The organism is Maribacter sp. MS6 (genome assembly GCF_056839185.1).
The window spans coordinates 3,190,001-3,420,686 of sequence record NZ_CM166389.1; the positions used below are offsets into that span (position 1 = coordinate 3,190,001).

Consider the following 230,686-nt stretch of genomic DNA (forward strand, 5'->3'; position numbering starts at 1 on the left):
TTGCTGCGTTGGTCCATGGTTATTCCAAATTGTTTCGCTAATGTCGTTTCAGAACCAGTAAAACCTAAGGCCAATAGGGCCAGTTCGCATTTCCATTCTTTTTCTGTTCCGGGTACTTCTTTCAATTGGGGTCGCTGGCCAGGCGATTTAATCCATTCAACTTCTGCTGTAATCAGGCCTTTTAGATTTCCTTTGTCATCTCCAATAAATCGCTTTGTGGAAATGCTAAAAAACCGTTCTGCTCCCTCTTTATGAGAAGAACTTGTTCTTAAGCGCATAGGCCAAAATGGCCAAGGTTGATCATCTGGTCTATCTGCCGTAGCCATGGGCATAATTTCAAAATTGGAAACCGATATTGCTCCTTGACGAAATGAGGTACCTATGCAATCAGACCCTGTATCTCCACCACCAATAACCACAACATTTTTATTTGTTGCCTTTATTTCTTCCCCTAAATCATTGATACCGTCCACTCTTTTGTTATTCTGGCCTAAAAAATCCATAGCCTGTACTACGCCTTTGAGGTCTGACCCTTCAATGGGTAAGTTACGCCTTACCGTAGCGCCGCCCGAAAGTACGATGGCATCAAATTCTTCTTTTAATTCTTCGGCCATCTTGTCTACACCGATGTGAACGCCACATTCAAAAGTAATTCCCTCCTCTTCTAAAACAGCAAGCCTACGGTCTATGACGTTTTTTTCCATTTTAAAATCAGGAATACCATAACGCAATAAACCTCCTGGTTTTTGGTCGCGCTCAAAAACGGTAACCGTATGTCCTGCTCTGTTCAATTGTTGTGCAGCGGCTAATCCCGCTGGTCCCGAACCTACAACGGCAACGGACTTTCCTGTTCTGCTAAGAGGTGGCTGAGCTGTTATCCACCCTTTTTCAAATGCGGTTTCGACTATGTTTTTCTCAATATTCTCAATGGAAACAGGATCTTCGTTTATACCCAGTACACATGCTTCCTCGCAGGGTGCGGGGCATAACCTGCCCGTAAACTCTGGAAAATTATTGGTGGAGTGTAAAATTTCACTTGCCTTTTCCCATTTACCGCGATAGACGGCATCGTTAAAATCAGGGATTAGATTACCTAATGGGCAACCACTATGGCAAAAAGGAATACCGCAGTCCATACACCTTGCACCTTGCTCCTTCAATTCTTTTTCAGGAAGGGCTACCGTAAATTCCTTATAATTCTGTATCCGTTCTTCTACCGGCTTGTAGGATTCTACTTTTCTATCGAATTCCAAAAATCCTGTTATCTTTCCCATGTTTCGATTTATATAGTTTGTAATTTTTCCTCTTCCAGACGTATCAACGCTTGTCTGTATTCTTCAGGTAACACTTTAACGAATTTCGGTAAATAAGTTTCCCAATTTTCGAGAATACGTTGCGCCAATGGACTTAAGGTAGCGTTGTAATGACTTTCAATTAAATCTTTAAGTTGCTGCACATCCTTATCTTCCGTCACTTCCAAAAGGTTTAGTGCCTCTGCATTACATCGTTTCTTAAAGGTCTTTTTATCATCGAGCACAAAAGCAATGCCTCCGCTCATACCAGCACCAAAATTTCGACCCACTTCGCCGAGGATAACGGCTATACCACCGGTCATGTATTCACATCCGTGATCTCCAATACCTTCGACAACGGCCTTAGCGCCTGAGTTTCGAACACAAAAACGTTCTCCTGCTTTACCATTAATATAAGCCCGACCTGCAGTTGCACCATAGAGGGTTACATTTCCTGTAATTACATTATCCTCTGGAACTATAGTCGATTTTTCCGGTACTTTTATGACTAATTTCGCTCCGGACAATCCTTTGCCAAGGTAGTCATTCGTAGTACCGTTTACCGTCATCGTGAGCCCTCGCGTAGCAAAAGCGCCAAAACTTTGTCCAGCAGATCCCGTAAAGTTGAGTTTTAAGGTGTTTATTGGTAGTCCTTGTGCTCCGTATATTTTAGAAATTTCATTGCTAATGATTGCACCAACGGCTCTATCGGTATTACAGATTGGAAAATCAAGACTGGATTTTTCTTTTCTGAACAAGGAGGGGTTAGCCTTCGCAATAATATCGAATTCGATGGACTTGTCTATATCATGCTGTTGTTTCTGTGTATTGTAGAATTTTGTCCCTGCCGGTACATCTACTTGGTGTAAAATTGGAGTAAGGTCTATTCCAGCAGCTTTATAGTGATTGATGGCTTTTTTACGGTCAAGTTTTTTTACCTGTCCCACCATTTCGTTGACGGTTCTAAAGCCGAGTTGTGCCATTATTTCCCTTAATTCTTGGGCAACGAAATACATATAGTTAACGACATGTTCTGGTTTTCCTTTAAACTTTTTACGTAGCTCTGGATTTTGTGTGGCAATTCCCACAGGACAAGTGTTTAGGTGGCAAACCCGCATCATAATACATCCGGAAGCTACTAGCGGCGCTGTGGCAAAACCAAATTCCTCGGCACCCAGCAAGCATGCGATAGCGACATCTCTTCCGGTTTTTAATTGGCCGTCACATTCGAGTACAATCCTATTTCTAAGGTCGTTCATTACCAAGGTTTGCTGCGCTTCTGCTATCCCCAATTCCCAAGGTAGTCCGGCGTGTTTTAAAGAGGTAAGTGGTGATGCTCCCGTGCCTCCGTCAAATCCGGAAACTAGAATAACATCCGCTTTTGCTTTAGCGACACCGGCAGCAACAGTTCCGACTCCGACTTCTGATACTAATTTTACATTGATTCTGGCTTTTCTGTTTGCTGATTTTAAATCGTATATCAGCTGCGATAAATCCTCAATTGAATAAATATCATGGTGTGGTGGTGGTGAAATTAGACCCACATATGGTGTGGAGTTTCTAGTCTTAGCGATGGCAGGGTTTACTTTAGGGCCGGGTAGTTGTCCACCCTCTCCTGGTTTTGCCCCTTGGGCCATTTTAATTTGAATTTCCTTCGCATTTGTTAGGTAATTTGAGGTAACCCCAAATCGTCCCGATGCTACTTGTTTAATCGCGCTATTCTTCCAGTCTCCAGTTGCGTTTTTGTAAAAACGTTGTTCATCCTCTCCGCCTTCGCCAGAATTACTTTTTCCGCCAATACGGTTCATGGCAATCGCTAAATTCTCATGTGCCTCTTGACTAATAGACCCGTAGGACATGGCTCCAGTCTTAAAACGTTTTACGATTTCTGTCCAGGGTTCTACTTCTTCCAACGGTATGGGGTCATAGTTGGAAAATTCGAAAAGACCTCTTATGGTCATTAAATATTTGGATTGTTCGTTAACCATTTTGGAATATTCCTTGTAGGTATCTGGTTCGTTGCCTCTAACCGCTTTTTGAAGTTTTGCAATACTCAAGGGGTTAAACATGTGTTTTTCCCCATCTCTTCTCCACCGGTATTCGCCTCCTATCTCTAAATCAAGTGTAGCAGCTACTTCCTTGGTGTCGAATGTATGCTGGTGTCTTTTGGCAATTTCTTTTTCAATCTCATATAAGCCAATTCCTTGTATACGTGTAGGGGTGTTTGGGAAATAGTGCTCTACAACCTTCGTATTTATGCCAATACATTCAAATAGTTGAGATCCTCGGTAGGAATTAAGTGTTGAGATACCAATCTTGTTCATCACTTTCAATATGCCCTTTCCAACAGCCTTATTGTAGTTTTTTATAGCTTCATCGAAACTGATATCCGTAATATCCAGTTCCACTATTTGTTCTGCAATGATTTCGTTTACCAAATAAGGATTCACGGCGCTTGCTCCAAAACCGAATAATAACGCAAAGTGATGTACCTCTCTAGGTTCTGCCGATTCAATTATCAAACTACATTTAGAGCGTTTACCCATTTTCTGCAGACCGCTATTTACATAGGAACAAGCCAATAGTGCTGGTATGGGCGCATTTTCCGCATCTACGTTTCTATCCGATAGGATAATGATGTTGGCGCTACCGTCCACTGCTTTGGATGCCTGATCTAGAATAGATTTAAGCGCATCTTCCAAACCATTATGTCCTTTTTCAATTTTATACAGGATTGGAATAGTGACTACCTTGTAATCAGGACTTACATCGTAGTTCTTGATTTTGTCCAAATCTTCTTTTGAGATAACAGGGTTTTGAATCTTAAGCTTTCTACAATGTAACTCGGTGAACTCGAATATGTTTTGATCTGTACCTAATGTAAGGCTGATATCGGTAATCAATTCTTCCCGTATCCCGTCCAATGGCGGATTCGTTACTTGTGCGAATAGTTGCTTAAAGTAATTGTATATCAATTGTGGGCGCTGGGATAGTACGGCTATGGGCGTATCGGAACCCATAGATCCTATAGGTTCTTTTGCAGACGTTCCCATAGGAAGAATTATCGTATTGATGTCCTCCAATGTATATCCAAAAACCGACTTTCTTTTTTCTAGACTTGCTTCACCTAAAAACAAGGGGCAATCGTTATAAGGGATGTCTTTTAGGTGGACAAGGTTTTTGTCCAGCCAATTTTTGTAAGGATATCTTTTGGCGATATTTTCTTTTATTTCCTCATCGTTTATGATACGACCCTCTTCCATGTTCACCAAGAACATTTTACCAGGTTCCAATCTTCCGTGAAATTCTACGTTTTCAGGGGCAATCTCTACAACTCCTGTTTCAGAGGACATAACCACGTAGTCGTCTTTGGTTACAGAATATCTAGAAGGGCGCAATCCGTTACGGTCTAATACGGCTCCGATATAATTACCATCGGTAAAGGGAATAGACGCAGGACCGTCCCAAGGCTCCATCATACAAGAGTGATACTCGTAGAATGCTTTTTTTGCAGGAGACATTTCTTCATTTTTTTCCCAAGCTTCGGGTACTAAGATCATCATGACTTCGGGAAGTGATCTACCCGTCATTAATAGTAGTTCTACAACCATGTCCATAGTTGCTGAATCTGATTTGCCGGGTAGGATAATCGGAAGGATGTTTTTTATTTCATCACCAAAAAGTTCGCTTTTGAGCAATTCCTCTCGGGAGAGCATTCTTGAGACATTTCCACGTAATGTATTGATTTCACCATTGTGGCACATGTACCTGAATGGCTGTGCCAAATCCCAGGTTGGGAAGGTATTGGTAGAAAAACGTTGATGAACCAATGCTAATCTGGTTACTACCCGAGAATCTAACAGGTCTTTATAATATAGACTGATATCATGCGGCATTAATAGCCCTTTGAATATGATGATTTTGGTGGATAGGCTGGGAACGTAAAAAAATTTGCTCTCGGAAAGTTTAGAATTGATAATGGTATGTTCCGTTACTTTTCTGGCAATAAATAGTTTAAGGTTAAAATCGAAGTAGGTTTGCTTTGGACTTTCTTTTGCAACAAACAATTGTTTTACAAAAGGTTCCGTCTCAGCTGCGATTCTTCCTGGAATAGATCGGTTTACCGGCACATCTCGCCATCCTAGAAGCTGTAGTCCTTGTTTTTTTATATTCTCTTCAAAGACTTTGGCGCAAAAATCCCGTTGATTGTCCTTTCTAGGAAAGAATACATTGCTTACCGCATATTGGCCAGGTTCTGGAAGTTCAAAGGAGCAAACGCTCTGAAAGAAGTCGTGTGGAATATCTATTAAGATACCAGCGCCATCACCCGTTTTACCATCGGCACTTACCGCTCCCCTATGCTCTAACCTATCTAGAATTTCTAAGGCTTTATGAATAATATCATTGGATTTTTTCCCTTTTAGGCTACAAATGAAACCTGCACCGCAATTGTCATGTTCAAATTCTGGTAGGTATAGCCCCTGTTTCTTCAGCATCATATATTATGGTATTTTCTCAAAAATATCATTTTATATATGTAAAATGCAACGAATTTTTAATAATGGTATAAATAATTCAACGTTTTCAATTAATCGTTAAAAAATATTGAATTATGTATTTTCGAGATGTTCTTTTTATGATATCCTCAAAAGGGTACGGTTTAGCACGTGTTTGTGCTTAACAAGAGGGGGTCATGTCGTTTTATGACATTATTAGAAGAAGCCACCCCTATTTAAGAAGTGGCTTGATATATTTTTTTGTACTTTATTACATCATACCCTTCTTTTACTTGGGGTGCAATATTAAAAAATTCATTAGTCTTTTAAAATACTTCTCGAAATAACGATTTTTTGAATTTCGGAAGTGCCCTCATAAATTTGCGTTATTTTGGCATCTCGCATTAATCGTTCTACATGGTAATCTTTTACAAAACCGTTTCCTCCATGAATTTGCACAGCCTCAACAGTGGTGTCCATAGCTACTTGAGAAGCGTATAGTTTGGCCATGGCACCCGAAAGGTCATAATCTTCTTTATTATCTTTATCGCAAGCAGATTTGTAAACAAGGTGTCGTGCCGCTTCTATTTGTGTGTGCATATCCGCTAATTTAAAAGCAATAGCTTGGTGGTTGCATATTTCGGTACCGAAAGCTTTTCTTTCTTTGGAATACTTTAATGCTAGTTCGTATGCCCCAGCTGCAATGCCTAATGCCTGAGCAGCAATACCTATTCTTCCTCCTGCGAGGGTCTTCATAGCGAATTTGAAACCGAAACCATCCTCGCCAATTCTGTTTTCCTTCGGAACCTTTACATCATTGAAAATCAAGGAATGGGTGTCACTACCTCTAATCCCTAATTTATTTTCTTTGGGTCCTATTTCGAAACCATCAGCCCCTTTTTCAACGATTAGCGCATTAATTCCTTTATGCTTTTTATCCCTGTCTGTTTGTGCGATTACTAAATAGACCTCGGCGCTGCTACCGTTGGTAATCCAATTTTTAGTCCCATTTAGGATATAGTGATCACCTTTGTCGACTGCGGTTGTTTTTTGGGAAGTTGCGTCACTTCCCGCTTCAGGTTCCGATAAGCAAAAAGCACCGATAATTTCACCTGTGCTTAATCGTGTAAGATATTTTTTCTTTTGTTCTTCTGTACCATAAGTTTCCAAGCCCCAGCAGATTAACGAATTGTTAACTGAAACTATTACGGATGATGAGGCATCTACTTTTGATAATTCCTCCATGACTAGTACATATGATAGTGTATCCAGTCCGCTCCCACCATACTTTGGGTCCACCATCATACCAAGAAAACCTAGTTCCCCCATTTTGCGTACTTCTTCGGTTGGAAATTTTTGTGCTTCATCGCGCTCAATAACCCCAGGAAGTAGCTCGTTTTGTGCAAAATCGCGAGCTGCTTGTTGTATTAACCGTTGTTCCTCTGTAAGTGTAAAATCCATAGCGTAGTCTTAAAACATTTCTCTTACAAAGATAAGGGTATAGTAGGTATTATTTATAAAATTTAAGATATTAGGAAAGGTCTTTTGGACAAAAAGCATTGGTGATTTTTGTTTAGCTCGTTATAATGTAAATGAACTAAACTGTATGCTTTAACGTTCCTCCTCAATTTTGAATGGTATAGGTGCAAATAGCCTTTGTGCTCATTGTAAAATCAAGCTCTTTTAATTTGACTTTTATTTTTCGGAGTTCAAGGCATATGTGTTTCGTTTTGCTGGATATAAGTGAAGTTCATTGTCAATGTAGTGCTGTATTAATTACGTAATTTTAAGATTATGATTTTCTATTCAATCATTTTTAATCTATATTACGTCAGAAAAAAAATATCGATTCAAATACCACATCACATTTATAGATCACGTTATTTTAAAACTATATTTACTATTCCATATTTAAACTAAATTAAAAACCAACTAATGATGGAAACTATAATTATTATTATTTTTTTAGCCGGTTATTTAGCCATTACCCTAGAGCACAATCTTAAAATTGATAAACTGATTCCTGCGTTGGCCATGATGGCTATTCTTTGGGCTTTAATTGCCTTGGGAATAGATAGTTTTCCTAATTGGTTCGACTCCGTAAAGCAAGGTTTGGTCGATGGTTTTGGAACTATGGACCATGAGGGTAAAATGCATTTGGTAGAAGAGTCGCTATTACATCATTTAGGGAAAACAGCGGAGATATTGTTCTTTTTATTAGGGGCAATGACCATTGTAGAAATCATAGATTACTTTGATGGTTTTGCTACGATAAAGAGTTTTATTAAAACTAGGGAGAAAGGAAAATTATTATGGTTGTTTTCCATTTTGGCATTTATTTTATCTGCAATTATTGATAATTTAACGGCTACAATAGTATTGATAACCATTTTACAAAAAGTGATAAAGGACAGGGAAACCAAGCTTTGGTTTGCCGGTATGATCGTAATCACAGCAAACGCCGGTGGGGCCTGGTCTCCTATAGGAGATGTTACAACGACCATGTTATGGATTGCGAATAAGGTTAGTGCTTTGCAATTGGTAATTCATGTATTGTTGCCCTCTATTGTATGTATGTTGGTTCCTGTGTTGATTGCCGGTAGGTTCAAGGTATTCAAAGGTCTTATAGATGGCGATTTGGATGGTGAAGCTCCAAAATCTAAGTACGGATCTACTATGTTGTATTTAGGGCTTGGGGCTATCTTATTTGTGCCTTTTTTCAAAACCGTAACACACTTGCCCCCATATGTAGGTATGATGCTTTCTTTGGCCGTTGTTGCCACATTCGCGGAAATCTACAGTAATAAGAAATTCAGTATCACTTCTGTTGACGATGGCAGTCATGAATCCGGAGGGCATCATAGCCCGGTACATCATTCGTTATCAAAAATAGAACTGCCTAGTATTCTTTTCTTTTTGGGAATTTTATTAGCCGTAGCTGCAATGGAATCACTTGGTATATTATTTAATGCGGCAGGTGCTTTAAATGAGGCTATCCCCAATACTGATATTGTAGTAATGCTATTCGGCGTAGGTTCTGCGGTGATAGACAATGTGCCATTAGTAGCTGCTAGTATGGGAATGTTTAGCGAGCCACTAGATAGTCCGCTTTGGCATTTTATAGCCTATTCTGCCGGAACAGGGGGTAGTATGCTTATAATAGGTTCTGCTGCCGGGGTGGTTGCTATGGGTATGGAGAAGATAGATTTTTTCTGGTATCTGAAAAAAATTGCTTGGTTGGCCTTTGTTGGTTTTGTTAGTGGCGCCCTTGTTTTTATAGCATTGAGAGATTATGTGCTCCACGGATAATTTAATTAGTAAAACACCGTTATAAAGGCAAATTCAATAATTTAAAATTCTTATGTTGATATTCCAAGATTTGGCGCAAGATGGTGCCGAAGAATTACTTTCTGAGGAAAAGACCTTATCCGTTATAGACTTGGTCTTTAATGGTGGAACAGGAAGTGTTGTCATTATTACGGTACTTTTCTTAATGTTAGGTGTAGCCCTTTACATTTATTTTGAACGACTTTTAGCGGTAAATGCTGCATCTAAAATTGATAAAAACTTCATGAACCAAATACGGGATCATGTATCTACTGGCAAATTAGAAGCAGCAAAACTATTATGTGCACAAACTGATTCGCCTGTCGCAAGGTTAACTGAGAAGGGTATTTCTAGAATAGGTAAGCCCTTGGACGATATCAATACGGCAATAGAAAATGCAGGTACTTTAGAGGTGTATAAATTGGAGAAAAACGTTAGCGTTCTGGCAACCGTAGCAGGTGCGGCGCCTATGATAGGATTTTTAGGTACGGTAATCGGTATGATTTTAGCCTTTCATGAAATGGCCAGTAGTGGAGGTCAGGCAGAAATGGGTTCCTTGGCTTCGGGTATTTATACGGCGATGACAACCACGGTAGCGGGATTGATAGTTGGTATTATTGCGTATATAGGGTATAATCATTTAGTGAATAGAACGGATAAGGTCGTTCATAAAATGGAGGCCAATGCTGTAGAATTCTTAGATCTTTTGAACGAACCACTTTAATACGTTAGTATGAAGCTAAAAGGAAGAAATAAGGTGAGTCCGGATTTCAGTATGTCGTCTATGACGGATATTGTTTTTCTTTTGTTGATATTTTTCATGCTTACGGCAAATTCGCCGAATGCCTTGGATTTATTATTGCCAAAAGCGAAAGGGAAGTCTACCAATACACAAAATGTTTCTGTTAGTATCGATAAGAACTTACAGTATTACGTGAATAATGAGAGAATCAACGGAGAGTATATTGAAATTGAACTAAAAAAAGCACTCGAAGGTCAAGATAAACCAACGATTATTCTAAGGGCAGAGGAGAGCGTCGCCATCAAAGAGGCGGTAAACGTAATGGCCATTGCCAATAGAAACAACTACAAGGTTATTTTGGCAGTGAGGCCCAACTAATGGCGTTTCTGGACACTACACATAAAAAGAAATCCTTTACACTAACAACATTGCTATTGAGCATTTTGTTGTTGGTGCTTTTTTACATAGGGTTAACCTATATGGATCCCCCAATAGAGAACGGTATTTCCGTTAATTTTGGGACTACGGATTTTGGCAGCGGAAGTGTTCAGCCCAAGGAAAAAATTCAATCGGAGCCTTTTGATACGCCTCCTGTAGAACCATCAAAACAAGAAATAGCAGAGCAGGTTGAAGAGATAGTAGAAGAAGTTCCGGAAGAAAGCGTAGCTGAGCCTGTGCCTTCCGAAAAGGTGCTGACCCAAGAAAACGAGGAAGCAATCCGAATAAAAAAGGCCGAAGAAGCGAAGCGAAAAGCAGAAAATGCAATAGCAGATGCCAAACAAAAGGCAGATGATGAAGCTAAGAGGCTAAAGGCAGAGGCAGCAAGAATAGCCAAGGAAAAGCGTGATGCAGATGCGCTTGCAGAAAGAGAACAACAAGCCAAAAAGGATAAATTGGACGCTCTTATGGGAGGTCTTAATAAATCTGACGGTACAGCATCCGGTAGTGAGGGAGATGACAATAGAACAGGGGATAAGGGAAGTCCAGACGGAGATCCTTATGCGACCAGTTATTATGGGAGTCCTGGTTCCGGGAGTGGTACTGGCGGTTATGGCCTTAATGGAAGATCTTTGGTAAACCAAGGTAAAGTGCCTCAGGAATGTAATGAAGCAGGGAGGGTAGTTGTTAAAATTGAAGTAGATAAAAATGGAAAGGTAATTTCCGCAGAACCTGGAGTACGCGGGACAACCAATAATAATCCGTGTTTGCTGGAGCCCGCGCGAAAAACTGCGTTTATGCATCGATGGAATCTGGATTCTAATGCTCCAAATAAACAAGTTGGTTTTGTTGTCGTTAATTTTAAGTTGGGAGAGTGACCTACGCGGAAACTTTGGACTGGATGTTCCACCAACTTCCCATGTACCAGCAAAAAGGTGTAAAAGCGTTTAATTCCAAATTAGATGGAATTCTCACCTTATCCAATCATCTGGACAGTCCACATAAGAAATTTAAAAGTATACACGTCGCAGGAACCAATGGTAAAGGTTCTAGCAGTCATATGTTGGCCTCTATTTTACAAGAAGCCGGATATAAAGTGGGATTGTACACATCGCCACATTTAAAAGATTTTCGAGAACGTATACGAATAAATGGCCTTCCGGTAAGTGAATCTTACGTGGTCGACTTTATTGCCACCAATCAAGGTTTTATCGCCTCGCATCGTTTTTCTTTTTTGAAATGACCGTAGGTATGGCGTTTGATTATTTTGCAAAAGAAACGGTAGATATCGCTGTTATTGAAGTTGGTTTAGGAGGTAGGTTGGATTCTACGAACATAATTACTCCAGAAGTTTCGCTCATTACCAACATTGGCTTTGATCATATGGATATCCTGGGAGACACTTTGGAGAAAATCGCCACAGAAAAGGCAGGGATTATAAAGGAACGTGTTCCGGTAGTGGTTAGTGAATATCAAGCCGATATCGCCTGGGTATTTGAAGAGAAGGCTCATGAGAAATCTGCAGGGCTTACATTTGCGAGTCAGACAGAGCTGCCCGAGTTTCGTACGTCTTTGTTAGGGGATTATCAAAAGAAAAATATTAAGGGAGTTCTGGTTACCTTGGATAAGCTAAAAAACTTCAAGGTCGATTCAATACATATAAGGAAAGGCCTCCAAAATGTAACGGGGAATACCGGGCTTCAGGGTAGGTGGCAACTGTTAGGTGAAAACCCAAAGATTATATGTGATACAGCGCATAACAAAGAGGGCCTGTCCTTAGTGATAGCACAGCTATTAAAGGAATCGTATAAAACCTTGCATGTGGTGCTCGGTTTTGTAAAGGAAAAGGATTTGGACGCTATTCTACCTTTGTTTCCAGAGAATGCGATCTACTATTTTTGCAGACCCAATATCCCAAGAGGCTTGGATGCAGAAGTATTACAGGCAAAAGCGGAACAATATCAGTTGTACGGGAGGGTATACTCGAGAGTTTGTGAGGCGTATACAGTTGTAAATCAGCAAGCTTCAAAAGAAGATTTGATTTTTGTTGGTGGTAGTACTTTTACAGTGGCCGAAGTTCTTTAAATTTTATTGATTTTTCTTTTGGAGTATATAAAACTATTCTATATTTGCACTCCTTTTGGGGCTCTTAGCTCAGTTGGTTCAGAGCACCTGCCTTACAAGCAGGGGGTCACTGGTTCGAATCCAGTAGGGCCCACAGGATTTTTAAAAGGCTTTCGATTTGCGAGAGCCTTTTTTTATATCTTATAATCAATTTATATTTACAATAACGTTGATTTAAGATAAATTAAAAGGGATATTAGCTCAGTTGGTTTAGAGCGCTGCCTTGACAGGGCAGAGGTCACCGGTTCGAATCCAGTATATCCCACGATACGCAGTTCTTCATAACGACATGGGTTTTCGTAATTCTTAGTTATAGGTTTTCTAAAATACGTTCCAAGGCCATTCCTCTAGAACCTTTTATAAAAAGAGTAGCGCCCTTTGGCATCTGAAGTCCTTTCAATTCACGGGTTAGCGCATCAAATGTTTTGAACTTTTGAAAATCGCTGTCTACTTTAAAAAAGTTTTCTCCAATTAAATAGGTGTTTTCAAATCCAAATTGTTTTGTTAGTTCGGCAATTGCTTGGTGTTCATCATGGGCCGTTTCTCCAAGTTCAAACATATCACCAAGGAACAAAACTTTCGAAGTAGCTTTTATTTTTGAGAAATTTTCTAGTGCAACCGTCATACTACTGGGGTTGGCATTGTAGGCATCGAGTATGATCTTAAAACCTTTTTTCTCCAATACCTGAGATCTATTGTTGTCCGGTAGGTAATTCTCTAAACCTTCTTTTATCAGTTTCATTGGAATTTTAAAATACTTTCCCATGAGTATAGCGGCACAACAATTAGTAAAATTATAGCTTCCTATCAATTTGGTTTTAATGCTAATGTCTTCAATCGCAATTTCTACGAAAGGATCAGCAGAAGTCATGCTTATTTTATAAAATTCAGTATCCGTAGTGCTATATCCGAACTTTTGAATGTATTGCCCTAATTTTTCTTTCTGTATGGGGTCATCTGCATTCATAAAGATGACCTTGTTGTTTGCTATCAAGTAGTCATATAGCTCACTTTTTCCTTTAATTACGCCCTCTACCCCTCCAAAACCTTCTAAGTGTGCTTTTCCAAAATTTGTGATGTAGCCAAAATCGGGCTCTGCAATACTACTAAGAAATTCTATTTCTTTTTGATGGTTCGCGCCCATTTCTATGATGGCAATCTCCGTATCTGTTTTTATTGATAGTAGGCTTAATGGAACGCCGATATGATTATTAAGGTTTCCTTTGGTGGCTATTGTTTTGTAGGTCGTGGCCAATACGCTATGAATAAGCTCCTTTGTAGTGGTCTTGCCATTGCTTCCTGTTAGGGAAATTACTTTTGCATTACAATAATGTCTGTGGAAATTTGCTAAGTTTTGTAAGGTCTTTAATACATCCTTTACTAAGAGCGTCTTGTCATGAGTTGCAAATTCTTTTTCATCTACAATAACATAGGCTGCTCCTTTTTCAAGTGCTTTAAGCGCATATTCATTACCGTTAAAATTAGTGCCTTTTAGTGCAAAAAAAATATCGTTTTTTTTTATTTTTCGCGTATCGGTACTCACGCTCGGATACTGAAGGAATACTTCGTGAAGTTCGGCTATTTTCATAAAATCGAAGATAAAAAAAAGCCCTTTAAAAAAAGGGCTTTCTTCGTATCTAAAGTATAAGAAATTATTTTGCTTTCTTACCTCTTACTGTTTTGTTCTTGGTTTTGGATTTAGATCCAACTCTAGACATGGCACATCTAAAGCCAATATTGTCGGTAGCCATGTATTGTGGCAAATATCTTCTTTGAGCAGGGTCTAGCCAGTATGCTCTATCGCTCCAAGACCCTCCTTTGTACACTCTTACTTCGTCGTTAATAAGCGAAGTTCTTGTGTTGGATTCATCATATTGTCTGGTAATGTTGCCAACAGAATCTCTATCTATACTATGTTTTGGAGAGTTGTACATTTTACCCTTGGTGCTTCCTTCTTCTTCATCGCTAAATCGATCGTAGAATCTAGAGGAGCCTGCATCACCATCTCGGTAACCAATGTTATCACTGGTTGAGAAGTTGGTTCTTAGATAAGTTTCATCTTCATCAACAGGTACCATTTTTATCTCACCAGGTAGGTTTACCGCTACAAGTTTACCGTTGGGTAAGGTGTCATAAACAATAGAATCTCTAAGAATATTTACCTTTCCATCTTCTCCGATAGCAGTCTTCATATAAATGTTACCTCTATAGTAGTTGAAATCACTTACTTCGTCATCTACAATAGGTCGGTAGACATCGGCAACCCACTCGGCAACGTTTCCGGCCATATCATAAAGACCTAAATCGTTTGGTTTGTAGGACATTACTTCTGCGGTAATATCTGCACCGTCATCGGACCATCCGGCAATACCGCCGTAATCTCCTTTTCCTTGTTTGAAATTAGCCAATTGGTCACCTCTACCAACGCGTTGCCCATTTCTGGTATAGTCGCCGTCCCAAGGATATTTTTTTCTTCCTCTATAGTTATTGTATTCTCTATTGCCTACTTGTGCCTGAGCCGCATATTCCCATTCCGTTTCTGTTGGAAGTCGATATTCGGGCATGATTACCCCGCTACTTCTTTTCGCAAAAGTAGAGGTGCTATCTTTCTTCATTTTTCCTTGTAAGGAATCAATTTGTCCGTTATAAACAGATTCAGGTCTGTTAAGATAAGCTTCGGTACTAAATGTTCCGGCTACTTCACCGCTAGCAGCTTGGTACTTTGCGTCCTTGGAGAGATAGCCTTCACGCTCTAACATCACTTCGTTTACACGGTCTGTTCTCCATTCCGCAAATTGTGTTGCTTGAATCCAGTTCACACCTACAACAGGATATTCTGCATACGCGGGATGCCTTAAGTAGTTATTGGTCATTGTTTCGTTGAACCCTAATCTGTTTCTCCAAACCAAGGTATCTGGCAAAGCACCTTTGTAGATATTGGCATATTTTGGATTTTCCGGCGGATAAACACTTTTGAGGTAATCTAGATATTCCAGATACATCACGTTGGTAACCTCTGTTTCATCCATGTAAAAGGATTGTACGTGCTGTGAGGTGGGCGTGTTGTTCCAATCATGCATTACATCATCTTGGACTTTACCTTTTGTAAAAGTACCACCTTCAACAAATACCAGACCGGGAGCGGTTTCTTGCTCCTTAAAATCTGTATTGTACTGGAATCCACCTTCTTTAGCGTTAATATTCCAACCTGTAGCCCTGGAAACATTCTTGGAAGAAGTGGATTTCGAACAGCTTGTGACTGTTAAACCTCCAGCTATAACAGTGCATGAGAGTACAACTTTGATAAACTTGTTTTTCATAAATCTAGGACTTGAGTTCAATCTTTTTAATCTAAAATTTTGGCGATTCTAATTTCTCAATATATTTTACGCCACTTTCGCTCATTAAAACGGTGTTTTCATCAGAATATTTCATGCCCTTGAAATTATTTTCACAATACCTGTAAATCAAAAGTAAATGCAAGAAACAACATCCGTTCAAGGTCATAACGAGTTTAAAGGGTGTATAGTATACGCATGCTTGTGGTTTTTTGGCTACATGTATAACTTAATAGTAGTGCCACAATCCTTTACCATAATCCAAAATAATTAGGATGTTACACAAGATTTTGTTGAAAAGCCCGTTTTTACCGTAATATGTCGATTAATTTGGAGTAAGATGCGCCAAGGCGTTAATTTTACACTTTTAGAACTAATTTAATTTTAAATGAAAAAGAATTCAATAGTTTTTGTTTGTTTGCTGCTATCCGGTTTCACCATTTGGGCTCAGGAAGATCAACGTGTGATAACAACCGCGGTACCATTTTTAACTATCGCGGCAGATGCAAGAGCTGCAGGTATGGGAGATATGGGTGTGGCTACGTCCACAGATGCGTTCTCGCAGCAGTGGAACCCAGCTAAATTTGCATTTGCGGAGCGCAAGATGGGCATAGGGGTAAGTTATACCCCGTATTTGGAAAGCATCATCACCGATATTTCCTTATTAAACGCCAGTTTTTACAACAAAATTGATGAACAAAGTGCGTTTGCATTGAGTTTACGCTATTTTACGCTAGGGGAAATAGAACTACGACAATTCGCTGGGGACCCTGGAACGTTGGCCAAACCAAACGAATTGGCATTAGATGGTTCGTACTCACTTAAATTAAGTCCAACTTTTTCTATGGCAGTAGCCGGTAGGTATATCCGTTCCAATTTAAGATTACCTCAAAATGGTACGGAAGATTCGCAAGCTGCCAGTTCTTTCGCTGTAGATGTAGCAGGGTATTATCGCTCAAGGGAAATAGCCTACAATAATTTTGATGGCCGTTGGAGGGGTGGTTTCAATATCTCTAACATCGGTGGTAAAATTCAATATGATGAAGGAGGTCAGGAAAACTTTTTACCAAGTAATCTAAGAGCAGGTGTAGGCTTTGATTTTATACTAGATCAGGATAATGTTATTGGTATTACCACGGAATTTAGCAAGCTTTTGGTACCAACACCTCAAGATTTTGATAACGATGGTGATATAGACTCCGATGATAATGAAATATACCAGAACGAAAGTGGGTTGAGCGGAATTTTAAGTTCCTTTGGCGATGCCCCTGATGGTTTTGGTGAGGAGTTACAGGAATTTACTTGGTCTCTTGGAGCTGAGTATACCTACCAGGATGCCTTTATGGTGCGCACAGGTTATTTTAATGAAAATGAGAATAAAGGAGCAAGAAAGTTCTTTACTTTGGGTGCAGGATTCAAGTTTAAGTCGGCCCAAATAGATTTATCTTATCTATTCTCAACCTCTCAGGTCAGGAACCCATTGGAAAATACCTTGCGTTTTGGACTGACATTTAATTTAGGTGAAGAATTTTATAACGATTAAGCATTGCGTTTTCGATAGCATAGTAAATCCCGCTTTATGGCGGGATTTTTTGTTTTCGTAGCAGTATAATGCTATGTTGAAATGTGCGGGAAAGAAAGTACCTTTGGTAGTATAGTGTGTAAAATTGAATTATGGCGAAGCAGAAAAAAATTAGTTTTGATATTACCATTTATGATAGTTTGGATGAGCTGTCACCGAGCGATAAGGCGCTTATGATTGAAGCTGTATTGGCTAGAAAAAACGCTTATGCACCCTACTCTAAGTTTCGGGTAGGAGCTGCGGTAGAAATGGATAATACCGAGGTTGTGATTGGTAGCAATCAAGAAAATGCTTCTTACCCGTCCGGACTCTGTGCGGAGCGCGTAGCAATTTTTCATGCCGGGGCTAAATTTCCTGGGGTAGCCATAAAAACGGTTGCGATTTCTGCGACATCGGATACCTATCAGGTAAGTGTTCCCGCTGCACCATGCGGCAATTGTAGGCAAGCTATTTTTGAATATGAATTCAAACAAAAACAACCGATTAGAATCTTGTTAATGGGCGAGAAAGGGAGCGTTGTCGAGTGTGCTGCTATAGCAGACCTACTGCCATTGGGTTTTAATAGTACATTGTTAGGCTAAATCAATTTCTGGTACCTGGCTACGGAGTTTCCGATTTGCCTCACTTTTAGATACGTTTACGTACCATTTACGTCACCTACTGTTAAGAACTAAGTAAGCTTAAATAGAATGCAGAAGTTTTTCGTGACGATTTTTAGACTCTAAAGCCATGATTCTGCTTTGGGGATAGTTAATTTCAAGCAACTTTTAGACACACCTAGGGTCTTTTTTGTGTCATGATGCAATTTCTGAGTGCTTTTACTTCTATTTTTTTTATGCATTGATTTATATGTGTATTTTTGGTTTCTTTTTGTGGTAGAAATTTGCTCTCGCTTTTTTTGTCCGCTAAATTTGTAATAAATTCATAATAGCAATGGAAAAAATCACCAAAGAAACGTATTTGAAATGGTACGAGGATATGCTTTTCTGGCGTAAGTTCGAGGATAAGCTTGCCGCTGTTTATATCCAACAAAAAGTACGAGGTTTTCTTCACCTTTACAACGGACAGGAAGCGGTTTTAGCGGGCGCCTTACATGCAATGGATTTGTCTAAGGATAGAATGATAACTGCCTACAGAAACCACGTGCAGCCCATAGGGATGGGTGTGGACCCGAAAAAGGTAATGGCCGAGCTTTATGGTAAGGTAACCGGAACCTCTAAGGGCATGGGTGGTTCTATGCATATCTTTTCAAAAGAACATCGATTTCATGGAGGTCATGGAATTGTTGGTGGCCAAATTCCATTAGGAGCTGGTATGGCTTTTGGTGATAAATATAACGGAAGTGATGCCGTTACCTTGTGCTATATGGGCGATGGTGCAGTAAGGCAAGGATCGCTTCACGAGACTTTTAACCTGGCCATGCTATGGCAATTACCGGTTGTCTTTATTTGTGAAAATAATGGGTATGCTATGGGAACGTCTGTGGCTAGAACCTCACACTCCACAGAAATATGGAAATTGGGCTTGGGCTATGAAATGCCTTGTGGTCCTGTAGATGGTATGAATCCTGTTACGGTTGCACAAGAAATGAGTAAAGCGATCGAACGCGCAAGATCCGGAGGCGGACCTACGTTTTTAGAGATGAAAACGTACAGGTATAGAGGGCATTCCATGTCAGATGCGCAGCATTATAGAACAAAGGACGAAGTGGCGGAGTACAAGAAAATAGATCCGATCACCCAAGTATTGGATGTGATCAAGGAGAATAAATACGCGACTGACGAGGAGATTAAAGAAATGGATAAAAGGGTAAAAAAGCTAGTTTCCGAATGTGAGAAGTTTGCCGATGAATCCGATTACCCACCTGTAAATCAATTATACGATATGGTTTACGAGCAAGAAGATTTCCCATTCGTTCAACATAAATTATAAGATACATGGCGATAGTAGTAAATATGCCTCGTTTAAGCGATACCATGGAAGAGGGTACCGTTGCGACCTGGTTGAAAAAAGTAGGGGACAAAGTTGAAGAAGGAGACATTTTAGCGGAAATCGAAACCGATAAAGCTACCATGGAATTCGAGTCTTTTAACGAAGGTGTACTATTGCATATTGGTATCCCTGAGGGCGACACTGCCCCTGTAGATTCTTTATTGGCCATTATAGGTGATGAAGGGGAAGACATTTCCGCGTTGTTGAACGGTGGTGATGCCAGCGTTGAAGTTAAGGAAAAAGAACAGGATGACACGGAGAATGGGGCAGCGGAAACTACCACACCACCTGTGCAGGCAAGTGAGGTCCCAGAAGGTGTAGAGATAGTTAAAATGCCGCGCTTAAGCGATACCATGGAGGAGGGAACTGTGGCCACATGGTTAAAACAAGTAGGTGATAAGGTCGAGGAAGGTGATATTCTAGCTGAAATCGAAACCGATAAAGCTACAATGGAGTTTGAGTCTTTTTATTCTGGTACCTTATTGTATATCGGCATCCAAGAAGGGGAATCTTCCCCAGTTGATGCTGTTTTGGCCGTTATAGGTCCAGAAGGTACGGATGTAGATGCTGTGTTAAATGCCAAACCCACGGGAGACGCATCAAGTAATCCTGAAAAAACAAGTTCGGAATCCAAGGATGAGGAAAAAACTACGGCTAACGCTGAAGAAAGTACGGTGCCAGTTACCGATGGCAAGCGTATTTTTGTATCCCCATTGGCTCGAAAAATGGCCGAGGATAAGGGAATTGATTTAGCTTCTGTAGCTGGATCAGGTGATAATGGTAGAATAGTAAAGAAGGATATAGAGAACTATACGCCTTCCGAGGCTACTGCTCCTGCTGCTACTTCTTCGGTATCTGAAAGTCCCGCACCGGCTGCAATGCCTGTTAATCTTCCCGTAGGTGAAGAAGGTTCGGAAGAGGTAAAGAACTCCAATATGCGTAAGGCAATTGCCAAGGCATTGGGTAATTCTAAATTCTCTGCGCCACATTTCTATTTGACTATTGAAGTGGATATGGATAATGCCATGGCCTCTAGGGTACAGATCAATAGCTTGCCCGATACAAAAATATCCTTCAACGATATGGTGTTGAAGGCATGCGCAATGGCATTGAAAAAACATCCACAAGTAAATACGTCATGGAACGGAGCTACCACGAGATACAACAAACACATCCACATGGGTGTTGCTGTTGCGGTAGATGATGGTTTGGTGGTACCTGTAGTTAAGTTTGCCGATCAATTGGGACTTACACAAATAGGAGCTTCAGTAAAAGAGTTGGCAGGGAAGGCCCGTGCAAAAAAGATAACCCCTTCAGAAATGGAAGGCAGTACCTTCACGGTGTCCAACTTGGGCATGTTCGGAATACAAGAGTTTACATCCATTATTAATCAACCCAATTCCGCCATTCTTTCCGTTGGTGCCATTGTTGAAAAACCAGTGGTTAAAAATGGAGAAATCGTAGTAGGGAATACAATGAAGTTAACTTTGGCTTGTGACCACAGAACTGTAGATGGCGCGGCAGGTGCGGCATTTTTACAGACCTTGAGGTATTTTGTAGAGAACCCAGTAACGATGTTGGCATAGTCTTACGATATATTATAGTATAAAAGCACTCCGAAATGGGGTGCTTTTCTATTTTTACCCTGTCAGTTCGAGTGATTTTTTCTTGGAGTGTAACGGAAAGGGAAAATTGTATCGAGAACCTTTTTGACTCGAGAACCTTTGGTACCCATTAGCTTCTCGATACTAATTTTCTCGTGCCTCGTAAATTCACTCGAAGTGACATTGCGTTTTGATTATAAATTGTCAGTTCGAGTGGTTTGTTCTTGTAATGCAATGTAAAGAAGAAATTGTATCGAGAACCCTTTTACTCGAAAATCTTTTAGAACTTATTATACTACATCAGCGGTCAAATTTCTTTTTCGCAAGATTCGGTAAGCGTTCAAATTCTCCCAGTATAAGCGCTTTCTTTTTTGCTTTGGACCATTTTTTGATTTGTTTCTCGGTTTCTATGGCTTTTTGTGGTTCTGTAAATTCACAATAGAAGACCAGCGATAAGGGTCTACGAAGTGAAGTGTAACTATCTCTGTGTTTTCCTGATTTATGCGATTCGACACGTTTTTCTAAATCGGATGTAATGCCCGTATAGTAGGTGCCATCTGAACATTTTAATATATAGACATAAAAGATTTTCACGCATTTAAAATAGTAATAAATTGTCAGTTCGAGTGGCGTCCTGCAAGAGACGTTGTATCGAGAACCTTTGGTACCCATTAGCTTCTCGATACAAATTCCTCGTACCTCGTAATCCACTCGAAGTGACATTGCGTTTTTTTGTTACTACACTGTCAGTTCGAGTGATTTTTTCTTGGAGTGTAACGGAAAGAGAAAATTGTATCGAGAACCCGTTTGACTCGAGAACCTTTGGTACCCATTAGCTTCTCGATACTAATTTTCTCGTGCCTCGCAAATTCACTCGAAGTGACATTGCGTTTTGATAATATCTTGTCAGTTCGAGTGATTTTTTTTGGAGTGTAACGGAAAGAGAAAATTGTATCGAGAACCCGTTTGACTCGAGAACCTTTTGTTTGTTCACAGTAAATTCGTAAAAACGCCAAACCTTCACTTTATTTAACGGCTTCAAGCAATGCCTTTTTTCTATCTTTACGCTTGTAAAAATTTCAAAAGATGAAGCACCTCTGTTTTCTTTTCTTGTTACTACTATTCGTTTCTTGCGGTACCGGTAAGGTGAGCGAGACACAGGTTCCCGAAACCGTATCGGGTCCTGATGGACTAAAAGCAGAAGTTGTTTCCATAGAAGAAAATGTAGCTGATAAAGCCATAGCAACTACCAATGTCATGGCCAGCATCATTGAACATACCACTGTGCAAGATGTGGCAACGTCAATGGATTTTTTAGCCTCCGATGCCTTACAGGGTCGGGATTCGGGCAGTGAGGGAATCAATGCCGCGGCCGATTTTATAGCAGCGCGATTTGTGTCCAATGGTATTGCCCCGTATTTTGAAACCTATAGGGATACCTTAGGTAACTTTGATCAAACTACCTACAACGTAGTGGGGGTTTTGGAAGGTACCGACCCCAAATTAAAGAACGAGTTTATTGTAGTAGGGGCCCACTACGATCATATAGGAATTTTAACTCCGGAAAATGGCGATGCCATTGCCAACGGTGCAAATGACAATGCTTCAGGAACAACCACGGTTATGGAGCTGGCCAAATATTTTGGAAAGGAAAAGACCAATAAGCGTAGCATTATTTTCGCGCTGTTCAGTGCCGAGGAAAAAGGGCTTTTGGGTTCAAAACACCTAGCGGAAAAATTAAAAGCAGATGACCTGGAACTTTATGTGATGCTGAATTTTGAGATGGTAGGGGTTCCTATGGTGGATAAGGACCATTTGGTCTATGCAACGGGTTATGAACTTTCCAATGTAGCGGAGGTGAGTAATGCCTATGCCAAGGAAAAGGTAGTCGGTTTTTTACCCAAAGCGAAGGAGTTTAACCTATTTAAACGGTCCGATAATTATGCTTTTCACACCGCATTTAATATACCGTCACATACCTACAGTACGTTTGACTTCACCAATTTTGACCATTATCATAAGGTAGGTGATGAAAATGAGGAAATGGATTACGAGCACATGGCAGTCGTCATCAATAAAATGATACCAGTGGTGGAAGGCATAGCAAACGCTCCCGTAAAAGAAATAACATATAAGTAATGGCAAAGGTAATTATTACAGGTTCGAGTAGGGGAATTGGGTTCGAAATGGCAAAACTCTTTGCGGATGCCGGTCATAACGTATTGGCCTTATCCAGGAACGCGACGCCGATTACCGAGCTGAACCATGAGAATATCCAGTCTTTTCCCTTTGATTTGGCAAAGACAAGCGATTTAGAAAAATTGGAGCGTTTTTTAAAAACGGAATGGAAACATGTGGACATCCTTATCAATAACGCAGGAAAATTGGTAAACAAACCTTTTCTGGAGACCTCCATGGAAGAATTTAAGGCAGTGTATGAGGTCAATGTTTTTGGTGTTGCAGCAGTGACGAAAGCAGTGGTGCCGTTTATGAACAAAGAGGGCCATGTCGTGACCGTAAGTTCTATGGGCGGGGTACAGGGCAGTGCCAAGTTCCCCGGTTTATCGGCCTATAGCTCTAGTAAAGGCGCCGTAATTACCATGACGGAGCTTTGGGCGGAAGAGTTCAAGGAAACCGGACCCTCGTTTAATGTATTGGCCTTAGGGGCCGTTCAGACTGAAATGTTGGCTGAAGCATTTCCAGGGTATCAAGCGCCGGTTACCGCAACACAGATGGCAGACTATATCATGAATTTTTCGTTAACAGGGCAGGAATTCTTTAACGGTAAGGTATTACAGGTGAGTAGCAGTACCCCCTAAAAGAGGTAGTAGTACTGTACAAGCAAATACAAGGGTAAGGCTGTGTCATGTCTTTATAGTATGTCTGTCTTTCCTTTGTTTTGATACCATAAAAGTGTACCTCGCCACGTATGATATATGAATCACTACTCCTGATTCCATAATAGACAGTTATGCAAAACATGAAAAAGATATTTTTTGTTAGTATTTTTTATCATTTTAGACATCAGATTACCGTTCATCGAATTTATGCTATGATTTGCTAATAATCAGTCCTAGAATTCCTTTTGTATTGTAGGAAATAGTAGTTTTGTCCTTGAACACTAAGATTGTTATTACCTAGAAAATGAACCCAAAATATAAAACTGTTACAGAGCGGTGTATAGTGTAAACACCTGTGTAACGGTTTGTCTTTAACTCCTTCCCCCGGAGATGAACTAAAACGAAATACGAGGGCCGTAAGGCTTATTTCTTTTAGTTTGGTTTTGTTGCTTGGCACTTGGTGTATCAGTTATAAAATTAGTCCCAACCAATGACCACGATGACACTGTTTTTTACAAATCCCTACGTGCTGGCTTTTATGGCCCTTGCAGTCGCGTATGTGATTTCTATTCGTATCTATCCTACCATCATTCATCTCAGTCATACCAAAGACTTAATGGATGAGCCGTGCGAGCGTAGCATGCACGCCAATAAAACGCCTACCTTGGGCGGTGTGGGTCTTTTCTTTACGTTTGCATTGGGCATGGTGCTTACCGGTGTTTTTGCGCCCCTTCCACCACAAGATGTTATCAATGTCTTGGCACTTTTGGGCGCTACTACGCTATTGTTATTTTTAGGAGTAAAGGACGACTTGGTATTGGTCTCCCCAAAAAAGAAATTTAGCGGCCAATTGGTCGCAACCGCTTTGGTGGTGCTTGCCTCCGATATTCGAATTTTGAGCATGGAGGGTATTTTCGGACTCTGGGAACTGCCGTATTGGGTTTCCGTGGTCTTTACCATTTTCGTTTTCTTATTGATCGTCAACGCGTTTAACCTTATCGACGGGATCGATGGTCTGGCCGGGGGTCTCGCCATTCTTTCCGCTGCCGTATATGGGATATTCTTTCTTAGTAACGGCCAACAGTATTTGGGGATGGCCAGTGTAATTTTAATAGGCGCGCTCATCGGCTTTCTACAACACAACCTTTCGGCAACCCAAAAATTATTTATGGGGGACTCCGGTTCATTGTTTACGGGCTTTTTGTTGGCCTACCTTACCGTTGCTTTTTTAAATAAAAGCGCCCATGGAGAGACCTTGGCGTTCCCTATTGCCAACGCGCCCATTTTGGCTATTGCAGTACTATCCTATCCGATGCTCGATACCCTACGTGTATTTTCCATTCGCATACGGGCAGGCAGAAGTCCCTTCAGTGCAGATAAGAACCACATTCACCATCGCTTTTTACGTCTCGGTTTTAGTCACAGGAAATCAAGTACCAGTATTGTCCTGTTAAATTTGGCGGTGATAGCCGTTGCCTTGGCCCTACAGTTTTTGAATATACATATAGCCCTTTTGGCCTGCTTGGTTATTGGGGTATCCTTGTATTTAGCACCTTTTTATGTGAAGTTCAAAAAAGGTGTTCAGCGCCTAGATCAGGTGCTACGCGAAGAACATGGAAATATCGTGCGTAAACCTGAAAGTAAAACAAGACTAGAAGTGCAGCCTCAGGTGTATGATGAGGAGATTGCTAGGCTAACAAAAGCACAACAAGAAGCGGTTCGTAGTACCAAACAAGAGAAGTTTTTCGTAAAGCGGTTGAGTGGTTTTAAAAAATTTAGCAAGGGAGCGGAAGGGAAGCAGTTTGAAAATAAAATGTAAGCGCTAAAGAATGTAATGATTATTATTGAAAATCATATAGCATTTATAAAGTTGGAATAGTTTGTACAATCATATTTGTATAAATTAGGAATTCAAACTCTAGGTGTTCAATTTTAATTCCTATATATATAGTCGACCAAATAAAGAACGGAATAATTATAGGAACAAAGTTAGGTATGTATAATATTATAGACCTTGAAAGAAAGAAAATGAAGCGTATGACTAAAGTTGCATTTATTACTGGGGTTACCGGACAGGATGGTGCTTATTTGAGTGAGTTTTTATTAGAAAAAGGATATACTGTACATGGCTTAAAGCGAAGGTCTTCGCTATTTAATACAGAGCGGGTAGATCATTTGTACCAAGACCCACATGAGGAAGGACGTCGTTTTATTTTGCATTATGGGGATATGACCGATAGTACCAATCTTATACGATTAATTCAAGAAATTCAGCCCGACGAAATTTATAACCTAGCCGCGATGAGCCATGTGCATGTGTCCTTCGAAATCCCCGAATATACTGGTAATGCGGATGGACTTGGAACCTTACGTTTATTGGATGCTGTTCGCTTATTAGGTCTTGAAAAGAAAACGAAAATATACCAAGCTTCCACATCTGAACTTTATGGTAAAGTTCAGGAGGTACCCCAAACGGAAAAAACACCTTTTTATCCCAGAAGCCCTTATGGTGTAGCAAAAATGTATGCCTATTGGATTACCGTAAATTACCGTGAAGCTTATGGCATGTTTGCTTGTAATGGCATCCTTTTTAATCATGAATCGCCTTTGCGCGGAGAAACCTTTGTCTCCCGTAAGATAACTCGCGCTGTTTCGAGAATTGTATTGGGTTTACAGGATAAATTCTATTTAGGGAACTTAGATGCACAACGTGACTGGGGCCATGCCAAAGACTATGTGCGAGTAATGTGGATGATACTGCAAGCAGAACAACCAGAAGATTGGGTCATCGCTACTGGTAAGACCACCAAGGTTCGTGACTTTGTACGAATGGCTTTTGCTGAGGTAGGAGTGGTTTTAGAGTTTAAGGGTAGTGGAAGTAATGAAAAAGGTTATGTGTTAGCATGTCATCATGAAGAATATCAGCTTCCTTTGGGCAAGGAGGTGCTAAGTATAGATCCGGATTATTTTAGACCTACAGAGGTAGACCTGTTAATCGGTGATGCTACGAAGGCCAAACAAAAATTGGGTTGGGAAGCTGAATGCGACGTGGCTTCATTGGTAAAGGAAATGATGGAGAGTGATATAAAATTGATGGAAAAGGATCGTCATTTGAAAAATGGTGGTTTCAGTACCTTAAACTATTATGAATAGGAATAGTAAAATATATATCGCAGGGCATCGAGGGATGGTGGGCTCTGCCGTATGGCGGGCACTAGAAAAACTAGGGTATACCAATCTTATTGGAAAGACCAGTACCGAACTCGATTTACGAAATCAAGAAGCTGTTGCTCATTTCTTTAAAAAAGAACAACCAGAAGTAGTCGTAGATGCAGCGGCTCTGGTTGGTGGTATCTTGGCCAATCAAAAGGATCAGTATGGTTTCTTGATGGAAAACATGCAAATACAGAACAACCTTATTCAGCAGTCCGTTGCTGCCCAAGTGGAGAAATTTATTTTTTTGGGGAGTTCCTGTATTTATCCCAAACTGGCACCACAACCCTTAAAGGAAGACTATTTGCTTACAGGACCTTTGGAACCTACCAACGAAGGCTATGCGATAGCGAAGATATCCGGGGTAAAATTATGCCAATCATTGCGGGAACAAAAAGGAAGATACTTTGTAAGCTTGATGCCTACCAATTTGTACGGTCCCAATGATAATTTTGATTTAGAGAGCTCCCATGTGATGCCGGCCATGATGCGGAAGTTTCATGAGGCCAAGGAAAATGGTCATGCGCCTGTTACCCTTTGGGGAAGCGGCACCCCCATGCGCGAATTTTTGCATGTAGATGATTTGGCCAAGGCCGTTGTTTTTGCCTTGGAACAAGAACTGCCAGGACATTTGTATAATGTAGGCACAGGAGTTGATTTAAGTATTAATGACTTAGCACTGCTGATTCAAAAAACCACAGGACATACAGGAGAAATTATTTGGGATAGTGATAAACCAGATGGTACCCCCCGTAAGTTGATGGATGTGTCCAAACTAAAGGAAATGGCTTGGGAGGCTACAATTTCTTTAGAGGATGGTATCATAAAAACGTATGATTGGTTTAGGGGGAATTTTAACTAGAGTAATGAATTAAAGGAAAATAACCATAAGACAATAACTTTTGCTCATATCAACCATTACTAATTTTTTAAAAAATAAGAATCGGAACTATGTAATTGTTACACAGGTTATAAATGCAGTTATTGCATTAGTAACTGGCAAATTGATAGCGATTTATATTAGTCCAGCAGATTTTGGAACTTATAACATCCAATTTGCGACATATACTCTTTTTTTAACTTTACTGATAACGCCATTTATACACTTTATAAAAACATCAAATCGAACATTACTCCCTAAAATTGGCAGTAAACTTTTTTTTTACACCATTGGTATTTTATCTATACTGGCAGTTTTCGCACTTATCGCTTTTCTTTATTTTTATTACGGATTTTTTGATCGTTTACTTTTTCTAATTTTTCTTTTCTTTATTCCTTCTGTAATAATAAACAGTGTCCTTGCCGATTTTTTAAATATTCAAGATAAAATAATTGACTTCTCTAAATTAAGCATACTTAAAGCTGGTGGCGGTCTTGTTTTCATTGCACTATTTTTTTTCTTAGGCTTTACTTTTATTGACGATGTACAGGTTTTGTGGCTTATGCAGTTAATTGGGGCATTCCTTGGAATAATTTTTTTTGCTTCTAAATACAGAATTTATAAGACTAAGTTTAGTATAGCCTATAAAACCTTTTTAAAAAAATATATTCGTTTTGCGGCACCTTTGATGTTTTTGGCATTATGGTCTTGGATCAATAATTATTTTGATAGATATGCCATTGAATATTTTTTATCCTTGGATGAGGTAGGTATCTATAATGCCAGTTATGGTGTTGGTTCAAAATTCTTTTTATTGTTGAGTCCTATATTTATGGTATTACTGACGCCTACCGTTTTTAGCCCAATAAAAAGAGCTGAGAAAAAAAGTGCCATTCAAAGTTACGGATTGTACTATTTTATTGTAGCAATCCCTGTTTTATTGATAATCTATTTTTTAAAAGATTTTCTTGGTTACCTTTTATTGTCTGAAAGCTATAATGAAGGTTTTTATTTAATATTTTGGATTGCTGTTGCATTTTTTACGATAACATTCGCCCAATTGTATGAATTATACTTTTATTCAGAACTGAAAACAAAAGTCATTTTGTACGGTAATGTATTAGCAGCGGTGCTCAATATAATTTTAAATATCGTTTTAATACCGAAATATGGCATCCTTGGTGCTGCCTTGGCTACAGGTATCGGCTTTATTGCTCATTTTGGAGTTGTATATTATAATTTCAGAAAAACATAAAAAATAGAACTCCTATATCTAAAGGTTTAGGTTTGATATTTTTTTGATTTGAAAAATTCTTTATATCATAGGCAAGTAATGAATAAAATGAGGTGATGGATATAAAAATGTTTATTCTAATTATATTTTCTATAATTGGCATTAGGTTAGTTTATAAGAAAGGAGGAAAAGTCAATGTATTAGACGTATTATTAATAAGTAGTGTTTTGTTTTTTGGTTTTTACCCCATAATTGATGTTCTTAAACAAAACTACTTGGCTCCAACTGGTGTATTTCTCATAACAATAGCCTACATCGTTTTAACACTTACTTTTTTATTAATTGCATTTAATTTATTAGTACGTGCTAAACAAAAAAACATATTAAGATTTGCAACGTATATTCAAAAAGTACTTTTAATTCCCCAAAAAATTGTTATTGTTTTATTTCTTTTCGCATCTGGGATAATAATATATTTTTTTTTAAAATATGGTTTAGTTTTTAGAGTAATCAATGAAGACTTAGCTATCGTAAATACCTACAAACAAATAGTACTTTCGATTGTTTTTCCGTTGTTTAGTTTGGTAACTATTAGTTCTATTTCCAAAATTTTACTAGTCAAAAAAAATACAAATTTCTTTAACTATTTATTCCTCACTTTGATAACTGGTTATTGGTTATTTTATGGCAGAAGGGAGTTGGTTTTTCACGTTTTGATAATGGGGTTAGTTTGGTTCGTGACTACTAATGGGGTGATTAGTCGTAAGATTATTATTAATGGTTTGCTTGGCATAGGTCTAATTATTATTGGGAGTAATATTTATCAAAATTTACGATCGGATTTAATGACATATAGTGTCAGTAAGGAAATTAATACAACAAAATCGGTTTGGGAAATGGCTTTTGATTTTAAAAGTAGTGATCAGAATTTTGATGAACGCTCTTCTGCCTTGCCTTTACTAAGTAAAATAATAGATGAAATAAGTTTAAACGAGGACTTGAGTTCAGGCGAATTGTTTTTCACCAGCTTAAGTAATGTCACGCCAAGTGTATTACTTACTAACAAAACTTTTATTGACGAGGATTTCATTATAGCAAGGCAATTGCGGATCCCATATACAGATTTTAATACTACACTTTTTTCTGGTTTTTATATTGATTTCGGATTTTTTAGTGTTTTTCTGTTACCCCTTTTTTTATTTACGTATTACGTTTTTGTGTCTGCAGTATTAGTTTATTTGAAGAATTCAAGCATCATTTTTATTTTGGTTTATTCAGAGGCTTTAAATGTATCCTTAAATATGGAGGCTGGTATTTCAAGTGTTTTGGCGTCAGTTAGGATTATACTGATTTTGGTTTTTTTGTATTTTTTACTTAATAAAATAGTTAAATTATTTTTTAAAATAGAATTATAGAGAATGATTCAGGTTGCATTATTGTATAGAATGAAAGCAGATGGCAGGAATAGCATTGAAGGAGTATTTAAACCATTGGATAAATTACCTCATATCCATAGACTGGAACTACCATATGATTTAAATTCCGTAAAAAATATTATAAAACTGATAAAGTTTGCTTTAAATATAAATGAAAAGAATATTCATATTACTGGAGATATCTACTATATGGCTATTTTTTTATTTTGGAAGCGTCTTGTAATAACGGTTCATGATTGTAATCACTATGAGGCATTGACAGGTATTAGGAAATTATTGATGGGATTTATTTGGTATACTCTGCCTTTAAGGATTGCTAAGAAAATTACGGTTATATCCCCGTTTGCCAAACAACAATTATGCGATAATTTTAACTTTAATCATAAGAAAATTGTGGTTATACCAAATAGTTTTCATCCCGTTGAAATTAATCTAGATTCTGAAAAACAAGATATATTTACAATATTATCCGTTGGATCTCACCTGACTAAGAATCGCAAAAGATTAATTGAAGCAGTAAAGGGAATATCTAATGTGAAATTGTGCCTAATTGGAAAATTATCTTTAGAGTTGACGAAGGACTTAGAGAATTATAATATAATATATGAGAACGATTATTTTATAAGTCGTTCTAAATTGGAAATGTATTATAGTAGAGCACATGTCCTTTTTTTTGGATCTTTAAAGGAAGGTTTTGGATTGCCCATATTAGAGGCACAATCTTGTGGACTTCCTGTAATCACATCTAATACTACATCCATGCCTTTTGTAGCGGGGAAAGGGGCTTGTATCGTAGATCCTTATGATGTTTGTGCAATAAAAAATGGAATTTTGAAGATTAAGGAAGATGAATTTTATCGAAACGAATTAATAAAACAGGGATTTTTAAATATTCAAAGATTTTGTGTAAAAGATTTCGTGGAAGCCTACCAGCAGGTACATGCCAAAATTTTTATAAACTAGACTAATGAAGATAACCCATGTAATTTCCTCTATTGATATTTCCAGTGGTGGGCCATCGCGCAGCGTATTTCATATTTTAGATGCTTTGGGTAACAAGAAACCTACATGGAATTTTAATTTACATACTATTAACAGTTTAAATGCTATAGTTAGAGAATTCAAGCTACCTAATGTTAGATTAATGTTTTATTCAAGTAGTATTTTGGGACAATTAAAAGGTTTGGAAAAAGAATTGATTGGTTCGCATACTAATATTTTTCATGGCCAAGGATTATGGGAAATGCCTGTACATCAGATGGCAAAAACAGCTCGCAAATTAAATATACCATATATCATTACACCTAGAGGAACATTAGATCCAATGTCACTTCAACAGAGTAAGATAAAAAAATGTTTAGCGTTGAAATTATATCAAATTAGGGATTTAAAATCTGCTTCATGCATTCATGCAACTGCCTATATGGAAGCGAATCATATTCGTGCTTTTGGCCTTACGAATCCAATCGCAATTATTCCAAATGGTATACCTGTGAAGGATTTCAAAACTAAAAACTTTGATTATATCCCAAAATCAAAAAAAATACTTTTCCTATCCCGAATACATCCCCAAAAAAGAATAGAAAACTTAATAACTGTATGGGGTCAATTAGCTGCAAATTACAAAGAGAATTGGAGTATAGATATTATTGGAAACGGAGAGGAGGGATACATAAAAAAATTACAAGATTTAATTAATTTAAAGGGTCTTTCTAAAAGTATAAAGTTAAAAGGACCATTGTACGGTAACGAGAAAATGCGTGCTTATCAGAATGCCCAACTTTTTGTCCTGCCGTCTTATAGTGAGAATTTTGGGATTGTAATTGGCGAAGCTTTGGCTTGCGGCACACCAGTAATTTCCACGAAGGGTACTCCTTGGAAAGATTTACAAACTTTTGAATGTGGTTGGTGGATTAATATTGGTATTGAACCATTGAAAGCAGCTCTAAAAGAAGCTTTACAAATGTCTACTGGGCAATTGGCACATATGGGTAAGAATGGCCGTAAATTAGTTGAGCAAAAATACAGCATAAAAGCTGTTGCCAATCAGATGTATGAGTTATACGAGTGGATAGAAACAAAAGGAAAAACACCTACGTTTATAAAATTGGATTAAAATTAAAATGCTAGTGCTCACTCCATTTAAAATTAGGTAAAGGTGTGATGGTGGAATTCAAACAAAAAATAGTGAACTAATTCGGAACTAAGAATTATGGAATGAAAATAGTGCAAGTTACAGAATCAATTGATAGTACCCACGGGGGTATTTCGCGTAGCGTTGTTCATACTATAGAAGCTTTGTTAAACATTGCGGCAATTGAAGTTTCATTATATTGTTCAGAATCATTAACACCGATTAACAGTAGTTTTAATAGTAACTCTGGCCAATTGGTTTTTTGTAAGGCTTCTTATTCGGGTTTTTTAATTGAATTAAATGATTACTTGCGAAATGAAAAATTTAACTTGTTGCATGGACATGGATTATGGCAACTACCAGTGCATCAAATGGCCAGCATGGCACGAATATTTAATATACCCTATATTATTTCACCCCGAGGCATGTTAGAACCCTGGAGTTTGAAACAAGGAGTATTCAAAAAAAAAGTGGCTCTAAAACTCTATCAATACAAAGATTTAAAATTGGCTACCTGTTTGCATGCCACAGCTCCAATGGAGGCAGAAAGTATTCGAACTTTAGGACTAAAAAACCCCATCGCTATAATCCCTAACGGAGTAACTTTGGAAGCTTTTGAACTAAAGGATTTTAATAAGGTCAAGGTTTCTAAAAAAATCTTGTTTTTATCCCGTATCCATCCCAAAAAGGGGATTGAGCTTTTAATAGAGGCATGGGGTAAATTACCAATTGAACTTACTCAAGATTGGAGTATAGATATTGTTGGAAATGGGGAGCCTTTATATATCGAAAGTTTAACAAAAAGTATAGCCCAAAAAGGACTCTCAAAAACTATACATATAAAAGCACCAATTGATGGAAAAGAAAAATTGCAGGCCTATCAAAATGCACAATTATTTGTATTACCTACCTATAGCGAAAATTTTGGTATTGTAGTAGCCGAGGCGTTAGCCTGTGGTACGCCAGTAATTACAACCAAGGGTGCCCCGTGGGAAGATTTGGAAACCTACCAATGTGGATGGTGGGTTAATGTTGGGGTAGATGCCTTAAAGGCCATATTAGAAGAAGCATTAGTATTACCAGAAGAACAATTGGTGCAAATGGGTAAAAACGGACGTCAATTAATTGAAGATAAGTATAGTATGCATGCTGTAGCAAAACAAATGTGTGCACTTTATGAATGGGTAGTACATAAAAAAAGTAAGCCAGATTTTGTACGAATGAATTAGGCAGAAGCATGCAGGATAATAAGAAGGCAATACATCACAATTTAACTGGATTGGGAATGCGTTTTAAAAAATGGGTTTTCGATGCAAAGACAAAGCTTTTGAATGTGAAAATACATCAAAGGCACAAAGAAAATGAAAATCTGTTGTCGTCTACGGACGCTGAAGCGTTGTCTAAATACAATTTTGAAAGACGAAAGGCCCTGGTAGCTCACGCCCTACAGCATTCTAAATATTACAAAGATAAATATGCCTTTATTCAAAAAAATTCCACTACTATAGAAACCGAAGAAGATTTTACCAAGCTTCCTATTTTAACTCGAGAAGAACTAAGGCAAAACTTTGGCAGTATCACTGCTGCTAATGTGCGTAAAAAAGATTGCCATAAAATGTCAACCTCTGGGAGTACAGGGCCAGCAATTTCTGTTCTGCACGACAAACGGTTTCCTTTGGCCCCAACCCAGTGGCGACTGTTGCAATGGTGGGGCATTAGGCCCTATTCTAATAAGGCATTTATTTATCGTTATCCCCGACCTTTGTTATCGAAATTCCTGAATACACTCATATGGTGGCCTACGAAACGTATCTTTATGGCAGGTACGGCAATGGATACAGATACTATGCACAGATTTGTAGAAGCTATTAACAAAACCAAACCCACATTGCTGCAAGGATACACGGACGTCGTCTATGAATTTGCACTTTTCCTTTTGGACAATAGAATTCAATTACATGCTCTTAAGGCGGTATGGGTAACTTCCGCACCTTTGACCAAACAACAACGCTTTACCATGCAAAAAGTATTTGGGGCACCTGTCTATGATCAATATGGCAGCACAGAGATCTTTTATGTGGCAGCCGAGTGCAGCCAACAAAAAGGCTTGCATATCTTACATGATATGGTGTATGTGGAATGCGTGGATGAAAATAACAAACCAGTACCACCAAATACATACGGAAAATTATTATTAACCGATTTGAACAACTATGTCTTTCCATTGATTCGTTACGATATAGGGGATTATGGGCGCTTATTGTCCGATTCATGTGATTGTGGCATACCTTTAAGCTTAATGGACAACATAACAGGACGGAATACTACCTTGATTAAAACTTTATCTGGCAATACATTGAACGCAAACTATTTGACAGCTTTGTTCGATGAATTCCCGGAGAAAATTCGGGCATATCAATTTACACAGGCCAAGGATTATTCGTTACAACTATGTTTCATTCCAATGAATGGTACTAATGTGGATACTGTTATAGTTAAAGTAATCGAAGAAATGAAAAGTAAAACGAATAATGAAATTAAAATCTCATCAAAGCAAGTAGGAAGTATGACCAAAATAGGCGGCAAAGTTCCTATGGTTATTAGTGATGTGGTATGAAAAGAATTAACGAATAATGTAAGTTATATGCCATGTCCACCTTAATCGTACGGGAGATATTATAATTACAAAACAAAAAACAACGTATTGAATATTTTATTTTTAATAGGGAGATATCCAAATTACGGAGGCACTGAAGTGGTTACCACGGTTCTTGCAAATACTTTTGTAATGAAAGGGTATTCGGTATCAATTGCTTCTTTTGAGCAGACAGTTCCAGAATTGCGTTCGGAACTGGATGAAAGCATAAAGCTATTTAATCTTTCTTATCCTGTATTTACTATGGGGAATATTAGAAAGCTTAGAAAAATTATTGTTGAAAATAATGTTGATTTTATCTTAAATCAGTGGTGTTTGCCTTTTTACGTAACCAAATTGTGTACTACTGCAATCGGAAAGAATAAGTGTAAGCTTATTTCTGTTTTCCATGGTGTTCCGGACAAAAATAAACCTTTGGTACGTATTCAAAATAGAATAAAATCAACTCAAAATAGAATTATTTTATTTGTTTATAATTGTATACATGAAATATTACTGCTCGTTACTGCATTTAATTTGAGATACGTATACAAGAATAGTGCGCGATACGTATTATTGTCAAAAAGTTTTGTGAAGCCGTTTATAGATCTAAGTAGGATTAAAAAAGCCTCAAAATTGATAACAATAGGAAACCCGTTGACAGTTTCTAATGAGGATTACCTGTATGAACCAAAATCAAAGGAAAAGGTTCTACTATATGTGGGGCGTATTGATTATCTACATAAAAGGGTTCATCGTATCATTGAAGCATGGGAGCGGTTGTATAGAAAGTATCCAGATTGGAAATTGGTACTTGTGGGTGACGGCCCTGAAAAGGCTACTTTGGAAAATTATGTTTTCAGAAAAGAAATTACCGGCGTTGATTTTGAGGGATTTAGGGAAAAGCCGCCTACAACGTTTTATTCCAAGGCATCCATAATACTTCTTACTTCTGAATTGGAAAGTTTTGGACTTGTATTACCGGAAGCAATGAGTTATGCAGTGGTCCCTGTTGTTTATGGTAGTTATTTGGCTGTCTACGATATTGTGGAGAATAATAAAACGGGCTTTATAACAGCTATGCCCTACTCCGAAGAAGAAACGGTTAGCAGATTAGAAGAATTAATGAGTAATTCGAACAAACGTAATCTTATGGCAAAACAAGCATTACAAAAGTCTAAAAACTTTAAGTTAGAAGTGGTTTTGGATGAATGGGAATCGTTATTTTCTAAATTAAACGTCAATAAATGAACACGTTATACATTGATTCTTCAAAATGCCAAATAAATGTAAGTTTAAAGAATACGATGTAAATGTTAATTTGGAGTATTATATTAGTTCCGAACGACATCCTATTTGGGATTCCAATAAATAGTGAGTTTACGCCTTATGGTTTAAAAACATTATTGAACAGAAAGTACCCCAAGGTCTTTAATAGCAATTGTTAAGGACTATGGAGTAAAATAACAACTTTGATTTCTAATTATCATGGCCAAGAATCAAATTGATATAATGAAATACGAAAATGGACTAAGCCTACAGAATAAGTTTGCACGTTTACTTTGGACCATTACGTGGACTTTATTGGCACGTCCTTTTCCAAGGCGTATCTGTAGCAATTGGAAAAGATTTCTATTGCGAATGTTTGGCGCTAAAATTCACAAAACTGCGGGTGTTTATGCTAGTACACGTATATATATGCCGTGGTATTTAGAAATGCATGAATATAGTTGCCTGGGCCCAGAAGTAGATTGTTATAATGTAGCAAAGATTATTATAGGGTCCCATGTAACCGTATCTCAAAAAACATATTTATGCTCGGCTTCACATGATATTTTAGATGCCGCCCACCAACTCATAACTGCACCGATAATTATAAAGGAAAAAGCGTGGGTGGGTGCTTCTTGCTTCATTGGTATGGGAGTTACCATACATGAAGGTGCTGTTGTTGGGGCTACGGCTTCGGTGTTCAAAGATGTTGCCCCATGGACTGTGGTAGGGGGTAACCCTGCCAAATTTATTAAAAAGCGTATTTTAAAGGATGATTAGTGCTGTTGTTTTGACTTATAATGAGGAAACGATCCTACCTAAGTGTTTAGAAGCACTTAGCTTTGTTGATTCTATTCTTATATTCGATTCGTATAGTACTGACTCAACGCTTGAGATTGCAAAATCTTTTAATGCTACAGTTATCCAACGAAGATTTGACGATTATGCAAGTCAAAGAAATGCGGCTTTAGCCGCAGTCCCTGCGACTTGCGATTGGATTGTTATGGTTGATGCCGATGAAATTGTTACTCAGGCATTGAAAGTAGAAATCCTTTCGAACATAGTAAATGAAAAGGGGATTACCATGTATCTAGTAAGACGAAAAGATATATTCCAAAATAAATGGATTAAGCAAAGCAGTGGTTATCCAACATGGTTTCCACGGGTATTTAAAAAAGGTAGTGTAATCGTAGAACGAGAAATAAATGAAGAATACAAAACAACTGGTGAAAAAGGTTTGTTAACAGAGCATCTCATACACTATCCGTTTAATAAAGGAATGACTTGGTGGTTTCAAAAGCATAATCGATATTCTGAAATGGAAGCAAATAAAATGATGGAAGAAATGAGGGAACCTGTTGATTATATTTCTCTTTTCAGTAAAGATCCGATAAAAAGAAGAAAAGCTCAAAAAAGATTAAGCTATAAACTACCTTATCGCCCACAATTAATTTTTATTGCGTTTTATGTTCTAAAAGGAGGATTCTTGAATGGTAAAGCAGGATATACTTTTTGTAAGTTAAGAATGACTTATGAGTATATGATTAAAGTTAAGGTCGATGAGTTGTTAGCTAAGGATAAAAATTCAATTGATTCTATTAAGAGATAATTTGAAGAATCAAGATATAACATATTCTAGACACTCAGTGGATTTATCAATTTATCAGGCGAATGAATATAAACCTGGTTCTTTTTTAAAACGTGTTCTCTGGTACTTTACAAATCGGTTTTTTTTTAAAAGCGCTATTCATTATTCCTATAACTTTAAGAGGTTTTTATTAATTCTTTTTGGAGCTAAAGTTGGTAAATCACCTACAATTAAACCTGGCTTATCAATTAAATATCCATGGTTTTTGGTAATTTCTGATAATGTTTGGTTAGGTGAAAATGTTTGGATTGATAATCTAGCCGAAGTTAAAATAGGTTCAAACGTATGCATTTCTCAAGGGGCAATGCTTTTGACAGGTAGTCATAACTACAAAACTCGTTCATTCGATTTAATTTTAGGCCCTATAGTATTGGAAGACGGGGTTTGGGTTGGTGCAAAGAGTATTGTCTGTGAAGGGGTAACCTGTAAAAGTCATTCGGTTTTAACTGCTGGTTCCGTCGCCAATAAAGATTTGGAACCGTATAAGATCTATAAAGGTAATCCTGCCGTATGTATACGGGAACGAAATTTAACCAATTGAGTATTGAAGCATTAATCGATACTTGTACTTTTGCAAAAAGACCTACATGAAAGTTACTATAATCACGGTCACATACAATAGTGAAGAGACACTGGAAAGCGCTATGGATTCTGTACATGGGCAGGATTATACGGATATTGAACATATCATCGTTGATGGTGCTTCTACCGACGGTACGTTGGGGATTGTGGCTGAAATGAAACTAAAAAACCAAAATATCGTTTGTGTATCCGACCAGGATGATGGTATCTATGATGCTATAAATAAAGGATTAAATTTAGCTAGTGGGGATATTATCGGGTTTGTGCATTCTGATGATTTTTTGTCAGGTACGCACATCATCAGTGCTGTTGTAAATCAATTTCAAAATGGCAACTATTCAGGAGTATATGGCAACTTGTTGTACGTTGACCGAAATGATACCAGTAAGATAATTCGGAATTGGTACAGTAAAACCTTTCATCATAAGTTGTTGCAGCGCGGATGGATGCCAGCACATCCCACGCTTTTCCTAAAAAAGGAAGTCTACCTGGAATGTGGCAATTTTGATAAGTCGTACAAAATAGCCGCAGATTATGACTTTATGCTACGGGTGTTGCGGAAGCCCAATTATACATTTGGTTTCCTACCTGAGGTTATCACCAAAATGCGGGTAGGCGGAAAAAGTAACAGGAGCATTTCAAATGTGGTGCTTAAAAGCAAGGAAGACTTCAGGGCGATGAAAGCCAATGATATCAACAACCCTCTGGTAGCTTTGTTTTTTAAAAATGTCTCCAAACTTAAACAGTTTATTTAAATGCATAAAATTAGTTTGGTAGTAGTACCTAAACTTCGTTACAGTACTAATTTAGAAATGGTTTGAAACGAATTATTTAACTTTACCGCTATTTGCTTAAATTGATGCTATAAATATGAAAGACGCTCCGTTTGCCTTAGATATATCCGATGATGATTCGTCTTTTAATAGTAGGGAACTCATTTATAAATACCTGAAGTTCTGGCCTTGGTTTTTAGCAAGTTTAGTGCTATGTGCTATTTTAGGGCTCGCCTACCTGCGCTATACCCCAGAATCCTATAAATCGGTTGCTAAAATTAAAATTATTGATGAATCCAAGGAAATGAATGTTGCTGAGGATGCCCTTTCCATGCTTAGGGGTGGTGCATCAAATATTAATATGGACAATGAGATGGAGGTATTGCGCTCCTATCGTTTGTTGGATCAAGTAGCATCGGAGCTGAATTTGGATGTTTCCTTTGTTGAAAAAGGGACTATCAAGAAAACGCAGATTTGGAACGCACCTTTAATCCTTACAAAGACAATTTCTGAAGATAGTTTGCGTGAGCCTTTGCGTTATGAATTGGTTTTTAACAGAGATCAAATAGTGCTCACAAACGAAGAGGAAAGCACTTGGTCCTTAAAAACCAATGCCTTGGACTCTATTGCGACTACCTTACCTTTTGCCATTTCTTTGGCACCAAACTTTAATCCTGAAAAGCAGGTAGGTAAGACCTATGAAATCGTGCTAAAATCCAGAAAAGCGACCATTGCGGATTTGCTTGAAACCATACAGATACAGCCCACTAGTAAGAACAGTGACATCGTTTCCTTGCAGCTCATAGGAGAAAGCTATGCCCGTTCGGAGGCTATTTTGAATACCTTAATACGGGTCTTTAATAATGATGGGGTGTCCGATCGGCAACAGGTATCCAAACGCACCTTGGATTTTATAGATGACAGATTCGTATACCTCTCTACAGAACTTGATTCTATTGAAGGGGGCAAGGAAAGTTTTAAACGGACCAACAACCTTTCCTATATAGAGGCCGATGCCGGGATTTCCTTAGAACGCAAATCCGAAACCGAAAATCAAGTGGCCGATTTGGAAACCCAACTTTCCTTGTCGGGATTATTAAAGCAAACCGTCATAAGCCAGTCCGCCTACAGTTTGTTACCGGTGGATATTGGATTGGACAATAGCAGCTTAAGTACCTTGGTATCTTCCTATAATGAAATGGCCATGGAGCGTGAAAAACTGGGCATGACCATAGGAGAGGGACATCCGAGTATGGTGGCGTTATCGGAGCAATTGGAACGTACCAAGGTAAATATCCTGAAGACCGTAAATGTATACCAGTCCCAAATGCGAACGGCCTTAGGCCGTTTGAATGCCCAACGTTCCAAAGCCAGTTCTGCCTTTGCGGGTTTGCCAGAGAAAGAAAAGATGCTGCGTTCCATTGAGCGCCAACAGAGCATCAAGGAAAATCTTTTTTTGCTTTTGTTGCAAAAACGAGAGGAGGCGGCTATTAATTTTGCGGTCACGGCACCCTCTGTAAAAGTGGTGGATTTTGCAGAGACCGACAACAAACCGGTGGCTCCAAAAAAAATGGTGGTATTAGGAATTTCCGGTCTCTTGGGACTTTTTCTGCCTTTTGCCTTTTTCTTTGTTCGGAATACCTTGGATACCCAAGTAAATACCCGAGGCGATTTGGAGAAATTGTTACCCAGCATCCCTATTGCGGCAGAAATACCCCATATAAAAAGTAAAAAGGTCTTTGTAGATATCAACGACCGTTCCCCAATGGCGGAAGCTTTTCGGATTTTGGCCAGTAACCTAAAGTACTTGCTGCCTATAACCAAAGGCAGTGCCGGTAAGGTGGTCTATGTTTCTTCGGCAATAGAAGGGGAAGGCAAAAGTTTAGTAGCCTATAACCTCTCGGTAGCCTTGGCCAGTTTGAACAAAAAGGTGCTACTCGTAGGGGCTGATTTACGTAATCCCAAATTACATGATTTTTTTGGTATGGGATTGTCTACCAAAGGCTTATCCGATTTTCTAAAGGAACCGCAACGCAATACCGGTGAGTTTATTTATCCCGGTTTGGAGAGTGTGCCCAGCCATAAGGTCTGCCTAAGCGGGCCCATTCCGCCAAACGCTCCCTTGTTATTGAGTAGCGAAGGTTTTGAAAACTTTATAACTCAGGTGCGGGACGCTTTTGATTATATTATTGTCGATACCGCTCCGTTGATGCTGGTCACCGATACCTCCTTGATTTCCGAATATGCGGATATTACCCTGCTAATAGCCCGTGCCGGTTTGACAGATCGGATGATTTTAGAAAAATTTGGGCATAGCAAGCAATCGGAAAGCTTTAAAAACCTAGCCTTGGTGCTCAATGATACCGAAACCAGTATAGCCAACTCCTATACGTATGGCACTAAATAGAATGATTTAGATGATACATAATATGTAAAAGTGCTGCAAAGAATACGCTTGTATCGTTGCAAAGCATAGGGTAATGGGAATATGGCCTTCGTAGTGCTGTTAAAACTACTTTGGATTACCTAAAATTAACGATGGTAACCACCGCTAAAGATAAGGAGCCTAAAATAATCCCAAGCCATTGTGGTGTGGTGGAGGTATTCCGCACCTTTCGTTTGTTAGGTTCCACATACACAATATCATTGGATTTTAGATAGTAATTGGGTGAAGTAAAGAGTTCGTCCGTGTTTAGATTGATTCGTTTGGTCGTTTTAACACCGTCTTGCTCGCTGATTAAAAATACATTATCCCGTTTCGCGAAGATGGTCATGTCCCCAGCCAGTCCGAGGGCCTCCAATAAGGTCACTTTTTCATTGGCTATGGTGAAAACCGAAGGGTTGTTTACCTCGCCCAATACCGAGACCTTAAAATTGAGATACCGAATATCTACGATAGGATCAAGAAGTAATTGACGCACTACCAATTCCTTGGTAATATACTGCCGTAAGTCCTTTTTGGTAAGTCCGGCTGCTCGTATCGCCCCTATAAATGGAAATTGAATAAAACCATCTTGGTCTATTAGGTAGCCAGCCGTTGGTGACGGTCTTCCATTAACACTACCTGCTTGGTTCGATGTTTTATTGGCTACATTAAACATTTCCGCAGCTTCTACGTTTAAGCTGCTCACGGTAATACTAATAATATCGTTTTTTTGTAAAACGGGCTCTAAGGTTGCAGCGGTTTCTTGATACTCAGCATCACCCAAATCATTGAAATAGGTGGCTTTGTCGACCGTGCTGCAGGAAAAAAACTGTATGGTGAGTAGAATTGCCGTAATACCTTTTACAGTACGTTTTAAAAGGGTACGCTTATCAGCTGCCTGATTGGTATTCGATGTCATAAGGTTCTTTTTTAATCACAAAAAATAAAATCAACACGAAACGTGCTGAAATGCAACACAAATATAATTATACGGATGGTGCATTTGGCTTTTTTTGTTAAGAATGTCCGTTCGAGTAAGTTTTTATGGTGGTACCATGGAAAAGGAAAATCGTACCGAGAACCTTTGTAACCTGTTTGCTTCTCGATACATTTTCATTTTTGCTCTCGCGCAATGAAAACACTCGAAGTGACAGTATAGTGGTTAATTGCACCCCGTCAGTTCGAGTGGGGTTCTGAAAGAGCTAATGCCTGTCCGCCAAAAGTGGAGGGTATCGAGAACCCTTGTGACCCGATTGCTTCTCGATACATTTTCATTTTTGCTCTCGCGCAATGAAAACACTCGAAGTGACAGTATAGTGGTTCATTGCACCCCGTCAGTTCGAGTGGCGTCCTGAAAGAGGCATTGCCTGCCTGCCAAAAGTGGAGGGTATCGAGAACCCTTGTGACCCGATTGCTTTTCGATACATTTTCAATTTTGCTCTCGCGCAATGAAAACACTCGAAGTGACAGTATTGTTCTTAATTGCACCCCGTCAGTTCGAGTGATTTTTTCTTGGAGTGCAACGGAAAGGGAAAATTGTATCGAGAACCTTTGGGGTCGTGATCTTTTCGACCTGCCTTCCGGCAGGTACTAATTTTCTCGTACCTCGCAAATTCACTCGAAGTGACATCGTAACCCAGTCTTTTGGAGGAATCACAAAAGCATTAATTTTATTTACTTTAAGCTCAGCGTTTGATACGTACGCGATGTAGGGTGTCCAATTTCGGAAATTTTTGTAGAAATGCTTCCCTATCTGTGTACATGGTTGTTAAGGCGTCCATGGTAGTATCGGCATAGCCAGCATATAAAGAGGTTATGACTTCCATCCTATTTACCACCCTTCCAAACGATGGAAATCCACGTACATCGTTGTAAAAAATGGTGTCCAGTCGTTGATTGTTCCCCAAATTAATAAACAGGTCTGTAGTTCTGGATTCCGGTCCTCCTCTGGCAAAGCTCAATGCTCCCCTCCTCATTGCCCTGAAGTACGGCTTCGTCTGGTACGGATATGCTATTCCAGCGATCGTAAGCTTCCTTATGGCTACTCCCAAATTGGGCCACAAAACCAGGATTCACCCTATAAAAAAGTTGTCCATCAAAGTATCGGTATTTTACGAGCTGGTATAGTCGGTCTACCGCTTTTGGGGATAAGCGTCTGGTGACGTCAATATCAAAATTTCCTTTGGAGGTTTCAAACTGTAAGGTATAGGTTTCTGGAGCTATTTCTTTGGTCCAACTTGCACGGAATACCTTTGGCGCACAACCCAAGATACTTATAAAAATGAGGACATAAAGGTGCTTTTTCATTGTATAGCATGATTTAACGAACGATAATACTCATTTTTTGACGATTGAATACTTTTTTTTCAGGTATTTTTGTAGGAATGGAAAGCGTACTTAGCTCTTACTTGCCCGAACGTGCCGTTGCACCCTGTATGGCACTTATTAAAGAAAACAGGGTGCATTTGAAAATTGTAAATGAACGCGTAACTCGGCATGGCGATTACAGGCGATTGGCGAATGGACGACATCAGATTACCGTAAATGCCACGCTGAACAAGTATCGTTTTCTTATTACCCTGGTACATGAAATAGCACACTTGGTCGCTTTTGAAAAATATGGTAGGCGTATAAAGCCGCATGGGTTGGAGTGGAAACGCACCTTTCAATATTTAATGCTTCCTTACATACGGCCCGAGATTTTCCCATCGGGCTTACTTCCGCTCTTGGCACGGCATTTTAGAAACCCCAAAGCCAGTAGTAGTACCGATGCAAATCTATCCATCGCACTAAAAAAGTTTGACACACAACAATCAGATGCATCCTACGTTTTTGAATTGCCCATAGGAAGTGTTTTTCGGATATACAACGGCAAGTTGTTTAGAAAGGGGAATAGACGAACAAAGCGGTATGAGTGTGTTGAGGTAAGTTCTGGAAAAGTATATCTTTTTCAGCCCAATGCAGAAGTTGAATTGATAACGAGTTAAGATGAACAAAAATTATTACGCAGTGTTAATGGCCGGTGGGGTAGGTTCACGATTTTGGCCTATTAGTACCTCCGAGAACCCCAAACAGTTCCACGACATGTTAGGGACGGGAAGTACCTTGATACAAAAGACCTTTCAACGACTGAACACCTTCGTTCCTACCGAAAATATTTTGATCCTAACGAACGAACGTTATAATGATCTGGTACTGGAGCAGCTGCCTATGGTGAAACAAGATCAAGTGGTTTTGGAACCTGCCATGCGCAATACCGCTCCGTGTATCTTGTATGCGGCGTTAAAGATTCAAAAGATGAATCCCAACGCGGTCATGATCGTGGCGCCAAGCGACCATTGGATAGAGGATGAGGTAGCGTTTGCAACCAATGTTACCGCTTGTTTTGAGAAATGTGAGCAAGAGGACGTATTGTGTACCTTGGGTATTAAACCCACCTTTCCCAATACCGGTTTTGGATATATTGAATTTGATAAGACCAACGACGCACAGCTAAAGACGGTACATCAATTTCGGGAGAAACCAGATTATGAAACGGCCAAGGAGTTTTTGTCAAAAGGTAATTTTTTATGGAACGCGGGCATCTTTATGTGGAGCGTAAAGACCATAGTAGATTCGTTTAAGGTATTCCAACCCAAGCAATATGAGTTATTCGCTTCAGGAATAGCATCCTATAATACTCCGGACGAGGCTACTTTCATTGCCGAAAACTATCCAAAAGCAGAAAATGTATCTATCGACTACGCAATTTTGGAACGATCAAAGTCCATCTTTGTATTGGCCGCTACCTTTGATTGGAATGATCTGGGCACCTGGGGTTCCTTATTTGATAAACTGGATAAGGATGAAGGGGGCAATGCCGTAGTAAATGCGCAAGTGCTTGCAGAAGATGCAAGCGGGAATATGATTCGTTCCCCTAAGGATAAAATAGTGGTCGTAGACGGGCTAAAAGATTATATTATCGTAGACAAAAAAGATGTACTTTTAATCTACCCGAAGTCTAAGGAGCAGGATATTAAAAAAGTACTGAACAAAGTAAAAGATAAATTTGGCGATAAGTACGCATAACTATGCAAGAAAATTTAGGACAGGATAACATCACGCCAACGGACGATTCCAAGGATAGTGGGGAGAACGTAAAAAAGGACTTTCAAGGCTTATTGGGAAGCGTAAAGAAGTTTTTGTGGGAGCTTTTGGACATCCGTACCAATACGGACCAGCAAGCGACCAAGGAGGCCATTATAGCCGATATACCTTTTAAGGGGCATACGTCTTGGATTTTGATCTGTTCTATATTTATAGCTTCCATTGGATTAAACGCAAACTCTACGGCCGTGGTTATTGGAGCGATGCTTATTTCCCCCCTCATGGGCCCTATTCTGGGTATTGGGATGTCTATTGGCATCAATGATATTGACACGCTTAAAAGGTCTTTAAAGAACTTTGGCGTTATGGTGGTGTTGAGCGTATTGACCGCATTTCTATTTTTTAAGTTTTTTCCATTGCGTGATGAATCTTCGGAGTTATTGGCCAGAACAGCTCCGGATATTAGGGACGTATTAATCGCCTTTTTTGGTGGTTTGGCCTTGGTAATTGCTAGGGCAAAGAAGGGTACTATTGCGAGTGTTATTTTTGGAGTTGCTATTGCCACCGCCTTGATGCCGCCCCTATGTACCGTAGGTTTTGGTTTGGCTATTGGAAACTGGGATTATGCCGGGGGTGCCATGTACCTGTTTACCATTAATACCATATTTATTGCACTGGCCACCTTTTTGGCGATTAAGTTGCTGCGCTTTCCCATGGTACGCTATGTGAATTCACAGCGGCGTAGATTTATCGCTAGAATGGCCTCTCTAGTGGCCATCCTTGTTATGGTGCCTGCCGGATTTACGTTTTATAATGTGTTTCAACAATCACTGTTCCGCAAACAGGCCATCAGTTTTGTGGAAGAGAAAATTGCCCCGTATCAATTTTCAGGCGAAGGTCGGTTTTTAGAGGATTTAACGGATATTGAATTTAATGAAGGCGAGAGCCCACTTGTTGAAGTGGTATTTATGGGTAACGAGACCATTCCTGAAAATGTGATAGCTACTTGGAAAACACAGATGAACGAGTATGCAAAGCTAAAGGGAACCACGCTGAACGTGGTTCAGGGGTCCAAAAATGAGACTGGCGATCAGCTGAAATATGTTAATGAGCTCTACGAATCCCAAAAGAACCAATTGTCCAGCAAGGATGAAAAAATAGCCTTATTGGAATCTGAACTTATTCGTTTGAACAAAGGGGCTACTGGACAAATACCTTTTTCCGAAATAAGTTTAGAGGCGAAGACGAACTATGAAAACCTATCCCGACTGGCCTATTCCTATATGATTTCAACCGATTTCTCAAAAACGGATACCATTCCCGTGTTCGAGGTAACATGGAAAAAAGAAGCCAAACGCTTCCAGACCGAAAAGGATGTTAAGAAATTACACGAATGGTTAAAGCTTCGTTTACAAAATAAAAACCTTCAAATTAAAGAAGTTGTTTCGGATTGATGCTATTTGGCGTGTTCCAAAGCGTTCTCGATACACTTTTTCCTCTTCGTTATACCCCGAGAAAAAACACTCGAACCGACGTACATTTTATTCCACCAAAAGGCTAATACAAAACAGATTAATTTCGCTCCTCAATATACATTTGGCGCACCTTTTTAAAGAGGTCCGAAGAATACACAAAGTCGGTTACTGCTTGGTTATCCGTTTTAAAAATTTCGTTCTTAGTACCTTCCCATTCTTTGAGACCGTCTTTTAAGAAAAGAATCTTTTCCCCAATTTGCATCACAGAATTCATGTCATGTGTATTGATTACCGTAGTGATGTCATACTCCTCTGTTATTTCCTTAATTAAGTTATCTATTAAAATAGCCGTTTTGGGATCTAATCCGGAATTAGGCTCATCACAAAAAAGGTATTTAGGATTCATGACGATGGCGCGTGCAATGGCGACCCGTTTTTGCATTCCACCAGAGATTTCGGAAGGAAATTTATGATGTGCGTCTACAAGATTTACCCGTTTAAGAACAGCATTTACCCGATCGGTCATTTCTGATTTTGATTGCTTGGTAAACATCTCTAAAGGAAACATCACATTACCGGAAACCGTCATGCTATCAAAAAGGGCGCTACCTTGAAAAACCATACCCATTTCCTGTCGTAGGTTTCTTTTTTCCTTGTCCGACAGCGAAGCGTAGCTGCTACCGTTATAAATGATATCCCCTTCCTCTGGATAAAATAAGCCCAATAGACATTTTAGGAATACCGTTTTTCCAGATCCACTTTGTCCAATGATGAGATTGGTTTTTCCGTTTTCAAATACCGTGCTTATCCCCTTCAAAACATGGGCATCTCCAAACGATTTATGTATGTCGTTAACTTCTATCATTAGCCCAGCATGAGTTGTGTTAAGATATAATTTAATATAATAATGACCACACTGGTCCATACAAAAGAGGTCGTACTGGCTTTGCCCACCTCAAGAGCTCCCCCTTTCATGTAAAACCCGTGATAAGAAGGAATAGTAGCGATGACGAATGCAAAAATCAATGTTTTTATAAAGGCATAGGTGATATGAAACGGAATAAAATCCATCTGTAATCCCTCCACAAAATTGGCACTGGTTAAAAATCCTCCAAAAACACCGGCAAACCAGCCACCAAAAATACCTACGTACATGGCGATGGCGATGGCAAAAGGATAAAAAAGCATGGCGATTATTTTTGGGAATACCAGGTAGTTCAATGAGTTTACACCCATAACTTCTAGGGCATCTATCTGTTCCGTAACACGCATGGTACCAATGCTAGAAGTAATGTACGAACCTACTTTCCCTGCCATAATAACCGAAACAAAGGTTGGGGCAAATTCTAAAATAATGGATTGTCTGGTCGCAAATCCGATAAGGTTCTTAGGAATTAACGGGCTAGTAAGGTTCAAGGCTGTTTGTATGGCTACTACGGCGCCGATAAAGAAAGAAATAAATATAATGATGCCCAATGACCCATAAATAAGCTCGTCTATTTCCTTTAAAATCAAGGATTTCATAATACGCCATTTGGTCGGTTTTTTAAAAACCTCGATTACCATAATAGCATAGCTGCCTATAGACGCGAAATAGTTCATGTATTTAAATTGGATTTCTGTGGGTAAAAGTAACAATAATGCCTTGGATTTAACCTTGAATTCATCTTTTAAGATATATTTTATTTACTTTTATCCTGTAAAAATAGAAGTATGAGTCGTAGCCGTTGTTTAGTCCTTTGTTTCCTTTTTTCAGGACTATTTTCAGTATTCACCCTTAATGGACAGAAAAAATCAAAAGTAGAAGATGAAAGCCAATTAAGGGCAAATCCAAAGCTAGTAGTGGGTATTGTAGTAGATCAAATGCGGTATGATTATTTGACACGCTTTTACAACCATTACGGCGAAGGTGGTTTCAAACGCATGATAACTCAAGGGTTCAATTGTAAAAACAATCATTTTAATTATGCCCCCACCAGCACGGGGCCAGGGCACACGAGCGTATACACGGGAGCTACACCTGCAACGCATGGGGTTATAGGGAACAATTGGTATGACAAGGATATTGATGAGTCTGTCTATTGTGCCGGTGATGACACCTACGAATCTGTGGGAAGTACAGACGATGCCGGCAAAATGTCTCCCCACCGGATGACGGTTAGTACGGTATCGGACGAGCTTCGTCTACATACACAAATGAGGGGAAAAACCATTGCCATAGCTATTAAGGATAGAGGCGCAGTACTACCGGGAGGCCATACCGCAAATGCTGCCTATTGGTTTAATGGTGGGGATGTAGGGAAATGGATAACCAGTACTTATTATATGGATGAATTGCCTAGCTGGGTAAGTAATTTTAATTCCTCTGGTAAAGTTCAATCCTATAAAAAATCATGGAATACTATAAAGAGTATTGATTCCTATAAAGAAAGTGGGCCGGACAATAATAACTATGAAGGATTGTTCAAAGGAGAGACTTCGCCAACTTTTCCTCATAGTACTACTGGACTTTTAGATAAGACAAAGGATTTTGGTTTGATATCCGGCACCCCTTATGGGAATAGCCTTACGACAGATTTTGCTTTGGAAGCTTTGGAAAAAGAGGGCTTAGGTACCGATGCCGATACCGATTTCTTAGCCATCAGTTATTCTAGCACGGATTATGTTGGGCATAAATACGGTGTAAATTCAAAGGAAGTCCAAGATACCTATTTACGATTGGATGCCGATTTGGAGCGTTTGTTTAACACATTAGACGAAAAAGTTGGGGAAGGGGAATACACTGTATTCTTAAGTGCCGATCATGGAGCGGGTGATGTGCCGGCATACTTAAAGGATGTTAAAATACCTGCGGGCTATGTAGACAATAGTGAAATAGAAAAGAAATTTTCTGAATTTCTAAAATACACCTACGGTACCGAGGATATTGTAAAGAATATATCTAATTACCAGATTTTCTTAGACCATAAAATAGTTAAGAATTTAGATTTGGATTTAGCAGCTGTTCAGCAAGCAATAGCCAAAGAATATTTAGGGTACGACCATATAGATCGTGTTTATACAGCTGATCAAATGTGGCAAAACCACTATACCAAGGGTATTCCTTACGTGCTACAGAACGGTTACAACCAAAAGCGTTCCGGTGATGTGCTTTTGGTATTTAAACCAAATTTTATTAGCTATAGTAAAACAGGCTCTACCCACGGGTCGCCACAAGTGTATGATACACATGCCCCATTATTATTCTTTGGAAAAGGAATTAAACAAGGCAGTACTGTGGAGCGTACCGAGATTCCCGATATTGCGCCTACCATTTCGGCCTTATTGGGTATTTCATTTCCTAGTGGTAGTACAGGAACACCTATCGGGGCCGTGATAGAGTAAATTGTATCATGAACATACATCCTATAGGTATTTTTGATTCTGGAGTAGGCGGGACTTCTATTTGGAAAGAAATTCAGGAACTACTACCAAACGAGAATACTATTTATTTGGCCGATAGCAATAATGCACCTTATGGCGATAAGTCCCAGCAAGAAATTCTACAACTTTCCATAAAGAATACCGAATACCTTTTGGAGCAAAATTCTAAGCTAATTGTAGTAGCCTGTAATACGGCAACCACAAACGCCATAGCATATTTGCGAAGTACGTACAAGGTTCCCTTTATCGGTATTGAACCTGCCATAAAACCCGCCGCCCTACATTCTACAGCCAAAACTATTGGGGTATTGGCTACAAAGGGGACGTTAACCAGCAGTCTTTTTCATAGTACTGCAGAAATACATGGAGGAAATAGTACAATAATTGAACAAGAGGGAAAAGGGTTGGTGGAACTTATAGAAAAAGATCAGCTTCACTCGGTCGCAATGCGAGAACTATTGGAAGGTTATATGAAACCCATGTTGGATAAGGGAATAGACTATCTGGTGTTGGGTTGTACACATTACCCTTATTTAGTTCCCCTTTTAAAAGAAATAGTGCCAGAGGGTATTAAAATAATAGATTCCGGAGAGGCAGTTGCCAGACAGACGAAAGCGATTTTGGAAGTAAATGGCTTGTTAAACTCAGCTAAAAACAAAGGCAAACATCAATTTTTTACAAATACGGATACTGAGCTTTTGACACGGTTTGTAGCCTCTGTCGAGATAGAAAAAAAAATTCGCCATTTAGACTTCTAACGTAGTGCGAATTCTTGAATAGGTCAAATAGGTAAACCCATATTGATGTTTTTCATCTTCTGGATGATGCTCTTCTTTTGTAAGTTTCCAATGGGTGGTATCTATCTCTGGAAAAAAAGTATCCGCTTCAAAAGTACCGTGTACCCGGGTGAGCTCAATTACATCTGCAAAAGCTTCCCCTTGTGTGTAAATTTCTCCTCCGCCAATGATAAAAGCATCTTCATCGGAGACAAGTTTTAGCGCATCTTCTAAAGAATGTACAATTAGACAATCTTCATAAGGAACGGTATAATTGGTGTCTCTGGTAATAATGATATGGGTGCGCTTGGGCAAGGGTTTGGGAAAACTTTCAAAGGTTTTACGGCCCATAATAATTTTATGTCCAATAGTTAGTCTTTTAAAACGCTTAAAATCGTCTGGTAAATGCCATAATAAATCATTATCCTTTCCTAAAGCATTGTTTTCTGCCGCCGCGGCTATCATGGTAATGGTATTCACTTAAATAGTTTTAATTAATATGAATAGATTGGCAAAAACGATGCCACTGGTAAAATACTATTTCTATCTTTAAGTTAAAGATACGGCAACTGGAATTTTTTCTGATGAATTTTAGAGATCTTTAGCCTTATATTTCATTCATTCCCGAGATTAATTACTACATAAAAATGAGGTTTAGAATAATAACACATCACATTATCAGTAGCATCGTTCTTCTTTTTGGAACAATATGTCTCGCCCAAACAGTTGTTCAAGTTTCCTTATCGGATGCTGCGCTAGAGCTTACCAAGCAAAACGTAGCGTACGATGGTCGCTATTTCTCAATACCCTACCCTAATGGAGATGTGCCTGGTGATAAGGGTGTTTGTACAGATGTAGTCATTAGAGCATACCGAAAGTTGGACATCGACCTGCAAAAAGAAGTCCATGAGGACATGAAAGCCAATTTTCATCTGTATCCGAAAAATTGGGGATTATCCCGTACCGATACAAACATAGACCATCGTCGGGTTCCTAATCTAATGACCTTTTTTGAGCGGCACGGAGAAGTAAAAGCGCTATCGAACAATACCAGTGATTTTATCCCAGGAGATATTGTTTGTTGGGATTTGGGGAGGGGACTTACCCATATTGGCATCGTTGTAAATAAAAAGTCCATTGACAGGAAGCGAAACTTAATCGTACACAATATTGGTGGCGGACAGGTGGTAGAAGATGTTTTGTTTAATTATAAAATGATAGGTCATTATGGCTATGCAAAATAGAATAGAAAAAATACGAAAGGAATTTCCGGTTACCAGAAAGGGAATTTATGCCAATACCGCGGTCTATGGTCCACTTTACGACTCGCTTTTGGATTGGCGACAAGAGCACGATTTGGACTTTTTGCTCCATGGAAGCGATATGCGTGACAAGTCCCTTAAAATAATATCGGAAACTAGAAATACAGTTGGACAATTTTTTAAATGTAAGCGTGAAAACGTGGCGTTAGTTTCAAATTTTTCAACAGGGCTCAATTTTCTTTTAGAAGGATTAAAAGAAAAAACGAAAGTGCTCCTATTAGAGAAAGATTACCCATCGCTAAATTGGTCTTTTGAAAATAGGAATTTTGATATTTCTTATCTCACAATGACAGTTAATGTGGAGCAACACATCTATGATGTTATAGCAAAAAATAAGATTGAGGTATTAGCGTTGAGTCTTGTACAGTGGTTGGACGGATTTCTTATTGACTTGGAATTCTTAAAAAAGCTTAAAGTGGAATTTCCCAATTTGATACTTATAGCCGATGGTACTCAATTCTGCGGTTCTAGAAGTTTTGATTTTGGAGCATCCGGTATCGATGTCTTGGGTGCCAGCGCTTATAAATGGTTGTTGGCAGGTTATGGTAATGGTTTTATGCTGTTTTCCGATGGGGCACAAGAACGTTTTTCCTTGAATACCATCGGATTTAATGCTGCAAACGGTGATTTGGAAAAAAAGGAAGTTATCCGTTTTGCCAAACAATTTGAACCGGGACATCTTTCCTGTCTCAACTTCGGAAGTTTAAAATTTTCCTTGGATTTTTTGACTGGCCTCGGGATGAACTCCATTACAGAACATAGCTTGGCACTTTCCGAAAAGGCAAAACAAGAGTTCGCTGGCTTGGGGCTTTTAAACGAAGATAGTCTAGCGCGTGAAGGGCATAGCACAATATTCAATATTAAAGGGGATGATACGGTGTTCCATAGATTAATTCAAAATAATGTGCTTTGCGCGCAGCGAGGAAACGGTATTCGCTTGAGTTTTCACTTTTATAACACACAGAATGAGATAGATGAAGTAGTAAAAATCTTAAAAACCAGGATGTAATCATTACATACTTACGGTTTTTTAAAGGGCTAATTTTCAGACAATTGTTAATTGTTGCCAAAATATTAGCAAATTCACAAAACTGACCTTGATCATTGTAAATGAGCATCTTAATATAGTAGTTTTGCCGTATATTTTAAAAACAAGTATCATGGCAATCGCAAAACAATTTTTAAAGACAAAACCTGTTTGCAAGGTAACATTTACTGTACCAGCAGAAGAGGCAAAAAAAGTAGCTGTAGTAGGAGATTTCAATAACTGGAACCCTAAAGGCAGTACCTTAAAAAAATTAAAGAACGGAACGTTCAAAGGAACCTTTGATCTTCCAAAAGAGAATAGCTACGAGTTTAAATATATCGTAGATGGAGAATTTGTTAACGATGCGCAGGCAGATCGTTACCAATGGAACGACTATGCAGGTTCTGAGAACGCTGTTATAGAGTTGTAATCAGGTCAACATGAATTAAAAAGAGGCACAGGAATTTTCTGTGCCTCTTTTCTTTTGCCGACCATTTAAGCAGCTACTCCATAATGGAAACACCTTTCCAAAAGGCCACACGTCCCTTAATTCCTCTTGCCAACTCACTCACTTCTGGGTAGTACCAAGCCGCATCGGGATTTTGTTTTCCGTCTACGTCAAGCGAATAATAAGATGCCCGACCTTTCCATGGGCAACTCGTATGCGTAGTACTAGGTTTGAAATACTCTTTCTTAATGCTTTCTGCCGGAAAATAGTGATTGTTTTCCACGACTACCGTTTCGTCACTCTCCGCGATTATTGTATCGTTCCAAATTGCTTTCATAGTTATTTTTTTAAACTGATTTTGTAAATAGATAATTCTTGTAGTAGTGCTTTTGGTCGCTAAATTCTTCCAATACTTTCAAGCCCGACTGTTGCGCCAACCAATGCACAGTAGTGTTGTCATATTTTTGTGAGATTTCTGTATGTATGGTTTCCCATGCGTCAAACGTGATATCTAGGTTTAACTTTTCTATACGCACTTTTTGAGGAGACTTAGCTACCAAATAGCTTTTTGCCGTGCCACTTTCCGGATCGTACACTTCCCAATGGGTAAAATTGCCCACATCAAAATTAGCCTCTAATTCCCTGTTGATTCGCACCAATAAATTTTTATTAAATGCTTCCGTAATTCCAGCGGCATCGTTGTAAGCATCCAAAATGGTCTGTGGGTTCTTTTTCTGGTCAAAACCTATGAACAGCAAATCATTTGGTTGCATGTAGTCTTTAATCTGCGATAAGAATTCAATCGCTTTTTCGTGTAATAGATTCCCTATGTTGGAGCCTAAAAAAAGAATTACCTTCCGTTCATCCGTTGCAACATTCAGTTTACTAAGTGTTTCAAAATAAGTGCCTTGAAGGGGTTCGGTTCTTAGCGTCGGAATTTCAGCCTTCAAATGGGACTTAAGTGAATCCAGAGCGTTTTGACTAATATCTATAGGGCGATAAGTAAAGTTGAGATTTTCTGTTGTAAAGTGGCGTAAAAGAATCTTTGTCTTTTTCCCATCACCGGCACCCATTTCAATGAGATGGAACTTTTGAGAGCCGTTGGAAAAAAACTTGGAGAGCTCCACTTTGTATGTCTCCAGAATATTGAATTCCGTATCGGTCAGGTAGTATTCCGGCATATTCATGATATCCTGAAACAACTTGTCGCCTGCCTTATCATATATATATTTAGAGGATAGGAATTTAGGGTAGGCGGTAAGGCCATCGTGTACTTCTTGCTTAAACTGGGAATCCAATTTTTGAGCTAATTTTTTATGCATGTAATGTAGGTCGTAATTATTTGGCTAACCTTAATCCGGTGAATTGCCATCGTAAATTCGTTTGAAAAAAATTGCGGTAGGTAGGTCTAGCATGTTCGGTTGGCGTAGCTACAGAACTCCCACGGAGTACTTTTTGGTTTACCATAAACTTACCGTTATACTCTCCAAGCGCACCATCCGCCTTTGTGTAGTTAGGGTAGGGCAAGTAGGCACTTTCTGTCCATTCCCAGCGCTCTCCCCAGGCAAACAAGTGTTGTGCGGCTTCCCATTCGAATTCCGTTGGAAGTCGGCAGCCCTTCCATTGGGCGTAGGCAAATGCCTCAAAATAGGAGATATGGGTTACCGGAGTATCTGAATTTATTTTTTCAAGTCCGTTTAAGGTAAAGTGATGCCATACCCCATCAATGTTATGCCAATACAACGGAGCAGAAATCTGCTCGCGGTTAACCCAATCCCATCCCTCGGCATGCCACAGGTTAAATTTTTGATAGCCATCTGCTGCTATGAAGGCCATAAAATCGGAGTTGGTGACTAGTGTACTGGCAATGGAATAATCGTGCAGATATACCTTGTGCCTTCCCAGTTCATTGTCGTAGCAAAAGTCTGGAGTGTTATGTCCAATCTCATAGACGCCCTCTTCCATTCTAAGCCATTGTTGAGGTATAGCATTGACTTGGTGCTCCTTGAACCTATCGGAATATACGGGTAACAGCGGATTATTACCTAGGATATATTTGATATCCGTTAGCAATAGTTCCTGATGTTGTTTTTCGTGATGAATTCCAATTTCAAGAACCTTATCCAATTCTTTATTTTGTACGTTGACCAACAATTCTTGCATCGCAGCAGTAACATGTGCTCTGTAAGCGTACACTTCGCTGACAGAGGGCCGTGACAAATTTCCACGGTCGGATCGCACCACGCGTTTGCCCACGGTTTCGTAATAACTATTGAAAACAAAGGAGAAGTCCTCGTTAAAAACGGTGTATCCGGGTTTATATTTTTTAAGGATGAATTCCTCAAAGAACCAGGTCGTATGACCTAAATGCCATTTGGGGGGAGAGACATCGGCAATGGGCTGTACGACGTAATCTTCTATTTCTAAGGGTTTACAAAGAATTTCTGTATGTCCTCGGGTTTCTATGAAGAAATCCAAGAGGGAATCGGTAAGAATCATGAAAACAATTTTCTTCTAAAGATAAAGAATATTCTTTGCTTTTTTAAAGGTTTTACGCCATGTTATGAATTGGCAGACTAAAAACAAAAGCTGTTCCTTCATTAGGTTTGCTCCGTACTTTAATACTGGAATTATGCAACTCCATGATTTTTTTAACAATGGCCAATCCAAGTCCCGCGCCCTCTTTTTGTTGTCCAGTCTTCGTTTGTCTATACCGCTCAAAGATTAAAGCTTGATTCTCCAGCAGAATTCCCGGCCCTGAATCTTTTATAGTGATTTCAACACTGTTTTCCTTAGGTACGATACTCAAAATAACTTCGCCGTTTTCTGGGGTAAATTTTAATGCATTGTCCAAAAGGTTTTGAACAGCTCGTTCTACTAGGGAAATATCTGCAAATACCAAAGGTGCGGCCTGCTGCATGTCCAGCTTTAAAGAAATATTCTTTTGTTTGGCGAGTACCTGATAATTTCTGTGTACGTCATTCGCAAGTTCGCTTATGAGAAAGGGTTCCTTTTGAGGTTCAATTTGATTGGCTTCCAACTTCGAATATTCGAAAAGTTGTGCGATTAGTTTGGATAACTTTTCCCCACTGGAATTTATGGTTTTTAAATAATCAGATCTTTGTTTGCTGGTCAATTCGTTATCTTTCATTTGTAGGGTTTCTATATACCCTTGAATAATGGCCAGTGGTGTTCTAAGGTCATGGGAAATATTGGCTATGAGTTCCTGCCGCAGTTTTTCCAACGATTTGATTTTCTCCATATCGGTCAATATGGTATCTGCCATTTGGTTGAAGGTGGTCGTTACGCCTGCTAAGTCACTTTTTTCAGCATTCTCGATTCGGTAGTTTAAATCGCCTTGTTCAAATCGCTTTGCGGCAAACACTAATTCCCTTAAGTTCTTGGTCAGATACCAGACTGACAGTATGCCTAAAATAGCAGCAAAGACTAAAGTGACCAATAAGGTGCCTAATCCTAGTTTTAGGGCATAGCTACCAAAAAGCAGGTCCCTAGTATTCAAATAATCCTGACCTGCCAAGATGATGTAGATATATCCTGCTGCTTCGCCTTTTTGAAATTTGGCGACGGAGAAAACTTGTTGGTTTTCCACATTCTTTGGATCATCGCCAAGAAAGTAGCCCTTACCTTTGGCCGCTATAAAACGTTCTATAGGTTCGGTATTTATGATTTTCTGATTCGTTTCTGGTGCATCATGGTCTAAGACAACGGAATATTGTACGCTACCGTTTAAATCCAAAAGATATACTTCAATCGCTCTGTTCACGGCCATCATATCGTGCATTATATCACCGAACAATGCTTTGTTAATGGCGCCAGTACTATCAATTGGGCTTTGGTTTACAAACTTCTCGTCTATTAAATCTTGGGCTAGATTGGCATGTAACCTTTGTGTGGTCTCATAAAAATAATTGTTGGATAAATAAATAGTCGCTATAGTATATCCTAAGCCCGCCAAAACGAGAATGGCCAGAAAGGAGAAAACCAATTTTTTAATTAGTTTATTGGATAGTATTGATGTGTTCATAGTTCTTCATTGAATTTATAACCAACACCCCAGGTGGTCAGAATATAGGTAGGATGGCTCATATCGGGTTCTATTTTTGCACGTAACCTGTTAATATGAGAATTTACGGTATGTTCGTAGCCTTTGAACTCATAGCCCCAAATCAAATTTAATAATTTGGAACGGTCGTAACTCTTACCCGGGTTTGAGGAGAGTAGAACTAATAGTTCAAATTCCTTTGGGGAGAGATCTACCTTAGTTCCGTTTACCAAAACCTTACGCATATCTATATCTATGGACAAATTTCCGAATCGGCTGGCGTTTTTATTCTCTAGTGTCTGTTTGCTCGTCGTCACCATTTCTTCCCGTCGGAAAACAGCTTTTACCCTAGCTATGAATTCTCGTACGCTGAAGGGTTTCGTTAAGTAATCATCGGCACCGATTTCCAGTCCTAGTACTTTATCGATTTCTTCTGCTTTTGCTGTCAGCATAATGATGGGCGACTTAATATTATGGGCCCTTATCTTTTGACAAACGGCGATACCGTCTATACCTGGTAACATAATATCAAGTATAATAAGGTCGGGAATTAGTTCAATGGCTTTCGTTAAACCAGCATCACCACGGTTCGCAGCGTGAACTGCGCAATTTAGATCTTTTAGGTGTATTTCCAGTAAATGAACGATCTCTACATCGTCCTCAATTATTAATACTGTTCTCATATAGTACGAAATAAAGGGTTAACTATCACGAAAAGTTCACGATCCGTTTAGATAATGGCGCTAATCCGTTAGCATTCAGTCGTAAAAGGAGGAATTTCTAACATCGACCAACTAATTAATTTTATAATTCACTGATAATCAGACGGTAAAGAAATATGATTTTTGTGTGATACTTCTGTTACAGCCTCATGGTTTCTTTGTATCAAATCAAAATACTTAGAACAATGAAAAATTTAAAAACGATTATGATGTTGTTTATTGCAACAGCTATTTTCTGGGGTTGCGCGGATGATGACACCGATGCAACGCCACTTGTATTGAATGCCGGAACGCTTTCCGGCGGCCCTTATTCCTTTGCCGTGGATGGTCAGCCAGATATGGTCAGTGGAATAAGCTTGGATGGTTCGGCGTTAACAGGAAGTTTTCAGAACTATGTAATTACCGATGACGAAAAAAATATACTGGGCTTGCCTCCAACATTATCGGCAGTAGAAGGTGTTGATTTTGATGGTGCCGGTATCGGTTCTTGCTATATTTACCATATTACCTATGAAGAAGGTCTGGCGGGATTGGAGCAGGGAGCCAACCTTGATAATTTAGCCGGTGTTTTTGCATTGTCCAACTTTATTGTTGTTGTCCGGGATGGCTTAAATGCGGGTGCGCTATCGGGCGGTCCTTTTCAATTTTTAGTAGACGGCCAACCTGATATGGTAACAGGCATTACCTTGGACGATTCGGCATTGAACGGAGATACACAGACTTTTGTGATTACGGACGATTCTAAAAATATCTTGGGGCTACCACCCACATTGATGGCGGTTGAGGGAGTAGATTTTGACGGTGCCGGAGTTGGTTCTTGTTACATTTATCACCTTACCTACAGCGGAAGTTTAGATGGTTTGGAGGCTGGTGGAAATTTGGATGACCTAATGGGAAGCTTTAGTCTATCCAATTTCATAGAGGTACAACGAAATGGTCTAAACGGAGGTGTTTTGTCTGGAGGTCCATACGATTTTACGGTAGACGGTACTCCTGACATGGCCACAGACTTGGCCTTGGACAATAGTATGGTCAATGGAACGAATACTGGTTTTGTAATTACCGATGCAGATTTGAACATTTTAGGTTTACCGCCAACATTAGCCGCTGCGCAAGGCGTAGATTTTGATGGTGCCGGGGTTGGTGTTTGTTTAATATGGCATATCACTTATGAAGAGGGAATAGTAGGATTAGAGGCAGGTGGTAATGCCGGAAATTTAGATGGATTTTTTGCCTTGTCCAATTCCATTACGGTTACTAGAAATGGCTTGAACGCAGGTGTGATTTCGGGTGGACCTTATGAATTTATCGTGGACGGTATGCCAGATATGGTAAGCGGAATTTCTTTGGACGATACAAGTTTAACAGGTACAACACAAACATGGGTTATTACGGATGATCAAAACAATATCCTTGGTCTTCCTCCGATGCTTTCAAATGTTGAAAGCGTAGATTTTGACGGAGCAGGAGCAGGTGTTTGTTTGATATGGCACTTGACCTATGAAGAAGGATTGACAGGCCTGGCAGCCGGGAACAATGTAGCGGATTTTGAAGGGTTTTATGGTTTGTCCAATCCAATTACGGTAACCAGAAATCCGTTGGAGGCTGGAACTTTATCCGGCGGGCCTTATACGTTTACAATGGATGGCACACCAGATATGGTCAATGGCATCATGTTGGATGCGTCTAATTTAAATGGTACGAATCAGACCTATGTAATTACCGATGATGCAGGCAATATATTAGGACTTCCACCTACATTGGAGGCCGTTGAGGGAGTGGATTTTGACGGAGCCGGTATCGGGGTTTGTTACATTTGGCACTTAACCTATGAGGATGGATTAACGGGCTTGGTCGCCGGACAAAATGCAAGTGATTTGGACGGATTCTTTGACCTCTCAAATTTTATCATGGTAACTAGACTTGGCGACTAAAAATTGCTATGAGGAAGAATTTAGTTTAATGTTTAGTTTTACCACGAAAAAGCCCAAACGCAAGTTTGGGCTTTTATTTTTCGGATCAAATTGAAGGGAGGTATTTAAGAACCTTTAAACCGCTACAGCACCTTTAATATGTGGATGCGGATTATAATCCGTTAGCGTAAAATCTTCAAATTTGAAATCAAAAATATCCTTTACATCCGGGTTGATACTCATTTTTGGTAAGGGCCTCAACTCTCGTGATAGCTGTAATTCTACTTGTTCCATGTGGTTGTCGTAGATATGCGCGTCTCCAAACGTGTGAATAAAGTCTCCTGGCTTATAACCACATACCTGGGCCATCATCATCGTAAATAATGCATAGGATGCTATATTAAAGGGAACGCCTAAAAAGATGTCCGCGCTTCGTTGGTATAGTTGACAACTCAATTTGCCATCCGCGACATAAAACTGAAAAAATGCATGGCATGGCGGTAATGCCGCTTTGTTATTCGCTACATTTTCTGCAAAGGATTTTGAGGTATCCGGCAAAACACTGGGGTTCCAGGCCGAGACCAGCATCCTTCTGCTATTTGGGTTGGTTTTTAAGGAATGTACCACTTCTTTAATCTGGTCTATCTCGTCATCGTTCCAATTGCGCCATTGCTTTCCGTATACAGGACCTAGGTCTCCGTTTTCATCAGCCCAATCATTCCAGATGCGCACACCATTTTCTTTAAGGTATTTAATATTTGTATCTCCTTTTAAGAACCACAGTAGTTCATAAACGATGGATTTTAAATGTAATTTTTTGGTGGTGACCATAGGAAAACCTTTACTGAGATCAAATCGCATCTGGTATCCAAAAACACTTTTGGTACCAGTACCCGTTCTGTCTCCTTTTTGATTTCCCTCTGTTAAAACATGTTGTAATAAATCGTGGTACTGTTTCATGTATATAAGTTGGCCTATAGTTAATGAAAAGCATAAAAGCTAATGCTCCAAATCAATGTTAGGATTTCTATTTCGTTGCTGTAAAAATAGAATTTTAGAGGGACTATAGGCTCGGAATTGTCAAACGGTTATCAAAATTTATTAACCAATGTTTTTTATTAATTTTTGCTGATTTTTTGATAGCCTATGATTTTTCCTTCACTACTGATTGCTACATAATATAAACCGGTGGCAAAGGTTGAAACGTCAATATCGATAATACGACTATTCGTATAAAACATGTTCCTAAGTAACTGTCCAGAAGAATTTACCAGGCTAATATCTACTTGGTTCAGCAGCTTGCCTAAATCTATAGCTAGGCTTTTACTTGTAGGATTAGGATATAGTGTAATTTTAATGTCATTGGAAAAAGGAGTCAACTGTGCCAAAGTATAACCAACTCCCGGTTGCTCACATGAAACAATAAATTCCATGTTATCTGCGGTCCCGTCATTATTTGCATCCAGATACCAAAGTGTTTCAGGATTTAATTCTGCATCTGTATCGTCACAATCGGTCGTTGGTATTGCTGTATTGTTATATCCGGTTCCGGGGCTGTTACAGCTTTCCACCGTGGGCAATACGGCATAGCCGTCCCCGTCGGCATCCAGGTACCATGTGGAGACTTGGAAAACTTCGGCATCTGTATCGTCACAATCGGTCGTTGGTAATGCTGTATTGGTATATCCGGTTCCGGGACTGGTACAGCTTTCCACCGTGGGCAATATGGCATAGCCGTCCCCGTCGCCATCCAGGTACCAAGTGGAGACTTCGAAAACTTCGGCATCGGTATCGTCACAATCGGTCGTTGGTATTGCTGTATTGTTATATCCGGTTCCGGGGCTGTTACAGCTTTCCACCGTGGGCAATACGGCATAGCCGTCCCCGTCGGCATCCAGGTACCATGTGGAGACTTGGAAGACCTCGGCATCTGTATCGTCACAATCGGTCGTTGGTATTGCTGTATCGGTATATCCGGTTCCCGGACTGTTACAGCTTTCCACCGTGGGCAATACGGCATAGCCGTCCCCGTCGGCATCCAGGTACCATGTGGAGACTTGGAAAATATCGGCATCGGTATCGTCACAATCGGTCGTTGGTAATGTTGTATCGGTATATCCGGTTCCGGGACTGGTACAGCTTTCCACCGTGGGCAATGCGGCATAGCCGTCCCCGTCGGCATCCAGGTACCATGTGGAGACTTGGAAGACCTCGGCATCTGTATCGTCACAATCGGTCGTTGGTATTGCTGTATCGGTATATCCGGTTCCCGGACTGGTACAGCTTTCCACCGTGGGCAATACGGCATAGCCGTCCCCGTCGGCATCCAGGTACCATGTGGAGACTTGGAAGACCTCGGCATTTGTATCGTCACAATCGGTCGTTGGTATTGCTGTATCGGTATATCCGGTTCCCGGACTGTTACAGCTTTCCACCGTGGGCAATACGGCATAGCCGTCCCCGTCGGCATCCAGGTACCATGTGGAGACTTGGAAAACATCGGCATCGGTATCGTCACAGTCTGTTAAAGGAAGGACGGTCGTTGTGTATCCTGGTCCTGGACTACTTATACTAGTAACCGTAGGAGAAATGGCGTATCCGTCCCCATCGGCATCCAAGTACCAGACTTGCTCAGAACTTGCTCCTAGATTTTCTTTTAATGCAATGACAATTGTGGTCGATTTTCCAAACCCAACTTCAATCCCTGCGGCATCGGTCTGGGTTGTAGCTCCATTTGCGCTATTCGGGTGTTGAATCGACATGAAAAGAAATCGATTGTCCGGAGAAAATGTGATTCCAGTTGGTTCTGCCCCATCAGGAACAATACCAAATAATTCTACCTTAGGGTTCACTTGGGAGTGTCCATTTTTAACTACCCAAATATAATGTTCATCACCATCCTGTAAAACCCAAAGGTTTCCGTCTAAATCAAAAGCTAAATTGTCATTGCCATAGCCCCAATTTAGATTTGTACTCCCGTTTTCATGCGTAATGGGATAGCTTGTGTTGCCAACAAAAGTTTCCATATTCATAACAGAAGTGCCTGTTATAGGGTCGGAATCTTGAAACCTGTACACTCGGTCTTCGCTCTTAACTGCAAAATAGATGTCTCCATCTGGACCGATTTCAACATCTTCAATACCAATAAAATCCGTAGCACCTACAGCGGTGCTTTGAGCTTTGGTGGAATTTCTTTCTTCTTTTGTGGTGTTATTCAAAAGAACCCAATTGCCATTACCATTTTTTGGACCTGTGTACACAAAGAGTTTCCCACCGCTAAGGTCTTGTGCTACGTCTGCCACAAACTTATATAAATATCCAAAGCCTGTATAGTTGTCTGTCCCTTGGTAAACGGTTCTATGATTTGGATGTATGGCTGCATTTTCATGTTTGAAATTCCCCATTGCCCAGCGCTTATCAATGACTGTTTTTGTTACGGGATCTATTTCAACTGCCCACCCTAAATCGTCATAACCATCATTATTGCGATCTAGTTCCGTTACACTATTGCTGGCAAGTAAATCTTTTGAGGTATACTCTTCACAACTAATAATGGTATTCCATGGTGTTACTGTTCCCGAGCAGTTCGCAGCCGTGCCTCCAAAAGCGTTAAAATCTACCGCTTTGGATAGGGTAGTGACCCATAATTTTGTGTTGCTATTGTAGTTAATATCCAATACCGAAACTCCTCCAGGCAGTGTTTCGGCGTTAATACTAAGATACCCATTTGTGCTGCTTCCATTTATGGGTACGTATCCTGTAAAATCGTTATTGCCCATTAGAAAACCGCCCTCGGTCAATGGGTCGCCATGGGATATTATTTTTTGAAACGTATGTGAGTCCGGAATCGTAAATTCAGTCGTTCTGCTGGTTGGTATTACAGATTGAAAATCCCCAATATTCTGTCCAAACAAAAACGAGCTGTAAAAGAAACATAGGAAGTGCCGGATTTTCATATCTGGTTTGAGTTGAGTGAGCTATATAAAGGCTCTTTTTAGAAATTGAAATGGGGAAATTGTAAAATAGGTATTTTAAAATGGGAGTTAATAAAACACCGTTTAAAGGATTGATTATTAGTTTAACGTTTCCATTCGACGACAAACAATAAAATAATACCTATATAACTAATAATTAGCCCAAAATCATCCCAGCTATAGTGGCAGACAATAAAGAGGCCAACGAACCTCCTAAAACGGCTTTCATGCCAAATTCGGATAGGGTTTTTCGTTGCCCTGGTGCTAAAGAACCAATTCCGCCAATCTGAATGCCTATGGATGCAAAGTTGGCAAAGCCACAAAGCATATAGGTTGCCATGATAATGGACTTGTTATATTTTAAATGTGGTAAACTAGCCATATCCTTTAATTCCGCCAGTTGGATGTACCCTACAAATTCACTTGCAGCTAATTTTATGCCCAGTAGCTGTCCCATAAGCATTACGTCTTCTTTGGCTACGCCGATTAGCCACATGAGGGGCGCAAAGACAGTCCCCAAAATCGCTTCCAATGAAAACCGTTGATACGATGTGTTTTCGGCAATCCATTCGTTGAGGTTGGTTAAGTCTCCAGTCCATTCCAATATACCGTTGATCATCGCAATAATGGCGACAAAGACCAATAGCATGGCGCCAACATTAACGGCAAGTTTTAAGCCTTCTGTCGTACCATTGGCAATGGCATCCAGAATATTAGAGCCTATTTTTTCTGAGGAAACACTTACGTCTGTATTTACGGCTTCCGTTTGTGGATATAACATCTTAGAGATGACAATTGCTCCTGGAGCTGCCATCACCGAAGCTGCTAAAAGGTGCTTGGCGAAAAGGAGCTGGAGCGCTTCGTCCTCTCCTCCTAGAAACCCGATATATGCTGCCAGAACAGCTCCAGCGACCGTTGCCATGCCACCGACCATTACGAGAAGAATTTCAGATTTGGTCATCTTTTCTAAATAGGCCTTTATTAACAATGGGGCTTCGGTCTGACCTAAAAATATGTTTCCGGCAACGCTTAAACTTTTTGCTCCCGAAATACCCAAACTTTTGGACAATAGCCAAGCTAATGCTTTTACTACTTTCTGTATCACGCCCAAATAAAATAATAAGGAGGTAAGTGCTGAAAAGAAAATAATGGTGGGCAAAACCTGAAAGGCAAAAATATAACCAAAAGTACCGGTGTCAACCACAAGTCCTTCGAACAAAAACTTACTTCCTGCTCTTGTAAATTCTAAAATACTCACAAAAATTTTTCCTATTTGCTCAAAAATCAATTGAATAAACGGGACTTTTAATACACCAATAGCGATAATAAGCTGTAGGGAAAGGCCCACGCCAACTGTTCTCCAGTTGATCGCCTTACGATTTGAACTGAACAGAAAAGCCAAGATTAGGAGTGATATCATTCCGAGTATACCACGCCAAAGGCTGTTAACGGAAAATCCTTCATTCGGTATTACATCCGTATTGTTTGCGGATACGTCGTTGATGGTCGTTGTGTCCAAAACGGTTTCGGCAGTCTCGTTAAAACCTGGAGTTTGTGCTATAAGTGTAAAGGAAAAAAATATAAAAAGATACAGTAACCAGGTACTTTTCTTCATGTGAAGGGATTTAATTTTAATTCCGCTTGGATATTTCGTCCCTTAGTTTGGCTGCCTTTTCGTAATCTTCGTTTGCAACTGCTTTTGTCAGTTCTTTCTCCAGTTCGTCAATAGAAAGCTCGGTATAGCCGTCGGAGGCTCCTGATTGTATGTGGACTGTTTCTCCTTCTTGAAGGATTTCGTCTACCATGATACTATCTCCGCTAGTTTCATCGGACTCTTTCTCTTTTGACGAGAACTTTAGAAAAATACCTGCTTTGTCCAATATGTTCTTATAGGTAAATATGGGTGCGTTAAACCGCAAAGCTAGCGCAATAGCGTCACTTGTACGTGCGTCAATAATTTCCTCTATGCCATCGCGCTCGCAAATGATACTGGAATAAAAAACGCCATCTACCAGTTTGTGGATGATTACTTGCTTGATAACAATATCAAAACGATCCGAGAAGTTTTTAAAAAGATCATGAGTCAAGGGTCGTGGTGGTTTTATTTCTTTCTCTAAGGCAATGGCAATAGATTGCGCCTCAAAAGCACCGATTACAATAGGTAATTTACGATCTCCTTCAACTTCATTCAATATAAGGGCATAAGCGCCATTTTGTGTTTGGCTATATGAAATCCCTTTTATTTTTAAACGGACTAGACTCATAATTTTTTTAATAAAAAAAAAGGCTGTTCAGATACTTGGGTCGCCAACTATTTGAACAGCCCTTTGCGGGCACAAATTAACAAAAATTAAGCGTTTTGGGCTTTAAAATCCTTTAATTTTTCTATCAATTGCGGTACTACTTCAAATGCATCGCCTACGATTCCATAATCAGCCGCCTTAAAAAACGGTGCTTCCGGGTCTGTATTGATAACCACTTTTGTTTTTGAAGAACTCACACCTGCCAAATGCTGAATGGCTCCGGAAATTCCAATGGCGATGTATAAATTACTTGCTACAGGTTTGCCGGTTTGTCCAACATGTTCTCCATGAGGTCTCCAACCTAAATCCGAAACCGGTTTTGAGCAAGCTGTAGCTGCACCAAGAACGTCGGCCAACTCTTCTATCATTCCCCAGTTTTCAGGACCCTTAAGTCCCCTTCCTGCTGAGACCACGATATCTGCATCGGCAATGGTGGCCTTGCCGATCACCTTATCGATTTCTACCGATTTTGTTGCGAAGGTAGCATCGTCCGTAGTAACGGAAAAGTCTTCCACAACGATAGTTGTTTTATTTTCAATTACGCCAAATGCGTTGTTGGATACGCCAATCACTTTATGGTCTGTATGTATTTGGGTGTGTGCAAATCCTTTGTTACTAAAAGCAGTACGTTTCACAGTAAAAGGTGCCGTAGATTCAGGAGCTGCAACCACATTAGGTACGTATCCCGCGTTTAATAATGCTGCCAATAACGGCGCCATATACTTTGTGTCTGCGCTAGAGCTTACGATTACCGTAGTTGCCGATTCCTGTTTGGCTGCCTGCGTCATCGCTTGGGCATATGCTTTTGCATTAAATGTTTTTAGGGAATCGTCTGCTATATGCAGTACTTTGGCAATTCCATAATCTCCCAATACTTCATTTTCGGTTGCATTAAAAGAAACTGCAGTTGCGGTAGTTCCCAACTGCTTGGCAACTTCGGTTGCGTAGGAAGCTACTTCAAAAGCACTTTTTTTAAATTTTCCGTTTTCGGATTCTGTATATACTAATACTGACATGTTTTTTAATTTTTTAGGGTGAATCTAAAATCGATGTTCGATTAAATTGCTTTTGCTTCGTTATGAAGCAGATTAACCAATTCGTCTACGGTATCTACAAGTTTTACCGCTCCTTTGGGTGCTGGTTTGTCAAAAGATACATCTTCTGTTGTTTTTGTTGTGGAGACAGGCTCTACAACACTTAACTTTTTCTGGCGCGCTTGCATGATGCCGCGCATGTTCGGGATACGTAAATCGCTTTCCTCAACAAGTCCTTTTTGACCGCCTATAACCAAGGGCAGGGTAGTACTAAGAGTTTCTTTTCCGCCATCTATTTCGCGTATAGCTGTTGCTGTAGTACCTTCTATTTCTAAGCTTACACAGGTATTTACGAAGCTCATGTCTAGGAAAGTAGCAATCATCCCTGGAACCATACCTCCATTATAGTCTATAGATTCCCTGCCACAAATCACCAAATCATAACCGCCGCTTTTAATTACTTCCGCAAGTTGTTGTGCCACAAAAAATCCATCAACCGGTTCTGTATTTATTCTGATGGCCTCATCCGCACCAATCGCAAGTGCTTTTCTCATCGTAGGTTCCACGCTTGGGCCTCCAACCGTTGCCACATGAACCGAAGCACCTTGTTTTTCCTTAAACCACATGGCCCTCGTTAATCCAAATTCGTCGTTTGGATTTATAACAAATTGAACGCCGTTGGTGTCGAATTTTGTACCACCGTCGGTGAAGTTTATTTTTGATGTAGTGTCGGGGACATTACTTATACAGACTAATATTTTCATTTGTAAAATACATTTAAAATCAGAAGCACGAAGATAACCATTAATTTTCAAATTTACTATGCATGCATAGTAAATTTTATAAGTTTTTTTGATTCCCTCGAGTGATAGTTTGATATATTATTTGCTATTTTTGTCTCCTTTTAAGGGGAACCTTAAAGCGTTTAAAATTTAAGCAAATGAAAACCTTACAGTTTAGAGAAGCTATTGCCGAGGCAATGTCCGAGGAAATGCGCAGAGATGAGTCCATTTACCTCATGGGCGAGGAAGTTGCAGAATATAATGGAGCTTACAAGGCCTCAAAGGGAATGTTGGACGAATTTGGAGCAAAGCGCGTTATAGATACGCCAATATCGGAACTAGGTTTTGCAGGAATAGGCGTGGGCTCTACAATGACAGGTAATAGACCTATCATTGAGTTTATGACCTTTAACTTTGCCATGGTAGGTATAGATCAAATTGTGAACAATGCCGCTAAGATACGTCAGATGTCAGGCGGACAGTTTCCTTGTCCCATAGTGTTTAGGGGTCCTACCGCCTCTGCAGGCCAGCTGGGAGCTACACACTCTCAGGCATTCGAAAGCTGGTATGCCAATTGTCCTGGGTTAAAGGTTATTGTGCCTTCCAATCCTGCCGATGCTAAAGGATTATTGAAAGCCGCCATCCGTGACGATGATCCAGTTATTTTTATGGAGTCTGAACAGATGTACGGAGATAAGGGTGAAGTTCCTGAAGGAGAGTACACAATACCCATAGGTGTTGCCGATATCCGAAGGGAAGGTTCAGATGTTACTATCGTATCCTTTGGAAAAATTATCAAGGATGCAGATAAAGCTGCCGATGAGTTAGAAAAAGAAGGTATTAGCTGTGAGATTATTGATTTACGGACTATTAAGCCTTTGGATTATGAAGCCGTACTCAAATCGGTAAAAAAGACGAATCGTTTAGTGATTTTGGAAGAGGCTTGGCCATTTGGTAACGTAGCTACCGAAATTACCTACCATGTACAGGCACACGCATTTGATTATTTGGACGCTCCGATAGTCAAAATAAATACGGCCGACACTCCAGCACCTTATTCTCCCGTGTTATTGGAAGAGTGGTTGCCCAATCATGGGGATGTAGTGAAGGCGGTTAAAAAAGTAATGTACAAATAAGATTTTATTTTTGTAAAGTATCTTAGCTTCGTCGACCAAAGGTCGAGGAAGCTTTTTTTGTTTGGAATGCTATTTGTTCCAAGGTTCCCGGATAACTTAAGTAATGAGACACATCTATATTCTTTTTTTGTTTTTCTGCTCGGTTTGGGTTAGCGCCCAGACTAAGGTGGGCGGTATAGTTGTAGATGAGACAGGAGACCCTGTAGCCTTTGCCAATATACTTTTTAAAAATTCTACAGAGGGTACCATTACCAATGATAACGGAAGATTTTACATGGAATCTGATGATGTGCATGACATATTGTTGGTTTCGTTTATCGGATTTGAAAATCAAGAGATTGTATTGGAGAATAAGGTCAACTATGACATGATGATAACCTTGGTAGAAGCGACCGAACAATTAAATGAAGTAATCTTGATTTCAGGCACCCAATCCAAAAAGAATAACCCTGCGGTAGAAATTCTTAAGAAAATATGGGCTAAAAAGCGGCAGAATGGGGTTCGGCAATTCAATCAATATGCTTTTGATAAGTATGAAAAGGTAGAGTTCGATTTGAATACCATCGATAGCGCCTTAATTAAAAGCAAGGTCTTTAGAGGATTGGAATTTGTTTTTCAAGACTTGGATACATCACGCATAACAGGCAAGACCTATTTACCTATATTTTTAAATGAAACTTTTTCCAAAATAAAAGGTGATAACCTATTAAAAGAAGAGAAAGAGGAAGTTCTTGGAAATAAAAATTCGGGTTTTGAAAATAACCAGGCCATTATCGCCTTTGTAAAAGATCTATACCAGAGCTATGACATTTATGATAACTATCTTAAATTTTTCTCTAAAAGTTTTACAAGCCCCTTATCCAGAACCGGTGTAGACACCTATAATTATGCCTTGCGAGATAGTGCATATATTGACAATAAATGGTGTTATAATATCGTCTATTATCCGCGAAGAAAAAACGAGCTTACGTTTAAGGGTGATTTTTGGGTCAATGATTCTACTTGGGCCATTAAGAACATTAATTTGCAAGTGACAAAAAGTGCCAATATTAATTGGGTAAAGGAAATTTACATTGAACAGGATTTTGATGTTGTTAACGATTCTGTATTTCTATTGAAACGGGACTATATGTTGAGTGACTTTAGTTTTCAAAAGAAGGAAGAGTCGCGAGGTTTGTACGGAAAACGTACTACCGTTTATGACAACTATGAATTCAATAAAATCATACCAAAAGAGTTTTATAGGAAATCCAAAAATGTTATAAATCCGGATGCGATGATTACCGATGATGCCTTCTGGCAGAAGAACCGGCTGGAAGAGTTGAACAAGGACGAGTCTGGTATTTATACGCTTTTGGATACCTTAAAAACGGTACCGAAATTCAAGTCTTATTATAATCTCGTAAGTATTTTGGGATCTGGGTATGTTGAAATAGACAAATGGAACCTAGATATTGGTAATGTATATGACCTAGTGGGCTTTAATGAGGCCGAAGGTCCCAGGCTTCGTCTAGGGGCAAGGACTTACATTGGACAAAACGACCCATGGCGTATCGAGGGTTATGCCGCCTATGGATTTACGGATAAAAAAGTAAAGCATGGTATTTCTGGAAAGTTTCTGTTGGATGGGGCAAGTAGGCTTATTGTTTCCGGAGGTTTTAGAAGGGATATTGAGCAAATGGGCGTGAGCCTAACGGCTACCAATGATGTTTTGGGAAGAAGCATTGCATCTTCGGCTTTGTTGACCGTTGGCCAAAATAATAGATTAACCAACATTAATCTAAGTGCGTTCAATGTTGAAATTGAGCCCATTACAAATTTCAGAATACAAGTAGGTAGTACCTTTAGAACCTTGAGTTCCGCGTTGCCCAATGATTTTAGCCTTGATTATGTGGATCCGGAATCTCCCACAGGCATTTCCTCCAAAGTAAGACAGTTAGATTTTAATACCATACTAATTTATACCCCGGGAAAGCAGTCTATTGGTTATGGTGTGGAGCGTAGGGAGATTACAGACCGGTACAGCACATTGTTGCTAAACCTTACAAAAGGTACTAATGGTTTTTTGGATAGCGACTTTAATTACACCAAACTTCAGTTTTCGTATACGAGACCTTGGCAACTTGGGGCATTTGGAAGGTTAAGAAGCACGGTAGAGCTTGGAAAGACTTTTGGAGAAGTACCCTTGGGGTTATTAAGCGTTGTGCCTGGGAATCAAACATTTTTTACCAATTACGGAACTTTTCCAAATTTGGATTTTTATGAATTCGTTACGGATACATATGCTTCGATGCATTTAGAACATAATTTTAATGGAAGACTGTTTTCAAGGATTCCGTTTTTGCGAGCCTTAAACCTTAGGGAAATAGTTGGACTTAGGGGTGTATGGGGAGAGTTGTCCTATGCCAATAGAATTTTGAGTTCGCCTGCGACTATCAATACGCCTTTACGGGCACCGTCTGAACGAATTTATTATGAGTATTCCGTAGGTGTGGGTAATATCTTTAAAATTTTTAGGATTGATTTTAATTTTAGAGGTAATTATTTGGACAATCCTGATGCACGGGCTTTTGGGGTTACAGGTACTTTTGGGTTTAGCTTTTAAACTTCTGGTTAATGAAACAATTTAGAACGCTAAAAGCCGTTAAATTTTTAGTTAAGATTAAATAAATAGTTAAGATATGAGTGAAAAAAACGAGGTGACGTTTGATGTATTGATTGAAATCCCAAAGGGAAGTAGAAATAAGTACGAATACGATTTCGCCCTGAATAAGATTAGGTTTGATAGGACTTTGTTTTCTTCTATGATGTATCCTGGTGATTATGGTTTTATCCCGGAGACTTTGGCTTTGGACAAAGATCCTTTGGATGTTTTGATATTGTGTACGGAACCAACATACCCTATGGTTGTTGTTGAGGTAAAGCCAATAGGGGTTTTTTACATGGAGGACGAAAAGGGGCCTGATGAAAAAATAATTTGCGTTCCAGTTTCCGACCCTATTTGGAATCAGAAGAATGATTTAGATGATATAAACCCACATAGAAAAAAAGAAATTGAGCACTTCTTTCAAGTATATAAAGACTTGGAAAAAAAGAAAGTTGATGTTGGTGGTTGGGGCAATGTTGATGACGCCATAAGAATCTACCACGAGTGTGTTCAGCGTTACGAGGATAGCGAACATAAAAAGAAGCGTACCTTCACTATTTAAAATACAGATTCTTAGTTTAAAGCCGCCTCTATTAATATAGTATTAATGTAAAGGCGGCTTTTTTTATTCTATTCTATTTTACTACTTTAGCACCCGTTAAAAAAAAACTAAAAACAACTAAACAAAATGGAATTAGTAATTCAATTATTACCTGTATTTGGAGTCGTAGCGCTGCTTTTTGTGTTTGTGAAAAACATGTGGGTTTCCAAGCAAGAAGTAGGGGACGCTAAAATGGCCCGAATAGCCAAGAATATTGCGGATGGTGCAATGTCTTTCTTAAAGGCTGAATATAAAATATTATCAATCTTTGTTATAGCTGTTGCGATTCTTCTTTTCTTTAAAGGAAGTAATGAAGTAGGCTCTCATGGCATGGTGGCAGTTTCCTTTATTGTAGGAGCTATTTGTTCTGCTTTAGCGGGTTTTATAGGTATGAAAGTGGCTACAAAAGCAAATGTTAGAACTACTCAGGCAGCTAAAACTTCTTTAGGAAAAGCTTTAGAAGTAGCTTTTGCAGGTGGGGCCGTTATGGGATTGGGCGTTGTAGGTTTAGGAGTGTTGGGACTTAGTGTCTTGTTCATGGTCTACCAATCTATATGGCCAGGTGCAGAAAATCTAAGCTTAGTGTTAAACGTTCTTTCTGGGTTCTCTTTAGGAGCATCTTCAATAGCACTTTTTGCTAGAGTTGGTGGTGGTATTTATACTAAGGCTGCCGATGTCGGTGCCGATTTAGTAGGTAAAGTAGAAGCGGGTATTCCAGAAGATCACCCATTGAATCCTGCTACAATAGCAGATAACGTAGGTGATAATGTTGGAGATGTTGCCGGTATGGGGGCAGATTTATTTGAGTCTTATGTAGGTTCAATTATTGGTACCATGGTGTTGGGAGCATTTATTATTACACCAGATTTTGCTGGATTAGGAGCGGTATACCTTCCTTTGGTTCTTGCTGCGGTAGGTATTATAATGTCTATCATTGGAACCTTCTTTGTAAAAGTAAAAGATGGCGGAAATCCACAAACAGCCTTGAATATTGGTGAGTTTGGCTCTGCAGGTTTAATGGTTATTGCTTCTTACTTTATAATTACTGCATTAATTCCAGAATCTATAGATGGTCTGCCAATGGGTGCAATGGGTATTTTTTATGCAACACTCGCTGGTCTTGTTGCTGGTTTAGGTGTTGGAAAAATTACAGAGTACTACACGGGTACTGGTACTAAGCCGGTAAACTCGATTGTGCAACAATCGGAAACTGGTGCAGCAACGAATATAATTGCTGGTTTGGGCGTAGGTATGATGTCTACCATGATTCCTATTTTATTAATAGCGGCTGCAATAATAATTTCTCATCATTTTGCCGGTTTATACGGAATCGCCATTGCTGCGGTAGGTATGTTGGCGAACACTGGAATTCAATTAGCGGTTGACGCTTACGGACCTATTTCGGATAATGCCGGTGGTATTGCTGAAATGGCGGAGTGTGAACCGGAAGTGCGAGAGCGTACAGATAAATTAGATGCTGTAGGTAATACTACTGCTGCAATAGGTAAAGGTTTTGCCATTGCTTCCGCAGCATTGACGGCATTGGCTTTGTTTTCGGCTTTTATGAAAGTAGCAAATGTAAGTTCTATTGATGTGTCACAACCTAAGATTATGGCGGGTCTACTAGTTGGAGCAATGCTTCCATTTGTGTTCTCCGCTTTGTCTATGAATGCGGTGGGACGTGCTGCCATGGCCATGATCGAAGAGGTGCGTCGTCAGTTTAGGGATATTCCACAACTGAAGGCGGCGTTGGAAGTAATGAGAGCGGTAGATTCGGATATGTCAAAAGCTACCCCCGCACAAAGAGAAATATTTGATGCTGCTGATGGGTATGCCGAATATGATAAGTGTGTAGATATTTCTACGAAAGCATCTATTCGGGAAATGGTTTTACCTGGTCTTTTGGCTATCGTTGTTCCTGTTGCTGTTGGCTTCATAGGTGGAGCTGAAATGCTTGGTGGATTATTGGCTGGTGTAACTTCTGCCGGAGTACTCATGGCTATTTTCCAATCCAACGCAGGTGGTGCTTGGGATAACGCCAAGAAGATGATCGAGTCCGATGGACGTAAAGGAACTGATGCGCATAAAGCTGCGGTAGTTGGGGATACTGTAGGGGATCCTTTTAAGGATACATCAGGACCTTCATTAAATATCTTATTGAAATTGATGTCGGTAGTTGCCTTGGTTATTGCCCCAAGTATAGCAATGAGTAGTGATACCATGACGGCTTATAATGAATCTAAAGATACGACCGAGGTTGTTTCTGCCCAAATAGAACGAAGTGTTGAAGTAAACATGAGCAATAATGAGGATGGGACTTCAACGGCAATCGTTACTACCACGGTTGTTGAAAATGGTGAAACAGCTGTTTCAGAACAAATTTTTGAAGGGACCGAAGAAGAAGTTAAAGCTAAGATTGCCGCGTTTAATACTAATGCTAAAGACGTTGAGATTCAAATTGAAAACCTTGCTAAAGAAGAAAAACGGAACTAAGGTAAAGTCTAGTGTTTGTTTTATAAAAGCCCTTCATGTATTGCATGGAGGGCTTTTTTGATGTTTTTTATCAGAACAAATAGGTATGTTTTCTATTGGCTCTGGTGTCATAGAGCGGGCAGTTGAAATATCAATTGAGCTAACTTCTTAATTGGTCGCTAGTAATGGTATCCGGAGCACAATTAAAAAGTGTAGAATTAGTACATGATTGTTCATTACGCTGGCCATCATTACTGCAATTTGAATGTGATTGGAATGGCAAATGATACTTTCACGTTTTGATCACGTTGTTTTCCAGGTGTCATTTTAGGTAGTTTCCCGATAATGCGTGCCGCCTCATTTTCAAGGTTGTTGTTTGGTCCTCTCATGCGTATGTTTCCAATAGTACCATCCTTCTTTATATCGAACAAGACGTTTACTCGTCCTTGAATGCCTAGTTCTCGCTCTTGTTCTGGATAACGGAATACTTTACCAATATGCTGCTGTATCATTTTTGCAAAGCAAGTTCGCTTATCGGTTTCATTTTCACAACCAGGGAAAACCGGTACTTCTTCTATAGTCACCCAAGTAACGTCGGGTTCAATTTCTGTTTCGATTACTTCAATATCATCGGCAGCTAGTACTTCGGTTTCCGTGTCCGCTTCTGTAGATTGGATTGGAGTTTCATCAATCTCAATATCATCGTCTTCTATTTTAATCTCAGGAGGCAATACTTGTTTTATTTTTGGTTTTTCCATAACGAATTTTTCCATATGTTCCTCTGCTATTAACTCATCAGGTGTGCTTGGTTCATGCGCGTAGTTATTTGGTTTTTTGTAGGTTTTCCATTCCAAGGCCACATAGGATAGAAGCAACACGGTAAGTAATCCGATAGCGAAATATACACCGCTTTTTTTGTTGATATCTTTGTTTAGGTTTTTTTTAAGTTTCATAGAATTACGATGTTATGTTGCACGGAGGCGAACTGGTTTAACTATTTAATTGGACTTCAAACTACCTATTATCATATCGCAATAACATGGCAAATGAGTGAACGGGGGTTTTGGGTGAGTGATACCCATTGTAGGCCAAGGCATTTTATTTTTCGGTTTATTTAATTACTTAAAAGAGATAAAAAATAATTAAACACATGCTATTTTTATTTTATGGGATTATTTCAAAAAGATAAACTGCAGATTATTTGTTTTCGAGGCTATGGAACTAGCGACAAACTACATCTGAGAGGACGGGCACTAGAGGACGAACGTATTGATTTGGAGAAGAAAGGAATTTTTGCACTGTTGTTAAATACATGGAAGCGATTTGAGACCGATGAAATAAAAAAGGCCCGGATTCACATTAAGACAGGGGAGCTGATTACACTAGAAACGCGGACAGATAACAATGGTTATTATTTGGTGACCAAAGCTGAAAAACATCTTTCTAAATACACCGATGCCGATGGTTGGTTGCCTGTTGAGGTTTCTTTTGAAGCTGATAATCTCATCGGTAGTATTAATGCTAACAATTGTTTTAAAGGTGAAATGCTTATTCCTGGCAATAATGCAGATTATGGCGTCATAAGCGATATAGACGACACAATACTGCACACGGGTGTAGTATCTTCCTTAAAATGGCGCGTCCTAGTAAATACGATATTTAAACGGGCCGTTAGTCGCGACGCTTTGGCAGGTACGGCAGATTTTTATCATAAATTACATAGAGGTGTGTCCGGTAATAGTGCAAATCCTATTTTTTATGTGAGCCATAGTCCATGGAATCTTTATCGGTATTTGGAACTATTTCTTGAAACAAATAATTTCCCGAAAGGACCTATATTGTTGCGGAGTATTTCCAGTTTTACGGTAAAAAATAGAAAAAAACATGTCCCACAGAAGCAACGTGAGATTGTGAATATATTAAAAACGTATCCTAAGTTGTGCTTTATCCTAATTGGGGACAGTGGTGAAATGGATGGCCTTATTTATAAGGCTATTGCCATGGAATATCCAAAACAAATTAAGGCTATTTATTTAAGAAGCGTAAATGACGTTAAAAGAAACAGAGGAGTTAGCGAATTATTCCAAGGATTTGACCAAATTCCGTTTTTATTGGTGCGAGAAACTAAAGAAGCAATAGCGCACGCAAAAGAGGAAGGGTATATTTAATCACTCGCTTTTCTAGAACAATCCGTGTATCTCCGCATCTATTTTATTGATAACGTTACCCAAATCTTCTGGATTGTCCACAAAATCAAGCTGATCCACATCTATAACTAGTAGGTTTCCCTTCTCGTAACCGTGTACCCAAGCTTCGTAACGTTCGTTCAATCTACTTAAATAATCTATTGAAATGGTGTTTTCATAATCTCTGCCACGCTTATGTATCTGTTTAACCAGATTAGGGATGGAGCTTCTTAGGTAAATCAATAATTCTGGCGGTTCCACTAAACTTTCCATTAACTCGAACAAACTGGAATAATTTTTAAAATCCCTATTCGTCATTAGTCCCATGGCGTGCAGATTCGGCGCAAAAATATGTGCATCCTCGTAAATGGTGCGGTCCTGGATAACGCTTTTGCCACTTTCTCGTATCTGTAATATTTGCCGGTACCTACTATTTAAAAAATAAATTTGTAGGTTAAAACTCCAACGTTCCATTTGATTGTAAAAATCATCTAGGTAGGGGTTATCTACCACCTCTTCTAAATGCGCTTCCCATTTATAGTGTTTGGCCAATAATTTGGTTAAGGTAGTTTTTCCTGCTCCTATATTTCCGGCAACGGCAATGTGCATTTGAGTCCTGTTTAATGGTTAGGTATTGTAAGAAAGATGTGCCGCGCAATATACGAAGGAATTTAGGTCTGTGAAAAAATAACGGAGGAAATACAATTATTTAGTGAAGCTTGGGTTGTATGTCGTTAAACAATATAAAATGAACGGGAATAATTTTTAGAACCTAACTATTTTTATACTTTTGACACTTAATAATGAGGAAGGATTTGACTGATTGCAACCTCAAACGTTGAATGTGATTCAGCAACGAATACTCAGTAAAATGAGAAGCTGAAATAGTTTCAGCTAAAAATGCTAAAGCAGTTTATTCCAAAATTATATTTGGAGTCTTCCTTTGGGAATGTGCACTACTTTTTATCCCGTCAAATCCTTCGTACAACTAAATATTTATATTATAATGGCGTATTTATTTACATCGGAATCGGTTAGTGAAGGACATCCGGATAAGGTAGCGGATCAGATAAGTGATGCTCTTTTAGATCATTTTTTGGCTTTTGACCCAGAAAGCAAAGTGGCTTGTGAAACCTTGGTAACAACAGGCCAGGTAGTACTGGCTGGTGAGGTCAAGAGTGATACCTATTTAGACGTGCAGACCATTGCGAGGGAGGTCATAAATATGATAGGGTATACCAAAGGCGAGTACCAGTTTAGCGGTGATTCTTGCGGAGTCATTTCATTAATTCACGAGCAGTCCCAAGATATAAATCAAGGTGTAGATCGTGGCTCCAAAGAAGAACAAGGGGCAGGTGATCAGGGAATGATGTTTGGATATGCAACAAAGGAGACAGAAAACTATATGCCGTTGGCACTCGATATATCGCACAAATTGTTACATGTATTAGCTGAACTGAGAAGAGAAGGAACCGAAATTAATTACCTAAGGCCGGATGCCAAGGCCCAGGTTACCATTGAGTATTCCGATGATAATGTGCCCCAACGCATAGATACTATTGTAGTATCTACACAGCACGATGCTTTTAACAGCGATGACGAAAAGATGTTGGCAAAAATAAAGTCGGATATTATCACTATTCTAATTCCAAGGGTAAAAGCCCAATTACCAGAAAATATACAGGTCCTTTTTGATGACCAAATAACCTATCATATTAATCCAACGGGTAAATTTGTTATTGGCGGCCCACATGGTGATACCGGACTTACAGGCAGAAAAATAATTGTAGATACCTACGGCGGAAAAGGAGCGCATGGTGGTGGGGCTTTTAGTGGGAAAGACCCAAGTAAAGTAGACCGCAGTGCAGCTTATGCGGCAAGGCATGCCGCAAAGAATTTAATTGCGGCAGGTGTAGCCGATGAAATCTTGGTTCAAGTTAGTTACGCTATCGGAGTGGTAGAACCTACCTCGATTTATGTGGACACTTACGGTACTTCCAATGTAAATTTAAGTGACGGAGCTATTGCCAAAAAAGTAGCAGCTATATTTGATATGCGCCCATTTGCTATTGAGGAACGGTTAAAGCTTAGAAATCCAATTTATTTGGAAACTGCTGCTTACGGCCATATGGGCAAAACCCCAAAAACCGTGACTAAGGTGTTTGAATCGCCATATAATGGCCGAGTAGAAAAGGAAGTGGAACTTTTTACCTGGGAGAAATTAGACAAGGTGGCCGAGGTCAAAAAGGCCTTTGAAATATAATTAAAATTTCTATGCTATACATAAAGGAGTCCACTTGTGGGCTCCTTTTTTTATTTCTTTAATTTAGGAATCTTCACTAGCTTTAGAACATAAAATTTTATCCTATGTCAAAGTCGGTTTTCCGGTATGTTATTGTATTTTTTTCTATAGTATTTATTTCTTTTTCCTGTGCAAGAACCACAAAGGTTGCAAAAGCTGAAGTTTCTGAAACTTATGTCTCGGATAATTACAATAAGCAGGAAGTAGAAATAGAAATGCGTGATGGGATTTCGCTGCATACGACCATTTATTCGCCTAAGGATACTTCAAAAAAATATCCGATTATTATGCAACGTACGCCTTATAGCTCAGCGCCTTATGGAATCGGTAATTTTAAGAAGCAAATAGGCCCTAATATTCATTTAATGCAGGAAGGGAATATTGTTGTGTACCAAGATGTGCGCGGTAGATGGCTTAGCGAGGGAAATTATGAAAACATGCGGGCATACATTCCTAATAAAACGTCTAATCAAGATGTTGACGAAAGTACGGATACCTATGACACCATAGATTGGCTGGTAAACAATGTAGAAAATAATAATGGCAATGTTGGTGTTTGGGGTATTTCATATCCTGGCTATTATGCTACCTATGCAACCATAGATGCACATCCAGCCCTAAAAGCTTCCTCGCCCCAAGCAAGTATTGGAGATTTTTTCTTTGATGATTTTCACCATAATGGCGCGTACATGCTAAGTTATTTCAGAGCTACTTCACTATTTGGTACACCACGACCAAATGGCGATCAACCGGTTGATACGGCATGGTATGCCCTGCCAGACTTACCGACCGAAGATCAGTACCAATTCTTTTTGGATAAAGGTCCTTTAAAGAACCTAAATTCATTTTTTGAGTATGATTTAAAAGATAAGGTAAGTATTGCGCCAGATGATATGACCGATGATTTTTTCTGGAACGAACTAAAAGAACATCCCAATTATGATGAACTATGGCAAAGTAGGGGATTGATTCAGCATCTGGACAAAAGCAAGTCCCACGTGGCCACGATGGTGGTGGGTGGTTGGTTCGATGCCGAAGATTTATACGGCCCACTTGAGACCTATAAGAACATAGAAAAGAATCGAAATAGTTACAATACCATGGTTTTTGGCCCTTGGGATCATGGCCGATGGGCAAGACGAAATGGAAGAAATTTGGTGGGGAACTACTATTTTGGGGATTCTATTTCTGAATTTTTTCAAGAAAAAATAGAGACAAAATTTTTTAATCACTTTTTAAAGGATAGTGGAGATGCCAACAGTGGATTGCCAGAGGCCTATGTCTACGATTCTGGACGAAAAGAATGGAAGGAATATGATGCTTGGCCACCAAACGGGACTCGTAAAATGGATTTTTATCTTTCCGATAATCAGGAATTAACGACCGAACTAAAAAGTAGCACGGGAATTGAGTTTATAAGCGATATTAAAAAGCCAGTTCCGTATTCTGAAGATGTTAAAACAGTTTTTACACCGCGTAAATATATGACCGATGATCAACGGTTTGCGGCGCGTCGCCCAGACGTACTTGTTTTTGAAACTCCAATTATGGAAGAAGACCTTACTTTGGCTGGCGATATTCTGGCTAAACTAAAAGTAGCTACTACAGGAACCGCTGCCGATTGGATTGTAAAAGTGATAGATGTACACCCCGCAGACGCTAAAACCAATGAAGAAATGCAGCCTCACTTACGAATGAGTAACTACCATTTAATGGTGCGAAGCGAAGTTATGCGCGGCAGGTTCCGTAATGGTTTTTCCGACCCGGAACCCTTTGTGGCCAACGAAAAAACGGAAGTTAATATAAAGTTACAAGACGTATTTCACACGATTAAAAAAGGCCATAAACTACAAGTGCAAGTGCAAAGTACCTGGTTTCCATTGATTGATTTGAATCCACAGACGTATGTGGACAATATTTTTAAGGCTAATGAAGAAGATTTTAAGACACAAAAACACACCGTATTTACAGATTCTAAGGTGGAGTTTACAGTGTTGGAGTAGATAAAGAAAAGAACATAGATTTAAGAAGTTAAGACTGGGTTTCGGAAACCAATTTTTTAATTCTTACCGATTAGCTTTTTTACCCCCTTGTATAATAGCAGGGCTAAGAAACCAACTATTAGCCCCACGAAAAATTCAACGATAATACCAGGAATCGCTGGAAAAATGCCGTGTAGAAAGTCCAGATTATGAACAAATATTCCACCGGAAACAAGTAGTAAAGCTATCGTACCTATAACGGTAAGCGCCTTGATTACTTTGGGAAGGGCATTAACAAAAAATTTCCCTATAACATCGGAAATGCTGTTATTCTTGTCATTAAGATTAATCAGTCTAAGGCCAAATTCGTCCATGCGGACTATAAGGGCAACAATACCGTAGACGCCTACGGTGGCCAACAGTGCTACCACAGATACAACCAAAATTTGTTTGGATAACGGTTCGTTGAGAACCGTTCCCAATGCAATAATGACAATTTCGATAGACAAAATAAAATCTGTTACTATTGCAGATTTGATTTTTGTCTTCTCCATGGCCAGAATTTCTTCTTTAGAAGGGGGTTCTAAATCTTCCGGGAGTGCTTCATGTTCATGAGGTACAAAGAATTCAAATATTTTCTCTGCACCTTCAAAGGCAAGATATAGTCCTCCAAGAATAAGTATTAACGTTACCGCCCAGGGTAAAAAAGCGCTGAGTAAAAACGCAATTGGAAGAATTATAATCTTGTTAAGAAGAGAACCTTTACTAATTGCCCAAAGTACTGGGAGTTCTCGTTTGGAAACAAAACCAGATGCTTTTTCTGCATTTACGGCTAAATCATCACCAAGGATACCGGCTGTTTTTTTGGTTGCAATTTTGCTCATAGCAGCGACATCATCCAATAGCGCGGCAACATCATCTAAAATTGCAAAAAATCCGGAAGCCATATGTGTATGTTTTTATAGTTTTTAAAACAGATTCGGTAATTGGAGCTGTACCATTGAAAAAAAGTGAAGCTAGCCAAAGTAGTTGCAATTTGTAATGTAGACTAGTCCCTTTCCTGTTGTTTAGTATCGGGTATCTTATTCTTTACGTCTTCTATCTTTCTTTGGGCTTTTAAAGCAGCGAGTGTTTTTTTGTCAAATCGTGTTCCATCTGCATGCATATCCGCTAAAGGTAATTGTTCTCTACTATTCTTTTTTGTTTTCATTTGAAATATTTTAATACTTGAAAGGTAGCTAATGTTTAGAATTATTTCTCTCGTTTAAGGTAGCAAGACTAACAATTTATGCAATCGCATTCTTTTTTTATTTAGGATTGTAAAATTACAATAGCTTATCAAGATCATATTTTATCGCAAAATTTATTGTCTTTGGTAAAGAGAATACGCTATGCCCCCTTATAGAATAGATAAGTGAAGTATAAGCTCATGGCATTATGGTATTCTTTTTGGTATATCCTACAATAACACTAGGATTTTGTGAAATTTTTGAAAAACATTAGGTTTTTAAATGTTTCTCCCTTTAATTTGTATCAAACAAAGTTCAAACACGTATTGAATAGTTATCAAGAAAGGTGGAGGGATTAGACCCTTTGAAACCTTAGCAACCCTTTGTTCCATACAAAGAAGGTGCTACATTCTATCTTCAAACTGAAGTCGTTTCAGTGTCTCATATCTAGACGGAAGAATAGATAACGAAAACTAATTGCCTTTGGCAATTTTTTCTCTTTCTTATAACTTTTTGATTTTACCTAACCGCAATGTCGGCTGGCTAGGGTTTGGCTTTTGAATGTATTATTTAAACTATTTAAAAACCTAAAATCATGAGTACACACAAACTGGCAACGAACGTTTTACACGCAGGACACGACACAAAAACTAATGGCGGCACGCGTGCTGTTCCCATCTATCAAACATCGTCGTATGTTTTCAATAACACGGACCACGCCGCAAATCTTTTTTCCTTAGGAGAATTGGGTTTCATTTACACACGGTTGAACAACCCTACCAACCAAATTTTACAAGACCGTTTGGCCGCCGTGGAAGGTGGTGTTGGAGCGGTTGTTTTCGCTTCCGGTACGGCAGCTATTTCTACGGGATTATTAACCCTTTTAAAGGCGGGAGACCATATTGTGGCATCAAGCAGTCTGTATGGCGGAACCTTTAATTTGTTGAATGTCACTTTACCTAGATTGGGTATTACCACTACGTTTGTAGATGCATCCGAGCCCGAAAAATTCGGAGAGGCCGTTCAAGAAAATACACGTGCTTTTTTCGTGGAATCCCTTGGAAATCCAAAATTGGATGTATTGGATTTAAAAGCGATATCCAAGCAGGCCAAGGCGGCAAAGGTGCCATTTATTGTAGATAACACCGTAGCTACCCCAAGTTTGTTGAACCCTATTGAGCATGGAGCGAATCTGGTCATTCATTCCCTTACAATATATATAGGCGGGCAAGGAACTTCGTTAGGCGGTGCCATCATCGATGCCGGAACCTTTGATTGGACCAACGGAAAATTTCCAGAATTTACAGAGCCGTCTGCAGGCTACCATGGCTTGGTATATAGCGAAGCCTTAGGAGCTGCTGCATTTACCTTTAAGTTGATTTTGGAGGGACTGCGTGATTACGGCGGTGCTTTGAGTCCGTTCAATGCCTTTCAGATCATTCAAGGATTGGAAACCTTACCAGTGCGAATTAAGCAGCATAGCGCCAATGCCTTGGAACTAGCCACTTGGTTAGAAAGTAGGGATGAGGTCGCGTGGGTAAATTATCCTGGTTTGAAAAGTAATAAATACTACGATTTGGCCCAGGAATACCTACCTAAAGGACAGAGTGGTTTGGTCACCTTTGGTATAAAAGGTGGCTTTGAAGCGGCAAAACAGTTTACGGACGCGACAGAGATATTTTCTTTGCTGGCCAATATTGGGGACACAAAATCTTTAATTATTCATCCGGCCAGCACTACACACCAACAATTAACAGCGGATCAGCAACTGAGCGCTGGCGTAGGTCCAGATTTAATTCGCCTTTCTGTTGGTTTGGAAGATACGGAAGATCTTAAGAACGATTTGGAAAATGCCTTTGCCAAAGTAGATAAGGCTATCTTGGTTTAAATGGCATAGTATGATCTTATGTAAAACAGTCGAGATGTAATTATATCTCGACTGTTTTTAAAATTATAAAATCTTTTTTTTAGATAAGAATGTTACAAAGGCTACAGATAAAGAATTTTACGACCATTAATGGTGTAACGCAGGATATTCAACTTTCGTATCAGGTTTTTGGTAAGGAACTGCATACGGCACCCATCGTTATGGTCAACCATGCATTAACAGGGAATTCTAATGTTACTGGGCCCAAAGGTTGGTGGTCTACCTTAATTGGAGACAAAAAATGTATCGATACTCAGAAATATACCATACTCGCATTTAATATCCCAGGAAACGGATACGATAAATTTGTCATAGACAACTATAAGGACTTTGTGGCCGGTGATATGGCATCTATCTTTCTGTTGGGTTTGGAGCAATTGGCCGTAAACAGGTTATTCGCCATAATTGGCGGTTCGCTAGGTGGTGGTATTGCTTGGGAAATGGCGGTATTGCGTCCAGATCTAACCGAACATTTAATTCCCGTAGCCTCCGATTGGAAATCTACCGACTGGCTCATTGGCAACTGCCAGATACAGGAACAATTCTTGGTTAATTCCAAGCAACCCGTTCATGATGCGCGTATGCACGCTATGTTGTGCTATCGTACGCCAGAATCTTTCAAGGAACGTTTTAAGCGCAGTACCAACGAAGAGCTAAAAGTCTTCAATGTTGAGAGTTGGTTAACCCACCATGGGAAAAAATTACAGGAACGGTTTCAGTTATCTGCCTATAAGCTGATGAACCAATTGCTGAAAACAATCGATGTAACGAGAGATGGAGAAGATAAATTTATAACCTTGCAAAACAGCGCTACTAACATACATATTGTGGGAGTGGATTCAGATCTGTTCTTTACGGCGAAAGAAAATAAGGATACCTTTAAGCAAATTGCACAGGCCAATAGCAATGTTACCTACGGGGAAATCCAATCCCTCCATGGTCATGATGCTTTTTTGATAGAGTTTCAACAGTTGGAAAAATTGCTGGACACTGTTTTTAATACCAATGGAAAAACAGGAAAGCTAAAAGTGCTCAAGTTTGGGGGTAAATCTTTGAGCAATGGCGAAGGGTTGGAACGTGTTTTGGAGCTGATATGCACCAAAGTGGTAAACGGCGAGCATATTGCCGTGGTGGTATCTGCTAGGGAAAAAGCAACCGACCAATTGGAAAACATGTTGGAAAAAGCCACCAAAGGAGCCAATTATATTTCGGACTTTGAGGACTTTGAAAAATACCAACGACACACCTATAATAACATAGACCTTTCGTCAGAATTCAAAAGTTTGGCCAAATTGTTAGAAGGAGTCTCTCTTTTAGGCGATTATAGTGCAAAAATCAAGGACGAGGTGTTAGCCTACGGAGAGCTGATTTCAGCAAAATTAGTTACTAAATTGTTGATAGGGAAAGGAGTTAAGGCCAGTTTAGTCGATTCTCGTACTTTTTTGACCACGGATGCGACTTTCAGTGACGCTAAAGTGATTGAAAAAGCTTCTAGGACAAAACTGAAGGCTACTATGGAAGCATTGCCGGTAGATTCCGTACCTGTAATCACAGGTTTTATAGCAGCTACCGAAGATGGGCAGACTACTACTTTAGGCAGAAACGGAAGTAATTATTCCGCCGCATTGATAGCTAATTTTTTAGATGCGGCAGAGTTACAGAATTATACCCATGTAGATGGAATTTTCACGGCGAATCCGGATTATGTGAAAGAAGCTAAACGACTGTCACACTTGTCTTATGCGGAAGCCAATGAACTAGCCAATTTTGGCGCGACCATTCTTCACGCTAAAACTATTATCCCTCTTATAGAAAAAAACATTCCCTTACGTATCCTGAATACCTACAACGATGATAGTGAAGGAACGCTCATAAGCGCAAAATCCAGTAAAGAAGGTATAAAGAGCTTGTCCGTCATTGAAAATATGGCCCTTATAAATTTAGAGGGTAGGGGACTCTTGGGAAAAGTGGGCATAGATGCGCGAATCTTTAAAACCTTGGAAGCAAATAATATAAGCGTTAGTATTATTTCACAAGGTTCGTCTGAACGGGGAATCGGTTTAGTGGTGGAGCGTGCCAAGGCAATAAGGGCAAAAGTAGCGTTAGAAGAAGAATTTGCACGAGATTTTCAATCCAAGGATATCAATTTGATAACCGTAGTAGCCGAGGTTTCGGTCATCTCCATCGTAGGTCAGGATTTAAGCACGTTTCATAAACCCTATAATGCGCTCATTAAAAATCAGATTACGCCTTTATTGTTCAACAATACGGTCTCCGGTAAGAATGTGAGTTTGGTGGTGAATAAATACGATTTAATTAAAGCCTTGAACGTTATGCATGGGCAGATATTCGGCTTCAGTAAAAAAGTGAATCTCGCCATTTTTGGTCATGGAAATGTGGGCAGTACACTGATAGACCAAATTTTAAAATCGGCTAAAACGATTGCTAAAAGAAAGCATATAGATTTAAGGGTCTTTGCCATTGCGAATTCTAAAAAGGTAGTATTGCATGCCGATGGCGTTTCCAAGAACTGGAAATCGGAACTAAGAACCAAAGGACGCCCTTATACCCAACAGGATATTTTTGATTTTGCAAGAGCCCATCATTTAGAAAATTTGATAGCTATAGATAATACTGCTAGTGAGGACTTTGTAGCCCATTATTTTGATTTTGTAGAGAACGGTTTTAATATGGTTTCTTCAAATAAGATAGCCAATACTTTAGGTTTTGATTATTATCAATTGCTGCGAGAGGAATTGGCAAAAAATCAGAAACAATACCTGTACGAAACCAATGTGGGCGCTGGTCTACCGCTCATAGATACCATTAAATTACTACACTTGTCCGGTGAGAACATCACTCGTATCAATGGGGTGTTTTCGGGCTCTTTGAGTTATATTTTCAATACTTTTTCGGAAGTCGATGCTCCTTTTTCATCCATCCTGAAAGATGCTATGCAACGCGGCTACACAGAACCTGACCCAAGGGAAGATTTATCCGGCAACGATGTTGGCCGTAAACTTTTGATCTTGGCCAGGGAGCTTGATTTAAGAAATGAATTTTCCGATATCAATATTGATAATCTAATTCCAGAAAATTTACAAACGGTGGATACTGATTTTTTTATGGACAATTTGGAAGTTCTGGATGAAAAGTTCAATCAAATTAAAAATAATCAAAAACCGAATCACGTATTAAGATATGTAGGTAATCTACACGGAAATTTACAAAAGGAAAAAGGAGTGCTGGACGTAAAATTGGTCTCGGTATCAAAGAAAAGCGCCTTGGGCCAGGTAAAGGGGTCGGATTCTATTATAGAGATATACACAGAATCCTATGGAGAAAATCCGTTAGTGATTCAAGGAGCAGGGGCCGGTGCCGCGGTTACGGCGAGAGGGGTTTTTGGTGATATTTTGAGGATCGCGGAGAAGATGTGAGTGATAAGCGGTTAGTGGCAAGTTGTTAGCCTGTAGTATTGAAAATCCAAGCCATAAAATATAACCCTGAACACACTAAATGATTCTCGTTTTTAGCGTGATGTCTCGAAGCGAGGTACGAATAGAAACACGACATTATAAAATTTAGACATTTCCCTTTTGCAGCATGACTTAAATAAGATACCATGAAATTCGAAACAAACGCCATACGTACCCAGTTAAACCGCACAGCGCATCTGGAACACTCTGTTCCGCTCTACTTGACCTCAAGTTTTGTGTTTGAGGATGCGGAAGATATGCGAGCTTCGTTCGCAGAGGAAAAAGAACGGAATATTTACTCCCGTTACTCCAATCCCAATTCGTCTGAGTTTATAGAAAAGGTATGCCAAATGGAAGGTGCCGAGGCTGGTTTTGCCTTTGCTAGCGGTATGGCAGCCGTTTTTTCTACCTTGGCCGCTTTGTTAAATAGTGGAGATCATATGATTTCTGCACGTAGTATTTTCGGTTCTACCCATTCCCTTTTAACCAACTTTTTTCCAAAGTGGAACATTTCCCATAGCTATTTCAAGATAGACGCTTTGGATACTATTGAAGAGCTGATTACACCAAATACAAAACTCATTTATGCGGAAACACCTACCAATCCAGGAGTAGATGTGCTCGATTTGGAGGCTCTGGGCGTAATCGCTAAAAAATACGATTTGATATTGGTGGTTGATAACTGTTTTGCCTCACCCTATTTACAGCAACCTATAAAATTTGGTGCCGATTTGGTCATCCATTCCGGTACAAAATTGATGGATGGACAGGGTAGAGTTTTGGCTGGAATTACGGTAGGTAACGCCGATTTAATCGATAAGATATATCGTTTTTCCAGGATTACGGGACCAGCACTATCACCCTTCAATGCTTGGGTACTTTCCAAAAGTTTGGAGACTTTGGCGGTTAGGGTAGACCGGCACTGTGAAAATGCCCTGAAACTTGCCGCCTTTTTGGAGGCCCACGAAAAAGTAAATTGGGTAAAATATCCGTTCTTAAAATCTCACCCCAAATATGAAGTTGCCAAAAAGCAAATGAAAGCCGGTGGTTGTGTCGTAGCTTTTGAAGTTAAAGGAGGGCTAAAAGCAGGACAACAGTTTTTCGACTCCATAAAACTGCTATCACTTTCCGCCAACCTAGGAGATTCCAGAAGTATTGTTACCCATCCGGCATCTACTACACATAGTAAATTGTCAAAAGAAGAAAGAGCCGAAACGGGTATTACAGATGGTATGGTTCGCGTTTCTGTAGGTTTAGAGCATATAAATGATATTGTTGGGGATATTAGGCAGGCCTTAGGGTAATTTTTTACTGATGTTATATTAAACATAGTGACCGTTGAGTATCTAGTGTTCATATATTATGATACCTAGTGTTTTTATACTTTTTAGTTTAAAAATCCACAAATTAGTCTTATTTTTAAATAGTGTTTTTGGAAATACTTTAACCGTCCGAACAATGGGCTAAGTAAGACCTAATGGAAAAGTAACAGAAAATCGAAAGTTTTTGTTATCGCTGCCACAGGTAAATAAAACGACTACCTTATTCCCCCCCCTTTTTAATAATAAATTTTGTGATGCAATCAAATAAAATTATTTATTTGTTTGGTATGTTGTTGCTATTTGGGGTAATTCTAAATTCTTGTATACAACATATTGCCGATTTGGAACAAAAATATCGATTAAGAGTAGTCGAGGCCAACGGGTACCTAGTACCGAAAGACAGTATTAAGCCGCCAAAGGTTATCCCTCGTAAACACCCTAGGATAGTCCCAGCTATAGCGAATAAAATGCTTGCTGGCCAGTCCGATCTGCATACTCTTGATACTCCTAGAGTTACTTATGCTATAATGCCAGCCGTATTTACTCCAGGCCAAGATACTTTTTTACTTCCTAAAGTAGTTCTGGTTATCGATTTACCGATACCGACCGGATTGCCAACTATTGTTGCGGCGAAGGAGGTAAAGTCACTGCACCCAAACCCGTATATTCTTATGTTGTTCATCAGCTTACGAGGCTATAACGGTTTTGTAAATGGGGGAATGAAAATCTTTGCTTTAATACTAACGCTAAAAATAAATTCAAACATACTGTTAAAATTACATCGTTACCACGACCGGTCAGAGTGAAGACAAAAATTGGTATGAAAATAAAGCAGAGCAAATCCAGCATGGTTAGCGCACAAATACCAACTTAAAAAGTTAAAAAATGAGGCATACCTTTTCTATACTTCTTATACTAGTCTATTCAGTACAGGGAGAATCTGTGTTTTCGCAGGAGAAAAAAATAGCCTACGAAAAGTACGGAGTAGCAGAGGGCTTGCCAGAAGGATACGTGAGAAATATACTGCAAGATGATCAAGGATTTATTTGGTTAACGACCCAAAATGGCTTGGTTAAATACGATGGCTATGATTTTAAGGTCTATAAGGAGGTTAAAAATGAGACTGATCAGCGTATTACAAAATTAAGACACGCTAATGGAGGTCTTATACAAACTAAAGATGGTAAATTATGGATGGGTCATTTAAGCACTAATGAGCTTTATTCTTTTGACCCAAGTACTGAAAGAGTTGGTAGGTATAAGCCCCAATTTAAAGAATCGCCAGAAATGCATATTTCATACGTCGAAACATTGTTCGAAGACGCTCAAAACAATATATGGTTCCTAAACTATACAGTTGATACCTTGGTACTTGCCCGTTTTGAACCAAAAACAGGAATTGCAAAAGCGTATCCTTACACAGAAACATTTGGAAACAACTTACTTGGCTTGCAAAATCTTGTACAGTCAAAAATAGACAACAGTCTATGGTATGTAGAACCTTCTGGAAATCTTAGGATATGGACACCTGACACCGATAGTTTTGAATTGATGGCTGCGAATAACGAAAAAATACCTGGAACTGAAATTAAAGACACGCTTACATCATTAACTACATTATCTAATGACAACCTTTTATTGATAGGAAAGCATGGCCTATATATTTTAGATCCGATTACACGACAAAGTATACAACAGTTCACAACTAATAAGAAAAGTAATAATTCTTTACCCGATTCAGAAGTGCGGTTCGCTTTTGCCGACTTGAAGGGCAATTATTGGGCATTGCATGTAAATAACCAAATAACGGTCATAGATCCTAAAAAAAATAGCTATACCCATTTATCATTTGGCAAAGGTTCGTTAAATTTTAATCAGGGCTATAAAAACATTGATATGATTATTCCGGGCGAACAAAATAAAGAAGGAATAGGATTTGCTTTGGTCTCAAATTTATCAAATGGATATCATGACCCTTTGCACTTTATACGTTATGAATTTAGTACAAAGTCTTTTACGTATTATGATTCAAAATTCAATGACCCAAATAATCCAAATACACCAGTTGGTACAGGTATAAAAAGTTTTACAGATAATTCGGGGCTTTCTTGGCTGTTTTATCGTCCTGGCATTTATAAAGAATCCCCCAAGACTAGACAAATAGAACTTTTGAAAAATGACCCCAAAAACCCATCCAGTATTCCCTCCGATACCATTATACGACTATTTGAAGATAGTAAGAAGCGATTTTGGGTAGGCACGCGCTCTGGCATCGCCAGACAAAAACAGAATGGCGGTTTTCAACAAATAGGTACCGTTCAGGATGCATCACCAATAAGTATTAATAGATTTTATGAAGATTCAAAAGGAAATCTTTGGGCAGGTTCTTATGGGCAGGGCCTTTATCGATATCAAGAAACGCAACAAAAATTTCAAAAAATAGATTTTATTCCCGATGTTGATTATAAAAAAGACAGGGTTGAAGTCAATGCCATACAAGAAGATGCCGATGGCCGTATATGGGTATCCGTGGATCAACTTGGGATTTACGTTTTAGATGGAAGCTCTTTTGAAATAAGGGAAAAATATGAATTTGCCCTCAACAAAGAACGTGGTTTGCCTAGTGATTGGATTCCAATTTTATTTCTAGATTCAAGAGGGGTAGTTTGGTTAGGTGATTTTGAAGATAATTCGAATGGGCTTTTTAAATATCTAAAAAAGGAAAAGCGCTTTAAACATTATGGGTACGACCCTCAAGATTCACTATCAATCAGTAGTAATGAAATCCGATTTATAACAGAAGATGATTTAGGTCGGATGTGGGTAGGTACGGATGGTGGATTAAATCGCTATGATGATCAAAAAGATATATTTTATCGCAATACCAATTTAGATATGCCATCCACTATTTCTTACGCAAAGGCAAAAAACGGAAAATTATGGGTCAGTACCTATAGTGGGGGCGGTTTGTCACTGGTAGGTCCTGAGGTAAATGACGTGGAGATTTTTGGGGAGTCAGAAGGCCTTTTACATAATGATATTCTTGACGGTAGCGAACTCGTTTCTGATGATTTAGGTCAACTATGGCTGCCAACAGCAAGGGGGCTTTCCGTTTTTGATACAAATACAAAATCCTTTAAAAGTTATTCTAATAAGGACGGTTTTCAGAATCATCCTGAAATATTTATGACAAGTTTAAAATCCAATGACGGTATTATATGGCTGGGTAGCCGAGAAGGTAATGGCATCAACAGAACTGATCCTAAGGATTTTATGAAAAAGGATAGTTTGCCTCCATCCATGGTCATCTTGGCAATGAGTGTTAACGATTGTAGTTATGGCACCCCAGATGGAAAATTATTTACAAAATCGGTGGCTTATACGGATGAAATTAGCCTTGACCATTATCAAAAAGATCTTGGTTTTGAGTTTGTGGCCTTGCACTACCTTCGTTCAGAAGACAATCTGTATTCATGGAAGTTAGAAAATTATGATACGGAATGGACACTACCATCAAAAGAGCGTAAAGTCAACTATACCAACCTCTCTCCGGGCAATTACACTTTTAGGGTCAAAGGATCAAACGCTGACGGCATTTGGAATGAAGAAGGTGCAAGTATGGAAATTACCATACACCCTCCATGGTGGGGTACATGGTGGGCCTATTTATGTTATGCCGTAGTTATCGGAGGGAGTTTTTTTACTTTTTATAGGTTTAAGCTCCAGCAAAAATTACAAAAAGCGGAAGCGTTGCGCTTAAAAGAACTGGATGCCGTCAAAACTAGATTATATACCAACATTACCCATGAATTTCGTACCCCTCTGACGGTTATTCTTGGCATGGCGCATCAGGTATTGGATAGCCCGAAAGCACATTTTCAGGAGGGTTTAAATATGATTATCCGCAATGGTCGAAACCTACTTTTTCTGGTCAACCAAATACTAGACCTGAGCAAGCTGGAAGGGGGGAAATTAAAATTGAACTATCAGCAGGCCAATATTATATCTTTCTTGAAATATCTTACCGAAAGCTTTCATTCTATGGCCGAGAACAAAGGTGTCCTGATCCATTTCCTTACGGATGTAGAAGAACTGATCATAGACTTTGATGAAACGCGATTGCAGCAGATAGTTTCCAATCTTATGTCAAACGCGATCAAATTCACACCAAGAGGAGGTCATATATATATTTCGAACGGGGTTAGGGACAATCGTTTTATCCTTAAAATAAAAGACACGGGTATTGGTATCGCCGAAGCTGACTTGCCCCATATTTTTGACCGCTTCTATCAAGTGAATAGTTCTCATACCCGACAAGGAGAAGGTACGGGTATTGGTTTGGCATTGACGTGTGAATTGGCAAAGCTGATGGAGGGCACGATTAAGGTCAAAAGCTATATGGGTAAAGGTGCTGAATTCGAAGTGGCATTACCAATACGAAATATTTCAGATTTTGAGGAACCGTCAAGGGAAATTCCCTTTATGGAAACAAAAATCGGTATCGAAGACCCTGTTCTAAATGCGGACAACGCATTATCTTATTTGACCCCAGAACTACAGTTGAATCACAATAACGGACAGGATAGACCCCTAGTGTTGATTGCCGATGACAATGAAGATGTGCGCACGTATATCGCATCTTGCTTGAAAAAAGAGTACGCAATTGAAATCGCAAAAAACGGACAGGAATGTGAAGAGTTGGCCTTTAAAATGACCCCCGACCTTATAGTACTCGATGTGATGATGCCTTATAAAGATGGGTTTGAAGTATGTAGTACGCTGAAGACCGATGAGCGAACGAGTCATATTCCGATTATAATGCTAACGGCCAAAGCCGATATGGAAAGCAAATTGGAAGGCCTGGAACAGGGTGCCGATGCCTACCTAACTAAACCTTTTCATAAAAAAGAATTGTTATTACGGGTTAAAAATCTTCTCGAGTTACGCCAATTGCTACAGCAATATTATCGTTCATCGATTGAAAAAGGTTTTCTTGAAGAGGATACCCCTACTGTAGTTTCAGCTATTGAAAACCAAAGGAAAATTTCGGTTTTCAAGGGTAGGCAAATTAGGGTTCAAGATGAAAACATTCCGTTAAAGAACAATCTAGATAATTCCTTCGTCTTAAAAGTGAGTAAAGCTATTGAAGCACATTTGGATGATGCTGAATTTGATGTGGAACAGTTATGCGGTATCATAGCGTTGAGCAACTCACAAGTGCACCGCAAATTATCTGCTTTGACTGGGTTATCGGCCACTTATTTTATTCGTTACGTCCGCTTGTCAAAAGCAAAAGAACTGCTTTTACACTCTGGGTTTAAAATTTCGGCCATTGCCAGCGATTGTGGTTTTAATGATCCTGCCTATTTCAGTAGGGTTTTTAAAAAGGAATTTGGTTCGACTCCCCAACAATGGCGTGATCAAAATAGCGTATAGGTAAATACCTTTATTTACCGTTACAAAACGATTAGAATTCCTTTTTTTCCTTCCAATACAATCTCCGTCCTTTTTGTACAAGCTAAGTACAAGTCTTTATTAAGGGAAAAGGATAGTTTAGGTCTATCCTTTGTTCATGTTGCGCTTTAGTTGTGCTAAGGTCATAAAACACCTATTGGATTTAGGGGTAGAAGTATAACCTTATTAAACGAAAATCTTATGAAAACTAGTGAACAATTATTGGCAATGCCAATTTTAAAGTATTTCTTATTAGCCATGCTGATCTTTACTTTTTCCTGTAGCGATGATGACACGGTGCAGGTTCCTGAAGAAGAAGAGGAAATAGAGATTCCCGAAGAAATTCCTGAGGAAACCGTAGACCCTCCAATAACCTATTCGGTAAGTGAACTAACCCAGGGGGCGGCTCTTAAAGGAGCAAATGGCGTGGATATTGGGCCAGACGGTAATCTTTATATTGGTAGTGTTCTTGGTTTGGAGATTGCCGTGATGGATAAAGAGAATGGAACAATAAGTGAGCGTTTAGGATCGGAAACGCAGGTCATAGGAGCAGATGATGTTGTTTTTGGGCCAGATGGGTCCCTTTATTGGACCGATATCTTGGTAGGTGAAGTAGGTCGTAAAGAACCCGATGGGACCGTTACCAAACAGTTTGTTGCACCAGGGGTTAACCCTATTGCGTTCTCGGATGATGGGCGACTATTTGTAGGGTTATGTTTTTTGGGGGATGGCTTATATGAACTAGACCCAAATCTTGAGGAACTTCCACGACCTATTATCGTAGCCACAGAGGCCAATCCATTTCCGCTGGGGTTCTTTAATTCATTTGACTTCGGTCCTGACGGGCGCTTGTACGGCCCCTCGTTTGCGGGTGGGCTTGTGATAAGCGTAGATGTGGATAGAACCGGTGATCCTACATCCGACCCTTTTGCCGATGGATCAGCCCAGATACTAGCCACAGGATTTGTAAATCCTGCAGCTGTAAAATTTGATCCAGAGGGGATGCTTACCGTGCTAGATCAAACCGGAGAGGTATTTAAGATAGATCCTATGACCGGAGCCTCAACATTGTTCACCACTCTAGATCCTGGTCTCGACAATATGGTCTTCGATACAGATGGAAGCTTATACATGACCAATAATGACCAAGGCTGGGTGGGCGAATTGCTTCCCAATGGAGAACTACGTACTATTAGCCCAGGTGGAATCATTTCTCCGCAAGGCTTAGCTTTTTTAGACGGAGCCGACAATGTTGATAAACTATATGTGGCGGATCATTATTACGTTAGACAGCTCAACGCTACCAACGGGGACCAAGAAAATAATAATAAAGGCTATTTGATACCGCCAAATCCTCCTCAGCCAGCCTTGGTAGTGTCGATGAATCTTTCCGCGGATGGCACTAACCTCATAGTTTGCTCATGGTTCGATGCTAGGGTTCAAGTTTTTAATCCTCAAACAAATGAAATAGTAGAAAATTATCCCATGGGCGCCCCTGTAGATGCGGTAAGGGTACAAGAGGATATTGCTGTTTCGGATGTTGGACTTGGAGGCGTGGTCTGGGCAAGTGATAATGCAATGATACTTCCTATAGACAATGCAACCGTATTTGCCCCTGGCGGTTTGACCACCGATGGGGAAACCCTTTGGGTGGCTGATTGGTTCACGGGTATTGTATGGCAGATTGGTTTTGAAGGCAAAACGCCTATGGCGCCGGTTGAAGTTGCTAGTGGCCTAATTAATCCAGAAGGATTGGCCTTAGATATAGATGGCGCTTTGATTGTTGCCGAAACGGGTGCAGCTCGTCTTTCTCGCATTGATTTAGTAACAGGTGAGAAGACGGTAATTGCCGAGGGACTTGAGTTTGGTGGCCCTGGTCTTGAGGGTACACCTCCCACTTTTTTCTTTGATAGTGTTACTGTTAGCCTATCCGGTGCCATATATGTGACTGGGGGTGGAGCAAATATTATTTACCGCATAACAAAAGATTAAAGATGCAAAGGTAGTTTTGTCCAACTAGATAATGGATATTGAGTTAGCTAAAAACCATTTCAGGGTGAACAACCTTTGGAATGGTTTTTTAGTATCTTCTTATCATGGCTAGGTTTTTCGTTATCCCGACCAGTACTGCTAAATAGCATCAATTGTGTATTTTAGCTAACATTATTCTGTAAAGTGTACCGCCATGCCAAAACAATCCTATTTTCTAGTCTTTTCCATACTGCTACTTGTTTTGCAGTCTTCCTGCAAAGAAGAAAAACAGACCGAGCCCAAGGAGCCAAAACCACCCAACATCATTTACATCTTGGCCGATGATTTGGGATATGGCGATATATCCAGTTATAATCCAGCAGGAAAAATCAAAACCCCTCATATAGATAAACTGGCCGCTCAAGGTATGCGCTTTACAGATGCCCATAGTCCATCCGCGGTTTGTACGCCCACTCGTTACGGAATTCTTACGGGACGCTACAGTTGGCGTAGTCCCTTGAAAACAGGTGTTGTTACAGGAAAATCGAAGGCATTGATTCCGGAAAGCAGAAGCACGGTAGCATCTTTATTAAAAAAGTCAGGCTATCATACGGCGTTTATTGGAAAATGGCATTTGGGCTGGGACTGGGCGGAAAAGGATACGGCCAATTTTGGAGGAGAAGGCTGGAATCCGGAGGATTTTGACAATCTTGATTTTACCAAAAATATCAGCCGTTCACCTAACGGACTTGGTTTTGACTATGCATACGGGCTCTCCGGATCACTGGATATGGCGCCTTATGTTTACGTGGAAAATGGACAAATCACGGCACTAGTAGACACGGTAACGGTAGATAATGGAAAATATACGTGGTGGCGAAAAGGCCCTACGGCTTCGGATTTTGTACATGAAGACGTTACACCCAATTTTTTTAAAAGATCTATGGACTATATTAAGGAGCGATCACAACAGGATGCCCCTTTCTTTTTATATCTGGCATTACCTTCGCCGCACACCCCTATCCTTCCCACACCGGAATGGCAGGGAAAGAGTGGCATAAATTACTATGCGGATTTTATGATGCAGATAGATCACTATGTGGGGCAATTGGTTCAGAAGTTAGATGATGAAGGACTAACAGATGAAACCCTTATCGTTTTCACAAGTGATAATGGCCCATCTCCAGAGTCCGATTTTGAAATTTTAGCGCAACATGCCCATGATTCTAGGGCCGGCTTTCGCGGCCACAAGGCAGATATCTACGAGGGTGGTCACCGTATTCCCTTTATTGTAAAATGGCCGACCCGCGTATCATCTAATAGTATTTCCCATGCTACGATTTCTCTTACTGATTTTATGGCTACTTGTGCGGATGTAATCAACGTCGATATTAAAGAAACAGAGGCAGAAGATAGTTTTTCTTTACTACCCTTGCTACATCCCAACGACACTACTTCTTACAAGCGCCAAGCTACAGTTCATCATTCGGTAAACGGCAATTTTGCGATACGGAAAGGAAAGTATAAACTAATTTTCGTTCCTGGTTCCGGCGGATGGAGTTATCCTGCTCCAGGTAAAGACGATACTACCAATATGCCAAAATTTCAGTTATATGATTTAGAAATGGATGCTTCGGAAAAGAAAAATTTGGTTTCGGAGTATCCTAAAGTTGTAGAAGAACTAACGGAATTGATGGTATCGTATATTGAAAACGGCAGAAGCACACCGGGGCTGCCACAACAGAACGAACTCTTGCATTTAAATGGAGACCAATGGCATCAAATCGATGCTTTTATGAAAGAGTAGTTTTGTTCTAAAACTAAAATTATCCACGCTTATATGAAGTATTCGGTTCAAATATTTTTGCTTTTTTCAACTCTATTTTTGTGTGTTTCCTGTTCTCAGGTGGCGCCACCAGAACCTATTGGACCAATTCCCTCAGAGCGACAATTGGCCTGGCAGGAATTGGGCTATTATGCTTTCATCCATTTCAATATGAACACTTTTACGAACATGGAATGGGGTACGGGAGGGGAACGTCCAGAGCAGTTTGATCCTACGGAAATGGACGTGCGCCAATGGGCAAAAGTGATTAGGGATGCAGGCATGAAAGGAGTTATTATTACGGCAAAACATCACGATGGATTTTGCTTGTGGCCAACCAAAACCACCGAACATTCCGTGAAAAATTCACCTTGGAAAAACGGATCTGGCGACGTACTAAAAGAGTTATCGGAAGCCTGTGCGGAGTTTGGACTGAAATTCGGGGTCTACTTGTCTCCTTGGGATAGAAATGCCGCAAATTATGGAACAACAGAATATGTAGTCGATTTTCACGAACAGCTCCGCGAACTCTTGACCAATTATGGGGAGATATATGAAGTGTGGTTCGATGGTGCAAATGGTGGCTCTGGATATTACGGAGGTGCCAATGAAACCCGTAAAATAGATAGTAAAACCTATTATCAATGGGATAGGGTCACAGAAATAGTTCGTGATTTACAACCCAATGCTGTTATTTTTAGTGACGGCGGTCCGGATATTCGTTGGGTAGGAACTGAAGAAGGATTTGCAAATGAGACCAATTGGAGCATTATGCGGCGCGACGAGATTTATCCGGGATGGCCTAGATATGTAGAGCTGCGTTCTGGACATGAAGATGGAACGCATTGGCTGCCCGCTGAGGTGAATACCTCCATAAGGCCAGGGTGGTACTATCATCCTAGAGAGGACCATCAAGTAAAATCGCTAACTAGGTTGGTGGACACCTATTATGAGTCGGTTGGTAGGAATGGTAATTTTTTATTGAACCTTCCGGTAGATGCTAGAGGTTTAGTCCATGAAAATGATAAAAGGCAATTAATGCGCTTAAGAAAACAAATCGATGGCGACTTTGCCAAAGAACTGGCTAGTAGTTCCGAGGTTTCTGCAAGTAATGTACGTGGGAGTAGTGCTACCTATGGAGCGCAAAACACTATAGATGGAAATAGTGACACCTATTGGACTACGGATGACAATGTTACTACTGCAAAGGTTACAATGAAATTTTCCCAGCCTACCGAAATAAACCGTGTTGTCTTACAGGAATATATTGCCTTGGGACAGCGGGTCAAACGATTTTCTATAGCTGCTAAAATAGGGGAAGAGTGGGTTCCTATAGATACACAGACCACTATCGGGTATAAACGCATTCTTCGCTTCAAGACGGTAAAGGCAACAGCCTTGAGGTTGGATATTGAAGCAGCTAAAGGACCGCCTCTTATTTCTAACTTAGAAATATACCGAGCGCCAAATTTATTGGTAGAACCTATCATTAAAAGAGACAGAGCGGGCATGGTGAGTATTTCCGTTCCAGAAACGGCCGTTGAGGTATACTATAGTTTAGATGGAAGTGTGCCGACCAAATATTCTCAAAAATATCAAGCACCGTTTATCGTGCAGGCACCGACGAACTTAAACGCAATTGCTTATGACCCTGAAAGCGATACGATAAGCGAAACGGTAAGCAGGCGTTTTGATACTCCCAAGGCCGCTTGGAAGGTGGTATCGGTCAGTTCGGGAACTATGGAGGCCATACAGAATGTAATGGACGACGATCCGAATACGGTTTGGGCTACGGACAATAAGACACCAGGCCCACAGGAAATTAGTATAGATCTTGGAGCGGTGTATTCTGTGAACGGATTTACCTATTGGCCAAATCAAGAACGCTACCCTTTTGGTATTGTGACCGACTATTCCTTTTACACAAGTAATAACGGAATACAGTGGAATTTGGTAGCCGAGGGGGAGTTTTCAAATGTAATCAACAGTAGGTTGGAACAGGAAGTCAGATTTACTGAGACTAAAGCAAGATATATCAAGCTAAAAGCTATAAAAACTGCCGGTAAAGACCCAAGGGCATCTTTTGCCGAAATCGGTGTATTAACGAAAGGATAAACAGACTTAATGCATCACAGATGTTTTCACTGATTGTAACATGATTTTTGATGTATCGTAAACTTCATAGTTATAATGTGAGGATTGGTAAATAAAAAATGCCCTAAGAAAACGTGGCATTAATTAGAAAGTTAGGCTAGTTTTTAATTTAGTTTTTTACTAGTAATCTAACTGCTGTTTTTTCATCGCCCTACGGTAATTCATGGCCACGGCATCAAACTTAAGATGTAGCTCTTCAGTAAAGTCAAATGGAACCTGTTCTGGGCGTTGAGACTCCACAATGCGTTTATCTTGATCAAAGATGACCTTTTCAAAGTCCTGAAGTACGGAATCCGGTTCATCTAAATTGTAGTTCCGACCTATGATACAATAACCACGGCATTTGTTATGAGATATAGGCTGAGAAACGAAAAAGTAGACCATGCCTTTTTCTCCACCCCATCCCAATCGTAGTACTATACTATAGGGGAGATGAAGTTCATAACGACTTTGGCGCTCCGGTTTTACTACATCATCATTCGCGAATATGGGAAAATCATCGGTATTTGCTGCCTCTGGCCGTACTACGGAATAATGCAATACGGCGTCTTTTACAGTGACTTTACACTCCGGTACCTTGGGTCTTTCAGGGTCGCCCAATAGCCCTGGATGTACCCATGGAAAATGACCAAAATCCGTAAAATTTTCAACTTGCCTAGAGCTATCGCTTTTCCAATCAAAAGGTCCGGTGTTGACCAGTTTCCATTCTGTATTCTCGTATTCTGGGATATCCGGAAGATTGTAAACGGGCTCCGTAAAGGAGACCCAAACCAGACCAAACTTTTCTTGGCAGTTGTAGGTTGGTGTTTTTGCCTTTGCAGGAATTTCAGCCTCCGGGGCTTGTGGAATCAGTACACAATCCCCTTTCTTGTTAAACTGCCATGCATGGTAAGGGCAAACCAGACAATCGTCTTTTATCCAGCCCAAGGAAAGTGCTGTTCCACGGTGAATGCAGACGTCCCGCATTGCGTGAACCTTTCCATCGGCAGTACGCCAAACTACTACCGCCTCATCCAATAAAATGGTGCCGTAGGGTTTGTCTGCGGTAATCTCATGGCTATAACCCACGGGGTGCCAACAGCCAAACAGTTTTTCGGGAAAGATATGATGTTGTTTTTCCATTAGAATGTTGTTTACATGAACGGGTGTTCATGTAAATATATACATTTAGCTATGCAGAAACAGCTTATTGACTTTATTCAAAATGGCATCATATTAAAATAATAGTCGATTCATGCTTTTTATAAAAGTTCAATCCCTTTTCCCTATATTAGCTACATGCTCTCCAAGAAAACAAAATATGGACTTAAGGCCTTGGCTTATTTAGGAGTTCAAAAGGATAAAAAACCGGTGCAAATAGCAGAAATTGCAGAGCAAGAGAATATTTCGCAGAAATTTTTAGAAAGTATCTTACTCTCCCTTAGGAAAACAGGATTTTTAGGTTCTAAAAAGGGAAAAGGTGGCGGCTATTACCTGATAAAAAAGCCAGAAGATATTTTAATGACTGATGTGATGCGTGTTTTGGAGGGTCCCATTTCTATGGTACCTTGTGTTAGTTTAAATTTCTATGAAACCTGTGAGGATTGTCCAAACGAGAATGAATGTGCTGTCCATAAGCTAATGCTTAAGGTTAGGGATGCTAATTTAGCGGTGTACCGTAACAATTCATTAGCCGACTTACTTTCCTAGTTTATTCGAATTAACTGTTTAGTATATTCTCAGTTAACTACATCATTTATTATTAATCTATTAAATCTATAGGTTAATTATAAATTAATACAATCCATATGCTTTTAAAGTCAATATAAATTCTATTTTTGTTATCCTATTAAATTAGTAGGGTAATAAGAGAGATAGAAAAAGTATGATTGTAGATCAATTAGTTCTTGATAGGAATAATATAAAAACCAAGTATGAATCCGATAAGAAATCGGAGCGTCCTATTCGTAGTGTGGCAAAGGCAGTCAGCTGGCGTATTATTGGTACGCTAGATACGCTATTAATTTCATATTTGCTTACCGGTGAGGTTGTTGTTGCGGCATCGATCGCGTCCATAGATTTTGTAACAAAGATGTTTTTATATTTTTTTCACGAGCGTTTGTGGAATAGAGTTAATTGGGGTAAGTAAGAATTCGGTATGAAATATACACATGAGGAAATAACTAAGTTAAACATTCAATTTAAAGGAATACCGCCGGTAGAAATTATTTCTTGGGCGGTTGAACGGTCAAAGAATGTCATAGTTACAACCAACTTCAGGCCTTATGAAGTGGCTATTTTATATGCAGTATCTCAAGTTAAATACGATATACCTGTGGTTTGGTGTGATACAGGGTACAATACCCCTGATACGTATAAACATGCAGCCGCACTTATTGGAAGATTAGGTTTGAATATAGATTTATATGTACCCAAGCAAACAACGGCGCATAGGGATGCGGTTATGGGAATACCTCAAATTGATGATGATAGGCACGCTTTATTTACGGAGCAAGTGAAATTAGAGCCTTTTGGAAGGGCAATGGTTGCCCACAAACCAGATGTTTGGTTTACAAATCTTAGAAAAGGGCAGACGGCGCACAGAGATAGCTTAAATATTCTGAGTTTAAGTAAGGATGGAGTGCTAAAAGTAAGTCCATTTTACCATTGGAGCGATACACATTTAGATGCTTATTTGAAAGAGCGGAATTTACCTAACGAACATAGGTATTTTGACCCAACAAAGGTCTTGGAGAATAGGGAATGTGGTTTACATACTTAACTGAAGTAAGAAAAGAGACATATGGAAATTAGTAGTATAGAATTAGCGTTGTCACAGAAACCTGAGGCAGCATTGTTAAATGACACTTCGCAAATTAATGCACTTGAAAACGAGTCTATTTATATTTTTCGTGAAGTAGCGGCGCAGTTTGAAAAGCCGGTACTCTTATTTTCTGGAGGTAAGGATTCGATTACGCTAGTGCGGTTGGCACAAAAGGCGTTTTGGCCGGCGAAAATTCCCTTTCCTCTAATGCATATTGATACAGGGCATAATTTCCCCGAAACTATTGAATTCCGTGATAAATTAGTCGCAGAATTAGGATTGGAACTCATTATTAGAAATGTTCAGGATTCTATAGAACAAGGAAAGGTAAAAGAGGAGTCTGGCAGGTATTCAAGTCGAAATTCTTTGCAGACGACAACGCTTTTGGATGCAATCGAGGAGTTTAAGTTCGATGCCTGTATTGGTGGTGCGCGCAGGGATGAAGAAAAAGCGCGGGCTAAGGAACGTATTTTTTCGGTACGGGATGACTTCGGACAGTGGGATGAACGTAATCAACGTCCAGAATTATTTGATATGCTGAACGGACAGATAGAACTAGGGCAGAACGTAAGGGTATTTCCTATTTCTAATTGGACAGAATTAGATGTTTGGTCCTACATAAAAGAAGAAGAGATGGAAATTCCTTCTATCTATTTTGCACATAAAAGAAAAATATTCTTGCGAGACGGATTAATATGGTCACATTCAGATTATGTGTATCAGGAAGAGGATGAGGAAGTGTTAGAGGAAATGGTTCGTTTTAGAACGGTGGGCGATATGAGCTGCACAGCTGCGGTATATTCAGAAGCGACAGATATTGATGCTGTTGTTCAGGAAATTAGAAATTCAACTATTTCTGAAAGAGGCGCACGTATAGATGACATGCGCTCAGAAGCAGCCATGGAAAGAAGAAAACAACAAGGATATTTCTAGTAAGGGAGACATGATACTAGTTTTAACTAATACAAAATCTCTTACTTATTACTAAAATTATGGAAGTACTTAAAATTGCAACAGCAGGAAGCGTAGACGATGGTAAAAGCACCTTAATCGGTAGGCTCCTATACGATACTAAATCCTTAACAACTGATAAGTTACAGGCTATTGAAAAGACAAGCAAGCAAAAGGGTTATGATTACCTTGATTTCTCGTTGGCTACAGATGGTTTGGTGGCAGAAAGAGAACAGGGCATAACTATTGATGTTGCCCATATTTATTTCTCGACTCAGAAAAAAAGCTATATCATCGCAGATACCCCTGGGCATGTAGAATATACACGTAACATGGTAACCGGTGCGTCTACATCACAAGCTGCCATTATTTTGATAGACGCTAGAAAAGGAGTAATAGAGCAAACAAATCGGCATTTTTTTATAAATAATTTGCTCAGAATAAAAGAAGTGGTTGTGGCTGTCAATAAGATGGATCTCGTAGATTTTTCTGAGCAGCGGTATAATGAGATAAAGGCAGATTTTCAAGAGTTAATGGGTAAACGGGATTACGAAGATCAGCGAATTACTTTTATTCCCGTAAGTGCTTTAAAAGGGGATAACGTGGTGCATAAATCTGAACATACAGCGTGGTATGACGGAGATACTTTATTAGAACATTTAGAGGGGTTAGATTTAGAAGCAGTATCCAATATGGGAACACCAAGGTTTCCAGTGCAATATGTTATTAGACCTAAAACTGATGATTTTCACGATTTTAGAGGATTTGCCGGTAAGGTTTATGGTGGTGAATTAAGTGTGGGAGATACGGTTGTAGCTTTACCATCTCAAACAAAATCTAAAATTAAGGACATTTATTTTTATGATAAGAAGTATAAGAAAGCCTCAAGAAGATCATCGGTTACGATTACACTGGAAGATGAAATTAATGTTAGTAGGGGAGATATGTTGGTCAAGGTGGATGATTTACCATCTATAGACAAACAATTTACGGCAACGGTTTCATGGATGGATTCTCAAAAACTTACCGCTGGCAACAAATATATCGTACAACATGGTGTCAATAAAGTACTAGCTAAGGTATTTAGTATTGATTATAAAATAGCACCAGATTACTCTGGAATAGACACAGAAACGTTATCATTAGGAATGAATGATATAGCTCAGGTTAGTTTTAGATTAAACAAGCCAATTTTCTATGATAAATTTAAAAATCATAGAACTAACGGGTCATTTATCCTGATAGACACCCGAACTAATAGTACGGTAGGAGCAGGATTCATTAATTAAGAGTACCTAAATTTATCCTTGATGATGGATAGTATTAAACTATTCATTTTTATAAATCCTATTTGCCCTATAGGCAATATATTGAATAAAATTTGACGTCTGAAATCTAGCGTTTAACGACTAAATGATATGCAAAGCTTTAGAACAGAAATAGAAAACCCAGTTGTAGAAAAGGATATTTTGGAACTGGAAAGAAAGATTCATGAGTTCCATGACGGAAAATTGGATGAGGAAAAATTTAGAAGTCTTCGTTTAGCTCGTGGGGTTTATGGTCAGCGACAGCAGGGCGTTCAAATGATACGAATAAAATTGCCCTATGGGAAGGTTTCGTCAAAGCAGTTAAAACGTATTTGTGATGTTTCTGACGAATATTCTACTGGCCGTTTGCATATTACCACCCGACAGGATATTCAAATTCATTACGTGGATTTAAATCGTACACCCGCTTTATGGGCAGAGTTAGAAAAGGATGAGATAACACTTAGAGAAGCTTGTGGGAACGCTGTTCGTAATGTTACCGCCAGTGAAACTGCCGGTATAGATAAAGACGAACCATTCGATGTTTCTCCATACGCGGATGCCTTATTTCGATATTTTTTAAGGAATCCAATCAGCCAAGAAATGGGACGAAAGTTTAAGGTTTCCTTTTCTGCTAGTGATGCTGACACTGGTTTGTCTTATATGCATGATTTAGGTTTTATAGCAAAAATAAAAGAAGGGGTAAAAGGTTTTAAAGTGCTACTTGGTGGTGGCTTAGGGTCGCAACCTAGACATGCAGATGTGCTTTTTGATTTTTTAGCTGCGGATAAGATTATTCCTTTAATGGATGGCGTTATCCGTGTTTTTGATAGATATGGCGAGCGAAAAAGTAGAGCTAAGGCACGCTTGAAATTTTTGTTGAAGGATGTAGGTTTAGATGGATTTAAAAAACTATTGAAAGAAGAACAAAAGGCAGTTCCTATCAGTTCATTTTATATTGATGCACTCGCCTACCCTAAAATAGTTTTGGCAGAAACCACAGTTCCAAATGTAAAGATTGCGAATGTTGAAGCTTATGAAAAATGGAAGTCCACCAATATTATATATCAAAAACAGCAAGGTTTTGTAGCCGTTGGTATTAAGGTGCTTCTTGGGGATTTCTATACGGATAAGGCGCGTTTACTGGCAGACTTGGTGCAGCACTATGCGGCAGGTGAAATCCGTTTATCACTGCGTCAGAATATTTTAATTCCGTATGTAAAAGAGGAATTGGTTCCGTTTTTCTATACTGAATTAGAAAAGCTAGGCTTTGTAGAAGCGGGTTATAATAAAGCTTTGGACATTACTGCGTGCCCTGGAACGGACACTTGTAATTTAGGAATTGCAAGTAGCACCGGAATCGCTGTAGAGTTAGAAAGAATCATTAAGGAAGAGTATCCACAGTACATAAGTAATGCGGATATCGTTATCAAGATAAGTGGTTGTATGAATGCTTGCGGCCAACATAATATGGCCAATATAGGATTTCAGGGTATGTCCATAAGAACCAAGGATAAATTGGTAGCTCCGGCCCTACAGGTATTATTAGGTGGGGGTAATGTTGGAAATGGAGAAGGGCGATTTGCAGATAAGGTTGTAAAAGTGCCTAGTAAAAGAGGTCCAGAAGCATTACGACTCATTCTAGACGATTTTGATACGAATGGAAATGACTCCTCGTATGCAGATTATTATCAGGAAAAAGGTCAGATGTATTTTTATGATTTTCTAAAGCCACTAACAGATATCGAAAATCTTACGCAACAAGATTTTATCGATTGGGGAAATTCTGAACGTTATGAAAAAGCAATTGGAGTAGGGGAATGTGCAGGTGTTGTTATTGACTTAATAGCAACATTACTATTTGAAAGCGAGGAAAAAATTCAAAATGCGGAAGAAGCATTTAAAGAAGGAAAATGGGCAGCAAGTATTTATCACGCCTATTCTAGTATGGTGAACTCTGCTAAAGCATTGCTTACCGCAGAAAAAACCAAAGTAAACACCCATAATAGTATCATCGCAGATTTTGACGAAAAATTTGTAGCAACAGGTAGGTTTTCCATAACAGGAGGGTTTAGCGGTTTGGTACTACAATTAAATAAAAATGAACCATCAGAAGAATTTGCAAAACGTTATTTGACAGGTGCAAAATCATTTTTGAATCAGGTGGAGAATTTCAGAAAATTAGAATTAGCAAATGCTTAGAAAAGGAAAATTAACCGTTGTAGGTGCTGGCCCTGGAGATGCAGAATTAATAACATTGAAAGCAATAAAGGCTCTGGAAGGAGCAGCTGTTGTTTTGTATGATGCTTTGGTGAATGTTGATCTTTTATGCTATGCCTCAAATGCTGAGAAGATTTTCGTAGGTAAAAGAAAAGGATGCTATGCCTATCAACAAGAGCAGATAAATGATTTAATAGTGAGTAGGGCTAACTCTCATGGTCATGTTGTTAGATTAAAAGGGGGAGACCCTTTTGTTTTTGGCAGAGGAGCTGAGGAAATGGAATTTGCTGCTGAAAGAGGGATCGATGTTGCAGTTGTACCAGGTATTTCCTCTTCTTTATCGGTGCCTGCAAATCAGCATATACCAGTGACAAAAAGAGGGTCTTCTGAAAGTTTTTGGGTAATTACAGGAACTACAAAAGAGCATAAACTATCTACCGATATCGCTTTAGCTGCAAAATCAAGTGCTACAATTGTCATTCTAATGGGAATGTCAAAATTATCAGAGATTGTAGCGCTATTTGAGGCAGAAGGCAAATCAGAATTACCTGTTGCCATTATTCAGGATGGTACTACAGAACGAGAAAAAATAGGAACAGGAACAGTCGACACAATAGAAACAATAGTTCAGCAGCAACAGTTAACGAATCCTGCGATTATTGTTATAGGCGAAGTTGTAAAGCATAGAGAAACTATTACTGAATTAATTGGGCAGGCTAATGAGTTAGAGACTTTCGTAATTTAATTAGCTTTTAAAAATTAAAAACAAGAGCCTAATGGTAGAACGAAATAATTTATACCCTGTTTTTTTAAAAACCTCAAACCTTCATGTACTTGTAATTGGAGGAGGAAATGTAGCGGAGGAAAAACTTTCTTTTTTAACTAAATCTAGCCCAGATGCTACTGTTACTATGGTTGCTCCTATGTTTAGAAAGGCAACGGTAGCACTAGCAGTTAGGTATAACGTTGAGATGATAACTGATGTTTATAATAATTCCTATTTAAAAGGGAAACATATGGTTATTGCAACCACAGATGTTCCAGAAGTGAATGTGCAGGTTTATGAGGATTGTAGAGCACTAGATAAATTAGTTAATGTTGCGGATAACCCGCCATATTGTGATTTCTATATGGGTGGCATCGTAACGAAAGGTAACGTCAAATTAGCAATTTCTACCAATGGTAAATCCCCTACAACTGCAAAACGTTTGCGTCAGTTTTTTGAGGAAGTCATACCTGAAGATATCAATGAAATGGTTCAAAACCTAAATGATTACAGGAAAACTATAAAGGGCGATTTTGAAGAAAAGGTAGATAAAATGAATGAAATTACGCAATCGTTAAAACCAAATACTTAAGTCCCTATAGGAAGATTAAAATTTTGGTTCGAGATACTTACATGAGTTAAATGGCATATAGTAAAGAATTTTGTCACGAACTAGATTATAATTTCTGCTTTGGGTAATACAATTAAAATTATGATAAAAACGGATATACTTATTATAGGAGCTGGACCAACAGGTTTGTTTGCAGTTTTTGAAGCGGGCTTATTGAAATTGAAATGTCACTTAATAGACGCGTTACCTCAACCAGGGGGGCAATGTTCAGAGATTTATCCTAAAAAGCCTATCTACGATATTCCTGCGTTTCCAGAAATTTTAGCTGGAGATTTAGTTGATAATCTAATGGAACAAATAAAACCATTTGAGCCCGGATTTACCTTAGGAGAGCGAGCAGAAACCTTGGACAAACAAGAAGATGGTTCGTATGTGGTTACTACCAATAAAGGAACACAGCATCATGCGCCAGTGGTAGTGATAGCTGGTGGATTGGGTTCTTTTGAGCCACGTAAACCTCCAATTGAAAATATTGCCGAATTTGAAGATAAAGGAGTGGCTTATATTATTAAAGACCCAGAGGTATACCGTAATAAAAAAGTCGTTATTGCCGGTGGTGGGGATTCAGCATTGGATTGGGCAATCTTTTTGGCTGATGTTGCTTCAGAAGTTTCATTGGTACATCGCCGAAACGAATTTCGGGGTGCCTTAGACTCCGTAGAAAAAGCATCGGAATTAGCCAGACTAGGAAAGATAAAATTATTTACGGAAGCTCATGTAAAAAACATATACGGTGATGATTATTTAGAAGCTGTCGTTATCAAGCACAATGATGATTCCTTGGTAGAAACGTATCTAGAGGTAGATAATTTTATTCCATTATTCGGGCTATCACCAAAATTAGGTCCTATTGGGAATTGGGGACTAGAGATTCACAAAAATGCCATTAAAGTGAATAATGGGAAGGATTACCAAACTAATCTTCCTGGGGTATTTGCCATAGGAGATGTGAATACTTACGAAGGGAAACTAAAGTTGATTCTTTCAGGTTTTCATGAGGCCGCAGTAATGTGTCAATATGCATATCAGCTCATTAATCCAGGAAAACGATATGTAATGAAATATACTACTGTTGGTGGTGTAGAGGGTTTTGATGGCACTAAGAAAGAAGCTAAAAAAGAGGTTGTACAAAGTATTTCTTAGTTATATTGTTCGAGATAATAATCCTCTGATTTTGCTCCTTATCAGAGGGTTTTTGAGTTATAACTACTATAAGAAATTATCATTATAATTTGGTTAAGAACAAGCTGTGCTGTTTCTTTGTCATTAGTTCATTAATACATTGAAATCGTTATCAAGAAAGGCGGAGGGATTGGACCCAATGAAGCCTTAGCAACCCTTTTACCCTATTTTTAGATATTGGATTTAAGAAGGTGCTACATTCTACCCCTGTCATAATCCGATACCTATCGGAAGTTGCATAATCATTAGGTTAAAATCTTAATGAAGATAGGAATAGATAACCTTAAAGAAAGACGCTTCGTCACAACTTTCCTTTTCTTGATACTTACAGCGATATAAATACGTTAATAGCCTAGATATCGTATTATGATTAAAGAAATACTCCAAAAAAGGATTTTGGTACTTGATGGTGCCATGGGCACTATGCTGCAACGGTATAAGTTTACCGAGGAAGATTTCCGTGGAGACCGCTTTAAAAACTGGAAGCATCCATTGCAAGGAAACAATGACCTATTATCATTGACCCAGCCAAAGGCTATTGCCGACGTACATCGAAAGTATTTCGCAGCAGGTGCCGATATCGTTGAGACGAACACCTTTTCCGGTACGACTATCGCCATGGCCGATTACCATATGGAAGAGTTAGTATATGAACTTAATTTCGAGTCGGCCCGAATTGCCAAGATGGTAGCCAAAGAATTTACTTTAAAAGAACCCAATAAACCACGCTTTGTCGCTGGAAGTATTGGTCCTACCAATAAAACAGCGAGTATGTCACCCGATGTCAACGATCCTGGTTTTAGGGCTATTTCCTTTGATGAACTGCGCATTGCATACAAACAACAAGTGGAGGCGCTTTTGGATGGTGGCGTCGATTTACTTTTGGTAGAAACTATTTTTGATACTCTAAATGCTAAGGCTGCTTTATTTGCCATTGAAGAAGTAAAGGAAGAACGGAATATTGATGTGCCGATAATGGTCAGCGGAACCATAACCGATGCCTCGGGTAGAACACTTTCGGGACAAACAGCGGAAGCTTTTCTGATCTCTATTTCTCACATTCCGATTTTAACTGTAGGGTTTAATTGTGCCTTAGGAGCTAGTCAGCTTGTACCACATTTGGAGGTTTTGGCGAATAGAACACCTTTCGGTGTTTCTGCACATCCCAATGCCGGCCTTCCAAATGCCTTTGGAGAGTACGACGAAACCCCAGAACAGATGGCAGAACAAATCAAGGAGTATGTAGAAAAAGGCTTAGTTAATATTGTAGGGGGATGTTGCGGAACGACTCCAGAACATATTACGGCCATAGCAGAATTAGTAAAGCAATTCGACCCCAGGTCGTTGGCGGTTGAAAATTAATCATGGAGCAAACAAAACCAAAATATTTAAAGTTAAGTGGTCTTGAACCCCTCGTGGTAACTCCGGAGACTAATTTTATAAACGTAGGAGAGCGCACAAACGTGGCCGGTTCCAAGAAGTTTCTTAGACTCATTAAGGAAGAAAAGTTTGAAGAAGCGCTGGATGTTGCCCGAGACCAAGTAGAAGGTGGGGCGCAAATCATCGACATAAATATGGATGACGGACTCATTGATGGCAAAGAGGCCATGGTGAAGTTCTTGAATTTGGTGATTGCCGAACCAGATATTTCAAGAGTTCCTATCATGATAGATAGCTCTAAGTGGGAAATTATAGAGGCTGGACTTCAGGTGGTACAAGGTAAATGTGTCGTGAATTCTATTAGCCTAAAAGAGGGCGAAGCTGAATTTATAAATCACGCAAAGTTGATAAAACGATACGGTGCCGCCGTAATCGTGATGGCTTTTGATGAGGTGGGTCAGGCAGATAATTATGACCGCCGAATAGAAATTGCAAAACGTTCGTATGATATTCTAGTAAACGAAGTTGGTTTTCCTCCAGAAGATATCATCTTCGATTTAAATATTTTTCCTGTTGCCACAGGAATGGACGAGCACAAATTGAATGCGCTAGATTTTATTAACGCTACAAAATGGGTGCGTGAAAATCTCCCGCATTGCAGTGTGAGCGGTGGAGTCAGTAATGTTTCTTTTTCATTTAGAGGAAACAACCCTGTGCGTGAAGCCATGCACTCGGTTTTTTTATACCATGCAATAAAAGCAGGGATGAACATGGGTATTGTTAACCCGACCATGTTGGAAGTGTATGATGATATTCCAAAGGATTTATTGGAACGTGTTGAAGATGTCATGCTTAATCGCCGAGATGATGCAACAGAGAGACTACTCGATTTTGCTGAATCTGTTATAGGAAAGGCTAAGGAAAGTAAAGTTGATTTATCTTGGCGTTTAGAACCCTTGCAAAATAGGATTACTAGAGCATTGGTTAAGGGAATAGATCAATATATAGTTGCCGATGTAGAGGAAGCAAGGCAGGCAGCCGACAAACCGATTGAGGTTATAGAAGTTAGTTTGATGACCGGAATGAACGTGGTAGGTGATCTCTTTGGAAGTGGAAAAATGTTTTTACCTCAGGTGGTGAAGTCTGCACGTGTGATGAAAAAGGCTGTTGCTTATTTGTTGCCCTACATTGAAGAGGAAAAATTATTAAATCCTCAAGTAGGAGATACGGACGGAAACGGAAAAATTTTAATGGCCACTGTTAAGGGTGATGTTCACGATATCGGAAAGAATATTGTGAGTGTTGTTTTAGCTTGCAATAATTATGAAATAGTGGACTTGGGAGTCATGGTTCCTCCAGAAAAAATAATTGCTGCTGCCATTGAACACAGCGTAGATGTGATTGGCTTAAGTGGCTTAATTACACCATCTCTTGATGAAATGGTACATTTGGCCAAGGAAATGGAGCGTCAAAATTTTAATGTTCCTTTGTTGATTGGAGGTGCAACTACAAGTAAAGCACACACGGCGGTAAAAATCGACCCGCAATACAGTCAAGCGGTCGTGCATGTAAACGATGCTTCACGTGCCGTTACCGTGGTTGGAGATTTATTACAAAAAGAAACTTCCGAAGGATATAAAAAGTCAATAAAAGAGGATTACAATGTATTTCGAGATAAGTTCTTAAAGCGTTCGGTTCAAAAAGAATATAAGTCAATAGATAAAGCTAGGCAGAATAAGTTTAAAATTGAGTGGGCAGCTTCTGAAATCGTGAAACCGAATGAGTTAGGAATCCAGATTATTGAAGATATGGATTTGGAGAAACTGGTCCCCTTTATCGACTGGACTCCCTTTTTTAGAAGTTGGGAACTGCATGGGAAGTACCCGGATATTTTAACGGACAGTGTTGTTGGGGAGCAAGCAACAGATTTGTTTGCAGATGTACAGAATCTGTTACGAGAAATTTTGGAAGAAAAGAAATTAAAGGCCAAAGCGATTTTTGGCTTATTCCCAGCAAATTCAATTAATAATGATGATATTGAGTTAAAACGTCATCCCGAGTACAGTCGAGGGGCTAAGGACGAAGTTCAACCAAGCATTTTTATTTTCAGAACGTTGCGCCAGCAGTTACAGCGTCGGGAGGGTGTTCCAGATTATGCATTGGCAGATTTTATTGCGCCCAAAGAAACAGGCAAACAAGATTATGTGGGCTGTTTTTGCGTATCTACCGGTTTTGGAACAGAGGAGTTGGCCAAAGAGTATGAGGCCGAACTAGACGATTATAGCTCCATAATGATTAAAGCATTAGCAGACCGTTTGGCAGAAGCTTTCGCCGAATACTTACACAAAGAGGTGCGTACCAAACATTGGGGATATGCTGTAAATGAGGATTTAGGGAACGAAGAATTAATAAACGAGAAGTACAAGGGTATTAGACCTGCACCGGGTTATCCTGCCTGTCCTGACCACTTGGAGAAATTGACCATTTGGGAAATTTTAAAAGTAGAAGAGAATATTGGAGTAAGACTCACGGAAAGTTTGGCCATGTGGCCAGCAGCATCCGTTAGTGGCTATTATTTTGGGAACCCACAGGCTAGGTATTTTGGACTTGGAAAAATTAAGCAGGATCAGGTTGAAGATTTTGCAACTAGAAAAGGAATCGAAATGGAGACAGCCAATAAATGGCTTGCCCCAAATATAGTTGATGAATAATTATGAAGGTTACTGATCATATAAACAAAGCCAAAGGCGAAACCTTATTTAGTTTTGAAATTATTCCGCCTGTAAAAGGGCGTAATATTCAAGAATTATATAATAATATTGATCCGTTAATGGAATTTAAACCCCCATTTATTGATGTAACAACTTCGCGGGAAGAGTATGTATATATTGATAGGGATGGGTTGTTGGATAAAAAATTAACAAGAATGCGTCCAGGCACGGTTGGTATTTGCGCCTCTATTAAACATAAATACGATGTGGATACCGTACCCCATGTACTTTGTGGTGGCTTTACGAAGGAGGAAACGGAGTATCTGTTGGTTGATTGTCACTATCTGGGCATAGATAATGTAATGGCACTGCGTGGAGATGCCATGAGAGAGGAACAATATTTTGAAGCTACAAAAGGTGGACATCCGTATGCCAAAAGTTTAGTAAAACAGATACAGGATTTAAATTGTGGGAAGTACCTACATGAGGTTATTGAAACCGATGATTGCGCAGATTTCTGCATTGGTGTAGCAGGCTATCCTGAAAAGCATTTGGAGGCACCCTCTCTAAAGACCGATTTAAAACGATTAAAGGAAAAGGTAGACGCTGGTGCGGATTATATCGTCACGCAGATGTTTTTTGACAATAAAAAGTATTTCGATTTTGTGAATGCAGCCAAGGACATGGGTATTCAAGTACCTATTATTCCGGGCATAAAACCTATTGCGGTTAAGCGACATTTACAATTATTACCACAAGTGTTTAGGATAGATCTGCCCCAAGATTTGATTGAGGCCGTTGATGGCTGTAAGACCAATAAGGAAGTGAGGGCAGTAGGTATAGATTGGGCAATTCAACAGAGTAAGGAGCTTAAAGCGGCTGGGGTACCGGTACTTCACTATTACTCCATGGGAAAATCCGATAACATTAAAGCAATAGCAAAAGAACTTTTCTAAAAAGTAGCCAGATATTACTTTATACCGTATTCCAGATTAAATTCAAAAACCATTGGCGCCCAACTGTCAACCGTCAGGTAAAAATCCTATTTTTGCCATCCATGAGGCAGATTTTTCTTTTTGTTGCTTTGGTATCTATTCAGTTTTGTTTTTCGCAAGAAGATGCGGAGGTAAAGAAGTTTACCATAGATGCCAGTCCCTTTTATGGTTCCGTGCTCCTTCATAATCCTGATATTTCCCATTTAATAGCCAACCATCCCAACGGGATTATTCTAAGTTATAACAGAAAAACCTATGGTTCCCAAGAATGGGAAGCATTGTACGGATATCCCGATTATGGTGCATCGTTCATCTATCAGAACATGAAAAATGAGACCTTAGGTGATAATTTTGGCCTTTATGCACACTATAACTTCTATCTTTTTGAGCGTAACATTCAATTTAGGGTCGGTCAGGGTATTGCCTATAATACGAATCCGTACGATAAGGAGACTAACTTCAGGAACAACGCTTACGGGTCAGATTTTATGAGTTCTACCTATTTAATGCTTAATTTTCATAAGGAGAATGTTTTCAAAGGTTTAGGGTTTAAAGCAGGAATTTCGTTGATACATTATTCCAATGCCAATGTAAGAGCACCAAATACATCTACTAATACCTTCGCATTAAATGCGGGTTTGATTTATGATTTGGACGGAGGAAAAGAACTGGAGTATATCCCAAAAGGGCCTAAGGAAAAATTTACGGAGCCGGTACGCTATAACGTAGCCATAAGGAGCGGTATTAATGAAAGTGATATCATAGGTTCAGGGCAGTATGGTTTTTTAATTTTATCAGGCTATGCCGATAAGCGATTGGGCAGAAAAAGCGCCATTCAATTGGGCGCGGATGTATTTTTTTCCAATTTTTTAAAGGAATTGATTCGTTTTCAAGGCACTTCTTTTCCAGAGATGGACGTAAACGTTGACGATGATTACAGAAGAGCGGGCCTTTTCATAGGGCATGAATTGTTCATTAACAAAACCAGTATTGTCACACAGTTGGGATATTACGTATACTATCCGTTCGATTTTGAGGGAAGGGTATATAACCGGGTAGGTATGAAACGCTACTTTGGAGATAACATATTTGGTGCTATAACGCTAAAATCACATGGAGCGGCTGCCGAGGCAGTGGAATTTGGTGTGGGTGTCCGGTTTTAACGGACATAAAAAATAAAAAGATGCTAAAGAATATAACTTTGAATAGGGTAATACTTTTAAAGGAATATAGTTTCAATGTCCTGCGTGGGCTTACATTACGTCGGGTCTTATTTCTATTCTCACTTCTCTTTGTTCTTTCTAACGTACTCACCTCTTGTAATTCAGAGAACGCTCCTGATTGTCTACAAAGCGAAGGTAAGTTAATAAGGCAGGAAGTGGGTTTGCCTAGTTTTGATAAAATCACCGTTTTTGAGAAAGTAGCCCTGGTTTTAAAAGAAGGTCCCCTGCAAAAAGTAGAAATAGAGACTGGGGAGTTTTTGTTGAATGAAATCAGTGCCGAAGTTGAAGGGAACCGATTAATACTCAGAAACGAGAACGGTTGTAATCTTTTTCGTAAATATGGGATTACCACCATTTATGTAACAGCTCCCAATATTTCCGAAATTCGTAGCAGCACTGGTTTACTGATTCGGAGTGATGGGGCATTGGCCTATCCCAATCTCAGTTTAATTTCCGAAAGTTTCAACAATCCCGAATCAGAAACGACCGACGGTTCTTTTGACTTGGATTTGGCTATCGAAACCGTTTCTATAGTAGTAAATGGAATCGCCTATTTTAAGTTGTCGGGTACCGCTACAACGCTTAATGTTACGATTGCTGCCGGAGATTCTAGAATTGAGGCTGAGGAATTACTAGCGGACAACGTAATCGTAAACCATAGGGGAACGAATGATATTTTAACCAACCCTCAGTTAGCTGTCCGCGGTATTATTAGAGGCAATGGGAACGTTATCTGTTTTAATCGACCCGAAACAGTAGAAGTGGATGAAATTTTTAACGGTCGTCTGCTGTTCAATTAAATCTTTGATGTATTTCAAATGTCCAATCCGATTCTCAACTACCTGAAAAATCTATTTTCGAGCCAACGGATTATTGGAAGTAATCAAACTTTGAAAGGGTTGGCAAAAGTTGACGGATTGTTGCAAGGCTTGATTAATGAAAAGCGAGTGCCAGGTCTTTCAATTACGGTATTAAAGAACGGAAAGCGATTGTTTGAAAAAGGATACGGGTATGCAGATATGGTAGATAAGAAGTATATACATCCTAAAGAAACAATCTTTCGTATCGCCAGTGTATCAAAACCGATAGCAGCCACGGCACTTGCACACATGATCTCCGAAAAAATCATTGATTTAGATACTTCGTTTTACACTTATGTGCCCTATTTTCCTAAGAAAAAATGGGATTTTACCATCCGGCAACTGGCTAGTCATACCGCCGGTATTCGAAAGTATCGAGGCAAGGAATTCGCTTTGAACAAATCGTATTCCATCAAAGAAAGTATTAATGTGTTCAAAGACGACCCCTTGCTTTTTGAACCGGGTACAGGGTATGAATATACTAGTTATGATTGGGTACTGTTATCCTTGGCAATGCAGGAAGCGAGTGGAGTTCCTTTTGAAGAGTATGTATATGAAAAGGTGTTGAAACCTTTAGAAATGCAACATACCTTTTCGCCAAATATCGGGAAGTCGGACCAAGTAGTGCTTGAGTCAAATAAATTTAGAAGGGTCTTTGTTCCACCCGAACTTGAAGAGAATCTTGCAACATGTTATACCAAAGTTAGTCTCGGTTTTCGGGAAGCAGTCCCCGTAAATAATTTTTATAAATTGGCTGGTGGTGGCTATTTGAGCACCACTGCGGATATTGCAAAACTAGGGCAAGCCTATTTGGATGGCTATTCTTTGGATGCAAAGGTGTTGTCGGAGTTTTTAACTACCGCTATGGCACAGGATAAACCCACCTACTACGGACTCGGTTGGCAGGTAAGTGAAGATAAAAATGGGAGGCCTTACTATGGTCATATTGGAAGTAGTGTAGGAGCGTTTTCTAATTTTTTTATCTATCCAAACGAGCAAATGGTATTTGCCATCTTCATCAATTGTACTGATCCAAACGTACAGGAGGAGTTAAATTACATTATCAACGAGTTACTATCTATCTCTCAAATATAATAGTACAAATTGTTGTTATATCAATGAATCAAAGCAGGAGGTTTAAAAAACATAACCTAATTTTATCCCTCCCCATTTTGCATTATTTCCAGATTCAAATTCGCGGGTCAAAGTAGTTCGTGCGTATTCTAAATATAGGCTTCTAGTTTTAATAATAAGTCCATAATTGAACTGGGCAGTTAGCCGTTTCACTTCGGAGGCTTTAATAGTGTATGGGCTTTCCTTATTTAACAACCCACCCTGAAGTGTGGCGTCATATCCTATAACCGAAAGTATAGGTTGAGAATACAGATAAACTTGAAAATTATTATTGTGGGTATTCGAAGAAAAGGGGGAATCGAAGAAACCTATTATGGTATTAATACTTAGCGAAGTATTGGTAAACAAGGTTCCAACTTGCATTGATGCTTGAGCATTTAGAGCAAAATTATTATTGAACGAATACAGTTGTTTTTCATAATCTAGGCGGAAGTTTAGTATCAAATCATTTTTAATCTGATTATGCCATCCTCCAGGAATTTTATTGCCTGTGGCTCTATGAATTTCAACTTGCATTTCTTTTCCAAACGCACCTTGTCCTATTAGGCCAAAACTAAAGGTTTGGGATATTTTCGTCAAATTAATGGAATCTGTTGCACTATTGAAGTTTTTTAGTAGTATCGCAGCAGCAAAGGGCCTATCTCCAATCTGAATTTCTTCACTCACAAAATCAGTTGGCGTAAATCCTAAATGTTCTACAGCAATACCATATTTAATTTTTCCATTGTCTAATTTAATAAACTGTAGATTTAACGGGTTCCTTTTTAAACCGGAGTTTACATATTCTAAATTATAACCTTGTGTGTAATTCTTGTCCGTCGCAGTGAAGAAATCGTTCTCATAATTGAATCGAAAATAAGAGGTGCTTTGCATTTCACGAAATGAAATCAAATGATCTATTTTTTGACTTTGAGCTTTTAGAGAAAACAGAAATAGAATAAAAAGTGCTAATTTGATTTTCTTCATTAACTTATTTACGAGAATTAAAATGCAAAGGTTTTATTTGTGGTCTCCTTATTTAGAATTTACAGCAATTACATCCTTAGCTATTCCGTAATATGTTATTTTTAGCTATCGATTATTAAATTGGTTATTATGACACATCGAATTCGGGGGTTGTTTTTTCTTTTTGTTCTTGTATTTGGTCCTTGTTATACGCTCGCACAACAAAACACAAATTTGGATGTGCTATCCAAAACCTATGCAGATGAAGGTTTCCCTTTATTAATTGAATTGTTAAGCATGCCTAACGATGCTTTTTACCCAAAAGATATTGAGCAAAATGTATTGTGGTGTGAAAATCAATTTGGCCAGCGGGGTTTTGCTACACAGCGTATTTCTACGACGCATGCTCCCTTGTTGCTGGCGGAAAGAAAACACCCTAAGGCTAAGAAAACCGTATTGATTTATTTGCAACTGGACGGTCAGCCCGTGGATAGTACCCAATGGTTTCAGAAAAGTCCCTACAAACCGATCATTAAAAAGAAAACAAAGAAGAATGTATGGGAGGAAACCGATTGGGAGTTTGCTGATGCCCTAGATGATGAAATGCGAATTTTCGCTCGATCTGCAAGTGATGCCAAAGGTCCTGTGGTTATGTTTTTGGCAGCCTTGGATGCTGCTGCTTCAAAAAAAATAATCCCTAACTATAATATAAAGGTGATTATGGATTTTGAGGAAGAGCTGGGTTCTCCAAGACTACCTGGTGCAGTCACAAAAAATGCCGAACTACTGAAAGCTGATATGCTCATTATTTTTGATGGGCCGCGTCATATCAGTAATAAACCTACCTTGACTTTTGGTGCAAGAGGGATTGCTACCATTACCTTGACTACCTATGGTCCTAATGTTCCTCAACATAGTGGTCACTTTGGGAATTATGCGCCCAATCCCGCGTTGCGGCTTTCCAAACTGCTGGCCGGCATGAAGGATGACGATGGTCGCGTTACCATCCCAGGATTCTATGATGGGATTAGTATTGATCCTGAGACAGAGAAGATATTACGAAATGTTCCGGACAAGGAGGACGAAATTAAAAAGAGGTTGCAAATTGTTTCGGCCGATAAAGTGGGAAGCTACTACCAAGAGGCGATTCAATACCCTTCCTTGAATATAAGGGGAATGCAGTCCGGTTGGATAGATGAAAAAGTACGTACAATAATACCGGGTTGGGCTAGGGCAGAGTTGGATGTTCGCTTGGTTTTAGAGTCCGACCCGGAGCGGTTAATACGTTTGGTGATAGACTACGTGAAGGAGCAAGGATACCATGTTATCGATGCGGAACCTACAGAGAAAGAAAGACTCACCCACGATAAGATTGCCACTGTCACCTCTGAAATCTCCTATCAATCGTTTCGAACCGACTTTGATTCTGAAGTTGGCGTTTGGCTTACCAATGCCTTAAAAAATGCGTTTGGAGAAGACCCCATTCGCATACGAATGAGCGGTGGTTCTATTCCTATATCGCCTTTTGTAACCACGCTAAATATACCTGCTGTAACGGTACCCACCGTAAATAGGGATAATAACCAGCACAGTCCCAATGAAAATTTAAGGATAGGAAATTATAGGGAGGGTGTTAAAACAATGCTGGCAATTCTTATGGAGAAACTATAGTAATTAGCGTTTTCAATTGAAAATAATTATTTTTACAGCTATACATTTAAAACGCTATTGTGTATGAAATATGCATCTTTTTTTATTGTTCTTTTTTTAGTTTTTTCAACCGCTCAAGCTCAAGAGATTACTGCATTTCCTGGTTTTTGGAATGTTGAGTATTACCAAGACGATAGACAGATAACTAAAAAAGAACTGAAAGTTCTTATGACAAAAAACGATGAAGTAAATGCCTATTGGAAAAAATCGACTAAAAATGCGACAATAGGCTATGTTGCCTTTGCAGGACAAATGGCGAGTGTGGTATGGTTAGCTTCAGAATTGAGTTCGGAAGGAGATAATGAAACGCTTACCCCTGCGGTTGCAACTGTTGGATTTGGCATAATTGCTGGGATTTTCCTTAATGCTGCAAATAAGAATGGAAAGACGGCAATACTCACCTACAATAAACAATTTGACAATAAAACAACCTACAGGTTGGTTCCTGTGAGCAATCAAAACGGTTTGGGACTAGCTTTGCAATTTTGAATAATTCGTATTTAAACCCTAGTTAAAGCATTATTATTGTTATGAAGTCAAGTCTTTTGGTCAATTTTTAAAAAAATAATCCACTAAATCATCAGTTTTAAATATAATTAGTACATTAGCTTTAGGTAAACAGACAATGACAAAGCAATATTTCTGGAACGGTTTCTATTTTTACTTCTATTTTAAAAGAAGTACGGGACTGTTGTAGTATATATCTAACACATATAAACAAAAGAAGTCCCGTTGCAAACGGGGCTTTTTTTTTGTTCAAAATCATTGGATTTTGAACAATTCTGAACGTGATTCGGAATTGAAAGTTGGATTTAAGATTATTGTAGCTGCTTGCACATCTCTGAATTTTCAGAGCAGTAATAAAAACCCCCTCCGAAGGAGGGATTAGGGGAGGAATATGAGTTTAAAAATAGCTATACAGGGAATAAAAGGTTCCAATCACCATCAAGTGGCGTTGGACTACTTTGGCGATTACATAGTATTGGACGAATGTCTTTCTTTTGATGCGTTGGTCCAAAACCTCCTAGACAAAAAAGCGGACAAGGGCGTCATGGCTATCGAAAATTCTATTGCAGGCTCTATTATACCAAACTATGCCTTGGTGTACCATAATGATTTGCATATTATCGGGGAACATTACCTCAACATACACCATCACCTAATGGTCTTAAAAGGACAACAGCTTTCCAATATAAAGGAAGTTAGTTCACATCCTATGGCTCTGCTTCAGTGTAAAGAATTTTTCAAAGCTTATCCCCATATCCGATTAATTGAAGATGTGGATACTGCCGAAACGGCCAAGCGCATTCAGGAGCAAAAGTTAGCCCATGTGGCAGCGATTGCACCTAAGGTTGCCGCCGAATTGTATGGCTTGGACATCGTAGCGGACGATATACAGACTATTAAGAATAACGCCACGAGATTTATTATTGTAAAGACAAAGAACAAAGAGCTTCCAAAAGAAGAAATAAACAAAGCCTCCGTAAGGTTCGTTACGAACCACAAACGCGGTAGTTTGGCTGCTGTGCTTAATGTAATGAGTGATTGTAGAATGAATTTAACTAAAATACAATCACTTCCGGTTATAGAGACACCTTGGAAATATGCCTTCTTTGTAGATATTACGTTTAACGATTATGAAGATTTTAGCAAAGCAAAAGCGTTGTTGGATATCATGACAGAGGAATTTAAAGTTTTGGGAGAATATAAAAATGCCAAGGTATGATACAAACGGCTGAGCGTTTAGAAACAGTACAGGAATACTACTTCTCAAAAAAGTTGCGAGAGGTACGTGAATTAATGGTGGCTGGCAAACCTATTATAAATATGGGCATTGGTAGTCCAGATTTAGCACCGTCTACCGAAGTCATTGCCAGCATGCAAAAAGCTATTTTGGAGCCTGGTGCCCACCAGTACCAGAGCTATCAAGGTTTGCCGGAGCTTAGAGCCGCTTTTGCCTCTTTTTATAGAAACAAGTTTAATGTAGACTTAGCCGCACAATCGGAAATCTTACCTTTAATGGGCTCCAAAGAGGGCATTATGCACATAAGTATGGCATTTCTAAATGTAGGCGATGCCGTACTCATTCCCGACCCGGGATATCCTACCTATACATCGGTTACTAAGCTGGTGGGGGCAACACCGATCATGTATGACCTTACTGGTCAAAATAATTGGTTGCCCGACATGGACAAGTTGGAACAAATGGATTTGAGTACCGTGAAATTAATGTGGATCAGTTACCCCAATATGCCTACAGGTGCACGCATAACCATGGAGAAGATGCAAACGCTCGTGGCTTTTGCTAAAAAACATCAAATATTATTGGTGAATGATAATCCCTATAGTTTTGTGTTAAACAATCAGCCTACCAGTATTTTACAGGTAGCTGGAGCTAAGGAAGTGGCATTGGAGTTGAATTCGCTAAGTAAGACCTTTAATATGGCCGGATGGCGCGTAGGCATGGTCTCCGGAAATGCAGAACATATCACTGCAGTACTAAAGATCAAGAGTAATATGGACTCTGGAATGTTTTACGGCGTACAACAAGGGGCTATTACAGCTTTAAAAAGTGGGGATCTATGGTTTCAAGAATTGGACCGTACGTATAGTAAACGAAGAAAATTGATGTTTCAATTGGTAGATTTGTTAGGTGCTACCTACGACCCAAATGCAGCAGGTATGTTTATTTGGGCACGGTTGCCCAAAGGGTCAAAATCATCTGAAGAATTTATAGATGGGTTGTTGTATGACAAGGATATTTTCATTGCACCAGGAACTATTTTTGGTAGTAATGGAGAAGGGTATATTCGGTTTTCACTTTGTGTAACAGAAGAAAGAATAAAAGAGGCTATCAGCAGATTTGAGCAGTGAGATACCAGAAGTGAGACAAAGAAAATTCGTCTAAAATCTAGTATTTAATATTTAAAAAAAGTATGAACATTTTTGTAGTTGGAATCGGTTTAATAGGAGGGTCATTTGTAAAAGACATACGGACTAAAATGCCCTATGCCAAAATTTACGGAATAGATGCCAATGCCACCCATGTAGCCGAGGCACTTTCCTTAGGTCTTATAGATGAAAAAGCAAGCTATGAGGATTTACATTCAGCAGATTTTGTGATGGTTAGTGTTCCGGTAGATGTGATGTTAATAGAACTCCCTGAGATATTGGATAAGGTATCCGACGAATGCGTGGTCTGTGATGCTGGTTCTACGAAAGAACTCCTGTGTGCGGCGTTGGAAAACCACCCTAAAAGACGAAATTTTTTAGCATGCCACCCTATTGCGGGAACAGAGTTTTCTGGTCCGTCAGCAGCTATAAACGGACTATATGATGGCAAGACCAATATTATTTGCGAGGTAGAGAAAACAGCCTTTACCTTACAAGAGCGGGCTTTGGAAATTTTTCAATTGTTAGGAATGAGAATTCGGTACATGAATCCAAAAGCGCATGATAAGCATATCGCTTATGTCTCACATTTGTCGCATATTAGCTCGTTTATGTTGGGAAAAACGGTCATCGAAAAGGAAAAGAACGAACGCGATATTTTTGATATGGCAGGCAGTGGATTCGAAAGTACGGTGCGTTTGGCCAAAAGTTCACCTGCTATGTGGACTCCAATTTTTAAGCAAAATAAGGATAATGTTATTGAAACCTTGGAGGAGTATATCCAAAATTTAAGCGAGTTCAAGGAGCTACTTTTGAAGAATGACTATGAGGGCATTTATAATCAGATGAACAATACAAATAAGATAAAGACGATTTTGAAAGGGATGCCTACGAATAAAGTTGTAGCTGCAGAAAAGAATAATGAATACTAACACGTAATATTTAAATAGAAGAAGTCTAAAAATTGCAAAACAAGAACACCTTTACCCTTTTTGCCGTTTACAGCTTCACCAAAAACAAAGTAATGGAGAATACAAAAGAAATGAGAACATGGTTGGACGATATGGGTTTAGATCATCCACTAGTAATAGCAGGGCCATGTAGTGCAGAAACCGAGGAACAAGTATTGCGTATAGCGCACGAGTTAAAAGATACCGATGTCAACTATTATAGAGCAGGTATCTGGAAACCAAGAACCCGACCTGGAAATTTTGAAGGCGTTGGCGCACTTGGCTTAAAATGGCTCCAGAAAGTAAAGGCAGAGACAGGTTTAAAAACTGCCACAGAAGTAGCCAATCGCGCGCATGTAGAATTAGCCTTGGAGCATGATGTAGATTTACTCTGGATCGGTGCACGTTCTACCGTGAGTCCTTTTATTATGCAAGAATTGGCGGACGCCTTGGAGGGAACGGATAAAATTGTCTTGGTAAAGAATCCAGTAAATCCAGATTTGGCATTATGGTTGGGTGGGATCGAACGCTTACATACCGCAGGTATTAGAAAGCTGGGGGCTATTCACAGAGGATTTTCAACATATGAGAAATCGAAGTACAGGAATATTCCGGAATGGCAGTTGGCCATTGAGTTTCAGAACAAGTTTCCAGATTTACCATTGATCAATGATCCATCACACATAACCGGTAAACGCGATATGATTTTTGATGTATCACAAACCGCATTGGATTTGAATTTTGATGGATTGATGATTGAAACGCATTTTGATCCAGACAACGCTTGGAGTGATGCCGCACAACAGGTTACACCAGATACCTTGGTACAGATCATGAGGGATTTAAAAATCAGAAAAGAATCTGACCCAGAAGCGGAATACAATAGTCAACTCAGTAATTTAAGAGCGCAAATTGATGTTATTGATAATCAATTGATAGAAACCCTAGGTAAACGTATGAAGATTTCCGATGGTATCGGTGGGTTGAAAAAGTCCAGAAACGTAGCCGTACTCCAATCGAATAGATGGAACGAGATTCTAGGTAAAATGATTTTAGAAGGTGAAACCAAAGGACTTAGTGAAGAATTTGTTTTGCGTATGTTCAAGGCAATACACCAAGAATCTATAAATCATCAGGAAAAAATAGTAAAGGGATAAATACAAAAAATCCCAACTTTAAAAATTGGGATTTTTCTAAATTTTAGAAAGTCGGTATTCAATTTTGAATGCCGACTTTTTTTAGGTCTATTTCTTGAAAATGTAACGAGTAATGAAAATACCTGACCCATCTCCTTTACCACTGTCACTTTCTACAGCACTTGTAACGAAAGCAAGCTCCCAACCATCGGCAACCATGGTGTTTATTTTAGAGGTGATAATAGCATCATTTGCCGCAATATTTTGGAATCGGATACCTGCTATATTGAAAAAGTTCAATAGTTTGGTCTCATCGAAATCCTTTACCCTAATCTCATTTCTTTTAGACTTATTACGGGTATTGTCGTCTTCGGTTTGGGTTGAGGTGAATTCAGTATAATCTTTTTCTTCGTTCCCATCAATTATTCTTGATCGTCCAAGCCCACTGGAAACGATAGATTCTACACTGGTAATGACTTTGTACTGCTGCGCGTTCATTTCAAAAGTAAAGGCTAGTGCAACGAATGCGATAAAAATAATTCTCTTCATAATTACTTGAGTTAAATTTTATTTTGGTTGTATTATACACCTTCAATAACATTTTTAAAACCAATAAATTGTGATGAACTCTTCAAAACCTTCTTGCTTCATTGTTTTTTAATTGAAAATAACATAAAAAAACCCAATGGTTACATTGGGTTTGATACGGTATGTAGATAAAATGTTACTGGATAGAAAAATCGAAAACAGCTTGATTATCTCGTCCTTGTGGTACCTGTCCTTGATAAATAAAACAATATTCACCAGGTTCTAGGTTGTCTGGCGTAACTTTAAATTTATTACCTTCTATCTCTTCAATATTAAAGGATAAAGCATATTTTGGGTCAATACCACTGCTGCTGGTAATCCAACTGTTTTTTCCCGTAATAATTTCTCTTAGATTTTTCTTTTCCTTCACCGTTAATTTAACCAAAACAAATTCATTGGGGTTACTGGCCATTCTAAACCACCAATTAAAAACTCCAGCTTGGTTACCTTGGTTGTTTTGCATGTTGTCCACTTCGGTAACACTAGGGTCAAAAATAAAGGTGAATTCGGGCTGTGAGTTATTAATGACGTTGTTGGATTGTGTCTTTGGTAACTGGGCTTTTTGTTTAGAGTTGATAAGTCCAGAAACTAATTTTTGCGCAACAGCATTTGAATTTGAGCCGGAGAATACGCTTGGTTGCACAAGTTTATCCTCTCCGTCTGCTGCTAGATAATAAATTCCTGTTTTTGATTTTGTGTTTTGTCTGGATTTTTCCATGATTAGAGAAAGAATCTCTGAGGATACTCCTGCATTTTTCATAGCACTTAAAGCAGAGATGGACGCGTCAAATTTTACGTCCGAATGAGTGATTTTGTCAATAATCATGTAATCGTCGAAACCAAGTTCTACCATCTGAATCACAGATTCATTAGTAACTGTTTCTTGTCCTATGGCAAACGATGTTATCGCAATGCATAGCATTAAAATAAAATTTTTAAGATTTTTCATTGGATATAGTTTGTGTTTGTTTTCAAATTTATAATAATTTTCATCAATAAAGAGGTTACTTTGTACGGATTGAAAAATCTTTTACACGGAATGAAGGGAATAGTTTATAAGTCGACGGGAAGCTGGTATACGGTAAAATCGGATAATAACGATTTTTATAATTGTAGAATTAAGGGAAAGTTCCGTATTAAGGGGATTAAAAGTACCAATCCAGTAGCTGTTGGAGACAGAGTTCATTTTGAAGTAGAAACAATAGGGGACGATACCATCGGAATCATTAACAAAATTGATGAACGTAAAAATTACATCATTAGAAAATCGGTAAACCTTTCTAAGCAAACCCATATCATAGCCTCTAATTTAGATCAGGTATTTTTACTTATTACCCTAAACAATCCTCCTACACATTCTATTTTTATAGATCGTTTTTTGGTAACTGCGGAGGCTTATCATATTCCTGCTATTTTGGTGTTCAACAAAATTGATACCTATTCAAACGAAGAACTAGACGAGGTAAAATACTTAGCCTCAATGTATAGGGAGATTGGATATACCTGTATAGGAATTTCGGCTATTACCGGTAAAAATGTCGAAACTATTAAAGAATGGATGGTAGGTAAGACTTCTATGTTTTCCGGACATTCAGGTGTTGGTAAATCAACATTGATTAATGCTATAGACCCCAATTTAAATCTTAAAACGGCCCAAATTTCAGAGCAGCATTTACAAGGACAGCATACCACAACCTTTGCAGAAATGTACGATATGGATTTTGGTGCACAAATTATAGATACCCCTGGAATTAAGGGTTTTGGTATCGTAGATATGGAAAAGGAAGAAATAGGGGATTACTTTCCGGAGTTGTTTAAACTGAAACAAGATTGTAAGTTCAACAACTGTATACATATCGATGAGCCAAAATGTGCAGTTAAAGATGCTTTGGAAGCAGGAGAAATTGCTTGGAGCAGGTATCAAAGCTACCTTCAAATGGTTAAGGGAGAAGATGAAAATTATCGTGTAGACATTCATGAAGAAAAAAAATGAGAGCAGTCGTACAAAGAGTTTCTAGGGCTAGTGTAATGGTAGATGAAAAAAGTATCGCTTCCATATCAAACGGAATATTAGTCCTGCTGGGCATTACCTACGAAGATGAAGCGGATGATATACAATGGTTAGTTCGCAAAGTAACCAATCTTCGTATTTTTAATGATTCTGAAGGTGTTATGAATCTATCGCTGCTAGATGTAGAAGGAGAAGCCATTGTAGTAAGTCAGTTTACCTTATATGCCGCCACCAAAAAGGGTAATAGGCCTTCTTACATAAAAGCGGCAAAGCCAGAGGTTGCCATTCCCTTGTACGAAGATTTTGTAATGGAATTGGAGAAGGAGCTAGGTAAAAAAGTAGGTACTGGTATTTTTGGAGCCGACATGCAGGTTGAATTATTAAATGATGGACCTGTAACTATTATCCTCGATACCAAAAATCGAGAATAGTTGCGCATTATCATATTTTTCTTTTTTAGATGTAAGAAAATTGGGAGTTTAGCGTTAGTAAAATAATCTCTAAACCACTTAAATGCGATTAATTTTTATAATAGCTTCCTTGTTTTTCTGTTTGAGTAGCGCTTCACAAGAAATAGAATATCAATCTCTTTCATTGGATAAAAGTCTTATCGATAACGCAAATGCAGTGATACGGTTAGACGAAATGAAAATTGTTTTATCAGCAACCAACAAAATGACTTATGATGTAAGGCAAGTTGTTACTGTGCTTAACAGAGAAGGGAACGGATTCGCAACAAATCAAGTTGCCTATGATAAGGAGCGAAAGATAAAGAATCTTGATGTGTTCATATATGATAGGTTAGGTAAGGAAATAGAGCATATTAAAAAGAAAGATTTTAAAGATGTTAGTGCTGCAGATGGTTTTTCGTTGTATACAGATGATCGCTTACTTGTAAATAGATATACTCCTACTAATTATCCGTATACAATTGAATTTAATTATTCTATTGAGACTTCTGACACTGGCTTTTTTCCACCGTGGTATTTCCTGTCTAATTATAAAGTTAGTGTTGAAAAAAGTTATTATTCAATTACTTATGCTACTAGAGAACTTAAGCCAGAGATCAAAGAACTAAATCTTGAAAGTATAGCTTTTTTAAAAAAAGATGAATCGGGAAAAGTAGTTTATGAAGCGTCAAATATTCCAGCTATTAAATCAGAAAGTCTTGGTCCTCCATTTAGAGATATTGTTCCAAGATTAAAAGTGAGATTAAGAAAGTTTAATTTGAAAGGTGAAGAGGCTCAAGTAGATGACTGGAAAGACATGGGTATATGGATGAATAATGCACTGTTAAAGAATAGAGCGATATTGGAAGAAGCTACTGTTTCAAAGGTAAAGAGTTTGGTTAAAGGTGTAGATAATGATTTAGAGAAAGCAAAAATTATCTATGAATATGTACAAGAGAATACCAGATATATTAGTGTTCAGATAGGTATTGGAGGGTGGAAACCGATTAGCGCCATTGATGTAGATCGTGTGAAATATGGAGATTGTAAAGGCTTATCAAATTATACACATGCCTTACTAAAAGCAGTAGGCGTTCAATCATACTATACGGTTATCTATGCTGGGAGTAGACAAATTGATTTTGATGTTGATTTTGCGGCCTTGCAAGGTAACCATGCCATTTTAGCCATACCTTATAATGATAAATACTATTGGATTGATTGCACCTCGCAAGTGAACCCTTTTGGTTTTGTTGGTGATTTTACTGATGATAGAGCTGCTTTGGTTATAAAACCTGACGGTGGGGAAATCGTGAAAACCGTCGCCTATATCAATGACGATAACTATCAATTTACGAAAGCTGAATATAGCTTAACTAATTCAGGAAGTATTTCTGGTCATGCAACTATTAGTACGAAGGGTATTCAATATGACGACCGCTTTAGATTAGAACGAGAATCAGATGATGATGTAATAAAACATTACAAGAACTATTGGAGTAATATTAATAACCTGCATATTGATAAGTATAGTTTTGAAAACAATAGGGATAATGTTGTTTTCACCGAAAAAGTTGATTTGAACGCATCTAACTATGCTTCTATAAGTGGTAAGCGTATTTTATTTGCTGTAAATACCTTTAACAAGAATAGTTATGTACCACAACGATACAGAAATAGAAAGCTACCCTTTGAGATTCAGCGAGGTTTTTTAGATGAAGATGAGTTCACGATTCAGCTTCCTGAAGGATATCAAATTGAAGCTATTCCCACAGAAAAAACTATTGATACTGATTTTGGAACTTACCATATATCTTTTGCAAAAGATTCGGAATTAAATGCTATCCACTACAAAAGAAAGCTACTTATTAAAAAAGGGAGTTATGCTAAAGAAAAATATGCGGACTATCGCAATTTTAGAAAGCAAATTGCTAGAGCAGATGATGCACAAGTTGTTCTTTTGAAAAAATAACCATTACTATACCAACAAATACCAATAACATGATTAAAACTCAAAATTTTCTGCTTGTAATTTTAGTATTAATGGCTTCAGTAATAAGTGCTCAAGATTTCAAATTTGGTAAAGTTTCTAAAATAGAACTTGAAGAGGACGTATATTTAAAAGATTCTTCAGTTTCAGCAGCTGTTTTGTACAGAAGAAAAAACATTAATTTTGAATATGTTCAAAGCGTTGGTTTTAAAGTTGTTACCAGTGTACATGAACGAGTGAAAATATATAGCCAAGATGGTTTTAAATATGCAACTATTACAGAATCATTGTACGAAAATGGTGGGAGTAGAGAAACTATTTCCAGCATAAAAGCGTTTACATATAATCTTGAGAAAGGAAAAATTGTAAAACATAAAATGGATAAGTCAGGTATGTTTTCAACTTCAATAAACGAAAATAGAAATGAAGAGAGGTTTACGTTGCCAAATATAAAAGAAGGTAGTGTTATCGAGTATGAATATAAGATTAACTCTCCTTTCTATTATAATATGGATGAAGTTGTGTTACAATATGACATTCCCATAAAAAAGCAAGAAATAAATATAAGCACTCCTGAATATTTTGTATTTAAGCCAAATATAAAAGGGTATTTACAAGTGACTCCTGAAATTGGTAGAAAATCTGGTAAAATCTCTTTGACTTCAAAAAATCGGAATAGTGGAGGTGGGTTATCCACTCCTACTACTAGTTTTAGAAGTAACACTATAGATTATCAAATTAATACTGCAATATATGCTATGGAGAGTGTTCCTGCATTAAAAGAAGAACCTTTTGTAAATGACATGGATAATTATCGTAGTGCTGTAAAATATGAGCTGCAATCTGTTAACTTTCCACAATCTGTTCCTGAAAATTATACAACTTCTTGGGAAAAAGTGGTAAAACAGATATATGAGAATGGCAATTTTGGGGGACAACTAAGGTCAAGTCAATATTACAAAAAGGATTTAGAAATTATATCTAATGCTAATAATTCAGACATGGAACTTGCCACAGCTATTTTTGTACATGTTCAAAAGAGAATGACTTGGAATGGTTTTACTGGTTACATAACGGATAAGGGAGTTAAGGAAGCTTATAAAGAAAAGTCAGGTAATATTGCGGATATAAATTTGATCCTAACTTCAATGTTACAGAAAGCTGGTTTAAGTGCTAATCCTGTATTGTTAAGCACAAGAGATCATGGTGTTCCTTTGTTTCCAACAATGGAAGGTTTTAATTATGTGATAGCCGCAGTTCAAATTGATGGAGCAACTTTTTTGTTTGATGCAACAAACAAATATTCCAAACCTAATCTTTTGCCAACAAGAACCTTGAACTGGTTTGGTAAATTGATTAAGAACGATGGCAGTTTTAGAACAGTAAGTTTGCTTTCAAAGAAAATTTCGAAAGAGAGTGTTAGTGCGAGTATTAGTCTCAAAGAAAGTGGAAATATCAAAGGAAAGATAAGAACAATTTATTCTGATTACGAAGCTTATATTTTTAGAAACAAGAATGGCTCTGTTAATGAAGATGAATATTTGGAAAAGTTGGAAAGGAATAACGAAGGAATGGAAATCGACGGGTATACGATTAAAAATAAAATGACAATTGGAAAACCAATAATGGAAAGTTTTGCCTTTAATTTAGATGCTCAGGCGGATGTAATAGGAGATAGAATCTATTTTACTCCTTTGTTTCATCTAGCTTTAACTGAAAACCCATTTAATCTTGAAGAAAGAAAATATCCAATAGATTTTACTTATCCATGGCAAAAGCATTATTTAATAAATGTTGTTTTGCCCGAGGGTTATGAGTTGTCCTCTACTCCCGAAAATATTAATATGGTTATGCCTGATAACCTTGGCGGTTTTAAATATGCAATCGCTAAAAATGGCAATAATTTGCAAATACTAGTTGATTTTAAAATAAATCAAGCCATCATTTCTGCTGAATATTATAAAGGGTTGAAAGATTTTTTCAAAAATACAATCGAAAAACAAACAGAAAAAGTAGTTTTATCTAAAATCACTTCAGATGGAATTTCAAAAAGCACAGCAGGCGGTAGATAGGTGGATAAAAGAACACGGAGTTCGCTATTTTAACGAGTTAACGAATATGGCCCAGCTTACCGAGGAGGTAGGAGAGGTAGCGCGCATCATCGCGAGACGCTACGGGGAACAGAGCGAAAAAGAAAGTGATAAGGGCAAGGATTTAGGGGAGGAATTGGCAGATGTGCTTTTTGTGGTACTTTGCTTGGCCAACCAAACAGGGGTAGATTTGCAACAATCCTTTGATAAAAAGTTAGATCTAAAGACCAAGCGAGATCACGACCGCCATCACAATAATAAAAAGTTGAAATAATACTATATTTACCGCTCGTTTTTAATATACACTATCTTGAAACTTCTCCTTATCGGCCCTGCCGAAAACGAATTACACGCACTTATTAAAATTACGGGTTCTAAAAGTGAATCTAATCGGTCGTTGTTATTGGCCGCTTTATATGATGGCATTACCATTGACAACACCTCCAATTCTGACGATGCCAGAGTTATGGCAGAAGGTTTAAAGAAGACTTCAGGTACGGTAGATATTCATCATGCAGGTACGGCAATGCGCTTTTTAACTGGATATTTTTCCGGACAAGAAGGAAAGAATGTGGTACTTACAGGTTCTAAGCGAATGAAAGAAAGACCTATCAAGATTTTGGTGGATGCCCTTCGTAACCTAGGTGCCGATATTTCTTATGAGAAGGAAGAAGGTTATCCTCCCATTAAGATAAACGGAAAAGCCTTGACCAAGGATAAGGTAAGTCTGCCGGCAAATGTGAGTAGTCAGTATATATCATCACTGCTACTGCTAGCTCCAAGCTTAAAAAACGGTCTTGAAGTGGAACTGGTAGGTAAAATTACATCCGTGCCCTATATAAAAATGACCTTGGGTCTTTTGGATGAATTGAGCATACCTAATTCGTTTGAAGGGAACCTTATAAAGGTAAGTCCTAAAGCTTCGGTTATCCCTACACGTTTAGTAGTGGAGTCTGATTGGAGTTCTGCTTCGTATTACTACAGTATTATTGCAATGGCAGCTATTGGTTCGGAAATTAGCTTAACGGCCTATAAACGGAACAGTTTACAAGGCGATAGCGTTTTGGCGGAGCTATACATTCATTTTGGTGTGGAAACAACGTTTGGAGTAAACACCATAACATTGAAAAAGGTAAGCGAACCAAAGAACGAAACGGTAGCGTTTGATTTGGCAAACGCACCGGATATAGCGCAGACCATAGCTGTAACGACCTTTGGACTTGGTATGGGATGTCACCTAACGGGTCTACATACCTTAAAAATAAAAGAGACCGATAGATTAGAAGCTTTGTATACGGAACTGAGTAAATTTGGAGCCAATATTTCAGTAACCGATAAATCCCTCACCATAACTCCATCTCAAGGCTTTAGAAAAGATGTAGTTGTTGATACCTACAATGATCACAGAATGGCTATGGCGTTTGCTCCCTTAGCAATGAAAACCACCCTATTTGTAAACGATGCAGAGGTCGTTTCCAAATCTTATCCCGACTTTTGGGAAGACCTAAAATTGATTCAATTCACGATTACCGAATTATAATCTCGCATTTACTTGACAACCCCTATTGCCAGATTGTATCTTTGCAGCCGCAATTCTGTACAGAAAGGAATAGATTTAAATTAGTTGGAAGTTAGAAGCTGTTACTAATAAGGATTTTTACAGACTTGCATTCACTATTAAAAGAAACATACAACACATGAAATTATCGCACTTTAGTTTTGAGCTTCCAGATGAATTATTGGCAGAGCATCCTTCTGAAAATAGGGACGAGTCTAAATTGATGGTTGTCCACAGGGAAACCGGAAAAATTGAGCATAAGATGTTCAAGGACATGATCGATTATTTTGATGAGGGTGACGTTATGGTATTGAATAACACCAAGGTTTTTCCGGCCAGACTTTATGGAAACAAGGAAAAAACGGGTGCGCGTATCGAAGTGTTTTTGTTACGAGAGCTTAATGAAGAACAACGGTTATGGGATGTTTTGGTTGATCCTGCCCGTAAAATCCGTATAGGTAACAAATTGTATTTTGGTGATGACGAAACTTTGGTGGCAGAGGTGATTGATAATACAACTTCAAGGGGACGAACCTTACGATTTTTATATGACGGTGCTTATGTAGATTTTAGAAGAAAATTGAAAGAATTGGGTGAAACTCCATTACCAAAATATATAAAAAGAGACGTAGAGCCAGAAGATGCAGACCGTTACCAGACTATTTACGCCAAGCATGAAGGCGCAGTAGCTGCACCAACGGCAGGAATGCACTTCTCTAAACATCTTCTAAAAAGATTAGAGATTAAAGGTATTGATTTTGCAGAATTGACCTTGCATGTAGGTTTAGGGACTTTTAACCCGGTAGAAGTAGAAGATTTATCCAAACATAAAATGGATAGCGAAGAGTTATTTATTGACGAGAAAGCAACGGAGATTGTAAACAACGCTAAAACGCAAAAAAGAAGAGTTTGTGCGGTAGGTACTACTGCAATGAGAGGTTTAGAAAGCGCGGTATCCTCCAATCACACTTTAAATACATATGAAGGCTGGACTAATAAATTTATCTTCCCTCCATATGAGTTCAGTATTGCAAATGCGATGATAACGAATTTTCATTTGCCTAAATCTACTTTATTGATGATGATTTCGGCATTTATGGGTCATGATTTAATGAAAAAATCCTACAAGGAAGCTATTTTGGAACAATATAAGTTTTACTCTTATGGTGATGCTATGTTGATCATATAATAGTTTAGATATTCCCGAACCTATGCTGAATTCATTTGAACATAGGCGAGAAGCTATTTGTTGAATAATTAAAAAATGAAATCCCTCTTATACCAAAATTGATACAAGAGGGATTTTTTATTAAGTAACTGTGGAGACAAAAAAGAGAGATGTAAGGGCATTGACTAAGGATCAACTCCGAGACTTTTTTGTAGGTCAAGGAGACAAGCCTTTTCGGGGTAATCAAGTGTACGAATGGCTTTGGCAAAAAGGGGCGCATTCCTTTGATGTGATGACCAATCTTTCCAAGCACACACGGGATATGTTGGAAGCTAATTTCGTGATCAATCACATAAAAGTAGATTTGATGCAACGCAGCTCGGACGGGACCATAAAGAATGCGGTTCGCTTGCACGACGACCTTGTTGTTGAATCTGTTTTGATACCCACTAAAACTAGGACTACTGCATGTGTTTCGAGTCAGGTTGGCTGTAGTCTGGATTGTAGATTTTGTGCTACATCGCGACTAAAGCGAATGCGGAACCTAAATCCTGATGAAATATATGACCAAGTGGTTGCCATCGATAATGAAAGTCGCTTATACTTTGATAGGCCTCTAAGCAACATTGTATTTATGGGTATGGGAGAACCCCTTATGAACTACAAAAATGTTTTAAAGGCGATTGACATGATTACCTCTCCCGAAGGATTAGGAATGTCACCCAAACGTATTATTGTGTCTACATCTGGAGTTCCAAAACTCATAAAGCGTATGGCGGACGAGGAAGTACGGTTTAAACTAGCGGTATCCTTACATTCTGCTATTGATGAGATACGGACCTCCATTATGCCCTTTAATGCCACGTTTACGTTGGCTGATTTGAGGGAATCTTTGATTTATTGGTATGATAAAACCAAAAGTAGGATTACGTATGAATATGTAGTTTGGGAAGGCATCAACGATAAGAAAAAGGATGTGGATGCGCTAGTAGATTTTTGCCGGTTCGCCCCATCTAAAGTGAACCTTATCGAATATAATCCTATAGATGATGGTGAGTTTCAGCAGGCCTCCAATGCAGCTATTGACATGTATGTGGAAACCTTAGAGAAAAATGGTATTACAGTCACGGTAAGGCGTTCTAGAGGAAAGGATATCGATGCTGCATGCGGGCAATTGGCGAATAAGTCTTAAAGGCCACCGATTCATTTTTTAGTTTAGTATATTCCTGTTTTTGTCATTGCGAGGTACGAGGAGTCCCTCAGTAGTTTGGATGGACTTTCTTGATTTTCAATTAGGTCCGCGCTCTTTCTGTTGTATTGGAGTGCTGGTTTTTTACCTTTACTCGGCATCAGTAAACCTTTAGACTTAATACCATCCGGATAACACCGTTTACTCCCCGCTTTTCGTTAATTTTGGTTTAAAACCAATTAGGTTGAAAATAGTAGCGCAAATAAAGGAACCCGTTGTCCAGGAAATGGAACTTTTTGAGTCCAAATTTCGGGAATCCATGACTTCGAAAGTAGCGCTGCTCAATCGTATTACGCACTATATCGTTAATAGAAAAGGCAAGCAAATGCGACCTATGTTCGTGTTTCTTGCGGCTAAACTTCTTAATAATGGTGAAGTAAACGAACGAACATATCGCGGGGCTGCAGTAATTGAGCTCATTCATACGGCTACCTTAGTGCATGATGATGTAGTAGATGAAAGCAACAAACGTAGAGGCTTCTTTTCTATTAATGCTTTATGGAAGAATAAGATTGCGGTACTCGTTGGAGATTATCTGTTGTCGAAAGGATTATTGCTTTCCATTGATCATGGCGATTTTGATTTGTTGCGCATTATATCTGTAGCCGTAAGGGAAATGAGCGAGGGAGAACTATTACAGATTGAAAAAGCACGCCGCTTAGATATTACCGAAGAAGTATATTACGATATCATCCGCCAAAAAACAGCAACCTTAATAGCTGCCTGTTGCGGTTTAGGAGCCTGTTCCGTAAAGCCAGAAAGTGATGATGTAGAAGTTTTTAGAAAATTCGGGGAACTTTGCGGAATGGCATTTCAAATAAAGGACGATCTTTTTGACTACGGAAACGAACGTATAGGGAAACCTACAGGAATCGATATCAAGGAACAAAAAATGACACTTCCGCTCATATATACCTTGAACCATTGTTCCAAAAAGGAAAAAAGTTGGGTCATTAACTCCATCAAAAATCACAATAAAAACAAAACTAGAGTAAAAGAGGTCATCGCTTTTGTAAAAGAAACAGGTGGTTTGGACTATGCTGTGGATAAAATGCTTTGGTATAGGGACGAGGCTTTGAGCTTATTGCAAACCTACCCGGAATCGGAATACCGTAGTGCATTGGAATTGATGGTGAACTATGTCGTGGATCGTGATAAATAGCCTAGCCTTACTGTACCAACTTGGTACCGTTATCAACCAGTGTGGAAAATAGCATCTTTATTTTTAGTTTTAATTAATTGAAAATAAGTGTTTTAAAAAATAAATTTATTTTTTCAGCTATCTCAGGCAACTATCTTGGGTTGCATTGCGTCTATAGTAATAGAAGACCATATAAAGATTGTGAGAATTATACCTTTCTATAGAAACGAAAAACAGCTTATTAAAAAAGCTATCGATGGGAATCCGGACGCCCAACAGCGTTTGTACGCTACACATGCGCCAAAGATGTTAAGTGTTTGTAGGCAATATATAAAGGATATCCATTTTGCCGAGGATGTAATGGTAAACGGTTTTCTAAAGGTTTTTACGCATTTGGATACCTTCAAATTTCAAGGCAGTTTTGAAGGTTGGGTACGGAGAATCATGATACGGGAAAGTATCTCTTATTTACGAAAACAACAGTTTGTGGTCTATGATGACGAGGTGTATGAAAAGCAGGAGCAACAAACCAACATACAGACCACCGATTTAGATACGGAGCATATACAACGATTAATTGACGCGCTTCCCCAAGGATATAAGATGGTCTTTGTATTGTACACGGTAGAGGGCTATAAGCATCAGGAAATAGGAGAAATGTTGGATATCTCTGAGAGTACTTCAAAAACACAATTACTAAAGGCACGAAGGCTTTTACAAGAGCAATTAAAGAAACAGAATATTATTGGCTATGGAACCAGATAAGTTTGAAACCTATATAAAGTCTAAATTGGACGCACGGGAAATAACCCCTGCTTCAAAAGCGTGGCACCGTATTTCAAAGGAATTGAAATCGGAGCCGGTAGCTAAGAAACCCGGATATTTTTGGTTAAGTATTGCTGCAAGTGTAGCAGTAATAATCGGAGTCGCTATTTTTTACATGGCTAATGAGGAAAAAGTTATGCCAGTAAGTCCCGTTATAGTTCAGAAACCTGTTACGGTTCCTATGGATAACGAGGAAGAGTCCATGTTATTAGATACTGATAAGGATATTAACACACTTGCATTAGAAGACGATACAACCAAAGCCGCGGACTCAGAAAAGCAGGAGATTGCTGTTTTTACTAAAGATACCAAGTCAGATGATGGCAATCAAGGGCAAAAGGACGCTGTAGTTGCTCAGATAAATGAACAAGAATCTAAGGCTGTTGAAATCCCATCGCAACTTTCAGAAGCAGTTTTAAACGATAAAATAGCAGAGGTAGTGGCCCAAGTAGTACTTTTGGAGCAGTCTTCGCAAGTAACCGACGCCGAAGTCGATTCCCTACTGCGTAACGCTCAAGAAACTATTTTTAAAGAGCAACTTTTTAAACCGGATAAAAGTGTAGATGCTATGGCCTTGTTGACACAGGTTGAGGATGAACTTGATCAATCTTTCCGAGACCAAATATTCCAATCGCTTAAAACGGGTTTCCTTAGAGTTAGGACAGCCGTGGCTGACCGAAATAATTAACACATCATAAATCGTAAATTTCCAAACACGCCATCAAGATCAGATGGGGCAGGGAGGAGTTTATTCATCAATTAATTAAAATCAATCATAAAAAATCATGAACATGAAAACAAGTATTATGTATTTAATCGCATTGGCCACTTTGTTGGTAATGCAACAGGCCTATGCACAGGAAGATTATCAGTCCAAAATGGATAAGTTGGAAAAACAAAAAGAACGTATTACGGTTCAAGAAAAAGACGCACTCAAAATAGAGGTAGAACAGATAAATAAGCGTCTTGCCAAGGGAGAAATTACTAATGAAGAAGCCGAATTGTTAAAAAAGGAGGCAGCTACCGATCGTGCGTTGAACATAGAAAACCGGTTGGCTATTATAGATAACCAAGTGCGGTTACTGGAACGCAACAAAGGTATTCTATTACCAAGCGTAGCGAACGATTCTACTGGTCCAAATGCGATAGAAATAGGTATCTGGGTCGACGGTGAGCCTGCAGAAAGGTTTCTTTTTAAGGATAGAGCGTGGAAACGAGAATTAAAATATGATCGAAGGACCAGTTCGGATTTTGTGTTGGCAATTGGCTTGAACAATGCTTTGGTCGACAACCAATCCCTAAACGATTCTCCTTACAAGGTGGGTGGAAGCCGTTTTTTTGAAATGGGCTGGCAGTGGCGTACCCGTGTTTTTCAAAATACAAATTTTTTAAGACTTAATTATGGCTTTTCGTTTCAGTTCAATGGCTTGAAGCCCGTTGATAATCAGTATTTCGTATCGAACGGAAATGAAACCGAGCTACAAGAATTTCCTTTAGAACTGAATAAATCTAAACTTAGGATGGACAATTTAGTGTTTCCCTTGCATTTTGAATTTGGACCTTCAAAAGTTCGTAAAACGGAAAAATCCTTGCGCTACAATATCGATAAAAGTTTCCGTTTAGGAATCGGTGGTTACGGTGGCTTTAACATAGGAACACGTCAAAAACTAAAATATTCTGAGAATGGAGACCGTGTGAAGGATAAATTTAAACGAGATTATAATACTAACGATTTTATCTATGGTTTAAGTGCGTATGCGGGATTTGGCGGAGTACAACTATATATGAAATACGATTTAAACCCAATTTTTAAAGATGCGGCTGTTGAACAAAGAAACATCTCTCTAGGTCTACGTTTTGATTTGTAATCTCTTAAGTATTTATTGTAGTAAAAAGGGTGCCTTTGAGCATCCTTTTTCTATTCGGCAATAGCCTTCAATAGCTCCTCTGTAAACTCCTCCTTGTAATACACCCGTTTGCAATGCTCACATTCTGCTACTACATGGCTGGAAATCTTAAAAAGCTTGATCCAGAACAGATGCACGTAATTGGCAGTTTGGGAAACTGTTAATGTTCCTGTTTGCCCGCAAAACGGACATGAAACGTTTGGCAATTTTTTAACGGTAGATTTTCCTGGTCGGGTTCCAAAAAACAGGATCATAGGATATCGATTTAAAGAATCACTATTAAAACCATCAGGTCTTTCAAAATTTACTTTAAATGTTTGGACAACAACGAATGAAAATGGTGCACGCCTTTTTCCCGTGTGGGAGAAAATCTACCGTTGGAGTAAAAGCGGGACTTTAATCCTTTATGTACTCCCTCGACGACAAATTCGTCCTCTCGCTCTACTTTGTCAAGCAATGCCCCAGCCCCTGCATTGAGTTTGGATTCATCATGGATATACGTAAGAAACTGCACTTTTGTTTTATCCATAGAAAGGGGATGCACAATATTTACGGATAAGCCCCACGGGTAAAAGTTGAACATCATATTCGGAAAAACCCAGTAGTAATATGCAGCAACCGATTTCCCATAATCGGGATGGCCTTCCGGAAGGGCGAAAATTTCTTCTCCGCCGCTTGAATAACCTATTTGAAGATTTACATAGTCGTATACTTCAGTGGTGTAGCTTCCATAGTCCAAAGCGGCGTTCAAGTCCTCGTGAACAAAAGGAATGTGAAATCCTTCTAGATAATTGTCACAATACAATGCCCAATGACAATTAACAATGTAATCTTTGCTTAAGGTTTGGTCAAATTTAAAATTTTGTACGGGTAAAAAACCAACACGTTCGTTAAGAACATCGGAAATTTTACTAAAGTCAAAATTAGGCTTTAGATTAACGAATAAATGGTTAAGCCATGTTTTCACAGAAAATCGATGTAAATCGTCACAGGCCCGTGGGAAATCTTTTGCGTTTTCAAACTCTGGCATGGCCTTAAAAGTACCATCCATATGAAAACGTCTTCCATGGTACATGCAAGTCAGGTTTTTCTGCTTTCCAGGATGATGCACCACGATGTTTCCCCGGTGCGTACATACGTTGCTCACACAGTGCAATTGATCTTCCTTGTCCCTGACGATTAGGATAGGCTCATCGAGGTACTTTTCGTTTAATATTAGTGGATAAACAGACTGTGACAACGGAACCAGGGTAGGCATATCTCCAATCCAGTGCCATGAAGTTAAAAAAACCTTTTCCTTTAGTTGTTCAAAAATTGATTCTGATGTGTAAAAAGTCGCCGGCAGGGTTTCTGCCTTTGTAATGTCCGCATCTATTGTAAACTGTTTCATCTCCATAAAATTTTCTAACCAAGTCAAACATTTATCCTTCCGGTCCGCCATTATTTATTAAGTGCCCATTATGGGCTTTCATTGCTGTTTTTTTAAATAAACATAAGCGGGTATTCCTAAAAGTAATAGTAAAAATCCAAGAAACACAATTTCCGCTCCACAACCGATAACAATCCAAAGCGAAAATAAAAAGGCAAGACAAGCTAGGATTATTGATTTTGTATTGGTATTCTTTAGGGCCAACGCAAACGTCGCAATTGAAAACAAATAAGGCAGTAGAACGGTTAACGTAGATAATTTCATCATATAGGTAAATGCTTCTACCAGGGTTTTGGAGTAATTGGAAAGCATCAGTAATGTTGCTAGTACACTCGAAAGAACTATTCCTAGAATCGGAGATCCGTTCGTATTGGTTTTTTTAAACAATTTAGGAAATAGCTTATCGGAAGCCGCTGCCGCCGGAATTTGACCTTGAAGCAGAATCCAACCGTTTAGTGCACCCATTGTGGAGGCTACCGCTCCGAATGTTACCAGATACTTACCCGTGGTGCCCCATATTATAAATGCAGTATCTGCAAAAGGCGCTGTAGATTGTGCCAAGGTTTCTGGGGGAATAATGCCAATAATAATAATAAAACTGAACAAGTATAAAACTGTGGTCAATAAAGTTCCGACCAGTGTTGCCTTTGGAATAGTGGTTTCTGGTGATGTAATAGAGTTACTAGGTACGGTTGCGCTTTCCATACCCAAAAACGCAAAGAATGTCAGGGTAGTTACAGCAGTAATGTCGGGTAGTATAGAACCCGATGTGAAGGGAAAAATAAAGGCTTTTGAAAAATCCACGTAAAAAACCCCTATAATGATTATAAACGCAATCGGGATTACTTTCAGGATTGTAGTGGCAACCTGTACTGCCCCAATAGTTTTAATGTCCTTAGAATTTATCCAGGTAAAAAACCATATAAAGAACAAGCCGGTAAAGCTAGAAAGTACGGGGCTGTCCGTAAGGTTAGGAAAGAATGCACCAAGGTAGCCTACAAGTGCAACCGCTATGGCTGCATTGGTGCACCAGATAGAAATCCAGTAACCCCATGCTACCAAAAAGCCCGCAAAATCACCAAGACCAATTTTGGTATAAGCGTAAGGTCCACCACTAGTGTTCGGATATAATTTACTGAGATGGCCAAACACAAGGGCAAGCATCAACGCTCCTGCCGAAGCAATAACCCAGCCTATAATGCCGATTCCTTGGTAAGAGGCCATTGTAGCGGGGAGTAGAAAAATTCCGGCCCCGATCATGTTTCCGGTTACCAAGGCTACGGAAGGCCAAAAACCTATTTTTTTAGTCAACTTGGGTGCGTTTATTGAGCTGAAAAGAGAGCCAAACCTTCTCAAATGTAGTTATTTTAACCTTAGTGCTAGGATTCGAAATCAATTTCACTGTGTTCTAGTTTTAAGTTTACTATATTCAGTTTTCATTTTTAACTACCTTTGCAGCCTACATAAAATAGAAAATTGATTGCAAAAACTACCATAGACCAAGTATATGAAACGGCCCGTTTAGAGGAGGTTATTGGTGATTTTGTTCAGCTCAAAAAATCAGGTTCCAACTTTAAGGGCTTGAGTCCGTTCACGGATGAGCGGTCCCCTAGTTTTATGGTGTCGCCAGTAAAACAAATATGGAAAGACTTTAGTAGTGGAAAAGGAGGGAACGTGGTTGCTTTTCTTATGGAGCACGAGCACTTTACTTACCCTGAAGCTATAAAATATCTGGCTAAAAAGTACAATATAGAAGTTGAGGAAACCGAACAGTCCAACGAACAGAAAGAACAGGCCAGTGAGCGCGAGAGTATGTATTTGGTTTCGGAGTTCGCTCGAGATCATTTTAAGCAAATGCTCTTTGAAACCGAACTTGGAAAGGCAATAGGTCTTAGCTATTTTAAAGAACGTGGATTCACTGAAGAAACTATAAAAAAGTTTGAGTTGGGCTATTGCTTGGACCAATGGGACGGCTTTACAAAGGCGGCTCTGGATAAAGGGTATAAGCTTGACTATTTGAGCAAGACCGGTCTTACGATTGTAAAGGAAGATGCCAATAATACAAGAACCTTTGACCGGTTTAAGGCTAGGGTCATGTTTCCCATCCACTCCCTAAGTGGCAGGGTCTTGGGATTTGGGGGTAGAATCCTTACGAATGATAAAAAAGCGGCCAAATACCTTAATTCGCCCGAAAGTGATATTTACCATAAGAGTAAAGTGCTTTATGGTATTTACCATGCCAAACAGGCTATTGCAAAAGAGGATACCTGTTATTTGGTAGAAGGCTATACAGACGTGATACAGTTTTATCAGCGTGGAATACATAATGTGGTTTCCTCTAGCGGTACGGCCTTGACGCCGGAGCAAATACGACTTATCAATAGGCTTACGAAAAATATTACGGTACTCTTCGATGGAGATGCAGCAGGCTTACGAGCTTCTCTACGGGGTATAGATTTGATTTTGGAACAGGGCATGAACGTGAAGATATGCACCTTTCCAGAGGGCGAAGATCCCGACAGCTTTGCCAAGAACAATGAGTTAGAAGAAGTACAGTCTTATTTGCTGGACAATTCAAAGGATTTTATTCAATTTAAAGCATCGTTACTGGTGCAGGAAGCATCCAACGATCCTATAAAACGTGCCGATACGGTTCGTGATATTGTGAATAGTATTTCTAAAATCCCCGACCGTATTAAAAAGGAAATCTATATTCAAGAGTGCGCCCAGATTATGAATATATCCGAGGCTGTACTTTTTAATACACTTGCCCAAATAGGGAAAAAGGATATTGCGGAAGCTAAAAAACAAGAAAAACAGGAAGGGAAGGCTTTTGATGTTGTCCGTAACGAGACGGTACAAGAGAAAGTTGATGTTCAGTTTGAGCTGGAACGTAAAATTATTGAGCTCCTTTTGGTGTATGGTAACAAGACCGAGGAATTTGAAGATTTGGTATTAAAGGAGAACGAGAAAGGAGAACTGGTAATGGAACCAGAATCGGTAGAGAGTACCGTTTACGAAAAGATATTTTTAGACTTGCAGGAAGATGAAATAGAGTTTACCAATGCTAAATTTAAAACAATTTACTATTTATTAATAGAAGCGTTGAGCCAATCCAAGGACTTCGCTATTCAGGGTTTTATGACTGGGGTTGAGCAGGAAATGGCAAATGATATTTCCTCTATTTTGATGGAAGAGGAGCGGTATAGCCTAGATAATTGGGAAAGTAAGGATATCTATCCCAAGACTAAGGAAAAGGGAATAGCCCAGTTGGTTAGTGAAACAATTTTGACCTTACGTTGTTTTCTGATTAAAAAAAGAATGTTATCCTTGCAAACCGAAACGAAAGATGTGCAGAGCGATAACAAAGAAGTGTTGGAAGAAATTATGAACTATTTACAATTAAATAAATTGTTAAATAAAAAACTGAACAGGGTGCTATCTTGATAATCAGCTGCTTTAGAAATCAAAAAAACCCGCAATCGCGGGTTTTTTTAGTGTTTACGTTCTTCTATTAATATAATTCCAGGGCCTTGGCCTGCTGTAGTAAATCTACCATATTATCAACGTTTAATTTTTTCATTAAACGTGCTTTGTAGGTACTCACTGTTTTTTCATTGAGATTTAACCCTTGGGCTACCTCTTTATTACGTTTTCCACTTGCTAATAGTTTCAAAACCTCTACCTCTCTGGTAGATAATTTGCGGAAGAATCTTCTTGGTTTTTTTGTTCCCTCGTCAAAAGCTAACCTTTGGGCTAACTCATTGGTGATGAACATACTACCCTCGCTAACTTTTTTAACTGCTGATAGTATGTATTCCGTGTTGGAGGATTTGGATAAATACCCGAATGCTCCGGCTCGGATAGCACTAAGTGCATATACATCTTCAGATTGCCCACTGTACATAAGGACTTTTACATCTGGATATTCTTTTTTAATTTTTCGTAGCGCGGCGATTCCGTTTATTTCCGGAATATCCATTTCTAACATGACAACATCGGGAGTAACATTTTCCAGTTTTTTAAAAAGTTCCTCGGTAGTCGAAACATCTTCTACCATTTCAAATCCTGCTTCGGACTCAAGAACTTGGCGTACACCCATTCTAATTATTGGGTGATTATCCGCTATTAAAACTTTAATCATTATGTAGGTTTTTCAAGACTAATAGTATAACTGTCAAATGTACGAATTCGTACATGCAATGTAAGACTATTAAATCTTATTTCGAAACCAAAGTTCTATTATTTCCTAATAAATGTAACAATTTGATAGGGTTTATTCGATTTAGCTACCTGATTGTTAGGTGAGTGGTTTATTTTAACGTATTCGGAATCTTGCAAATAGGAATGGGTACCATCTTGTGTTGGTTTATTCCGTTGAAACGCATAAATATGGAAAAAACCTCTTTTTGTCTCCCGCTAAAATCATTTTCGGTTTTTCCTTGGTCCTTCATTTGCATAGCCCATTCCAATTCGGGATACGAAGCTCCAATCTGATCTTCGTCTGTGCGATCGTCTCCCCAGAGTCCGTCAGTAGGTGCGGCTTTTATAATTTCTTCGTTTACCCCAAGTACATTTGCAATTACATACACCTCGGATTTCAGTAGGTCTGCAATCGGGCTTAAATCTACGCCTCCATCGCCATATTTAGTATAAAAACCAACCCCAAAATCTTCAACCTTGTTACCCGTTCCTGCTACAAGGTAACGCTCTAGCGCTGCAAAATAATATAAACTGGTCATACGTAATCGGGCACGGGTATTCGCTAAGGACATAAATCTGTCCTCTTCGTTAGCCACGGAAGGGAGGGTGGACACTAGACTATCGAAAACAGGTGTAAGGTTAACTTGTTGTCTTCTTACATTACTAAACTGTTTTTGAAGCCAGCCGATATGACGTGAAGCACGATCGATCTGGTTCGGAGCTTGGTGGATAGGCATTTCCAAACAAAGGAGGTCTAATCCTGTTTTAGCACAAAGGGTAGAGGTTACCGCAGAATCTATTCCTCCCGAAATACCGATAACAAAGCCTTTTTGATTTGCATTGGTGGCATAATCTTTTAACCAAGAAACAATATAGTCTATTACTTTTTCCGTTTGCATAAGCGGGTCAATGTTTATAAATCGATTAACTTTGCCTTAAAAATAAGTCGTCCTAAGAGATTAAGAAAGTGAATTTCAAAAAAGCTGGTATGAAAAAACTCATTTTTACGATATTATCAAGTTCATTGTTATTTTTAGCTTGCAATGATAATGATAAGGTTGCAGAGGAAATCGATAAAATTCCATTGGAACTTGAAGTAGTACGCTTTGATCGTGAGTTTGCCACGGCCACACCGGCCAAATTACCGGAACTGCGTAAAGCATATCCGTATCTTTTTCCCGCTCCTGACAGTGTTTGGGTGGCTAAAATGAAAGATTCCCTGCAAATTGAGTTATTTCAAGAAGTAGGTAATGCCTTTAACAGTTTTACGGATGAGGAAGTTGGGCTTACACAGCTCTTCAAACATATTAAGTATTACTTTCCCGAACAGCCGATCCCAAAAGTTATCACGGTTACTAACGATGTGGATTATAATAACCGTATCATCCTAGCAGATACTTTGCTTTTCATAGGGTTGGATAATTATTTAGCGCCAGAGCACAGGTATTATGGGGGTTTTCAACGTTATATTGCTAAAACTTTGGATCGTAAGTATATGACTAGCGATGTCGCTAGCGCCTTTGCAAAAAGGGTAGTGCCAAAACCAAGAGATCGTACCTTTTTAGCTCGCATGATTTATTTTGGTAAAGAGCTCTATGTAAAGGATATGATTTTGCCAAATACAGCGGATACGGAAAAGATAGGGTATACCCAAGACGAGCTGGATTGGGCCATAGGCAATGAAGAACCTATTTGGCGTAATTTTGTGGAGCAGGAGTATCTGTACAGTACAGATAATAAATTGAATGCTCGCTTTTTGGATCCAGCACCATTTTCCAAATTTGGTTTGGAACTGGACAATGAATCTCCAGGAAGACTAGGTCGGTACATTGGTTGGCAAATAGTTAGGGCATTTATGGATAAGAACGAGATTGGATTAAAGCAGTTACTTACCATGCCTGAAGAAGAAATATTTAAAAAATCGAACTACAAACCTAGGAATTAGATGGCAGATTTACATACTTCAGAAATAACTTTACGTGTGGGATTGGATGATAATCGTGTACCAGAAAAACTATCATGGTCTGCTCAGGACGGGGGCATAGACAATGAGGACGCCAAAGCGATGTTACTCTCAGTATGGGACAGCAAAAATCAAGAATCTTTAAAGATAGATTTATGGACAAAGGACATGCCCGTAGATGAAATGAAAACGTTTTTTCACCAAACCTTGGTTTCCTTATCCGAGACATTCATGAAAGCGACCCAAGATGAAAAGATGACCGCTACCATGAGGGATTTTTGTGATTATTTTGCGGAAAAATTAGATTTAAAGCAGTAATATTCTCGCCTGTTTTCTAAAGCTATTTAGATATACAGCATATGGAATTGAAAAACATATTTGATTCTATTCTTTTTTAAGAGACTATTTCTTTTGAAAAGCGATGGGTAAAAGGAGATAACGCTACTAATTTTAAGAGTGGTAGCGCAAGTGTATTAGTGTTAAGATTGTTATAAACAATATTACATTGTTCAAACTTTTGATATATTCGTTAAACAATTCTAACTCAAAAGTTTGTTATGAAGGCATTATTAGGTACGGTAGCTTGCGTTTCCCTTATTTTTTTATTCTCGTTTAAACCTAACGTTGACGAATTTCAAGGGCAGGCTTTTTATTTTTCAAAATCTAAGATGGAGCTTGGCAGCTGGGGAGCTCGAATGAGCGAAGCGCAAAAAAAGCAAGTACAGGCACGGTTAAAGAATAGGTTGGAAAAAACCTACATTCTAAGCTTTAACAAGGAAGAATCTTTATTTGATGAGGAAGAGAAGCTAGATGCTATTTCAGGTGCTACAGATTCTTGGGGAAATAATTTTTCCAGAGGTGAGCAATACAAGAATATAAAAGAAAATACCTTGGTCCAAAGTCAGGAATTTTATGGGAAACGTTTTCTGGTAAAGGATAAATTACAGGAAATTTCGTGGGATATGGGTAAGGAATCTAAGCAGATAGGACAATATCTTTGTTTCAAGGCAACCGCGTTAGTGCCAACAAATGAGTTGGCGTGGTTCGATTTTTCTTGGAGCGATTTAAGAGGGCAAAACAATACTGCACCAACTGATGCTACAACTGTTGAAACGTTGGAACCTGAGGTGAAAATGACCGAAGTAGAGGCTTGGTATACACCTCAAATACCGGTAAGTCATGGGCCTGCGGAATACTGGGGGCTTCCAGGTCTAATTTTGGAAGTAAGCGCAGGTGGCACAACCATGCTTTGCGCCAAAATCGTAATGAATCCTAAGGAGAAAATTAAAATTGAGGCTCCGGATAAAGGAAAGGAAATCACAAAAAGCGATTACCAAAATACCATTCAGACTAAGATGCTCGAAATGAGAAACAATAGAGGAAGAAGAAGAAACTAAACCGCTCTTAATTTCCTAACGTACTGCATTCCAATATCCAAAAATGAAAAAAATAGCTTCTTTACTGCTACTTATGGTAGCCAGCATTTCCTTTGCCCAGGTGAAACTAGAGGGGATGGTTTCCGATAGCTTAAAGGTGCCATTTGAATCTGCCAATGTCATTGCAATAAATCAAGCTACAAGTGGACTTGAGTCTTATGGTATTACAGACCCACAAGGAAAGTACAAGCTTGAGCTCGGTGCAAACGGGACCTACGAAATACAAGTGAGTTACGTGGGTATGACCACCTATAAAGAAATTCTAACAATAAAAGAAGCTGATATCGTTAAGGATTATATACTTCAACCAGAGAATGCTTTAGATGGAGTAGAGCTCATTTATGAAATGCCCGTAAGTATACAAGGAGATACGGTTGTTTACAATGCTGATTCTTTTAACACCGGTACGGAAAGAAAGCTCGAGGATGTACTCGAAAACTTGCCTGGAGTAGAAATAAATGAAGATGGACAAATAGAAGTAGAGGGAAAAGTGGTGAACAAGTTGATGGTGAACGGGAAGGATTTTTTTGACGGTGACACCAAGTTGGCCACGAAGAATATTCCATCCAAAGCGGTAGATAAAATACAGGTATTACGCAACTATTCCGAAGTAGGTCAAATGAGCAGTGTTCGTAATAATCAGGACAACGTTGCCTTGAACATTAAGTTGAGAGAGGGTAAAGAAAATTTTTGGTTTGGTGACGTAACGGCAGGTGCAGGTGCGGCACCGGATAATGAGCTTTACATTTTGCAGCCTAAACTCTTTTATTACAGTCCAAAATATAGTCTAAATTTCATTGGGGATTTAAACAATACAGGGGAGGTAGCCCTAACAAGAAGGGATATTAGGGGTTTTGGTGGCGGCTTTAGGGCGCCTAGCAACAGCAGCGGTACCAATATAAACTTAGGGGACAACAGCCTCAATTTTTTAACCTCCCAAGCAAATGCCATAGAAATAGAGAACAAGTTAGCAACAGGTAATTTTAGTTATTCCCCAAATAAAGGTTTAGATCTTAGCGGTTTTGTAATCTACAATAGTAGCCGTATTTTGTCAAGGGAAACAAGTTTTGTCCAATATACAAATCCAGATTTGGGTATTCCGGATGAGGCTACCGAACAATCTAGTAGGGAGCGTTCTAACCAAGCATTGGTGAAGCTAAGCGCATCGTATCAGCCTAATATCAATAACCAGTTGGACTACGATATTTTGGGAAGAATCTCTAATGACCGTCAGAACCAGAATAATTTCTCCTCTGTGATTGGGAATACAACTCAGCTGGAAGAGGTTACCCCGTTTAGTATCAATCAAAATATCAATTACTATTATACGCTTGGGGAAACTAACATTTTTGCTTTTGAAGCACAGCACTTGTTCAAAAACGAAGACCCTTTTTATAATGCGGTTGTGGAGAACGATCCGGATGGCGAAGATGCTTTTGATAGGACCGCAGATGCGCTAGGGCTCGATAATTCGGTATCTACTTATAATCTTGGTCAGAACAGGCGAATTATTTCCAACCAAGTAGATGCAAAATTGGATTATTATAAAATCTTGAATGGCAAGAGCAACCTAAACCTAACGTTGGGTACTATTGTAAGCCGACAAGAATTCAATTCCAATATTTTTCAATTTTTATTGGATGGGTCGCAATTTGATCCTACACCAACAATAAATAATGGTCTTGCCATTAATGATACGGAATATAATTTCAGTGATATTTATCTAGGATTACACTACAGGCTCAAGACAGGTATACTTACTATTACGCCAGGATTCTCTGTGCACGCCTACGGAAACAAGAACATTCAGTTTGGAGAAACTTTTGAGGATAACTTTTTTCGTCTTCTGCCCGATTTTGAAACGCGCATACAGTTCAAGAAAAGTGAGTCGCTCACCCTAAATTATGCTATGCGAAACCAATTTACAGATGTTACGCGATTGGCAGAAGGGGTAGTGCTTAATAATTTTAGTAGCATCCAATTTGGTACCCCCGATCTACAGAATGCCCTATCACATAATGTGAGTATGTTGTACAGTAGTTTTAACCTTTTTAATTATACCAATGTGTTTGCAAGGGCTGCGTATACCAGTAATATAGATCAAGTACGTAGTTTAACGAATTTTGACAACGTTATTAGAACCAGTACTTTTTTCAATTCCAATTTCGCCGATGAAAATGTAAGTCTTATTGGAAGGGTACAGCGAACCTTTGGTAAGGTTAGGGCAAGCCTTAACGCAAATTTTAATTACAGTAAAATCAATCAGTTTATTCAAGGGCAACAGTCTTTAAACGAAGGTTTTACACAAACGTACACGCCGGGCATACGTACAAATTTTAAAGTGGCGCCAAATATTAATCTTACATATCGCTACAGTGTAACCAATAATAATCAAGGGAGTCGTGAAACCACATTCGTTACCAACGCTCCTTCTATTGAATTTGACGCTTACATTTGGAAATCCGTTACTTTGCGAAGTAACTATACTTACACAAATCAAGATCTTGGAAATGGTAGTTCACAGTCTTTTCAAAACTGGGACGCATCATTGGCTTACAGAAAAGATAGGGATGCAAAATGGGAATATGAGTTAAAGGCTACCAATATTTTGGATATAGATTCCCAAGTGAGAAACAGCGCAAATGATATATCTGTGTTTACGGCTGAAACTTTTATTCAGCCTCGGTTTTTGACGTTCAGAGTTGTGTATACCCTTTGATAACGACTTCTATTTTAATTTTATAAAGCAACTTTGCTCTTTTCTAAATTTTAGAAACTCTATTTGATATGTCACAAAAACTTGTATTTATTTATAATGCAGATTCTGGCCTCCGAAACGCAATTGTAGACGGAGCCCATAAAATTCTGAATCCCGAATCGTATCGTTGTAGTCTTTGCCAACTTACTCATGGTACACTTTCCGAGAAGAAGGTGTGGCAAAGCTTCCGAAAAGATACCGAGGCCACGGGTACAAGGCTAGAATTTCTGCACAAGGATGAATTTGGAAAGGCGTACCGTTCAAAATTTGGTCATAAATTTACGTATCCTATTGTATTGATAGAAGGGAATAGTGGCTTTGAGATTTTAGTGCATACCCATGAATTGGACACCTTAACATCCCCTGAAGAACTTATTGGTCTAGTTAAAGAAAGATGTTAGCGTTCACGATTAGATTCAGTGGGTAATCAACAGATGTTCAATCAAATTTCGTTTTTGTTGCTGTGGAGCTGTAGTTGAGCAGCGGTATTGTTATTATCTGCAGACTGCTTAAGATATAAACAAGTTTGCGAACTTGTTGGTCATTTCACATCCAAGTCACCCACCTTGTTTTGCTCTAATGAAATCGGTATTAACAGCATCTATATAGGCTAAAACCTCTTCCCTGCCAATTGTTTTGCTGGATGAAGTAATAAAGAATTGAGGAGCTTCGGCCCAGCTGCCGAGTAGCATGTGGTCGATATAGCTTTTAGCGCTATGTTCCAAGGCTTTTGGCTTCAGTTTGTCTGCCTTGGTGAAAATTATTGCAAATGGGATTCCGTTTTCGCCCATCCATTCCATAAATTCCATGTCCACTTTTTGGGGCGGGTGTCTAATATCAATAAGAATAAAGGAACAAACCAATTGCTCGCGTTGCAGAAAGTAGTTGGTAATATATTTCTGAAAAATATTTTTGTCTCTTTTGGATACTTTCGCATAGCCGTAGCCTGGTAAATCTACTAAGAACCAGTTTTCGTTTATTTTAAAGTGATTTATAAGTTGGGTCTTTCCTGGTCTTCCAGATGTCTTTGCTAGGCTTTTGCGCTCGGTAAGCATATTGATCAAGGAAGATTTCCCTACATTAGACCGGCCAATAAACGCATATTCGGGAATAGGTTCCTTAGGGCATTTGGCAACATCGCTATTGCTCATTACGAATTCGGCGGATTTAATTTTCAAAACGGTAAGGATTATGCTATTCGGTACATTTTTAAACAGACAAAAGTTTATGGGTTAAGTTCAAAAAGCTTAGAACTCGCGCTTCTCCAACCATGCATTTAAAATTTTGTTGAACTCCTGAGGGTGTTCCATCATTGGCGCATGACCACATTCCTTGATCCAATGCAAATCGGAGTCCGGTAGTAGCTCGTGAAAAAGTTCGGCCACGTCAGGAGGAGTTACCGCATCGTTTTCCCCCCATATTATACAGGTGGGGGTATGCATACTCGGTAGGTCCTGCGCCATGTTATGGCGAATAGCGCTTTTTGCAATTGCCAAGGTTTTTACAAGTTTGATCCTATCGTTTACCGTGGCAAAAACTTCATCTACAATTTCTTTTGTAGCAACTGCCGGGTCATAAAAAACGTCTTGTGCTTTTTTCTTTATAAACTCGTAATCACCTCTTTTAGGATACCCATCGCCCATCGCGCTTTCGTAAAGTCCGGAACTGCCTGTAATCACTAGTGCCTTTGTCAATTCCGGATACATTTTAGTATGCAATAGGCCAATGTGTCCTCCGAGGGAATTTCCTAATAGAATCACGTCTTTTAAGCCCTTATACCGGATAAAACTTTCCACGTACTTCGCAAAATTCTTAACGGTGGTCTTGAGCATTGGCATATCATATATAGGTAACTCAGGAACCAATATCTTATAGCCCTTTTGTGGAAAATAGTCGGTTACACCATGAAAATTGCTTAAACCACCCATTAAACCATGAAGAATAACAATGGGGGTTCCTTCTCCTTTTTCTGTATACCTGAATTTTCCTTCTTTAATTAAATCGTCTTTCATTCAGTGTGGTGCTGGTATTTAGGCAAATATAGGCAATTCATACCATTCAAAATTCTCAAAATAATCCCATAAAATGCGTACTACTTACAAATACTAAAATGAAGTTCAAGTGTTTTTTTGGGGTAGAAAGTGTGTATTTGTGTGAGTTAAGGTGGAAAATTTATTAACAAAGTGGAGATTAGTGGAATTTTCTGGAAATAAAATCTATATATTTGAGTTATTATTTGCAAATAACACCAATTAAAGTGACCACAATAGTAGGACAACATGCATGCAAGGCAGATGCAAAGGGTAGGATAAATATCCCTACTGCCTTGAAAAACAAGCTGCTACCGTTTATGAACGATGAGTTTGTGATTAAGCGCGCTGTTTTTAAAGACTGCCTAGAACTACATCCTAAGGTCAAGTTTGATGAGGTGATGCGCAAGGTCATGAAGAAAGGTGGAAGGGGTAAACAGTTTGATCTTTTCTTAATGAAGTTTACCGCTGGATTAAAAGAGGTTCCTATTGATTCTGATACAGGACGATTGCAAATACCAAAAGACCTTTTTGAATTTGCTGGAATTAGTAAGGAGGTAATGCTTAACGCTCAGCATGATAAAATAGAGATTTGGGCTAAGGATAAATATGAGACCGTACTTGATTCTATGTCTGATGAAGAGTACGAAGCAATGGCTGAAGATATTTTTGATGCAGACGAGTGAGGCCTATCATAATCCGGTGCTGCTCCAGGAGTCTGTTGCAGGTTTGGCCATAAAAGAGAATGGGGTTTATGTTGATGTTACGTTTGGTGGAGGGGGCCATTCAAAAGAGATATTGAAACAGTTGGGAAGCGGAGGAAAACTCTTCGCATTTGACCAAGATGAAGATGCGCAGGCCAATGCTCTTGGAGATAAAAGGTTTGTTTTGATTGGGGAGAATTTCAGGTATATCACCCAATTTTTAAAGTTCTATGGCATTCGGAAAGTAGACGGTATCCTAGCTGATTTTGGGGTTTCCTCGCATCAGTTCGATAAGGCCGAACGTGGGTTTTCTACCCGTTTTGATGCCGATTTGGATATGCGTATGAGCAAACGTAATGAGCTGTCAGCTTATGATGTGGTGAACACCTATTCTTATGATGACCTTAGGAATTTGTTCTTTGCTTATGGTGATTTAAGAAATGCCAACGCCTTGGCAAAAGCAATTGTTGAGGGTAGAGAGGGTAAGGGAATTAAAACAACAGAAGAGTTAAAATTGACTTTGGACAGGTTGCTTCCGGAGCATAAAAGACATAAAATACTGGCACAGATCTATCAAGCGATTCGTATTGAAGTAAACCAAGAGATTGCCGTTATAGAGGAGTTTTTGGAACAAGTTCCTGGGTTGCTTGCAGAAGGAGGCCGGTTGAGTGTCATAAGTTATCATTCCTTGGAAGATCGTCTGGTAAAACGATTTATTCGCGCCGGTCAATTTAAAGGGGAACCAGAAAAGGATTTTTATGGAAATATTTCGGTGCCTTTGAAAAAAGTGGGGCCTTTAATAATTCCTTCTAAAGAGGAAATAGCATTAAATAATAGAGCGCGGAGCGCAAAACTGAGAATAGCGGAAAGATTAGCACAGGAATAATGAAAGTTAAAAAGGGCATATTGGATATTTTAAAAGGCAAGTTCTTAATCAGCGGAGATGCTCCTAAGAACTGGCTTTTTATCATTTTCGCCTCTTTCTTGGCGGCCGTTATGATTACAAGTTCCCACAGTGCCGATAAAAAGGTGCATAGGATCGCTGCTTTAAATGAAGAGGTACGTGAGTTAAGAAGCGAATTTGTAGACGCAAGGTCAGATGTACAGCAACTTAAGCTGGAGTCTACCATAACAACTACAGTTGCCGAAAAAGGGCTGTTTCCATCAGAAACTCCTCCACAAAAAATAAAGGTTATTTCTAAAACGCCTAAAGAATAGTTATGCCCGCAACCGACAAGAGCATATTAACGCGATTATATTTTGTAGCTGGCGCACTGGTGGTCTTTGCCGGGGCTATCCTGTTTAAGTTGGTTTCCATTCAGTTTGTAGAAGGTGAAAAATATATGGCTTTGGCCGAAACGAGAACGACCAGAATGTTTACTATTGCTCCCAACAGGGGCAACCTATATTCGGACGATGGTAGTCTCTTGGCCACCTCGGTATCCAAATATACGATTAGGTTCGATGCGGTTACGGTTTCGGATACCGATTTTAAGGAAAATGTAAAACCACTTTCGGACGCACTTGCCAAACTCTTTGGAAAAACATCTTCGCATTACCAGCAAATTTTAAGAAAAGCAAAGCAGAACAAGAACAGATATGCGCTAATTGCGCGTAATCTAGACTATTCCGACTATATCGCAGTAAAGAGTTTCCCTTTGTTCGAAAAAGGAGCGTTCAAGGGTGGATTAATAATAGAGCAAAAAACCAAAAGAGAACATCCACTAGGAAAGATTGCGGAGCGAAGTGTTGGTTATGAAAGGGTAGATGAAAACGGCTACCACACTAAAGTAGGTATGGAAGGTGCCTTTAGCGAATACTTAAGTGGTGTTGAAGGTCAGCGTTTAAAGCAAAAAATAGCAAAGAATCAATGGAAGCCTATTGGAACGGATAATATCGTAGAGCCTAAGGATGGATACGACGTGTATTCCACCATTGATATCAATATTCAGGATATAGCGCATCATGCATTATTAGGACAATTGGAGCGGTACAAGGCAGATCATGGAACTGTAATCGTAATGGAAACCAAAACTGGAGAAGTGAAGGCCATTGCCAATCTTGGTAGGACAAACGAGGGTAAATATTATGAGCGCTTAAACTATGCAATCGGAGAATCCCATGAGCCGGGTTCTACTTTTAAGTTGATGAATCTTGTTGCTGCCCTAGAGGATAAAGTAGCGGATACAAGTACTGTGATAGACACGGAAAAGGGTTCTTGGAAATTATATAAGCATAGAATAAGGGATACTAAAAGAGGTGGTCATGGTGAAATATCTGTAGCCAACGCCTTTGAAGTATCATCAAATATAGCCTTTGCCAAGATGATACATAATGGCTATAAGGATAATCCGGAAAAATATGTGAATAGGTTAATGAGTATGGGGCTTCATAAAGAGTTGGGCTTGCCGGTAAAGGGCGAAGGTGTTCCTGTGATTCGCTATCCTGGGGATAAAGGATGGTCCGGTCTTTCTTTGGCGCAGATGGCCTATGGTTATGAAGTGTCGTTAACGCCTTTGCAGACGTTGGCCTTTTATAATGCTATTGCTAATGATGGCGAGTTGATTAGACCAAGACTGATAAAGGAAGTTAAAGAGTGGAACAAGAGTATAAAGAAATTTGATAAAGAAGTATTGAATTCTGCAATATGTTCTAAGGAAACGGCACGTAAAGTAAGACAGTTGTTAAAAGATGTAGTTGAAAAGAAGAAAGGTACAGGTCATGGAATGTATTCAAGCAATTTTTCTATGGCGGGCAAAACCGGGACTACACAAACCAATTACGTGTCCAAGGATAAGGATAAGTACGAATATATTTCGTCATTTGCCGGTTACTTTCCAGCGGACAACCCTAAGTATTCCTGTATTGTAGTCATTCATAAGCCAGATAAAAGTGTAGGCTATTACGGAGCTGATGTTTCTGGTCCTGTTTTTAAGTCGGTTGCACAAAAAGTATATGCAACTTCTCCTTTAACGGATGAAATTGATATCAAAGATGACTATGGGAATGATTTGGAAAAAGCCTACCAAGGTTATTTTACACATGTACAAAAAGCGTATGCAAAAGTTCCAAATCTACATGGTATGTGCGGTATGGATGCCGTTGCAATGTTGGAGAACTTGGGGATAGAGGTTGAGGTGAAAGGGAATGGTAAAGTCTATCGTCAATCCATATCCAAAGGAACGGATATTAAAGAAGTGAAAAAAATAGTGTTGGAACTTTCATGAAGTTACTAAAAGACATATTATATGGAGTTAGCCTGACAGCGGTAAGTGGCACTACTAATTGTAGTGTCAACACCGTTCGTTTTGACTCCCGTATGGTTCAGATGGACGATGTCTTTGTGGCGATTAAAGGAACGCTTACAGATGGTCATAAGTACATAAGAAAAGCGATTGATTTAGGAGCTAAAGCAATTATATGCGAGCAGCTTCCGGAAGATTTGGTTAATGAAATTACCTACGTGGAGGTAGCTAACGGGAATAGTGCACTCGCTATAATGGCTTCTAATTTTTATGGAAATCCGTCTAAGAATTTAAAATTGATAGGAGTTACCGGAACCAATGGTAAGACCACGGTAACCAGTTTATTGTATCAGCTTTTTAAGAAGGCGGGCTATAAGGTAGGTTTGTTGTCCACCATTAAAATTATGGTAGATGATACCGAGTATGAGACTAAGCATACGACACCGGATGCCTTGGTGATTAACGAGCATTTAAGTCTAATGAACAGTGCCGGTGTAGAATTTTGTTTTATGGAGGTAAGTTCCCATGGAATCCATCAAAAAAGAATAGAAGGGTTAGTTTTTGAAGGCGCAATTTTCACCAATCTGTCGCATGATCATTTAGATTATCATAACACTTTTGCCGAATACAGAGATACTAAAAAGATACTGTTCGATACGCTTTCTAAAAAAGCGTTCGCCCTCACCAATATAGACGATAAGAATGGTTTGGTAATGCTACAAAATACCAACGCCAGAAAATATACCTACGCCCTAAACAACTATGCCGATTATAGGGCGCAGATTTTGGAAAATCAGTTCGATGGTCAGCTCTTGAAGGTGAATGATAATGAGTTATGGACCAAATTAATTGGTCATTTTAATGCCTATAACATGCTGGCAATTTATGCCACGGCAGATTTGTTGGGCTTGGAAAATTTAGAAACCCTACGATTATTGAGCGAGCTTGATAATGTAGATGGCAGATTTCAATATTACATATCAAAACAGAAAATTACGGCTATTGTTGATTATGCCCATACGCCGGATGCTTTAAAAAATGTGCTTGAGACCATCAACACATTGAGAACTGGAAATGAAAACGTCATCACCGTTGTGGGGTGTGGTGGCGATAGAGACAGATCAAAGCGTCCGGTAATGGGCAATATCGCTGGGGAAATGAGTAACAAGGTCATTTTTACCTCCGATAATCCAAGAACCGAATCGCCTTCAGCTATTATTTCGGAGATGGAATCTGGCGTGGAGCCGCAGCATGTCAACAAAATATTGGCCATTGAGAATAGAGAGCAAGCGATCAAGACCGCGTGCCAACTAGCTGCTGCTAATGATATTATCCTAGTGGCCGGCAAGGGTCATGAGACGTATCAAGAGACGAATGGAAAGCGAATAGATTTTGATGATTTTAAGATTGTAAAAGAAGTTTTAAAAGGATTAAACAAATAATCAAGGCTCACCACCAATGGGCTTTTAGTAAAAAAATATGTTAACCTACCTATTTGAATATTTAGAAAATGAATACCAGTTTCCCGGAGCGTCCCTTTTTGGGTTCCTTACGTTTAGGGCGGCCATGGCTATACTTTTTTCCTTGGGCTTAGCAACCATATATGGCAAACGAATTATTCTATTTCTTCAAAAGAAACAAATTGGGGAAACGGTAAGAGACTTGGGTCTGGACGGTCAAAAGCAAAAGGCCGGGACGCCTACCATGGGTGGTTTGATTATCATATTTGCAACGCTTATTCCAGTATTGTTGTTTGCCAAATTACACAATATCTATATCATTCTTCTTATTATAACTACCGTATGGATGGGAGTTATCGGCTTTGTAGATGATTATATTAAGATTTTTAGAAAGAACAAGGAAGGGTTAAAAGGTCGTTTCAAGGTATTGGGTCAGGTAGTATTGGGATTGGTTGTAGGAGCCACACTTTATTTTCATCCGCAAGTAACCATGCGCGAGCATACGAAAACAATTATTACGGAGAACTTTACCGTAGAAGAGGTGAAAGGAGCAGACATTAAGTCTACGATGACTACGGTGCCTTTTTTCAAGAATAATGAGCTGGATTATAGCAGTTTTATTTCATGGATGGGCGATGGTTTGGAGGCATATACGTGGTTGATTTTTATCCCGATCATTATCTTGATCGTTACCGCTGTTTCCAATGGAGCTAATCTGACCGATGGTATAGACGGACTTGCAGCGGGCAGTTCCGCTATAATTGCCATAACCCTAGGGATTTTTGCATGGGTTTCTGGGAATATCATTTTTTCTGACTATTTGGATATCATGTTCATACCTATGGCAGGCGAATTACTAATATTCATTACCGCCTTTGTAGGTGCCCTAGTCGGGTTTTTATGGTATAACGCTTTTCCGGCGCAGGTTTTTATGGGCGATACGGGGAGTCTCACAATCGGTGGTGTTATAGCCGTTATAGCCATCATCATTCGTAAAGAATTATTAATCCCCATTTTGTGCGGAATCTTCTTTGCAGAATCTATCTCAGTGATGTTGCAAGTAGGCTACTTCAAGTATACTAGAAATAAGTATGGAGAAGGAAAACGTATTTTTTTAATGGCACCCTTACACCATCATTATCAGAAAAAAGGATACCACGAAAGCAAAATAGTTACTCGTTTTTGGATTATAGGAATTCTATTGGCCATTGTCACTATAGTTACTTTGAAACTAAGGTAGATGGCTTTACTGGTAATACTAGGAGGTGGGGAAAGTGGTGTAGGCACGGCAATTTTAGGCCAAAAAAAAGGATACGATGTTTTTGTGTCCGATAAAGGAAAAATTAAAAAGAAGTACAAGGACGTTCTTTCACATTATGGAATTGATTGGGAAGAGGAACTACATTCCGAGAACCGCATAATACAGGCTGATATCGTGATGAAAAGCCCTGGTATTCCAGATACGGTACCTCTGGTAAAGCAATTGTTGGCCAAGGGTGTTCCGGTAGTTTCGGAGATAGAGTTTGCATCCAATTATACCGATGCTAAAATCATTGGGATAACCGGGAGCAATGGAAAAACGACCACCACAATGCTTACAAATCATTTGTTGGTGGGGGGAGGCCTTAATGTTGGAATGGCAGGTAATATTGGGGACAGCTTTGCCAAAATGGTAGCCGAGAATGATTTTGAGTATTACGTTTTGGAGATCAGTAGTTTTCAGTTGGACGGCATCCGAGAGTTTAGACCGGATATTGCTGTGATAACGAATATTACGCCAGATCATTTAGATCGGTATGATTATAAGTTCGAGAATTATATCGCATCAAAGTTCAGAATTGCCATGAACCAAACGGAAAAAGATTATCTGATTTATGACGCAGATGATGAGGTAATTGTTTCCTGGCTTAAAGCCAACCCGGTCAAATCCAAATTAATGCCATTCTCCTTAAAGGAGAAATTTAAGGAAGGAACATATTTAGAAGATACTAATATTTCAATAACAACACTAACGGATAAGATGACTATGACGACAGATGCTTTAGCACTAGAAGGACAACACAATCTAAAAAATACAATGGCTGCGGCTACCATTGCAAAATTGGTAAGTATCCGTAAGGAGACCATAAGGGACTGTATCTCTACTTTTCAAGGTGCGCCGCACCGCTTAGAGAAAGTGTTAAAAATTAGCCATGTACAATACATAAACGATTCCAAGGCAACCAATGTAAATGCTACCTATTTTGCTTTAGATAGTGTAAAGACGCAGACAGTATGGATTGTTGGTGGCGTGGACAAGGGCAACGATTACAAAGCTTTGATGTCCTTAGTCAGAGAAAAGGTAAAGGCAATCGTGTGTTTAGGTGCCGATAATACCAAAATCAAGGAGACTTTTGGTAACGTGGTAGATTTGGTAGTTGAAACGTACGCAATGGAAGAAGCGGTCAAAGTTGCTTACAAGATTGCAGAGCGTGGTGATACGGTGTTGTTGTCACCAGCCTGTGCCAGTTTCGACTTGTTTGAAAGTTATGAAGATCGCGGAAATCAGTTCAAAAATTGTGTAAAAAATTTATAAGTGCTAAAATTATTGCAAAATATCAAGGGAGATAAAGCTATTTGGGCCATTGCAGCCCTTTTGGCGTTGTTTTCTTTTTTACCTGTCTACAGTGCCAGTAGTAATCTGGTATACGTCGTTGGCAATGGCACTACGGCCGGTCATTTGATAAAACATGCACTACTCCTATTTTTGGGATTTGGGATAATTTACGGAGTTCATAAAATTCCGACGCATTTTTTTAAGGGACTTTCCCTTATTGGATTACCCATTGTTTTGGTGTTATTGGTTTTTGTGTTGGCACAAGGAACAACCAGTGGAGAGACCAATGCGAGTCGGTGGATTCGTATTCCCTTCGTTGGTTTCGGGTTTCAGCCTTCTAATCTGGCAGCAGTGGTCTTACTGATTTATGTGGCGCGCTATCTATCCAAGATAAGAGAGATGACGGTCACGTTTACCGAGAGTATTTTGCCCTTATGGCTTCCTGTATTTTTAGTTGTAGTATTGATTTTGCCGGCGAACTTTTCTACTGCGGCAATCATATTTACTATGGTATTGATGTTATGCTTCTTAGGGGGGTATCCAATAAAATATTTGATAGGGATTATAGGCACCGGGTTGGTTTGTTTGACCCTGTTCGTGGTAACGGCAAAAGCATTTCCAGACTTGTTTCCAAACAGGGTAGACACTTGGATGAGTCGTATCGATAGTTTTACGAGTCCAGAAGATACAGAGGCGAATTATCAAATAGAACGGGCAAAAATAGCGATTGCTACAGGCGGTATTGTGGGAAAAGGTGCAGGGAAGAGTGTTCAGAAGAATTTTTTACCGCAAAGTTCTTCGGATTTTATATATGCTATTATAGTAGAGGAGTATGGATTAATTGGCGGTTTTGCGCTTATGTTCTTTTACCTGTTTTTATTGTTTCGTATTGTAGTTGTGGCAAATAGTAGTACTTCGATTTTTAGTAAGCTATTGGTCTTAGGGGTAGGCCTTCCTATTGTGTTTCAGGCAATGATAAATATGGCCGTAGCGGTAGAGTTGTTTCCGGTAACGGGACAGAATTTACCGCTAATAAGTAGTGGAGGAACATCCAGTTGGATGACCTGCTTGGCCATAGGAATTATTTTGAGTGCTAGTAATAAGAGTTTGGTCCAAGACGCAAACGGTCCAACAGATTTTGATGAGAATAATCCTTTAGAAGTGTTGAGTGGACAACTATAGGTTTATTATATCTGGTGGAGGTACGGGCGGACATATTTATCCTGCTATAGCCATAGCGAACGAATTAAAACGCAGGTTTCCGAAAGCGGAATTTTTGTTCGTAGGCGCCAAGGATAGAATGGAAATGGAAAAAGTGCCCCAGGCCGGCTATAAAATAGAAGGTCTTTGGATAACAGGAATACAGCGAAAGCTAACTTTTAAAAATGTAATGTTTCCGTTTAAATTGATGAGTAGTTTGATAAAAGCAGGTAACATAGTAAAACGGGTTAAGCCCCATGCCGTTATTGGTACTGGAGGTTTTGCTAGTGGTCCTTTATTACGGGTCGCATCTGGTAAGGGAATTCCTTGTGTGTTGCAGGAGCAGAATTCTTATGCGGGTATAACAAATAAGTTGCTTAAGGATAGGGTACAGAAAATATGTGTGGCCTATGATGGTATGGAGCAATTTTTTCCAGCGGATAAAATAGTAAAAACAGGTAATCCGGTTCGTGCAGATTTAATAAAGTTAAATGTAAATAAGCAAGATGCTTTGGATTTTTTTCAGCTTCATCCAACAAAAAAGACGGTGTTGGTCCTAGGTGGAAGTTTAGGAGCCAAGCGTATAAATGAATTTATAGCGGATAAGTTGTCCTTCTTTGAGGACTTGGGAATACAGCTAGTGTGGCAATGTGGAAAAGGGTATATAGAAAAATATAGTAACTGTAATTCGGACACGGTGAAGGTATATGCGTTTTTAAATGAAATGGATAAAGCCTATGCGGCTGCCGATTTTATCGTTTCTAGGGCGGGTGCGGGATCGGTATCGGAGTTGTGTATTGTTGGGAAACCTACATTTTTTATACCGTCACCAAATGTCGCCGAAGACCACCAAACAAAGAATGCACAAGCGTTAGAACAAGATTCAGCGGCTATATTGATTAGGGAGAAGGATTTGGATTTGGATTTTGAAAGCTCATTTAGAAAGGTATATAACTCGCAAGAGAAGCAAGATCAATTGTCAAAAAACATGAAAGCTTTGGCATTACCCAATGCTACAAGTGCTATTTGTGACGAGGTAGAAAAGTTGTTATAGAAATAGAATATTAAATAGTAAAATTTTAGAATAAGGTTTTGGACTTGAAAAATATACATAGCGTCTACTTTATTGGCATAGGAGGCATTGGCATGTCTGCCTTGGCGCGGTATTTTAGGTTTATAAACATCCCGGTTGCAGGATATGATAAAACAGAAACACCATTGACGAAAGAATTGGTAGCTGTGGGAATTCCTATCCACTATACCGATGATATACGGTTAGTTTCAAAACCATTTTTGGATGCCGAAAGCACTTTAATCGTATATACTCCCGCAGTGGCGGCGTCGCATAGCGAATACCAATATTTTAAGAAGAATGGTTTTGTGATAAAAAAGCGCTCTGAAGTATTGGGGCTTATTACCGCAGATTCCTTCTGTTTTGCTGTTGCTGGAACGCATGGCAAGACTACGACCTCAGCTATACTGGCGCATTTATTAAAAGAAACCGGAGCGCCTTTAACTGCTTTTTTGGGAGGTATTTCAGAAGATTTTAACAGTAACTTCCTATTAGAGGGAACCGACTATTCGGTTGTAGAAGCAGATGAATTTGATCGTTCATTTTTACGGCTTACTCCAAATGTTGCCTGTATTACGTCTATGGATGCGGATCACTTGGATATTTATGGAAATGCTGATGAATTAATAGCTTCTTTTATCGATTTCACGAAGCGTATAAAGCCTGGAGGTAAACTTTTTGTTCGGAAAGGTCTGCCCTTGGAGGGCTTAACTTATGGTATAGAAGATGATTCCGATTTTTGCATCCGCAATATAAAAATAGAACAAGGTGCCTACATATTTGATTTGGTTACCCCGAGTATCGTTTTGAACGGGGTAAAGTTCAGTAAACCGGGCAGGCATAATTTGCTTAACGGTTTGGTTGCTTTTGCCATGGCGATGGAATCCGGTTCCCCACCGGATCGCTTGGCAAGTGCATTAGAAACATTTAAGGGTGTAAAACGCAGATTTTCATATCAGATAAACACTTCGGAGTTTGTTTTTATTGATGATTATGCGCATCACCCCATCGAAATAGATGCTGTGTTTGATGCGGTTAAAGAAATGCATCCGAACAAAAAAGTTTTGGCAGTTTTTCAACCACATCTTTTTTCAAGAACACGTGACTTTGGAGATGAATTTGCGAAAAGTCTTTCCAGATTTGATAATGTGCTGTTATTGGACATTTATCCAGCTAGGGAAAACCCTATATCAGGAATAGATTCGGAGTGGTTAGTGGGAAAAATGACCAACGCTAATACAAAAATAGTCGGAAAATTAAATTTATCAGATGAAATAAAAGGCCAAAACCCTGAAGTGTTAATTACTATGGGAGCAGGTGATATTGGCTTAGAAATTGAACGGATTAAAAATGAACTGACCTATGAAAATGAATTGGAATAACATAAAACTGATAGCCTTGGTTTTGGTAATCATGGGGTTGTATGCGTTTACCAATCAGCGGAACGATAATAAAAGTATCGTTAAAATGAAGGTGGAATTTGGTGGCGATGAAAATCTATATCTAACGGAAGGAGTGGTTAATAAATTGTTAATACAAAAATATGGCGGACTTGAAAATGTCCCTAAAGAAAAGATAGCTTTGAATACTGTAGAAAAGGCTTTAGAGGCCAATGAAATGGTAAAAAGTGCCCAAGTGTATCTTACTATAGATGGTGAACTTACGTCAAAAATAATTCAACGTAAACCAATCGGTCGTGTAGAGGGGGGTTCGAAATTCTATTTGGATGACGAAGGAAAGCGTATGCCGTTTTCAAGCAATCATTCCGCTAGAGTTCCAATAATTACGGGAAACGTGACCGGCGAAACGCTGGAAGATGTGTATGTGATTCTGGAATTCATCAACGAGGACACCTTTTTGCGTAAAAATGTTATTGGCATTCATATCGAAGAAAAGGATAATTATAAATTGAAATTTAGATTAAATCAGTTTGTAGTGAAGTTAGGAACTGTAAATAATCTTGAGGAAAAGTTTAGCAATTTTAAGGCGTTTTATGCCAAGGCGAACAAGGATAAAACTTTAGAAGATTTTGCTGTTGTAAGTTTAGAATTCAATAATCAGGTAGTGTGCACTAAAATATAAATGGGAATGGAACAAGCTAATTATTCTGTCGGGTTAGACATCGGAACAACAAAAATCGTCGCCATCATTGGTAAGGAAAACGAATATGGAAAGATAGAGATTTTGGGAATTGGCAAGTCCAAAAGCCTAGGGGTTCATAGGGGTGTTGTAAATAACATCACACAAACCATAAAATCCATTCAACAGGCTGTTGAGGAGGCAGAGGCCAATTCAGGTCTCAAAATAGGAAATGTGGTAGTAGGTATTGCAGGGCAGCATATACGCAGTTTACAGCATAGCGATTACATTACAAGGCCGGATTCGGAAGAGGTAATAGGAGATAAAGATTTGGATAAGTTAGTGAACCAAGTTCATAAATTAATTATGTTACCTGGAGAAGAGATTATCCATGTACTTCCGCAAGAATATAAAGTAGATGGCCAAGCCGAAATTAAACAGCCAATTGGAATGTACGGGGGTCGGTTAGAGGCTAATTTCCATGTGGTCGTTGGCCAGGTAACATCCATAAAAAATGTTGGTAGATGTATTAAGAGTGCTGGTCTTGGGTTGGGAAATATCACCTTGGAACCATTGGCATCATCGGATGCGGTTTTAAGTCAGGAAGAAAAAGAAGCTGGTGTGGCGCTCATCGATATAGGAGGCGGCACTACGGATTTGGCAATTTTTAAAGATGGTATCATTAGGCATACGGCCGTTATTCCTTTTGGAGGGGGCATTATTACAGAAGATATTAAAGAAGGGTGCTCCATTATAGAAAAGCAGGCAGAGTTATTAAAGATGAAGTTCGGTTCTGCATGGCCTGGTGAAAATAGGGATAACGAGATTGTTTCCATACCTGGTTTACGAGGTAGGGAACCAAAGGAGATTTCATTAAAAAACCTTTCCAAAATAATCCATGCAAGGGTTGTAGAAATAATTGAGCAGGTTTACGTGGAGGTGAAGAATTATGGACACGATGAACAAAAGAAAAAATTAATTGCAGGAATAGTGCTTACCGGTGGCGGAAGTCAATTAAAACATTTAAAACAATTGGTAGAATACATCACAGGTATGGATACTAGAATTGGATATCCAAATGAACATTTAGCGGGTGATTCGGATGCAGAAATAGCTAGTCCGCTCTATGCCACTGCCGTAGGATTATTAATGAATGCGGTTAAGAATCAATCCAAAATGCAAGTTGAAGTTTCTTCTGGACAGGAAGATACCGTAAGTGAAGAGGAGGAGCGAGGAGAAGAGCTCCTGGCAAACGAAGAAAGACGTAAGGAACGAAAATCGGTTTTCGATAAATGGTCTGAAAAGTTAAAGGAATTTTTGGACAACGCAGAGTAAAACAAATATAGAAGACAGCATACAATAACCAGTAATAATAACACTATGAGCAACAGCAGCGAATTTGACAATATCTCATTTGATCTTCCAAAGAATCAAAGCAATGTAATTAAGGTTATCGGAGTAGGGGGGGCGGTAGTAATGCCATTAACCATATGTTCCAAGCCGGAATAAACGGAGTAGACTTCGTTATCTGTAATACCGATTCACAGGCTTTGGACAATAGTCCGGTTCCAAACAAAATTCAATTGGGGGTTTCATTGACAGAAGGATTGGGAGCTGGTGCCAACCCAGAAGTTGGTGAGCAAGCCGCTATGGAGAGTATGGAGGACATCAAACAGATGTTGGACAATACGACCAAGATGATATTCATTACGGCAGGAATGGGTGGAGGAACTGGAACTGGTGCTGCTCCAGTAATTGCCAAATTTGCTAAAGAGATGGATGTGCTTACCGTTGGTATCGTAACAATGCCTTTCAACTTTGAAGGAAAAATGCGTTGTGATCAAGCACAAAGAGGAATAGAAAAACTAAGAAATAATGTAGATTCCTTAATCGTAATCAATAACAACAAACTAAGAGAAGTGTATGGTAACCTTGGCTTTAAGGCAGGTTTCTCGAAAGCTGATGAAGTATTGGCTACGGCAGCGAGAGGAATTGCAGAGGTAATTACCCATCATTATACACAGAATATAGATTTACGTGATGCTAAAACGGTTCTTTCCAATAGTGGTACAGCTATTATGGGCTCCGCAATCTCTTCTGGTTCTGCAAGGGCAAACGAGGCTATTATGAAGGCTTTGGATTCTCCGTTGTTGAACGACAACAAAATTCAAGGTGCTAAAAACGTATTGTTACTTATTGTTTCCGGTGCTCAGGAAATTACGATTGATGAAATTGGAGAGATCAATGATCATATTCAAATAGAAGCAGGACACGGTGCAAATATCATCATGGGTGTTGGTGAGGACGAGAGTTTAGGAGAGGCTATTGCCGTAACGGTAATTGCCACGGGATTTAACATTGAACAACAAGATGATATCGTAAATACGGAATCAAAAAAAATAATCCATAACCTAGAAGAGGGACAGAAAGCGGAGATGGAATTGATGTCCGCAAATAAAACCGTTCATGTGCTTGAAGAGGATCAACCGGAAGAGAAGCCACAAGCACGATATGAATTAGTAGATCAGGGCGACTTTGATTTGATACCTACTACAAATTATATTAAAAACTTCAATGTTTTTTATGAAGAGGTAGTTGCCAAGGATGTTTCTGAGGATGATTTTGTTATCATAGAATCATCGGACAAATTACGTGATATCGAGGTAGTGGAGCCACAAGAATTAAAAGGACAAGATCAAGACGATCAATTTGCGATAGGTTTTGATTTACCTTTGGTTACAGATGAAGAAGAAAAGGAAAATGTAATCATGTTTGACCTTAATGACGAGGTCAAGGATATGGACGTTAACGATAGCGTTGAAATTATCCCGGTATTGGAGTATAACAAAAAAGGAGAAACCAGATATAGTTTAGATGACTATATGCAACTGGAGAATAAGCTTACGGGAGCAAAGTCAAAAGCAGAGGAATTTGAACCTAAAATAGTGGAGGACGAACTCGTTTTTGAGAGAAAGACGGTTGCACCAAAAGCTCCTACAGCCCAGCCGGAGGAACAATTGGATCCTATGGAAACACCTATCGAGGAATTGTTAAGGGAAAGGGCAGACGAGCGCCGAAGAAAACTAAAGGATTTCAATTACAAGTTTAAAAATAGCGTTAATAATATAGACGAGTTTGAAAAGCAACCTGCGTACAAAAGACAGGGTGTTGATTTGAATGAAACTGCAAGGGAACAAAAAATTTCTCGCACAAGTTTAAGTGACGATAGTAACAATGATATACAGATGCGATCCAACAACTCTTTTCTACATGATAATGTAGATTAATTAACGAGTTGAACCGTTTTAAACCCGGAAACAAGTCTCGTTTTCGGGTTTGTTTTTTATCTTTGCAGCTTCAAAAACATTCGAAATATGGGATTGCAACAAGAGGTAATGGATCAAATGAAGACAGCTATGAAAGCAAAGGATACCGTAGCCCTAGAATCCTTGCGTGCAATTAAGTCAGCGCTCTTGTTGGCAAAAACTAGCGGGGATGGGGAGCTTTCTGAAGAAGATGAGGTGAAATTGGTTCAAAAACTGGTAAAGCAACGTAAGGATAGTGCTACCATATTTAGCGATCAAGGCAGACAGGATTTAGCTGATCCTGAACTAGCACAGATTGCGGTATTGGAACAGTTTTTACCCGAGCAATTAAGCAATGAAGAAATAGAGAACGTGGTAGTTCAAACGATTGCAGCAACAGGTGCTTCCGGTATGAAGGATATGGGCACGGTAATGGGAATGGTTTCAAAAGAATTAGCTGGAAGGGCCGATGGAAAAACAATTTCCTCTATTGTTAAAAATAAATTGTCCTAGCGCTATAGTATCGCAATAAGAAATTCTATTTTTGAATATTGAAAAAGGCCGCGTGGCGCAACTGAATAGCGCATCAGATTTCGGCTCTGAGGGTTGGGGGTTTGAATCCCTCCGCGGTCACTAAATTAAAAAACCATCACAGTGTGATGGTTTTTTGATATTTGTTATTTATAACATTTGTTGACAATATCCCGTATTATCATCTTTGCATGCACCCTGGAATTTTCTATAAACCATTTATGGGTTTCCATGCCACCACAAATAACGCCTGCAAGATAGAGTCCGTCTACATTACTTTCCATAGTTTCCGTATCGTATTGCGGTAATTTTTTTTCATCATCACTTAGATTGATGCCAAGTTGTTCCAAAAACTTAAAATTAGGTTTATAGCCAGTTAGGGCAAGTACAAAATCGTTTTTGAGTGTCTTGTTGCCGTCTGGTGTATTAATACTAATTTCTGTAGGTGTAATTGTAGTAACAGTACTATTGTAATATGCGGTAATGCTTCCTTCTTCAATCCTATTGATAATATCCGGGCGAACCCAATATTTCACGCGTTGTCCCACTTCTGGGCCTCTAATGATCAAGCTTACTTCTGCCCCCTTTCGGTAGCATTCCAAGGCAGCGTCTATGGCGCTATTACTGGCCCCAATAACTGCAAGCTTTTGGCCGGCGTAATAATGTGGATTGTTGTAGTAATGTGATACTTTTTCCAATGCCTCTCCGGGCACATCCAATGTATTGGGAATGTCGTAAAACCCTGTAGCAATAATCACCTTGTAAGCTGTATAGCCCTTCTTTGTGGTTTGAATTTCAAAGTGATTACCCATATTTAGAAGATTTTCAACTTTCTCGAATAGATTGATGTTAAGTTTGTTGGTCGTTACAATCCGCCGGTAATATTCTAAAGCTTCATCTCTTTTTGGTTTTGCCTCTTTGCTAATAAAAGGGATTTCATCGATTTCCAATTTTTCGGAAGAAGAAAAAAACTGCATATTAGTCGGGTAATTAAAAAGCGAGTTCACAATAGGGCCTTTTTCTAATATCAAATAATTCAGCCCATGTTTCTTTGCCTCCAAGCCACAGGCTATCCCTATTGGGCCTCCTCCAACGATGATAACATCTAAGTGTTCCATTATCCTTTTAGACTTTTTATGGTTGCTTTTGGGTCGTCACTCTTAAATACAAAGCTTCCCGCCACTAATACATCGGCTCCTGCTGCTATCAATTCCTTTGCATTCGCTGTTGAGACTCCACCATCTATTTCAATTAAGGTGTTGCTACCTTTTGCTGTTATGAGTTCTTTTAACGCTTTTACTTTATTATAGGTGTTGGCAATAAAACATTGACCCCCGAATCCTGGGTTAACGCTCATCACGCAGACCATATCAATATCTTGAATAATGTTTTCCAGAAGCTGTACGGAAGTATGAGGGTTTAGCGCTACTCCTGCTTTCATACCTGCCGATTTAATAGCCTGTAGCGTTCTATGTAAATGCGAGCACGCTTCGTAATGTACCGTTAAATACGTTGCCCCCAAGTCTGCAAACTCCTGTATGTAGCGATCTGGGTCTACAATCATCAAGTGCACGTCCAACGGTTTTGTAGCGTGTTTTTGAATGGCTTTCACTACAGGCATACCGTAGGAAATATTGGGAACAAAAACGCCGTCCATCACATCAATATGGTGCCAATCGGCATCACTGTTGTTCACCATTTCAACATCACGTTGTAGGTTGCCAAAGTCTGCTGCAAGTAGAGAGGGCGCTATTTTTGTTTTTTGCATTTTGTGTCTGATATATATTCAGTACAAAAATAGCGAATTGAGTTTTTCTTTAGGCAATTGTATTGCCATTTACAGATGCTATTGGCCATAGTAATGTATCAGGTCACTCTCGGCAGCTATATAACCAAAAGAACTCCATGCAGGACTTTCTATCAAATCCGTCATTAATTCTTCTGCTTTTTCCTTTTCGTCATTATAGAAATACCAATTGGCTATTCCGTAAGCAACAGCGTCATTCGACGGACTTCCGGTTCCCGTCTGTACCAAAGAATCAACCGGAATAATGCCTTTATAAACTTTACAAAGGTCATGATAGCTCTGGTTTTCAATCACATCCATTTCGCCAGATATTGGTTCAAGCATTTTATTTGCCATTACTGTATTGCCTAGTCGCCGCTGTATCATGTAGAGCCAATGTGTACTGGAAACAATATTATCGGGTAAATTGCCTGATTCCCTACACTTTAAATATGCGTCATAGGCTTTTTCATAGTCGTGTTCAAGGTAATAGGCCAAGCCCAAATGATACCAAATGTTGCCGTGTAAGGTGCTTACGGGAATGTTTTGCGCATTGGGCATACCATCCGGTTCTATTTCATTCGTTGTTCCCTGAATCAATTGGCCTGCTTTTTCCAAATCGGAAATCGCTTCCTTGAATTTGCGTAAGGAGATATACCGATGTCCCCGATGCCGATACAATCGAGGTTCTTGAGGGTGTTTTTTTATCCCTTCGCCGTAAATAGCAATTGCATCGTTATAACGACCTAAGTAAGCAGTTCTTCTACCATACCAAATAAGGGCCTCTACGTCAGTAGGATTGCTATTGTATTTTTCTTTTGCTTCTTCATATTGTAGCAAAAGTTTTTCCGAAGGTTTGGCAATGACTATTTCCTTTTCTAAAGGTGTGGTAAACGTAATGGTTTTTTCTACTATCACCTTTTCACCCTCTGGCTCGTCCTTTTTGGTGTCCTTGCAATTTATAAATAGCAAGGTGGCAATAACCATTGTACAGGTGACAAATACTTTCCTTGCTACCGTTTTCTTCATTATTAGTTATTTAGATACTTCAATTTCTTCAAATCCCGTATTCTTTAGCGTTGAATTTACCTTGGGAAGATTCTTCTGCATAATGCTGCTAAGTTTGCCCAAATGCTGATCCAACTCTGCAGAAAGTTCTTTAAACACCTTGTAAGCACCATCCGTAGGTCTGGCGTCACCATTTTCTACACTTCTTCTCAATGAAGCTAATCTATTGTTCAGCTTTATTGGGAAGTTCAACGGATCTTGGTTGGATTGATTTTTTACTTGATATAAATCTTCCTCAATGGTCGAAATCGCTTTTAAAAATGGGTCAACGGTTTTTTTCCAGTCTTTACTTGCTATTTTGTCTTTGGCAGTTTTCAACTGGGTTTTTATTTCTCTAATTTTAATTACGGTTCGGTTGGCCTTGTCCGTTTTTCCCATAATGTTTTTGGCCAGTTCAAATTGCTCATCTAAGTCTTCTTTGGTAATACCTTTAAGGTTAGGATCTATTTCAATTGCAAAATCATAGGTCTTTTCTATACTTGGAGTTTTCATACGAATTTTATAATCTCCTAAAGGTGCTTTTGGCCCTCTAGTAGGCCTAGCGCTCCAAATAATCATACCTTCAAAATCGATAGCACCGGGATAACGCAAGTCCCAAGTAAACGTATTTAATCCTTTAGCGGTGGTTGGTTTGGTAGATCCGCCTTTTTTCCACCAAGGCAGGTCTGCGTCCTCTTCGTATTTAGCTTTGCTTCCTGTAAAGGTGTCTATAACAACACCTTTTGCATCCAAGACTTCAAATGTGATGGTATCTAATTCTTCTTGTAGGTAATATTGAATTTTCGCATCCGAAATACCTCGTATGGCATTGGATGGTTGAAACAGTACGGCAGAAGCTGATTTCATTTCATCTTGGTACTGTCGCAAGGGATGAATGTCATCCAAAATCCAAAACCCTCTTCCGTGTGTTCCTAGCACTACATCATTATCTTTAATTACCAAATCTCGTATTGGGGTATCTGGAAGTTTAAGTTGAAGTGATTGCCACGATGCACCGTCATTGGCAGAGAAATAAACGCCATGTTCCGTTCCCAAAAATAGAAGACCCTCTCTAATGGGATCTTCGCGAACCGCTCTTGCAAAATGACCATCGGCAATCCCTGTTATGATTTTACTCCATGTTTTGCCGTAATCATGTGTCTTGAAAACATAAGGTTGGCGATCGTCAACTTGATAGCGATTTGCCGCTACATATAAAGTTCCCGGTCTGTGAACGGATTCCTCTATGATACTTACACGTGAGAATTTAGGGAGTCCCGCTGGTGTAATATCGGCCCAGTTTGTTCCGCCATCTCTGGTAATATGGATTTTTCCGTCGTCGGATCCTGCCCAGATTGTGTTTATGTCATGTGTGGACGGCGCCAAGGCAAAAACGGTTGCATAAATTTCAGGACCGTTCATGTCCATGGTAATAACACCTCCTGTTTTTCCTAAGGTGCTAGGATCTGCATAGGTAAGGTCGGGACTTATCCTTGTCCAAGACTGACCATCATCTGTCGTTTTCCATACATGTTGAGAACAGGTATACATTATATTGGAATCTTGTGGGGCGAACATAATAGGGAAGGTCCATTGCCATCTTTCGGGCAACGCACTTGCCGGTTCGCCGGAGAAGAACCTGGGGTAGACTTGTATATCCCTTGTCTGTCCGTTACTTCGGTCATAACGGGTTAGTAATGCTCCTTGACTACCGGCATAAAAAATATCTTTGTTTACGGGGTGTTGGGTGATCCAACCACTTTCACCTCCCCCAACTGGATAGTACCACCCATGACCAGGTCCCCGGGCTTGCCTATGCTCCCAGCCATCGCTCGGTAATGCTACGGTGCTATTGTCTTGTTGGGCACCTGCTACATGGTAAGGAACATCACTGGTAGCCATTACATGGTAAAGTTGTGTGGTTACGTAGTCTTGTTCTGTCCAGCTTTTTCCGCCGTTGATGCTTACATTTCCTCCGCCATCATTGGAAGATATCATGCGATTCGGATTGTTAGGATCTATCCAAAGATCATGGTTGTCTCCGTGCGGAACTTTTATTTCGATGTCGAAGGTTTTTCCGCCATCGGTCGATTTCCAGAAATCAACATTAAGACCGTAAACCGTTTCTTTATCGATGGGATCGGCATAGATTCGTGAGTAGTAAAAGGCACGTTGCCGTAATTTACGCTCGTCATTGGTGCGTTCCCAAGTTTTTCCTGCATCATCGGAACGGAAAACACCGCCTTCGTTTGCTTCCACGATTGCCCAAACCCTGTTGGAATCGGCAGGTGAAACTGTCACTCCAATTTTTCCTATGGGTGGAGCCGGCATACCACTATTACTAGTGAGGTCTGTCCAGTTTTCACCACCATCCGTAGATTTCCAGAGTTTGCTGTCGCCACCGCCACCCCACATTTTCCAGGCTTTTCTTTGTACTTCCCAAGTAGTAGCATATAGTATTTGTGGGTCGTTTTTATCAATGATCAAGTCTACTGCGCCTGCTTTATCACTTACGTAGAGTGCCTTTTTCCAAGTTTTTCCTCCATCGGTCGTTTTAAAAACCCCGCGTTCTTCATTATTGCCATAAGGATGGCCCAAGGCAGCTACGTAAACGATGTCCGAGTTGGTAGGATGAATACGTATTCTTGCTACCGCCTGTGTTTCCTTTAGGCCTACATGTTCCCAGTTTTCGCCGGCGTCGATACTTTTATAGACGCCATCACCTTGGGTAATGCTACCGCGCAATTGTACCTCACCCATGCCAATATAAACGATATCAGGATTCGATTCCGATACGGCTACGGCCCCAACGGAAGAACTGGTAAGTTGTCCATCTGTTACTGCTTTCCATTCGGTGCCGCCATCAACTGTTTTCCAAAGTCCGCCGCCTGTAGCACCAAAATAATACTCGTTTGGTCTTGAAGGACTTCCAGCGCACCCTAGCGAGCGACCACCTCTAAGAGGGCCAATGTTTCTCCATTCTAGTCCTTCATAAAAAGACTTGTCAATTGTGTCATAGGGAATATTTCCTACTGTTGATGCTTTTTGTGAAAAAGCAAATGGTGTGCTGAATGTTAGTGCTAGTACTAAAAAGCATTTGATGGCATAATTCATAAGATGTTCTTTTAGCTTAGGTGAAAAAGTAATTGTGTCATAAATGTAATAAAATCATAGAATCTTTTTAAAAGCTCTTCATGAATCCTATGTTATCGATTACGACCACTCCTTTTTTGCTTTTGTCAAAAATGAATTTAATAGTTTTAAGACTTGAAGGATTAAAGTTCGGATTGATATCTTTTAGGTTGTTAAGAGGAAATTTAAATAATTGGAATACTTGTTCTGAGGAGTGGTCTCCAGTAATGAAATCCATTTTCCAAAGTATAGGCTTAATTTCACGCTGTAACGCCGAGAATTTACTAAGGTTGAAGCGAACAACTTGGCCCGTACTATCTTTTAGTGAAATGGATAAATCTATTGGTTCTTCTGGTTCTTTGCTATCGTCATTTTCCTTTTTTTCTTCCTCTTCCTCTTCCTCTTCCTCTTCCTCTTCCTCTTCCACTTCCACTTCCTCTTCCTCTTCTTCATTGTTATTTACCCATTTTCCTTTTGATTTGGGGTTGGAACTCTCGGTAGATTCTGCCATGGAAAATACCAGTACTGAAGTTGAATCGAGACGCGTTATAGGTCTTTCTAGGTCAATGGAATATGTTGCCAGTAAAGAGTCGTTCAGTGTGTCTACCGTCTCGTTATTCTCTTCTAGGTTATAATCCCATCCAACAAAAAGAGCGCGACTACCTTTTTTTTTCCATTTAAGCTGTATTTCTTGCTCGCGCCATACGGTAAGATTTTTTGAAGAGATGGCTCCTTCTCCACTGGTAGTACTGATTAAATCAAAGTCCTCGTCGAATGTGCAGAGTAACTCCGTGTTGGAATCTTCAAATTGGTTTAGGTAAATGGTTTCTGGAAGCCATTCTTTGGCAGTTCTTGCATCTGCAAACATTGGAAGATATTCATGTTTGCCCCTTAAAGTAGCTTCTAGAAAACCACTGATATACACTTTGGCGATTTTTCTTTGTTCCTGTTCCGGAAGTAATTGTTTTAGATTTAGCAGTCCAATAAATGGATTACCGGTATCATTATTACCCCAACTGGTATTGAATTGACCGTGATTGGCTCCATAGATATAGAGTCCGGATTTGAAACGATAGAGGCTGTCTTGGAACGTAATTCGCTCATATTGTTGGGCGCCGGCAAAAGAACTAACATCGGAATCTTGAGCACCATGCAAGACTAAATAGTTGACATTTTTAAATTTAGTATTGCTATTTCCAGGTTGATATTGTCCGTCTACGGGCGCTATCGCGACTATAGACTGAATATCAAAATTATAATCGAATTTGATAGAGGCATCGTCAGGATAAAAAGGTAGGGAATTGAACATAGCCGCGTGCCCAACCGCTTCACCACCTCTGGAATGCCCGATAAGAGCCAATTTGGAGGTGTCTATTTTATCTTCAAATTGGTGACCCTCTTTTTCGTTCCATTGATGCCAGAGTTTTAGGTGCTCCAGAAGCAACCAACCTCTGGCATCATTCTCTTCATCCAATCCTTTAAAAATATTCGACCATGAGGAGTTGATGAAATTTTCATCTACAGAAGCCAGTATGATTCCCCTAGATGCTAAAAGTTCACCTAAATAAGCATAGCCAACATCAGAGTAGTCTTGCATCCCATGGTTTCCATGAACAATAAGTGCCAATGGAAATGGACCTTCCCCTTCAGGATACCAAACTTGGGCGTTCAACGGTAGAGATTTTGCATCAAATCCCCAATATTTTTCACGCCACCAGCCGCTAAAACCACCCCATTCATCAATGAAGGCTAAACCGTTTACAGTTTCGGTTTTGATGGCTACGGAATCACCAAACATCCTACGGTGTAAGTCTTGGCCACTGCCATAGGTGAGACTCTTTACTGTGTATGGTCCTGGTTCGGCCGGCGATTCAGCGGTAATCTGTTCAATATTAACATCGTTATAAAGAGCGGCATTTGCAATGGGCTCTACTTCAAAACCATCAGGAATATAGGTGATGATCGCACCGATAATACCTCCGATACCTAATAGTAGTCCTACACCGGTAACAACCTTTTTAGGTAGTGATAAGTTTTTAAAGCCTGTTTTTTTTAAAACTAAAACTGATGCTCCAAGCAGGGAAGCGGTAAGTACAACAAATAATACAAGAAAACCATCGAAGTTCATTATAACAAGAAGCGGTATGGAAATCAGTAATGCCAATTTGTAGATTCTTGGAATCTTCAATATCGTTTTCATCAGCCATAGCGTCAAAAAGGAAGCGAGTAGGGTAGCAAGCGTAAAACCAATAAATAATAGCAGTATCCAAGAGTCATTGCTATTTTTAGCAACTAGAATACTGCAGACAAGCCATAGTAATATGGTAATAGATAATAATCCTATCACAGCACCTTTTACAGCAATTTTTCCTGGTGTTATGGTCTTGACTTTGGACTTGCACCAATGTATAATCTGATGGTATTTCTTTTTCATGCTGTTAGTTTTTAAAATCTAAGGGCGAACCTAAGCTAATTGGATACTTACTACCCGAATAAATTTTATACATAAAGTATCTGGTAGGTTATACCTTAATTTAAGCTTACAAATAGTTGGGATTTTATTTTCCATATGCCCGACTCTTTTGTCCACATTGCCGAATAATTCCCATTAACAATAGAATTCTCACCTTTTTCTGGATCGAACCCATTCCAGAATCCGCTTTCCCAAGCCAAAGCTCTTTTTTTATTTACAATAATTTCATTCGTTTTACGTATCCAGTACATTTTACTATCTCCACCATCCAAGATATATTGCTTTAAGGCTTCTTTTCCTGATAACAAAGTGCCATTTCCAGTAGTGGTCAACACATTGTCCGTTAAATAGGATAGTACTTGGGGATTATCGTACGACCTAAGAGCGAGATTTGAAGCATTTCTAAATTTCAATATTTGCTCCTTATCGCTTTGTGAATGAAGTTCGGACGTAAAAATAAAAGTGCACAGCATGAACCAAAGAATGTATTTAGGATTTTTCATGTATTCAAATTATAATCAGATATGAATTAAGTTTCCGAGCATTTTACTTGTTCTTTTTTTTTTACATAAATAAGGCAGTCGAATAAGTAGCTAGCTTCAATTCTCACTGGAGTATATCTCATTATTTGAATCGCCGCCAGCCTGCAAATAAGCAAAAAGATCTTTGATTTCTTTAGGGTTGAGTCTATTTAGAAGTCCTGATGGCATAGGGGATAAGGGTGATAATTCTCTTTTAACAATAGTTGGTTTTAGTACATCAACAGTATAGGTGTCATTAAATGGGTTGGGCATTAATGTAACGCTTTCATCAGTTTCTGATTTAATACGCCCCGATACTTTTGTGCCATCATTTAAATGGAACAAGGTATTGGCATATTGATCTGATATTTCGTCATTGGGGCTATAGGTAGCAAACAGCATCTCATAATTATTGAATTTGGTATGGGCTTGTGTCAAATCTGGACCTACCGCAGCTCCTTCTCCCCGCATTCTGTGACATAGAATGCACATTCCGGCTTCATAAGCGCGTTTTCCTTTTTCAAAATCTACCTTGTAATCGGCCAATTCTGCTCCCCAAATTGCATTTCCTATTTCATTAGCATCGTATGGTTGCCCGGGCCCAATGGGTGATGGCAGCTCTGCTATAGTGGTTTCTGGGGAATAGACTCCGGATAATTCTTGAAAATATTCCTTTTCATTGTCGGGAACATTGTTCATGGCAGCAAGACGGATATTTTCCATACCTGGTTTAAAGCTTAGGCCACCTTTTGCGTTGAGCACATCATAAAACCATTGAAAGTAGGAAGACCTGCTTTCTTTGGTCCATCCTTTATCGGCATGGCTAAGTAATACACCATAATATATGGCTTCGGTAGGAGGCATTTTAGCAATAATCTCCCTGATAAGTGGACCGTACTGCTCACTACGTTCGGTAGTTTCTTTCGAGAGGAATTCTGTATTGCCCGCAGTACCTTCTTTTGTGTGCCGTTGTAATAATGCCACAAGTTCTTGAGTACTGTTTTCCGGGTCTAGGTATAGCAATAATTGCCCTAATTCCCTATTCATGTCGTCACTGGTATTCGGGTAATGGGATTTCAGCTTGTTCGCTATGAATTTTTTCTCACGTATTGTTGGTTCGCCCATTCTTATAAAAACTAGCTGATACGCACGGAGAAGATTCAACTGCTGCTCTAACGACTGGTCTTTTAACGACATGGCGTTTAGTTTATCCAAGATTTTGGATTGTGAAGTAGCATCGCCTGAGTGCGCAAATGCAATGCTGGCTTCTACAATTTTCACATTATTTTTTTCGGATAGAAAACGTTGCATCCATTGTTCAGTGGGTTGATGCTCTAAAGCAATACGTGCTGCATAACGTATAAAACGATCTTCGTGGTCTAAATGGTCCCAAGCTAGGGTGCTAGCTTCCGGAGTATTAGTGGAGTGGTACTTTTCAAGACTATGACGTAATTTGCGTAGTTGCTGTGCTTCTAAGTTGGATGATTGCTCTGTAATTTCAGTTTCACGCCCAGCGTATCGCAGCCGATAGAGATGAGAGTCTATCCTGCGACCGCCCGTGGCAAAGTACAAGTGACCATCTGTACCGGCAATCATATCTGTAAGTGGCAGTGGGGTACCGGTAAGGAACTCTTTACGAACAGCCGTATAGCTACTTCCTTTAGCTATAAGGTCCGCAAAGTAAATGGTGCCAAAACTCCAATCCATTACAAAAAGTCCATCAGAATATTCATTGGGAAAATTCAGTGCTTGTCCGGAAAGTACCGCAGTAGGTGAGCCTTGTTCTAGATTGTGTACGGCGGGTAAGGCATCTGGATAATAGTCCGGCCATTTGCCAGATCCGGTTCTCCACCCATATTCGCTGCCACTGGTTACATGGCAAATCCTTGTGGGTCTATACCAAGGCATACCTATATCCCATTCCATATCTGCGTCATAAGTGAACAATTCACCATCGGCATTAAAAGCGATGTCAAAAGGGTTTCTATACCCTGCAGAAATGAGTTCCCATTCCGTTCCATCCGGGTTGAACTTGCATATCCATCCGCCTGGTGCTTTGATATCATTGGCGTGCCCACGTGCATCTAAATAAGGTTTAAAAAGATTGTCCTCGCCCCAATTGGTAGGTAACCGACTATTCTCTTTCAGTTTATTGGGTATCAGCGTATGGTTTCCGGCAATGAAATAAATCTCTTGTCCGTCTGGCGAGGGTACAAAACTGTGTGGCCCGTGTTCACCGCCACCTTCAAGTTTAAGGAGCATGGTTACTGTATCCAAATTACCATCACTATCGCTATCTGTAATTCTATAGATTCCGCTACCGTTTTTTATGTCGTCTCCCCAGTGTTTGTTTACAGCAACGAAAAGGCTATTATGGGCCCAAAGTAGCCCATGCGCTTCACCTATTTCTAATTCAAGGGGGTGTACGTCTTCTAGTTTTAGTGTTTGTCCAATATCTGGGGCTTTAAAACTATAGATTTTACCATATTGGTCACAGGTAAAGATGGTGTTTTCATTCCCCTGTGCCATGGCTACCCACGACCCTTGCTCATGTTTGCTTGGTTGATACAGTTCCTCTAAAACAAAACCTTCTGGAATGGTAAAGTCTATTTCGGTTGTGTCGTTTAAGGTGGAAGCTATAGTGGTGTCATCTTTACAGGACAAAAATGAACATGCTAATCCTAACAGAAACAGAACAGAGTATCGCATGGTTTTAAGAATAGCGGTTGCTATAAAAATAATAAAAACTGACTTAGGATGGAGAAGTTTTTAGTATTGTCTAAAATTGTTATACAGCTGTGAAATGAAATTAGTTGGATTAGCTACTATGGCTAAGGCTATACGTTAAGAAAGTTCTATGTTCAGAAATAAAAAAGAATGCTGATAATCAAAAATCGAATAATGGTTTATAATTGAAAAGTAGTCATTGGAAAACCTATTGTCTAGGGTGTGGTCAGTTAAAGATGTAACTGTCGTAATGCTTCATAAACTGTTATGGAGACTGCATTGGCTAAATTGAGACTTCTGATTTCCTTGCTGTATAATGGAATTTTAGCAGTAAGTACTTCCGGGTTTTCTATGATAGATTTTGGTAGTCCAACCGATTCTTTTCCAAAAACCAGAAACATATCATCTTCAAAAGCAATATCCCAATGTGTGCATTTACCGTGTGACGAAAAGAAAACCATTTTCTTGTCTTCATGTGATGCAAAGAATTCTTCTTGGTTCTCGTAGGTAAATAATGAAATGTGTTGCCAATAATCGAGTCCGGCACGTTTTAATCTTTTATCCGATATCTCAAAACCAAATGGTTTAACCAGGTGTAGGTTTGCTCCTGTAGCTAAGGCAAGCCTGCCTATATTTCCGGTATTATTTGGAATTTCAGGTGCTATGAGTACAATATTTAAGCTCATTTTTTCTGTATGGATTGTAAATACAAATGTTCAACTTTAGTTCTTGCCCAAGGTGTTTTTCGAAGGAATTTTAAACTGGATTTTATGGTAGGATTGCTTTTAAAACAGTTAATGTTTACTTGGCCCGCTAGATCTTCCCATGAGTATTTTTGAGTAAGATATTCTAAAATATCAATAAGTTTTACACCATGAAGTGGATTGTTCGGTTGGTTTTCTAAATCGGTTGACATACAATAGAATTATAAAGACTAATAGTGTATAATTAAGTCTGATGTTAATTTTTTAAATGAAAAAACTCCGGTAATCAGCCGGAGTTTATTCATCAATCAAAAAACGAACAGTCATGATAACTGTTGTTAACGTTAAAATTACAACTTATATGCCAAATTTCCAATTTAAGGAAAGTTTAACGTGTAATTTTTGACCTTGGTTTATCCAAGGTAGGTTTTGAGTATTTTACTTCTAGAGGTATGCTTTAATCTTCGAATCGCTTTTTCCTTAATTTGGCGAACGCGTTCTCTTGTAAGATCAAAAGTTTCACCTATTTCTTCCAAAGTCATCGAATGCTGTCCTGCTAGCCCAAAGTACAAGCGGATAACATCCGCTTCTCTTGGGGTCAATGTTTCAAGAGCACGTTCAATTTCCGTTCTTAAGGATTCATGTAGTAATTCCCTATCAGGATTTGGAGATTCTCCACTACGTAAAACATCGTAAAGATTGGAGTCTTCACCATCGATTAATGGTGCATCCATGGATACGTGTCTTCCGGAGTTTTTAAGTGATTGTTTTACATCATCAACAGTCATGTCCAACTCCTTTGCAATTTCTTCGGGAGAAGGCATTCTTTCATGAGCTTGCTCAAGAAATGCGAATGTTTTGTTGATCTTGTTTATAGACCCAATTTTGTTCAATGGCAAACGAACAATACGCGATTGTTCTGCCAAAGCTTGTAATATAGATTGACGAATCCACCATACGGCGTAGGAGATAAATTTAAATCCCCGCGTTTCGTCAAAACGCTGTGCAGCTTTAATCAGACCAAGGTTTCCCTCGTTGATCAAATCCGGTAAAGTAAGTCCTTGGTTTTGGTACTGCTTGGCAACTGATACTACGAATCTGAGATTGGCTTTTGTTAGTTTTTCAAGAGCGAGTTGATCGCCTGCCTTGATACGTTGTGCCAATTCTACTTCTTCATCTGCAGTAATCAAGTCCACTTTTCCAATTTCTTGTAAGTACTTGTCCAAAGATGCGGTTTCCCTATTGGTAACCTGTTTTGTAATCTTAAGCTGTCTCATTAAAGTAAATTAAGTTCAATTTGCATAGACTGCATATACTTATACGTAAAAATCTACGGAATGTTACAAATGGATATAAAAAAGATGATTTTTCCGTTGAACGGTACAAAACGGACTAATACTATGCGGTAATAGATTTATTGATACGTTACCATTTCAATTTATTTTCTGCAAATAGTATTGATGTTCTTATATTGTAGGTTTTATAATATCCTTTGAAGTGACTTTAATTTTATGATGACATGAAGAAAATTGCTTTTATTTCTGGGGTTACAGGAGCGGCTTTAATCTTAGGAGGACTAACAGGAGAGCTTATGCATTGGGAATATAATGGGGCTACAACGGCTATTGGTACTTTGATTTTTGCCTTCATATTTTTACCATCAGTCGCCAAGTATATGTACGATAACAGTGGTAAAAAGTAAAAAGCTCCATCCGATATACGAATGGAGCTTTATTCTACTTGTAAAATTAAATGTAGCCTAACGTATAAACACTAGTCTCTTCTGGGTTTGCGATCTCTGTTACGATCATCTCTTCCACGCCCACGATCACGATCGTTGCTTTTACGTGGGGGCCTTTCGACAAAACCTTCTGGTTTTGGTAAAAGTGCTTTACGAGAAACTTTCTCTTTACGGGTTCTTGGATCAGTACCTAAATACTTCACTTCGAATTCGTCACCCATGTTCACCACATCGGTAACATTTTCGGTGCGTTCCCAAGCTAATTCAGATACATGCAATAACGTCTCGTTCCCTGGAGCATCAAGATATTCTACCACGGCTCCAAAATCCAACATCTTTATGACCTTAACCTTATAAGATTCATTCATTTGAGGTTTGAACATCAATGAATCGATCTTAGTCAAAACAGCATCAATACCATTTTGATCTGTACCCAAAATTTCAACAATACCTTCTTCGGTAACAGGATCTTCATTGATAACAATCGTAGTTCCTGTTTCTTTCTGAAGTTCTTGAATTACTTTTCCACCAGGTCCAATAAGGGCACCAATGAATTCATTAGGGATCGTACGCGTTACCATCTTAGGCGAATGTGGTTTCACATCAGCGGCAGGTTCAGCAATAGTATCCGTTATTTTTTCAAGAATATGTAATCGACCATTTCTTGCTTGTTGTAACGCATTTACTAATATTTCATAAGACAATCCTTTTACTTTAATGTCCATTTGGCAAGCAGTAATACCATCGGCAGTACCAGTTACTTTAAAGTCCATATCACCTAAGTGATCTTCATCACCTAGGATATCGGATAGCACAGCATATTTACCGGATGCTGCATCGGATATTAATCCCATAGCGATACCGGAAACAGGTCTTTTTAATTGAACACCGGCATCCATCATTGCCATTGTACCGGAGCATACGGTTGCCATAGAAGAGGAGCCGTTAGATTCTAATACTTCAGATACAACACGTACTGTGTAAGGACAATCATCTGGCACCATTCCTTTTAATGCACGTTGTGCAAGGTTACCATGGCCTACTTCTCTACGGGATGTTCCACGTATTGGTCGTGCTTCACCCGTACAGAAAGGAGGGAAATTATAATGTAAATAGAAATTTTCTTCCCCTTCGTGAGACGGCATGTCTATTTTGTTCGCATCTCTAGAGGTACCTAAAGTTACTGTTGCTAATGCCTGAGTTTCCCCACGTGTAAAAATCGCAGATCCATGTGTAGACGGTAAATAATCGATCTCACACCAGATTGGACGAATCTCATCGGTCTTACGACCATCTAAACGTAATCCTTCATTTAAGGTGAGGTCACGTATAGCAGCTTTTTCAGCTTGTCTGTAATACTTGGAAACCAAGCCACCGAAATCCGCTAATTCTTCCTCCGAAAAAGTAGCTTTGATTTCTTCTTTGATATCATTGAAGGCAGCACTTCTTTCGTGTTTTGCGGAACCAGCTTTTGCTATGGCGTATACTTTATCGTAAGCCATATCATGAACTTTCTTTGCAAGCTCTTCATCGGAACGTTCCTCAGGATATTCACGAACTTCTTTCTTTCCGAAAGCTTCCGCTAAACGCAATTGAGCAGCACATTGAACCTTAATGGCTTCGTGTGCAAACTTGATAGCGTCTGCCATTTCTTCTTCAGAAATTTCGTCCATTTCACCCTCGACCATCATCACAGAGTCAGCAGATGCACCGATCATCATGTCGATATCGGACTCCGCTAATTGAGCTCTTGTCGGGTTGATAACAAATTCACCGTTAACACGACCAACTCGTGCCTCTGAAATAGCGCATTCAAAAGGGAAGTCAGATAACTGAATGGCTGCAGATGCTGCCAAACCGGCCATTGCATCTGGCATAACGTCATCATCATGAGACATTAATTGAATCATCACTTGTGTTTCTGAGTGATAATCTTTTGGAAAAAGTGGACGTAAGACGCGATCCACCAAACGCATCGTCAAAACCTCACCATCACTTGGTCTAGCCTCCCTTTTGAAGAAACCACCTGGGTAACGACCAGCAGCAGCGAATTTTTCACGATAATCTACCGTTAACGGAAGAAAATCTAAATCTTTTTGCTCATAGTTGGACACTACTGTACAGAGTAGCATACATTTTCCAGATTGAACAACAACTGAGCCATGTGCCTGTTTTGCTAATTTTCCGGTTTCGATAGAAATTTCTCTACCGTCACCTAGGTCTATGACCTCTCTAAATACTTTTGGAATCATAAAATTGATTTTTACCCGAACCCTCGGGATTTTGTTAAACAATGGTCATCTGGTTGTTGAGGCCAGAAGGTTGTGTTGTTGTATGTGCCGTGTAAGCACTTGACCAATGAAAAACTGTGTGCAGCTTTTAATTTTGCCCACCACACCGTAAAAATGTGATTTCAGGACTTTGAAATATTATATACAGAACGTGAGTTCCGTTAAATAAAAAAGAGGGAAGCTAGGCTTCCCTCTACATATATTACTTTCTAATATTCAATTCTTTGATAAGCTCACGATATTTTACAATATCCTTTTTTATCATATAATCTAAAAGACTTCTTCTTTTACCCACGAGCTTTACTAATGAACGCTCTGTGTTATAGTCTTTATGGTTTTTTTTCAAGTGACCGGTCAAATGATTGATACGGTGTGTGAATAAGGCTATTTGACCTTCCGTAGAACCTGTGTTCTCCGCTTTTCCGCCGTGTTTCTTAAAGATTTCAGCTTTTACTTCTTTCGTTAAATACATGCTAATATTAGTGTTAATGATTTTTATGTATCTGATTGATTTTCAAACAGGCTGCAAAGATACTATTTTGTCGCTAAATTATATAACAATTCAACTCTGTTTTTTTAAGCAGATTTAATTTCTTCCTTGCGAATTGGAATATTCTGTATTAAATCAACATATAGATTTATCTTTTTCTTTAACTCTCTGCGGTGTGTGATGAAATCCAAGAAACCATGCTCCAACAAAAATTCTGAAGATTGAAACCCTTCCGGTAAATCTTTTCCGGTGGTATCCTTTACAATACGTGGACCGGCAAAACCGATTAGTGCTCCAGGTTCTGCTATATTAATATCACCTAACATTGCATAAGAGGCTGTTGTGCCACCCGTAGTTGGGTCTGTGCAAAGTGAGATATAGGGCAGGCCAGCTTCCGCTAACTGGGCCAGTTTTACAGAAGTTTTTGCCAATTGCATTAAGGAAAGTGCAGCTTCCATCATACGTGCGCCACCCGATTTTGAAATCATTACAAAAGGCACTTTCTTTTTTATAGCATGGTCTATACCTCTTGCTATTTTTTCACCGACCACACTCCCCATAGAGCCACCGATGAAACTGAAATCCATGCAGCATATAACGATATCCTTTCCTAAGGACTTTCCAAAACCGGTTCTAACTGCATCTTTAAGTCCCGTCTTTTTCTGGGCTGCTTTAAGTCGATCTCCGTACTTTTTGGTATCCTCAAATTTTAAAGGGTCTTTAGAAGAAAGTTTGGCATCCAGTTCGGTAAACTTATTGTTATCAAAAAGGATTTCAAAATATTCTTTACTGCCAATGCGTACGTGATAATCGTCTTCAGGGCTTACGTAGAAATTTTTAGCTAGATCATCGGATTCTACGATCTTACCGGTTGGTGATTTGTACCAAAGCCCTTTTGGGGTGTCTTTTTTCTCCTCGGTAGAAGTCTGTATTCCTTTTTCTTTTCTTTTAAACCAAGCCGTCATGTTTTCCATATTTAGAGTTAGTTCTTCGCAAATTATAGGGTATTGACGTTGTTTAAGTCTTCAAAGGCCTTTTTTAATCGCGCTACAAATGTGGTTTCGCCACTACGTAGCCATACTCTTGGATCATAGTATTTTTTATTAGGTTCGTCTGCACCTTTAGGGTTTCCTATTTGTGTTTGTAAAAAGTCTTTGTTGTCCTGTACGTAATCTCTAACGCCGGACAAAAATGCATATTGAAGATCAGTGTCGATATTCATTTTAATTACACCGTAGCTAATACCCTCCCTTATTTCTTCAACTGTTGACCCAGAACCACCATGGAATACAAAATCAATATGGTTATGTTCCACACCATATTTTTTGGAAATATATTCTTGAGAGTTCAATAAAATCTTTGGAGTAAGTTTAACATTTCCTGGCTTGTAAACACCGTGCACGTTACCAAAAGCAGCGGCAATGGTAAATCTTGGGCTTACCTTAGAAAGTTCCTCGTATGCGTAGGCTACTTCTTCTGGTTGTGTGTATAGTTTGGAATCGTCTACATCTGAATTATCTACACCGTCTTCTTCTCCGCCTGTAATTCCCAATTCTATTTCTAGGGTCATTTCCATTTTACTCATACGCTCCAAGTATCCTTTACAGATTTCGATATTCTCTTCCAAAGGCTCCTCTGAGAGGTCGATCATGTGTGAGCTGAACAAGGATTTTCCGGTTTCTGCGTAATGTTTTTCGCTGGCATCTAATAAACCGTCTATCCAAGGTAATAATTTCTTGGCACAGTGATCTGTATGCAATATAACAGTAGCTCCGTATGCCTCTGCCAATTGGTGCACGTGTTTTGCACCTGCAATGGCACCCTGTATGGCTGCGTTTTGGCCCTCGTTTGATAATCCCTTTCCTGCATTGAATTGCGCACCTCCATTAGAAAACTGTATGATGACAGGTGCGTTTAAACTTGCAGCTGTTTCCAACACGCCATTTATGGTATTAGAGCCTATTACATTAACCGCTGGTAGCGCAAAGCCTTTTTCTTTTGCGTAGTTGAATATATCCTGAACTTGATCTCCGGTAGCAACTCCCGGTTTTATTGTATGAGCCATAATCTTTAGGTCTTTAGTTTTCTAAAATTTAAGCAACAAAAGTAACAAAACAATTAGACTTAGAAAGGATAGTTAATCCCTATTTGCAGTACGGAGTTCGAAAAATTATAATCCCTAAACCATCTTTTGGACTGTATCTCAGCTGGATTATAGGTTTTGAAACCCAAGTCTACTCGAAATAGGAAATAGGTGAAATCATAACGCAGACCAAACCCTGTCCCAAGGGCAATATCCTTTAAAGAAGATAGTCCATTGAAGGTAGCATCTGTATCATCTACATCATCAAAAACATTCCAAATGTTACCGGCATCAGCAAAAATAGCTCCGTTGATATCGCCAGCTATTGAGAAACGGTATTCCAGGTTAAGTGCCAATTTTAGGTTTGCTTCGTTAAAATCGTTCACGGCAGAAGTTCTACCTGGTCCTAACGAATAAGGGAACCAGGCTCGGTTGTCATTAGAACCACCTCCAAAGTAACTGCGTACAAATGGTATGTTGTTGGAATTGCCATACGGGATAGCAATGCCAAAGAATGTTCGTGCGGCCAGCACATTGGAACGGGAGAGGTCCCAGTATTTTACATAATCGAACTCTGTTTTTATATACTGTGAAAAAGGAACGTTGAAGACTAAAAGCTGGTCATCTTTTTCATTGAATGGAATAAAACTTGAAAGACCAGATAGTAAGTTACCGGCACTTTCCAGTCTAAACCTAAACTGATAAAAATTATTATCTGTTACTCCGTTCCGGTTATTTTTGTTAAAAGTATAGTTGGTGGTGAAAATTAAGTTGTTTTCCGTTAGGCGTTGCTCTCTCTCGTTTATGCTTTTAACCTCGTTGAACTCCTCTAATGTTAATCCGTTTCCTGCTATTGGTATTTCTCCGCTTAGCACATCATCTATGAAACTATCTGTGCCAATATTCTCAGGGTCGGAGGACTCTATGGGAGTGGTAAGGTTTCCCTCGTCATTAAAATAAAGGGGGTTTACTACCCCAGTATTTTCTGTGGCTATCCCATTTAATACGTTGTATGTATTCTGATATACATTAAAAAAGCGATTGCTGTTTACATTTCGTACATACTGTACATTCAATAGTTCTATGTTATGCTTTTTAAATTCTGAAGGTGTCCAGTTATAGCTCAATACACTATTTAAGGTTTGCTTGTCCAAACCAATATTTTTTTGAAAACTTGTACCAATGGCAATCCTTGTTTGTGGTAAGGTGTAATTAGGTATTAGCGTTGAGGTTGTTACGAAAGGAAACCATATTCTTGGAAAATCCAAGGTGATATCGCCCCCTAATTCCGAGAAAAAATCTTCTTGAAAAGATGGGCTGCTTAAGAGGCCAAAGGTACCATCAGCCGAGATGCTTAGGTTTTCCGCTCCTTTAAATATGTTTCTTATCAATAGGGATGCATTTAGCCCAACACCCAACCTTCTAATATTGGACCTGCTAATATCAAAATTAGTGCCTAGGGAATATTTGGTTTTGGGGGCAAGGTATATTTTGTAGTTAACGTTGGTGCCACTGCTGTCTACCTCTGGTATTATGCTAGGATATTTAAAAATATTTAAGCTGTTCAACTGTCTTGCAGTTCTAATTTTGTCCAAGTCTCTATATGTGTTTCCTTTTTTAAAGAAAATGGCATTCGCCAAGGTCTTTGGTTTAATTTGAAATTTACCGGAATAGTGAATGGTATAATCTCCATATTCTATTGTTCTTACAGAGTCTTTCCCTGCAGTAGAAAGGTAATTGGTATAAATGTCTATGTTATTTATTTTTTCAACTTTATAGGCTGCAGTGGTTACCACGTTTTCACCTCGTTTTTTTAAATCCCCTATGTTTAATACGATGTTCATTTTTTGATCATCCTCGGTTACTGCGGTATCTCTAGCGATATCAAAGGTGATAGAACTTTCTTGGAAATTACGAATACCGTTGTTTCTGAAAATGGTGGTTAGACGTTCTCGTTCTGCATTGAAAATATCGCGATCAAATTGTTGTCCTTTTTTAATCAAGGATTGCCCTGCGTTTATAAAGTAAAGGGAGTCTATTGCCTTAGAAGATATTTCATTAGAAATAGAATCGACTAAAAAGGGTTTTCCAAGTGTAATGTTATAGGCTACGGTTGCCTTTTGCTTGCGACCGGTGGAATCGATGCTATAGCTTGTACTATTGTTAAAATAGCCCCTATCGTAATAATAGGAACTTAATCGCTGCAGACTTCTTCGGGTTTTGGAAGTATCTAGTACAACCGGTGCTTCTCCTATATCTTTTAGCCAATTGCTCATGCCCGAGACTAAAAAGGATTCTCCCAAGCGTTCTACTTGTTTTGCAGAAAGTAACTTTGTGAGTCGCTCTTTTCTATTGGGTTTTCTATATAGCCAAGACTGGTATAGGGAATCTGGATTTTCTTTGGCAAGATTATATAAATTAAGTCGCAGTGGGTAGCCTAAAAGTGCGGCATTGGGCTTTTGGTAAATAAGGCTTTCTATGGCTTCATTCTTTACTTCCAGAGAATCTACGAGTAATTCGTTTTTTATCACCAAATACTCATCATTATCAACTTTTTTTAAAGAATTACATGACAGCACAACCATTGCCAGAAGCGAGAATAAGCTTATTTTAGCTATGTTGTTTTTAAAGCATAGAGCCGTGTTCATAGAAATCAAAAATACAGTATTTGAATGGTTGTTAAAAGTGAATTGAAACTAATAAAAAGCTTACAGCAAAAAAAGTACCGAAATGAACATGGGCTGTTTGTTGTTGAAGGTAAAAAGGCTTTAGAGGAACTTCTAAATTCTAGGATTGTCCCATACAAAGTGTATTGTTCAGGCAACTTGGATTTGAATGTGAACCATAACGAAATTCAACGGGTTACGTCAAAAGAACTGAGTCAGATGAGTGCTCTAAAAAATCCTAACGGTGCGTTGGGCGTATTTCATATACCAACTCCAGAAACTGTCGATTTCAACAACTGGCTTGTGCTGTTAGATGGTGTTCAGGACCCTGGTAATTTAGGTACAATTATTAGATTATGCGACTGGTATGGAATTACTAATTTGGTCTGTTCTACCGATACTGTAGATTGTTATAATCCAAAGGTATTGCAGGCTACCATGGGTTCAATTGCAAGGGTAAACATCGTATATGAGGATTTAGGAACTTTTTTAAAAAGTAATCCCTTACCGGTTTATGGTTCTTTCATGGACGGCACATCGGTTTATGCAAGCGAGTTGCCAAAAAAAGGAGTTCTGGTTATGGGTAATGAAGGTAATGGCATTTCTTTAGCTGTGAAAGAACGTTGCGACTTTAGTATTTCCATACCCCAACATGGTAAACCAACAGCCGAAAGCCTTAACGTAGGAACCGCTTCCGCTATTTTATTAAATGAAATACGTCGCCAAGGATAGCAGTTTATTCAAAGGTGAAATTCACGAAAATACCCCGCGTTCTCATGGCATCAATATTTCCGGTCCAAGGGCTGTTAGGGTCGTTGTCTCGAACCAGTTCATCTGTTAACGCAAACACACCGCGAATGGATGGGCTAAACTTAAAATATTCTAAGTAAAAGTCAATTCCAAATCCCAGTTCATAATTATAGACCCACTTTGTCATACGAAAGGTACCTGCAGAGTTATCGTCTAAGCTATCCTCGTTGCTTCCTAAATTTAATGACATGGAGCCACCTCCAATAATAAACGGCTTCCAATTTCCTATTCTTCTTGTACTTGCTTTGAGCAGGAGAGGGAAGTTAATGTATGTGGATTTTACTTCTCTTAGTGCATCTCGCTCTTCATCAAAACCAGGAAATCCAATAGTTCTAGCTGTATAGTGTAAACCGGGTTCTAGTCTTAGATCCAAGAATTCGTTTAATCGCATTTCGCCAATAAGGCCTACATTAAACCCAAAGGTTTTAGTGGTGAGAATATCTCGCTCGTTATCTTTATAATCAAATTTGAAATCATATTGATTAAATCCTAAGAAATAACCATAGTTTAGAAATTTCTTGTCCTCGTTCTCCTTGTTAAGAACAGGCCTTTCGTTAAATTGGGCATTGGTCCATTGATCGGTAAACAATACTACAATACCTATTAAAATCCATTTCTTCATCTACGCCTAATTACTAAAAACCTACATGGGTAATGGCTAAAATTTAGCGTATTTGTTTGGCGAAACGCCTACGCTTTTTTAGCAACATATATCGATGCCACCCCAAATGTTTGAGGCTTATTGGTTACTTCTATAAACCCAATTTTACGCAAAATATTGTTGAAGATTTCACCATGAGGAAAAACGGCGGCAGATTCGCTTAAATATCCATAAGCAGAATTATCTTTTGAGAATAACTTGCCTATACGCGGTAGTATGTATTTTGTGTAAATATGATAGCCTTGTTTAAAGGGTGTTTTTGTAGGTACCGAAGTTTCAAGGATTACTAAAGACCCTTTTGGTTTTAGTACACGTAGAATTTCTGAAAGTCCGGTTTCTAAGGTTTCAAAGTTTCGTACGCCAAAAGATACTGTTACCGCGTCAAATGAGTTGGTTGCAAAAGATAGCTTTTCGCTATCGCCCACCACCATTTCTATAGTGCTATCTAAGTTTTTGTGTTTGATTTTATCTTTGCCTACCTCCAACATACCAGGAGAAATATCTAGACCCACTATTTTTTTGGCACCGGTTTTTACCAAGGCAATAGCGAGATCACCTGTGCCCGTAGCGATATCCAATATCGTTTCAGGTGCTTCTCTTTTAAGTAACGCCACTACTCTTTTTCTCCATTTAATATCTATTCCAAAGGAAATAACACGGTTTAACCCATCATAGTCTTTTGAAATAGTGTCGAACATTTTGGTGACCTGTTCTTTTTTGCCAAGATTAGAATCTTTATATGGGGTAACCTTTTCGGGCATAACAATAGTTTTTTTGCAAAGATACGATTTAGTAAAATAGACGCTGGTAAATTCCTAGTTTAACACCATGAAGCAGCTGTAGGTTAAAAAAGCTAAAATAAATGCTAACCTAATAAAATTATGTAATTTTGCACGATAATATGAGCCTAGTACATTGAACACTGTGCGTAACATGGAAATAATGTTGACGATAGAACGTTCAAGACAAACTACAAATAGGTAATCGAAGAACTTAAATGAAGATTATAATTGCAGGTGCAGGTGAAGTAGGATTTCATTTAGCTAAACTACTTTCCTACGAATCGCAGAACATCACGTTGATAGATACACACAAGGAGAGTCTTGCATATGCAGATAATCATTTGGATATACGAGTTTTAAAGGGTGATGCAACGTCTATTGCTGTACTAAGGGATGCGCGAGTAGAAGACTCCGATTTGGTCATTGGGGTAACCTCCTCTGAAACGACCAATATTACGCTATGTATGTTGGCAAAGCAATTGGGGTGCAAGCAAACAATTGCTAGGATTTCCAATACCGAGTTTGTGGACAACAAAGAGTTGCTCAAATTCTCTGAATTGGGGATCGATGAGTTGATTTCGCCCGAGGAGTTGGCCGCGGCCGAAATTCAACTTTTATTGAACAAATCTGCCTTTAACGATACGTTTGAGTTCGATGATGGTAAATTAATTATGGTAGGGGTTTCCTTGCCAAAATCCGCGCCTTTCGTGGGCAAGATGGTCAAAGAGGCAGCTACTATTTTTTCCGAACTTCACTTTATGCCTATTGCTTTGCAGCGAATGGGAACACAATACACCGTTATCCCGAGAGGGGATACCGTTTTTAAGGAAGGAGATCAGGTACATTTTATAACGGTAAAAGAAGGTGTTGATGAGCTTTATAAACTCACCGGAAAGAAAAAAGAAGAGATAAAGAATGTAATGATTTTGGGAGGTAGTAAGGTAGGCTACAAAACTGCTAGGGATCTTTGTAACAATAAGTTCAATGTTAAACTTATAGAGAAGAATAAGGAAAAAGCATTCGATTTAGCAGATGATTTACCTAATGCATTGGTTATTAACGGAGATGGAAGAAATGTTGAGCTTTTAGAAGAGGAGAGTCTAGAATCAATGGATGCATTTATTGCCGTTACGGGAAACTCAGAGACGAATATCATGTCCTGTTTGGTCGCTAAGTCCAAGCACATTAAAAAGACAATCGCATTGGTAGAGAACATGGACTATTTTCAGTTATCCCATTCCATAGGCATAGACACTTTGATCAACAAAAAATTATTAGCGGCAAATAATATTTTTAGACATGTTAGAAGAGGCGAAGTTGTTGAGATGATGCGATTAAATAATCTAAATGCCGAGATATTGGAGTTTATCGTGAAAAAGGACTCTCGTGTTACCGGTGCTGTTATTAGGGATATTAACTTTCCTAAGTCCGCTACTATTGGCGGTGTGGTTCGTGATGGCGAAGGAATTATTGCCCTTGGTGGTTTTGAAATTAAGGCAGGAGATAGGGTCGTGGTTTGTTGCCTCCCTGAAGAAATAGCTAAAATAGAACGAATGTTCCTTTAAAATGCGCCTAAACTCAAGGATTATTTTTCATATCATGGGCCTTTTGCTACTGTGCAACGGTGGTTTTATGCTTATCGCTGCGGTCGTTAGTGCCTTGTACAAGGACGGAGCCGCACTAAGTATTTCCTTAGCTTCAATTTCTACAATGTTTGCTGGTGTTTTTGCTATGTACTATACGCGTGGGCACCGCAAAGAGGTCAAGAAAAAAGAAGGGTATATTATCGTGACTTTTGGTTGGATCGTGATGTCTATTTCAGGAATGCTGCCTTATATATTCTCCGGAGCTATTCCCGACGTTACCAACGCGTTTTTTGAAACAATTTCCGGTTACACTACTACCGGAGCTTCTATAATGGACGATATAGAGTCGATGCCGGAGGGTATTTTGTTTTGGAGAAGCCTTACCCATTGGATCGGAGGTATGGGAATTATTGTCTTGGCGATTGCTATTCTGCCCTTATTAGGTATTGGTGGTATGCAATTGTTTACCGCAGAAGCACCAGGACCTAGTGCAGACAAATTACACCCAAGGATTACCGATACCGCTAAGCGATTATGGTTAATTTACGTGGGTTATACGGTAGCCGAGACTTTCTTATTAAAGTTGGCGGGAATGTCTTTTTTTGATGCTGTAAACCATGCGCTGGCCACTTTGTCTACCGGTGGTTTTTCTACTAAAAACGCCAGTGTTGCCCATTGGAACGATCAGCCCTTGATACAGTATATTATCATTGTTTTTATGTTTTTGGCCGGAACCAATTTTGTGTTAAGTTATTTTGCTTTTAAAGGAAAAGTACAAAAAGTGTTGAAAGATGAAGAATTCAGATTTTATTTATTGTTTATCATAGCTGCAACGGTCATGACTGGCCTAGTAATTTACTTTAGGGCAAATATTAGCGAATTGACACCAGGTTATCCAATGGTTCTTGGACAATTAGAAAGTTCATTTAGGCATGCACTGTTTCAGGTGGTCGCTGTGGTAACGACTACGGGTTTTGTAAGTGCGGATTTTACGCAGTGGACACCATTTTTAACCATATTCTTTTTTGGCCTTTTCTTTATAGGAGGGTCTGCAGGGTCTACTTCTGGTGGAATAAAAGTGATGCGACACGTGCTGATTATCAAAAATGGAGTATTGGAGTTTAAGCGCACCTTGCACACCAATGCGGTAATACCAGTGCGTTATAACAACAAAACCGTTAAAGAGAATATTGTTTTTAATATCGTCGGTTTCTTTGCGTTATATATGCTTCTTTTTATAATTGGGGCAATGGTACTTGGTTTTTTGGGTCTCGACTTTGAATCTGCCATTGGTGGTGCCGCCTCGTCTTTGGGAAATGTGGGTCCGGCATTGGGTAGTTTAAATCCTGTAAGTAATTTTAATAGTTTACCAGATTTGGCCAAATGGTGGTGCGGATTCTTAATGCTCGCAGGACGACTAGAACTTTTTACCGTTCTTATTTTGTTGACCCCTTATTTTTGGAAACGTACCTAGAGAATATACAAATAGCCGAATTAACTTGTATGTTAAGTCGCTAATTGTACAATGACTAAAAGGCCAAGCCAATATTGAGCCCTCTTTCCACAGTATTATTAAAATAACTTTGTGCATATCCTACTCTAAGAAATCTGAACTTTTTAATGCCTAAATTTCCTAAAGCAACTCCAAATTCGGAGTAAGGTCGGTTATTGCTTGTAGCCAGAAATTTGCCGGATACTATAAGATGAGCGTTCAGTTTTTTTAAGAGCGGTATTCGATTCATTATAAAACCATTGAAGTTATGCTCTAAATGACCTTCTAGGTAATCTTGGTTTGTGCTAAAAGTGTAATAGGGCAGGAGGAAAAACGACTCCATGTAATCCTTGCGGGTTACATAGGATTGGTTGCCGTTGAAATGTTGGTAATCTACAAAGGATATATCTCTTGAATCAACAAATGTACCTGCACGCATATTATAGGCAAATTGGCCTTTATGGGCAATATCAAAAGATTGGGTTAGGCGTACTTTAAACTGATCGTAATGATTGTCAACTGAGCTAGAGGCGAACCCTTTTTCGTAACTTAGGAATAGTGATGGATACAAGTCGCTTTGAACGTTGAATTTTTCATCAGGATAATTGAGGTATTGTTGTCCGAACCTAATCCTCACATCTACCCCCAATTTAATGATGGTATGGTCGTCGATAGCAGCAGTATTGATATTTTCGGGTTCCAATGGATTATTAGAGGTGAACTGGTTGTTGGCTTCATTAAAATATGTAAAACCGGTGGTATTAAAGAGTGGTTTTCTATCCTCAAAACCTAGGCTTAGGTTGGTCTGTATGCCATTAATGATTTCTTGGGCGTGTGAAAATTCTAAAAAGGTAAGGTCATAAAATTTTGCAAAGTTACTTTCAAAAAACAGCGATGTGATGCTATTTCCTATGGGCGTTATGGGTTCTTCGTTATTGAACTGTCTGGCTTCGTTGCCTATTTTTAATCGCAAGATGGGTCTGGAAAATCTGTTAAAACGGTAGTAGAGTCCTGCAGTAGGTCGCACTCTTTTATCAGATAGGCCATAGTTTAGGGAGGTATTAAATTGAAAAGCGGTACCCTCTTCCTTATCCAATTTTAAATAGTTGAATCCAAATGACCCGTGCCACCCTTGTACGGTGTTGAACGCAAGATTTTCAATAGGGGCTCTTAGTGTATAGTATTTTTCTTTAAACGTATTGTCATGGCTGTAGCCAAAAAGTAGGGACGAAGGTTTGAATTTATTTTTTTTGGCATCTACCGAGTCTAGATACTTTTGTGTCTTACGAATGATCTGTAAGCTATCTTTTAGTTCATAGTCTACAGATTCTTCCAGGGTTAAGGGAACAGGTCTTCTATCCTCCCAAAAAATACTATCTTTTTTATTTGCGTTCTTTTCGAATCCCAAGATTTCCGGACCAAAGTCTCCTCGAACAAAATTGGGTTTCAAGTCGTACTCCTTATAAGCGGCCGTAAATCTGCCAGCTCCCTTGAAACCAAAAATACTGTAGTCAAAATCAAAATTTTGCAACACTTTTAACCAAGTCTCGTGCTTTTTGGAATAGTTGAAACTCTGCTTTATGTTGAAGGTATCTACAGGTATAATTTGAGCCTGTTTTCCTGTAACTTTGAGGTCTACTGCGTACAAGGCCCACTCGTCCTCTATAATATAAATGGTTCCGTTAAAGGTTTTGTCCTCGGTTCGTTTTGATCGTACTTCGATTTGATTGATAAGTCTATTGCCTTCGTCGTGAAAGGTGCCCTTTAATGTATAGGTGTAATAGGAAAATGCATTTTCAGCAATGGGTGACACCAGTTGACCACCGAGCTCTACTAAATTTTCATAAAAGGAAAAATTGATGTCCAATGCGGCATTGAAACTAAAGCCGTTATCATCCCCGCTTACTTTGGACGCCACAATTTTTTCCTTGAATTTTCCTTTACTGCGAGCCACTTTAGATATTGTTTCGGATAGATATAGGATCCCTGTTCGTGTAGAATCCAGCCCTCCACCCAAATCTCCCAATTCTTGGCCAAGGATACGTTCAGGGGCATTTTTGATTTTTATAAGGCCCTTGGAGTAGAAATTCACCGTATAGTTTAGTATTTTTTCTCGTAGATTCTCCCTTTTGGCAATGGCTTTTCTAATAATGGCATTTGCTGGATTGCTGTTCGCTACAATTTCGACCTCGTTCAAGTTTAGCCCTTCTTCGGTCATGGTGATGTTCAGTTCGTAATCGCTACCATCTACTGTGATTGTTTTTTTCTCGGTTTTATAGCCTAAATATTTAAAAACGATTACCTGTTTGCCGTTTGTAGGAACATTTAATTGGTATTCCCCATTTGCGTTGGTTGTCGTACCGGTGAGCGTTTCTTCTATATAGATGTTTACAAAGGGTAGCGGTTCGTTGTTTTTGTCAACCACTAGCCCTAATATTTGAGCGCTACTATAATGCTTGCAACAGATTAGTAATAGAAGTATCAGATATTTATTGGGCATTATCAGATGTAATAAATTAAACAAAAGCACATAGAATAGAAAACTTGTCTTCTTTTGCTTTATAAATATAGAAAAGAGCAATTTCCTCTGATGAATAATACTTCCTGAATTGTAGTTTTTTTTGTATTTATTGTCAGGATTGATGCTTGAATTGAAGATAAATGAAGACCAATAAGAGAATTATAATAGCAGTATGGGCAAATACTTCGATAATGCTGTTGAAGTTGTAACAAAAAAAGACAAGGGGTAGTTGCGTTTACCGGGTTTTTATTGTTCTGGAGCCTCTAGCTCCCCAGATTGTAAAGCCATCTCATAATCGATCCGAAAGGAGCTAATATTCCGTAGGATTTGAATTCTAAAAACACCTTATTTCTAAGTCTATTTCTTTTAAATGTTCTGATTCGCGCTACCTTAACGGTTCTTCCCGCAATAACATTGTCAGCATCAAACTTGCCCGAAGCGATAAACCTAAATCCATAAGGCCCAGTAGGTACTCCAATGGTAAGAGAATCCCCAAGGGAAATAACACTTCCGTTTTTAGTTAAGTAGCTACCATATCTTCCCTCTATTGGAGGAATATTTTGATAGTCAACTTTCAGTTGTGACGAAGTAATCATTGGAACCAGTAAAAGCATTAAAATAATTGTTTTCATAGGAGCTCGATTAAATGAAATATTTTGGTATGCCACATGTTTATCGGTATGGCTCAATTAAACTGTATGATATATTTCTAGACCACGGAATAACTGCCATATTAGTATCAAATAGTATGCCTATTATATCTAAGGAACCAACTATTTTAGTTAGCACCCATAGTGATTGTAGCTGTTTAAAAATACCCTACAATACGCCAAAAAAAGACCTCCGTAATAGAATAGAGGTCTTTAGAATATCGTAAATAAAATTGAATGTTAGCCCAACAGTGCCGCTTTTATTCTGGAAACCGCTTCTCGTATTTCCTTTTCCGAAGCAGCGTAGGAAATACGAATACAATTCCCATTCCCAAAAGCATCTCCTGTAACGGTTGCTACATTGGCATGTTCCAACAAATACATAGCAAAGTCAGATGCGTTATTGATAGTACTTCCTTTTAAGGTTTTTCCAAAATAAGCCGTAACATCCGGGAAAACATAAAAAGCACCTTCTGGTTCGTTGCAAGTAAATCCGTCTATGTTGTTCAAAAGTTCTAGTATCAATTTTCTTCGAGCTCTAAATTCATCAACCATAAATTTAATACGGGTAGGTGATTCGGTAAGAGCTGTAATGACCGCACGTTGGGCAATACAGTTTGCTCCGCTGGTCACTTGTCCCTGTAATTTATTACATGCTCTTGCGATATAGGTTGGAGCCCCAATATAGCCAATACGCCATCCGGTCATGGCAAATGCTTTTGCTACTCCATTTACGGTAACGGTACGATCGTACATATCAGCAAACTCGGCCATGGATGCATGTGCAGTAACACCGTAATTGATATGCTCATAAATCTCATCACTAACTACAATTATTTGCGGATATTTCTGTAGCACATCCGCTAGACCACGTAATTCCTCTTTGCTGTAGATTGAGCCGCTAGGGTTGCAGGGCGAACTGTACCAGAGCATTTTAGTTTTAGGGGTGATAGCAGCTTCCAATTGTTCGGGAGTCATTTTAAAATCGTTTTCCAACGTAGTAGAAACCTCAACAGGTATGCCATCTGCCAACTTGACGATATCAGCATAGCTTACCCAGTAAGGACAGGGTAAAATAACTTCGTCACCTTTATTTAAAATTACTTGAGCAACATTGTATAATGATTGTTTTGCACCGGTAGAAACTACGATTTGAGGCGCTTCGTATTGTAGTCCGTTATCACGCTTAAATTTGGTGATGATAGCAGTTTTCAGCTCAACATAGCCATCAACGGGAGTATAGGAGTTGTAATCGTCGGTTACAGCTTGGATGGCTGCCTCTTTAATGTAATCTGGGGTATTGAAATCGGGTTCGCCAAGGCTTAAGCCAATAATATCTTTCCCGGCTGCTCTTAATTCACGGGCTTTTGCAGCCATTTCTAGTGTTGCGGAAGGTGTTACACTGTTAATCTTATCCGATAATTGATTGCTCATAAGAATATATTTTTATTTTCATCCCTGTAACTGTGCCGTAATTATTTCGGTCCAACAGAAATTATAGTCCGTGATTGCTTAAATACAAAACAAAATTAAAACATTTGGAATTCTTTGGTGCCGGAAAAGCAAATTGATTGTTAACTATTTGCATCTAGTTTGTGAATAGTGTTAAAATGAATAGCCCGAGAAAAGTTTTTTACAACTTTTCTCGGGCTATTCAAATAAAATATTGATGATAACCTATGCTTGTATAGCAGGCTGCTTACCTAGTTCCTTTAAGTGTGTAAAGTGAGAAATAATGGCTTTTCTTGTTGTTCTATACTCATGATAAGGAAGGTTAAATTCCTTGGCCGTTTCTTTAACAATTTTCGAAATCTTTGTATAATGAACATGGCTGATATTTGGAAAAATATGGTGTTCTACTTGATGGTTCAGTCCACCTGTAAACCAATTAACGACTTTGTTCTTTGTTCCAAAGTTTACCGTTGTAAATAATTGATGAATGGCCCATGTGTTTTTCATAGTTCCGCTTTCATCAGGTAAAGGTGTATCCGCTTCGTCAACAATATGTGCCAATTGGAATACCACACTCAAAATTACACCGGCAACATAATGCATTATAAAGAAGCCTAATAAAATTTTATACCATGCAATATCTAAAAATAGCATTGGAACTACGATCCAAATCATCACATATAAGGTTTTAGTAATAAGTAAGGTCGTCCAGTTGGTAGCTGCACTAGGTAATTTACCATAAGACAATTTCCTCTTCATGTAGCGATACATCTGCTGAAAATCTGTGGTAATGGCCCAGTTGAACGTTAGTAATCCGTAAAGAAGAACAGAATAAAAATGTTGAAACTTATGATGTTTTTTCCATTCCGTATGTTTGGAGAAGCGTAATATTCTGCCTGCTTCCATATCTTCATCATGCTCGTGGATGTTAGTATAGGTGTGATGCAGCACATTATGCTGCACCTGCCAATTGTAAACATTACCTGCAAGAATATAGATGCTACCTCCCATGAATTTGTTTACCCATTTTTTCTTGGAATAGGCGCCGTGGTTACCGTCATGCATTACATTCATACCAACACCAGCCATGCCAATGCCCATTACTATGGTGAGTAGCAAGTTTGCCCAATTTGGAAGGCCTAAGGTTAAAATAAGAAAATACGGTGCTAGGAACAAAGAGAACATAATAACGGTTTTTACATGCAATCTCCAGTTCCCAGTCTTTTTTAAATCATTCTTTTTAAAATAGTCGTTCACTCTCCCGTTCAAGGTCTTAAAAAATTGTGCAGGGTCTTTACGGGGGAACCTAATGGTTTTCTTCTCCATGGATATTAATCTTTTTCTTTAAATATAACGTAATTGATTTCCGAATAGTTTGATACCTTAAATTAAAAACGGAATCTTTGCAATAGCAATATACTAAATTTAGTTTTTTTACAAAGATACGAATGACAACTCAAAGGCTATTTGAATATTTTCCCAATTTATCAAAAGAACAACAGTCACAATTTCTTCTCCTAGAAGAGTTATATAAAGATTGGAACCAGAAAATTAATGTCGTATCTAGAAAAGATATAGACGAACTCTATTTAAGGCATGTGCTTCATTCACTTGGCATTGCTAAAATTCAGGAGTTTAATGATGGTGCTGAAATACTTGATGTGGGAACTGGTGGAGGATTTCCTGGTGTTCCTTTGGCTATTCTATTTCCTAAGGTTCACTTTACCCTTGTCGATTCTATTGGTAAGAAGATCAAGGTAGTAGATGACGTAGTGCAGGGTTTAGAATTGACGAATGTAAAAACGATCAACGCGCGAGTAGAGGAGATACCGGGTAAATTTGATTTCATTGTCAGTAGAGCGGTCGCAGCTATGCCAACATTTACGCATTGGGTAAAAGCGAAGATTAAAAAAGAATCCATTCACGAACGGCGAAACGGTATACTGTATTTAAAAGATGGGGACTTGAGTGAAGAGCTAAAAGACTACCGAACGGCAGAAATATTCAAGTTGTCAGACCATTTTACCGAGGATTTTTATGATACGAAGAGCGTTGTTTATTTGCCCCTAAAGTACAAAGGTTAACTACAAGCTTAACAAGGTGTAATATGATTTTCGGTACTTTCTAGCGTAGGTACGAATCTTGTTTCAGTAATGGATTTGCAGGCAAGACAGGTCATTGTTGTGCGGGCTGTTTTTTTTTCTTGTGACCAATACAAGACATTTTAGTATATATTAATTTACGTTCAATTTACTTTGAAAGTATAACGTTTTTGCATAATTGAATAAACCCCCTTGTTATTCAACTGTTTGGGATGCATAGCCAATGATACTATTCTTAGTAGATTCTAATAATATTGGCAGTAAAGTTTCAGGCTTAAACTTTGGTCGGTTCGTTCATATCGCAATTGCATTTGAACTTTAGGTTTGCTTGAGCCTTTACATGTTTTTGACTTACATCTTCGTGGTTACTTCGGACCAATCTCCTTATACTGTTGACTCCAATTTAAAGTACAGCACATACTTATTGGCAGGAGAAGTCGTCGCGTTTAAAGATAACTCTGGTGTTTGGAATATCCGCTACTTTTATTTGGTCATTTAAGAACGACAAAAATTCGCCTTCACAATTGTAAATAGGAACAACGGTACCGCAAATAGCGCAGCAATTGTTGGATATAAAGATGGTTTCGCCATTGTATTCCGCTATTTCGATAAAAAAGAGGGGTGCGACATCGCTTTCATTTTGGTTTATTTCGTCTACCAAAGTACGCAGCCAAGGTAGCTCTTCTATAGGGTTATCCACACCGCAGGCCGCGACTATAGGAACATTCATAGTGTCGTCATCACAACAATGAAAGCTACATAAACAAATAAGCAAAACTATTTTTCTCATCACTACCATAGGTAGTAAGGATACAGACTTCTTAAGAAGGTTGCTTTTTGGAGTTGTTAAAACAATTTAACGCAGAAAGGTGCAAAATGCACCTTTCTAATAATTCTCAATGTCATTTTATTCGCTCCAAGGCGGCACAACACCGTTTGATCTTGCGTAGGCTATAAGTTGTCCTTTATGTTCGCCATTATGTTCCATCATCGCCAAAAGTCCACCTAGTTTATTCATTTTGGCAAATCCAAAATCTACCTCGTCGGTAAGTTGCGCGCTCTCTACCTTCACAATAGTCTCTAAGGCAAACTTATTGCTCTTCTTTAAAGCGGCAATTATATTTTCTTTTCCAGTAATCTTGCCAAGGGACATCATGTCTACATCCGCAGGTGGCGCAAACCCCATTTTGGAGGCCAAATAATAATTTGCCCCTGCCACGTGTAAAAGTGCCTCTCCAACGGAGCTTACCCCTTCGCTAGGCCTCCAGTCGTATTGCTCCTCCGAAAATGCTTCGGCCAATTGAACAACTTGTGCTTGATTTCCTGTTAGAACAGCTTGTATGGTTGCTTGCGCAAGATTGTCCTGTCCATAACTTAGGGCCGTAGCCAAAAATAGGAACGCTGTTATTGTTTTTCTCATTTTGCATGCTTTTTAAAGTGAAAAGGTTCTCATGGTTTATCCATAAGAACCTTTAAATGTAGTTATAATTATCGCCACAACGCTTCGTTGTAGTGAATTTGTGATTAGATAGTTATCCTAAGAAGGGATACCTGTAATCCTCTGGCGTTACAAACGTTTCTTTAATAAGCCTTGGCGATACCCAGCGCAATAAGTTCTGGGCAGAACCTGCTTTATCGTTCGTTCCTGAGGCTCTTGCTCCTCCAAATGGTTGTTGTCCGACTACGGCCCCTGTAGGCTTGTCATTAATATAAAAGTTTCCGGCACAGTTTTGCAGGGCCTTTGTAGCTTCGTCGATAGCATACCTATCTTTAGAAAGTACCGCTCCTGTTAAAGCATATTCTGATGTGGAATCTACAAGCTTTAGGGTCTTTCTCCAATCCTTATCCTCATAAACATAAATAGTTACCACTGGTCCAAAAAGCTCCGTTTCCATAGTAGTATACTTAGGATCTGTGGTAAGTATTACTGTTGGTTCTATAAAATATCCTTTTGATTTGTCATAGTTTCCTCCTGCTATAACTTCGGCATTTCCATCTTTTTTAGCTTGGTCTATATAGCTAGCTAACTTGTCAAAAGATCCTTCATGTATGACCGCAGTTATGAAGTTTGATAAATCTGCCGGACTCCCTGGTGTGTTGAAGGAGGAAATATCTTTTTTAACGAGGTCCAAGATTTCTGATGACGTCGATTTTGGCAGGTAGACTCTGGATGCTGCACTACATTTTTGTCCTTGGAACTCAAAAGCACCACGAACGATAGCAGTGGCTACTTGGGCAGGTTTGGCAGATGAGTGCGCTATGATAAAGTCTTTCCCTCCCGTTTCGCCTACGATTTTCGGATACGTTTTATAGGTATGGATGTTGTTTCCTATTTGTTTCCATAATTCTTTGAATACGTGTGTAGAACCAGTGAAGTGTAATCCGGCGAAATCTGGACTAGAGAGCACGGTGTCCGTAATCATTACGGGGTCCCCATAAACAACGTTAATAACACCATCTGGTAGGCCAGCTTCCTTAAATACATCAACGATTACTTTAGCAGAGAAGATTTGACTATCGCTAGGTTTCCAAACGACAACATTTCCCATCATAGCTGCGCTTGCAGGAAGATTTCCGGCAATGGCCGTAAAATTGAACGGAGTGATAGCGTAAACAAAACCTTCCAAAGGTCTATATTCTACTCGGTTCCAAATCCCTTCGGCAGAGTCTGGTTGTTCTTCGTAAATCTGGGTCATATATTCTACGTTAAATCGCAGAAAATCTATAAACTCACAGGCAGCATCTATTTCTGCTTGATGAACGGTTTTGGATTGTGCTATCATCGTAGCTGCATTTATTTTGGCTCTGTAAGGGCCGGCAAGTAGCTCCGCCGCTTTCATAAATATAGCTGCACGCTGCTCCCAGGTAAGGTTGGCCCAAGCCTCTCGTGAATCCAAGCAGTTTTTAATAGCTTGGCTTACATGTTTCTTTTCGGCAATATGATAGCTGCCAACCGTATGTTTATGGTCATGAGGAGGGGACATTGGTTTCGTGTTGCCGGTTCGAACTTCCTCGGATCCAATGTACATGGGTACATCTACGGTACCGTTAAAATATTCTTCATATTGCTTTAGAACTGCCTCTCTCTCTGGGCTACCAGGAGCAAAGCTGTTTATTGGTTCGTTAAATGCTGTTGGAACTTGAAAAAAACCTTTACCCATTGTAAGAATTTTAAAAATTGAATTATTAAACAAAGGTAAGCCTAGTATCTGAGAATTAAAAGAGGAAAGGAAGCCGAAAGACTCTCTATTCAAAGGTAAATAATTTTTAAAGCGATTGAGGCTATTTAGTTTTTAGCGCTTTGTGCAAGGGTAACTCAAAGCATGTACGGGTTTCGTGAAATTTCGCTTGTAAACAAGCTAATATGAATAGTAGTTTGAATCACGATTTTTGTGTTGGGTAAGGATTTAGAACAAAATTTCGCTTTAGTTTAATGCAAATGGCGCGCTAAACTTAAAAGTAGGGATGTAAACCCTAAACTTTTCATTGGTAGAAAAATTAAACATATTGTAATGGCCCTTCATTGCTCCTATGGGAGAGGTTAACAGGCATCCGGAATTATAGGTATGCGATTCCCTTGGATTAATAACGGGCTTTTTGCCAATAACTCCTTCGCCATCCAATGTTTCCACTTCATTTAAAGAATCGTATATCCTCCAATGACGGGAAGTTAATTGCACAATATCCTTACTTTGGTTTTCTATTGTAATGGTATATCCAAAAGCATAGTGCATCTTGTAATTTTTGAAGAATGTGCCTTCAAAGTTCGTATTGACCGATATTTTTATTCCTTTTGTTACTTGTGTTGTCATAAGTTTGTCCTCTTACATCAAAATACGATTGGCTCAACGCAGAAAAAACCAATCCATGCTAAAATACTGAAAACTATGTTAAGAATAGCTCATTTAACAATAGTTTAAATTCTTACCGGGCCATAATAACTATGCATAACCTTGAAGAGATAAAAACAAAAAGCAATAGAAATAATCTATTATCTTTTGATCTAAAAATCAAAAGTTCAAACAGCTAATCTTAAGCAAGGTAAACAACAAAAACTGATTAGGAAAGCTAATGAATAAATGATCGGTATACGTATGTTTTTTTCTGATATAGCCCGGCCAATTAGATATTTAGAACGCCGAAAGAACAAAAAAGTCTGTAAAATAAAGCTTGGATAGAAATGCTATTGTAGAGAAATGCAGTTCTTTTTGTGAAACCGATTAGAACCTTATATACGGTAAAAGTGGCATTGATAGAAGCCTTGGGTTGCTAATTTGTAATGGTGCGCGAATTTGCAGATCCTACGCCAATAATGCTATCATAGATATCTCCAAAATCTCTATAATAAACAAGTATCAAATAATTATTCTCCGTAAAGTGAAAATTCCCTCCAACATCATTCAGTCTTATGGAATTATTTTCGCCTTTGATAACATATTTGTAGTTGTAAAATCCCTGTTTAAGTTTCATGGTTGCTTCCATCATACCGTTGTCCTCATTATAGGTCATTTTATTTTCATCTGTTAAGGCGTAGTTGTTGTACTTGCCAAAAATATGTACATCGTCCAACGCCAATACATCTGTGTAGGGAAGGCTAAAATGCACATTGGTGTATTCTGCCTCTCTAGAATTGTCGTCGCCTTGTAGGGTGCGGATCCTGTAGTCTCCGTTCACGTCAGGAAAATAAGTATAGGGTTCGTTGTATCTAAAATCATCTGAAAACAAATAGTGATTGTATATATCTAACAGGTCTATTTTGCTAATTTGTGAGCTTGGGGCTCTTAGGTCGCTGGTATCAAAAAGAAGGTATTCGTTTCCGCCAAAAAATGACGTTTCCTGATCGTATTTGTATACGAGTTCGTTGCCTAAAGTAAATTGAGGGGGAATATTGTAAAGAGCAGATGGCCAATAGTAGTTTTGTATCAAGGCTATTTTCACTTCCTTCTTAGGGTTGACCAGTCTAAAGTTGCCAGAATTAATTGAAATCTGAACCACTTGTTTCTCGTTCAAATATTCAAAATCTCGTGATCGTTTTACCGTTCCACCTACCGTGACTAAATTCTTATATACTATAAAACGCCTAGAGAATTGAAGCTCATAGCTATTGTTGTAGAGCTCAAGAACGTAATTTCCCGTAACCTTTAAACTCACATTTTCATTCGGAATGGTAAGCTGATAATTGGAATATGTTTCTAAGGTATTATAGCTATTTTCATAATTAATAATCCGTTGGTTGTCCATACCTTTTAAATATTGGGATTTAAGAAGGTCAGATGGGGTCCAATCGTAATCGCAGTGCACAATTTTATAGTAATAATCTTGTTCGTTAGCTAAAAGATCGTCAAATTCAAGGTATATTGGTTCGCCAATCTGGATTATTGGAAACTGGTCTTCGGTAGGTCCTTTAAACGTAATGGATTTAATATTAGAAGGCGGATTTATCTCCTCTTGTACTTGACAAAAAACCAATTGGGTAAAAAGCAAGAATAGAATATGTTTAAGCAATATGCGCATTTGTAAGCAAATTTTATTTCAAAGGTAAACAAAAAGGATGCCGAATAAATTAACATCGATATAATGCCTAAATTATAAGTTAATAATTGGGAAAATTTTTCATTTAGTAGTAAATTCGCATCAAATTTTGTTAACCTAAGGTCACCATATATGTCCAAAGACATTCAAATAAAGAAGGGGTTGAATATCAACCTAGTGGGTGCTGCAGAGCTGGACACCGCAAAAGCGGTTCTTAGTAATGTATACACTATAAATCTTAATGATTTTCACGGAGTAACTCCAAAGATGCTTGTAAAGCAAGGAGCGGAAGTTAAAGCTGGCGAGCCTCTATTCTATAATAAAAATATAGAGGATATGCTTTTTGTATCTCCTGTGAGTGGTGAGTTGGTAGAGATTGAACGTGGTGCAAGACGACGTATACTGTCGGTTAAAATTTTGGCGGACAAGGAACAGGATTTTACGGTAAGCCCTGTTATTGACGTAGATAGCGCTAGCAAACAGGATGTTAAATTGGCCTGGTTAAAGGGAGGGTGTTGGCCATTCATCAAACAACGGCCTTATGATATCATTGCGGATCCGGATACCACTCCTAAGGCCATTTTCATTTCGGGCTATGTGACCGCACCTTTGGCTGCTGATGTAAGCTATATACTCAAGGGTAAAGAAGCCGAATTACAGGCTGCAATTACAGCGCTTGCAAAATTGACACCGGGTAAGGTTCATGTTTCTGTGGGTAAATCTGGTGATTCTCCTTTGGCGTCTTTGAAAGGAATTGAATTACACAAAGTTTCTGGGCCACATCCAGCAGGATTGGTAGGAACTCAGATAAATAGAGTAGACCCTATCAATAAGGGCGAATTGGTTTGGACAATTTCGCCTCAAGATTTAGTAATCATGGGCGAATTCCTGTTAACAGGTAAATTTAATGCGGAACGTACTATAGCGCTAGTAGGGTCGTGTGTAAAGGCTCCAAAATACTATGTTACCAAGATAGGCGCTGAAATTGCAACTTTTTTATATGCAAGTGGTGTAACAGAAGAAAATATGCGGGTTGTAAATGGTGATGTGCTTACCGGTACTAAAAGTAAACCAGACGGAAGTCTAGGGTTTTATAATAGTACGGTGAGTGTAATTCCGGAAGGAGATGATTATGAGTTTTTTGGCTGGAATAAACCAATTTTCAATAAAATTTCTAACACAAGGGCACTTACATTTTCTTGGATGCAACCAAAGAAAAAATATGATTTAACTACAAATACTAATGGCGAGCACCGGGCGTTCGTGGTAACTGGACATTATGAGCAGGTTTTTCCTATGGATATTTTTCCAATGCAATTGTTAAAAGCATGTATGGTAAAGGATTTGGATGAAATGGAACAGTTAGGTCTTTATGAAGTAGCCCCAGAAGATTTTTCGTTAACTGAATTTATTTGTATTTCCAAGCAACCGCATCAACAGATTATACGAGAAGGTTTGGATTTATTACAACAAGAAATAGGATAAAAGATGAGCATAAAAAGCACAATGCATGACTTAAAAATGAAGTATAAGGGTAAAAAGATGGCGCCTGCCTTCAATGCTTTTCATACTTTTTTATTCTCTCCAAACGAAACCACCCACTCTGGGTCGCACGTTAGGGGAGCCGACGACTTAAAAAGAACCATGAACACGGTAATTATGGCCTTGGTTCCAATTCTACTATTTTCTATGTTCAATGCCGGGTATCAATACTATTCGGCATTGAATGGTTTTCCGGAAAACTTTTCTGTTCTAGAGCACTTTATCACTTGGGATAACTTTTGGATCGGAATAATTAAAGTGCTGCCATTGGTGGTGGTATCCTACGGAGTGGGACTCATCGTAGAATTTATTTTTGCGGTAATCAAGGGACATGAGGTAGAGGAAGGATATTTGGTCACAGGAATGTTAGTGCCGTTGATTGTGCCTGTAGACACACCATTGTGGATGCTTGCAGTTGCTGTTGTTTTTGGAGTCGTAATCGGGAAAGAGGTTTTTGGCGGTACGGGCATGAACATTCTTAATCCTGCCTTAACGATTAGAGCTTTCCTATTTTTTGCCTATCCTACTTGGATGAGTGGTGATAAGGTTTGGGTACATGAAGCACGTGAACGTGCCGAGCAAATTTTAGCAGGTGCAGATAATGTAGATGCTATTTCCGGAGAAACGATATTAGGGTACTTGGCGCAAAATAATGAGGCCGCCATGACAGCTAAATATAGCGTATCCGATATGTTCTTTGGTTTTATTCCGGGGTCTGTAGGTGAGACTTCTGCCTTCTTATGTTTGTTAGGTGGTTTGTTCTTAATTTTCAGTAAAATCGCAAGCTGGAGGATTATGGTGAGCGCAGTAATAGGTTCCTTGGTAATGGGATTGATGTTCAATCAGGTTGTAGAAATGGGTTGGGTCGGTGAAACAAGTAAGTTTTACGGCCTAATGAGCTTTGATTTTTGGAAACACTTGATTGTAGGAGGGCTCGCTTTTGGTATTGTTTATATGGCCACCGATCCAGTAACAGGCTCTCAAACGAATAAAGGCAAATGGATTTATGGATTTTTTATAGGATTTATATCGGTAATGATACGGGTATTTAATCCTGCCTATCCAGAAGGTGTTTTCTTGGCGATATTGTTAATGAACGTATTTGCACCAACTATTGACCATTACGTAATACAAGGTAATGTAAAGCGAAGAATGAAAAGACTTAAAAATGCAGTTGTACTTCCAAGAGATTCGGATAGTGCTGCAAAAGAACTTAAAGCAGAAACCGTTTAGTTATGGCAGTAGATACAGATAAAAATAGTTATACCGTTATTTTTGCAGCCGTTATGGTTGTAGTTGTCGGTTCCATTTTAGCATTTTTAGCATCGAGCTTAATGCCTAACATCAAAGAAAACGAACGGTTCGCCAAGCAACAGAATATTCTTTATGCTATGGGTGTAAATGAAAATGGGGATGATGCGGGAAGTGTGAATTTTATACCTACGGATAGAGTGGGGGGTGAGTTTACAAATTATATTAAAGAGCAATTAATCATCGAAGGTGGTAAAACAACCCAAAACGAAGAGGCCTATTTAATCGATTTAAAAAAGCAGCTTGCCAACAAAAAGAAGGGTAAACCTTATAAGTTGCCACTGTTTATCGGAGAAAAAAACAATAAGAACTTTTATATTATTCCAATGTACGGCAAAGGTTTATGGGATGCTATCTGGGGCTATATTGCTTTAGACGAAACCATGACTGTACAAGGCGTATATTTTGATCATAAAGGTGAAACTGCCGGATTGGGAGCAAATATCAAAATGCGCTACTTTATGGATGATTTTACCGGCGAAAGTATCTTGGATGGCACCAAATATGAAGGTATTGCTGTTGCAAAAGGGAATAATGACCCATTGAACAAGGACAAACAGGACAATGAAGTAGATGCGCTTGCGGGAGCTACCATTACTGGAAACGGTGTTGCGGTCATGATTAAAGAGAGCGTTAACCTTTACAAAGATTATTTAGAAACAATTAGAGTTAATTAACTATGGCCTTACTTACAAAAAAAGACGCTAGTCTAATTTTAGATCCGTTAACGGATAACAATCCAATAACCATTCAGGTATTGGGTATTTGTTCTGCACTAGCGATAACCGCAGAGTTAGAGGCCTCCATAGTGATGGCTATTTCCGTAATCTTTGTAATGGGAGTCGGAAACGTAGTAATCTCACTTATGCGGGATATTATTCCCTCTAAAATTAGAATTATCGTTCAGTTGATCGTTGTTGCGACCTTGGTGATTATCGTAGATCAAGTTTTAAAGGCATTTGCCTATGAACTTAGTAAAACCTTAGGAGCTTTTATCGGTTTAATTATTACCAACTGTATTATCATGGGACGTTTTGAGGCTTTCGCATTGGCAAACGGTCCTTGGAAGTCTTTTCTTGATGGTATCGGAAATGCTTTAGGATATGGGGTAATTCTTATTTTGGTTGGCTTTTTTAGGGAATTATTAGGCTCAGGAACACTATTGGGATATCCTGTATTAGGAGACCCAATTATGAAAACTGGATTGTATGCTACTGGTTATGAAAATAACGGTTTTATGATTATACCTCCCGCAGCATTAATCGTGGTCGGTATCATTATATGGGTACAACGTTCAAGAAACCCGGCATTGGTAGAAGAAAACTAAACGAATAGATACAAAGAAATTATGTTAGAGCATATAGAACTTTTTTTTAAATCGATTTTTATAGACAATATGGTATTTGCCGTGTTCCTAGGAATGTGTTCCTATTTGGCAGTATCAAAGAAAGTGGCTACAGCAGTGGGTTTGGGAGCAGCTGTGATTTTTGTATTGGCAGTTACTGTACCCTTAAACTGGTTATTGGATAAATATTTACTACAAGAAGGCGCATTAGTTTGGTTAGGTGAGGAGTATGCAGATTACAATCTAAGTTTTCTGTCTTTTATACTGTTCATTGCAACTATTGCCACCATGGTACAGTTGGTGGAAATCATTGTTGAAAAATTTTCTCCATCACTTTATAATTCTTTAGGTATATTTTTACCTCTGATTGCCGTAAACTGCGCGATTTTAGGTGGTTCATTGTTCATGCAAGCCAGAGAAATAGAAACTTTTGGTCTTGCATTGAATTACGGTGTGAGCTCCGGAATAGGTTGGTTTTTGGCTATCTTGGCTATTCCGGCCATACGTGAAAAAATTCGGTATTCCAACGTTCCCGCTCCTCTAAGAGGATTGGGAATCACCTTTATAATTACCGGCTTAATGGGTATTGGTTTCCAAAGCTTTGGTGGTATGTTAACAGGCGGAGGCGAAGAGGCCCCTGTAGCGGTCGAAAATACGGCTGCGAAGCAATTGGAAGAGGCAGAAACACTTGTAGAAGATACGGAAGAATTAAAAAAGGAAATGGACGAAAAAGAGATTTCCTATAACGACATAAATAAGTAAAGGATGATTTTAGCTACAAGTACAGGTGGAACAATAATGATTACAGTAGTGGCATTTTTGGTGCTATTGATGATTTTGGTTGCTGTTTTGTTGTTTACAAAACAAAAATTATCTCCTTCAGGACCAGTAACCATTACGATAAACGGTGAAAAGAAAGTAGAGGTAGCTTCGGGTAGCACCTTACTTACGACTTTGGGTGCTCAAAAAGTGTTTTTACCCTCTGCATGCGGTGGCGGTGGAACATGTATCCAATGTGAGTGTCATGTCCTTTCGGGAGGAGGTGAGGCATTACCTACAGAAACTCCGCATTTTTCGAAACGTGAATTAAGTCACGGGGCGCGATTGGCTTGCCAGGTAAAAGTAAAGCAGGATATGGAAATTACCATACCTGAAGAAGTTTTCGGAATAAAAAAATGGCCGGCAAAAGTAGTTCGTAATTATAATGTTGCCTCCTTTATTAAAGAATTTGTAGTCGAAATTCCTGAGGATATGGGTTACAAAGCTGGGGGTTATATACAAATAGAGATTCCGGAGTGTGAAGTTAAGTTTGCAGACATGGATATCACGGCACACCCAGAAGAACATGATACACCAGATAAATTTAAGGCAGAATGGGATAAGTTTAATCTTTGGCCATTAGTAATGAAAAATCCTGAAACTGTTGAGAGAGCTTATTCTATGGCTTCTTTCCCGGCAGAAGGTAGAGAAATCATGTTAAATGTTCGTATTGCGACTCCACCTTGGGATCGTTCCAAAAATGGTTGGATGGATGTAAACCCTGGTGTTGCTTCTTCCTATATTTTTGGATTAAAAGAAGGTGATGATGTGGTAATTTCTGGACCTTATGGGGAATTCTTTATCAATGAATCGGATTCTGAAATGTTGTATGTAGGTGGTGGAGCAGGAATGGCACCCATGCGCTCGCATTTATATCACCTGTTCAAAACATTGAAGACAAATAGAAAGGTATCTTATTGGTACGGTGGTCGTTCTAAACGTGAATTATTTTATTTAGATCATTTTTATAAATTAGAAGAGGAGTTTCCAAACTTTAAATTTTATTTGGCACTCTCAGAACCTATGGAAGAGGATAACTGGAAAGTTAAAGAGTCTATAGATGCTCCTGGTGATGGTTTTGTTGGATTCATACACAATTGCGTGATTGATAATTATTTAGATCATCACGAGTCTCCTGAAGATATTGAACTATATTTTTGTGGCCCACCTTTGATGAACAAAGCGGTGCAGAAAATGGGTGAGGATTACGGTATACCTGACGAACATATTCGTTTTGATGATTTTGGAGGATAACAGCTTTTGCCTTACTGATATTACTCGAATAAGACGTTGAATTTATTAAAAAACCGATATGAATAATATCGGTTTTTTAATAAGTGGTTTTTGAGAGAAACCAAGTAAATAATAATGAGAACTATGCACATCCTTACAGAGCAAGAGTTACATAATTTGGCAATGAATATTGTAGGTAAGCAGCTAGAAGAAGCAGGTTTCGAATTTTTAGCTGTAAATAGTGAGTTGAAAAAGAATCCACAGTTTGTTTGTACGAAGGAAAAGAAACTACATTTCGTTGTTGTTAAGAGTATTGAATACCCTGGGGATCCCAAGGATATGGAGTTTTTTCGTTCCGATCTTCATAAAATGAGAGATCATGCCTTAAAGTTTGAGGCACGAACATTTTATGCACCAGTAGGTTTGGTCAATTCCAAGGATTATAATTTGCCCGTATATTTAGATGAAGAATACATCGTTGATTACGATGGTTTAATAGAAATCGAATAATGAAACAGGGCTTGGTTCTTCTGATTTTTGGTTTGTTGTTATCCTGCAAAGGGGATAAAAATGAAGTGATACGAAATCAATCCACTGGAGGGGTTTTTGGGACATCTTTCAGTATTATTTACTTATCCGAAGCTCCGTTGGACTATCAACAGGAAATCGATTCCATTTTTAGGGTTGTAAATCAATCTTTATCCACCTATATACCTGAATCTGACATATCTAAAATCAATCGGGGAGATTCTACGTTACAGGTGGATCATATGTTTAAGGATGTCTTCACACTTTCAAGGGAAATTTATAAGAAAACGAATGGCTATTTTGACCCAACCGTTGGTACTTTGGTAAATGCATGGGGTTTTGGTCCAGGGGAAGAGGTGGCTATGGATAGTACAACAGTTGATAGCCTTTTGCAATACGTTGGGTTTGATAAAGTAGCCATAACGTCCACGGGAACTGTGTCTAAAGAGGATTCAGTGATATATTTTGACTTTAACGCCATTGCAAAGGGCTATGCCATAGATAGGGTAGCAGTTTTTTTGGATACCAATAAAATCCAAAATTATTTGATAGAAATTGGAGGAGAGGTAGTCGGAAAGGGAAGGAATATCATTAAAAATAAGTCGTGGACGGTGGGTATAGATAACCCTCAAAACGAGTTTCAACGCGAATCGAAAATTGCTATATACTTAAATGATAGAGCTTTAGCGTCATCTGGAAATTATAGAAAATTTAGGGTAGATGAAACTACAGGCGAGAAGTATGTGCATACAATTGATCCGATAAGTGGTTTTACAAAAAATTCAAGTACGTTAGGAGTCACGGTTTTAGCAGATAATTGTGCAATAGCAGATGGTTATGCCACCGCGTTCATGGCCATGGATTTGGATTCCGCTAAACAAATAATTGCCTCGGATAGCAGTCTAGATGCTTATATAATTTATGCGGATCCAACGGGTGCCATTCAAGAATTTATGACAGAAGGTTTTAAGACAATAGTTTTAAAGTAGTCGTTTCTTTACAAATGGTATAATTTCTCCTTTTGCCAATCTATACGTATTAACTTCTTCCGATGTGAGTGTTTTAGTATAATCTACTTCCTCCACTTCAAATCCAATAGCTCTAAGTTTTTGAAAATAGTCTCGTCCGTATATGCGAACGTGGTCGTATTGCCCAAATATTCTTGCTCGTTCCTTTTGGTCGGTAATGCTATCGTCTTGAAAGGTTTCTGAACGATTTAGTTCTTGTGGCACTTGAAAAATGCCCCATCCACCGGGTTTTAAAATACGATATAATTCCTTCATGGCTTTGGTATCGTCCGGTATGTGTTCTAATACGTGATTACAGAGAATAACATCATAGCTATTGTTTTTAAAAGGAAGGTTGCAGATATCTGCTTTTATATCTGCCAGCGGAGAATTAAGATCTGTGGTAACGTACGCTAAATTTTTTAGTTTTCTGAACTTGCTGTAAAATGCTTGTTCTGGTGCAAAGTGAAGTACTTTTAGATTTGCGGTAAAAAAGTTGGTTTCAGTTTTTAAAAACAACCAAAGTAATCTGTGTCTTTCTAGGGACAATGTTGAAGGAGATAGTACATTTTCTCTGGGGTTTTCATAGCCGTAGGGGAGAAGACTACGAAACTTTTTACCATCTATGGGATCAATATAGGTAGATCCCTTATACCAAAAGGCAAACAAAGGCCTTACGAGATAACTAAACTTTATGAGAACCGGTCTTGGAATAGCATTGAGAAAAAATTTAAAAATTTTCTTCATTTAATGGCCAGTTCTAAGACGTTATGGGTTGTTGTCTAAATTCATCTTCCTCGGTAGTTTCAATCCCTAACACATCGTAAATATACTTAAAGGTGGAAAGCAGTTCTGGCTTACCATTTACTATGGCCACGTTGTGTTCAAAATGAGCACTAGGTTTACCGTCAGCAGTGAGAATAGTCCAACCATCCTTTAACTGCTTTATACTTTTCGTACCTAAATTGGTCATGGGTTCAATGGCTACGGTCATACCTTCCACAAATTTTTTCCCTCTGCCACGCTTACCATAATTGGGCATTTCAGGATCTTCGTGCATGGTTCTACCAAGGCCATGACCTACCAATTCCCGTACGACTCCGTAACCATGGTCCTCGGTAAATTTCTGAATGGCATAACCAACATCGCCAACTCTATTGCCTAGCTTAAATTCACGAATACCTATATAGAGTGATTGTTTGGTAACCTCAAGCAATTTTTTGGTTTCAGCAGCTACTTCGCCAACTTCAAATGTATAGGCATGATCGCCATAGAATTCATTTTTGAGCACTCCGCAATCTATAGAAATAATGTCGCCCTCTTGTAAGGGCGCTTTATTAGGAATGCCATGCACTACCTGTGCGTTTGGGCTCATGCACAAAGAATTTGGAAAGTCATACAAACCTAGGAATCCCGGTACACCACCATGATCCCTAATAAATGTTTCGGCTAGCCCATCTAAATGAAGTGTGCTTACCCCAGGCTTAACTTCTGCCGCCAACATTCCTAAGGTTTTAGATACTATTAACGCACTTTCGCGCATTAACTCAATTTCTTCTGCCGATTTTATTTTTATCATAGATTGCAAAGGTAAAACAATACTTTTTTATTGATAAATTATCAGCTTTGCTCTTTTAGATTAAAGATGAACAAGTCATGGTATTAGGTTGTTCTACCCCTATCATTTTTAAAATAGTAGGAGCTATATCGCCTAGTACGCCATCCTTAATTTCCTTGATATCGGTATCAATCAGAATTACGGGAACCGGGTTTGTTGTATGGGCAGTATGTGGTGACCCATCTGGATTTATCATGGTTTCACAGTTTCCATGATCTGCGATCAATATGGTAGAATACCCATTCTCTAATCCTGTTTCTATAACGTTCTTCACGCATATATCTACTGCTTCACATGCTTTTATAGCTGCTTCCATGATTCCTGTATGGCCCACCATATCTCCATTGGCAAAGTTAAGACAGACAAAATCAGCTTCCTGCTTTTTTAGATCTTCAACCAAGGCATCTGTCAATTCATAAGCGCTCATTTCTGGTTTTAAATCGTACGTCGCGACTTTTGGGGAGTTCCTTAAAATTCGACTTTCGCCTTCAAAAGGTTCTTCCTGTCCTCCGGAGAAAAAGAAGGTAACATGTGGATATTTTTCCGTTTCCGCAATGCGTATTTGTTTCTTTCCTGCTTTGGAAAGGATTTCACCGAGCGTATCTGTTATATTATCCTTATTAAAAACCACCTTAATCCCCTTAAAACTATCGTCATAATTGGTCATTGTAACGTAATACAAGGAAAGTTTTTTGGTCTCGTATTCCGGAAAATCATTTTGGGATAGCATATTAGTCAGCTCTCTTCCACGATCTGTTCTAAAATTGAAGAAAATAATGACATCTTCTTCTTCTATTAGGCCCTGTTTATTTGCGACTAACGGTTTTATAAACTCATCGGTAATATCGTTTTCGTAGTTTTCTTTTAGGCTTTGAATGATATTATCCGTTGATGTTCCACTACCATTGACCATGCCATCATAGGCAAGTTTGACCCGTTCCCAACGGTTATCACGGTCCATTGCATAATATCTACCGGTAACGGTAGCAATTTCCCCTACTGTATTCGACATGTGGTCCTGTAATTCCTTAACATAACCAGCGCCCGACTTCGGGTCTACATCCCTTCCATCGGTAAAAGCATGCACATACACATCTGTTAATTCATTATCGTTGGCTGCAGTAAGGAGGCCTTTTAAATGATTTATATGGGAATGTACCCCACCATCACTTAGCAAACCTAAGAAATGTACTTTCTTTTTATTTTTTTTGGCGTAATCAAAGGCATTTACCAAGACTTTTTCGTCTTTTAAGGTATTGTTTTTAACCGCCAAGTTAATGCGGGTCAGCTCTTGATATACGATTCTACCAGCACCCAAGTTCATATGGCCTACCTCACTGTTTCCCATCTGACCTTCTGGTAGGCCAACATTAAGACCGTCTGTGCGTAATGAGGCGTTTGGATAGGTCTTGTATAGTGAGTCTATATATGGCGTGTGTGCATTGTCAATAGCAGAGACTTTAGGGTCTGGTGAGGTTCCCCAGCCATCTAAAATCATTAAGATTACTTTTTTATTCATTGTATTCGTCAAAAAAATTCATTCAAAAGTAGCAGGATTTGCTTAGTTTAACTAGTATTTGAGATGGCTTTTTTGTTAGATTTACTACAAACAATGGCGAAGGTGATATTATAACCAATATCTATTTGGTAAGGCAAAGGAGTGATGATGTTGATGGTTTTGGTTCTGCTAGCTAGATATTTCTATCAAAAATGGATTCTTAGTTCAAAGAAAAGCCCGCTTGCGAAGCATAGCGGGCTTTTGACTTTTATTAAATTCTCTTATAGTGTTCAGGTAAAAGAGTACAAGGGTTAAAATTCAAATCCATTATAGGCTCTATACGCAAAAGCATAGAAAGCCATCAGTAACATTAATCCGCAAAAAACGGAGTAAATTTTTAAAATCACCACCAAAATTTCTGGTTTGCAATTTTCGAAGGCAGCAGTATAAATACTTTTAAAATGTAATAGTGTTTCCATATAGTGTTATTAATGTGATGTGTTCTAAGTATCACAGTTGATATAACCACAGCTATACGGCTAATATGTAAATGGTTTTCCTAATTTGGGAATTCCAAATATAGTAAAAAGCAACTATCTTTTCGGTTGCTGTAACGTTTAAGAGCGAATATGATCGTTAAACGTTTAGCTCTGGTTACTGTATTTTGCTATGGCTTCCTTAATTTTTTCTATTCTATTTTCAGGATCTGGATGCGTGCTTTGGAATTCCGGGGTACGGTTGGGACCGCCTGCTGTTTTCAAGATTTCCATGACCTTGATCATTTCATACGGGTCATATCCAGACTGTATCATGAATAGCACGCCCAGTTCGTCACTTTCAAGCTCATCGCCCCGACCATTTTTCAATAACGTATTCTGTCCTATTCCTCCAACGATACTACCTAAATCGCCAGCACCTACAGTGGCACCCATTGTAGCCGTTTGCCATGTTTGACTGTCGGCAATTCGTTCGGCTGAATGTCTGCCAATAACATGGCCTATTTCATGACCCAATACTCCGGCCAATTGTGCTTCGTTTAATTTAGAGAAAAGTGCATAGGTAATAAAACACTGGCCTCCTGGTAATGCAAATGCGTTTATGGTCTGGTCATCTGCCAGTAGGTGAAAGTCATACTTGTAAGGTGTATCCCTGGCAATACTGCTGTTTACCAATTTATGCCCTACGGCATCTACAAAGGATTGAATACGCTCGTCCGGATAGAGTCCCCCGTGCTGTTGTGCCATTTCCGGAGCGCTTTGGAGGCCTATGGCTATTTCTTGATCGGAGGTCATGGTAATATGCTGTGAACGACCCGTGTAAGGGTTCGTTTCTGTATTGCTCCATTTTTGAATAAATGCGAAGGCAACAATCGCCAAGCCAATGAATATGCGGATTTTCCAACTACCTCTTCTCATAGTACCAGGGTTCTATTTAGGAACACCAATATACAAAAGAGTTACAGAAGGTTTCTATTGATGTCCAAAATATTATTCTGGATATAATTTTTTAAGAAGCCGATGGTAAAATGCTCTGCACCATAAAACTCTTCCAACTGAAGTAACTGAACAATGTTCTTGCTTCTAAACGCTTCCAGCATTGGTCTGGAAATAGGAGCATAGCTGTAGTGCCAAGGCTCGTACTTAAAGCCACGTCTTTTTGGGTCATCTGTATAGACCAAATGAAAGTCGTAGGTGGTGGCATTTTCGTCCATCCATTTTTTAAAATTCTCGAAAACACCACCAGCTCCAAATTTTTCGGGAACAAGCACGTCTCCGTTCGTTTTTGGGTATCCATCAATGATATCGATATCGGTTCCCCAATGATGCCTGCTGGTGCCCGGAATGGTAGAATATTCAATAATTTTATCGATGGCAGCTAGGGGCTCCATACCATCGTCCTCGGTATAGGTCATAAACTTCCGTTCAAAAATTACCTCCTGTCGTTGGAAGCTTCTAAAACTGGAAACAATTTTAAGGTCGATGCCGTCGGAATAGGCAGCTTTTTTCATTTTAAGAAATGCATCATGGGCCTCCTTTCTTAGGTTAATCCCTTCGCCGTATAATTCTATATCGGTCTTGCCCATAAGTTCAACAATAGAGTACTCCGTTTCTTGGCTTATCGTAATACCGGGTATAACGGCCATTACGATGCCAGCAGCTCCTGTCTTTTTGATAAATGACCTTCTTTGCATTGTGCTTTACTTTTTTGAATTCTTGTGTGGTATGTCAATAATCAATGAACGTGCCACAGCGGATTTTAAAATTAAAGAAATATTTTCGGTTTGTACCATTTTCCTTTCCTTCAATTAGAGACGTGGTACTAATAAATTAATTTTGATAGGAAGTTAAATATAGGTACCCTTGATGTTTCTGTTTCAAATCGTCTAAGACTATAATATAGAAGTAAATGCCTGACGCCAATCCAGAACCTTGAGATATAACGCTTTCTCTGTTGGATATTCCATCAAATTCATCAATATAGTTTTGTTTGCTATACACTAAAATACCATATCTATTGAAGATCTGTAAGGTGTTGTTAGGGGAGTTTTCAATTCCTTCAATGACTAATCCATCGTTTATACCGTCTCCATTAGGGGTCATATAATAGTTGTCCAATTTTATATTGTCAAGGGTTTCTAGAAGATCGTTGTTACCTCCAATAGTTATGATTTCAAAATCGTTGGGAATAAAGGTGTCTGATGTAACACTTCCGTTAGAAAAGCTACCTTGCACATCTGAATTTCCTAGATTTTCCCATCGTTTGAGCATTATGTTCCATCCAACAACTTTTAAATCGGTAATAAACTCGGCCAATAAACTTGTAGCGCTTTGGTCGTCCCAAGTCAATGTAACTTTAGAGGGCACTTCTCCTTCCAACTGCCAAAATTCCTGAGTGCTTACAGACAGGAATTCGTTTTCTATTTCGTCTGTATTAAAAGAAGTACCAAAAATACTGGGACTGTTAGGGTCTTCATCAAAATAAGCGCTGCGAGCATAATCGTTTATAGTTTCAGAAGTTATAGTCAAAGGGCGTAGTTTTTCGTTTTGCCCTATGGGAAAAGTAAATGTATCTTTTCCAAGAATAGAGGTGTATCCGTCTACCATATTGCTGCTGTTCTCTCCAGTATAAAACGATTCGGTAATGAAGCTTAGATTGGTTGAATATGAGCTTCTAGGTGTAAAGATGGTTCCTGAAACAAGATTGGCATTATTGAGGATGCCGAGGGTGTTCTCAATGTAAAAACCATTATCAACTGCTATTTCTGCATCATAGAGTACAGGGTTCGAGGTGCCTGATAAGGTTAGGGTGTTATCGTTGTAAAAACCTACCAAACCAAGATTCTGGTTAAAAGCACCGTCATTGATCACATCCATGTGAAAGCCTACCAAACCGGTATCATGTATCTGAATAGTACCATAGTTGTGCACCGCATCTTGGCCAGATATGGTAATAGCAAATAGAAATGAGAAATATCTAAAAATAATTTTCATAACTATTTTAATTTGTTAATTACGAAACTTGATTCTCCTGACCCACTGAACCTGACCGTCCCCGAGTTTGCTTCTCTGTAGGTAATGATTGATACTACATCATTGGCATTTAAGTTTAGAATTTCATTTACATGTATGCTGGAATGGTCGTGGTTACTGGCAAATCTAATATAACCTGATGCTCCAATAGCTCCAATAGGCGAACCGTTAATAGCAATTCTTGCATTGACGTTAGTTCTTTGCTGGGTTCCACCAGAACTTATACCTACTAGTGATAAATTTGCCCTTATGTCATATCTGCCAGCTTCTTTCACGACAAGTGTATTACCACTTACCTGATATAAATTGGTTGTATCATCGACATAGTCTAATGTTCCAAAAATAGGCGCGGTTGTATTGTTCGCATTCAGGTTGGTATTGGTATTTGAGTTAGTCCAACGACCGCCAAAATTCACTTTGGATTTTCGTAACACCCCTGTTGCGTTAACTGCTAATAGGTTGTCGGTACTTGACGCATCGTCCAAAGTTCTTATTCTTGCGCTGCCATTAACATCCAATGTTTCGGATGGTGTATTTGTATTAATTCCTATTTGTCCTCCATTTTCTAAGAATAGTCTGTAATCAGCTACATTGGATTCAACAAAATTTAATCCGTTTGATAATAAGTTCCAATGCCATCTAGATGTTCCTGTATTGTCCTGAAATGCCATCACATCAACTCCATTCGCTTTTATTACCAAAGGATGATTATTAAATACTGTGGCCTGATTGATTAAGACCTGGCCACGGTCTTGTACCAATCTTATCTTTTCTGTATTATTAGATTTTAGGACTAAATCCTGAGCATCTATAGTACCTAGGAAATCTGAAGTAGGATTTGTTCCTGAGTCACCTCCTAGTTTCCATGCTGGGTCGGCTGGGTCGCCCTTATCTCCAGTTTCGCCTTTATCTCCAACTTCACCTTTGTCTCCAGTTTCACCTTTGTCACCGGTATCACCAGTTAATCCTTTATCACCATCTGGTCCTTTATCACCAACTTCACCTTTGTCTCCAGTTTCACCTTTGTCGCCAATTTCTCCCTTGTCACCAACTTCGCCCTTGTCACCGACTTCACCTTTGTCTCCGGTTTCACCTTTATCACCGGTATCACCAGTTAATCCTTTATCTCCTGTTTCACCTTTGTCCCCAGTTTCTCCTTTGTCACCGGTATCGCCAGTTTCGCCTTTATCTCCTGTTTCTCCTTTGTCTCCAGCTTCACCTTTGTCACCGACTTCACCTTTGTCGCCTACTTCTCCTTTATCTCCTGTTTCACCTTTGTCCCCAGTTTCACCTTTGTCACCGACTTCTCCTTTATCACCAGTTTCTCCTTTATCTCCGGTATCACCAGTCAGTCCTTTGTCTCCAGTTTCTCCTTTGTCGCCAGCCTCACCTTTGTCACCAACTTCACCTTTGTCGCCGACTTCTCCTTTATCTCCGGTATCGCCAGTTAATCCTTTATCACCAGTTTCGCCTTTATCTCCTGTTTCGCCTTTGTCACCGACTTCTCCTTTGTCACCGGTATCACCAGTCAGTCCTTTGTCGCCAGCCTCACCTTTGTCACCAACTTCGCCTTTGTCGCCGACTTCTCCTTTATCTCCGGTATCGCCAGTTAATCCTTTATCACCAGTTTCGCCTTTATCTCCTGTTTCGCCTTTGTCACCGACTTCTCCTTTATCACCAACTTCACCTTTGTCCCCAACTTCACCTTTGTCACCGGTATCGCCAGTCAGTCCTTTATCTCCAGTTTCTCCTTTGTCGCCAGCCTCACCTTTGTCACCAACTTCGCCTTTGTCGCCGACTTCTCCTTTATCTCCGGTATCGCCAGTTAATCCTTTATCACCAGTTTCGCCTTTATCTCCTGTTTCACCTTTATCACCAGTTGCACCTTTGTCGCCGACTTCACCTTTATCACCGGTATCTCCAGTCAGTCCTTTATCTCCAGTTAGTCCCTTGTCACCATCTGGTCCTTTGTCACCAACTTCACCTTTGTCTCCAGTTTCACCTTTGTCACCAATTGCTCCCTTGTCCCCAACTTCGCCCTTGTCACCGACTTCACCTTTGTCACCGACTTCTCCTTTATCTCCGGTATCACCAGTTAATCCTTTATCCCCAGTTTCACCCTTGTCTCCAGCTTCACCTTTGTCACCAATTGCTCCTTTGTCTCCAACTTCGCCTTTGTCGCCGACTTCTCCTTTATCTCCAGTATCACCAGTTTCTCCTTTGTCACCGACTTCACCCTTGTCTCCGATTTCACCTTTATCTCCAACTTCACCTTTGTCACCGGTATCGCCAGTCAGTCCTTTGTCGCCGACTTCTCCTTTATCACCGGTATCACCAGTTAATCCTTTATCCCCAGTTTCACCTTTGTCTCCAGTTTCACCTTTGTCTCCGGCTTCACCTTTATCTCCTGTTTCACCTTTGTCCCCAGTTAGTCCTTTGTCTCCGGTTTCTCCTTTTTCACCGGTATCGCCAGTTACTCCTTTGTCCCCAGTTTCGCCTTTGTCACCAATTGCTCCCTTGTCTCCAACTTCACCTTTGTCCCCAGTTTCACCTTTGTCACCGGTATCACCAGTCAGTCCTTTATCTCCAGTTAGTCCCTTGTCACCATCTGGTCCTTTATCACCAGTTTCACCTTTGTCTCCAGTTTCTCCTTTGTCACCAACTTCGCCTTTGTCACCAATTGCTCCCTTGTCTCCGGTTTCACCTTTGTCGCCAACTTCGCCCTTGTCTCCAGTTTCGCCCTTGTCTCCAGTTTCGCCCTTGTCTCCAGTTTCACCCTTGTCTCCAGTTTCACCTTTGTCACCGACTTCACCTTTGTCTCCGGTTAATCCTTTGTCCCCAGTTTCTCCTTTGTCTCCAGTTTCACCTTTGTCTCCGATTTCACCTTTATCTCCAACTTCACCTTTGTCACCGGTATCACCAGTTAATCCTTTATCACCAGTTTCTCCTTTTTCACCGGTATCGCCAGTCAGTCCCTTGTCGCCATCTGGTCCTTTATCACCAGTTTCTCCTTTGTCACCAACTTCGCCTTTGTCACCAATTGCTCCCTTGTCCCCAGTTTCTCCTTTGTCTCCAGTTTCACCTTTGTCTCCGGTTTCACCTTTATCTCCAACTTCACCTTTGTCACCGGTATCGCCAGTCAGTCCTTTGTCGCCGACTTCTCCTTTATCTCCGGTATCACCAGTTTCTCCTTTGTCACCGGTATCACCAGTTAATCCTTTATCACCAGTTTCTCCTTTGTCACCGACTTCACCCTTGTCTCCGGTTTCTCCTTTTTCACCGGTATCGCCAGTCAGTCCTTTGTCTCCATCTGGACCTTTGTCACCGACTTCACCTTTATCTCCAGTTTCGCCTTTGTCACCGACTTCACCTTTGTCTCCGGTTTCACCTTTGTCTCCAGTTTCTCCTTTGTCGCCAGCCTCACCTTTGTCACCAACTTCGCCTTTGTCTCCGGTTTCTCCTTTATCTCCGGTATCGCCAGTTAATCCTTTATCACCAGTTTCGCCTTTGTCTCCAACTTCACCTTTGTCGCCGACTTCTCCTTTATCACCGGTATCGCCAGTTACTCCTTTGTCTCCAGCTTCACCTTTGTCACCGACTTCACCTTTGTCCCCAGTTTCACCTTTGTCGCCGGTATCGCCTGTCAGTCCTTTATCTCCAGTTAGTCCTTTGTCGCCGACTTCACCTTTGTCGCCAGTTAATCCTTTATCACCAGTTTCGCCTTTATCTCCAACCTCACCTTTATCTCCGGTATCGCCAGTCAGTCCTTTATCTCCAGTTAGTCCCTTGTCACCGACTTCACCTTTGTCACCGACTTCGCCTTTGTCTCCGGTTTCACCTTTGTCTCCAGTTTCACCTTTGTCTCCAGTTTCTCCTTTGTTACCAACTTCGCCCTTGTCTCCGGTTTCACCTTTATCACCAGTTTCGCCTTTGTCTCCTATCGCCCCAGGAATTCCCTGAGGACCTACTTCGCCTTGCGGTCCTTGTGGTCCTGTTAAATCTGAAGACGTAAATGAGGTACCATCACTGTAATTTATAGTAAAGGTTCCATCATTATTATCAACGAAAGTGAACGTGCCTGCTTGTGCACTTGAACATAGGTTGTTCCATGCAGCACCATCAAAATAATGCACGCAATTCGTATCTGTATTGTAAATTAGAGCTCCGTTTAAAGGAGCAATCGCTTG

Annotated in this window: 186 protein-coding genes, 3 tRNA genes, 2 pseudogenes and 2 riboswitches (2 of these 193 cut by a window edge); of the genes and pseudogenes, 119 read left to right on the plus strand and 72 right to left on the minus strand. The window is 39.2% G+C overall.

What is annotated here, in order from left to right:
• From MS6x_RS13985 to MS6x_RS13995, 3 genes are all read right to left on the minus strand, one after another.
• Window positions 1-1,274 carry the 5' portion of a glutamate synthase subunit beta gene (locus MS6x_RS13985; RefSeq protein WP_482603088.1) on the minus strand. Its footprint begins 193 nt before the window's first position, so only the first 1,274 of its 1,467 coding nucleotides appear in the window; the start codon lies at window positions 1,272-1,274; the stop codon falls past the left edge of the window.
• 8 nt (window positions 1,275-1,282) lie between these two features.
• The gene (gene gltB, locus MS6x_RS13990; RefSeq protein ID WP_482603089.1) at window positions 1,283-5,791 is read right to left on the minus strand and encodes a glutamate synthase large subunit; all 4,509 of its coding nucleotides are present in this window, start codon (window positions 5,789-5,791) and stop codon (window positions 1,283-1,285) included.
• A 315-nt stretch (window positions 5,792-6,106) separates the two neighbouring features.
• Window positions 6,107-7,249 carry an acyl-CoA dehydrogenase gene (locus tag MS6x_RS13995; protein ID WP_482603090.1) on the minus strand — a complete coding sequence of 381 codons (1,143 nt, stop codon included), beginning with the start codon at window positions 7,247-7,249 and terminating at the stop codon, window positions 6,107-6,109.
• Window positions 7,250-7,726: 477 nt separating this feature from the next.
• On the opposite strand from MS6x_RS13995, the gene nhaD reads away from it, so the two are divergent.
• The 7 genes and pseudogenes from nhaD (at window position 7,727) to MS6x_RS14030 (ending at window position 12,684) form a co-directional block, all read left to right on the plus strand.
• Window positions 7,727-9,097: a sodium:proton antiporter NhaD gene (gene nhaD, locus MS6x_RS14000; RefSeq protein ID WP_482607173.1), complete on the plus strand. Its 1,371-nt coding sequence runs from the start codon at window positions 7,727-7,729 to the stop codon at window positions 9,095-9,097.
• Between the two features lie 52 nt (window positions 9,098-9,149).
• Complete coding sequence (locus tag MS6x_RS14005; RefSeq protein WP_482603091.1) at window positions 9,150-9,839, plus strand: MotA/TolQ/ExbB proton channel family protein; 690 nt, start codon at window positions 9,150-9,152, stop codon at window positions 9,837-9,839.
• Window positions 9,840-9,848: 9 nt separating this feature from the next.
• On the plus strand, window positions 9,849-10,235 hold the full coding sequence (locus MS6x_RS14010; RefSeq protein ID WP_379934875.1) for an ExbD/TolR family protein: 387 nt from the start codon (window positions 9,849-9,851) through the stop codon (window positions 10,233-10,235).
• Window positions 10,235-11,173, plus strand: a complete 939-nt coding sequence (locus tag MS6x_RS14015) for an energy transducer TonB (RefSeq protein ID WP_482603092.1) — start codon at window positions 10,235-10,237, stop codon at window positions 11,171-11,173. Before MS6x_RS14010 ends, MS6x_RS14015 begins: the two co-directional genes overlap by 1 nt.
• Window positions 11,170-12,380 (plus strand): annotated as a pseudogene (locus MS6x_RS14020) (bifunctional folylpolyglutamate synthase/dihydrofolate synthase). The gene MS6x_RS14015 and the pseudogene MS6x_RS14020 overlap by 4 nt, the downstream one beginning before the upstream one ends.
• A 58-nt stretch (window positions 12,381-12,438) precedes the next feature.
• A tRNA-Val gene (locus MS6x_RS14025) sits at window positions 12,439-12,513 on the plus strand.
• A gap of 96 nt (window positions 12,514-12,609) precedes the next feature.
• Window positions 12,610-12,684, plus strand: a tRNA-Val gene (locus MS6x_RS14030).
• A gap of 45 nt (window positions 12,685-12,729) precedes the next feature.
• Here MS6x_RS14030 and MS6x_RS14035 read toward each other — a convergent pair.
• Both MS6x_RS14035 and gldJ read right to left on the minus strand, forming a co-directional pair.
• On the minus strand, window positions 12,730-14,007 hold the full coding sequence (locus MS6x_RS14035) for a UDP-N-acetylmuramoyl-tripeptide--D-alanyl-D-alanine ligase (RefSeq protein ID WP_482603093.1): 1,278 nt from the start codon (window positions 14,005-14,007) through the stop codon (window positions 12,730-12,732).
• A gap of 64 nt (window positions 14,008-14,071) precedes the next feature.
• Entirely contained in the window at window positions 14,072-15,739 is a 1,668-nt protein-coding gene (gene gldJ / locus MS6x_RS14040) for a gliding motility lipoprotein GldJ (RefSeq protein ID WP_482603094.1), read from the minus strand.
• A 406-nt stretch (window positions 15,740-16,145) separates the two neighbouring features.
• On the opposite strand from gldJ, the gene porV reads away from it, so the two are divergent.
• From porV to MS6x_RS14060, 4 genes are all read left to right on the plus strand, one after another.
• Entirely contained in the window at window positions 16,146-17,300 is a 1,155-nt protein-coding gene (porV, locus tag MS6x_RS14045; RefSeq protein WP_482603095.1) for a type IX secretion system outer membrane channel protein PorV, read from the plus strand.
• Between the two features lie 131 nt (window positions 17,301-17,431).
• Window positions 17,432-17,920 (plus strand): cytidine deaminase, encoded by a 489-nt coding sequence (gene cdd, locus MS6x_RS14050; RefSeq protein ID WP_482603096.1) that lies wholly within the window; start codon window positions 17,432-17,434, stop codon window positions 17,918-17,920.
• A gap of 352 nt (window positions 17,921-18,272) precedes the next feature.
• Window positions 18,273-19,271, plus strand: a complete 999-nt coding sequence (gene pdhA / locus MS6x_RS14055; RefSeq protein WP_482603097.1) for a pyruvate dehydrogenase (acetyl-transferring) E1 component subunit alpha — start codon at window positions 18,273-18,275, stop codon at window positions 19,269-19,271.
• 5 nt (window positions 19,272-19,276) lie between these two features.
• Window positions 19,277-20,917 (plus strand): dihydrolipoamide acetyltransferase family protein, encoded by a 1,641-nt coding sequence (locus MS6x_RS14060; RefSeq protein WP_482603098.1) that lies wholly within the window; start codon window positions 19,277-19,279, stop codon window positions 20,915-20,917.
• A gap of 318 nt (window positions 20,918-21,235) precedes the next feature.
• Here the strand turns inward: MS6x_RS14060 and MS6x_RS14065 are convergent, their stop codons facing one another.
• Complete coding sequence (locus MS6x_RS14065) at window positions 21,236-21,529, minus strand: GIY-YIG nuclease family protein (RefSeq protein WP_482603099.1); 294 nt, start codon at window positions 21,527-21,529, stop codon at window positions 21,236-21,238.
• A 492-nt stretch (window positions 21,530-22,021) separates the two neighbouring features.
• Between MS6x_RS14065 and MS6x_RS14070 the strand changes: the two genes are divergently transcribed.
• The 17 genes from MS6x_RS14070 (at window position 22,022) to MS6x_RS14150 (ending at window position 41,986) form a co-directional block, all read left to right on the plus strand.
• Window positions 22,022-23,074: a M28 family metallopeptidase gene (locus tag MS6x_RS14070; RefSeq protein WP_482603100.1), complete on the plus strand. Its 1,053-nt coding sequence runs from the start codon at window positions 22,022-22,024 to the stop codon at window positions 23,072-23,074.
• Window positions 23,074-23,754, plus strand: coding sequence for an SDR family NAD(P)-dependent oxidoreductase (locus MS6x_RS14075; RefSeq protein ID WP_482603101.1), 681 nt, complete (start codon window positions 23,074-23,076; stop codon window positions 23,752-23,754). The genes MS6x_RS14070 and MS6x_RS14075 overlap by 1 nt, the downstream gene beginning before the upstream one ends.
• Before the next feature lie 511 nt (window positions 23,755-24,265).
• Window positions 24,266-25,594, plus strand: coding sequence for an MraY family glycosyltransferase (locus MS6x_RS14080; RefSeq protein ID WP_482603102.1), 1,329 nt, complete (start codon window positions 24,266-24,268; stop codon window positions 25,592-25,594).
• Window positions 25,595-25,812: 218 nt separating this feature from the next.
• Window positions 25,813-26,928 carry a GDP-mannose 4,6-dehydratase gene (gmd, locus tag MS6x_RS14085; RefSeq protein ID WP_482603103.1) on the plus strand — a complete coding sequence of 372 codons (1,116 nt, stop codon included), beginning with the start codon at window positions 25,813-25,815 and terminating at the stop codon, window positions 26,926-26,928.
• Window positions 26,921-27,850, plus strand: a complete 930-nt coding sequence (locus MS6x_RS14090; RefSeq protein WP_482603104.1) for a GDP-L-fucose synthase family protein — start codon at window positions 26,921-26,923, stop codon at window positions 27,848-27,850. The genes gmd and MS6x_RS14090 overlap by 8 nt, the downstream gene beginning before the upstream one ends.
• Window positions 27,851-27,890: 40 nt before the next feature.
• On the plus strand, window positions 27,891-29,123 hold the full coding sequence (locus MS6x_RS14095; RefSeq protein ID WP_482603105.1) for an oligosaccharide flippase family protein: 1,233 nt from the start codon (window positions 27,891-27,893) through the stop codon (window positions 29,121-29,123).
• Between the two features lie 95 nt (window positions 29,124-29,218).
• The gene (locus tag MS6x_RS14100) at window positions 29,219-30,517 is read left to right on the plus strand and encodes a hypothetical protein (RefSeq protein WP_482603106.1); all 1,299 of its coding nucleotides are present in this window, start codon (window positions 29,219-29,221) and stop codon (window positions 30,515-30,517) included.
• Between the two features lie 3 nt (window positions 30,518-30,520).
• The gene (locus MS6x_RS14105) at window positions 30,521-31,501 is read left to right on the plus strand and encodes a glycosyltransferase (protein WP_482603107.1); all 981 of its coding nucleotides are present in this window, start codon (window positions 30,521-30,523) and stop codon (window positions 31,499-31,501) included.
• A gap of 4 nt (window positions 31,502-31,505) precedes the next feature.
• Window positions 31,506-32,654 (plus strand): glycosyltransferase, encoded by a 1,149-nt coding sequence (locus tag MS6x_RS14110; protein ID WP_482603108.1) that lies wholly within the window; start codon window positions 31,506-31,508, stop codon window positions 32,652-32,654.
• A 101-nt stretch (window positions 32,655-32,755) separates the two neighbouring features.
• The gene (locus MS6x_RS14115; protein ID WP_482603109.1) at window positions 32,756-33,901 is read left to right on the plus strand and encodes a glycosyltransferase; all 1,146 of its coding nucleotides are present in this window, start codon (window positions 32,756-32,758) and stop codon (window positions 33,899-33,901) included.
• A gap of 8 nt (window positions 33,902-33,909) precedes the next feature.
• Window positions 33,910-35,289: a phenylacetate--CoA ligase family protein gene (locus MS6x_RS14120; RefSeq protein WP_482603110.1), complete on the plus strand. Its 1,380-nt coding sequence runs from the start codon at window positions 33,910-33,912 to the stop codon at window positions 35,287-35,289.
• Window positions 35,290-35,376: 87 nt separating this feature from the next.
• On the plus strand, window positions 35,377-36,558 hold the full coding sequence (locus MS6x_RS14125) for a glycosyltransferase (RefSeq protein WP_482603111.1): 1,182 nt from the start codon (window positions 35,377-35,379) through the stop codon (window positions 36,556-36,558).
• Window positions 36,559-36,819: 261 nt separating this feature from the next.
• Entirely contained in the window at window positions 36,820-37,356 is a 537-nt protein-coding gene (locus MS6x_RS14130) for an LbetaH domain-containing protein (protein ID WP_482603112.1), read from the plus strand.
• A complete protein-coding gene (locus MS6x_RS14135) occupies window positions 37,349-38,185 on the plus strand; it encodes a glycosyltransferase family 2 protein (RefSeq protein WP_482603113.1) in 837 nt (278 codons plus the stop codon). Before MS6x_RS14130 ends, MS6x_RS14135 begins: the two co-directional genes overlap by 8 nt.
• A 1-nt stretch (window position 38,186) precedes the next feature.
• On the plus strand, window positions 38,187-38,765 hold the full coding sequence (locus MS6x_RS14140) for a WcaF family extracellular polysaccharide biosynthesis acetyltransferase (RefSeq protein WP_482603114.1): 579 nt from the start codon (window positions 38,187-38,189) through the stop codon (window positions 38,763-38,765).
• Between the two features lie 46 nt (window positions 38,766-38,811).
• Window positions 38,812-39,561, plus strand: a complete 750-nt coding sequence (locus MS6x_RS14145; RefSeq protein WP_482603115.1) for a glycosyltransferase family 2 protein — start codon at window positions 38,812-38,814, stop codon at window positions 39,559-39,561.
• Between the two features lie 115 nt (window positions 39,562-39,676).
• Window positions 39,677-41,986, plus strand: coding sequence for a GumC family protein (locus tag MS6x_RS14150; protein WP_482603116.1), 2,310 nt, complete (start codon window positions 39,677-39,679; stop codon window positions 41,984-41,986).
• A 115-nt stretch (window positions 41,987-42,101) separates the two neighbouring features.
• Here MS6x_RS14150 and MS6x_RS14155 read toward each other — a convergent pair whose 3' ends face one another.
• From MS6x_RS14155 to MS6x_RS14165, 3 genes are all read right to left on the minus strand, one after another.
• Entirely contained in the window at window positions 42,102-42,923 is an 822-nt protein-coding gene (locus tag MS6x_RS14155) for a polysaccharide biosynthesis/export family protein (protein ID WP_482603117.1), read from the minus strand.
• Window positions 42,924-43,689: 766 nt separating this feature from the next.
• A complete protein-coding gene (locus MS6x_RS14160; protein WP_482603118.1) occupies window positions 43,690-43,980 on the minus strand; it encodes a peptidylprolyl isomerase in 291 nt (96 codons plus the stop codon).
• Window positions 43,913-44,311, minus strand: a complete 399-nt coding sequence (locus tag MS6x_RS14165; RefSeq protein WP_482603119.1) for a peptidylprolyl isomerase — start codon at window positions 44,309-44,311, stop codon at window positions 43,913-43,915. The genes MS6x_RS14160 and MS6x_RS14165 overlap by 68 nt, the downstream gene beginning before the upstream one ends.
• A 77-nt stretch (window positions 44,312-44,388) precedes the next feature.
• Between MS6x_RS14165 and MS6x_RS14170 the strand changes: the two genes are divergently transcribed.
• Genes MS6x_RS14170 through MS6x_RS14180 form a run of 3 tightly spaced genes read left to right on the plus strand, consistent with a single transcriptional unit; the run spans window position 44,389 to window position 47,544 of the window.
• Window positions 44,389-44,991, plus strand: a complete 603-nt coding sequence (locus MS6x_RS14170) for a SprT-like domain-containing protein (protein WP_482607174.1) — start codon at window positions 44,389-44,391, stop codon at window positions 44,989-44,991.
• Between the two features lies 1 nt (window position 44,992).
• Window positions 44,993-46,072: a mannose-1-phosphate guanylyltransferase gene (locus tag MS6x_RS14175; protein ID WP_482603120.1), complete on the plus strand. Its 1,080-nt coding sequence runs from the start codon at window positions 44,993-44,995 to the stop codon at window positions 46,070-46,072.
• Between the two features lie 2 nt (window positions 46,073-46,074).
• Window positions 46,075-47,544 carry a DUF389 domain-containing protein gene (locus MS6x_RS14180; RefSeq protein WP_482603121.1) on the plus strand — a complete coding sequence of 490 codons (1,470 nt, stop codon included), beginning with the start codon at window positions 46,075-46,077 and terminating at the stop codon, window positions 47,542-47,544.
• A gap of 118 nt (window positions 47,545-47,662) precedes the next feature.
• On the opposite strand, the gene MS6x_RS14185 is transcribed toward MS6x_RS14180, so the two are convergent.
• Window positions 47,663-48,430, minus strand: coding sequence for an ABC transporter ATP-binding protein (locus MS6x_RS14185; protein WP_482603122.1), 768 nt, complete (start codon window positions 48,428-48,430; stop codon window positions 47,663-47,665).
• A complete protein-coding gene (locus MS6x_RS14190; protein WP_482603123.1) occupies window positions 48,430-49,167 on the minus strand; it encodes an MlaE family ABC transporter permease in 738 nt (245 codons plus the stop codon). Before MS6x_RS14190 ends, MS6x_RS14185 begins: the two co-directional genes overlap by 1 nt.
• 111 nt (window positions 49,168-49,278) lie before the next feature.
• Between MS6x_RS14190 and pafA the strand changes: the two genes are divergently transcribed.
• Both pafA and murI read left to right on the plus strand, forming a co-directional pair.
• Window positions 49,279-50,949: an alkaline phosphatase PafA gene (gene pafA / locus MS6x_RS14195; RefSeq protein WP_482603124.1), complete on the plus strand. Its 1,671-nt coding sequence runs from the start codon at window positions 49,279-49,281 to the stop codon at window positions 50,947-50,949.
• An 8-nt stretch (window positions 50,950-50,957) separates the two neighbouring features.
• Window positions 50,958-51,746 (plus strand): glutamate racemase, encoded by a 789-nt coding sequence (gene murI / locus MS6x_RS14200; protein ID WP_482603125.1) that lies wholly within the window; start codon window positions 50,958-50,960, stop codon window positions 51,744-51,746.
• Here the strand turns inward: murI and MS6x_RS14205 are convergent.
• Window positions 51,735-52,229 (minus strand): dihydrofolate reductase, encoded by a 495-nt coding sequence (locus tag MS6x_RS14205; protein WP_482607175.1) that lies wholly within the window; start codon window positions 52,227-52,229, stop codon window positions 51,735-51,737. The two genes, murI and MS6x_RS14205, sit on opposite strands and share 12 nt — an antisense overlap.
• A gap of 182 nt (window positions 52,230-52,411) precedes the next feature.
• Here MS6x_RS14205 and MS6x_RS14210 point away from each other — a divergent pair, with 182 nt between their 5' ends.
• The 3 genes from MS6x_RS14210 to MS6x_RS14220 all read left to right on the plus strand — a co-directional run bounded on the left by MS6x_RS14210 (window position 52,412) and on the right by MS6x_RS14220 (window position 54,543).
• Entirely contained in the window at window positions 52,412-53,008 is a 597-nt protein-coding gene (locus tag MS6x_RS14210; RefSeq protein WP_482603126.1) for a DUF1287 domain-containing protein, read from the plus strand.
• Entirely contained in the window at window positions 52,998-54,095 is a 1,098-nt protein-coding gene (locus MS6x_RS14215; protein WP_482603127.1) for an aminotransferase class V-fold PLP-dependent enzyme, read from the plus strand. The genes MS6x_RS14210 and MS6x_RS14215 overlap by 11 nt, the downstream gene beginning before the upstream one ends.
• A gap of 151 nt (window positions 54,096-54,246) precedes the next feature.
• Window positions 54,247-54,543: an isoamylase early set domain-containing protein gene (locus MS6x_RS14220; RefSeq protein WP_482603128.1), complete on the plus strand. Its 297-nt coding sequence runs from the start codon at window positions 54,247-54,249 to the stop codon at window positions 54,541-54,543.
• A gap of 73 nt (window positions 54,544-54,616) precedes the next feature.
• Here MS6x_RS14220 and MS6x_RS14225 read toward each other — a convergent pair whose 3' ends face one another.
• Genes MS6x_RS14225 through MS6x_RS14245 form a run of 5 tightly spaced genes read right to left on the minus strand, consistent with a single transcriptional unit; the run spans window position 54,617 to window position 59,307 of the window.
• A complete protein-coding gene (locus tag MS6x_RS14225) occupies window positions 54,617-54,898 on the minus strand; it encodes a DUF427 domain-containing protein (protein WP_482603129.1) in 282 nt (93 codons plus the stop codon).
• Between the two features lie 10 nt (window positions 54,899-54,908).
• Window positions 54,909-55,883, minus strand: coding sequence for an L-histidine N(alpha)-methyltransferase (egtD, locus tag MS6x_RS14230; RefSeq protein ID WP_482603130.1), 975 nt, complete (start codon window positions 55,881-55,883; stop codon window positions 54,909-54,911).
• A gap of 16 nt (window positions 55,884-55,899) precedes the next feature.
• The gene (egtB, locus tag MS6x_RS14235) at window positions 55,900-57,060 is read right to left on the minus strand and encodes an ergothioneine biosynthesis protein EgtB (RefSeq protein WP_482603131.1); all 1,161 of its coding nucleotides are present in this window, start codon (window positions 57,058-57,060) and stop codon (window positions 55,900-55,902) included.
• Between the two features lie 52 nt (window positions 57,061-57,112).
• Window positions 57,113-58,606: a sensor histidine kinase gene (locus MS6x_RS14240; RefSeq protein ID WP_482603132.1), complete on the minus strand. Its 1,494-nt coding sequence runs from the start codon at window positions 58,604-58,606 to the stop codon at window positions 57,113-57,115.
• Complete coding sequence (locus MS6x_RS14245; RefSeq protein ID WP_482603133.1) at window positions 58,603-59,307, minus strand: response regulator transcription factor; 705 nt, start codon at window positions 59,305-59,307, stop codon at window positions 58,603-58,605. Before MS6x_RS14245 ends, MS6x_RS14240 begins: the two co-directional genes overlap by 4 nt.
• A gap of 224 nt (window positions 59,308-59,531) precedes the next feature.
• On the opposite strand from MS6x_RS14245, the gene MS6x_RS14250 reads away from it, so the two are divergent.
• A complete protein-coding gene (locus MS6x_RS14250; RefSeq protein WP_482603134.1) occupies window positions 59,532-61,280 on the plus strand; it encodes a hypothetical protein in 1,749 nt (582 codons plus the stop codon).
• 114 nt (window positions 61,281-61,394) lie between these two features.
• On the opposite strand, the gene MS6x_RS14255 is transcribed toward MS6x_RS14250, so the two are convergent.
• From MS6x_RS14255 to MS6x_RS14280, 6 genes are all read right to left on the minus strand, one after another.
• The gene (locus tag MS6x_RS14255) at window positions 61,395-62,219 is read right to left on the minus strand and encodes a thymidylate synthase (protein WP_482603135.1); all 825 of its coding nucleotides are present in this window, start codon (window positions 62,217-62,219) and stop codon (window positions 61,395-61,397) included.
• Between the two features lie 158 nt (window positions 62,220-62,377).
• A complete protein-coding gene (locus tag MS6x_RS14260; protein WP_482603136.1) occupies window positions 62,378-65,215 on the minus strand; it encodes an alkaline phosphatase PhoX in 2,838 nt (945 codons plus the stop codon).
• 175 nt (window positions 65,216-65,390) lie between these two features.
• The gene (locus MS6x_RS14265; RefSeq protein ID WP_482603137.1) at window positions 65,391-66,848 is read right to left on the minus strand and encodes a NupC/NupG family nucleoside CNT transporter; all 1,458 of its coding nucleotides are present in this window, start codon (window positions 66,846-66,848) and stop codon (window positions 65,391-65,393) included.
• A gap of 16 nt (window positions 66,849-66,864) precedes the next feature.
• A complete protein-coding gene (locus MS6x_RS14270) occupies window positions 66,865-67,497 on the minus strand; it encodes a bifunctional nuclease family protein (protein ID WP_482603138.1) in 633 nt (210 codons plus the stop codon).
• Window positions 67,498-67,583: 86 nt separating this feature from the next.
• Window positions 67,584-68,552: an electron transfer flavoprotein subunit alpha/FixB family protein gene (locus tag MS6x_RS14275; RefSeq protein ID WP_482603139.1), complete on the minus strand. Its 969-nt coding sequence runs from the start codon at window positions 68,550-68,552 to the stop codon at window positions 67,584-67,586.
• A 41-nt stretch (window positions 68,553-68,593) separates the two neighbouring features.
• Window positions 68,594-69,334: an electron transfer flavoprotein subunit beta/FixA family protein gene (locus tag MS6x_RS14280; RefSeq protein WP_482603140.1), complete on the minus strand. Its 741-nt coding sequence runs from the start codon at window positions 69,332-69,334 to the stop codon at window positions 68,594-68,596.
• Window positions 69,335-69,510: 176 nt separating this feature from the next.
• On the opposite strand from MS6x_RS14280, the gene MS6x_RS14285 reads away from it, so the two are divergent.
• The 4 genes from MS6x_RS14285 (at window position 69,511) to MS6x_RS14300 (ending at window position 76,229) form a co-directional block, all read left to right on the plus strand.
• On the plus strand, window positions 69,511-70,488 hold the full coding sequence (locus MS6x_RS14285; RefSeq protein WP_482603141.1) for a pyruvate dehydrogenase complex E1 component subunit beta: 978 nt from the start codon (window positions 69,511-69,513) through the stop codon (window positions 70,486-70,488).
• Between the two features lie 103 nt (window positions 70,489-70,591).
• A complete protein-coding gene (locus tag MS6x_RS14290) occupies window positions 70,592-73,093 on the plus strand; it encodes a DUF5686 family protein (protein ID WP_482603142.1) in 2,502 nt (833 codons plus the stop codon).
• A 76-nt stretch (window positions 73,094-73,169) separates the two neighbouring features.
• Window positions 73,170-73,697 carry an inorganic diphosphatase gene (locus MS6x_RS14295; protein ID WP_482603143.1) on the plus strand — a complete coding sequence of 176 codons (528 nt, stop codon included), beginning with the start codon at window positions 73,170-73,172 and terminating at the stop codon, window positions 73,695-73,697.
• A 126-nt stretch (window positions 73,698-73,823) separates the two neighbouring features.
• Window positions 73,824-76,229: a sodium-translocating pyrophosphatase gene (locus MS6x_RS14300; RefSeq protein WP_482603144.1), complete on the plus strand. Its 2,406-nt coding sequence runs from the start codon at window positions 73,824-73,826 to the stop codon at window positions 76,227-76,229.
• A 230-nt stretch (window positions 76,230-76,459) separates the two neighbouring features.
• On the opposite strand, the gene MS6x_RS14305 is transcribed toward MS6x_RS14300, so the two are convergent.
• A complete protein-coding gene (locus MS6x_RS14305) occupies window positions 76,460-77,161 on the minus strand; it encodes an energy transducer TonB (RefSeq protein WP_482603145.1) in 702 nt (233 codons plus the stop codon).
• Window positions 77,162-77,374: 213 nt separating this feature from the next.
• Here MS6x_RS14305 and MS6x_RS14310 point away from each other — a divergent pair, with 213 nt between their 5' ends.
• A complete protein-coding gene (locus tag MS6x_RS14310) occupies window positions 77,375-78,376 on the plus strand; it encodes an App1 family protein (protein WP_482603146.1) in 1,002 nt (333 codons plus the stop codon).
• A gap of 12 nt (window positions 78,377-78,388) precedes the next feature.
• On the opposite strand, the gene MS6x_RS14315 is transcribed toward MS6x_RS14310, so the two are convergent.
• Entirely contained in the window at window positions 78,389-79,003 is a 615-nt protein-coding gene (locus MS6x_RS14315; RefSeq protein WP_482603147.1) for a deoxynucleoside kinase, read from the minus strand.
• A 397-nt stretch (window positions 79,004-79,400) separates the two neighbouring features.
• On the opposite strand from MS6x_RS14315, the gene metK reads away from it, so the two are divergent.
• Window positions 79,401-80,657: a methionine adenosyltransferase gene (gene metK, locus MS6x_RS14320; protein ID WP_482603148.1), complete on the plus strand. Its 1,257-nt coding sequence runs from the start codon at window positions 79,401-79,403 to the stop codon at window positions 80,655-80,657.
• Window positions 80,658-80,761: 104 nt separating this feature from the next.
• Complete coding sequence (locus tag MS6x_RS14325) at window positions 80,762-82,699, plus strand: CocE/NonD family hydrolase (protein ID WP_482603149.1); 1,938 nt, start codon at window positions 80,762-80,764, stop codon at window positions 82,697-82,699.
• 56 nt (window positions 82,700-82,755) lie between these two features.
• Here MS6x_RS14325 and MS6x_RS14330 read toward each other — a convergent pair whose 3' ends face one another.
• Together MS6x_RS14330 and MS6x_RS14335 are read right to left on the minus strand one after the other, a co-directional pair.
• Entirely contained in the window at window positions 82,756-83,625 is an 870-nt protein-coding gene (locus MS6x_RS14330) for a DUF808 domain-containing protein (protein ID WP_482603150.1), read from the minus strand.
• A 101-nt stretch (window positions 83,626-83,726) separates the two neighbouring features.
• Window positions 83,727-83,888 (minus strand): hypothetical protein, encoded by a 162-nt coding sequence (locus tag MS6x_RS14335; protein ID WP_482603151.1) that lies wholly within the window; start codon window positions 83,886-83,888, stop codon window positions 83,727-83,729.
• Window positions 83,889-84,238: 350 nt separating this feature from the next.
• Window positions 84,239-84,377: riboswitch (SAM riboswitch) on the plus strand.
• A gap of 125 nt (window positions 84,378-84,502) precedes the next feature.
• On the opposite strand from MS6x_RS14335, the gene MS6x_RS14340 reads away from it, so the two are divergent.
• The 8 genes from MS6x_RS14340 to MS6x_RS14375 all read left to right on the plus strand — a co-directional run bounded on the left by MS6x_RS14340 (window position 84,503) and on the right by MS6x_RS14375 (window position 101,997).
• Window positions 84,503-85,795, plus strand: a complete 1,293-nt coding sequence (locus tag MS6x_RS14340) for an O-acetylhomoserine aminocarboxypropyltransferase/cysteine synthase family protein (protein ID WP_482603152.1) — start codon at window positions 84,503-84,505, stop codon at window positions 85,793-85,795.
• Window positions 85,796-85,884: 89 nt separating this feature from the next.
• The gene (gene thrA, locus MS6x_RS14345) at window positions 85,885-89,271 is read left to right on the plus strand and encodes a bifunctional aspartate kinase/homoserine dehydrogenase I (protein ID WP_482603153.1); all 3,387 of its coding nucleotides are present in this window, start codon (window positions 85,885-85,887) and stop codon (window positions 89,269-89,271) included.
• A gap of 185 nt (window positions 89,272-89,456) precedes the next feature.
• The gene (locus tag MS6x_RS14350; protein ID WP_482603154.1) at window positions 89,457-90,614 is read left to right on the plus strand and encodes a trans-sulfuration enzyme family protein; all 1,158 of its coding nucleotides are present in this window, start codon (window positions 89,457-89,459) and stop codon (window positions 90,612-90,614) included.
• 272 nt (window positions 90,615-90,886) lie between these two features.
• Entirely contained in the window at window positions 90,887-91,438 is a 552-nt protein-coding gene (locus MS6x_RS14355) for a hypothetical protein (RefSeq protein ID WP_482603155.1), read from the plus strand.
• Window positions 91,439-91,517: 79 nt separating this feature from the next.
• A complete protein-coding gene (locus MS6x_RS14360; RefSeq protein WP_482603156.1) occupies window positions 91,518-96,068 on the plus strand; it encodes a hybrid sensor histidine kinase/response regulator transcription factor in 4,551 nt (1,516 codons plus the stop codon).
• 219 nt (window positions 96,069-96,287) lie between these two features.
• On the plus strand, window positions 96,288-98,078 hold the full coding sequence (locus MS6x_RS14365; RefSeq protein ID WP_482603157.1) for a hypothetical protein: 1,791 nt from the start codon (window positions 96,288-96,290) through the stop codon (window positions 98,076-98,078).
• A 193-nt stretch (window positions 98,079-98,271) separates the two neighbouring features.
• Entirely contained in the window at window positions 98,272-99,864 is a 1,593-nt protein-coding gene (locus tag MS6x_RS14370; protein WP_482603158.1) for a sulfatase family protein, read from the plus strand.
• 33 nt (window positions 99,865-99,897) lie between these two features.
• The gene (locus MS6x_RS14375) at window positions 99,898-101,997 is read left to right on the plus strand and encodes an alpha-L-fucosidase (protein ID WP_482603159.1); all 2,100 of its coding nucleotides are present in this window, start codon (window positions 99,898-99,900) and stop codon (window positions 101,995-101,997) included.
• A 159-nt stretch (window positions 101,998-102,156) separates the two neighbouring features.
• Here the strand turns inward: MS6x_RS14375 and MS6x_RS14380 are convergent, their stop codons facing one another.
• Window positions 102,157-103,158 (minus strand): Rieske 2Fe-2S domain-containing protein, encoded by a 1,002-nt coding sequence (locus tag MS6x_RS14380; protein WP_482603160.1) that lies wholly within the window; start codon window positions 103,156-103,158, stop codon window positions 102,157-102,159.
• A 156-nt stretch (window positions 103,159-103,314) separates the two neighbouring features.
• Between MS6x_RS14380 and MS6x_RS14385 the strand changes: the two genes are divergently transcribed.
• The 15 genes from MS6x_RS14385 to MS6x_RS14455 all read left to right on the plus strand — a co-directional run bounded on the left by MS6x_RS14385 (window position 103,315) and on the right by MS6x_RS14455 (window position 120,160).
• Window positions 103,315-103,725: an RrF2 family transcriptional regulator gene (locus tag MS6x_RS14385; protein WP_482603161.1), complete on the plus strand. Its 411-nt coding sequence runs from the start codon at window positions 103,315-103,317 to the stop codon at window positions 103,723-103,725.
• Between the two features lie 175 nt (window positions 103,726-103,900).
• Window positions 103,901-104,164 carry a DUF2061 domain-containing protein gene (locus tag MS6x_RS14390; RefSeq protein ID WP_482603162.1) on the plus strand — a complete coding sequence of 88 codons (264 nt, stop codon included), beginning with the start codon at window positions 103,901-103,903 and terminating at the stop codon, window positions 104,162-104,164.
• Between the two features lie 9 nt (window positions 104,165-104,173).
• The gene (locus tag MS6x_RS14395) at window positions 104,174-104,797 is read left to right on the plus strand and encodes a phosphoadenosine phosphosulfate reductase domain-containing protein (RefSeq protein ID WP_482603163.1); all 624 of its coding nucleotides are present in this window, start codon (window positions 104,174-104,176) and stop codon (window positions 104,795-104,797) included.
• A 21-nt stretch (window positions 104,798-104,818) separates the two neighbouring features.
• On the plus strand, window positions 104,819-105,772 hold the full coding sequence (gene cysD / locus MS6x_RS14400; protein WP_482603164.1) for a sulfate adenylyltransferase subunit CysD: 954 nt from the start codon (window positions 104,819-104,821) through the stop codon (window positions 105,770-105,772).
• A gap of 59 nt (window positions 105,773-105,831) precedes the next feature.
• Window positions 105,832-107,079, plus strand: coding sequence for a sulfate adenylyltransferase subunit 1 (locus MS6x_RS14405; protein WP_482603165.1), 1,248 nt, complete (start codon window positions 105,832-105,834; stop codon window positions 107,077-107,079).
• A 129-nt stretch (window positions 107,080-107,208) separates the two neighbouring features.
• The gene (locus MS6x_RS14410; RefSeq protein ID WP_482603166.1) at window positions 107,209-109,299 is read left to right on the plus strand and encodes a HEPN domain-containing protein; all 2,091 of its coding nucleotides are present in this window, start codon (window positions 107,209-107,211) and stop codon (window positions 109,297-109,299) included.
• Window positions 109,292-110,062: a uroporphyrinogen-III C-methyltransferase gene (gene cobA / locus MS6x_RS14415; protein WP_482603167.1), complete on the plus strand. Its 771-nt coding sequence runs from the start codon at window positions 109,292-109,294 to the stop codon at window positions 110,060-110,062. The genes MS6x_RS14410 and cobA overlap by 8 nt, the downstream gene beginning before the upstream one ends.
• Window positions 110,063-110,093: 31 nt before the next feature.
• A complete protein-coding gene (locus MS6x_RS14420; protein ID WP_482603168.1) occupies window positions 110,094-110,675 on the plus strand; it encodes a precorrin-2 dehydrogenase/sirohydrochlorin ferrochelatase family protein in 582 nt (193 codons plus the stop codon).
• A 120-nt stretch (window positions 110,676-110,795) separates the two neighbouring features.
• Window positions 110,796-111,857: an NAD(P)/FAD-dependent oxidoreductase gene (locus tag MS6x_RS14425; RefSeq protein ID WP_482603169.1), complete on the plus strand. Its 1,062-nt coding sequence runs from the start codon at window positions 110,796-110,798 to the stop codon at window positions 111,855-111,857.
• Between the two features lie 145 nt (window positions 111,858-112,002).
• Window positions 112,003-112,123: riboswitch (SAM riboswitch) on the plus strand.
• A 139-nt stretch (window positions 112,124-112,262) separates the two neighbouring features.
• Complete coding sequence (locus tag MS6x_RS14430; protein ID WP_482603170.1) at window positions 112,263-113,258, plus strand: homocysteine S-methyltransferase family protein; 996 nt, start codon at window positions 112,263-112,265, stop codon at window positions 113,256-113,258.
• Window positions 113,259-113,260: 2 nt separating this feature from the next.
• Window positions 113,261-115,987: a methionine synthase gene (metH, locus tag MS6x_RS14435; protein WP_482603171.1), complete on the plus strand. Its 2,727-nt coding sequence runs from the start codon at window positions 113,261-113,263 to the stop codon at window positions 115,985-115,987.
• A gap of 2 nt (window positions 115,988-115,989) precedes the next feature.
• Entirely contained in the window at window positions 115,990-116,943 is a 954-nt protein-coding gene (gene metF, locus MS6x_RS14440) for a methylenetetrahydrofolate reductase [NAD(P)H] (protein ID WP_482603172.1), read from the plus strand.
• Between the two features lie 101 nt (window positions 116,944-117,044).
• On the plus strand, window positions 117,045-118,145 hold the full coding sequence (locus MS6x_RS14445; RefSeq protein WP_482603173.1) for an acyloxyacyl hydrolase: 1,101 nt from the start codon (window positions 117,045-117,047) through the stop codon (window positions 118,143-118,145).
• Between the two features lie 20 nt (window positions 118,146-118,165).
• A complete protein-coding gene (locus MS6x_RS14450; protein WP_482603174.1) occupies window positions 118,166-119,005 on the plus strand; it encodes a head GIN domain-containing protein in 840 nt (279 codons plus the stop codon).
• 99 nt (window positions 119,006-119,104) lie between these two features.
• On the plus strand, window positions 119,105-120,160 hold the full coding sequence (locus tag MS6x_RS14455; protein WP_482603175.1) for a serine hydrolase domain-containing protein: 1,056 nt from the start codon (window positions 119,105-119,107) through the stop codon (window positions 120,158-120,160).
• A 42-nt stretch (window positions 120,161-120,202) separates the two neighbouring features.
• On the opposite strand, the gene MS6x_RS14460 is transcribed toward MS6x_RS14455, so the two are convergent.
• A complete protein-coding gene (locus MS6x_RS14460) occupies window positions 120,203-121,165 on the minus strand; it encodes a lipid A deacylase LpxR family protein (RefSeq protein WP_482603176.1) in 963 nt (320 codons plus the stop codon).
• Between the two features lie 129 nt (window positions 121,166-121,294).
• Here MS6x_RS14460 and MS6x_RS14465 point away from each other — a divergent pair, with 129 nt between their 5' ends.
• From MS6x_RS14465 to MS6x_RS14490, 6 genes are all read left to right on the plus strand, one after another.
• Window positions 121,295-122,815, plus strand: coding sequence for a M20/M25/M40 family metallo-hydrolase (locus MS6x_RS14465; protein ID WP_482603177.1), 1,521 nt, complete (start codon window positions 121,295-121,297; stop codon window positions 122,813-122,815).
• A 63-nt stretch (window positions 122,816-122,878) separates the two neighbouring features.
• Window positions 122,879-123,343 (plus strand): hypothetical protein, encoded by a 465-nt coding sequence (locus tag MS6x_RS14470; RefSeq protein ID WP_482603178.1) that lies wholly within the window; start codon window positions 122,879-122,881, stop codon window positions 123,341-123,343.
• Between the two features lie 409 nt (window positions 123,344-123,752).
• Window positions 123,753-124,580, plus strand: coding sequence for a prephenate dehydratase (locus MS6x_RS14475; RefSeq protein ID WP_482603179.1), 828 nt, complete (start codon window positions 123,753-123,755; stop codon window positions 124,578-124,580).
• Window positions 124,577-125,728 (plus strand): pyridoxal phosphate-dependent aminotransferase, encoded by a 1,152-nt coding sequence (locus tag MS6x_RS14480; RefSeq protein WP_482603180.1) that lies wholly within the window; start codon window positions 124,577-124,579, stop codon window positions 125,726-125,728. Before MS6x_RS14475 ends, MS6x_RS14480 begins: the two co-directional genes overlap by 4 nt.
• 62 nt (window positions 125,729-125,790) lie before the next feature.
• Window positions 125,791-126,678, plus strand: coding sequence for a prephenate dehydrogenase (locus MS6x_RS14485; RefSeq protein WP_482603181.1), 888 nt, complete (start codon window positions 125,791-125,793; stop codon window positions 126,676-126,678).
• A 92-nt stretch (window positions 126,679-126,770) separates the two neighbouring features.
• Window positions 126,771-127,853, plus strand: coding sequence for a chorismate mutase (locus tag MS6x_RS14490; RefSeq protein WP_482603182.1), 1,083 nt, complete (start codon window positions 126,771-126,773; stop codon window positions 127,851-127,853).
• An 87-nt stretch (window positions 127,854-127,940) separates the two neighbouring features.
• Here MS6x_RS14490 and MS6x_RS14495 read toward each other — a convergent pair whose 3' ends face one another.
• Together MS6x_RS14495 and MS6x_RS14500 are read right to left on the minus strand one after the other, a co-directional pair.
• A complete protein-coding gene (locus tag MS6x_RS14495; RefSeq protein WP_482603183.1) occupies window positions 127,941-128,381 on the minus strand; it encodes a hypothetical protein in 441 nt (146 codons plus the stop codon).
• A gap of 175 nt (window positions 128,382-128,556) precedes the next feature.
• Window positions 128,557-129,369, minus strand: a complete 813-nt coding sequence (locus MS6x_RS14500) for a hypothetical protein (RefSeq protein ID WP_482603184.1) — start codon at window positions 129,367-129,369, stop codon at window positions 128,557-128,559.
• A gap of 90 nt (window positions 129,370-129,459) precedes the next feature.
• On the opposite strand from MS6x_RS14500, the gene rsgA reads away from it, so the two are divergent.
• From rsgA to MS6x_RS14560, 12 genes are all read left to right on the plus strand, one after another.
• Window positions 129,460-130,413, plus strand: a complete 954-nt coding sequence (gene rsgA / locus MS6x_RS14505) for a ribosome small subunit-dependent GTPase A (protein ID WP_482603185.1) — start codon at window positions 129,460-129,462, stop codon at window positions 130,411-130,413.
• Complete coding sequence (dtd, locus tag MS6x_RS14510) at window positions 130,410-130,862, plus strand: D-aminoacyl-tRNA deacylase (protein ID WP_482603186.1); 453 nt, start codon at window positions 130,410-130,412, stop codon at window positions 130,860-130,862. Before rsgA ends, dtd begins: the two co-directional genes overlap by 4 nt.
• A gap of 82 nt (window positions 130,863-130,944) precedes the next feature.
• Window positions 130,945-132,852, plus strand: a complete 1,908-nt coding sequence (locus tag MS6x_RS14515) for a DUF3857 domain-containing protein (RefSeq protein WP_482603187.1) — start codon at window positions 130,945-130,947, stop codon at window positions 132,850-132,852.
• 29 nt (window positions 132,853-132,881) lie between these two features.
• Complete coding sequence (locus tag MS6x_RS14520) at window positions 132,882-134,942, plus strand: DUF3857 domain-containing protein (RefSeq protein WP_482603188.1); 2,061 nt, start codon at window positions 132,882-132,884, stop codon at window positions 134,940-134,942.
• Entirely contained in the window at window positions 134,908-135,234 is a 327-nt protein-coding gene (locus MS6x_RS14525; RefSeq protein WP_482603189.1) for a nucleotide pyrophosphohydrolase, read from the plus strand. Before MS6x_RS14520 ends, MS6x_RS14525 begins: the two co-directional genes overlap by 35 nt.
• Window positions 135,235-135,270: 36 nt before the next feature.
• Window positions 135,271-136,500 (plus strand): 3-phosphoshikimate 1-carboxyvinyltransferase, encoded by a 1,230-nt coding sequence (locus MS6x_RS14530; RefSeq protein WP_482603190.1) that lies wholly within the window; start codon window positions 135,271-135,273, stop codon window positions 136,498-136,500.
• Window positions 136,501-136,657: 157 nt separating this feature from the next.
• Entirely contained in the window at window positions 136,658-137,707 is a 1,050-nt protein-coding gene (gene queA, locus MS6x_RS14535; RefSeq protein WP_482603191.1) for a tRNA preQ1(34) S-adenosylmethionine ribosyltransferase-isomerase QueA, read from the plus strand.
• A 130-nt stretch (window positions 137,708-137,837) separates the two neighbouring features.
• Window positions 137,838-138,878 (plus strand): dual-specificity RNA methyltransferase RlmN, encoded by a 1,041-nt coding sequence (rlmN, locus tag MS6x_RS14540; protein ID WP_482603192.1) that lies wholly within the window; start codon window positions 137,838-137,840, stop codon window positions 138,876-138,878.
• 241 nt (window positions 138,879-139,119) lie between these two features.
• The gene (locus MS6x_RS14545) at window positions 139,120-140,097 is read left to right on the plus strand and encodes a polyprenyl synthetase family protein (RefSeq protein ID WP_482603193.1); all 978 of its coding nucleotides are present in this window, start codon (window positions 139,120-139,122) and stop codon (window positions 140,095-140,097) included.
• A gap of 180 nt (window positions 140,098-140,277) precedes the next feature.
• The gene (locus MS6x_RS14550) at window positions 140,278-140,841 is read left to right on the plus strand and encodes an RNA polymerase sigma factor (RefSeq protein WP_482603194.1); all 564 of its coding nucleotides are present in this window, start codon (window positions 140,278-140,280) and stop codon (window positions 140,839-140,841) included.
• Entirely contained in the window at window positions 140,828-141,589 is a 762-nt protein-coding gene (locus MS6x_RS14555; RefSeq protein WP_482603195.1) for a hypothetical protein, read from the plus strand. The genes MS6x_RS14550 and MS6x_RS14555 overlap by 14 nt, the downstream gene beginning before the upstream one ends.
• 103 nt (window positions 141,590-141,692) lie before the next feature.
• The gene (locus tag MS6x_RS14560; protein WP_482603196.1) at window positions 141,693-142,769 is read left to right on the plus strand and encodes a hypothetical protein; all 1,077 of its coding nucleotides are present in this window, start codon (window positions 141,693-141,695) and stop codon (window positions 142,767-142,769) included.
• 50 nt (window positions 142,770-142,819) lie between these two features.
• Here MS6x_RS14560 and MS6x_RS14565 read toward each other — a convergent pair whose 3' ends face one another.
• From MS6x_RS14565 to MS6x_RS14575, 3 genes are all read right to left on the minus strand, one after another.
• Window positions 142,820-143,062 (minus strand): zinc-ribbon domain-containing protein, encoded by a 243-nt coding sequence (locus MS6x_RS14565; protein WP_482603197.1) that lies wholly within the window; start codon window positions 143,060-143,062, stop codon window positions 142,820-142,822.
• A gap of 50 nt (window positions 143,063-143,112) precedes the next feature.
• A complete protein-coding gene (locus tag MS6x_RS14570; protein WP_482603198.1) occupies window positions 143,113-144,198 on the minus strand; it encodes an aromatic ring-hydroxylating oxygenase subunit alpha in 1,086 nt (361 codons plus the stop codon).
• Window positions 144,199-144,276: 78 nt separating this feature from the next.
• On the minus strand, window positions 144,277-145,548 hold the full coding sequence (locus tag MS6x_RS14575; protein ID WP_482603199.1) for an amino acid permease: 1,272 nt from the start codon (window positions 145,546-145,548) through the stop codon (window positions 144,277-144,279).
• 165 nt (window positions 145,549-145,713) lie between these two features.
• Here MS6x_RS14575 and dnaG point away from each other — a divergent pair, with 165 nt between their 5' ends.
• Window positions 145,714-147,684, plus strand: coding sequence for a DNA primase (dnaG, locus tag MS6x_RS14580; protein WP_482603200.1), 1,971 nt, complete (start codon window positions 145,714-145,716; stop codon window positions 147,682-147,684).
• Between the two features lie 67 nt (window positions 147,685-147,751).
• On the opposite strand, the gene MS6x_RS14585 is transcribed toward dnaG, so the two are convergent.
• Entirely contained in the window at window positions 147,752-148,381 is a 630-nt protein-coding gene (locus MS6x_RS14585) for a response regulator (protein WP_482603201.1), read from the minus strand.
• Between the two features lie 169 nt (window positions 148,382-148,550).
• Window positions 148,551-149,339 carry an NAD(+) synthase gene (gene nadE / locus MS6x_RS14590; protein WP_482603202.1) on the minus strand — a complete coding sequence of 263 codons (789 nt, stop codon included), beginning with the start codon at window positions 149,337-149,339 and terminating at the stop codon, window positions 148,551-148,553.
• A gap of 89 nt (window positions 149,340-149,428) precedes the next feature.
• Here nadE and gldB point away from each other — a divergent pair, with 89 nt between their 5' ends.
• From gldB to MS6x_RS14615, 5 genes are all read left to right on the plus strand, one after another.
• The gene (gldB, locus tag MS6x_RS14595) at window positions 149,429-150,385 is read left to right on the plus strand and encodes a gliding motility lipoprotein GldB (protein ID WP_482603203.1); all 957 of its coding nucleotides are present in this window, start codon (window positions 149,429-149,431) and stop codon (window positions 150,383-150,385) included.
• Complete coding sequence (gldC, locus tag MS6x_RS14600; RefSeq protein WP_482603204.1) at window positions 150,386-150,721, plus strand: gliding motility protein GldC; 336 nt, start codon at window positions 150,386-150,388, stop codon at window positions 150,719-150,721.
• Between the two features lie 239 nt (window positions 150,722-150,960).
• Window positions 150,961-151,800, plus strand: a complete 840-nt coding sequence (locus MS6x_RS14605) for a GLPGLI family protein (RefSeq protein ID WP_482603205.1) — start codon at window positions 150,961-150,963, stop codon at window positions 151,798-151,800.
• 43 nt (window positions 151,801-151,843) lie between these two features.
• Window positions 151,844-154,558, plus strand: a complete 2,715-nt coding sequence (locus MS6x_RS14610) for a carboxypeptidase regulatory-like domain-containing protein (RefSeq protein ID WP_482603206.1) — start codon at window positions 151,844-151,846, stop codon at window positions 154,556-154,558.
• Between the two features lie 68 nt (window positions 154,559-154,626).
• A complete protein-coding gene (locus tag MS6x_RS14615) occupies window positions 154,627-154,998 on the plus strand; it encodes a GTPase (protein WP_482603207.1) in 372 nt (123 codons plus the stop codon).
• A 156-nt stretch (window positions 154,999-155,154) separates the two neighbouring features.
• Here the strand turns inward: MS6x_RS14615 and yihA are convergent, their stop codons facing one another.
• The gene (yihA, locus tag MS6x_RS14620) at window positions 155,155-155,775 is read right to left on the minus strand and encodes a ribosome biogenesis GTP-binding protein YihA/YsxC (protein ID WP_482603208.1); all 621 of its coding nucleotides are present in this window, start codon (window positions 155,773-155,775) and stop codon (window positions 155,155-155,157) included.
• Window positions 155,776-155,844: 69 nt separating this feature from the next.
• Entirely contained in the window at window positions 155,845-156,609 is a 765-nt protein-coding gene (locus tag MS6x_RS14625) for an alpha/beta fold hydrolase (RefSeq protein WP_482603209.1), read from the minus strand.
• A gap of 245 nt (window positions 156,610-156,854) precedes the next feature.
• On the opposite strand from MS6x_RS14625, the gene MS6x_RS14630 reads away from it, so the two are divergent.
• The 15 genes and pseudogenes from MS6x_RS14630 (at window position 156,855) to MS6x_RS14700 (ending at window position 172,921) form a co-directional block, all read left to right on the plus strand.
• Window positions 156,855-157,313 (plus strand): division/cell wall cluster transcriptional repressor MraZ, encoded by a 459-nt coding sequence (locus MS6x_RS14630; protein WP_482603210.1) that lies wholly within the window; start codon window positions 156,855-156,857, stop codon window positions 157,311-157,313.
• Entirely contained in the window at window positions 157,300-158,217 is a 918-nt protein-coding gene (rsmH, locus tag MS6x_RS14635; protein ID WP_482607176.1) for a 16S rRNA (cytosine(1402)-N(4))-methyltransferase RsmH, read from the plus strand. Before MS6x_RS14630 ends, rsmH begins: the two co-directional genes overlap by 14 nt.
• Complete coding sequence (locus MS6x_RS14640; RefSeq protein ID WP_482603211.1) at window positions 158,217-158,549, plus strand: FtsL-like putative cell division protein; 333 nt, start codon at window positions 158,217-158,219, stop codon at window positions 158,547-158,549. The genes rsmH and MS6x_RS14640 overlap by 1 nt, the downstream gene beginning before the upstream one ends.
• A 2-nt stretch (window positions 158,550-158,551) precedes the next feature.
• Window positions 158,552-160,558, plus strand: a complete 2,007-nt coding sequence (locus MS6x_RS14645) for a penicillin-binding protein (RefSeq protein ID WP_482603212.1) — start codon at window positions 158,552-158,554, stop codon at window positions 160,556-160,558.
• Entirely contained in the window at window positions 160,555-162,018 is a 1,464-nt protein-coding gene (locus tag MS6x_RS14650; RefSeq protein WP_482603213.1) for a UDP-N-acetylmuramoyl-L-alanyl-D-glutamate--2,6-diaminopimelate ligase, read from the plus strand. Before MS6x_RS14645 ends, MS6x_RS14650 begins: the two co-directional genes overlap by 4 nt.
• 37 nt (window positions 162,019-162,055) lie before the next feature.
• Complete coding sequence (mraY, locus tag MS6x_RS14655; RefSeq protein ID WP_482603214.1) at window positions 162,056-163,276, plus strand: phospho-N-acetylmuramoyl-pentapeptide-transferase; 1,221 nt, start codon at window positions 162,056-162,058, stop codon at window positions 163,274-163,276.
• Window positions 163,277-164,611: a UDP-N-acetylmuramoyl-L-alanine--D-glutamate ligase gene (gene murD / locus MS6x_RS14660; RefSeq protein ID WP_482603215.1), complete on the plus strand. Its 1,335-nt coding sequence runs from the start codon at window positions 163,277-163,279 to the stop codon at window positions 164,609-164,611. It abuts the gene before it with no gap.
• Entirely contained in the window at window positions 164,612-165,814 is a 1,203-nt protein-coding gene (locus tag MS6x_RS14665) for an FtsW/RodA/SpoVE family cell cycle protein (protein ID WP_482603216.1), read from the plus strand.
• Window positions 165,801-166,886 carry an undecaprenyldiphospho-muramoylpentapeptide beta-N-acetylglucosaminyltransferase gene (gene murG / locus MS6x_RS14670; protein WP_482603217.1) on the plus strand — a complete coding sequence of 362 codons (1,086 nt, stop codon included), beginning with the start codon at window positions 165,801-165,803 and terminating at the stop codon, window positions 166,884-166,886. Before MS6x_RS14665 ends, murG begins: the two co-directional genes overlap by 14 nt.
• Before the next feature lie 38 nt (window positions 166,887-166,924).
• On the plus strand, window positions 166,925-168,286 hold the full coding sequence (gene murC / locus MS6x_RS14675; protein WP_482603218.1) for a UDP-N-acetylmuramate--L-alanine ligase: 1,362 nt from the start codon (window positions 166,925-166,927) through the stop codon (window positions 168,284-168,286).
• A complete protein-coding gene (locus MS6x_RS14680) occupies window positions 168,267-168,986 on the plus strand; it encodes a cell division protein FtsQ/DivIB (RefSeq protein WP_482603219.1) in 720 nt (239 codons plus the stop codon). The genes murC and MS6x_RS14680 overlap by 20 nt, the downstream gene beginning before the upstream one ends.
• Window positions 168,987-168,992: 6 nt before the next feature.
• Window positions 168,993-170,318, plus strand: coding sequence for a cell division protein FtsA (gene ftsA / locus MS6x_RS14685; protein ID WP_482603220.1), 1,326 nt, complete (start codon window positions 168,993-168,995; stop codon window positions 170,316-170,318).
• A 45-nt stretch (window positions 170,319-170,363) separates the two neighbouring features.
• Window positions 170,364-172,270: pseudogene (ftsZ, locus tag MS6x_RS14690) on the plus strand (cell division protein FtsZ).
• 87 nt (window positions 172,271-172,357) lie between these two features.
• Window positions 172,358-172,801: a GatB/YqeY domain-containing protein gene (locus MS6x_RS14695; protein ID WP_482603221.1), complete on the plus strand. Its 444-nt coding sequence runs from the start codon at window positions 172,358-172,360 to the stop codon at window positions 172,799-172,801.
• A gap of 46 nt (window positions 172,802-172,847) precedes the next feature.
• A tRNA-Arg gene (locus MS6x_RS14700) sits at window positions 172,848-172,921 on the plus strand.
• A gap of 44 nt (window positions 172,922-172,965) precedes the next feature.
• Here the strand turns inward: MS6x_RS14700 and MS6x_RS14705 are convergent.
• The 10 genes from MS6x_RS14705 to MS6x_RS14750 form a co-directional block, all read right to left on the minus strand.
• Window positions 172,966-173,937, minus strand: a complete 972-nt coding sequence (locus MS6x_RS14705; RefSeq protein ID WP_482603222.1) for a YpdA family putative bacillithiol disulfide reductase — start codon at window positions 173,935-173,937, stop codon at window positions 172,966-172,968.
• Window positions 173,937-174,587 (minus strand): ribulose-phosphate 3-epimerase, encoded by a 651-nt coding sequence (rpe, locus tag MS6x_RS14710; RefSeq protein WP_482603223.1) that lies wholly within the window; start codon window positions 174,585-174,587, stop codon window positions 173,937-173,939. The genes MS6x_RS14705 and rpe overlap by 1 nt, the downstream gene beginning before the upstream one ends.
• A 78-nt stretch (window positions 174,588-174,665) precedes the next feature.
• Complete coding sequence (locus MS6x_RS14715; protein WP_482603224.1) at window positions 174,666-175,634, minus strand: tetratricopeptide repeat protein; 969 nt, start codon at window positions 175,632-175,634, stop codon at window positions 174,666-174,668.
• A gap of 6 nt (window positions 175,635-175,640) precedes the next feature.
• On the minus strand, window positions 175,641-178,766 hold the full coding sequence (locus MS6x_RS14720; RefSeq protein ID WP_482603225.1) for a WD40/YVTN/BNR-like repeat-containing protein: 3,126 nt from the start codon (window positions 178,764-178,766) through the stop codon (window positions 175,641-175,643).
• 67 nt (window positions 178,767-178,833) lie between these two features.
• Window positions 178,834-181,218, minus strand: coding sequence for an alpha/beta hydrolase (locus MS6x_RS14725; RefSeq protein WP_482603226.1), 2,385 nt, complete (start codon window positions 181,216-181,218; stop codon window positions 178,834-178,836).
• Window positions 181,219-181,313: 95 nt separating this feature from the next.
• Window positions 181,314-181,760 carry a DUF4440 domain-containing protein gene (locus tag MS6x_RS14730; RefSeq protein WP_482603227.1) on the minus strand — a complete coding sequence of 149 codons (447 nt, stop codon included), beginning with the start codon at window positions 181,758-181,760 and terminating at the stop codon, window positions 181,314-181,316.
• 96 nt (window positions 181,761-181,856) lie between these two features.
• Window positions 181,857-184,487 (minus strand): c-type cytochrome, encoded by a 2,631-nt coding sequence (locus MS6x_RS14735; RefSeq protein ID WP_482603228.1) that lies wholly within the window; start codon window positions 184,485-184,487, stop codon window positions 181,857-181,859.
• A gap of 248 nt (window positions 184,488-184,735) precedes the next feature.
• The gene (locus tag MS6x_RS14740; protein WP_482603229.1) at window positions 184,736-185,191 is read right to left on the minus strand and encodes a tRNA (cytidine(34)-2'-O)-methyltransferase; all 456 of its coding nucleotides are present in this window, start codon (window positions 185,189-185,191) and stop codon (window positions 184,736-184,738) included.
• Window positions 185,188-185,421, minus strand: a complete 234-nt coding sequence (locus tag MS6x_RS14745; protein ID WP_482603230.1) for a VF530 family protein — start codon at window positions 185,419-185,421, stop codon at window positions 185,188-185,190. Before MS6x_RS14745 ends, MS6x_RS14740 begins: the two co-directional genes overlap by 4 nt.
• A 201-nt stretch (window positions 185,422-185,622) precedes the next feature.
• On the minus strand, window positions 185,623-186,486 hold the full coding sequence (locus tag MS6x_RS14750) for a sigma-70 family RNA polymerase sigma factor (RefSeq protein ID WP_424002067.1): 864 nt from the start codon (window positions 186,484-186,486) through the stop codon (window positions 185,623-185,625).
• 242 nt (window positions 186,487-186,728) lie between these two features.
• Between MS6x_RS14750 and MS6x_RS14755 the strand changes: the two genes are divergently transcribed.
• Window positions 186,729-186,911: a hypothetical protein gene (locus MS6x_RS14755; RefSeq protein ID WP_482603231.1), complete on the plus strand. Its 183-nt coding sequence runs from the start codon at window positions 186,729-186,731 to the stop codon at window positions 186,909-186,911.
• Window positions 186,912-186,982: 71 nt separating this feature from the next.
• On the opposite strand, the gene MS6x_RS14760 is transcribed toward MS6x_RS14755, so the two are convergent.
• From MS6x_RS14760 to tamL, 5 genes are all read right to left on the minus strand, one after another.
• On the minus strand, window positions 186,983-189,202 hold the full coding sequence (locus MS6x_RS14760; RefSeq protein WP_482607177.1) for a polyribonucleotide nucleotidyltransferase: 2,220 nt from the start codon (window positions 189,200-189,202) through the stop codon (window positions 186,983-186,985).
• Between the two features lie 241 nt (window positions 189,203-189,443).
• Window positions 189,444-189,713, minus strand: a complete 270-nt coding sequence (gene rpsO / locus MS6x_RS14765; RefSeq protein ID WP_153756622.1) for a 30S ribosomal protein S15 — start codon at window positions 189,711-189,713, stop codon at window positions 189,444-189,446.
• Between the two features lie 104 nt (window positions 189,714-189,817).
• Window positions 189,818-190,696, minus strand: a complete 879-nt coding sequence (gene accD / locus MS6x_RS14770) for an acetyl-CoA carboxylase, carboxyltransferase subunit beta (protein ID WP_482607178.1) — start codon at window positions 190,694-190,696, stop codon at window positions 189,818-189,820.
• 32 nt (window positions 190,697-190,728) lie between these two features.
• Window positions 190,729-191,796: a class II fructose-bisphosphate aldolase gene (fbaA, locus tag MS6x_RS14775; RefSeq protein WP_482603232.1), complete on the minus strand. Its 1,068-nt coding sequence runs from the start codon at window positions 191,794-191,796 to the stop codon at window positions 190,729-190,731.
• Window positions 191,797-191,855: 59 nt separating this feature from the next.
• A complete protein-coding gene (tamL, locus tag MS6x_RS14780) occupies window positions 191,856-194,462 on the minus strand; it encodes a translocation and assembly module lipoprotein TamL (protein ID WP_482603233.1) in 2,607 nt (868 codons plus the stop codon).
• Window positions 194,463-194,486: 24 nt separating this feature from the next.
• Between tamL and MS6x_RS14785 the strand changes: the two genes are divergently transcribed.
• Entirely contained in the window at window positions 194,487-195,212 is a 726-nt protein-coding gene (locus MS6x_RS14785) for a TrmH family RNA methyltransferase (protein ID WP_482603234.1), read from the plus strand.
• Window positions 195,213-195,216: 4 nt separating this feature from the next.
• On the opposite strand, the gene porT is transcribed toward MS6x_RS14785, so the two are convergent.
• Together porT and ubiE are read right to left on the minus strand one after the other, a co-directional pair.
• A complete protein-coding gene (gene porT / locus MS6x_RS14790) occupies window positions 195,217-195,912 on the minus strand; it encodes a type IX secretion/gliding motility protein PorT/SprT (protein WP_482603235.1) in 696 nt (231 codons plus the stop codon).
• Between the two features lie 68 nt (window positions 195,913-195,980).
• Window positions 195,981-196,712, minus strand: a complete 732-nt coding sequence (gene ubiE / locus MS6x_RS14795) for a bifunctional demethylmenaquinone methyltransferase/2-methoxy-6-polyprenyl-1,4-benzoquinol methylase UbiE (protein ID WP_482603236.1) — start codon at window positions 196,710-196,712, stop codon at window positions 195,981-195,983.
• Window positions 196,713-196,948: 236 nt separating this feature from the next.
• Here ubiE and trkA point away from each other — a divergent pair, with 236 nt between their 5' ends.
• Window positions 196,949-198,298 carry a Trk system potassium transporter TrkA gene (gene trkA, locus MS6x_RS14800; RefSeq protein ID WP_482603237.1) on the plus strand — a complete coding sequence of 450 codons (1,350 nt, stop codon included), beginning with the start codon at window positions 196,949-196,951 and terminating at the stop codon, window positions 198,296-198,298.
• A gap of 1 nt (window position 198,299) precedes the next feature.
• Window positions 198,300-199,793: a TrkH family potassium uptake protein gene (locus MS6x_RS14805; protein WP_482603238.1), complete on the plus strand. Its 1,494-nt coding sequence runs from the start codon at window positions 198,300-198,302 to the stop codon at window positions 199,791-199,793.
• A gap of 55 nt (window positions 199,794-199,848) precedes the next feature.
• Here the strand turns inward: MS6x_RS14805 and MS6x_RS14810 are convergent, their stop codons facing one another.
• The 4 genes from MS6x_RS14810 to MS6x_RS14825 all read right to left on the minus strand — a co-directional run bounded on the left by MS6x_RS14810 (window position 199,849) and on the right by MS6x_RS14825 (window position 205,760).
• Window positions 199,849-202,311: a DUF5686 and carboxypeptidase regulatory-like domain-containing protein gene (locus MS6x_RS14810; protein WP_482603239.1), complete on the minus strand. Its 2,463-nt coding sequence runs from the start codon at window positions 202,309-202,311 to the stop codon at window positions 199,849-199,851.
• 284 nt (window positions 202,312-202,595) lie between these two features.
• The gene (locus MS6x_RS14815; protein WP_482603240.1) at window positions 202,596-202,964 is read right to left on the minus strand and encodes a hypothetical protein; all 369 of its coding nucleotides are present in this window, start codon (window positions 202,962-202,964) and stop codon (window positions 202,596-202,598) included.
• A gap of 258 nt (window positions 202,965-203,222) precedes the next feature.
• On the minus strand, window positions 203,223-204,416 hold the full coding sequence (locus tag MS6x_RS14820) for a pyridoxal phosphate-dependent aminotransferase (protein ID WP_482603241.1): 1,194 nt from the start codon (window positions 204,414-204,416) through the stop codon (window positions 203,223-203,225).
• 243 nt (window positions 204,417-204,659) lie between these two features.
• Window positions 204,660-205,760 (minus strand): fatty acid desaturase family protein, encoded by a 1,101-nt coding sequence (locus tag MS6x_RS14825; RefSeq protein WP_482603242.1) that lies wholly within the window; start codon window positions 205,758-205,760, stop codon window positions 204,660-204,662.
• 122 nt (window positions 205,761-205,882) lie between these two features.
• Between MS6x_RS14825 and rsmG the strand changes: the two genes are divergently transcribed.
• On the plus strand, window positions 205,883-206,518 hold the full coding sequence (gene rsmG, locus MS6x_RS14830) for a 16S rRNA (guanine(527)-N(7))-methyltransferase RsmG (RefSeq protein ID WP_482603243.1): 636 nt from the start codon (window positions 205,883-205,885) through the stop codon (window positions 206,516-206,518).
• 439 nt (window positions 206,519-206,957) lie between these two features.
• Here rsmG and MS6x_RS14835 read toward each other — a convergent pair whose 3' ends face one another.
• The 5 genes from MS6x_RS14835 to MS6x_RS14855 form a co-directional block, all read right to left on the minus strand.
• Window positions 206,958-207,266: a hypothetical protein gene (locus tag MS6x_RS14835; protein ID WP_482603244.1), complete on the minus strand. Its 309-nt coding sequence runs from the start codon at window positions 207,264-207,266 to the stop codon at window positions 206,958-206,960.
• Between the two features lie 177 nt (window positions 207,267-207,443).
• Entirely contained in the window at window positions 207,444-207,956 is a 513-nt protein-coding gene (locus MS6x_RS14840; protein ID WP_482603245.1) for a DinB family protein, read from the minus strand.
• Window positions 207,957-208,068: 112 nt separating this feature from the next.
• On the minus strand, window positions 208,069-209,697 hold the full coding sequence (gene pruA / locus MS6x_RS14845) for an L-glutamate gamma-semialdehyde dehydrogenase (RefSeq protein WP_482603246.1): 1,629 nt from the start codon (window positions 209,695-209,697) through the stop codon (window positions 208,069-208,071).
• A gap of 264 nt (window positions 209,698-209,961) precedes the next feature.
• Entirely contained in the window at window positions 209,962-210,348 is a 387-nt protein-coding gene (gene apaG / locus MS6x_RS14850) for a Co2+/Mg2+ efflux protein ApaG (RefSeq protein ID WP_482603247.1), read from the minus strand.
• Between the two features lie 457 nt (window positions 210,349-210,805).
• Window positions 210,806-212,050 (minus strand): type IX secretion system plug protein, encoded by a 1,245-nt coding sequence (locus tag MS6x_RS14855; protein WP_482603248.1) that lies wholly within the window; start codon window positions 212,048-212,050, stop codon window positions 210,806-210,808.
• Between the two features lie 150 nt (window positions 212,051-212,200).
• Between MS6x_RS14855 and MS6x_RS14860 the strand changes: the two genes are divergently transcribed.
• The 8 genes from MS6x_RS14860 (at window position 212,201) to MS6x_RS14895 (ending at window position 219,835) form a co-directional block, all read left to right on the plus strand.
• Complete coding sequence (locus MS6x_RS14860) at window positions 212,201-213,553, plus strand: Na(+)-translocating NADH-quinone reductase subunit A (RefSeq protein WP_482603249.1); 1,353 nt, start codon at window positions 212,201-212,203, stop codon at window positions 213,551-213,553.
• A 3-nt stretch (window positions 213,554-213,556) separates the two neighbouring features.
• Window positions 213,557-214,843, plus strand: a complete 1,287-nt coding sequence (locus MS6x_RS14865; RefSeq protein WP_482603250.1) for an NADH:ubiquinone reductase (Na(+)-transporting) subunit B — start codon at window positions 213,557-213,559, stop codon at window positions 214,841-214,843.
• 2 nt (window positions 214,844-214,845) lie between these two features.
• Window positions 214,846-215,598, plus strand: coding sequence for a Na(+)-translocating NADH-quinone reductase subunit C (locus tag MS6x_RS14870; RefSeq protein ID WP_482603251.1), 753 nt, complete (start codon window positions 214,846-214,848; stop codon window positions 215,596-215,598).
• 2 nt (window positions 215,599-215,600) lie between these two features.
• Window positions 215,601-216,248, plus strand: a complete 648-nt coding sequence (locus tag MS6x_RS14875) for an NADH:ubiquinone reductase (Na(+)-transporting) subunit D (RefSeq protein WP_482603252.1) — start codon at window positions 215,601-215,603, stop codon at window positions 216,246-216,248.
• A 21-nt stretch (window positions 216,249-216,269) separates the two neighbouring features.
• Window positions 216,270-217,028, plus strand: coding sequence for an NADH:ubiquinone reductase (Na(+)-transporting) subunit E (gene nqrE / locus MS6x_RS14880; RefSeq protein ID WP_482603253.1), 759 nt, complete (start codon window positions 216,270-216,272; stop codon window positions 217,026-217,028).
• Between the two features lie 3 nt (window positions 217,029-217,031).
• On the plus strand, window positions 217,032-218,339 hold the full coding sequence (nqrF, locus tag MS6x_RS14885) for an NADH:ubiquinone reductase (Na(+)-transporting) subunit F (protein WP_482603254.1): 1,308 nt from the start codon (window positions 217,032-217,034) through the stop codon (window positions 218,337-218,339).
• A 123-nt stretch (window positions 218,340-218,462) separates the two neighbouring features.
• Window positions 218,463-218,828, plus strand: a complete 366-nt coding sequence (locus MS6x_RS14890) for a Na(+)-translocating NADH-quinone reductase subunit F (protein WP_482603255.1) — start codon at window positions 218,463-218,465, stop codon at window positions 218,826-218,828.
• On the plus strand, window positions 218,828-219,835 hold the full coding sequence (locus MS6x_RS14895; RefSeq protein WP_482603256.1) for an FAD:protein FMN transferase: 1,008 nt from the start codon (window positions 218,828-218,830) through the stop codon (window positions 219,833-219,835). The genes MS6x_RS14890 and MS6x_RS14895 overlap by 1 nt, the downstream gene beginning before the upstream one ends.
• Here MS6x_RS14895 and MS6x_RS14900 read toward each other — a convergent pair.
• The 8 genes from MS6x_RS14900 to MS6x_RS14935 all read right to left on the minus strand — a co-directional run.
• A complete protein-coding gene (locus MS6x_RS14900; RefSeq protein ID WP_482603257.1) occupies window positions 219,827-220,600 on the minus strand; it encodes a class I SAM-dependent methyltransferase in 774 nt (257 codons plus the stop codon). The genes MS6x_RS14895 and MS6x_RS14900 overlap by 9 nt on opposite strands.
• A 13-nt stretch (window positions 220,601-220,613) precedes the next feature.
• Window positions 220,614-221,432 carry a type I methionyl aminopeptidase gene (gene map, locus MS6x_RS14905; protein WP_482603258.1) on the minus strand — a complete coding sequence of 273 codons (819 nt, stop codon included), beginning with the start codon at window positions 221,430-221,432 and terminating at the stop codon, window positions 220,614-220,616.
• A gap of 55 nt (window positions 221,433-221,487) precedes the next feature.
• Entirely contained in the window at window positions 221,488-222,990 is a 1,503-nt protein-coding gene (gpmI, locus tag MS6x_RS14910) for a 2,3-bisphosphoglycerate-independent phosphoglycerate mutase (RefSeq protein ID WP_482603259.1), read from the minus strand.
• Window positions 222,991-223,280: 290 nt separating this feature from the next.
• Window positions 223,281-223,448, minus strand: a complete 168-nt coding sequence (locus MS6x_RS14915; protein ID WP_482603260.1) for a DUF6747 family protein — start codon at window positions 223,446-223,448, stop codon at window positions 223,281-223,283.
• Between the two features lie 165 nt (window positions 223,449-223,613).
• Entirely contained in the window at window positions 223,614-224,384 is a 771-nt protein-coding gene (locus MS6x_RS14920) for a M48 family metalloprotease (protein ID WP_482603261.1), read from the minus strand.
• A gap of 41 nt (window positions 224,385-224,425) precedes the next feature.
• A complete protein-coding gene (locus tag MS6x_RS14925; protein WP_482603262.1) occupies window positions 224,426-225,160 on the minus strand; it encodes a M15 family metallopeptidase in 735 nt (244 codons plus the stop codon).
• A gap of 136 nt (window positions 225,161-225,296) precedes the next feature.
• Complete coding sequence (locus MS6x_RS14930) at window positions 225,297-226,460, minus strand: T9SS type B sorting domain-containing protein (RefSeq protein ID WP_482603263.1); 1,164 nt, start codon at window positions 226,458-226,460, stop codon at window positions 225,297-225,299.
• Window positions 226,461-226,462: 2 nt separating this feature from the next.
• Window positions 226,463-230,686, minus strand: partial view of a hypothetical protein gene (locus tag MS6x_RS14935; protein WP_482603264.1) — the 3' portion only. Its footprint extends 168 nt past the window's final position; the window shows 4,224 of its 4,392 coding nt (coding positions 169-4,392); the start codon falls outside the window, past its right edge — the gene reads right to left on this strand; it ends in the stop codon at window positions 226,463-226,465.

What these genes read in the sequence shown, in the direction of transcription:
- gltB (WP_482603089.1), bottom strand. Translation starts at nt 5,791, where the DNA reads ATGATGCTGAAGAAACAGGGGCTATACCTACCAGAATTTGAACATGAC.
- MS6x_RS13995 (WP_482603090.1), bottom strand. Translation starts at nt 7,249, where the DNA reads ATGGATTTTACACTTACAGAGGAACAACGGTTAATACAACAAGCAGCT.
- nhaD (WP_482607173.1), top strand. Translation starts at nt 7,727, where the DNA reads ATGGAAACTATAATTATTATTATTTTTTTAGCCGGTTATTTAGCCATT.
- MS6x_RS14005 (WP_482603091.1), top strand. Translation starts at nt 9,150, where the DNA reads ATGTTGATATTCCAAGATTTGGCGCAAGATGGTGCCGAAGAATTACTT.
- MS6x_RS14010 (WP_379934875.1), top strand. Translation starts at nt 9,849, where the DNA reads ATGAAGCTAAAAGGAAGAAATAAGGTGAGTCCGGATTTCAGTATGTCG.
- MS6x_RS14015 (WP_482603092.1), top strand. Translation starts at nt 10,235, where the DNA reads ATGGCGTTTCTGGACACTACACATAAAAAGAAATCCTTTACACTAACA.
- MS6x_RS14035 (WP_482603093.1), bottom strand. Translation starts at nt 14,007, where the DNA reads ATGAAAATAGCCGAACTTCACGAAGTATTCCTTCAGTATCCGAGCGTG.
- gldJ (WP_482603094.1), bottom strand. Translation starts at nt 15,739, where the DNA reads ATGAAAAACAAGTTTATCAAAGTTGTACTCTCATGCACTGTTATAGCT.
- porV (WP_482603095.1), top strand. Translation starts at nt 16,146, where the DNA reads ATGAAAAAGAATTCAATAGTTTTTGTTTGTTTGCTGCTATCCGGTTTC.
- cdd (WP_482603096.1), top strand. Translation starts at nt 17,432, where the DNA reads ATGGCGAAGCAGAAAAAAATTAGTTTTGATATTACCATTTATGATAGT.
- pdhA (WP_482603097.1), top strand. Translation starts at nt 18,273, where the DNA reads ATGGAAAAAATCACCAAAGAAACGTATTTGAAATGGTACGAGGATATG.
- MS6x_RS14060 (WP_482603098.1), top strand. Translation starts at nt 19,277, where the DNA reads ATGGCGATAGTAGTAAATATGCCTCGTTTAAGCGATACCATGGAAGAG.
- MS6x_RS14070 (WP_482603100.1), top strand. Translation starts at nt 22,022, where the DNA reads ATGAAGCACCTCTGTTTTCTTTTCTTGTTACTACTATTCGTTTCTTGC.
- MS6x_RS14075 (WP_482603101.1), top strand. Translation starts at nt 23,074, where the DNA reads ATGGCAAAGGTAATTATTACAGGTTCGAGTAGGGGAATTGGGTTCGAA.
- MS6x_RS14080 (WP_482603102.1), top strand. Translation starts at nt 24,266, where the DNA reads ATGACCACGATGACACTGTTTTTTACAAATCCCTACGTGCTGGCTTTT.
- gmd (WP_482603103.1), top strand. Translation starts at nt 25,813, where the DNA reads ATGACTAAAGTTGCATTTATTACTGGGGTTACCGGACAGGATGGTGCT.
- MS6x_RS14090 (WP_482603104.1), top strand. Translation starts at nt 26,921, where the DNA reads ATGAATAGGAATAGTAAAATATATATCGCAGGGCATCGAGGGATGGTG.
- MS6x_RS14100 (WP_482603106.1), top strand. Translation starts at nt 29,219, where the DNA reads ATGGATATAAAAATGTTTATTCTAATTATATTTTCTATAATTGGCATT.
- MS6x_RS14105 (WP_482603107.1), top strand. Translation starts at nt 30,521, where the DNA reads ATGATTCAGGTTGCATTATTGTATAGAATGAAAGCAGATGGCAGGAAT.
- MS6x_RS14110 (WP_482603108.1), top strand. Translation starts at nt 31,506, where the DNA reads ATGAAGATAACCCATGTAATTTCCTCTATTGATATTTCCAGTGGTGGG.
- MS6x_RS14115 (WP_482603109.1), top strand. Translation starts at nt 32,756, where the DNA reads ATGAAAATAGTGCAAGTTACAGAATCAATTGATAGTACCCACGGGGGT.
- MS6x_RS14120 (WP_482603110.1), top strand. Translation starts at nt 33,910, where the DNA reads ATGCAGGATAATAAGAAGGCAATACATCACAATTTAACTGGATTGGGA.
- MS6x_RS14130 (WP_482603112.1), top strand. Translation starts at nt 36,820, where the DNA reads ATGAAATACGAAAATGGACTAAGCCTACAGAATAAGTTTGCACGTTTA.
- MS6x_RS14135 (WP_482603113.1), top strand. Translation starts at nt 37,349, where the DNA reads ATGATTAGTGCTGTTGTTTTGACTTATAATGAGGAAACGATCCTACCT.
- MS6x_RS14145 (WP_482603115.1), top strand. Translation starts at nt 38,812, where the DNA reads ATGAAAGTTACTATAATCACGGTCACATACAATAGTGAAGAGACACTG.
- MS6x_RS14150 (WP_482603116.1), top strand. Translation starts at nt 39,677, where the DNA reads ATGAAAGACGCTCCGTTTGCCTTAGATATATCCGATGATGATTCGTCT.
- MS6x_RS14155 (WP_482603117.1), bottom strand. Translation starts at nt 42,923, where the DNA reads ATGACATCGAATACCAATCAGGCAGCTGATAAGCGTACCCTTTTAAAA.
- MS6x_RS14160 (WP_482603118.1), bottom strand. Translation starts at nt 43,980, where the DNA reads ATGAGGAGGGGAGCATTGAGCTTTGCCAGAGGAGGACCGGAATCCAGA.
- MS6x_RS14165 (WP_482603119.1), bottom strand. Translation starts at nt 44,311, where the DNA reads ATGAAAAAGCACCTTTATGTCCTCATTTTTATAAGTATCTTGGGTTGT.
- MS6x_RS14170 (WP_482607174.1), top strand. Translation starts at nt 44,389, where the DNA reads ATGGAAAGCGTACTTAGCTCTTACTTGCCCGAACGTGCCGTTGCACCC.
- MS6x_RS14175 (WP_482603120.1), top strand. Translation starts at nt 44,993, where the DNA reads ATGAACAAAAATTATTACGCAGTGTTAATGGCCGGTGGGGTAGGTTCA.
- MS6x_RS14180 (WP_482603121.1), top strand. Translation starts at nt 46,075, where the DNA reads ATGCAAGAAAATTTAGGACAGGATAACATCACGCCAACGGACGATTCC.
- MS6x_RS14185 (WP_482603122.1), bottom strand. Translation starts at nt 48,430, where the DNA reads ATGATAGAAGTTAACGACATACATAAATCGTTTGGAGATGCCCATGTT.
- MS6x_RS14190 (WP_482603123.1), bottom strand. Translation starts at nt 49,167, where the DNA reads ATGAACTATTTCGCGTCTATAGGCAGCTATGCTATTATGGTAATCGAG.
- pafA (WP_482603124.1), top strand. Translation starts at nt 49,279, where the DNA reads ATGAGTCGTAGCCGTTGTTTAGTCCTTTGTTTCCTTTTTTCAGGACTA.
- murI (WP_482603125.1), top strand. Translation starts at nt 50,958, where the DNA reads ATGAACATACATCCTATAGGTATTTTTGATTCTGGAGTAGGCGGGACT.
- MS6x_RS14205 (WP_482607175.1), bottom strand. Translation starts at nt 52,229, where the DNA reads ATGATAGCCGCGGCGGCAGAAAACAATGCTTTAGGAAAGGATAATGAT.
- MS6x_RS14210 (WP_482603126.1), top strand. Translation starts at nt 52,412, where the DNA reads ATGAGGTTTAGAATAATAACACATCACATTATCAGTAGCATCGTTCTT.
- MS6x_RS14215 (WP_482603127.1), top strand. Translation starts at nt 52,998, where the DNA reads ATGCAAAATAGAATAGAAAAAATACGAAAGGAATTTCCGGTTACCAGA.
- MS6x_RS14220 (WP_482603128.1), top strand. Translation starts at nt 54,247, where the DNA reads ATGGCAATCGCAAAACAATTTTTAAAGACAAAACCTGTTTGCAAGGTA.
- MS6x_RS14225 (WP_482603129.1), bottom strand. Translation starts at nt 54,898, where the DNA reads ATGAAAGCAATTTGGAACGATACAATAATCGCGGAGAGTGACGAAACG.
- egtD (WP_482603130.1), bottom strand. Translation starts at nt 55,883, where the DNA reads ATGCATAAAAAATTAGCTCAAAAATTGGATTCCCAGTTTAAGCAAGAA.
- egtB (WP_482603131.1), bottom strand. Translation starts at nt 57,060, where the DNA reads ATGATTCTTACCGATTCCCTCTTGGATTTCTTCATAGAAACCCGAGGA.
- MS6x_RS14240 (WP_482603132.1), bottom strand. Translation starts at nt 58,606, where the DNA reads ATGAACACATCAATACTATCCAATAAACTAATTAAAAAATTGGTTTTC.
- MS6x_RS14245 (WP_482603133.1), bottom strand. Translation starts at nt 59,307, where the DNA reads ATGAGAACAGTATTAATAATTGAGGACGATGTAGAGATCGTTCATTTA.
- MS6x_RS14250 (WP_482603134.1), top strand. Translation starts at nt 59,532, where the DNA reads ATGAAAAATTTAAAAACGATTATGATGTTGTTTATTGCAACAGCTATT.
- MS6x_RS14255 (WP_482603135.1), bottom strand. Translation starts at nt 62,219, where the DNA reads ATGAAACAGTACCACGATTTATTACAACATGTTTTAACAGAGGGAAAT.
- MS6x_RS14260 (WP_482603136.1), bottom strand. Translation starts at nt 65,215, where the DNA reads ATGAAAATCCGGCACTTCCTATGTTTCTTTTACAGCTCGTTTTTGTTT.
- MS6x_RS14265 (WP_482603137.1), bottom strand. Translation starts at nt 66,848, where the DNA reads ATGAAGAAAAGTACCTGGTTACTGTATCTTTTTATATTTTTTTCCTTT.
- MS6x_RS14270 (WP_482603138.1), bottom strand. Translation starts at nt 67,497, where the DNA reads ATGAGTCTAGTCCGTTTAAAAATAAAAGGGATTTCATATAGCCAAACA.
- MS6x_RS14275 (WP_482603139.1), bottom strand. Translation starts at nt 68,552, where the DNA reads ATGTCAGTATTAGTATATACAGAATCCGAAAACGGAAAATTTAAAAAA.
- MS6x_RS14280 (WP_482603140.1), bottom strand. Translation starts at nt 69,334, where the DNA reads ATGAAAATATTAGTCTGTATAAGTAATGTCCCCGACACTACATCAAAA.
- MS6x_RS14285 (WP_482603141.1), top strand. Translation starts at nt 69,511, where the DNA reads ATGAAAACCTTACAGTTTAGAGAAGCTATTGCCGAGGCAATGTCCGAG.
- MS6x_RS14290 (WP_482603142.1), top strand. Translation starts at nt 70,592, where the DNA reads ATGAGACACATCTATATTCTTTTTTTGTTTTTCTGCTCGGTTTGGGTT.
- MS6x_RS14295 (WP_482603143.1), top strand. Translation starts at nt 73,170, where the DNA reads ATGAGTGAAAAAAACGAGGTGACGTTTGATGTATTGATTGAAATCCCA.
- MS6x_RS14300 (WP_482603144.1), top strand. Translation starts at nt 73,824, where the DNA reads ATGGAATTAGTAATTCAATTATTACCTGTATTTGGAGTCGTAGCGCTG.
- MS6x_RS14305 (WP_482603145.1), bottom strand. Translation starts at nt 77,161, where the DNA reads ATGAAACTTAAAAAAAACCTAAACAAAGATATCAACAAAAAAAGCGGT.
- MS6x_RS14310 (WP_482603146.1), top strand. Translation starts at nt 77,375, where the DNA reads ATGGGATTATTTCAAAAAGATAAACTGCAGATTATTTGTTTTCGAGGC.
- MS6x_RS14315 (WP_482603147.1), bottom strand. Translation starts at nt 79,003, where the DNA reads ATGCACATTGCCGTTGCCGGAAATATAGGAGCAGGAAAAACTACCTTA.
- metK (WP_482603148.1), top strand. Translation starts at nt 79,401, where the DNA reads ATGGCGTATTTATTTACATCGGAATCGGTTAGTGAAGGACATCCGGAT.
- MS6x_RS14325 (WP_482603149.1), top strand. Translation starts at nt 80,762, where the DNA reads ATGTCAAAGTCGGTTTTCCGGTATGTTATTGTATTTTTTTCTATAGTA.
- MS6x_RS14330 (WP_482603150.1), bottom strand. Translation starts at nt 83,625, where the DNA reads ATGGCTTCCGGATTTTTTGCAATTTTAGATGATGTTGCCGCGCTATTG.
- MS6x_RS14335 (WP_482603151.1), bottom strand. Translation starts at nt 83,888, where the DNA reads ATGAAAACAAAAAAGAATAGTAGAGAACAATTACCTTTAGCGGATATG.
- MS6x_RS14340 (WP_482603152.1), top strand. Translation starts at nt 84,503, where the DNA reads ATGAGTACACACAAACTGGCAACGAACGTTTTACACGCAGGACACGAC.
- thrA (WP_482603153.1), top strand. Translation starts at nt 85,885, where the DNA reads ATGTTACAAAGGCTACAGATAAAGAATTTTACGACCATTAATGGTGTA.
- MS6x_RS14350 (WP_482603154.1), top strand. Translation starts at nt 89,457, where the DNA reads ATGAAATTCGAAACAAACGCCATACGTACCCAGTTAAACCGCACAGCG.
- MS6x_RS14355 (WP_482603155.1), top strand. Translation starts at nt 90,887, where the DNA reads ATGCAATCAAATAAAATTATTTATTTGTTTGGTATGTTGTTGCTATTT.
- MS6x_RS14360 (WP_482603156.1), top strand. Translation starts at nt 91,518, where the DNA reads ATGAGGCATACCTTTTCTATACTTCTTATACTAGTCTATTCAGTACAG.
- MS6x_RS14365 (WP_482603157.1), top strand. Translation starts at nt 96,288, where the DNA reads ATGAAAACTAGTGAACAATTATTGGCAATGCCAATTTTAAAGTATTTC.
- MS6x_RS14370 (WP_482603158.1), top strand. Translation starts at nt 98,272, where the DNA reads ATGCCAAAACAATCCTATTTTCTAGTCTTTTCCATACTGCTACTTGTT.
- MS6x_RS14375 (WP_482603159.1), top strand. Translation starts at nt 99,898, where the DNA reads ATGAAGTATTCGGTTCAAATATTTTTGCTTTTTTCAACTCTATTTTTG.
- MS6x_RS14380 (WP_482603160.1), bottom strand. Translation starts at nt 103,158, where the DNA reads ATGGAAAAACAACATCATATCTTTCCCGAAAAACTGTTTGGCTGTTGG.
- MS6x_RS14385 (WP_482603161.1), top strand. Translation starts at nt 103,315, where the DNA reads ATGCTCTCCAAGAAAACAAAATATGGACTTAAGGCCTTGGCTTATTTA.
- MS6x_RS14390 (WP_482603162.1), top strand. Translation starts at nt 103,901, where the DNA reads ATGATTGTAGATCAATTAGTTCTTGATAGGAATAATATAAAAACCAAG.
- MS6x_RS14395 (WP_482603163.1), top strand. Translation starts at nt 104,174, where the DNA reads ATGAAATATACACATGAGGAAATAACTAAGTTAAACATTCAATTTAAA.
- cysD (WP_482603164.1), top strand. Translation starts at nt 104,819, where the DNA reads ATGGAAATTAGTAGTATAGAATTAGCGTTGTCACAGAAACCTGAGGCA.
- MS6x_RS14405 (WP_482603165.1), top strand. Translation starts at nt 105,832, where the DNA reads ATGGAAGTACTTAAAATTGCAACAGCAGGAAGCGTAGACGATGGTAAA.
- MS6x_RS14410 (WP_482603166.1), top strand. Translation starts at nt 107,209, where the DNA reads ATGCAAAGCTTTAGAACAGAAATAGAAAACCCAGTTGTAGAAAAGGAT.
- cobA (WP_482603167.1), top strand. Translation starts at nt 109,292, where the DNA reads ATGCTTAGAAAAGGAAAATTAACCGTTGTAGGTGCTGGCCCTGGAGAT.
- MS6x_RS14420 (WP_482603168.1), top strand. Translation starts at nt 110,094, where the DNA reads ATGGTAGAACGAAATAATTTATACCCTGTTTTTTTAAAAACCTCAAAC.
- MS6x_RS14425 (WP_482603169.1), top strand. Translation starts at nt 110,796, where the DNA reads ATGATAAAAACGGATATACTTATTATAGGAGCTGGACCAACAGGTTTG.
- MS6x_RS14430 (WP_482603170.1), top strand. Translation starts at nt 112,263, where the DNA reads ATGATTAAAGAAATACTCCAAAAAAGGATTTTGGTACTTGATGGTGCC.
- metH (WP_482603171.1), top strand. Translation starts at nt 113,261, where the DNA reads ATGGAGCAAACAAAACCAAAATATTTAAAGTTAAGTGGTCTTGAACCC.
- metF (WP_482603172.1), top strand. Translation starts at nt 115,990, where the DNA reads ATGAAGGTTACTGATCATATAAACAAAGCCAAAGGCGAAACCTTATTT.
- MS6x_RS14445 (WP_482603173.1), top strand. Translation starts at nt 117,045, where the DNA reads ATGAGGCAGATTTTTCTTTTTGTTGCTTTGGTATCTATTCAGTTTTGT.
- MS6x_RS14450 (WP_482603174.1), top strand. Translation starts at nt 118,166, where the DNA reads ATGCTAAAGAATATAACTTTGAATAGGGTAATACTTTTAAAGGAATAT.
- MS6x_RS14460 (WP_482603176.1), bottom strand. Translation starts at nt 121,165, where the DNA reads ATGAAGAAAATCAAATTAGCACTTTTTATTCTATTTCTGTTTTCTCTA.
- MS6x_RS14465 (WP_482603177.1), top strand. Translation starts at nt 121,295, where the DNA reads ATGACACATCGAATTCGGGGGTTGTTTTTTCTTTTTGTTCTTGTATTT.
- MS6x_RS14470 (WP_482603178.1), top strand. Translation starts at nt 122,879, where the DNA reads ATGAAATATGCATCTTTTTTTATTGTTCTTTTTTTAGTTTTTTCAACC.
- MS6x_RS14475 (WP_482603179.1), top strand. Translation starts at nt 123,753, where the DNA reads ATGAGTTTAAAAATAGCTATACAGGGAATAAAAGGTTCCAATCACCAT.
- MS6x_RS14480 (WP_482603180.1), top strand. Translation starts at nt 124,577, where the DNA reads ATGATACAAACGGCTGAGCGTTTAGAAACAGTACAGGAATACTACTTC.
- MS6x_RS14485 (WP_482603181.1), top strand. Translation starts at nt 125,791, where the DNA reads ATGAACATTTTTGTAGTTGGAATCGGTTTAATAGGAGGGTCATTTGTA.
- MS6x_RS14490 (WP_482603182.1), top strand. Translation starts at nt 126,771, where the DNA reads ATGGAGAATACAAAAGAAATGAGAACATGGTTGGACGATATGGGTTTA.
- MS6x_RS14495 (WP_482603183.1), bottom strand. Translation starts at nt 128,381, where the DNA reads ATGAAGAGAATTATTTTTATCGCATTCGTTGCACTAGCCTTTACTTTT.
- MS6x_RS14500 (WP_482603184.1), bottom strand. Translation starts at nt 129,369, where the DNA reads ATGAAAAATCTTAAAAATTTTATTTTAATGCTATGCATTGCGATAACA.
- rsgA (WP_482603185.1), top strand. Translation starts at nt 129,460, where the DNA reads ATGAAGGGAATAGTTTATAAGTCGACGGGAAGCTGGTATACGGTAAAA.
- dtd (WP_482603186.1), top strand. Translation starts at nt 130,410, where the DNA reads ATGAGAGCAGTCGTACAAAGAGTTTCTAGGGCTAGTGTAATGGTAGAT.
- MS6x_RS14515 (WP_482603187.1), top strand. Translation starts at nt 130,945, where the DNA reads ATGCGATTAATTTTTATAATAGCTTCCTTGTTTTTCTGTTTGAGTAGC.
- MS6x_RS14520 (WP_482603188.1), top strand. Translation starts at nt 132,882, where the DNA reads ATGATTAAAACTCAAAATTTTCTGCTTGTAATTTTAGTATTAATGGCT.
- MS6x_RS14525 (WP_482603189.1), top strand. Translation starts at nt 134,908, where the DNA reads ATGGAATTTCAAAAAGCACAGCAGGCGGTAGATAGGTGGATAAAAGAA.
- queA (WP_482603191.1), top strand. Translation starts at nt 136,658, where the DNA reads ATGAAATTATCGCACTTTAGTTTTGAGCTTCCAGATGAATTATTGGCA.
- MS6x_RS14555 (WP_482603195.1), top strand. Translation starts at nt 140,828, where the DNA reads ATGGAACCAGATAAGTTTGAAACCTATATAAAGTCTAAATTGGACGCA.
- MS6x_RS14560 (WP_482603196.1), top strand. Translation starts at nt 141,693, where the DNA reads ATGAAAACAAGTATTATGTATTTAATCGCATTGGCCACTTTGTTGGTA.
- MS6x_RS14565 (WP_482603197.1), bottom strand. Translation starts at nt 143,062, where the DNA reads ATGATCCTGTTTTTTGGAACCCGACCAGGAAAATCTACCGTTAAAAAA.
- MS6x_RS14570 (WP_482603198.1), bottom strand. Translation starts at nt 144,198, where the DNA reads ATGAAACAGTTTACAATAGATGCGGACATTACAAAGGCAGAAACCCTG.
- MS6x_RS14585 (WP_482603201.1), bottom strand. Translation starts at nt 148,381, where the DNA reads ATGATTAAAGTTTTAATAGCGGATAATCACCCAATAATTAGAATGGGT.
- nadE (WP_482603202.1), bottom strand. Translation starts at nt 149,339, where the DNA reads ATGCAAACGGAAAAAGTAATAGACTATATTGTTTCTTGGTTAAAAGAT.
- gldB (WP_482603203.1), top strand. Translation starts at nt 149,429, where the DNA reads ATGAAAAAACTCATTTTTACGATATTATCAAGTTCATTGTTATTTTTA.
- gldC (WP_482603204.1), top strand. Translation starts at nt 150,386, where the DNA reads ATGGCAGATTTACATACTTCAGAAATAACTTTACGTGTGGGATTGGAT.
- MS6x_RS14605 (WP_482603205.1), top strand. Translation starts at nt 150,961, where the DNA reads ATGAAGGCATTATTAGGTACGGTAGCTTGCGTTTCCCTTATTTTTTTA.
- MS6x_RS14610 (WP_482603206.1), top strand. Translation starts at nt 151,844, where the DNA reads ATGAAAAAAATAGCTTCTTTACTGCTACTTATGGTAGCCAGCATTTCC.
- MS6x_RS14615 (WP_482603207.1), top strand. Translation starts at nt 154,627, where the DNA reads ATGTCACAAAAACTTGTATTTATTTATAATGCAGATTCTGGCCTCCGA.
- MS6x_RS14625 (WP_482603209.1), bottom strand. Translation starts at nt 156,609, where the DNA reads ATGAAAGACGATTTAATTAAAGAAGGAAAATTCAGGTATACAGAAAAA.
- rsmH (WP_482607176.1), top strand. Translation starts at nt 157,300, where the DNA reads ATGCAGACGAGTGAGGCCTATCATAATCCGGTGCTGCTCCAGGAGTCT.
- MS6x_RS14640 (WP_482603211.1), top strand. Translation starts at nt 158,217, where the DNA reads ATGAAAGTTAAAAAGGGCATATTGGATATTTTAAAAGGCAAGTTCTTA.
- MS6x_RS14645 (WP_482603212.1), top strand. Translation starts at nt 158,552, where the DNA reads ATGCCCGCAACCGACAAGAGCATATTAACGCGATTATATTTTGTAGCT.
- MS6x_RS14650 (WP_482603213.1), top strand. Translation starts at nt 160,555, where the DNA reads ATGAAGTTACTAAAAGACATATTATATGGAGTTAGCCTGACAGCGGTA.
- mraY (WP_482603214.1), top strand. Translation starts at nt 162,056, where the DNA reads ATGTTAACCTACCTATTTGAATATTTAGAAAATGAATACCAGTTTCCC.
- murD (WP_482603215.1), top strand. Translation starts at nt 163,277, where the DNA reads ATGGCTTTACTGGTAATACTAGGAGGTGGGGAAAGTGGTGTAGGCACG.
- MS6x_RS14680 (WP_482603219.1), top strand. Translation starts at nt 168,267, where the DNA reads ATGAAAATGAATTGGAATAACATAAAACTGATAGCCTTGGTTTTGGTA.
- ftsA (WP_482603220.1), top strand. Translation starts at nt 168,993, where the DNA reads ATGGAACAAGCTAATTATTCTGTCGGGTTAGACATCGGAACAACAAAA.
- MS6x_RS14695 (WP_482603221.1), top strand. Translation starts at nt 172,358, where the DNA reads ATGGGATTGCAACAAGAGGTAATGGATCAAATGAAGACAGCTATGAAA.
- MS6x_RS14705 (WP_482603222.1), bottom strand. Translation starts at nt 173,937, where the DNA reads ATGGAACACTTAGATGTTATCATCGTTGGAGGAGGCCCAATAGGGATA.
- rpe (WP_482603223.1), bottom strand. Translation starts at nt 174,587, where the DNA reads ATGCAAAAAACAAAAATAGCGCCCTCTCTACTTGCAGCAGACTTTGGC.
- MS6x_RS14715 (WP_482603224.1), bottom strand. Translation starts at nt 175,634, where the DNA reads ATGAAGAAAACGGTAGCAAGGAAAGTATTTGTCACCTGTACAATGGTT.
- MS6x_RS14720 (WP_482603225.1), bottom strand. Translation starts at nt 178,766, where the DNA reads ATGAATTATGCCATCAAATGCTTTTTAGTACTAGCACTAACATTCAGC.
- MS6x_RS14725 (WP_482603226.1), bottom strand. Translation starts at nt 181,218, where the DNA reads ATGAAAAAGAAATACCATCAGATTATACATTGGTGCAAGTCCAAAGTC.
- MS6x_RS14730 (WP_482603227.1), bottom strand. Translation starts at nt 181,760, where the DNA reads ATGAAAAATCCTAAATACATTCTTTGGTTCATGCTGTGCACTTTTATT.
- MS6x_RS14735 (WP_482603228.1), bottom strand. Translation starts at nt 184,487, where the DNA reads ATGCGATACTCTGTTCTGTTTCTGTTAGGATTAGCATGTTCATTTTTG.
- MS6x_RS14740 (WP_482603229.1), bottom strand. Translation starts at nt 185,191, where the DNA reads ATGAGCTTAAATATTGTACTCATAGCACCTGAAATTCCAAATAATACC.
- MS6x_RS14745 (WP_482603230.1), bottom strand. Translation starts at nt 185,421, where the DNA reads ATGTCAACCGATTTAGAAAACCAACCGAACAATCCACTTCATGGTGTA.
- MS6x_RS14750 (WP_424002067.1), bottom strand. Translation starts at nt 186,486, where the DNA reads ATGAGACAGCTTAAGATTACAAAACAGGTTACCAATAGGGAAACCGCA.
- MS6x_RS14755 (WP_482603231.1), top strand. Translation starts at nt 186,729, where the DNA reads ATGAAGAAAATTGCTTTTATTTCTGGGGTTACAGGAGCGGCTTTAATC.
- MS6x_RS14760 (WP_482607177.1), bottom strand. Translation starts at nt 189,202, where the DNA reads ATGATTCCAAAAGTATTTAGAGAGGTCATAGACCTAGGTGACGGTAGA.
- rpsO (WP_153756622.1), bottom strand. Translation starts at nt 189,713, where the DNA reads ATGTATTTAACGAAAGAAGTAAAAGCTGAAATCTTTAAGAAACACGGC.
- accD (WP_482607178.1), bottom strand. Translation starts at nt 190,696, where the DNA reads ATGACGGCTTGGTTTAAAAGAAAAGAAAAAGGAATACAGACTTCTACC.
- fbaA (WP_482603232.1), bottom strand. Translation starts at nt 191,796, where the DNA reads ATGGCTCATACAATAAAACCGGGAGTTGCTACCGGAGATCAAGTTCAG.
- tamL (WP_482603233.1), bottom strand. Translation starts at nt 194,462, where the DNA reads ATGAACACGGCTCTATGCTTTAAAAACAACATAGCTAAAATAAGCTTA.
- MS6x_RS14785 (WP_482603234.1), top strand. Translation starts at nt 194,487, where the DNA reads ATGGTTGTTAAAAGTGAATTGAAACTAATAAAAAGCTTACAGCAAAAA.
- porT (WP_482603235.1), bottom strand. Translation starts at nt 195,912, where the DNA reads ATGAAGAAATGGATTTTAATAGGTATTGTAGTATTGTTTACCGATCAA.
- ubiE (WP_482603236.1), bottom strand. Translation starts at nt 196,712, where the DNA reads ATGCCCGAAAAGGTTACCCCATATAAAGATTCTAATCTTGGCAAAAAA.
- trkA (WP_482603237.1), top strand. Translation starts at nt 196,949, where the DNA reads ATGAAGATTATAATTGCAGGTGCAGGTGAAGTAGGATTTCATTTAGCT.
- MS6x_RS14805 (WP_482603238.1), top strand. Translation starts at nt 198,300, where the DNA reads ATGCGCCTAAACTCAAGGATTATTTTTCATATCATGGGCCTTTTGCTA.
- MS6x_RS14810 (WP_482603239.1), bottom strand. Translation starts at nt 202,311, where the DNA reads ATGCCCAATAAATATCTGATACTTCTATTACTAATCTGTTGCAAGCAT.
- MS6x_RS14815 (WP_482603240.1), bottom strand. Translation starts at nt 202,964, where the DNA reads ATGAAAACAATTATTTTAATGCTTTTACTGGTTCCAATGATTACTTCG.
- MS6x_RS14820 (WP_482603241.1), bottom strand. Translation starts at nt 204,416, where the DNA reads ATGAGCAATCAATTATCGGATAAGATTAACAGTGTAACACCTTCCGCA.
- MS6x_RS14825 (WP_482603242.1), bottom strand. Translation starts at nt 205,760, where the DNA reads ATGGAGAAGAAAACCATTAGGTTCCCCCGTAAAGACCCTGCACAATTT.
- rsmG (WP_482603243.1), top strand. Translation starts at nt 205,883, where the DNA reads ATGACAACTCAAAGGCTATTTGAATATTTTCCCAATTTATCAAAAGAA.
- MS6x_RS14835 (WP_482603244.1), bottom strand. Translation starts at nt 207,266, where the DNA reads ATGAATGTTCCTATAGTCGCGGCCTGCGGTGTGGATAACCCTATAGAA.
- MS6x_RS14840 (WP_482603245.1), bottom strand. Translation starts at nt 207,956, where the DNA reads ATGAGAAAAACAATAACAGCGTTCCTATTTTTGGCTACGGCCCTAAGT.
- pruA (WP_482603246.1), bottom strand. Translation starts at nt 209,697, where the DNA reads ATGGGTAAAGGTTTTTTTCAAGTTCCAACAGCATTTAACGAACCAATA.
- apaG (WP_482603247.1), bottom strand. Translation starts at nt 210,348, where the DNA reads ATGACAACACAAGTAACAAAAGGAATAAAAATATCGGTCAATACGAAC.
- MS6x_RS14855 (WP_482603248.1), bottom strand. Translation starts at nt 212,050, where the DNA reads ATGCGCATATTGCTTAAACATATTCTATTCTTGCTTTTTACCCAATTG.
- MS6x_RS14860 (WP_482603249.1), top strand. Translation starts at nt 212,201, where the DNA reads ATGTCCAAAGACATTCAAATAAAGAAGGGGTTGAATATCAACCTAGTG.
- MS6x_RS14865 (WP_482603250.1), top strand. Translation starts at nt 213,557, where the DNA reads ATGAGCATAAAAAGCACAATGCATGACTTAAAAATGAAGTATAAGGGT.
- MS6x_RS14870 (WP_482603251.1), top strand. Translation starts at nt 214,846, where the DNA reads ATGGCAGTAGATACAGATAAAAATAGTTATACCGTTATTTTTGCAGCC.
- MS6x_RS14875 (WP_482603252.1), top strand. Translation starts at nt 215,601, where the DNA reads ATGGCCTTACTTACAAAAAAAGACGCTAGTCTAATTTTAGATCCGTTA.
- nqrE (WP_482603253.1), top strand. Translation starts at nt 216,270, where the DNA reads ATGTTAGAGCATATAGAACTTTTTTTTAAATCGATTTTTATAGACAAT.
- nqrF (WP_482603254.1), top strand. Translation starts at nt 217,032, where the DNA reads ATGATTTTAGCTACAAGTACAGGTGGAACAATAATGATTACAGTAGTG.
- MS6x_RS14890 (WP_482603255.1), top strand. Translation starts at nt 218,463, where the DNA reads ATGCACATCCTTACAGAGCAAGAGTTACATAATTTGGCAATGAATATT.
- MS6x_RS14895 (WP_482603256.1), top strand. Translation starts at nt 218,828, where the DNA reads ATGAAACAGGGCTTGGTTCTTCTGATTTTTGGTTTGTTGTTATCCTGC.
- MS6x_RS14900 (WP_482603257.1), bottom strand. Translation starts at nt 220,600, where the DNA reads ATGAAGAAAATTTTTAAATTTTTTCTCAATGCTATTCCAAGACCGGTT.
- map (WP_482603258.1), bottom strand. Translation starts at nt 221,432, where the DNA reads ATGATAAAAATAAAATCGGCAGAAGAAATTGAGTTAATGCGCGAAAGT.
- gpmI (WP_482603259.1), bottom strand. Translation starts at nt 222,990, where the DNA reads ATGAATAAAAAAGTAATCTTAATGATTTTAGATGGCTGGGGAACCTCA.
- MS6x_RS14915 (WP_482603260.1), bottom strand. Translation starts at nt 223,448, where the DNA reads ATGGAAACACTATTACATTTTAAAAGTATTTATACTGCTGCCTTCGAA.
- MS6x_RS14920 (WP_482603261.1), bottom strand. Translation starts at nt 224,384, where the DNA reads ATGAGAAGAGGTAGTTGGAAAATCCGCATATTCATTGGCTTGGCGATT.
- MS6x_RS14925 (WP_482603262.1), bottom strand. Translation starts at nt 225,160, where the DNA reads ATGCAAAGAAGGTCATTTATCAAAAAGACAGGAGCTGCTGGCATCGTA.
- MS6x_RS14930 (WP_482603263.1), bottom strand. Translation starts at nt 226,460, where the DNA reads ATGAAAATTATTTTTAGATATTTCTCATTTCTATTTGCTATTACCATA.